This window comes from Photobacterium lutimaris, assembly GCF_003025555.1.
GTDB classification, from domain to species: Bacteria; Pseudomonadota; Gammaproteobacteria; order Enterobacterales; family Vibrionaceae; genus Photobacterium; species Photobacterium lutimaris.
This window is the reverse complement of the sequence record NZ_PYMH01000013.1, coordinates 1-165,297: the sequence shown is the minus strand read 5'-3', so window position 1 is coordinate 165,297 and position 165,297 is coordinate 1. Positions and strand designations below refer to the sequence as shown.

General features: G+C 42.9%; 176 protein-coding genes and 1 pseudogene. 137 read left to right on the top strand and 40 right to left on the bottom strand.

Annotated elements, in window-relative coordinates:
* From C9I99_RS21820 to C9I99_RS21795, 6 genes are all read left to right on the top strand, one after another.
* Positions 1–363 (top strand): hypothetical protein (locus C9I99_RS21820; RefSeq protein ID WP_211321960.1); only part of this gene is annotated, 363 nt, incomplete at its 5' end.
* A 76-nt stretch (positions 364–439) separates the two neighbouring features.
* Positions 440–715, top strand: a complete 276-nt coding sequence (locus tag C9I99_RS21815; protein WP_107350952.1) for a hypothetical protein — start codon at positions 440–442, stop codon at positions 713–715.
* Positions 712–1,245: a hypothetical protein gene (locus C9I99_RS21810; RefSeq protein WP_107350951.1), complete on the top strand. Its 534-nt coding sequence runs from the start codon at positions 712–714 to the stop codon at positions 1,243–1,245. The genes C9I99_RS21815 and C9I99_RS21810 overlap by 4 nt, the downstream gene beginning before the upstream one ends.
* Positions 1,246–1,335: 90 nt before the next feature.
* On the top strand, positions 1,336–3,468 hold the full coding sequence (locus C9I99_RS21805; protein WP_133638265.1) for a DNA topoisomerase: 2,133 nt from the start codon (positions 1,336–1,338) through the stop codon (positions 3,466–3,468).
* A gap of 67 nt (positions 3,469–3,535) precedes the next feature.
* Positions 3,536–3,769, top strand: a complete 234-nt coding sequence (locus C9I99_RS21800; RefSeq protein ID WP_107350949.1) for a hypothetical protein — start codon at positions 3,536–3,538, stop codon at positions 3,767–3,769.
* Positions 3,735–4,052, top strand: a complete 318-nt coding sequence (locus tag C9I99_RS21795; protein ID WP_133638266.1) for a hypothetical protein — start codon at positions 3,735–3,737, stop codon at positions 4,050–4,052. Before C9I99_RS21800 ends, C9I99_RS21795 begins: the two co-directional genes overlap by 35 nt.
* On the opposite strand, the gene C9I99_RS21790 is transcribed toward C9I99_RS21795, so the two are convergent.
* Complete coding sequence (locus C9I99_RS21790; protein WP_107350947.1) at positions 4,049–5,020, bottom strand: hypothetical protein; 972 nt, start codon at positions 5,018–5,020, stop codon at positions 4,049–4,051. The two genes, C9I99_RS21795 and C9I99_RS21790, sit on opposite strands and share 4 nt — an antisense overlap.
* A 199-nt stretch (positions 5,021–5,219) precedes the next feature.
* Here C9I99_RS21790 and C9I99_RS21785 point away from each other — a divergent pair, with 199 nt between their 5' ends.
* The 12 genes from C9I99_RS21785 (at position 5,220) to C9I99_RS21730 (ending at position 16,838) form a co-directional block, all read left to right on the top strand.
* A complete protein-coding gene (locus C9I99_RS21785) occupies positions 5,220–6,188 on the top strand; it encodes a hypothetical protein (protein ID WP_133638267.1) in 969 nt (322 codons plus the stop codon).
* Positions 6,189–6,289: 101 nt separating this feature from the next.
* Complete coding sequence (locus tag C9I99_RS21780; protein WP_133638268.1) at positions 6,290–7,051, top strand: hypothetical protein; 762 nt, start codon at positions 6,290–6,292, stop codon at positions 7,049–7,051.
* Entirely contained in the window at positions 7,041–8,528 is a 1,488-nt protein-coding gene (locus C9I99_RS21775; RefSeq protein WP_107350944.1) for a hypothetical protein, read from the top strand. The genes C9I99_RS21780 and C9I99_RS21775 overlap by 11 nt, the downstream gene beginning before the upstream one ends.
* A gap of 2 nt (positions 8,529–8,530) precedes the next feature.
* Positions 8,531–9,745, top strand: a complete 1,215-nt coding sequence (locus tag C9I99_RS21770) for a hypothetical protein (RefSeq protein ID WP_107350943.1) — start codon at positions 8,531–8,533, stop codon at positions 9,743–9,745.
* Between the two features lie 2 nt (positions 9,746–9,747).
* Positions 9,748–10,497 (top strand): hypothetical protein, encoded by a 750-nt coding sequence (locus C9I99_RS21765; protein WP_107350942.1) that lies wholly within the window; start codon positions 9,748–9,750, stop codon positions 10,495–10,497.
* Positions 10,498–10,501: 4 nt separating this feature from the next.
* Positions 10,502–12,082, top strand: coding sequence for a GspE/PulE family protein (locus C9I99_RS21760; protein ID WP_107350941.1), 1,581 nt, complete (start codon positions 10,502–10,504; stop codon positions 12,080–12,082).
* A gap of 12 nt (positions 12,083–12,094) precedes the next feature.
* Positions 12,095–13,123 (top strand): type II secretion system F family protein, encoded by a 1,029-nt coding sequence (locus C9I99_RS21755; protein ID WP_107350940.1) that lies wholly within the window; start codon positions 12,095–12,097, stop codon positions 13,121–13,123.
* 195 nt (positions 13,124–13,318) lie between these two features.
* Positions 13,319–13,846, top strand: a complete 528-nt coding sequence (locus tag C9I99_RS21750) for a hypothetical protein (protein ID WP_107350939.1) — start codon at positions 13,319–13,321, stop codon at positions 13,844–13,846.
* Between the two features lie 98 nt (positions 13,847–13,944).
* Positions 13,945–14,379, top strand: coding sequence for a hypothetical protein (locus tag C9I99_RS21745; RefSeq protein WP_133638270.1), 435 nt, complete (start codon positions 13,945–13,947; stop codon positions 14,377–14,379).
* A 185-nt stretch (positions 14,380–14,564) separates the two neighbouring features.
* Positions 14,565–15,338, top strand: a complete 774-nt coding sequence (locus tag C9I99_RS21740; protein ID WP_133638271.1) for a hypothetical protein — start codon at positions 14,565–14,567, stop codon at positions 15,336–15,338.
* Positions 15,339–15,369: 31 nt separating this feature from the next.
* Positions 15,370–16,080, top strand: coding sequence for a thioredoxin fold domain-containing protein (locus C9I99_RS21735; RefSeq protein ID WP_107350936.1), 711 nt, complete (start codon positions 15,370–15,372; stop codon positions 16,078–16,080).
* 5 nt (positions 16,081–16,085) lie between these two features.
* A complete protein-coding gene (locus tag C9I99_RS21730; protein ID WP_107350935.1) occupies positions 16,086–16,838 on the top strand; it encodes an IncC plasmid conjugative DNA transfer DtrJ family protein in 753 nt (250 codons plus the stop codon).
* Positions 16,839–17,056: 218 nt separating this feature from the next.
* On the opposite strand, the gene C9I99_RS21720 is transcribed toward C9I99_RS21730, so the two are convergent.
* Positions 17,057–17,362 (bottom strand): hypothetical protein, encoded by a 306-nt coding sequence (locus C9I99_RS21720; RefSeq protein WP_133638272.1) that lies wholly within the window; start codon positions 17,360–17,362, stop codon positions 17,057–17,059.
* A gap of 251 nt (positions 17,363–17,613) precedes the next feature.
* On the opposite strand from C9I99_RS21720, the gene C9I99_RS27730 reads away from it, so the two are divergent.
* The 23 genes from C9I99_RS27730 to C9I99_RS21605 all read left to right on the top strand — a co-directional run bounded on the left by C9I99_RS27730 (position 17,614) and on the right by C9I99_RS21605 (position 40,133).
* Positions 17,614–17,874 (top strand): RAQPRD family integrative conjugative element protein, encoded by a 261-nt coding sequence (locus C9I99_RS27730; RefSeq protein ID WP_107350932.1) that lies wholly within the window; start codon positions 17,614–17,616, stop codon positions 17,872–17,874.
* Between the two features lie 7 nt (positions 17,875–17,881).
* Positions 17,882–18,202, top strand: a complete 321-nt coding sequence (locus C9I99_RS21710) for a DUF3262 family protein (protein WP_166645492.1) — start codon at positions 17,882–17,884, stop codon at positions 18,200–18,202.
* A gap of 15 nt (positions 18,203–18,217) precedes the next feature.
* Positions 18,218–18,544, top strand: coding sequence for a DUF2976 domain-containing protein (locus C9I99_RS21705; RefSeq protein ID WP_107350930.1), 327 nt, complete (start codon positions 18,218–18,220; stop codon positions 18,542–18,544).
* Between the two features lie 26 nt (positions 18,545–18,570).
* Positions 18,571–18,960, top strand: a complete 390-nt coding sequence (locus C9I99_RS21700; protein WP_107350929.1) for a DUF3487 family protein — start codon at positions 18,571–18,573, stop codon at positions 18,958–18,960.
* Positions 18,960–19,691, top strand: coding sequence for a PFL_4703 family integrating conjugative element protein (locus C9I99_RS21695; RefSeq protein ID WP_107350928.1), 732 nt, complete (start codon positions 18,960–18,962; stop codon positions 19,689–19,691). Before C9I99_RS21700 ends, C9I99_RS21695 begins: the two co-directional genes overlap by 1 nt.
* A 1-nt stretch (position 19,692) precedes the next feature.
* Positions 19,693–20,529 carry a DUF3438 family protein gene (locus C9I99_RS21690; protein ID WP_166645493.1) on the top strand — a complete coding sequence of 279 codons (837 nt, stop codon included), beginning with the start codon at positions 19,693–19,695 and terminating at the stop codon, positions 20,527–20,529.
* The gene (locus C9I99_RS21685) at positions 20,526–21,926 is read left to right on the top strand and encodes a TIGR03752 family integrating conjugative element protein (RefSeq protein WP_107350926.1); all 1,401 of its coding nucleotides are present in this window, start codon (positions 20,526–20,528) and stop codon (positions 21,924–21,926) included. The genes C9I99_RS21690 and C9I99_RS21685 overlap by 4 nt, the downstream gene beginning before the upstream one ends.
* A 67-nt stretch (positions 21,927–21,993) precedes the next feature.
* Complete coding sequence (locus C9I99_RS21680; RefSeq protein ID WP_107350925.1) at positions 21,994–22,404, top strand: hypothetical protein; 411 nt, start codon at positions 21,994–21,996, stop codon at positions 22,402–22,404.
* Positions 22,401–25,223 carry a conjugative transfer ATPase gene (locus tag C9I99_RS21675; RefSeq protein ID WP_107350924.1) on the top strand — a complete coding sequence of 941 codons (2,823 nt, stop codon included), beginning with the start codon at positions 22,401–22,403 and terminating at the stop codon, positions 25,221–25,223. Before C9I99_RS21680 ends, C9I99_RS21675 begins: the two co-directional genes overlap by 4 nt.
* The gene (locus tag C9I99_RS21670) at positions 25,207–25,767 is read left to right on the top strand and encodes an OmpA family protein (protein WP_107350923.1); all 561 of its coding nucleotides are present in this window, start codon (positions 25,207–25,209) and stop codon (positions 25,765–25,767) included. The genes C9I99_RS21675 and C9I99_RS21670 overlap by 17 nt, the downstream gene beginning before the upstream one ends.
* 10 nt (positions 25,768–25,777) lie before the next feature.
* Positions 25,778–26,209 (top strand): DUF1525 domain-containing protein, encoded by a 432-nt coding sequence (locus tag C9I99_RS21665; RefSeq protein ID WP_107350922.1) that lies wholly within the window; start codon positions 25,778–25,780, stop codon positions 26,207–26,209.
* Positions 26,199–27,542 (top strand): TraU family protein, encoded by a 1,344-nt coding sequence (locus tag C9I99_RS21660; protein ID WP_107350921.1) that lies wholly within the window; start codon positions 26,199–26,201, stop codon positions 27,540–27,542. The genes C9I99_RS21665 and C9I99_RS21660 overlap by 11 nt, the downstream gene beginning before the upstream one ends.
* A gap of 279 nt (positions 27,543–27,821) precedes the next feature.
* Positions 27,822–28,460: a zinc-finger-containing protein gene (locus C9I99_RS21655; RefSeq protein WP_107350920.1), complete on the top strand. Its 639-nt coding sequence runs from the start codon at positions 27,822–27,824 to the stop codon at positions 28,458–28,460.
* Positions 28,460–29,527, top strand: coding sequence for a YqaJ viral recombinase family nuclease (locus C9I99_RS21650; RefSeq protein WP_107350919.1), 1,068 nt, complete (start codon positions 28,460–28,462; stop codon positions 29,525–29,527). Before C9I99_RS21655 ends, C9I99_RS21650 begins: the two co-directional genes overlap by 1 nt.
* A gap of 50 nt (positions 29,528–29,577) precedes the next feature.
* Positions 29,578–30,267, top strand: coding sequence for a hypothetical protein (locus tag C9I99_RS21645; RefSeq protein ID WP_107350918.1), 690 nt, complete (start codon positions 29,578–29,580; stop codon positions 30,265–30,267).
* Between the two features lie 125 nt (positions 30,268–30,392).
* Entirely contained in the window at positions 30,393–31,205 is an 813-nt protein-coding gene (locus C9I99_RS21640) for a sigma-70 family RNA polymerase sigma factor (RefSeq protein ID WP_107350917.1), read from the top strand.
* Between the two features lie 2 nt (positions 31,206–31,207).
* A complete protein-coding gene (locus C9I99_RS21635; protein ID WP_107350916.1) occupies positions 31,208–31,789 on the top strand; it encodes a YajG family lipoprotein in 582 nt (193 codons plus the stop codon).
* Positions 31,790–31,974: 185 nt separating this feature from the next.
* Positions 31,975–33,072 carry a DNA polymerase III subunit beta gene (locus tag C9I99_RS21630; protein ID WP_166645494.1) on the top strand — a complete coding sequence of 366 codons (1,098 nt, stop codon included), beginning with the start codon at positions 31,975–31,977 and terminating at the stop codon, positions 33,070–33,072.
* 282 nt (positions 33,073–33,354) lie between these two features.
* Complete coding sequence (locus C9I99_RS21625) at positions 33,355–34,437, top strand: AAA family ATPase (protein ID WP_107350914.1); 1,083 nt, start codon at positions 33,355–33,357, stop codon at positions 34,435–34,437.
* An 80-nt stretch (positions 34,438–34,517) separates the two neighbouring features.
* A complete protein-coding gene (locus tag C9I99_RS21620) occupies positions 34,518–35,486 on the top strand; it encodes a DUF3150 domain-containing protein (RefSeq protein WP_107350913.1) in 969 nt (322 codons plus the stop codon).
* 65 nt (positions 35,487–35,551) lie between these two features.
* The gene (locus tag C9I99_RS21615; protein WP_107350912.1) at positions 35,552–37,609 is read left to right on the top strand and encodes a VWA domain-containing protein; all 2,058 of its coding nucleotides are present in this window, start codon (positions 35,552–35,554) and stop codon (positions 37,607–37,609) included.
* A gap of 159 nt (positions 37,610–37,768) precedes the next feature.
* Positions 37,769–39,019 carry a toprim domain-containing protein gene (locus tag C9I99_RS21610; protein ID WP_107350911.1) on the top strand — a complete coding sequence of 417 codons (1,251 nt, stop codon included), beginning with the start codon at positions 37,769–37,771 and terminating at the stop codon, positions 39,017–39,019.
* A 157-nt stretch (positions 39,020–39,176) separates the two neighbouring features.
* Positions 39,177–40,133: a hypothetical protein gene (locus C9I99_RS21605; protein ID WP_107350910.1), complete on the top strand. Its 957-nt coding sequence runs from the start codon at positions 39,177–39,179 to the stop codon at positions 40,131–40,133.
* 38 nt (positions 40,134–40,171) lie between these two features.
* Here the strand turns inward: C9I99_RS21605 and C9I99_RS21600 are convergent, their stop codons facing one another.
* From C9I99_RS21600 to C9I99_RS21590, 3 genes are all read right to left on the bottom strand, one after another.
* Positions 40,172–40,738, bottom strand: coding sequence for a hypothetical protein (locus C9I99_RS21600; protein ID WP_107350909.1), 567 nt, complete (start codon positions 40,736–40,738; stop codon positions 40,172–40,174).
* A 72-nt stretch (positions 40,739–40,810) separates the two neighbouring features.
* A complete protein-coding gene (locus tag C9I99_RS21595) occupies positions 40,811–42,241 on the bottom strand; it encodes a hypothetical protein (protein ID WP_107350908.1) in 1,431 nt (476 codons plus the stop codon).
* 11 nt (positions 42,242–42,252) lie between these two features.
* Positions 42,253–43,482 (bottom strand): ParA family protein, encoded by a 1,230-nt coding sequence (locus C9I99_RS21590; RefSeq protein WP_107350907.1) that lies wholly within the window; start codon positions 43,480–43,482, stop codon positions 42,253–42,255.
* 310 nt (positions 43,483–43,792) lie between these two features.
* Between C9I99_RS21590 and C9I99_RS21585 the strand changes: the two genes are divergently transcribed.
* Positions 43,793–48,553, top strand: coding sequence for an N-6 DNA methylase (locus C9I99_RS21585; RefSeq protein WP_107350906.1), 4,761 nt, complete (start codon positions 43,793–43,795; stop codon positions 48,551–48,553).
* A gap of 648 nt (positions 48,554–49,201) precedes the next feature.
* Here the strand turns inward: C9I99_RS21585 and C9I99_RS27605 are convergent.
* Positions 49,202–49,327 (bottom strand): hypothetical protein, encoded by a 126-nt coding sequence (locus C9I99_RS27605; protein ID WP_275937934.1) that lies wholly within the window; start codon positions 49,325–49,327, stop codon positions 49,202–49,204.
* Positions 49,328–49,589: 262 nt separating this feature from the next.
* Between C9I99_RS27605 and C9I99_RS21580 the strand changes: the two genes are divergently transcribed.
* The gene (locus tag C9I99_RS21580) at positions 49,590–51,719 is read left to right on the top strand and encodes an adenine nucleotide alpha hydrolase family protein (RefSeq protein WP_107350905.1); all 2,130 of its coding nucleotides are present in this window, start codon (positions 49,590–49,592) and stop codon (positions 51,717–51,719) included.
* Positions 51,720–51,776: 57 nt separating this feature from the next.
* Positions 51,777–53,024, top strand: a complete 1,248-nt coding sequence (locus C9I99_RS21575; RefSeq protein ID WP_107350904.1) for a hypothetical protein — start codon at positions 51,777–51,779, stop codon at positions 53,022–53,024.
* A gap of 16 nt (positions 53,025–53,040) precedes the next feature.
* On the opposite strand, the gene C9I99_RS21570 is transcribed toward C9I99_RS21575, so the two are convergent.
* Positions 53,041–54,048: an EAL and HDOD domain-containing protein gene (locus C9I99_RS21570; RefSeq protein ID WP_166645495.1), complete on the bottom strand. Its 1,008-nt coding sequence runs from the start codon at positions 54,046–54,048 to the stop codon at positions 53,041–53,043.
* 504 nt (positions 54,049–54,552) lie between these two features.
* On the opposite strand from C9I99_RS21570, the gene C9I99_RS21565 reads away from it, so the two are divergent.
* From C9I99_RS21565 to C9I99_RS21530, 8 genes are all read left to right on the top strand, one after another.
* On the top strand, positions 54,553–56,001 hold the full coding sequence (locus tag C9I99_RS21565; RefSeq protein WP_166645496.1) for a S1 family peptidase: 1,449 nt from the start codon (positions 54,553–54,555) through the stop codon (positions 55,999–56,001).
* 222 nt (positions 56,002–56,223) lie between these two features.
* Positions 56,224–56,565: a hypothetical protein gene (locus C9I99_RS21560; RefSeq protein WP_107350902.1), complete on the top strand. Its 342-nt coding sequence runs from the start codon at positions 56,224–56,226 to the stop codon at positions 56,563–56,565.
* Between the two features lie 627 nt (positions 56,566–57,192).
* Positions 57,193–57,504 (top strand): BrxR family helix-turn-helix transcriptional regulator, encoded by a 312-nt coding sequence (locus C9I99_RS27045; protein ID WP_133638273.1) that lies wholly within the window; start codon positions 57,193–57,195, stop codon positions 57,502–57,504.
* Positions 57,505–57,514: 10 nt separating this feature from the next.
* Positions 57,515–58,279: a prepilin peptidase gene (locus tag C9I99_RS21550; RefSeq protein WP_166645497.1), complete on the top strand. Its 765-nt coding sequence runs from the start codon at positions 57,515–57,517 to the stop codon at positions 58,277–58,279.
* 306 nt (positions 58,280–58,585) lie between these two features.
* The gene (locus tag C9I99_RS21545) at positions 58,586–59,158 is read left to right on the top strand and encodes a hypothetical protein (protein ID WP_133638274.1); all 573 of its coding nucleotides are present in this window, start codon (positions 58,586–58,588) and stop codon (positions 59,156–59,158) included.
* Positions 59,159–59,243: 85 nt separating this feature from the next.
* Positions 59,244–59,471, top strand: coding sequence for a hypothetical protein (locus C9I99_RS21540; RefSeq protein ID WP_107350898.1), 228 nt, complete (start codon positions 59,244–59,246; stop codon positions 59,469–59,471).
* Complete coding sequence (locus tag C9I99_RS21535; protein ID WP_107350897.1) at positions 59,468–60,427, top strand: hypothetical protein; 960 nt, start codon at positions 59,468–59,470, stop codon at positions 60,425–60,427. The genes C9I99_RS21540 and C9I99_RS21535 overlap by 4 nt, the downstream gene beginning before the upstream one ends.
* Before the next feature lie 12 nt (positions 60,428–60,439).
* On the top strand, positions 60,440–61,024 hold the full coding sequence (locus C9I99_RS21530; RefSeq protein ID WP_107350896.1) for a DUF2913 family protein: 585 nt from the start codon (positions 60,440–60,442) through the stop codon (positions 61,022–61,024).
* A 91-nt stretch (positions 61,025–61,115) separates the two neighbouring features.
* Here the strand turns inward: C9I99_RS21530 and C9I99_RS21525 are convergent, their stop codons facing one another.
* Positions 61,116–61,646: a hypothetical protein gene (locus C9I99_RS21525; RefSeq protein ID WP_107350895.1), complete on the bottom strand. Its 531-nt coding sequence runs from the start codon at positions 61,644–61,646 to the stop codon at positions 61,116–61,118.
* Between the two features lie 189 nt (positions 61,647–61,835).
* Here C9I99_RS21525 and C9I99_RS21520 point away from each other — a divergent pair, with 189 nt between their 5' ends.
* The gene (locus C9I99_RS21520) at positions 61,836–62,291 is read left to right on the top strand and encodes a hypothetical protein (RefSeq protein ID WP_107350894.1); all 456 of its coding nucleotides are present in this window, start codon (positions 61,836–61,838) and stop codon (positions 62,289–62,291) included.
* 191 nt (positions 62,292–62,482) lie between these two features.
* Here C9I99_RS21520 and C9I99_RS21515 read toward each other — a convergent pair whose 3' ends face one another.
* The gene (locus tag C9I99_RS21515) at positions 62,483–64,006 is read right to left on the bottom strand and encodes a trypsin-like serine protease (protein ID WP_107350893.1); all 1,524 of its coding nucleotides are present in this window, start codon (positions 64,004–64,006) and stop codon (positions 62,483–62,485) included.
* Positions 64,007–64,321: 315 nt separating this feature from the next.
* Here C9I99_RS21515 and C9I99_RS21510 point away from each other — a divergent pair, with 315 nt between their 5' ends.
* From C9I99_RS21510 to C9I99_RS21495, 4 genes are all read left to right on the top strand, one after another.
* A complete protein-coding gene (locus C9I99_RS21510) occupies positions 64,322–64,777 on the top strand; it encodes a hypothetical protein (protein WP_107350892.1) in 456 nt (151 codons plus the stop codon).
* Between the two features lie 83 nt (positions 64,778–64,860).
* Positions 64,861–65,517: a hypothetical protein gene (locus C9I99_RS21505; protein WP_107350891.1), complete on the top strand. Its 657-nt coding sequence runs from the start codon at positions 64,861–64,863 to the stop codon at positions 65,515–65,517.
* A 14-nt stretch (positions 65,518–65,531) separates the two neighbouring features.
* Positions 65,532–65,969, top strand: coding sequence for a hypothetical protein (locus C9I99_RS21500; protein ID WP_107350890.1), 438 nt, complete (start codon positions 65,532–65,534; stop codon positions 65,967–65,969).
* 9 nt (positions 65,970–65,978) lie between these two features.
* Complete coding sequence (locus C9I99_RS21495) at positions 65,979–66,227, top strand: hypothetical protein (protein ID WP_107350889.1); 249 nt, start codon at positions 65,979–65,981, stop codon at positions 66,225–66,227.
* Positions 66,228–66,519: 292 nt separating this feature from the next.
* On the opposite strand, the gene C9I99_RS21490 is transcribed toward C9I99_RS21495, so the two are convergent.
* The 5 genes from C9I99_RS21490 to C9I99_RS21470 form a co-directional block, all read right to left on the bottom strand.
* Entirely contained in the window at positions 66,520–67,077 is a 558-nt protein-coding gene (locus C9I99_RS21490) for a hypothetical protein (RefSeq protein WP_133638275.1), read from the bottom strand.
* A gap of 209 nt (positions 67,078–67,286) precedes the next feature.
* A complete protein-coding gene (locus tag C9I99_RS21485; RefSeq protein WP_107350887.1) occupies positions 67,287–67,772 on the bottom strand; it encodes a hypothetical protein in 486 nt (161 codons plus the stop codon).
* A gap of 130 nt (positions 67,773–67,902) precedes the next feature.
* Positions 67,903–69,555, bottom strand: a complete 1,653-nt coding sequence (locus C9I99_RS21480) for a class I SAM-dependent methyltransferase (protein ID WP_107350886.1) — start codon at positions 69,553–69,555, stop codon at positions 67,903–67,905.
* Between the two features lie 88 nt (positions 69,556–69,643).
* On the bottom strand, positions 69,644–70,111 hold the full coding sequence (locus C9I99_RS21475; RefSeq protein WP_107350885.1) for a hypothetical protein: 468 nt from the start codon (positions 70,109–70,111) through the stop codon (positions 69,644–69,646).
* A 69-nt stretch (positions 70,112–70,180) separates the two neighbouring features.
* Positions 70,181–70,579, bottom strand: a complete 399-nt coding sequence (locus C9I99_RS21470) for a hypothetical protein (RefSeq protein ID WP_107350884.1) — start codon at positions 70,577–70,579, stop codon at positions 70,181–70,183.
* A gap of 645 nt (positions 70,580–71,224) precedes the next feature.
* On the opposite strand from C9I99_RS21470, the gene C9I99_RS21465 reads away from it, so the two are divergent.
* The 5 genes from C9I99_RS21465 to C9I99_RS21445 all read left to right on the top strand — a co-directional run bounded on the left by C9I99_RS21465 (position 71,225) and on the right by C9I99_RS21445 (position 74,684).
* On the top strand, positions 71,225–71,452 hold the full coding sequence (locus tag C9I99_RS21465; protein ID WP_107350883.1) for a hypothetical protein: 228 nt from the start codon (positions 71,225–71,227) through the stop codon (positions 71,450–71,452).
* A 227-nt stretch (positions 71,453–71,679) separates the two neighbouring features.
* Complete coding sequence (locus C9I99_RS21460) at positions 71,680–71,940, top strand: hypothetical protein (RefSeq protein WP_107350882.1); 261 nt, start codon at positions 71,680–71,682, stop codon at positions 71,938–71,940.
* A 567-nt stretch (positions 71,941–72,507) separates the two neighbouring features.
* A complete protein-coding gene (locus C9I99_RS21455; protein WP_107350881.1) occupies positions 72,508–73,455 on the top strand; it encodes a hypothetical protein in 948 nt (315 codons plus the stop codon).
* Positions 73,456–73,472: 17 nt separating this feature from the next.
* Positions 73,473–73,607, top strand: coding sequence for a hypothetical protein (locus C9I99_RS27600; RefSeq protein ID WP_275937935.1), 135 nt, complete (start codon positions 73,473–73,475; stop codon positions 73,605–73,607).
* A 576-nt stretch (positions 73,608–74,183) separates the two neighbouring features.
* Positions 74,184–74,684, top strand: a complete 501-nt coding sequence (locus C9I99_RS21445; protein WP_107350880.1) for a hypothetical protein — start codon at positions 74,184–74,186, stop codon at positions 74,682–74,684.
* A gap of 1 nt (position 74,685) precedes the next feature.
* Here the strand turns inward: C9I99_RS21445 and C9I99_RS21440 are convergent, their stop codons facing one another.
* Positions 74,686–75,624 (bottom strand): IS1595 family transposase, encoded by a 939-nt coding sequence (locus C9I99_RS21440; protein ID WP_107350879.1) that lies wholly within the window; start codon positions 75,622–75,624, stop codon positions 74,686–74,688.
* 143 nt (positions 75,625–75,767) lie between these two features.
* Here C9I99_RS21440 and C9I99_RS21435 point away from each other — a divergent pair, with 143 nt between their 5' ends.
* Together C9I99_RS21435 and C9I99_RS21430 are read left to right on the top strand one after the other, a co-directional pair.
* Entirely contained in the window at positions 75,768–76,385 is a 618-nt protein-coding gene (locus C9I99_RS21435; RefSeq protein ID WP_107350878.1) for a hypothetical protein, read from the top strand.
* Positions 76,386–76,532: 147 nt separating this feature from the next.
* On the top strand, positions 76,533–76,751 hold the full coding sequence (locus C9I99_RS21430; RefSeq protein WP_342353224.1) for a helix-turn-helix domain-containing protein: 219 nt from the start codon (positions 76,533–76,535) through the stop codon (positions 76,749–76,751).
* Between the two features lie 170 nt (positions 76,752–76,921).
* Here the strand turns inward: C9I99_RS21430 and C9I99_RS21425 are convergent, their stop codons facing one another.
* The gene (locus tag C9I99_RS21425; RefSeq protein WP_107350877.1) at positions 76,922–77,443 is read right to left on the bottom strand and encodes a hypothetical protein; all 522 of its coding nucleotides are present in this window, start codon (positions 77,441–77,443) and stop codon (positions 76,922–76,924) included.
* A 163-nt stretch (positions 77,444–77,606) separates the two neighbouring features.
* Entirely contained in the window at positions 77,607–78,116 is a 510-nt protein-coding gene (locus C9I99_RS21420; protein WP_107350876.1) for a hypothetical protein, read from the bottom strand.
* A gap of 1,166 nt (positions 78,117–79,282) precedes the next feature.
* Here C9I99_RS21420 and C9I99_RS27595 point away from each other — a divergent pair.
* Both C9I99_RS27595 and C9I99_RS21415 read left to right on the top strand, forming a co-directional pair.
* Positions 79,283–79,414 (top strand): hypothetical protein, encoded by a 132-nt coding sequence (locus C9I99_RS27595; protein ID WP_275937936.1) that lies wholly within the window; start codon positions 79,283–79,285, stop codon positions 79,412–79,414.
* A 452-nt stretch (positions 79,415–79,866) separates the two neighbouring features.
* Positions 79,867–80,199 (top strand): hypothetical protein, encoded by a 333-nt coding sequence (locus C9I99_RS21415; protein WP_107350875.1) that lies wholly within the window; start codon positions 79,867–79,869, stop codon positions 80,197–80,199.
* Positions 80,200–80,271: 72 nt separating this feature from the next.
* On the opposite strand, the gene C9I99_RS21410 is transcribed toward C9I99_RS21415, so the two are convergent.
* Entirely contained in the window at positions 80,272–81,876 is a 1,605-nt protein-coding gene (locus C9I99_RS21410) for a phosphoadenosine phosphosulfate reductase domain-containing protein (RefSeq protein ID WP_107350874.1), read from the bottom strand.
* Positions 81,877–82,571: 695 nt separating this feature from the next.
* Here C9I99_RS21410 and C9I99_RS21405 point away from each other — a divergent pair.
* From C9I99_RS21405 to C9I99_RS27720, 6 genes and pseudogenes are all read left to right on the top strand, one after another.
* Positions 82,572–83,372, top strand: a complete 801-nt coding sequence (locus C9I99_RS21405) for a hypothetical protein (protein ID WP_107350873.1) — start codon at positions 82,572–82,574, stop codon at positions 83,370–83,372.
* 252 nt (positions 83,373–83,624) lie between these two features.
* Positions 83,625–83,882 (top strand): DUF6884 domain-containing protein, encoded by a 258-nt coding sequence (locus C9I99_RS27725; RefSeq protein ID WP_425320614.1) that lies wholly within the window; start codon positions 83,625–83,627, stop codon positions 83,880–83,882.
* A gap of 191 nt (positions 83,883–84,073) precedes the next feature.
* Entirely contained in the window at positions 84,074–84,388 is a 315-nt protein-coding gene (locus C9I99_RS21400; RefSeq protein ID WP_107350872.1) for a hypothetical protein, read from the top strand.
* Between the two features lie 879 nt (positions 84,389–85,267).
* Positions 85,268–85,978 (top strand): hypothetical protein, encoded by a 711-nt coding sequence (locus C9I99_RS21395; protein ID WP_107350871.1) that lies wholly within the window; start codon positions 85,268–85,270, stop codon positions 85,976–85,978.
* A 518-nt stretch (positions 85,979–86,496) separates the two neighbouring features.
* Positions 86,497–87,093 carry a hypothetical protein gene (locus C9I99_RS21390; RefSeq protein WP_107350870.1) on the top strand — a complete coding sequence of 199 codons (597 nt, stop codon included), beginning with the start codon at positions 86,497–86,499 and terminating at the stop codon, positions 87,091–87,093.
* A 91-nt stretch (positions 87,094–87,184) separates the two neighbouring features.
* A pseudogene (locus tag C9I99_RS27720) lies at positions 87,185–87,486 on the top strand (transposase); the annotation flags it as partial.
* A 158-nt stretch (positions 87,487–87,644) separates the two neighbouring features.
* On the opposite strand, the gene C9I99_RS21380 reads toward C9I99_RS27720, so the two are convergent.
* Positions 87,645–88,769: a tyrosine-type recombinase/integrase gene (locus tag C9I99_RS21380; RefSeq protein WP_133638276.1), complete on the bottom strand. Its 1,125-nt coding sequence runs from the start codon at positions 88,767–88,769 to the stop codon at positions 87,645–87,647.
* Positions 88,726–89,196, bottom strand: coding sequence for a hypothetical protein (locus C9I99_RS21375; protein WP_107350868.1), 471 nt, complete (start codon positions 89,194–89,196; stop codon positions 88,726–88,728). Before C9I99_RS21375 ends, C9I99_RS21380 begins: the two co-directional genes overlap by 44 nt.
* 126 nt (positions 89,197–89,322) lie before the next feature.
* Between C9I99_RS21375 and C9I99_RS21370 the strand changes: the two genes are divergently transcribed.
* The 11 genes from C9I99_RS21370 to C9I99_RS21330 all read left to right on the top strand — a co-directional run bounded on the left by C9I99_RS21370 (position 89,323) and on the right by C9I99_RS21330 (position 95,363).
* Complete coding sequence (locus tag C9I99_RS21370) at positions 89,323–90,537, top strand: GIY-YIG nuclease family protein (protein WP_107350867.1); 1,215 nt, start codon at positions 89,323–89,325, stop codon at positions 90,535–90,537.
* The gene (locus C9I99_RS21365) at positions 90,534–91,097 is read left to right on the top strand and encodes a hypothetical protein (RefSeq protein WP_133638277.1); all 564 of its coding nucleotides are present in this window, start codon (positions 90,534–90,536) and stop codon (positions 91,095–91,097) included. The genes C9I99_RS21370 and C9I99_RS21365 overlap by 4 nt, the downstream gene beginning before the upstream one ends.
* 141 nt (positions 91,098–91,238) lie before the next feature.
* Positions 91,239–91,373 (top strand): hypothetical protein, encoded by a 135-nt coding sequence (locus C9I99_RS27590; RefSeq protein WP_275937937.1) that lies wholly within the window; start codon positions 91,239–91,241, stop codon positions 91,371–91,373.
* A gap of 83 nt (positions 91,374–91,456) precedes the next feature.
* Positions 91,457–91,897, top strand: a complete 441-nt coding sequence (locus C9I99_RS21360; protein WP_107350865.1) for a hypothetical protein — start codon at positions 91,457–91,459, stop codon at positions 91,895–91,897.
* 78 nt (positions 91,898–91,975) lie between these two features.
* Positions 91,976–92,143, top strand: coding sequence for a hypothetical protein (locus C9I99_RS27250; protein WP_166645498.1), 168 nt, complete (start codon positions 91,976–91,978; stop codon positions 92,141–92,143).
* Between the two features lie 60 nt (positions 92,144–92,203).
* Positions 92,204–92,584, top strand: a complete 381-nt coding sequence (locus C9I99_RS21355) for a hypothetical protein (protein ID WP_133638278.1) — start codon at positions 92,204–92,206, stop codon at positions 92,582–92,584.
* Positions 92,585–93,058: 474 nt separating this feature from the next.
* On the top strand, positions 93,059–93,814 hold the full coding sequence (locus C9I99_RS21350; protein ID WP_133638279.1) for a site-specific integrase: 756 nt from the start codon (positions 93,059–93,061) through the stop codon (positions 93,812–93,814).
* On the top strand, positions 93,811–94,026 hold the full coding sequence (locus tag C9I99_RS21345; protein WP_107350862.1) for a hypothetical protein: 216 nt from the start codon (positions 93,811–93,813) through the stop codon (positions 94,024–94,026). The genes C9I99_RS21350 and C9I99_RS21345 overlap by 4 nt, the downstream gene beginning before the upstream one ends.
* Before the next feature lie 194 nt (positions 94,027–94,220).
* Entirely contained in the window at positions 94,221–94,583 is a 363-nt protein-coding gene (locus C9I99_RS21340; protein WP_107350861.1) for a hypothetical protein, read from the top strand.
* A 57-nt stretch (positions 94,584–94,640) separates the two neighbouring features.
* Positions 94,641–95,069 carry a hypothetical protein gene (locus C9I99_RS21335; RefSeq protein ID WP_107350860.1) on the top strand — a complete coding sequence of 143 codons (429 nt, stop codon included), beginning with the start codon at positions 94,641–94,643 and terminating at the stop codon, positions 95,067–95,069.
* Positions 95,070–95,081: 12 nt separating this feature from the next.
* Positions 95,082–95,363 carry a hypothetical protein gene (locus tag C9I99_RS21330; protein ID WP_107350859.1) on the top strand — a complete coding sequence of 94 codons (282 nt, stop codon included), beginning with the start codon at positions 95,082–95,084 and terminating at the stop codon, positions 95,361–95,363.
* A 1,058-nt stretch (positions 95,364–96,421) separates the two neighbouring features.
* Here C9I99_RS21330 and C9I99_RS21320 read toward each other — a convergent pair.
* The 4 genes from C9I99_RS21320 to C9I99_RS21305 form a co-directional block, all read right to left on the bottom strand.
* The gene (locus tag C9I99_RS21320) at positions 96,422–97,123 is read right to left on the bottom strand and encodes a hypothetical protein (protein ID WP_107350857.1); all 702 of its coding nucleotides are present in this window, start codon (positions 97,121–97,123) and stop codon (positions 96,422–96,424) included.
* A gap of 93 nt (positions 97,124–97,216) precedes the next feature.
* Positions 97,217–97,411, bottom strand: a complete 195-nt coding sequence (locus C9I99_RS21315) for a hypothetical protein (RefSeq protein WP_107350856.1) — start codon at positions 97,409–97,411, stop codon at positions 97,217–97,219.
* Positions 97,412–97,752: 341 nt separating this feature from the next.
* Positions 97,753–99,006 (bottom strand): Y-family DNA polymerase, encoded by a 1,254-nt coding sequence (locus C9I99_RS21310; protein WP_107350855.1) that lies wholly within the window; start codon positions 99,004–99,006, stop codon positions 97,753–97,755.
* 4 nt (positions 99,007–99,010) lie between these two features.
* Entirely contained in the window at positions 99,011–99,394 is a 384-nt protein-coding gene (locus C9I99_RS21305) for a S24 family peptidase (protein ID WP_166645499.1), read from the bottom strand.
* A gap of 336 nt (positions 99,395–99,730) precedes the next feature.
* Here C9I99_RS21305 and C9I99_RS21300 point away from each other — a divergent pair, with 336 nt between their 5' ends.
* Positions 99,731–100,210 (top strand): hypothetical protein, encoded by a 480-nt coding sequence (locus C9I99_RS21300; protein WP_107350853.1) that lies wholly within the window; start codon positions 99,731–99,733, stop codon positions 100,208–100,210.
* A 52-nt stretch (positions 100,211–100,262) separates the two neighbouring features.
* Here the strand turns inward: C9I99_RS21300 and C9I99_RS21295 are convergent, their stop codons facing one another.
* Entirely contained in the window at positions 100,263–100,679 is a 417-nt protein-coding gene (locus tag C9I99_RS21295; RefSeq protein WP_107350852.1) for a hypothetical protein, read from the bottom strand.
* Between the two features lie 246 nt (positions 100,680–100,925).
* Between C9I99_RS21295 and C9I99_RS21290 the strand changes: the two genes are divergently transcribed.
* The 16 genes from C9I99_RS21290 to C9I99_RS21200 all read left to right on the top strand — a co-directional run bounded on the left by C9I99_RS21290 (position 100,926) and on the right by C9I99_RS21200 (position 110,074).
* Positions 100,926–101,324, top strand: coding sequence for a hypothetical protein (locus tag C9I99_RS21290; RefSeq protein ID WP_107350851.1), 399 nt, complete (start codon positions 100,926–100,928; stop codon positions 101,322–101,324).
* A 63-nt stretch (positions 101,325–101,387) separates the two neighbouring features.
* Positions 101,388–101,672, top strand: coding sequence for a hypothetical protein (locus C9I99_RS21285; protein WP_243734679.1), 285 nt, complete (start codon positions 101,388–101,390; stop codon positions 101,670–101,672).
* Between the two features lie 62 nt (positions 101,673–101,734).
* The gene (locus tag C9I99_RS21280; RefSeq protein ID WP_107350850.1) at positions 101,735–102,451 is read left to right on the top strand and encodes an NYN domain-containing protein; all 717 of its coding nucleotides are present in this window, start codon (positions 101,735–101,737) and stop codon (positions 102,449–102,451) included.
* A 35-nt stretch (positions 102,452–102,486) separates the two neighbouring features.
* The gene (locus tag C9I99_RS21275) at positions 102,487–102,696 is read left to right on the top strand and encodes a hypothetical protein (RefSeq protein ID WP_107350849.1); all 210 of its coding nucleotides are present in this window, start codon (positions 102,487–102,489) and stop codon (positions 102,694–102,696) included.
* A gap of 8 nt (positions 102,697–102,704) precedes the next feature.
* Positions 102,705–103,049: a hypothetical protein gene (locus C9I99_RS21270; protein ID WP_107350848.1), complete on the top strand. Its 345-nt coding sequence runs from the start codon at positions 102,705–102,707 to the stop codon at positions 103,047–103,049.
* Positions 103,050–103,160: 111 nt separating this feature from the next.
* A complete protein-coding gene (locus C9I99_RS21265) occupies positions 103,161–103,466 on the top strand; it encodes a hypothetical protein (protein ID WP_107350847.1) in 306 nt (101 codons plus the stop codon).
* 12 nt (positions 103,467–103,478) lie between these two features.
* Complete coding sequence (locus C9I99_RS21260; RefSeq protein ID WP_107350846.1) at positions 103,479–103,958, top strand: hypothetical protein; 480 nt, start codon at positions 103,479–103,481, stop codon at positions 103,956–103,958.
* 9 nt (positions 103,959–103,967) lie between these two features.
* Positions 103,968–104,327 carry a hypothetical protein gene (locus tag C9I99_RS21255; protein ID WP_107350845.1) on the top strand — a complete coding sequence of 120 codons (360 nt, stop codon included), beginning with the start codon at positions 103,968–103,970 and terminating at the stop codon, positions 104,325–104,327.
* Between the two features lie 50 nt (positions 104,328–104,377).
* Positions 104,378–104,764, top strand: coding sequence for a hypothetical protein (locus tag C9I99_RS21250; protein ID WP_107350844.1), 387 nt, complete (start codon positions 104,378–104,380; stop codon positions 104,762–104,764).
* An 11-nt stretch (positions 104,765–104,775) separates the two neighbouring features.
* Entirely contained in the window at positions 104,776–105,105 is a 330-nt protein-coding gene (locus tag C9I99_RS21245) for a hypothetical protein (RefSeq protein WP_107350843.1), read from the top strand.
* 45 nt (positions 105,106–105,150) lie between these two features.
* On the top strand, positions 105,151–105,330 hold the full coding sequence (locus C9I99_RS21240) for a hypothetical protein (protein WP_107350954.1): 180 nt from the start codon (positions 105,151–105,153) through the stop codon (positions 105,328–105,330).
* A gap of 984 nt (positions 105,331–106,314) precedes the next feature.
* Positions 106,315–106,602, top strand: a complete 288-nt coding sequence (locus C9I99_RS21220; RefSeq protein ID WP_146151181.1) for a hypothetical protein — start codon at positions 106,315–106,317, stop codon at positions 106,600–106,602.
* A 105-nt stretch (positions 106,603–106,707) separates the two neighbouring features.
* The gene (locus tag C9I99_RS21215; protein ID WP_107350838.1) at positions 106,708–107,259 is read left to right on the top strand and encodes a hypothetical protein; all 552 of its coding nucleotides are present in this window, start codon (positions 106,708–106,710) and stop codon (positions 107,257–107,259) included.
* 36 nt (positions 107,260–107,295) lie between these two features.
* Positions 107,296–107,532 (top strand): hypothetical protein, encoded by a 237-nt coding sequence (locus C9I99_RS21210; protein ID WP_107350837.1) that lies wholly within the window; start codon positions 107,296–107,298, stop codon positions 107,530–107,532.
* A 720-nt stretch (positions 107,533–108,252) separates the two neighbouring features.
* A complete protein-coding gene (locus C9I99_RS21205; protein ID WP_107350836.1) occupies positions 108,253–109,389 on the top strand; it encodes a DNA-binding protein in 1,137 nt (378 codons plus the stop codon).
* A gap of 247 nt (positions 109,390–109,636) precedes the next feature.
* Positions 109,637–110,074: a hypothetical protein gene (locus C9I99_RS21200; protein ID WP_133638280.1), complete on the top strand. Its 438-nt coding sequence runs from the start codon at positions 109,637–109,639 to the stop codon at positions 110,072–110,074.
* 123 nt (positions 110,075–110,197) lie between these two features.
* Here the strand turns inward: C9I99_RS21200 and C9I99_RS21195 are convergent, their stop codons facing one another.
* The 5 genes from C9I99_RS21195 to C9I99_RS21175 form a co-directional block, all read right to left on the bottom strand.
* Positions 110,198–111,484 carry a hypothetical protein gene (locus C9I99_RS21195; protein ID WP_107350834.1) on the bottom strand — a complete coding sequence of 429 codons (1,287 nt, stop codon included), beginning with the start codon at positions 111,482–111,484 and terminating at the stop codon, positions 110,198–110,200.
* 9 nt (positions 111,485–111,493) lie between these two features.
* Positions 111,494–112,132, bottom strand: a complete 639-nt coding sequence (locus C9I99_RS21190; protein ID WP_107350833.1) for a hypothetical protein — start codon at positions 112,130–112,132, stop codon at positions 111,494–111,496.
* A 143-nt stretch (positions 112,133–112,275) separates the two neighbouring features.
* A complete protein-coding gene (locus C9I99_RS21185; RefSeq protein ID WP_133638281.1) occupies positions 112,276–114,132 on the bottom strand; it encodes a hypothetical protein in 1,857 nt (618 codons plus the stop codon).
* A gap of 459 nt (positions 114,133–114,591) precedes the next feature.
* A complete protein-coding gene (locus C9I99_RS21180; protein ID WP_107350831.1) occupies positions 114,592–114,834 on the bottom strand; it encodes a hypothetical protein in 243 nt (80 codons plus the stop codon).
* Positions 114,835–114,894: 60 nt separating this feature from the next.
* Positions 114,895–115,086, bottom strand: a complete 192-nt coding sequence (locus tag C9I99_RS21175; RefSeq protein WP_107350830.1) for a hypothetical protein — start codon at positions 115,084–115,086, stop codon at positions 114,895–114,897.
* A gap of 227 nt (positions 115,087–115,313) precedes the next feature.
* Here C9I99_RS21175 and C9I99_RS21170 point away from each other — a divergent pair, with 227 nt between their 5' ends.
* The gene (locus C9I99_RS21170) at positions 115,314–115,706 is read left to right on the top strand and encodes a hypothetical protein (RefSeq protein ID WP_107350829.1); all 393 of its coding nucleotides are present in this window, start codon (positions 115,314–115,316) and stop codon (positions 115,704–115,706) included.
* Positions 115,707–115,764: 58 nt separating this feature from the next.
* Here C9I99_RS21170 and C9I99_RS21165 read toward each other — a convergent pair whose 3' ends face one another.
* Complete coding sequence (locus C9I99_RS21165; protein ID WP_107350828.1) at positions 115,765–115,971, bottom strand: hypothetical protein; 207 nt, start codon at positions 115,969–115,971, stop codon at positions 115,765–115,767.
* 553 nt (positions 115,972–116,524) lie between these two features.
* Between C9I99_RS21165 and C9I99_RS21160 the strand changes: the two genes are divergently transcribed.
* A complete protein-coding gene (locus C9I99_RS21160; protein WP_107350827.1) occupies positions 116,525–117,073 on the top strand; it encodes a hypothetical protein in 549 nt (182 codons plus the stop codon).
* Positions 117,074–117,108: 35 nt separating this feature from the next.
* Here C9I99_RS21160 and C9I99_RS21155 read toward each other — a convergent pair whose 3' ends face one another.
* Positions 117,109–117,741 carry a TfoX/Sxy family protein gene (locus C9I99_RS21155; RefSeq protein ID WP_107350826.1) on the bottom strand — a complete coding sequence of 211 codons (633 nt, stop codon included), beginning with the start codon at positions 117,739–117,741 and terminating at the stop codon, positions 117,109–117,111.
* Positions 117,742–117,989: 248 nt separating this feature from the next.
* On the opposite strand from C9I99_RS21155, the gene C9I99_RS21150 reads away from it, so the two are divergent.
* Complete coding sequence (locus C9I99_RS21150; protein ID WP_107350825.1) at positions 117,990–118,514, top strand: hypothetical protein; 525 nt, start codon at positions 117,990–117,992, stop codon at positions 118,512–118,514.
* Between the two features lie 36 nt (positions 118,515–118,550).
* Here the strand turns inward: C9I99_RS21150 and C9I99_RS21145 are convergent, their stop codons facing one another.
* Positions 118,551–120,914, bottom strand: coding sequence for a TraI domain-containing protein (locus C9I99_RS21145; protein WP_107350824.1), 2,364 nt, complete (start codon positions 120,912–120,914; stop codon positions 118,551–118,553).
* A gap of 21 nt (positions 120,915–120,935) precedes the next feature.
* On the opposite strand from C9I99_RS21145, the gene C9I99_RS21140 reads away from it, so the two are divergent.
* The 5 genes from C9I99_RS21140 to C9I99_RS21120 all read left to right on the top strand — a co-directional run bounded on the left by C9I99_RS21140 (position 120,936) and on the right by C9I99_RS21120 (position 124,195).
* Complete coding sequence (locus tag C9I99_RS21140) at positions 120,936–121,208, top strand: H-NS family histone-like protein (RefSeq protein ID WP_107350823.1); 273 nt, start codon at positions 120,936–120,938, stop codon at positions 121,206–121,208.
* 150 nt (positions 121,209–121,358) lie between these two features.
* Positions 121,359–122,048, top strand: a complete 690-nt coding sequence (locus tag C9I99_RS21135; protein ID WP_107350822.1) for a hypothetical protein — start codon at positions 121,359–121,361, stop codon at positions 122,046–122,048.
* Positions 122,045–122,353 carry a hypothetical protein gene (locus tag C9I99_RS21130; protein ID WP_107350821.1) on the top strand — a complete coding sequence of 103 codons (309 nt, stop codon included), beginning with the start codon at positions 122,045–122,047 and terminating at the stop codon, positions 122,351–122,353. Before C9I99_RS21135 ends, C9I99_RS21130 begins: the two co-directional genes overlap by 4 nt.
* 10 nt (positions 122,354–122,363) lie before the next feature.
* A complete protein-coding gene (locus C9I99_RS21125; RefSeq protein ID WP_107350820.1) occupies positions 122,364–123,038 on the top strand; it encodes a hypothetical protein in 675 nt (224 codons plus the stop codon).
* A 212-nt stretch (positions 123,039–123,250) separates the two neighbouring features.
* Positions 123,251–124,195, top strand: coding sequence for an AcaB family transcriptional regulator (locus C9I99_RS21120; RefSeq protein ID WP_107350819.1), 945 nt, complete (start codon positions 123,251–123,253; stop codon positions 124,193–124,195).
* On the opposite strand, the gene C9I99_RS27040 is transcribed toward C9I99_RS21120, so the two are convergent.
* Positions 124,167–124,400, bottom strand: coding sequence for a hypothetical protein (locus C9I99_RS27040; RefSeq protein WP_133638282.1), 234 nt, complete (start codon positions 124,398–124,400; stop codon positions 124,167–124,169). The genes C9I99_RS21120 and C9I99_RS27040 overlap by 29 nt on opposite strands.
* A gap of 444 nt (positions 124,401–124,844) precedes the next feature.
* Here C9I99_RS27040 and C9I99_RS21115 point away from each other — a divergent pair, with 444 nt between their 5' ends.
* The 18 genes from C9I99_RS21115 (at position 124,845) to C9I99_RS21020 (ending at position 145,941) form a co-directional block, all read left to right on the top strand.
* A complete protein-coding gene (locus tag C9I99_RS21115) occupies positions 124,845–125,264 on the top strand; it encodes a hypothetical protein (protein WP_107350818.1) in 420 nt (139 codons plus the stop codon).
* 7 nt (positions 125,265–125,271) lie between these two features.
* Positions 125,272–126,309 carry a hypothetical protein gene (locus C9I99_RS21110; protein WP_107350817.1) on the top strand — a complete coding sequence of 346 codons (1,038 nt, stop codon included), beginning with the start codon at positions 125,272–125,274 and terminating at the stop codon, positions 126,307–126,309.
* Positions 126,310–126,314: 5 nt separating this feature from the next.
* Positions 126,315–127,109 (top strand): hypothetical protein, encoded by a 795-nt coding sequence (locus C9I99_RS21105; RefSeq protein WP_107350816.1) that lies wholly within the window; start codon positions 126,315–126,317, stop codon positions 127,107–127,109.
* Positions 127,081–127,626, top strand: coding sequence for a lysozyme family protein (locus C9I99_RS21100; protein WP_133638283.1), 546 nt, complete (start codon positions 127,081–127,083; stop codon positions 127,624–127,626). Before C9I99_RS21105 ends, C9I99_RS21100 begins: the two co-directional genes overlap by 29 nt.
* A 2-nt stretch (positions 127,627–127,628) precedes the next feature.
* Positions 127,629–128,426, top strand: a complete 798-nt coding sequence (locus C9I99_RS21095) for a PFL_4695 family integrating conjugative element protein (RefSeq protein WP_133638284.1) — start codon at positions 127,629–127,631, stop codon at positions 128,424–128,426.
* Positions 128,426–130,741 carry a conjugative transfer system coupling protein TraD gene (traD, locus tag C9I99_RS21090; RefSeq protein ID WP_107350814.1) on the top strand — a complete coding sequence of 772 codons (2,316 nt, stop codon included), beginning with the start codon at positions 128,426–128,428 and terminating at the stop codon, positions 130,739–130,741. The genes C9I99_RS21095 and traD overlap by 1 nt, the downstream gene beginning before the upstream one ends.
* A complete protein-coding gene (locus C9I99_RS21085; RefSeq protein ID WP_107350813.1) occupies positions 130,738–131,895 on the top strand; it encodes a hypothetical protein in 1,158 nt (385 codons plus the stop codon). Before traD ends, C9I99_RS21085 begins: the two co-directional genes overlap by 4 nt.
* A gap of 1 nt (position 131,896) precedes the next feature.
* On the top strand, positions 131,897–132,148 hold the full coding sequence (locus tag C9I99_RS21080; RefSeq protein WP_107350812.1) for a hypothetical protein: 252 nt from the start codon (positions 131,897–131,899) through the stop codon (positions 132,146–132,148).
* Positions 132,149–132,341: 193 nt separating this feature from the next.
* Positions 132,342–132,944 carry a hypothetical protein gene (locus C9I99_RS21070; RefSeq protein WP_107350810.1) on the top strand — a complete coding sequence of 201 codons (603 nt, stop codon included), beginning with the start codon at positions 132,342–132,344 and terminating at the stop codon, positions 132,942–132,944.
* 87 nt (positions 132,945–133,031) lie between these two features.
* On the top strand, positions 133,032–133,772 hold the full coding sequence (locus C9I99_RS21065) for a hypothetical protein (RefSeq protein ID WP_107350809.1): 741 nt from the start codon (positions 133,032–133,034) through the stop codon (positions 133,770–133,772).
* 1,022 nt (positions 133,773–134,794) lie between these two features.
* Entirely contained in the window at positions 134,795–137,017 is a 2,223-nt protein-coding gene (locus tag C9I99_RS21060; protein WP_133638285.1) for a replication initiator protein RctB domain-containing protein, read from the top strand.
* A gap of 369 nt (positions 137,018–137,386) precedes the next feature.
* Positions 137,387–138,826, top strand: coding sequence for a hypothetical protein (locus tag C9I99_RS21055; RefSeq protein WP_107350807.1), 1,440 nt, complete (start codon positions 137,387–137,389; stop codon positions 138,824–138,826).
* Positions 138,827–138,829: 3 nt separating this feature from the next.
* A complete protein-coding gene (locus tag C9I99_RS21050) occupies positions 138,830–140,452 on the top strand; it encodes a conjugal transfer protein TraG N-terminal domain-containing protein (RefSeq protein WP_107350806.1) in 1,623 nt (540 codons plus the stop codon).
* A 1-nt stretch (position 140,453) separates the two neighbouring features.
* Positions 140,454–142,184, top strand: coding sequence for a hypothetical protein (locus tag C9I99_RS21045; protein WP_107350805.1), 1,731 nt, complete (start codon positions 140,454–140,456; stop codon positions 142,182–142,184).
* Between the two features lie 11 nt (positions 142,185–142,195).
* Complete coding sequence (locus C9I99_RS21040; protein ID WP_107350804.1) at positions 142,196–143,905, top strand: conjugal transfer protein TraG N-terminal domain-containing protein; 1,710 nt, start codon at positions 142,196–142,198, stop codon at positions 143,903–143,905.
* A 77-nt stretch (positions 143,906–143,982) separates the two neighbouring features.
* Positions 143,983–144,225 (top strand): hypothetical protein, encoded by a 243-nt coding sequence (locus C9I99_RS21035; protein WP_107350803.1) that lies wholly within the window; start codon positions 143,983–143,985, stop codon positions 144,223–144,225.
* Between the two features lie 409 nt (positions 144,226–144,634).
* Positions 144,635–145,540 (top strand): endonuclease/exonuclease/phosphatase family protein, encoded by a 906-nt coding sequence (locus C9I99_RS21025; RefSeq protein ID WP_107350801.1) that lies wholly within the window; start codon positions 144,635–144,637, stop codon positions 145,538–145,540.
* A gap of 59 nt (positions 145,541–145,599) precedes the next feature.
* Positions 145,600–145,941 (top strand): hypothetical protein, encoded by a 342-nt coding sequence (locus tag C9I99_RS21020; RefSeq protein ID WP_107350800.1) that lies wholly within the window; start codon positions 145,600–145,602, stop codon positions 145,939–145,941.
* Positions 145,942–146,270: 329 nt separating this feature from the next.
* Here C9I99_RS21020 and C9I99_RS21015 read toward each other — a convergent pair whose 3' ends face one another.
* Complete coding sequence (locus C9I99_RS21015) at positions 146,271–147,362, bottom strand: replication initiation protein (RefSeq protein WP_107350799.1); 1,092 nt, start codon at positions 147,360–147,362, stop codon at positions 146,271–146,273.
* Positions 147,363–148,243: 881 nt separating this feature from the next.
* Between C9I99_RS21015 and C9I99_RS21010 the strand changes: the two genes are divergently transcribed.
* On the top strand, positions 148,244–148,927 hold the full coding sequence (locus C9I99_RS21010; RefSeq protein ID WP_133638287.1) for a hypothetical protein: 684 nt from the start codon (positions 148,244–148,246) through the stop codon (positions 148,925–148,927).
* A 1,126-nt stretch (positions 148,928–150,053) separates the two neighbouring features.
* Here C9I99_RS21010 and C9I99_RS27245 read toward each other — a convergent pair.
* The 3 genes from C9I99_RS27245 to C9I99_RS20995 all read right to left on the bottom strand — a co-directional run bounded on the left by C9I99_RS27245 (position 150,054) and on the right by C9I99_RS20995 (position 152,492).
* The gene (locus C9I99_RS27245; RefSeq protein WP_166645500.1) at positions 150,054–150,206 is read right to left on the bottom strand and encodes a hypothetical protein; all 153 of its coding nucleotides are present in this window, start codon (positions 150,204–150,206) and stop codon (positions 150,054–150,056) included.
* A gap of 2 nt (positions 150,207–150,208) precedes the next feature.
* Positions 150,209–150,466, bottom strand: coding sequence for a hypothetical protein (locus C9I99_RS21000; RefSeq protein ID WP_107350796.1), 258 nt, complete (start codon positions 150,464–150,466; stop codon positions 150,209–150,211).
* Positions 150,467–150,581: 115 nt separating this feature from the next.
* A complete protein-coding gene (locus tag C9I99_RS20995) occupies positions 150,582–152,492 on the bottom strand; it encodes an NAD-dependent DNA ligase LigA (RefSeq protein ID WP_107350795.1) in 1,911 nt (636 codons plus the stop codon).
* A gap of 321 nt (positions 152,493–152,813) precedes the next feature.
* Here C9I99_RS20995 and C9I99_RS20990 point away from each other — a divergent pair, with 321 nt between their 5' ends.
* The 6 genes from C9I99_RS20990 to C9I99_RS20960 all read left to right on the top strand — a co-directional run bounded on the left by C9I99_RS20990 (position 152,814) and on the right by C9I99_RS20960 (position 158,880).
* A complete protein-coding gene (locus tag C9I99_RS20990) occupies positions 152,814–153,518 on the top strand; it encodes a hypothetical protein (RefSeq protein ID WP_107350794.1) in 705 nt (234 codons plus the stop codon).
* An 11-nt stretch (positions 153,519–153,529) separates the two neighbouring features.
* Positions 153,530–154,303, top strand: a complete 774-nt coding sequence (locus tag C9I99_RS20985; RefSeq protein ID WP_107350793.1) for a PRTRC system ThiF family protein — start codon at positions 153,530–153,532, stop codon at positions 154,301–154,303.
* Between the two features lie 80 nt (positions 154,304–154,383).
* Complete coding sequence (locus C9I99_RS20980) at positions 154,384–156,045, top strand: ParB/RepB/Spo0J family partition protein (protein WP_107350792.1); 1,662 nt, start codon at positions 154,384–154,386, stop codon at positions 156,043–156,045.
* A gap of 83 nt (positions 156,046–156,128) precedes the next feature.
* A complete protein-coding gene (locus C9I99_RS20975; protein ID WP_107350791.1) occupies positions 156,129–156,440 on the top strand; it encodes a hypothetical protein in 312 nt (103 codons plus the stop codon).
* A gap of 304 nt (positions 156,441–156,744) precedes the next feature.
* Complete coding sequence (locus C9I99_RS20965) at positions 156,745–157,917, top strand: hypothetical protein (protein WP_107350789.1); 1,173 nt, start codon at positions 156,745–156,747, stop codon at positions 157,915–157,917.
* 237 nt (positions 157,918–158,154) lie between these two features.
* Positions 158,155–158,880: a hypothetical protein gene (locus C9I99_RS20960; RefSeq protein ID WP_133638288.1), complete on the top strand. Its 726-nt coding sequence runs from the start codon at positions 158,155–158,157 to the stop codon at positions 158,878–158,880.
* Here the strand turns inward: C9I99_RS20960 and C9I99_RS20955 are convergent.
* Positions 158,870–159,748 carry a DNA replication terminus site-binding protein gene (locus C9I99_RS20955; protein WP_166645501.1) on the bottom strand — a complete coding sequence of 293 codons (879 nt, stop codon included), beginning with the start codon at positions 159,746–159,748 and terminating at the stop codon, positions 158,870–158,872. The genes C9I99_RS20960 and C9I99_RS20955 overlap by 11 nt on opposite strands.
* Positions 159,749–159,842: 94 nt before the next feature.
* Here C9I99_RS20955 and C9I99_RS20950 point away from each other — a divergent pair, with 94 nt between their 5' ends.
* On the top strand, positions 159,843–161,135 hold the full coding sequence (locus tag C9I99_RS20950) for a tyrosine-type recombinase/integrase (protein ID WP_107350786.1): 1,293 nt from the start codon (positions 159,843–159,845) through the stop codon (positions 161,133–161,135).
* Between the two features lie 2 nt (positions 161,136–161,137).
* On the opposite strand, the gene C9I99_RS20945 is transcribed toward C9I99_RS20950, so the two are convergent.
* Positions 161,138–161,542, bottom strand: a complete 405-nt coding sequence (locus C9I99_RS20945) for a hypothetical protein (RefSeq protein ID WP_107350785.1) — start codon at positions 161,540–161,542, stop codon at positions 161,138–161,140.
* A 1,660-nt stretch (positions 161,543–163,202) separates the two neighbouring features.
* On the opposite strand from C9I99_RS20945, the gene C9I99_RS20940 reads away from it, so the two are divergent.
* From C9I99_RS20940 to C9I99_RS20930, 3 genes are all read left to right on the top strand, one after another.
* Entirely contained in the window at positions 163,203–163,589 is a 387-nt protein-coding gene (locus C9I99_RS20940) for a hypothetical protein (protein WP_107350784.1), read from the top strand.
* 77 nt (positions 163,590–163,666) lie between these two features.
* Positions 163,667–164,179, top strand: a complete 513-nt coding sequence (gene ssb / locus C9I99_RS20935; RefSeq protein ID WP_107350783.1) for a single-stranded DNA-binding protein — start codon at positions 163,667–163,669, stop codon at positions 164,177–164,179.
* Positions 164,180–164,294: 115 nt separating this feature from the next.
* The coding region (locus tag C9I99_RS20930) for a recombinase RecT (protein WP_211321959.1) at positions 164,295–165,297 on the top strand (1,003 nt) is incomplete at its 3' end.

Genomic DNA, 165,297 nt, shown 5'->3' with positions numbered 1-165,297 from the left:
GAGGCAGAGGCAGAGGCAGAGGCTAAAGCCAAAGCTGAGGCAGAGGCAGAGGCAGAGGCAGAGGCTAAAGCCAAAGCTGAGGCAGAGGCAGAGGCAGAGGCAGAGGCTAAAGCCAAAGCTGAGGCAGAGGCAGAGGCCAAAGCAGCAGCCGCTTCAAATGATGTTACAACAGAGCTTGGCGAGTGCACTGTCACACCAAGTGCTCAAACTGAGCAATTGTTTAACTTTATGGCAATGCAGTTCAGAAACGGTCAGTCAGACCTAGCTCCAATGCGTAACTTCATGGAAGCTGCTACTGATTCGAATGACATTGAGTGGATGAAACACCAGATCAAATTACTTGAAATGGAAGAAGCCGCTTAATAGTTAGACCCCCACACTGCCCCTTCATTTTGAAGGGGTCCACCAATCCCGAAAGGGCTAAAATGAGTATTGAATTATGAACAAGAAAACTACTAATAGCGCACTGTATCGTGGTCTTATCCATCACTGGAACCAAAGCAAGGAACGTGTTCGATTTGGTTACTGGTTGTTAGCAACAATGCATGAGGTTTCCCCTAACGTTATGGGAGAAATAGACTCCAAGCAATTGCTCAATGACCACAAAGCCCAACGTGACAAGTTTAGTAAGTCTCTTTCTCGATTTAGTGTGAAAGAGCGTAATGAGCTTAAGTCTAAGCTAGGTTCTCGCTGGAAAGAGGTTGAAACGCTATGACGGTACAGTTGGATTTTGCTGCAGACATGAAGTTAAGTGTTGGTGGAGCATTTCCAATTCTACGCCGGAAAGCATCCCCAACCAGACGCACCAAGGCCAAGTTACTTCCTTGTGAATCTCTATTACCACTGCTTTACCCTGATGAGTTCAATGAACTGGTCATTGACGAAATCAAGAGTAATAGCGGAGAGCAATTTATACATTGGGTTGTTAACGACATTAAACAACTTCAATGGTTGCTGGTGGTAGACATGAACGACTCTATTCTCTCGCTAAAAACTAGCTTAAGGAAGATGGAGGAAGTTCTTGAATGGATCATTCGGCCAAACCAACACAAAGATAACTTTACTTTCTACGTATGCATGAAGGAACTGTATGGTTTGGAATATCGGGAAGCACTGGATCGTGTAACCGATATGATTGAAACAAAGCTTTATTCATTGCGCCAATGGAGAAGAAAGCACAATCAAACCGAACCTAAACCGGTTGAAATTCTGCTGAAAAAATTCCTACGCAAGCTGGGACTCTAACCTAGCCCACAAGCCAAATCATATGATGATTTGGCTTTTTACTAACTGTCACAATGACTGTTAGTAAAAAGCTTGATTGGAGGGCTAAACTTGAAACTGATTATCGCTGAAAAACGTGAAGTTGCAGAATCGATCGCAAACACACTTAGCTCTCGACCTGTTGCTAAAAATGGGTATTTTGAGTGCCAGGATATATCTGCAAATGTAACGTATGCTTTGGGCCATTTATTACGCTTGAAGGAGCCGGAGGCTTTTAGCCCGGATTATAAAAAATGGGCACTCGATCACTTGCCGCTCTCTTGGCCAGTAGAAATGGAGCCAAATCCGAACACGAGGAAACAACTACGTATAGTTCTAGGTTTAATAAAGAAAGCATCAAGCCTTGTTTGTGCGACTGATACTGACGCGGCTGGGCAGTGCATTTTTGATGCGATAATTGAATACTCTGGATCTAAATTACCAACGCAGCGAGCATTAATTAACGATAACAACCTGATTGCAAAGTCTTTTGAGAACTTACAGCCCAACGTAAACTTTAGGGGCTTATACCTTGAAGAGCTCGGGAGACAAATCTCTGACATGCGCTTTGGCATTAACTTAACTCGCCTTATCACCTGCCAAGCTCAAGCTCAAAATTATCAGACTAAGCAGCCTTTTGTCGTAGGGAGGGTAAAGAGTGTAATTCTTGGCCTCGTGGTTCGTAGGCAACGACAAAGAGAGACACACCAAGAGCACTTCTACTACCAAGTAGGATGTGAGTCCGTAGTCGGTAATGCTCAGCTGTCATTGAAGTATCAGCCCAGCGATACAGACCCGGTTGATGATAAAGGTAGGTTAGCTGAACTGTCGTTTGCTCAATCTATCGCTAATCGTATCAATGGCCAACAACTTCGAATAGAAGACAACAAAGAAACCACAACGACCACCAGCGGCCCACTTCCTTTTGATTTGCTATCTTTGCAGGTAGAGGCCAACAGAGTTATCGGCGGTATCTGCAGTGATCCAGAGAAAGTGTTGGAAATAACCCAGACCCTCAGAGACAAGTACAGAGCCATAACTTACAACCGAAGCGATTGCCGATACCTAAATGACGAGTCGTTTGCTGATGCACCTGGTCTCATTCAAACAATTAAACAAATACCAGAGCTTGAGCCGCTGGCGTCTATAACTCAACCTTCGATCAAGTCTCGCGCATTTAATTCGTCACGCGTCACAGCTCACACAGGCATTATTCCTACAGGCAACATTAGTGGGGTGGATGAAATGACTGACGAAGAATTTGATGTCTACTCTCTAATCGTACGTAATTACCTACTGCAGTTTCTACCAAAAAAAGAAGAACTGGTGAATGTTATTCACGCTACTGTTGACGGCCTCGCATTTACTGCGAAGTACCGCACTCTGATCCACCATGGCTGGGAAATTGCGTTCATGCGTGATGAAAGCTTCTCTGATGATGAGGATGAAGCTAATGACGACCTAGTTCCGCAAACTAATTTATCAATGGTCACGCCAGGCTTAATTGGTACCGCGACTGGCACGCTTAAAACTGAGAAAACAAGACCACTACAAAGTTACACTATGCGAACACTACTTCGCGACCTCATGCACACTGCCAAGTACGTAGATGACCCAAAAATCAAAGCAATGTTGCTAAGTAAAGATGAGGGAAAGCAAGATACTGGCGGCATCGGCACAGCTGCAACCAGAACTGGGATTTTGAAGGAGCTATTTGAACGAGGGCAATTAGTAGAAGACAAGAAGAACATCATACCAACTGAAGCTGGTTATTTGCTATATGACCTATTGCCGGATGCGATAACCTCTCCCACTACTACCGCGATATGGTCACATAAACAGTCTCAAATCAGGAATGGCAACATGTCAGTTCCCCAGTTTGTAGAGCAAGTTCAAGAGCTGATAACGCGTAATGTCGTATCGGTAAAACAGAATGGCTTAGATATCCCTCATCACCAAACCGTTGAGCAGAAAACAGAGCAGTGCCCAAAGTGTAGCGGTTCAGCATCTATGGTAAACGGCAAATTCGGACAGTTCTTCTCATGCAAAAACTGTAATTCAAATTTTAGTGCTCTAAACGGGAAGATCTTCTATAAACCCTGCCCGGAGTGTTCGAGTCAATTAAAAGTTATTAACGGTAATAAAGGTGAATTTATTGGATGTTCGGGCTATGACAAGGGGTGCCGTTATACTGAGCAGATCTAACTCGTTACGGTTGCATGATTTGCTGCAAGTGTATGGTGTGTTGGCCTATCGAAAAACGGAGATTAAGATGACTTATCCAAGCCGACTATCAAGCAACCTACAAGACGCACTACATTTTGCAGCTAAACATGAGGGTTTTAACCCTGAGAATGCAATGCCTCTGATTGAAGAAGAGCTAACTGAGAAAGAGTATCAACTAGCAAATGAATTTTTGACCTGGGTGCATAGCAATAACAAAACATACGGTTGGAACTTACTGGAAGTCTATGCTGAGTTCCACCAGCAGCAATCATCTCAATGATTACAGAATTAAAAATATGGTAGATGTAAACACACAAGGTGTAAATGAAGCCTTTAAGCGCCTAAGCCAAGCAGCTCTGGTTGAGGTAGATGAACTTGGAGTTTGCGTCGTTAACGCAGATGATTTAGCAACAATTTTAATGGCTTACACCTTTGCTACGCAAAAAGACAAACATGTAAGCCCGTTGACATTATCAAGAGGAACAAGCGAGGGCAATATCACAACTATGCCGGCTATTGATGCAATGACCTCTGGCATATCGGTTCTACCAGAAAGCGACTAAGCCAAACAGCTATCGCTATAAGCAAGAGTTGTAACTTTTTCTGCCAACTTATTTAGCTCAGTGGAGACTGCTGGGCTTTTATGGTACTTGATTATCTTGTCTAAGGCCGATATGCCTTTTGCTCCTAGCTTAGCTATTTGAGTCGCATGCAAATGGCTTTTTTTCTCATACCGCTTTTTAAACCTACCAAGCAAGAGCAAGTCCACGATCGCAGGTGTTGTATCGTAAGGTATATACGTTGTGACTAACCAGCTATCCACACACTGTCGCACTTTTAACTCAATCTCTAGCGTGTTTGTTTTGTCCTGAGTTACACCATCTACAAAATGACTATAACCTTGATCTTTGGTGTGGGTGATCATCTTGTGTATTGCCAGTTTCAAATCGCGCTTCTGTAAGATCGACCTTTCTAATGTTCGCCAACACTTAGGAAATATGACATCAAGCACCTCGGTATTTTCAATGGCAATCACGGTCTCATTCGTTACTGAGTCGGCAATATTATCCAGCATTAAAATCACATTTATTATTGGTGCCCAGTAATCATCACTAACCTGACCTGAGTTCAACAACATGCTAACCACTGCCACCCTATCCACCAATGCATCAATAGAACTCTGACCTAGAGAGCTTTCACACAAACAACTCATAATGTCATTTGTGGTGGCAGGTGTTGGTTCAGCATCTGCCAACTTGCTGGGGTCGAGTGCTTGCCCTAGAAAAAAACCATAAAACGGTATTAGAAGGTTTGCACTGTGAAGGTTACTGAGAAGCGCATCTAAATCGACAGGGTTAAATTTGAGTGTGTTTTGCTTGAAATTATAAGCACAAAAGTGCGCGTTACTAATCTCACCTATATCTCTTAGCTCTCGGACATACACCTCTCTTTCAGCCTGACTATTGAATGTTGCTAACACATGGTAGTTCAAGCCAGATACATCCGTCTCTATGTGGTGATTATTCAGCATTTGTATCTTCCAATATTCCTCTTCTGAATTACTAATTGCTTAGTAACCCTGTATCGCTAAGTTGATTCAGGGGTGCAATACGCACTGAAATCTATTTTCGGGTATTTAATTGGGGGGTATAAATCAGAAAGAATAGGTATTCGAAAAAATACTTCTTGGCAAATATTAGCTTAGAGCAAACCAATTGTTGAGAAGGAACATGATAAAACGCACGATGACTGCCCTGTTAGCTACAGCAGTCTTGTCTGGGTGCCAAGCGGTACCCACGGACATTCAAACAATAGAGCACCGAGTTTACAAAGTAAACAAAGACTCTCAAATTCAGCTGGTTGCAAGCGATTTGGCTGTTGAGCTAGGCATTCACGGCGTCGAATGGCATTCCTCTCTACGTCCATGGAACTACCAAACGCTGCGGACACGTTCAATCAGCCTTGATGAGCAAGATAAACAAGCCGCGTTCCTTGTCCTATTCAGGGATACAGGACTATTGCCCTACTACGATCAGAAAGAAAACCGAATCGTGGTTGAGCCGTTTGCCACAAACATCAAAGACACCACTCGATTTGAACCTGCATTTAACCGTGCAAGCAATCAATCAACCGAGCTAAGAGCGAACGCCCTAGAGCAGCAGCTTGCGCATCAATCACTACAGACCTTCAATATCTATCGTGATGAAACCCTTCGTGACACAGTTAATCGCTGGGCTAGAGTCGGTTCTGTACCAAGCATCATTTGGTATATCAATGATGAAGAGCAGAAGAAAATTGTTTCAAGAACCATGCGAGCTGACTCTGAGCTTATTGCTACCGATGCCTTACACGCAATAGATACGTTCCTATCGTCGGTTAACTCTCAGAATACTGGCCGTAGCTTTAACAGCCAATATGACGCAGATAATAACGCTCTAATTATTCATGGTATGGGTAAATCTGAACCGCTTGAGGTATTCCAGATAGAGCAAACCGATACGAAGAGTAATTTAACCCGCCTAGCGAATGCTTACCAAATCCGACTTGTGTACGAGGGTGACGTTTACCGAGTAAACCAAGGCTTCAAGACAGTCATTACATCAAATGTTCAGAAAACGTTTGATGAACTTCTCACGCAGTACCCAATGACTGCCTCTTACAACGAATCCACACGAACAGTGACAATTAGACCGATATGAGAATGAATAGAAATGCTTTAGCTATTGCAGTTGCACTAGTTGCTTCCGGTTGCTCATCTACGGCTGATGTACAGGGGAGCGCTCCGTTAAATCAGCCAGATATGGGTGAGCTTGTAGTGCTCAACTCAAATGAACCGGTTGCACCAGCGATTGATACGACGAAACCAGTGCAAGGCAGTACGGTGAACGTATTAGCTTCTAATTCCACCACTACTGAAGCCATTGATCAATCCGATACTTTGCTTCCGGTAATTGAGGAAGTAAAACCAACGAAGCGCGAACTGCGAGAGGTATACACAGCTGTATCTAGTGATACGGTGCGCAACTACATGTTGATGCGCGGTGAGACTTACCGCAATGCCATCTACCGTTGGTTACACAACGAAGGTTACTCAAAGGTAGGTGAGCTCTTAGATGAAGCTGACAGAGCTTTACTGGAAACAGAAATTGCTAGCGACCACATGTTAACCACAACTTTTGATGACGCTCTTGCCCACATCCACTCCGAAATTTTGGATGCAATGGAACCTGGTGAGAAAACTAACTTTCAAATCCATTTTGAGCCAGATGCCAAAGAAGCTGTCCTGAGTTCGTCGATCCTACCAACAACCATGTTCTTGGTTACCAAAGGGACGTTGAAAGACAACTACCTATCTCTTGGTGAGCACTACCAATGGAATGTCGATGAACGGTTTTATCTTGCAACTAACTACGAAGTACCATTCTCGTTCGTCATTGTTACGGAAAAATACAACGTGAAAGCGGCAATTGAAGAACTACTAGCACCATATGAAGACTTGCGTGCTGGAATCGTGCCGTCTGGCCGTGAAATCTACATCATGGGAGATAAAGATGCTAAGTAGTAGCAAGAAGTTAATCGCCAGTATTTTGTGCGCCACTCTTATTAGTGGTTGCACAGCGTTCCAGTACAAGGAAAACCTTGAACGTACTCAAGAGCAGTTTACACAAATGGATGAAATTGAAACTGCTGCCGTGTACCACAAAGTAGAAGAACTTAAAGCTCCACCGGTTCGAGTGCGAGCACTTAAAGAAGAGAAGGTGATTGGATGGCTGAAAGATCCAATTGAAATCAGTGCAAACCGCCTAGCTTTGTCCTTGGTTATTGAGGATATATTAGGTGATGATTTAGAAGCTGAATACGATTTTGATATCAATCCGAACCAACAAATCTCTTTTGTTTACCGTGGCACCAAGCGCGGTGCGTTGGCAATGGCAGCTCTACAAGGTGATTTTGACGTTGTACCAAGTGAAGATGGTGTGATGGTGAGAAAATACTTAACTGAAACCTTCCCACTGCCAACAGTTTCCGGCAGCAGCTCATTCCAAATCGGTTCAAATTCAGGTGGTTCTGGTTCAGATAACTCAAGCTCTATCGGCGGTGAAATCAGCGCTACTGGTGCTGGCGATGGTCAATTTTCTAATCATGGTGCTCAGTCATTCAATACAACTGAACATATCTACAATGGTATTCGCTCAATAATCTTGGAGCCTGGGTCTACCTCTGACACGATTGGTTCAGTGGAAGCTATTCCTGCACTATCTAGCATTGTTGTTCGCACTACTCCTAGTCTAATGAAAGACGTTAAAAAATTTGTAGATCGTTCTGTTGAGGAGATGTCTAAGCAAGTATTCTTGGAAATTGAAGTGCTGGAGTGGCAAGTTGCCGAAGGCAGTGAGTTTGGCTTGGATGGTCTTTTTGCTGTTGATACCGGTAACGGTTCAGTCAACGTTGATTTAAGTGCTCCGGGTCTATCTGACCTTGGCAATCTCGGTGCTGGTTTTGTTGGTGCTGGCAAGTTCGATGGCACAGCGATGTTCCTTAAAGCACTCAAGAGCCACAATGAAGTTGCGGTAACAACATCTCAAAAGGTGAGGGCCTCTCACCAGCAGATGCAGGAAGTTGATAGCAGCGATCTTCGACAATACATATCTCGCACGAGCACTACTTACGAGAATGACAATGCAAACCCTGCCGTAGAAATCGAACAAGACACAGTACGAGATGGCGTTAAGATGCTAGTGATCCCGAGTGTTTTTGATGACCATGTACAGCTCAAAATGAACGGTGTTCTATCAAAATTTGTTTACTTTGATGACCAGTCAATTGCGGGTGTTACCGTTCGCTCACCAAGAACTCGACAAAGCCGATTTAATATTAGTGGACGTTATAACTACAACGAGCCAGTGATTGTTACACAAATGAAGCAAGTATCTGATCAGTCTCAAACAGCGACCTATGGTGAGGTTTTGCCTTCGTCAATGGGTGAACGTCGAGTTCTAAACACGCTAGTTACTGTTACACCACGTAGAGCGGAGTAATTATGCCACTTCGCATAGACCCAAATACCAAAATACAAGCGGTTAACCTAGATGTTACCGAAGTATCAAAGCGAAGCGTCACTTCTCAACTGCGTAGCTCAGTAGAGAACGCTTACGATGTGGTTATAGAGCGTGATGACTTTATCATCCGTTACTCTGACAAGGTAAAAACCTATGCCCACATCGAAGCTTACATTGGGTGCGTAAATACAATCTCTGATGAAGTACCGGCACGCTATTTAATATTGGTTGAACAACCGACCAGTGCCGGTATTACCTATATTGTTGTAGTCGTTGAAAACAACATTCCTAGAGATGTTCAACCTAAAACAATAGACGCTGTAAAGCGTCTGTTGGGCGGGTGTGAGTATGTATATTTTGATGCGCCGTCTTTAATTGATACACACGAAAACTGGGTGGAAATTGAAACTCCAGAAGTCGACCTTTCTCTTGAGCTAAAGAGCCAAGGCGAGCGACTAAAGAAGTTTATTCCACCTATAGCTATCACTCTAATTATTGTGATGAGCGGTATTGGTTTTCAGGCTTGGAGTCGTTACACCACAAACCAAACCTTGCCGGTAATTGAGCGTAGAGTTCTAGTTGATCCGTTTGAGCAATATAAAAACGCTCAAGAAAATAAAATTTCAGCAGGAAAAGTTTTATTCGCCGCTAAGCGAGGATTAGTAACTTATCGAAACGAAATGCTTCCTCCTGGCTGGACTTTTGACAACATTCAACTATCTGGTCGAACCCTTACTGGGCCTATTGGTATGCGAGTTGGTGTCAATAGCGGGCAAGGTGCTCTAATTCGTCAAATGAAAGACTTCATTGACACTCATCCATCTGGTGACTTCTTGTTTGTACGTGGCCAAAACGCCGGTATGAACATACCACTAGTTGCTGACGGTCAGTACCTATCCCAGTTCCAAACTGATTTTGTTGAATTGAGAGAGATGATACTCGATGGCGCCATGCTATTGGGTGCGAACTCTATTAACTCTAACGCAGAGTCAAAATTTGGTAACTACCGAACACAAACCATCCGCATGTCCTTCACTGGTATGAGTTTACTAGAACTAGGTCGTCTAAGTCGTCTTATGGCAAACCAAACGGTATATGCCGACTCACTTGAGATACAACGTAATGGAACACTTGTCTCAATCGATCTGACTTTATCAATCTTTGGTACCGAACCAAGCAATAATGAGGAGGCTTAATAATGGCTCAAGCAAATTCGGAAAAAGTTAAAATCATTGTACTTGGCGTCATGCTATTAGGTGTGGGCTTTGTTGGTGTGAACATGCTGTTCAGTGGTTCAATTGGTGCAACTCCATCTGGTGCGTCTTCTAGTGCAGCACTTGGCCAACGAATCATTGAAACGCGTGTCGAGACTGCAGCTCCTGAGATCGTCCGCTTAGAGCGACTACCTTCGTTAACTTCTGAGGATATGGCTTATTTACGAGAAGTTAAGAAGCTTCACTCACAAGCTCTAAAGGTAGAAAGCGCAACGGCTGAACGCGACTTGGCTCGCCTTAGCAATGAGACCACTCAACTTAAGGGTGAAAATACGATGGGCTCGCCTTTCGCCTCTAGTGGTGGCCGCGGTGCACCAGCGCCAGTTATGGCAACAACCTCATCACAAATCAGTGAGTCGGTTACCCAAGATGTAGATCCAGTCGAGAGAGCATCTAGACAAGCAGCTCCAAACCCTAATCAAGTGTTTGCCAATATTGAAGTGAAGTCACTAACCACCAGTAACTCTGGCAAAGTGTCTGGTTGGCTTTCAATCGAAGGCGGCTTGGTTCGAATCGAAAAGAACGCTCGTTATGGCGACTTCACCATCAAAGAGGTACGTAACCGAGGTGTGGTTCTTCGTAGTGCCTCTACCGGCCTTGAGCGTTACATTGGGCGATCAGGCATTGCCTCTGGTAGCAATGACACACCTGTTGCTGATTCAGTGGAGAGCTAATTAAATGCAGTTACTCGCTGACAAAACACTAATGCAGCTATTGCGAGAGAATGGTAACTGTTTCGTGGATCCGGAGGGAGCGATTTGTACATCCACACCTCTATCTCCGGATCTAACGGTCATCAAAGATTACATCTCCAGTAAGAAGGGCAAAACCTTTGGTATTGCCCCTGCTGTAAAAGAGGTCGCTCAAGACTTGATTGATAGCCGTTTGGCTGAAATGGGTAACCAAGCGGCTTCACAAGATATGAAACGAGACAGCGGCCAAGTTGCCGCTCGTTTCGAAAAACTGTTAGAGACAGCTCTAAACCGCGGTGTGAGTGACTTGCACATCGAGGTTGATTTGCACAAAACATTATTTTCTTGCCGTATTGATGGTGCGTTTGCTGAGTTTCAGCATGACCAAGATGCCAGCTACGGTCGAGAGCTTTTCAGCTATATCTTCCTACGGAAAGGTAAGGCTTCCTCTTGGTCGATGAAGACTGAGAATAACGTCTCCTTCACGGTGAGATTGACTAAAGAAGGTGATCTGGAGCGTGAGTATGAGTGGCGTGTTTCGCAGCTACCTACTCGCGATGGCGCGAAGATTACCATCCGTGCTATTGATTCAGGTGCTAATAACGAAACCCTCACATTCGAGAAGCTTGGTTTAGCTCCAGGTCACTGCAAACACCTTGAGCGAGTTATCAACGAAACACAGGGTCTGATCCTGATCAGTGGCCCTACTGGTTCAGGCAAAACAACCTTAATTAACAGTACCTTAAAGACGGTTCCAGAAACAAAGCTCATCCATACTCTCGAGGATCCACCGGAGGGTAAGTTAACTCGTAGGAACGAACTACAAACACCAGTAAATAGTTCAGTGAAGCGTGATAACGGTGAAGAGGGTTATAAAGACTTCGCATATTACGGCAAGTTGATCCTAAGAAATGATACCGATTTGGTGTTTTTCGGGGAGATCCGGGATAAAGAAGCTGCACAGGTAGCTGTCCGTATGGCGGAAACTGGACAAACATGTATTGCGACTATCCACTGTAATAGTGCTGTTACCTCAATAAGTACACTCATCACTCAGATGGAAGTCAACCCAGCCCTACTTGCAGCTCCCGGCATTGTGAAAGCTCTTGGGCACCAACGTCTTGTAAAAAGACTGTGCCCTCATTGTTCGATAAGCCACTCTGACGCCCTCCTTCACTCTGACCCTACAGTGAAAGGTGCCGCAAATGACGTCGAAATAGAAATTAAACGAAATGTTGTGGAGTCCAAGCAAGGTATTGTTCGTACACAGGTAAGGCACAAGAATCCTGAAGGGTGTGACTCTTGTACTGGTGGTGAGAAGGGACGTACTGCGATCTTTGAATTAGTTCTACTTGATGATTTAGCCCGTAATTTTATCAGTAAAATGAATATAGCTGGCTGGGAAGCCCACCTAAAGACATCAGGCTGGCCTTCAATTCGTGACCATGGCCGAGCCAAGGTATTCACTGGGGAGTGCGATTACCAGTCAGTCATGGCACAGGTTGATGGCTCGCAGGTTGTCTCTATCGACGAGCTGCATAATGGTATGCACCTTGAGTATGCGTAAGGAGGTCCAATTATGAAGTCCCTTACCCAACTAACCTTTGGTGCCAAGGAGCAGATAAAACTACTGGCCGACCTTGAGCGACTACTTAGCCAAGGCATGTCACCTCAAGAGATCAGTGAAGATTTCTCTATGTATGGTGACTCAACTGAGCAATCCATCGGTACTGATATTAGTGATGCGCTAGAGGGTGGTGGCAACCTGTCTGATGGACTAGTCAAATGGTTACCGCAAATTCCAATGCAAGCCATTAAGTCTGGTGAAATATCAGGGGATTTGCCTGGTGCGTGCGGTGCAGCACAGAAGATGCTTTCCGCGTCATCTGGCAGTGTTGGCAAACTATTTAAAAGCTTGCTTGAACCATTCTTTACCATTGTCATGACCCTCGCCGGGATAGCCCTACTGACACAAAACTTATTTCCCCAGCTAGGTGACATGGTTCCTAGACCGAGATGGCCTGCTATCTCAACAATGGTTGAGAGCATAGGAACGCATTTCTACGAGTTTGGTCTTATTTATCTGGTTTTCGTAGTGTTGGTTCCAATCATTTTCGTCATTTCGGCTCAGATAGTCACTGGGAAAACGAGGATGGTGCTGGATAAACTGCCGTTCTACAAGCAGTACACCATGCTTGCTTCAATGCAGATGCTCACCAGTCTTGGTCACTTATCCGGTTCAGGCTTAAGTCTTGATGAGGCAATCGACCAGGTGGAAACCACTGCATCGAAATACCTCAAGTGGCACGCTCTACAGATATCCGAAAATATCACACTATCACAGGGCCAAGGCAACATGGGTGAGCTTCTGACTACGGGATTGTTGAATGCCCGTGTCGTTTCTCGCCTTAAGCGAATTAACGCAAAAATGCGTACTGATGAATTGCTGCTTATGGCTTCTGATGAGCACGCTGTTTTATTTGAAGAACAAACCGCCAAAGGAATTTTCATATTCCAATCAATCGCCAAAATTATCGCATACGGTCTTATGTTCATGACGTTCGGTGGCCTTATGCTTCTCATTCTACAAATCACACAAGGAATCTAGTGCACAACGAAATTATTACTTCATAACTCAGGTGTTTTTGGGGGGCAAAAACCTCCGAAATACACCATTTATTTAGAAACTAATTGCAGATATATATAGCGCTAACGTAGTAAACGTCTGCCTAGTAATTATCAGTCAGCTCCTTTCTCCAAGGCTGAATAGGCATTTTTAATTAAACCTAGTTGAGAAACCCAAATGAAAACCAACTTCAAAAACCAAAAAACAATGTTGCGTAGCACTAAACGTCAGCGCGGCTTAACGACTATCGATTACCTACTAGGCATGGTAGGTGTTGCTCTATTCATTGGTCTTGTTATGCAGTTCTACCCTCAGATCACCCATTCTGGCAACATGTCCTCTTTGAACTCTCACATCTCTCAAATTCAGCGCGCTTCAACTGATTGGAAAGGGTTACGTTCAAACTTTACTGGTATTGGTATTGATACACCACTTTGTTCATCTAATTATCTAAATGACAGCATCTGTGGTGATGACGGTTCAGCGTCAAATAGTAACCCATGGGGCTCTAGCTACACGATCGTCGCAAATACAAACCCTTCATTGATTGACGTTACAATTGCTGGTATCCACGCCGGTTTCGTACAACAAGTTGCTGACCGACTGGCTCCACTGACAGCAGACAACTGTGCGTATGCTGGTGATGGCGGTACTGATTGTGCAACTGTTTCGATTTCTGGTCAGGACGTAACAATCACGCTATAAACATGGAAAATAAAAAGCAGCGAGGCCTAATCTCTCTAGATTATCTAATCTTTACAATTAGTGTTGGGCTGCTCATTTCGGGGATTTCGATCCCCTTAATGCATTCAGTGAAAGAGTACCGTCACGTAAACGAACTCGATATGTACTCGGATCGCTTGTTTAATGCAGTAGAGCAAAAGTATTGGAATTCATTGGCAGAGTCTCGCTGCTTGGTTTCCCCATCAGTCAGCTTAGATATGTTGATTGATGAGGGATTCCTTCCCGATAGATTCAAAGACAATTCTTGGATCAACCCTAGCCAGCTTTCCGTCTCAATCACTACATCATCCATCCATAACCGCGGTCTACCGCTCGATATGCGAGCAGAAATTCGACCGAATGGTTTTCCGGCACAAAAACTTGCAAGCACCCGTTATTTTGCTGGCATTTCTGATACCAACCCAAAAGTGATCCAGCTAATGAAAAGGTTTGACGTGCCATTAGAGGGAAGCATTGCTATGCACCTCGACAGCAACCAGTGTGAAGATATATGAATTTAATAAAATCAATTAAGAAGCAGCAGGGCCTTCTTAGTATCGACGTTTTGCTGGGTTATACAGCAATTTTAACCATGCTTGTGGGTGGCTCATATTTTGTTCAGCAAGAGATCAATAAAGCACGAGGAAAATTAGCACAGGACCGAATTTCATACGTCATTGATCAAATAAGTCGATATTACATGAATAAGACTATTGTTGATGGCTTGTCGCCAACTGACATGGATGCTTTCCCATCAAGCTGGAACGACCTAATCAATGGTGGATATATCGACGCCTGTGATAACACAACCGGTCTATGTGCTGATTACCGCTACTTACCATGGGGCGACGGCGCCAACGGGCAGTTGATCACTCTAACTCGCAGAGCCGATTCATACGGTTATCCAGAAGTAGAGCTAAGTTTTAGCTTAACCAGTGAAAGCCACATTGAACGCCAGCGTGTTATCCGTTCTCACATCTCTTCTATCCCTTCATATCAGGAGGATGGTTCAACTGGGCAAGTTACATACAGAGTTCAGCGACCAGGCAGCGCACTTACCCTAGAGAACTTTGTAAAAACTGACGGCTCAACACCGATGACCGACCACTGGGATTTTGGCACTGATTATTACATAGATAACGTTGCTGACATGAGTTTAGCTGGCGTAACTGATCGAACTGTTGTGACTGGTCTTTTGAAAGCAGGGTCTGTAGCTGTCTCTAGCAGTGCTGGCGCACAAGTTCAAAAACCTAGCTGCCCTACCGGTTACACACCGGAAATTACCACTCACTTTATTGGTCTTGGTGGCAACTCTGTATACACCGAAGTTGGCAACATCGATACATGGCCATCTGACTCCGGTAGCAATTGGAATGTTCACGTCCGCTTTGCAGGCCTTCTAAATGGCGAAACAGAGCGTAAATGGCATTACAAAGGCAATGTCGGTTACTTAACTTGGTGCGAGTTCGCCTAGATCCACCGCCTCCTTTAAGGACGCAACTTTAATGAGCTATAAATATATGAAAAAACAAATGACCATGCTGGTAATGGCCGCGACAATCTCAATGACAGTAAATGCATCTATCGAAGAAGTTGAAAGCTATCTCGATGCCAATAACATCACTGCTCGATACCGACTTCAAGCTGATGAGCTGAAAGACTTGTCACTAGAGACGGTTTACACGCACTCTGGCATTGTCCACATCGACTACGACAAGAATATCCTGATCCAGACGGATAACGTTTATAAGCTCGAGAATGGGTCCCTAGCCTCTCTAATTGCGCCTATGACCAAATCCATCTTAGATCAAACTGAGCACAAGATAGTAAAGAAAGCCTCTAATGAAAAGTTTGTAATTCAGGTGTTTACCGATATTGGATGTGGTTATTGCCAGCAAATGCACCGAGAGATTGAGTCGTACACGGATGCTGGCATAACGGTTGAGTTTTTGTTGTTTTCTCGCAATGGTATGAATGACCAATCCTTCTTAAAAATGTCCTCTTTTGAGTCTAGGGCAAATCCATTACAAGCACTACAGGACGCGATGCATGGGCACTTCACATACCCTGCAGAGCATCCATCAAAGCAGGCTCTTGCACATCAAGAAGCGGGTATGTTGGTTGGAGTTCGAGCAACACCAGCCATTTACTATAATGGACTACCGCTAGGCGGCTATATCCCTGCAGCGCAACTCGTTCAGGCACTAGAAATGTAGGAAACATGGCAGAGAAAGCGTCCAAACAACAGAGTTCATCAGCAAAAAAGAAGCCAGTATCAATACCGATCATTACGGTGGGATTGGCTTTTTTATCTAAACACTTTGGCTTAGCTTTATTGGCCGGATTTTTTGGTTTGCTAATCAGTTTTGGGTTGTACATTTACAACCCCCAAACTGGCTTAGAGTCAGCTATCAATCATTATGAGTCTGCAATCAGTAACTCAACGCACGTTGGAAAATGGCTTGATGTTCAGTATGTATTTGAATTACTGACCAGTAACTTCAATCAGTACGTTCCGATTGAAGAAGTGCTAAACACGACCTACTCAATATCGGACAGGATAGCCAATGGCTACTCACAAAGCTTCTCACGGTTTCCAACCATTGAAAACTTTGTATCTAGTGGGTCAACTCACGCCTCTAACTTGATATACCTTTGGATCGTTAATAGCCTGACATGGGTGATTAAGTTGTTGATATTGATTGGGTACTTACCAATCTACATACTATTTGCATTAGCTGGGATTAATGATGGATATATGGAGCGACGAATCAAAACCTACCAGGGTGAGCGCGATAAAGACGACCCACTTGAGTTTTGGTTTAGGCGCTTTAAAGAGTTCTCTCTTTTAGTGTTACTCGGATATCTTGCAATTCCGAACTCGGTAATACCAGGTTTAGTTTTTATTCCAAGCGCATTCGCTACAGCCTACATAGCACGCCAATTAGTCCGATACTACAAAAAGTTTTGGTAAAAAATCGAGAACCGCAATACTATGGTTCTCGATTTAGCTACAGTTTGATGTCTGGGTTTTTAGCCTGATATTCAGTAACTTTCTTTCTCATCAAAGCGAACTCCTGCTGCCTCTCTTCCGGTGACATGGCCTTCAATCGAGGCCGCAGGACAACGGCATTATATATTGGAAATGTCAGCCTCGTAATAAGCTGGAAAAAGATATTCGTTACTGACTTATTATGCACGATACGTTACCTCTTTAGTGCCCTCTTCCAACACGGCTTCAACATCCACACCTTTACTTTTGTAATAAGCAATTTTCTCTTCCCAAGTCATGTTCTTCGTGCGCCAACGGATAAGCGGCGTAGTGATTGGTGACAGAATAAATGCAACCAATGTAAACACCGGCTTAAGAACGAACCAACCAGCTTTAGCAATTAAATTAAAACCAAACTTTGTATATGACAGCACAAGCAACGGTAACGAGATTAATGCGTAGTCTTTAAATACGACGTTACCAACTTCTAAAATTAACTCATACATGCTTTTGTCCTCTAAGATTTCGTTTCGGTATGTGTCCATACTAAAGACCACCAACCTCCCCTCGCTACCGCAAAACGAAAAAATAAGAAAAAAACTTTCGATAGAAAGCAATCGCTCGTCATCAACTTTTTACTGGGGGTGAAAATCAGACCAAATAGACCATTCAAAAGTTAGAGACAGGCAAATATTACCCTCGAGACCAAAGAAATAGGTAATTAGCCGTGTATAAGAAAACACTCATTTGTTTAGCCATGTTAACAACAAGCATTACTGCTACAGCCTCAACTTCTGGTGATATGTGGCGAGAGCGAGAATTGCTTGAGCGATACATCTCTCAGGTTGAAGCGCTTGATAAGGGTCTGCTTTCTCAAGCTGAACTGTCTGCTGATTTATCGCGTCGCGTGCATCTAGACTATTCGCTACTACGAAAGGACCTCCACGAGTCACTTGAAAAGATTCGCGCATATCTAGGTAACCCTAACGATCCACAAGTTCGTCTCCGAAATGAATAGGCTAAGCATGCGCTATTTACCCTTGTTTGTATTTTCATTGTTCTGGTTTTTTCCTGGCTTTGCCGTGGCTGAAATAATGGAGCCTAACCCTGGCCTTTCAAACCAACAACTTTGGGACTCAATTTTAGGTAATGGCAGCTTCAACCAAGTCAAGTACGCAACTCGTGGAATGACCTTTTCAATAGTTATGTTTTGGGTCGCTTGGGCAGCGTTTGGTATTTACCAACAGGCGTTTGGCAAAGGCAAGCTAGATAAAGACGATGCGCTTATGTACGTGCTGCGATTACTACTCCTTTTAACTATTTCAGTCTTTTTAATTACCTCATAAATGGAAATCTAACCAATGAAGAAAATTATCTCGGCGTTCCTTGGTGCCGCCTTAATGTCAGGTTCGGCTCTAGCATCCCTCCCTCCACCAGTAAACCCGGGCTCTCCTGAAGGTGACTATGTTGCTGCATTTTTCGCTTTTTTTGGCAATGCATATGACGCTATAGCCAACAGCTTTGGCGCAATATCATTCCTTGCAGTGGCTGCACTGGCTATTTGGACACTGATTGAAGTCCGTAAAGGTAATAAAGAATGGTCTGATCTATGGATGATTCTTGGTGTTGGCGGTGGCGTGTTGGTCCTAGTGTTCTTCCTGCTAGGCGAAGGCACAAGCATCACCTAACAATTTTATGAGGTTGCGAGCAAACAATGGAAAAGCAAGAGAAAAACATCCCTGTGGTGCTAGATCACCTCGATTTCGATCCTAATGCGTTGTTCGGTTTCACCATTTCAGAGCTAGGCATGTGCATGATGGTTCTATTTTTTGCCTGCTTATTTCCGCTCGTTGGCCTCTGCCAACTTATGGGTATAAACCCAATGTTCGGTGCAATCGCGGCTGCAGCGCTTGGTTTAGTTTTATCGTTTGCAGCTGCGAAACGAGCAGAGATTTTAAAGAAAGGGCGACCATCCTATATGTTATGGATTGACTTGAAACGTCGACTACAGGATGAGGGGATTTTCGGCATCAAATACAACTTTGGTTTGGTTAAATCAATGGTTTGGGATAACACCAAGAAACAAAAACGAGGAACAGACTAGTGCTGACCAATAAGAACAACAACAAACCCGCTAGTAGGCCGAAACAGAAACAGACTAAATCGCAAAAGAAAGATATCAACCGTGATTTGAGTGACGTTAAGGCAGCGCTGCCAAAGAGGATGAAGGCTAAATCTAAGGAAGTTGCAGACCATGTTGTTACGCTTCGTGTTATTTGTGTCGCACTTGTTCTCGCACTGATTTTGTCCATCTATTCAAACAGCAGGGCACCTGACAACATTTGGGTTCGATACACCCCGAACCTAAATAGCGGTGGCGTTGTACGAGCTGGTGAAATACCAAATTCATCGCTACTGACTGATACAGCTTACCTATGGGTAGCATTTAGCACTTGGAAAGAAAACGGTGAAAAAGATACATCTGACAACCTCTGGCGTTATCAGCATTTCTTCTCGCCTGAGTTCATGAGAAGCCAAGAACAAGAGTACAACCATTTGCGCACTGCAGGCCATTTAAACCGAACTAGAGAGGTATCTCTCGCTCCGGGCATGCTATCGAGTATCAATGACCGAGTAATACAAAAGTCTCGCGATAGTTGGGTAGTTTACCTAGATGCAACTATTGTCGAACGATACCTTGGCGAAGAAGTTAAGAACACGACAATCCGTTACCCACTCCGCGTTGAGCGTCACGAAACAAACCCTGAGTTTAATCCACTAGGCATCCGCATCGTTGGATATGATTCAACACCACGCCGAATCGTGGAGAAATAATATGACCAACTTGATTAAGAAAATTGCATTTATCGCCACCCTTTCGTTAACGGTAATTACGCCGTCACTTCAAGCAACTGAAATTCACGTTTGGGACAAGAAGCCTATTGAAATCCGTCTTGAGGTCGGTAAAGAGCGATTGGTGCACTTCAGTGATAATGTAATGCTAGAGGCTCCGCAAGAAGTCGTTGATAAGGTTCAGGTCTACTCTGCCGCAGGTACACTATATCTAAAACCAAAACAGCAATTAGGCAAAACCCGAGCCTGGGCGGTTTTAAATTCTGGTGAAAAGATCTTCTTGGATATCTTCGCTGTTCGACCAAAAGATGAAGAACTTGATGACATAAAGATCATTCACTCTGATGAAATGGCACAAACTAAAGAGGTGTTTGGCCTGAGTACTCCTGTAGCAACAGGTGTAACTGTCCAGCAATTGGTTCAATACGCTTCAATAGACCTTTATGGTGTACAGCGACTTGTCCCGCAACTGCCGGTTGTTGAGTCAGAAGTAACCGGAGAGTTAGATTTTACTGTTTTATTTGGTGGTGGCTCTGCTGCAATGTTTGATGTTAAGCCGCTTAAGCAATATCGAACCGCTAATTACACTCTAACAGCATTGCTAATCACTAACCGTACTCAGTGGCCACAACAAGTTATCTACACTGATGTGTTCCCAGCTCACATCGCTGTTTCCTCCCAACATATCGATGTTGGACCGGTTAACTCAATCACTGAAAGCACAACCCTATACATGGTTACCGACCGTCCTTTGCGTGAGAACTCTGTATTTGCAGTTACCACTGCTGAATTAATGGGTGAGAGCGAGGGGGATTCGTGAATAAGAAAACCGTACTAATTGGTGGCGCAGCTGTCTCTCTTCTTGCGGTGGTATTGGGTAAGGGAAATACGGCTCCTGAGCAAACAGTAGACGTGAACGAGCCGCAACAGTTTGATACTGGCCTAAATGCTAATAACCTCGGTGCAGAAGCTGACTCGGTGAACGAAACACTACGAACTTTGATTTCACAGAACCGAAATCTAGCCCGTAATCAACAACAGACTTCTGCTAAGCTCACCTCCCTTCAAGAAGAGATGAACACTTTAAAAAGTAACAAAGCTGAAGATACAGATTTTGATATTGAAGGTAGGTTGACAGAGTTTGCTAAGGAACTTCAAGACAAATTAGCTGCTAACACAACTGCTTCAGTAATTCTCGGGCCAGCAGGTACTGGTACTTCAACTAGTGACGATCAGCTGTTTGGTTTGAATTTGCGTGACAAAATGCCAGATGCACTAAAGGTCGAACGCCATACTCCCTCTGGCGCTCCTAATCTAAAAGCGCCGGAAGTTACTGATACTGGCGTGACAGACTTGCATGTTACTGGTAATCGCAATCAACTAGTTACAGTCGAGCCTATCGATATGAAGGTTGATATTGTCGATGGTGTGGCCGTAACGTCATTCCCAGTGTTGCCAACCAGAGATAGACGAAATACTTCACGAGTTGAAGACTTTGGTAAAGAGCCTGAAGACGACTCAGATACGAAGAAGCCAATTTACACAGTGCCAAAAAACTCAACGCTAATGGATACCGTTGCGATGAGCGGCATTATAGGGCGTGTACCAAAAGACGGTACACTCACTAATCCATACCGCTTCAAGATCCTAGTTGGTGGCGAGAACCTAGCATCGAATAACTTGTACATCCCGAATCTCGATAACATGGTGTTTTCTGGCTACGCAGAAGGTGACTTCAATCTCGAATGCGCCTCTGGAAATATCGACTCTGTTACTTACACGTTCCAAGACGGCACTGTTTTGACACAGGACGGGCAAATTGGTTGGTTCAGTGATAAGTATGGTAATCCATGTATCCCTGGCCTCTACATCTCAAATTTTATGGAATACCTGACAACTGTTGGATCAGTATCTGCCCTAGCAGGCTTCGCCTCAGCCATTGCAGAAGCACAAGTAACAACTACAGGTACCGGTGATGATAGGGAGCGCTCAATCACTGGTGACGCGCTCAAATACGCAACCGGTGAGGGCATTTCGGAAAGCAGCCGGGAAATCACACAATGGCTAGCCGAACGACAAGACGGTGCTTTTGATGCCGTATGGCTAGAAGCCGGTGAACCACTGGTAGTCCACATTGAAGAAGAACTGCATATCGACTATGACCTTGAAGGTCGCAGACTGGTGCATCACGAAAACGTAGAGGAGTTTTTACGATGATCTCTACTAAATCAATGATGTTGGTAACAAAAAGAACATTCGAACTAATTATCGGGGCACTCCAATAATGAATAAGATAATAACAATACTGGCGGTTGCCACGATAATCACCGGGTGTAGCTCGAAAGAACCTTTGAGTCGTGAAGAGCGTTATCAGAACTCCCCTATTCCAGAATCCAGCCGGACAATGCAGGAGATTTACGATAACCATTCTGGCGCCAAAGTGAATGCTGAAAATACCCAAATATTACGCAGATCGGCAACTTGGGCTGAGTTATCAAACGATCCATACACATTGAATAACACTGGTCGCGCTGACTTTAGAAAGCTTCCTAACCCGAAGCTTTATATTTACTTCGCCCCTAGCCTTACCAAAGAAGACCGCATGCCCCGTCCGGGCTGGATGAGTGAATTTAATATGTACTCAAAGCCTGAGTACGCACTTCCAGGTGAAGTTAGTCTGGAGGCAGGTCGATGAACGCAATAAACAAACTTATCCATTCAACTAAGAGTTTCTTCTCTGTTGATGGCGGCCACACCATCGAAGATGAGCGAGCGCTGTATGATCGCCCTTGCCCTTCATTTGCCGATCAACTTCCTTATTGCGGTTACGATGACAATACAGAGACATTCATCCTTGAAGATGAAATCAGTCGCGCAGCAGTAATAACAATCAAACCTATTGCTACAGAAGGTAAAAGCGGCCAAGGATTAGCTGAAGCACGAGATGCCCTTGAAAATGTTCTGAGTACCTTTGATGAATTTCCGGTTCAGCTTGGTCAATGGGTGATACAAGAGTTTAGTTACAACGACACTCGAGTTTCCCTTATTACCGAGGCAATTCGAGAGCACATGGCTCCCCATGCTCGTGGCACTGAATTCTCAGAAGAATATTTGAAGGTGCAAGAGCACCACCTGAAGGGTTTAACCAAAGCTGGTGGTATCTTCAAAGACCACACAGTTACGGGTGAGAACTGGGGCCTAAAACTACCTCGTACTAAATTTGTGATTTACCGTCGTGTTTCATCCACTAACGTGAGAGACATGAACCGCGGTAAGTATGATCCGGCAAGAGAACTTAATCAGATGATTGAGTCACTGAAGATTAAATTCGAGTCGGCTGGCATTAAATATACCCGCGATACGAAACAAGACACCCTGTATTGGTTGTTCAAATTCTTTAACCCAAGCCCTGATTTCTTAGGTGATCCGGAAGATTTCTATGCACAAATGACTGATGTTGATGGTGATATGCCTATTGGTGTTGATCTATGTGAGGCCGTGCTTAATTCACGACCTCGCTCCAGTGTAGAAGACAATGCCTGGTATTTTGACAAGAAGCCAATGCGGTTTCTCCGCTTTAGTGGTTTACGTAAAGCTCCGCGCATTGGACAAATATCAGGTGAAGTTACGACGGGTAGCGCTGGCAACGAAATTGTACGTTGTGCTGCTGACTCCCTCCCTGCAGGGTGCATGCTAGCCAAAACAATGGTGATAGTACCGCAAAGCACGCTTGAGCAACGTATTGAAAAACTTAAGAAAGAGTCGAACGTTGATAATGGTGAATCTCGAAGGGTTCGCAAAGCTATCGCAGAAGCAGAACGCGTAGTTGGTGGTCAGGTTAAGATCCTAAAGGCTACTCTGGGTGTGTATGTGTCTGCAGATACTATCGATGAGCTGGATGACAAGCAGCGAAAAATCATTACAACCATGGCCAACTCAGGCATCAGCATACTGAAAGATGAAGAAGATGGCTTAAGTTTAGATAGCTTTCTTATTCATTTGCCAATGAATTATAACCCTTTAATGGATAAAAAAGGGTATTACGCACGAACAATGGCAATGCAGCACGCTGCTAACCTATCTTTTGCTTTCGGTAGAACTGAAGGCTCAGGCAGGCCTCATCTGTTTTTCTACAACAGAGGTGGCGCACCGGTCTTTGTAGATCCAATGAGTAAAAAAGATAGGGAAAACAATAATTTCGGATTGATAATTGGGCCGCCTGGCAGTGGCAAGAGCGTCAGCATCGTACAAATGGCCGCAATGAATCTTGCGATGTATCGCCCTCGCATGATAATTGTGGAATATGGTAATTCATTTGGCTTACTTGCTGAATACTGTAAAAAATTTGGTCTAAAAGTGACAAAAATGAAGCTAGATATGGCAAACGCACCTAGTTTGGCTCCATTTGCAGATATTGACCAAGTTTTAGATGGTGAGGCAGCTGATTTTGAAGACTGGTCAGATAACGAAGCCATTACCGAAGAAGACAACTCCGGCCCTAATGACGAAGAACGCGACGTTTTGGGCGAATTGGAATTGATTTGCTTTTTGATGATAACGGGCGGAGAGCAACGAGAGTTTGACAGATTTACTCGATCTGATCGCCAGTTAGTTCGTGATGCACTTATTTTTACTGCTAAAAAGAGCCGTGATCTTGGTGAGAAAGACGCAGAAGGCAATTTAATTAAACCCCGCGACACAATTACGTCTCATGTTATTGATTCAATGGTCGAAATGAAAAATGGCGTCTATGACGGCAGTGATACAAGCTATTCCGAGAGTCAAAGAGAAACTATGGGTGAGATGATTACCGCTCTTCGCATGTATACCAATGGCTTCAATGCCAAACTGTTCAACCGCACTGGTGATGCGTTCCCTGATTCCGATCTTCTTTGTATCGACCTTGCGCAATTAGCACAAGATGCGAACCGCGATAAGCTCGCAGTGGCATACACCGCATTAATGCAGCGTGTGAACTACCTTGCTGAAAAACATCAGTATTCTGGTCGTGAAATCGTCATGTATACCGATGAAAGCCACTTAATAACGTCTAACCCCCTTCTAGGTCCGTACCTTGTGAAGATGGTGAAGTGTTTTCGCAAGCTGGGCTGTTGGCCATATTTCGCAACGCAAAATATGGCTGATATGGGCGGAGGCAGCAGAAAGCTTCTGTCGATGATTGAGTGGTATTACTGCTTGAACACACCCCAGTCAGAGGCTCAAGAAGTTGCTGACGTTAAGAACCTGTCTCCAGAAGTGACTCGCTTGCTATCGAGCACCAAAAAACAAGATCGTGGTTATACCGAAGGTGTAATCAGCTCAAAACTACACAACATTATGTTCCGTTCGGTACCGCCTTCTCTTCACCTCGCTCTGGCAATGACAGATGCCTCAGAAAAGGCCGAGCGAGCGCGATACATGGAACAACATAAATGCGATGAAGTAACCGCTGCCTATCACGTAGCCAAAGCACTAGACAAAGCCCGAGGATTCGATAATGAACTTATTTTCTAAAACAATTATTACTGCTGCAGTTTGTCTTGGACTAACAGCTTGTTCTTCTGCGCCAACTGAGCCGGAATTGCGTTTACGCAACGTGACTTACACTGCGGACTCTCGAATTAATGGTTATTTTGATGATCAGGAGGAAATCATTACGCAAATTTTCCGTGACTACACCGTTGAGCGTACTGACAACCGTGAAATTCGTATCACTATCCCATCGGCTTATGGTTTTAACACCGGTAGTAGCGCGATGAACCGTGACCTACGAGACTCAATTGGTAGCTTAGCTTCACTCTTAAATGACTTCCCGGAAACCTCTATCTCAGTAAAGGGGCACACTGATTCGGTCGGTAACTTCCAATACAATCTAGGACTGAGCCAAGAGCGTGCTGATGCTGTAGTAGAGCAACTAGTTAAGGGTCGAGTACATCCATTCCGCCTTGCTACAACCGCGGAGGCATGGGAAATGCCTCGCTGCTCAAATGAAACAGTAATCGGCAAGAACTGTAACCGTCGAGTTGAAATTTACGTGAGGGATATCGCTCTTGATTAAGAAGTGGATCATGGCAGCCACTGTGCTGCTTTCCTCTGCTGGTGGGCTAGCTAATGCTGGCCCCAATTCTATTGATATCCTCGTGACACGATCCCAAGCAGACAACATTGTTGATATGCAGCGTGTAGGTGGTAGTCACATCGAGGTGTTCTACGTTGATGACAAGCAGCGGATTATGGATGCAGTGAATAACAGCTTCCCAATGGATCTAATGGAAAAGATGACAGAGGACGAACGGGCTGAGTGGGCTGCAGAGAATTTCCATGATTACTTTGTTGCAAACATGCCAGCAATTCAAGAGTCATCGATTGGCGTAAGCCTGATGCAACTGCATAAAATTGACCGCGTGCCGGCCATCATCTTTGATCGTGAGTATATCGTAATTGGTCTACCGCTATCGAAAGCTTTGCAGGAATATCGAGGGGCTGTTAATGCACAGTAAGTTGGCGGTTAGTGCTGGATGGTGCCTTGGCCTTGTAACTACTACCTGTCTTGCGTTCGGTGATATGGAGTTTCCTGACATAGACTGGGGTAGCGGCCTAGATGGGTTAGATATCCCTAGCTGGAGCGAGATAGAAGATCAGGTAAATAACTCTTCAGACTTTATACTAGCGCCTGCGGTAGACATGCTAAACGGCGCCACGGCACCGGGGCTGGGCAGTGAGCTATCAGGAATGATTAATGCTGAAAATAATCCATCCTCGGGTGCATTTCGCGATGGTCAGAAAAGCGAATACAACTTCTTTGATGACTCTGTAGACTCTGTAGATGCTTCAGTTCGCTCTAACTGTTACAGGTACAGATTCCACGGCCAGTGTGTTTCAATGAAGACGTCACTGTGGCCGCGTATTTATACCAATACCATCGCACAAAACTATGTCCCTGATTTTGTCGTTGAAGTCACATCTCGGTTACCACACAGCAATGAGAGTTCATTCGGCGCGAGTAATAACCCAACATGGATCGGTTCTTTTATGCAGGAAGCAAACGCAATAGTAAGCACGACCGTGATCGATCCGATGTTCAATGTATTGGCTGGTGCCCCCCGAACGGATGGAGCTAAACTGCAAACTACACACTCACACACTGTGCATAGCAGTAACAGTCAATATTTATACCGCGATGCTCTCGTTTATTCCGATCCCATGTACTCGGTCGCTACATCTATAGTTGGTATGATGGCAGGATACTGTAGATCACCTGAGCCAACATACGTACCATACTTCTCTTCAGGTATGGACACTTTATCATGGCGTTTTTTAACTACCACTGAAACTGTGCTGCTTGGTCTTTATAGTGCGGAATACCGGTCTTGGAATCACGTTGGTAGCTCGTTTGGCTCACTGATGCCGCGTAATGGCTACCACCTTAGTTCCAATCAATTCGAAACAGCAGTTACTACAGCCTACAGAGCAGCATCTATCGTTAACGACCAACGAGGAAGATATTCAGGCACATTAGGGTTACACGTACACAACCCTGCGAGACAATATGCATCCGGGAGCTGGACTCGCTCTGAGTTTAGAACGTTAAAGGATCACCGAACGATGAGGTTGCGCGAAATTTACCCTCAAGTCAGTGGTAACACTTGCAGAAATTACACGGGCGTATCCCAAAGCCAAAAAGACTCTTGGAACAGAGCTTTTAACCAGAATAACAGTGAACGTTCTGCAGGATTTAAGTTGTACCGCCCAATGATATGCTGCCGAAAACAGGGTAATAAGCACCTGGAAAATGTTTGGCCGAACTGGTCAAGCACATTCGAAACATATTAATTGTGACTCATTATCTAGACAGCCCATTCATTAAGCTTTGATTTGTGTCTGTATTCTATGTCATCATATCAAAGTGACTGGGGCAATTACGGTCACATTCAATACTGCCCTCCCCTATATTCTACTCGTATCTCAAAGCATCAAAACCAAACCGACTAATTAAACTGTTTAGTTTTGATGCTACTAATGCGTCAAATAACTGCCACCTCTACAGGCAGTAACCTCGTTAGAGGTTTTTGAGCAAGCCGAAAGGCATTTTAAAATTTATGGAGACACATAATGGCACCAGCTAAACCACGTACCAAATGGCGTAAGGCAATTGCCCGCCAACTTGAGTTCTCGGATCTACCAACTGAAAACCAAATGGCCTATCGACAGTATGCGAGCGTATTGTTTGATATTGCTAATTCAATTGGTATTACCGATGTAACGTCACTTACAGATGACTTCATTACTAAGTCGTTCCACATTCTAGAATCATATAAGCCTGTGACTTGGGAACGAGACATTGCTATGTATGTTTGTCAGCTACTTGTTGACCATGCACAACAACGCAAGTCTCCACCATTTGCTGGCGCAGAGATGAGCTGCTTTGAATGCGGTAGCACTACAAAAATGACTGGTGAGAGATACATTTGTCCTGTCTGTGATGCTTCAGCGTTATGCGGCCCAAACTCTTTGCCGCTAGGCATACCAGTACGAAGCCAAATTAGAGCTGAACGCAGACTGCTTCATGAGCGCCTTGATGATTTAATTCAAAACCACCAAGTATCTCGTCGTTATGCATATGCAAAGCTTGCGGCGATAATGGGTATCAACCTAGAACTGACGCATATTGGTTTAGTCTGTGATTACGGTGATGTGGCGACCTGGCATAACGCTATGGACGATTTTCCAGCTTCTGTGGGGGTGAACTAATGGGCGTTGCACATAAGTTAAACCCAATAGAGCTAGAAATTATTCATTTTGCTCAGGGCTCAGATGAGTGGTTGGAATGGAGAGAGCACGGGGTCGGAGGTAGTGATATACCAACGGTTGTAGGGGTAAGCAAATATAAAACTCCTTATCGACTCTGGCTTGAAAAAACAGGCCGAGTTCAACCAGATGACCTATCAGGTAATCCAAACGTACAGAGAGGCAATTTCTACGAACCCTTTGTAAGGGAGCAGTTCGCTGCAAGCTTAGGGTTAGATATTGTTGAATACTGCGCAGAGGATAAAGCAGAGCGATATAGGAAGGTTTCTTTTGACGGAGTAACGCCTGATGGCATTCCTGTTGAGATTAAGTGCCCTAGCGAGAATGGTTTTGCTGAACTAGTAGCTGACCCATTCAACTCGGAATTGTTTTCACTGTACCAGTGGCAATTACAGTACCAAATCGCGATGCTCAATGCTGACTATGGCTGGTTAGTTTTCTATTCCGCCATACAGAACCAAATAGTGCCACTCAAAGTGCTACGAGACGATGAGATGATACAGTTGATATTCGAAAAGCAGCAGGAGTTCTACTTCGCTGTTGAGAATGATACTGCGCCACCTAAAGATCCTGAGCGTGATGAGTACACACCAACTCCCGAGCAAGAAGTTGAGTGGGGCAAATTAGCCGTACAACTACTGAATGCTCAAGAGTCTGAATCAAAGCTGAAAGCTGAACTTAAAGTTGCTTCTGGCGAACGTGTGAAGGTATGTAACCAGATCATGAATATGTCGGGTGATTTTACGTCAGCGTCCGTCCAAGGCCTCAAGGTCACCCAAGTTAAACGTCGAGGGAAATTTGATGTGGATGCATATTTAGCAGCGAAAGGCCTACCGGCAATCACTGATGAAGAGCGAGCACAATTTAGCACTGAGGACACGTTCTATTTCCGTGTCTCTGTTGCTGACAAACCCCACGTAAAAGAGCTAAACAACATCGCACAGTGCGACCGAATGAACAAAATTCGTGAGCAAATGGCGAAAGTGATGCTTTCAAACAATATGATTTAACGCTGCCCACTAGGGCAGTTTCTCGAAAGAGCTAAAATATAGAGGTAATTATGATCAAGATTTATGATATCTGCGGTGAGCTATCTAAAGTAAACGACCGTCGACACATTGCAGTGCAGTGCGGAGATGAACATCCTTGCGGATTGATACCGGTTAGCTTACATAATCCAGACTATTATGATGGAACAAAAATTAGGAACTACCTAACGCAACACGCTCTCCCTAGCGAGCTAAAGCTACTTGGCTACCAAATGCCAAATGGTTTCGTACTCGTCAATGGTGTCACACCAGACCATCCTAAGATTAAACGCCTTCTAACGAACGGTGATTTTAATTTTGTGCAACTTCCAGAAGATAAGCGCACCATTCTCAATACATCCCATTACGCACCTCTGCATGCACCGTCTTGCTCGGTTCAAGCAACGAAGCAACCAATTCAGCAACTAGCTGAGTTAGCAACTTCGGATAGTGTTGAAGATGAGCAAGAGAATGCTGCTTTACCTGATATTCCAGTACCGAGCACTGTAGATCAGTATTTTATGGATAGCGACATGAGTATTGAAGATTTCGATTTCGAAGACTTCGATAGGGGTGAACTGGAGGATAACTCTGACAATACAGATGATTTACTCGCTGTATTTGAACAAGGAAAAGCACTTGGTTTATTTGACAAGGATGCAATTTTCCCCCTAGTCGCAGCGAATAACGTAGCTCATAGCTACGGTTCAATACGCGGCTAGTAATGGTGGAGGCTTCGGCCTCCCTGTTTTCTGGACATTTTTACACCCCAAGTAAAATCAGGGTTTTATTCAGTATCGCACAATATTGGTCACATGTTGCGAACGTTTGTTAGCAGAGATATCACGTGGAAAATCAAGCAGTAGACACAAAACTAAATGAATTAGTTACTAAAGCGCAAACAGGTTGCAAGGATGCCAAAGAGCAAGTGATTGCTCGTTGCGAGTGGATTGTTAATTTCCAAGCGATCAAGGCACCGTTACCGGAATCTGAGCGTGATGACGCAAAACAGACTGGTTTTATTGGCCTACTGAATGCCATTGATACATTCGACCCGGAGCGCAATAGTAATTTTTACAATTGGGCCCACATGAAAGTTCGATTTGAGATCGCTGGTAATAACACTGGTCAAAACTACGTGAACATATCTCGTTACCGTCGCAGTGATGCCAAGAAGTACCGTGAAGCACTGAACCATGGCTTGAGTATTGGTTTATCCATCCCTGAAGTTGATGCCCTTTTCCAAAAAGAGCATGAGTGCTCAGCACTTAAGTTTCAGGAAATTAAAACTGCATATCAACTATTGTCTTCTAATGCCGTCGAGTTCGATACCGTGCAAACAGAAGCGAACGCATTTGATCCTGAACATTCCCTATCAGCTGAATTTGATCCGGTCGTAAATGCTGAGGAAGTAGCTCGCTGCAAGGCTGTCATGGATTCATTTGAGGAAGTGTTATCTAGTGAATCGGATCCAGACATGATGGGCACCCTACTAAAAATGCGAGTGATGAGCGACCAAACGTTAAGCGCTGAAGCAACCGGCAAAGAGTTGAACATGTCAGCTCAGACCGTACTTGCTCACCAAAAAAGACTATTGGCAAACTTGAGAGATCACCTCAAGTACCGACAGTTTTCGATAGATAATTTACTTGAGGTATAAAAATGAAACTTCGAACTTTGGCACTTTTAGTATGCGCTCCGCTTACTTTGCTTGGTTGCGAATCGACCATGAAAGTTGAGAATGAGACCACAGCAACAGTCTTCTCTGGATATAAGTACGTTGATGCACCGTTGGTTTTGACGGTTAAGGACAACCGCTCACACAATCACGTAGGCTTGATCGACGATATCCTAAAAAGCTCTATAGACCGTGTTTATTCAACTTCGGTAGTTGCAGATGACCTTGAAGCTGCTTTTTCGGCACAACTGCAGAACCAAGGTATCCGGTTAGTACACAACCAACGTGTAAATCCAACTTACTTAGTGGAAGTTGAGAAATACTTTGTCAACGTCACTCCATTTGAGAGTGCGAAGGCTGAGATCATACTAAAAGTTACTCTGTCCAGTGATAACGCCAAGTTCTCTAAAACTTATGACGCCTATAGCGAGATAGAATTAGACCACAACCCAACTTCTGCAGAAGTGAGTGAGCTAATGAATAATCTGTCTAATCGCATCATCCGTAGCATTGCCGTGGATGAGGAGATCAACAAAAACATTGCTGAAAACGTAGAAAAAGCATAGTGTTGTGGTTCAGGTGTTGCTACTAGTGGCACCTGGCTAACCATGATAAAAACCAAAAAGTTACCTTTCATATCGTAGCCGTTTGGTTTTTGTCATGGTGACAAAAAGTGCGATAGCCTACCCTCGCGCGCCCAATCATGGGAAAGGCATTCTCGAAAGAGCTAAAACCAGTAAGGAACACCGAAATGAATATCAACATTTCTCCATCCGCGTTGTACAACGCACTAACCAGTGTCGCGCTAGCTTGTGACAAGGACCAACCCAACTGCTTACTAGCAACAGAGGAAGATTATGCCTTTGCTGTCGGTAGCGGTCACTCAATGGAATACACTAGTCGCAATATCAAGTGTGAAGTTGTAGAGCACGGCATCATTGGTGTTCATGTTAGTGACTTCATGAATATTGTGAAAGGATTCCGCGGCAGCGATAGCATCAACGTACGCTCTGGTGACAAGTCCGTTATCGTTTCATATCAATTGTCTGTTTACGAACTGCCACTTATACCGCAAGGTGAAGTACCAGTTTCAATGCATGAACAAGTTGATTTTGATAACGTCTGCACCATCGATTCTGACATGCTTCATGACCATTTAGCATCGTTAGACCGCTGTGCGCCACAGCAAGACGTTCGTTACACCTTGAATGGCATCAACTTCGACTTTTCCAATGACAAGTTGAACTTGGTTGCTACCAATGGACAGATAATGAGTGTTGCTGAAATCCCAGTCGAGAACTGTAAAGGTGGCTCTTACACAGTGCCTAAAGGGGGTGATGTTCTTGGGGCGCTCAAGAAGATGCTATCTACAGCTGGTGAAGAGGTCGATATCGGCTTTAGTCACAACTTCATTCAAGTCGAACTCACCAATGGTGAAGCATTACGAGGGCGCTTAATTGACGGTCGTTACGTTGATTGGCGAAGAGTTATGCAGCCCATCGGTGATGATGAAGGTGAGCTGGTGGTATTTAAACGGCTTGAGCTACTAAATGTTCTTGACCGATTAACTACGGTTTCACTCAAAACCTTGAGAATTAACTTGTTTCCTGGCCAAGCTACTTTTCAGTTGGCTCAGAAGGCTATTAACTCAGGTACAGAGATAATGATGTGTCAAGGAAACGCAACGATTGAGTTCGGTATTAACCCTACCCTGCTTAAAGACATTCTTAATGCCACCTGTGGGCATGAAGAAGAAGTTGCTATCAAGATCCAAAGTATCAATGGACTAATCAAGGTATTGGCAAGAGAAACTAATCGAATTGGCGGCATTATGCCCTGCAAACTCTAATTGCTATCCACGGTATCTCCAGCTTATGGCTGGAGATGCTCCATGTTCTTGAATATACGCCCATCTTTGAATATCATAGACAAAGCGATAGGCTCTCAAATCGCACTTTTCTTCTGAGCCCCCTTCTTTTGTCCTTAATCCAATGTGCTCACGTTAAGAGTGCACTGTATTAATGTCAGTTTCCGACCAATCCTGGTCTGAAAATCGTAGAAGCATTAACTACGATGCCCACAAGGGTATTCCCGCCCCGCCGAAAGGCTCTTAATACTTTAAGGATTTACTATGTCTCAATTACCGGTACTCAAGCCGAAGCAATTCACTTCTGTTGGTTTTGATACGTTCTTGACTAAGCAACAACTCAAAGAATTACCCTCAACTATTTCAAAGCTTAACTTCGAAAAAGCTGACTGGGGATTTCCACACCCATTTGTCCCAGCAATCAATCCAAAGTACCTATTTACTAAAGATCGATTGATGGCCCTGCTACCGTACATCGTTAACGGTAAAGGCCAGATCCCTTGGCTATGGGGACCTTTTGGTAGCGGTAAAACATCGTACCCCAGAGAAATATGTGCGCGATTAGGTAAGCCGGTACGCGAGATTTACGTTAGTGAAACAACAGAAGTCATCGACTTAGGCGGGCAATACATGCCGACTAAAGATGGTGGTATGGAGTTTATCTACGGAACTCTCGTAAAGGCGATGCAAGAAGGCTCAGTTCTGCTCATTAATGAATTTGATTTGATGAACAGTAATGAGCAGAAAGCACTAAACCAAGTTTTTGAGGAGCGTCGTTTCACGATCATCCAAAAGGACGAAACCATTGTCGCTCATCCTGAATTTCGCATAATTGTAACCGCGAACAGCAACGGCACAGGTGCATTTGGTAATACGCTCGAAACTGAAGCTGCTTGTAGCAGTGTCGGTGACCGCTTTTACTTCATTTTCATTGATTACCTCAACAAAGATGAAGAAATGCAGATCCTAATGGCAGAAGCACAAGAAATGCTTTCGTCAATGGGGTACACAGGTGAAGACTTGGAAGATAGCTTAAGTATGGCTGAACACATTGGTGAGGTAATGATTACTTACGCAAATGATGTTCGTAGTTCGTATAAGAGCACTCTCGGTTTGGGTGATGGATCAGGTGCTGGCTTGCCGGCTCCACTGTCACACCGGACACTGATTGAGTGGTACCGAAAATCACAAAGCTTGAGTATGTGGTATGAGGTTACACAAGATTCGCTACATAACACTGTGACCAAGGCTTTGGAAATGGTGTTTATCAGTGGTCAACGGCCTGATACCCACGCTAACTACATGCAAGCGTGGAAAGATCGAGCTGGCAATCTATCAGTTTTCTAAGTAAACCGTAAAACAATCAATGGGGGCAGCTGTAGCCCCTATCAAATGCCGAAAGGCCTAATACAATTTAAGGATCTACCATGCAAATTTCGCAATACCAAAATGTTGTTCCACCTGGCTTTCGTTTGCTAAAAGTCAACGTGACTCGCTGTATCTTCTCTAAAAACATTAATCTTTCTGAGATTGGCGTTAAACGGAAGATTGACCGTCGTGTTGTAAGCAGTGGTGCTAAAAAAATGGCTGATGATGAGACGATTAACTCGTTTCGTCGGATCCAACACTGGGTTGATAATAAACTCGATGAAACCACACTCCCCTTTTCGCACGGGATCAAGCTCGTGCCAGAAGAGATCTATGACGAGCTAGTGATTCAACTAAAGATATGGCAGCAGCAATATCTAGCGTTGCTAACCAATCTTATTGTGAACTATGACACCATTGTTGAAGAACATGCTCAAGCATGTGACGACAACCCGGAACTCCCTGAAAATTTCGGTGAGGTTGTTCGCTCTCAACGTATCCCTTTGGATTACGTTATTAAGCAAACCACATTCGTTATCGAAGAAGGTCCAGACCTACGCAAAGAGTTCGCTAACTCGTTATTGACTTATGTAGCAAGAGAAGCGGATGAATTGTCCAACAAACTGATTAGTAGCGCTCAGAATAACGGTGGTACGGCAAAAATCTCGCGTAAGCAACTACCAAAGATTGAGAAAATTTACCGTAAATTGCGGGCCATGCGCTCCATCGACAAACGGGTTAGCCCACTTGTGCAATTGGTTGGGAATTGGCTCAACAGCTTGCCAGAGAAAGAGTCGTTTACAGCTAAAAACTCTCAGGACTTCATACAAGTGCTTAGCATTTTGAAGAACCCCGAGTTACTGAAAATTACTAACATGGAGTTTGAACCAACATCCGAAGATGACAGTGCTGCAGTGGATAACACTCCACCAGCATCGACTCCCTCAGATGATGATACAGGTCAAGACCAACAAGTTGAGACCAAAGAGCCAAGTGATAAAGATAAAAATATCCAAAGCTGGTTCTAATACTTGCCCCGACTTGTTCGGGGCATTACTCCGCCGAAAGGCTTTTTATATATTAAGGAATTAACATGCTAAACATAGCTCGCAATATCATGCACGACGTTCCAGTTCTTGCCGGTATCTATGCAGGTCAGTACGACTGTGAAATCAAAATTGGCGGTGGCAAAGCTTTTGCTACCAAAAAGATGATTAATATACCGTTTCCAAAGGAAGAGACATTGGATCTGACTTGGTGTTTTGTAGTCCACGAGGCTGCGCACATTAGGTACTCAGATTTCGACCATTTGGAGAAATGGCTGGATAGCAAGCCGAAAGTAGACCGTAATTTCTACAAGAAGTTATTAAACATAGTAGAAGACACCTACATCGAGAAGTATATCCTTACTGAGTTTCCTGGCTCATACGAATATCTAGAAGCTGGTGGTAAGTTCCTTGCCGGCAAGCTGGAATCTAAGGAAGTGACCGCTGAGAATGCATTGTCACGATTTATATTTCTTTATGTTCGCGGTCATCTTACTGGCTATCGAGCGTTGCAGGCGTTGTATAAAACTATTCGTAAGCAGTGCATTTTGCATTTTGGTTTGCCGTTGATTCGAGAGTTGAGCAAGATACTAGAGCGTACACTATCTAGTACCTGCACACAGGATAACTGTGTAATTGTGGACGAGTTTGTTGGTTTTCTTGAAAACCCACAAATTGAAGAAGAGGATACCCCTTCTGATAACAGGCCGCAAAACAACAATCAGGATCCAAACCAACCAGATGATAGCGACTCGAACGATGATGGCGACCAACCTGACAGTTCGCAACCGCAATCAGATGACGGTGATGATTCAACCTCCTCTTCTGAGCAGGTTGATGATGCTACTGACGGTGATGAGAATGATCCATCTTCAAACTCTACTGATGATTTGGATGATGATGACAGCACAGAGCAATCAGGTGATGCCTCGGCTCAACCAGATAATGGTGGTGACGATGATGATCAAGCAAATGGCTCTAGCAATCAACCTGATGACAGCACCAATGATGCAGGTACTGGCCAACCGGACGATAGTTCAGAGGCCGGAGCTACTAGCTCTAACCTAAATAGTGATGATGTTACTAGCTCGAACATGGACGATGATGGTGATATATCACCTAACTCGACCAACGATAGTGGTAATCCCCAAGAAGGTGGCAAAGCGGATGGTAAACCACAGTGGTCTGATGATGAGATCCAAGCAGCTATTAAAGCGGCAATGGATAGACTTGCAGATATGGAAACTGATACCGGTGACATCATTAAAGAGGTCATTGAAGATGATGAAAATATTGACTGGGATGCCGCTGCGCAACTGGGTGATAATTTCTCAACTGCCGTATCTCATGTCCACCAGCAGCCATTGAATCGCCATAACACGCTTAGCAAAGATACCTCCCAAGCTACTGCAGCCCTTAAGCAAAAACTAGCAGCATTAGTTGCCCACAAAACCCGAACCAAGAAGACCGTCGAAAAACGCGGTCGTCGATTTGCTAGGGGCAAGGTGCACCGGTTAGCTGTTGGAAACCCAGCTGTTTTCAGCCGCAAGACTCGTGATGAAAAGAAACCTAACTCATCGATTGTTATTTTAGTTGATGATTCTGGGTCAATTGGAAATCACCTTCCAGATATGCAAAAAGCGACGCTGGCATTGATCGACTCTCTGGACTCTCAGAAAGGCGTCAAGGTTGCAGCAATAGCTTTTGGTTCAGAGTTTGGAGGCAGCGGTGAGCTCACTCGATTAAAACGCTTTAATGAGCGGGGCGATATCGTCATTAACCGAATAGCGTCACTAACGGCTAATGGCCACACTCCACTGTTGAACGGCCTAAAAGCCGCCAAGCAAGACTTACACGGTGTTAAAAACCGCAAGTTGGTCATTGTCTTAACTGACGGACAACCAAACGATTTAAGAGGTTGCATTGACTACATAAAGCAAATGCAGATTTCGAATATCGATTTAGTTGGTGTTGGTATAGGCAAAGGCGTGGATGTTGCAGGTATGCAAGCTCAGTATGGGCACAACAACTACACCATGGTTCCTCAGTTCGAGCAGTTGCCTCAAGCTGTAATGGAGCTCTCCCGACACATTGTGTTGGATTAATAAATAGGGCGTTCGCGCCCTATATCCAGCTGAGATTTTTAAGCTAAACCATTCTGTTTAGGTTAAAGATTTTTGCACTTTGGTGCAGGAAATTGGTCAAGATTGTCATGGCCAACACCGCTAGGTGAGCAATTAACCCTGAAAAGGAAAATACAATTTATGAACAAATCGACTCAAGAGTTTAAAGATGATATTAGGCGTTATGGTTGGGTAAGGTTACTTGGTGAACTTACTTCACTGAAAAACGCTGTCGATAACTATGTACCAGGGCAAGGTCGCAACGGTGTAATGTTAAAAAAAGCTGCCCGTGATTTTTGTCCCCAACACGGCGGGAAAAAAGGCGATAAATTCGTTCTATTTCATGATGCTGATGATACTGGTGCGGGCTATTGCTATAAGTGCGAAGAAGCTTTTGATGGTTTTAAGATCATTATGCTTGATAGAGGTTGGTCATTCGCTGAGACAGCAAATGAGATCAAGAAGATAATCTACGATGGTGAAGCGCCTGTAGTTAATCGTCAAAATCTACGCCCAATGAACAATCAACCAAAACCACTGACGCAAAAGCAAATTGATGAAGCAAATAAGCGAGTTGACAAAAACAACGACCTTTTAGCGGAATCAGTCAGCATTCACCACGAACTTGCAGCACCGTTACGTCTGTATTTTGAAAACCGCAGTCTTCACAACTATGGAGAACTCGCAGCGCATGTTCGATATCACGGAGCAGTGTCTTACTGGGTAGAAATTGACGAAGAGCCAACTTTGAGAGCGGAGCAAATACAGTTCTGCCATCAATATTGGGCATTTAAGGGTTTCAATCAAGTAGGTGACACTTTGATGGCCAATATGGGATCACATCCTTGTGCACTGAGTATTGTTCGTGACGTTGCTACACAGAAGCCTGTTAACATCCATCGAACTTATCTATCGGCTGAAGGCACAAAAATTGACTTAGACGCTCTACCTTGGGGTTGGGGTGCTAAGAAGATGATGTCCTCTATCCAAGGTGTGAAATCAGGGCCTAGTGCCATTCTTCTTGATCCCCCGGGAGCACCTGTAATCGCTTTGGCTGAGGGACTTGAAACTGCATTAGCAGTGAAAGGAACCTTGGAAATGCCAACTCATTGCACGGTGAATGTCGGTGGCCTCAAGAAATGGCGACCATCTATCGGAACTGAGTTAGTAGTGATTTTTGAAGATAAAGATCGCTCTAAGGCAGGTGAAGAAGGCGCAAGTGAACTAAAGCAAGCTCTCACTGAGATGGGAGTCAAATGCCTGATACAGACCCCTCCCCTCCCCATACCGGAAGGGAAGAAGTCCGTAGACTGGCAGGATGTTGTTCAACAGTGCGGTAAGCAAGGTTTCCGACCTGCGATACTAAACTGGCAAGACACATTCTTATCATAATTTTAAGCCCTCTCATCCATTCGATGATGAGGGCTTCATTCGTTAGTAACTTCTTGTTTTGAAATATTTGAGGTTATTAACGAGTGAAGAATTGACAACCCGGTAGGCTGGGTTAATCTAGACCCAACTAAACAGTTTATATATATAAGGACAAAGAATGCATAAGCTAGAAACCTACACTGACAAATCGCTTATCACCAAAAAGCAGAACAACTTCCAAGTTGATGTCTATTACCGTGTAACCGTAGACCCTGAATACCGTAGTTGGTTAAAGACCGATGAAGAGATCCAGACTGAACCAGGCGTCGTTCGCTTTGAAATTCCATTTGAACAAACAGATGACGACTATTCAGAAATTCTTGCTCGCGCTGAAATGGGTGCCCAAGTCAATCTGATCACCCCAAAGGGCACAAATGTTTTCCGTGATAAAAAAGGTGTGCAGACAGTTTTGCTTGAAAGCCATGTCAGCCAACCACTAGTAGCTAAATATTTCTGTACTGACGACATCGCTCAAAAGATGGATCATGCAGCTCGATTCAAGCGTGTAGTTAGCCTCTTTGGTTGCGTTTTTTACGGCGCCACATACCACGACAAGACTTTCCAGACTCCTGACTGGGTAGATTCGCTAACACGTGGTGAAACGGAGCCAGCAAGTTATATTGTTGCTAACGAGTCAATCAACCTAGCAGCGAGCTTTGTGGAAACTAAGAGCGGGCCGGTATTCTTTACCCGCCGTGCATTGCTAGAATATTTGTCTCAACCGCACATTCAGCAAGAAGGTGTTCTAGTAAACCGTCCCTACGAAGCTCTGAAGGGCGCTATTAGCAAGAAACGACTTAAGGAAGTGGATTACTTCAATGTTGCTAACGAAGGCGATGAAGAGCGTTACGCGGACTCTCAGTATGGTGGTTACAAGGCTTACTTTGTTGAACGTACCGGTTACTGCTTGCGTGCTCGCGAATACCCATTTGCCGGCAAGTCATATCTATCAGTAAGTTCGCTAAAACACTTCTATAGCAGCGAGAACCTGAAGAAATTTGAGAATGCTGCTAAGCCAAAAGAAAACCTGACAAAAATCATTAAGAAAGTTTCAGGTCGAAAACTAATTAAATAAGAAAGCTCGAGGCATAGGCTATCATCTAGCCTATGCCATCACCCGCTCTGTTTAGCCAACGAACTCAACTTAGACCCTTCAAACGCTGCTTCTAACTTGGTCATCACTCCGGCATTAACTTTATCTTCTGGTACCGCCTGAACCTTATCCATTGGTGGGGCATGCTTGGTGGCATCAAATAATTCGCCTTTCAATTTTAACCGTTGTCTAATCAATGCTAACTTAGCTCGGTGAGCAGTCTTTGCTTTAAACATAGCGTGCATATGAATTTCATGATTAATCAAATTTGCATGAATAGTTTCCACCTTCCCTATAAAGTGTTTGAACTCACTTTTGATAAGATCACAGCTAGTGGCCTCTGCTTCATTGCATGCTTCAGAAATTTTGTGGAGTCGAGCTAGTTGCTCTTGAGTAAGACTGGTTGGGTTATTGAAGCACTCAAGTAGCGTTGAATTTAGATCATGAGCTCGTAGTGCTAGAATGACGTGAGTTCGTGAAACTGAATATGCACCAGCAACTGATTCGATAGTTGCCGACTCGTGTTCTTCTAAGTAAGCTGCAAACTTGCCACCTTCCTCGATAAGTGACACATCATTACTTGCCATAGATACCCCTATAATAAACCAATAGAAAAGGCACCTAACGTGTAGGATGCCTAGATGATATTCGGAAAAGATTTACTTTTCTTTAATGGTTTCAAATTGTTGTAAAAAATCTTTGTCACCTAATCGCTCAAGAAAGTAATCAAGTGCTGCCACCTCTTTCGGTGAAGCTTTCCGCATTTGAAGGTTATATTCGCGCTTCACTTTGTTGTAGCGAACAATGGAACACTTATTTTGTTTATCGCCTAGTACCTTTTCTTCCCAAGTACCGGCAGCAGCTTTTTCATCATCAGTTTTCTTAAATGGTTGGTCCAAATACCTCAAAACGTCCTGACGGTAAGATCCTACCGCTTTTTGGATGGCCTTAGTGACCAAATCACTGTCACCGGATGCGATGTATTCATCTACAGAAGAAAACGGTGATTTATATGTTGGTTTCTCACTGAGACTGTTTGCAGCATCCAACCATGATTTGATTGGGTCTTCACTATCGGAAAACTTTGCCATTGCTTTATCGGTTTGTTGATTCAGCTTTTCATATGCACTTGCACTGATGCAGTAACGGTCTGGAAATAGCTCATAAAGACGATCATCCAAGCAAGCTGCAATAAGACTACGGCGCACCGTACTTTCTTTCTCTGGTAACACGTTAAAGTGCGCGTAAGTGTCCTTGTAACTCCCGCCCAGCGCTAGAAATACATCTTTGTATTTAAGGCCTTCCTCATAACGACTTAACTTGAGCTGAGTATCAACTTCGTCAATTAGTGACTGAACCTCTTCATCAGTACATGGTTCCAGTATACGTATTAGTGGAAGAGGCTTTTTAGCTATACCTGCAGACTTAAATCGTCGAGAGCTATCAGCCAGTAGGTCTTTACCCTCAACAAAAAATGAGTAACCTGGGTGGCTAATCCCCTTAAGCTTTATTGAAGGCAAGATGTCACTAAGTGAAGCCTCGGTTAACCCTTCTTGTTTTCGAGGATTCAGCGGGTGAATACCAACCTTGTCAAAGTTTGCGGGTTGAATTTCAACAAACTCGGCTTTAACTGTCCTGCCTGTATTTGTGAAAGTGTATTGAGTCGCAAATGACGCAGTAGCAACCACCTTTTCAGAATCAATACCTCCAACCATAGATGTAGTGCTATCAGCTTCTTTCTTCGTTACATCGGTATCAGCTACAACTTCTGTTTTAGCTGCTTCACTCTGCGCTGAGTTACTAATATCTGCGGAAACGGCAGGTGAAGCCTTCACATCTACACCATTACCGCTACTTTCAAGGGCTGATTGACTCGGTTTTACAGGAGATTCAAACTTAGCCTTCTGTCGATCATCAAACGCTCGTTTCACTTTTATATTTAAGCGTCGAAAGTGAGCCTTCTGTGTACCACTCAATTTTGATGAACCTACAAGCTCCTTGTACTTACCAAACTCACTTCCTTCCAAAACAGTTTCAGCTAGAGATATTTTTGAAATAGTGTCTAAGGAGTCAAAATCAGAATTACTCATATCAGTTACCATTATGCAGTGCGTTGCGTGTGACGAATCTCAATTTGATCCATAATGTTAGTCGCCCATTTAGTGGCAGAGCCCAAAGCACGATTGAATGCTTTACCATCACCCGGATAGTCGCTCTTCTGTATCGCAAAAATGGTGTGGCCTAACTCTAGACAACGCTCGTAAGCATCTTCGTGATACATCTCTTTTGATAGCAAAGATAGACCGTCTCCACTAAACAGCAGGTTAAGTTCTTTACTAGCGGCTTCATTGATGTCCTTGTCGTAAGTAGACTCTTTACTGTCAATCGGCATCTTGGTTAAGAACGCAGTAATTTCAGGTAGGTCTTCATCAGCCAGGCCGTTTTCAACAAGGTCTTCCATAACATCGTAAAGACGGTGCATCATACGCAACGATGAGTCAAAGTTCACGAAAGTTGGTGGCACTGGTGCAATCAGCAAATCAGATGCCCAAAGCGCATTTTTTAGAACATTGTCTAGGTGTGGACCAACATCAAGAAGGATAATATCAAACTTATCTTTAACTTTGTCGATGAGGCGAGTTTTAAGAAGAGAACCAACATACGCACCATCACATACATCTTCATCATGTAGCTGGTCAGCAGTAAAGCCATCATCAGTTGTACATTTGATGATACTCAAGTTTGGATGTTCTGTGCTTACAACTGCACTATCCAAGATCTCTTCTTCTGTCAGTTCAACAGACATGGCGTTGATAGAGGTAAATTCTGTATCCGATACATCGTAATCAGGAACGTTCTGCTGACTAGATGTACCTTGTGGATCCAAGTCAATGATCAGCACTCGCGGTTGCATCATAACGTAGTTACAAAGATAACTGAGTGCATGCGATAACATGTTAGTTGCCAATGATTTACCAACACCACCTTTCAGGTTGAGCATCGTAATCACAAATGCCTCTCCATCGGTCTTATCACCATACTTTGTCACGCCAACATATTCACCGATAGCAATGACATCATCACGGGTCAACTGGAAGTTGTTGTTTTTAGCACGTGAGAATTCGTAGCCTGCAGCAGTCATTTCCTCCATCGCGTCGGACACTTTTTGTCGCGAATACGGCTTGTCAGTGAATTTAAGCAACTTTTGAACATCGTTTTGACTGTAGGTACGAACCTTGAGGTCATCACGCATGTAATAGCTTGTTTCTGTGCGCTCTTTAAGGATTTTTTGGGCTGTCTCGCTAAGGAATTTGTATTTTGCTAACTGCATTGTGTTGGCTCCGTCAACTGAATATGCACATAGACTAAACCGCAAAAGACAGATATGCAAGTCTTGTTGGAATAAACTACCAAAACTTGCATATTTTAATTAATCTGGCTTTTATCGCTCGTTACTAACCCTCAATAAAACGTGATACCAATCGTCACTAACAAGAGATACGACCTTTCTGCTAACTACCCAAATTGAACTAGAAATTAAAACTGTTACGCTGTCACGTCAGTTTGGGGCCTTGACGTTTCTCTCAGTGCCTTAATATGTAATCAGCTTCTAACGAACTACAAGCATTTAAGGACACAACATGTTAAATACAATTCAGGCTATTGAAATTGCAAACCAACAAGCGACCTGCCCTACCACGCTTAACCAATCAGAAATAGATAAGCTCAATGCCTTTAATGGTTTTGGCTCTTTGGCTAAAGCATTTGAGTGTGATAGCAAAAACAAACAACTACGTGATTCTTTTCTTAGTGCGGATGATTTCAATAGCGCGCATAACTCAACGCTGACTAGCTTCTTCACACCAGAGAAAGTAATCAAAGCGATTTACACATATTTGGAATTGGTCGGTGTTAGCCAGCCATGCAAGGTCTTAGAGCCAGCGCTAGGCAGCGGCCGCTTTATTGATTATGCACCAGCACATTTAAAAGGTAATTTTACAGGCATTGAACTCGATAGAACCACTGGCCTTATCGCTCGCCTTAAACACCAGTCGGAACGTATTTATATCAATCAGCGCTTTGAGAATGTTCAATTTGATGAACCGTTTTCCCTCTGCGTAACCAATCCCCCGTATGGCGACATGAGAGCTCATGATTTGCGCTATGGCCGAAAGTTGAGTGTTCACAACTATTTCGCCCTACGTGCCATTGATGAATTGCATGATAGCGGTGTGTCAGTCATGGTTGTGAGCACATGGCTAATGGACTCTCAGACTAGCATTACTAGAAAGTTACTTTCACAAAAGGCTAAATTACTAGCTGCTGTACGCTTACCTAACGCAGTGTTTTGTAGTGAAGGGGTTAGTTTACCTGTTGATATTATCGTACTGCAGAAAGGCACTGGGGAAGAATCACCGAAATGGATTGATTCAGAAACTACCATTAACCCAACAGGTAAAATCAATCTCAATCAACATTACATTGAAAACCCAGAATGTGTCTTGGGCGACATAAACAGTCCAAATATCCCAACGCATACTTGCCAAGTGGACGGTGACGCTGACGATGCAATTAACTCAATTGTCCCTGCCCTGCTCTCACAGTGTGACGAAATTCATTTAGAGATACCTACCATTGACAACGTAGCGGTTAGTCAAGACTCACTAGTTGAGCTACCTCAATCAAATCTTTCCCTTTTTGAGATCGGCTATCTTGAGGGGGCTCTTTACCGCCGTATTTCTGACTCAATAAATTTAGATGGTGATGTTCTCAAGAACCACCAAGAGCTAAATTTATCTATTGCAAAAGAAAAGCGACTGATCGCATATTTAGCAATCAAAGACACGCTTAAGGCATTAGTAAAAGCTGAGCAAGACAATATTTCTGAGACTCATATTGAGGCTTTACGACAAACACTAAATTATCACCACACAACATTTATTGATAAGTTCGGACCATTACAACGCAGCCATAACAAGAGTGTTTTAGGCGAATGTTCGTTTTACAATCGAACTAAGGCAATCGAAAGCGATTACCAGAAAGCTGATAAATCGGAAGGTATAGAAGAAAGCTATAACCTCGCGCCTATTATGAGCAAACGTGTATTTAGACCGTACGAGGCACCACAGAGCGCGTCTAATCCAATTCACGCTTTGTCTATTTCAATTAGTGAGTACGCATCTGTTAACCTTAACCGCATTAGTAAGCTGCTCAACAAGACCGTCGATGAAACACAAAATTTGCTACTTGATAATGAGCTTGCCTTTAAAAACCCGCAAACTGGTGAGTTCGAGGTGGCCGCTCAATATCTATCAGGCAATATCCTAGAAAAAATCAACCAGTGCCCTTCCACTAATGAGTATATAAGAAACCTTGCAGCTTTAAACCGAGTAATGCCAACGCCACTAACCGCAGATAAGATTTCTGTCTCTATTGGCGCATCATGGGTTCCGTCCAAATATTATGAAGAATTTGTATTGAGTCTTATGGGCAACAAAGCAAAACCAAAGGTTTTGTATACTGCTGGTGGTTGGATTGTTCAAATTGATGGCTGGGGCTTCCATACCAAATCTGCCGTGGAATATGGCACTGAGCGTCGTGATTTTGAGTCTCTATTTGCCTCCGCTTTAAACACATCAAAAGTAGTCGTAACTGATACCGTAAATGATAAGCAAGTGGTAAACGAACAAGAAACTGCGCTTGCAAACCAAAAGCTTGAATTGATCGCCTCGGAATTTGAGGACTTTATTTTTGCTGACGTTCAACGGCGCACGCATCTTGAGGAACTATACAACCAACAATTCAATACATATGTTGTGCCTGACTACTCTTCACTTGGTGAACACCTACAATTTGTGGGTTCGGCACTAACCCCTAGATCGTTTCAAAAAACACTTGTTGCTCGTGGTTTATTGACTGATAACATGCTCGCAGATTGTGCGGTTGGCAGTGGCAAGAGCTGGGTTTTTGCTTCACTTTCGCTAATCGCTAAGCAGGTAAATAAAAGCGCTAGGTCGTTGATTGTAATGCCCAACTCGCTAGTTTCTCAGTTTCATGACTCGTTTCTAGCAACATACCCCCACGCAAATTTAATTTGCTTAGACAACTCCCTTGATGCCAGGCAACGGCAAGAGCGATTAATGACGGCTCTTGCTAGCGACTTCGATCTTCTTATTGTTGCTGCTTCAACGTTTAAATCCATTGAAGCGCCAAGAGATATTCAAGTCGAGTTAATGGAGGAACAACTGCAAGAGTTAGAGCAATGCATTAGTGATGCTGACGACAAAGAAATAAACACCCGTCGGTTATTGAAGATGAAAGACAAAGTTAGCAACCAACTAAACGAGCTAGTAAACACACCAATGCTCCCAGGCATCACATTCTCAGACCTTAGAATTTCCCAGCTAATGGTTGATGAGTGCCAAGAATGGAAGTCACTGTTTTACAACACAGCAATGACAGGAGTTAGAGGATTAAACAGTCCGACTGGATCGAAAGCTGCATTCGACCTTTTTGTTAAGACTCGTGCCGTTCAATCGAAAGGCGGTAAAGTAATATTCGGGACCGGAACTACCATTAGCAACAGCTGTATAGAAGCCGTTACTTGGATCAGGTTTTTGTGTCCATCATTAAAGCATCTGCACAACACAGATTCTTTTATCAAAACATTCGCAACGCCTCAGACTAAGCTTGAATTAAGCCCAACTGGACGAAACTTTAAAGCCTACACTACGATTTCTCGGTTCGTAAATATGCCTGAACTGCAACGTATTTATCGACAGTTCGCGGAAGTTGTGACGGAAGACCAATTAACAAAGCTATTACCGCCACTGGCCGACGGTCGCCCTGCCATCCCACAACTTAAAGACGGCAAAGTGAAATCTATTGTTTTGGATATATCATCTGACCAAGATACAATTTTCAATCAATTAGTCGAAGATGCAAAAACCATTACTAAGAAAAACAACATGCTCAAAATTATGAATACCGCACGTGTTGCTTCTCTCGACGCTCGCTTTGTTAATCCATATGCAGTTAACCACAACAATGTTGTCAGCGCTGCAATAAAGGAAATTAAGCGACTTCACCACCAATCCAAACACTTCAAAGGTAACGTTTTAGTATTCTGTGATCGTGGAGTTAGCAACCGCCACCGCGCAGCGTCAATTAAAGAGATTAATGAATTATTCCGAAAAGCTGAGGCGGGCGATAGCTTTGCAATTCAACAAACTAATGGCTTATCAAAAAGTGAGGCTTTTGCCACGTTATCGAGCGCATATTCAATTTATGACGAACTAGAAACCGAACTCAAGAAAGACGGTATCAATGTTGCTGTAGTACAAGATTTCAAAACACCTGCAGCCAAAGCAAAACTAAAGCGCGACTTTAACGCTGGCAAAGTTAATGTTCTGATTGGTTCTAGTTTTAGTTTGGGGGCGGGGTGGAATTTAAATGAGCGTTTAGTTAGCGCGTTACATTTAGATATGCCCCTTAGGAGCTCGGATTGGACACAACGCAACGGGCGAATTTTGCGCCAAGGCAATAAGGCTTATGAGGCTGGCTACATTAACGAAGTCGAGGTAATGAATTTTAGCACAACAAAAACGCTAGACTCTTGGTTCATGGCACTGCTTGAAAGGAAACAAAACTTCGTTCGTCAATTCCAAAATGGTGTAATTAATTCTGATGTGCGAGTCTACGAGCCAGAAGATGAAACCATTGATTTTGGTTCACTATCGGCAATATTGGCCGATGATCCATTAATGCTTGAGCGTGTTAAGCTGCAACATAATTACAAGAAACTGAGCTTACTTAAGGCAGCGCACCGCAGAACCACTTTTGCTTTACAGAACGATTTGAACCAGTATAACCGTCGATTTTTCAAACTTGCTAATGAATTGAAATTGTATAAGGCCGACAAGGGTGTTTTAACCAACTTAGAATCTTTCGTCTTAACTTGTGGAACCCCTATTCATGGCAAAGGTTTGGAAGCTCGCGTGTCACACGTTCTAAGTAACTACCAATTAAGAAGCGCTGACAAATACCACTTACTTGCTAGTAATGACGATCTTCGTATCGAAGGTAATTTTTCTGGTGGCCTTCCTTCATACAGAATAGCTGGTAATGCCTCTTATGAGGTTTTCATGACTAATCCGTGGGGCCGCGGTAACAGCATACTGAACGCAGCAGCTAAGACCTTAGCTAAAATATCCTCTACATATGACTCTGCTTATGCAGCTATGACGCGTTTGGCAGAACTGGTTAACGACACGAATATTCAGCTAAATAAACCGTTCAAACATGATGCTGAATTAAGTCAAACTAAACAGAGGTTACAACAAGTCGAACTATTGCTAGTTGAACAGCAACAACAACAAGAACAGCTAGAACAAGCGGCCTAGTCTTTCCAGCCCATACCCTTACATTAAAAAGGTATGGGCTCATATTCAGGCTGAATCCGACAGTTTCACTCTGTCAGCATATCCATATTCAGGCTGAACCCGACAATTTCACTCTGTCAGCATAGCCATATTCAGGCTGAACCCGACAGTTTCACTCGTCAGCATATCCATATTCAGGCTGAACCCGACATTTTCATTCTGTCAGCATATCCATATTCAGGCTGAACCCGACAGTTTCCCTTCTGGCAGCATAGCCATATTCAGGCTGAACCCGACAATTTCACTCTGTCAGCATAGCCATATTCAGGCTGAATCCGACAGTTTCACTCTGTCAGCATAGCCATATTCAGGCTGAACCCGACAATTTCACTCTGTCAGCATATCCATATTCAGGCTGAACCCGACATTTTCACTCTGTCAGCATATCCATATTCAGGCTGAATCCGACAGTTTCCCTTCTGGCAGCATAGCCATATTCAGGCTGAACCCGACAGTTTCACTCGTCAGCATATCCATATTCAGGCTGAACCCGACATTTTCACTCTGTCAGCATAGCCATATTCAGGCTGAACCCGACAGTTTCACTCTGTCAGCATATCCATATTCACGCTGAATCCGACAGTTTCCCTTCTGGCAGCATAGCCATATTCAGGCTGAATCCGACAGTTTCCCTTCTGGCAGCATAGCCATATTCAGGCTGAACCCGACAGTTTCACTCGTCAGCATATCCATATTCAGGCTGAACCCGACAGTTTCACTCGTCAGCATATCCATATTCAGGCTGAATCCGACAGTTTCACTCTGTCAGCATATCCATATTAAAACAAAACCGAACGCCAAGTTAGTAACTAACAATAATAGTTCAAGGTCGCTGACGCTGAGTAAAGCTAACCATTGCTTGAACTAAAGATAATTAATGGCTACGATGGTAACTTACTAGTGCTTCTGGCACTTTTAAAACTAACACCCCAAAAGTTAGTTACTTCATTAGAAGGTTGGGGATCTCGAAAGAGCTAAAACATATAAGGACTAATCGATGCTAAATCAGAATATTTCTGAGTCGCAGTCGAGCATTTTTGACGCTTGCACTAACGACACCTACCAACTAGATTGCACTACATTGTTTCCTGCCTCCTGGCTTGATTGGAGACATAAAGCCCGCAATCACATGATTTTTTCAGATGTAGCTGACAACGATTTGCTGTGGTATCAGCAAATTGAGGATGCGGTTGATAAAATCAAAGAAATAATAAAAGACGGTATTGTTCCGGCCCTTGGCGTGAGCTTTGGAAAAGACAGTAATTGTTACCTAGCACTTCTCATATTGGCTCATATCGAGCTAAAGTCTGAAGGCTACAAGCCTGAAAAACCAACTCTTGTCACACACGCTGATACCAGAATAGACAATCCGATTATTGGTAAGTGGAGCATTTACTGTTGGAACTCACTTATCGATTTTGTTGATAAATATGAACTTCCAATCGTAATGGTACTAGCTCAACCTAACTTCACTCAATCCTTCTTAGGGCGAGTTGTTTCTGGACGCGGACTACCGACGGTCGCTAACTCAAGCGCCCGTCAATGTAGCCAAGACCTAAAAATCAAGCCGATGGAAAGAGAGGTTAGGAAGGTTCTAAAAGCCTATGGAATTAAGCAAACTGAAGTTTGCTTGATGATTGGTTCACGGGATGACGAGGGCACTATCCGTAAAAACTCAATCAGAGCCAATGGTGGTGAACATTCACCTTTGACAATGGGTAAAAGCGGTAGTGGTTATGTCCTATATGCGATCAAGCATTGGTCTACCGCAATGGTGTTCGAGTTTCTTAATTTTTTAGGCACTGATGAAAAGAAGGTTTTTCCAAGCTTTATCAACAACTTTGACCGATGTATTACCATTTACGCCAACAGTATGGGTGAGTGTGTGATGTTCGCAACGTCTGATAAGGAAGATGCTCAGTCGAAGGGGTGCGGGGCCAGGCACGGGTGCACTTTTTGCGTTGTTGGCGCGAAAGAGGACAAGTCGATGGAGAAGCTTTTGGAGACAGGTAATTATGAGTTCGTGCGACTACTTAATCGTATCAGAAACTACATAATCAACCGCCACCACGTCTGGGAAGAGCGAACAGCTATTGGCCGGACAATTGACCGCAACGGTTTTGTCAAGGTCGTACCCGACCTCTATTCATTCAAGAAGTGTAAACGACTTCTTCATGCGTTACTGACTGCTGATGCATTGGAAGAAATGAGAGCACTTTCAGTTCACATGGAGCTGTTAGCTGGAAAGATAGAAATCAATGAAGATAACGTCCGTATGTCGAAACCACAATTTAAAATGGTTACGAAGAAAGACCTAATCATGATCGAGTTTCTATACAGCTTTCACTCATTCTGTGATCGGCCATGGAGTGCGCTTGAGCTTTGGCATCGCGTCTATAACAAAGGCGAGTTCGAACTACTTGATGAGCCGGAGGACAGTATTTATGTCGAACCGACAAAGCAACCTCAAGAGTCGTACCTCTTTATTGGTGGCGATTGGACAGACGGTGGTGCGAACCTCGGCTTGCGAGATGTGGCTCATGAAGCTGTAGCTTTTGAACCTGAGGGCATGACTCAAGCAAAGCTTGTTAAAAATCGCGTGACCGGTCAACAAGACTTACATGCGATTATGCAGCTTGCGGAAGAGGAGTCACTTACTGTTGATGAGGAAGCTCTCTACTGGATATTTCAAGATATTGAATATTATCTATCGAAGCAAGATGGCTACACCTCTGTGTCCAGTGCTATGTCATTGTTGAGAAGCGGCGCTATCTCAATCGCAAAGGGAAAGGCAACTGTTTATCACTTGATGAGCTTGCGCCAGCAATATTATACGGTGCGCGGTTATAACCGTAATAATTCTTATGAAGAGCTGCTGGCACGCATGGGCGATGAGCTTTGGACAAGAGACAAGTATAAATTTGTTTTTCGAAAAAGCTTTGAAGACCAGGAGAAAAAGAAAGCTAATGCCAAGCTCATTCGCAAAGCGAAACGAGCAGGTGCAACACAAGCTGAGTTAGAGCTTCTTAAACATGAACTGATCTCACCAATACCAGAAGACGTTCACATTACCAACTTGCTGCATAGCGGTAAGATCGGTACTGACGGACAACTTTATTTATTTTAATCACAGCCCCCGACTGGGGGCTTTACCCGAAAGGGCCAAAATTATATGGAGAATACTATGGAATCACTTCTGAACGTTAACGTTTCTAAGCTGATCGAAAGCACAGGTGCGAACCTTGAATATTCGGAATTATGTCATTACGACATGGCGGTTTCGCAATGCGGCCAAAAGGCAACATTGGTCTTTTGTGAACATGACATGTGGGCGGATTATTGTGATGAATATTTACAACGTCCTGTTGAGGCCGATCCTGACGTACTGATTAGCCACGACAATACTGCGTATCATGAAGACGTCATAGACGACTATCCCTTTCGTTTTGCATGGATGCTTAGTGCTGCCAAACATTACGTAGAGATACAATCTTTCGTAGAAACGAGATATGAAGAACCAAGGCCGGATGAATTCATAATCGAAGCTTATAAGTTATTGAAGAAAGGTAAGAAAATATCTTTGCTTGAGCACTTATATCGAAATGATGAGAAGCATTTCAGTTTTTACGACCAGACGTATTTCAATACCCGGCAGCTAATGATTGATAGCGGAAGGATAGGGGAGCTCGCCGTTCCTCTATTAGAACTAAAAGACGGCAGTTATTCGATTGTTGATTCTGATCTCGCGACGCATATGTATCGCATCGGTGAGCACAACTCTCGTGACAGAAAACATCGGTGGCAGTTAGAGGATGATTATCTAGCCTCTATGAATATCGATGATTTTGAGTGGGGCGCTATCTCCATACGTAACGGCCGACTTCATTTGAAGGAACCAGCCGTCATTTATGAGGTAGAAGTAGATCCTGTTTTTGATGACGCTATAGGCCACGCTTCGTTCACTAATATGGATGACGCTAAGGCATACCTAAAGTCATTAAAGAGCAAGGTACCTAAAAACAAACCAATTTGTTACGTAGAAGAACCAAAATTTAGCAACACAGGATCTGCTAATCCACTGCTTACACATTTCCGATATGGGAAAGTTCAAGCTTTGCAACGAGAGGTCGAGTTTGAAAATGCTCTGATATATTACCGTAGCAAGCTTAATGAGCTAGAAAGTCTAGTGCCCTTCCATAAGAGAAAAAGACAGTTTGTGGTTGATGCCTGGGAAGAAACAAATAGGGAAATTAAAGCAGTCAATGATGGAGAGTGTTATTTGCTAGGAGAGTTGGAGGTCGAGCTGAGAAACGGCATACCGATCTGCAACAGCCTAGAGCGGGTAAGTAACTTTATCGGCTTTGATCAACAACTATCTCAAGTGAAGCAATTAACAAAACGCTGGTCTGAAACATACAACAGACTCAACTAAAATCATGCGTCACTCATTAATGAGTGACGTTTTCAACCTTCCCGCAGTTTAACGTTACGAGCTCGCTCACAATCGAGTTGATATGATCATAGTCTACATCTCCAAGAACCGCTGATATGGCGATCAGCACACCCAGCAAGTCCTCAGTACCGCCCTTCTGCTTCTCCTTATAGGTCTTTCGGCAAACCCTTTTAGTGTTACAACTAGTATTGGCAGAAACAAACATGAAGGCTTTAAGTTGAGCTCGAGTTAGACCAGAAACCACATCAGCAATAGAAAGGCAATCGTTTGATGCTGAGGGGATATTCATTAATGTTGAACAAGACCCCGGATCTTCCGATGCCATAACAGTGATGAACTGTCGTGTATCATAATCACTCATAGGACCTGTCAATTCAATCAAACTGGACGGCTGAACTACATCAATAGTATGTATCTCCGGTCGGCCAAAGAAATAGCCTTGGAAGTAATCAAAGCCAGCCTTAACTGCTTCCTCGTACTGCACGATGGTTTCAATTCGCTCGGCAATAAATTTGATATTAGATCGGCTAGAAAGATGGCAGATCATTTCTTTAGCATCTGGAATTGAAATTTGAGTAATATCGACTTTGATAATACTTATGTAATCAAGCAGCCGTATTGTGCAACTATTTAGTTGGACATCATCTAATGCGATGGAGTAACCTTTTTCCTTTATTATCCGTAGGGCATGACAAAGCTTTGTATCAACTTGGATGTTCTCAAGAACCTCGATAACAATGCTCTCCTTCGGGAAAAGCAATGGAGTGAGGTTGACCAATGATTGGTAATCAAAGTTGATAAACGCAGTAGTAGGAAAGTCGCAATCTAATTCAGTTTGCTGTAGTTCTTGAAGCTTATGAGTAATGACGGAGCAGGTAGCTACCTCGTGAGGCACGTTACTAGGGTAGAAGTTGCTGCTTGAATTGTTACGGTACAACAATTCATTTCCTATGAGAGTACCGTCACTGGCATATATTGGCTGTTTAGCTATGTAGCTATGCAAAAAGTTCTCCAGATATATATAGATTTGTATGGGTTCTGATTTCAGCCTCTATAATATATCTTAAATAGTTAGTTGTTGAGGGATTTTCGTCGATTGTGCCGCTAAATTCTGCAAACTTGTATATTTATTTGATATAATATTCGTCGCTAACTTTTGACACAAAATAAATATTGATCTCCATCCCAAAAGCACGGTTTTGCACGCTTGTCTGTATATCGTAAGTGATATATAGTAGCAAAGTTGATATTAACACTTTTTTATCAACGGCTTACGCCCTTCCTTTCAAGGTTTATACCCCTCAATACGAATTTCTTAGCCTCGCTTGCAAAGTGTGGCGTTGTTATATCCTGATTCTGCTGATGCAGCAGGGAATTATTTGTGCTGCTAGCACTTAGCTCAATCAACATCTTCTTAGTTGATTGCTCCAGATGGAGTTCGAAGAACCACTAAACAGACTACTTATAGCTCGACCAACTTGAGCTGTTAATTAAAAAGGATATGAACATGAAAAAATTACTAACCTTGACAGCTCTTGCAACGAGCATGGCCTTTGCAAATGCAGCAGAGATAACCCCATTCGTCACCGGCGGCAGCGATGCGACTCAGGAAGATTACAAAGATTACCTGGTCGGGTTCACTGTTGATGGTGTCGCTACCTGTGGTGGCGCACTTATTAACGGAAAATGGATTCTTACAGCAAAACACTGTACGCCAATTTGGTACCAAACAAACGGCGACTTAAATGCAACCGTTCGTGTTTATCAAGGTTTAGCAGCCTACGATAGCGAAGACCTTGTATATGAAGGACCAGCTGTTAGTTATCGCGAGTGGAATATAGCTGACCAACATGCGTACCGCGAGGACGTTTCAAAATACGTTGTAGCTCCTATCTTACGAGAGCTATTGAAGGTCGATGAGTTAACCGACTACACTGAAACCTTTTGGAATTTTGGGGAGGGTGAACTGTATGACGATATGGTGCTGATTGAACTATCTGAATCAATCGCTCATAACGATACTGTTACTCTACCTATGCCTCAGATTCTGTCAGACAACTTCATGCCTCAAAGCTGGGAAGAGTTCGAAGCGAGTTTGAACCTAAACATCGGTGAAGAGTTTGTATTCATGGGATGGGGGTTAGATCGTGAAGATGGCTCCACACCTGACACACTGCAAAAAGTTGATCTAGTTGTCAAAGAAGCCGAGTTGAGTGTTCAATGTCGTTATACGGCTTTTTTTGGAAATGAAATGAAAGATTATGACTGTGATTTTGATATCACGGATCCAAGCCACGACTTTCGCAGTACATTTGCAACTTACACCATTGTCGGTGATGCGTTCACTACGACACGCGGCATCGAAGGCTATACAGGCACAGGACCAGGCGACAGTGGTACAGGCTTGTTCGGCCCTAATGGTGAATTATACGGTGTGGTATCTCGTGGCGACAGCGTACCTGACGACGACGGTGAGTACCGGACGATGTTCGCATCAACTCTTTGGTATGCTCAGTGGTTTAAAGAGCAAATTAACGGCTTAAGTACACCATCTAAGCTCTCAGCCATTGAAGAGGAAGAAGGCGTTCATGCTCCGATATTTAATGTTAGAGTTCAAAACCTATCAAGCGATGAGCAGTTGATTGCTCCGTACCTAGATGACAATGAGTTCTTCTGGATTGAAGAAAATAATTGTCCGTCATTACTATCAGGTTATGAATCGTGTGAACTTACAATCGGTTCTAACCCGAACAATGAAATTTTGGAGCGCGGTGATGCACATAGCTCTTCTCTATCTTTAAATTCTGAATCGGAAATCCCGGTACTGATTGAAGTTAAAGGAGATGATGATAATGGCACACCACCTAGCAACGGATCAGGCAAGAGCGGCGGTTCGATGTCTATCATGTGGCTATTTGGCCTAATGTCGGTCCTTTGGTGCCGTCGTAGAAAATAGACCACTCCAAACTTAACAAAAAGCCTCGCTAATCATTCGGATAGCGAGGCTTTTTTATAAATGCTTTATCTATATAGAGTTATGCTTTGTGGTTGTAGTGAGATCAGTTGGTCGCTATGATGTTAGGAAGTGCAGGCAGACCATAACTGGGCACTGACTTAATCTGCTCTATTCCCTCACAAGCATCCCGCCCTTATCAAATAACCATTTGGAACAGATTAAGTGAAAAAGATATTTACCATTGCTGTGCTTGGTATGTGTTCGACATTCGCCTTAGCTGGTGTTGATAGCATTCGGCAGAGTGGCAACCAGTACGATAACATTAATCCTGGCAGTTCAACCTTACCGACAGGAGGGAGCTCCAGCATAATCAGCCAATCATTAAAAAAATCAATCGATGACAGCGCAGCAGTTAATGAGACTAACGCAACTCAAGCGGCAAGTAATACAGTTGGAATTGATAATAATAGCCAAAATATATCTAGCACCAATAGCAACATCAACACCCTCAAAGGTCAGTACAACGGCCACGAAACTCGCATAAAAAAGCTTGAATCGCAATAAGAGTTAGGGCGACCATCATAGTAAGGTCGTCCTTGCTTCTTAGCCCTCCCCAGAACCCTGCAACCAGTCCAAATCGCACGTTAGCAACCATGTCAGCAACCTCTCATCACTGTACTTAAGCCAAAAGTGTATATATATACCCCATGTTGCCTAAGCCTCTACGCACCTCCGTCGATCACCTAACCGGTGGTGTGCGCTGTGGTTCCAGTAAATTTTATTTTTATTTATTTTTTATTCATTTTTCATTTTAACATCGGGGGCCAGAAGGGGAGGGAAAGCGGGGCTATGGCTTGGTAAGGAGGTGCGTCTAGGTGACGGTTTGTGGTGTTACCTAGCTGGGGTATATATATACACTTTGGCTACTCCTGTGGGAAAAAAGAGCCCCGCAGTGGCTAGGTTCTACGGGGCTGGGAGAGCTGGACTTTGAGCTCAAATACAGGAGGCTAGGTACTTAGCAATGCAACTGGACTAAGTTCGTTGGTTGGCCATCTGGTTCATTCACAATAATAATCAGACGATTTAGTTTAAATCGCTCGTGGTTATGGGGGGTTGAAACAAGCGTAAAATCATTGCTTATTTTGAGCCGCCAGATCGACATATGGGTAAACCAACCAATTGATTGTCTCCATGACCAGCACCGAAACTATCGAACTTGCCATGCTACGTTTTATCGATGCATACGTAGCTGCAAACGGCATGATCGGCTCAAAAGAAATTTGTCTCCAGTTCAACTGTTTGAGGCCAAAAGCTTCCAAGGTGTTGAAGCAGTACCAGGGCGTGAAACCTTCGAACTTGCGATTTGACACTTCACTACATGCTTATCGGCGGGGAGTAACCTTCGAACCTCTTTTTCTGAAAGAAGAAAGGCCGCTGGCCTATCTCGATGCTATTGATCTGGTCTTTGGCAAAGTTGATCCAAAGGAAATGCGAAAACTTTAAGGGAATGACAATGACTGTTGCTTTGTACACGACGCTGGGTATCTCGGCCTTTGGTATCGGAACACTTATTCATGCCGCATCAATCCGGATCCCGGCAAAACTAGAAGCTGACTATCTCGGAGACTATCAAGAGCTAAACCCTGAATTAAAGCTTCCAACGCCTGAGTCGGTGCCTTCAAGCTTCAAATTGGTGAAGGTGCGGATTCAGAGCATCGCGAAGCTACAGAGTTACCCTGTCACTGAATCTGCATTGACAGTGCTCACTACTCTACTTGTACATTCGTTCGGGCTCAATGCCAGCACTGCGTGCTTATGGGTGTTTGTCGCTACATTACTATTGTTAGCAACCATCGATGCAAAAACCATGTTTCTACCAGACCAACTGACCATGCCGTTGCTATGGTTTGGAATCGCGCTTGCCTGGGTAAACGGTTCTGCTATTTCTCTGCACGATGCTGTGGGTGGAGCAATACTTGGTTACGGGCTGCTTTGGGGGGCTTATTGGATATTCAGGTTTGTAATGAAGAAGGAAGGGCTAGGATATGGTGATTTTAAATTACTTGCAGCCATGGGTGCTTGGTTAGGCGCAACTGCGGTAATTGACATCATGTTGTTCGCAACCATAGCGGCCGCCAGCTTATCACTTATAAACCTGTGTAAGAGAAGCGTTAAACTGACAACTGAAATTCCATTCGGACCATATCTATGTCTTGGAGCTGTCGTCTCTCTTCTTACTGAACTCTCAATGCAAGAGTTGCTATTTGCGAGCCTTTAATAACAACAACACACGCTTGGCCAAGGACAAAACATTCTCACTTGGCTAAAGCGTCCTTCATCGCACTAAGATCTACTTTTAGTTTCTGATTCTATCCCAACCGCTAACACTTGTGGTTTACTCGATTCAAGCCCACCGACGGGGCAAGATTAATATTCATAACACTCTGTTCGTTACTAACCTTTGAAGTGTAATGAGCCTCATAACTGCAAGCATTCACGGTGGAAAATGATTAGAGTGCGCTTGACAGTTTTTACGAACCGCTAATATAGAGGTTCCGAGGAAACTTCCAGAAGAGATATGAACATGCATTCAAATTCAAACATGAACCAACAGTACCCTAGCAAGCCGCCACACGCACCGGTTCAACAACCTGCACCACAAAGCGCACCTATGACGCCGGTTCAGCCTGTAGAGGACTACAGCAAAACACAAATTCAATTGTATTTGGGTAGCGCTATTCAGTTTAAGCAGCGTGTTTCCTCAGGAAAAAAAGGGTTGCTTACTGTATATGTCGAAATTGCACCATTCAAGCAGGGACAGAATCGAGTCGGTGACTGGGCACGTTCGATCAAGTTTCAGTTGACCCCTGATACAGAAACCGTTCAATTTGCTCACTTACTCATGGGAAGACTGCCCGGTGTCGACTTTAAGTTTCATGGCGAGGATCGAAGCAAATCATTAAAAGCTAATTGGAACGAAGATGGCACACTATTTCTTGGTATCAATGAAGGCAAAAATCGTTCTTTCGTGAAAATGCCGCCTACAGCGATCTTCGCGGTAATGACGCTTACCATTAAAGTAATTGCCCAACGCCACGGCATTAACACAAGCAGCGCACTTGAAATGCTCCGCATGATGCCACCAGCAACCGCATAACGCGCTTCATTTACACCCCAATCAAATCATATCAAATTGGTTAGCTCGGCCGATTATTGTTGAGCGCCAATTACAAAGTTAAGACATGAAAATCCAGCTAATTTTATCTGACACTGACATCGAAAGTTTGCGCGACAATGCAGCTTTGATCGATGGTACTTGCCTCGCTTCTCTACTTGAACAAACTGGTTATCTGCGTTCGTTCTTCTATACTCCCGAGCACGAAAAAGAGCTGATTGAAATAGCTCAAACCATCGAATCTAGCGCCAATATTTTCCATGAGATTTTGAGCCTAACGGAGATCATCACTTGAAACTTTTAGACTTGCACGACGTTTTGTTCGTTAGCCTCTACGAAGCATACTCACCAACAAACCATAAGAAATCAGACGTTAGCTCAATCTTGAAAAAATATGCTACTTCCCAGCGTTGCCGACATATCAAAAGCGATATCAAAAAAGTGCTTCAGGCTATCAAAAAGCAGAAACGAAGCCCTGTTCGTGAAGTTGAATCAGTGCTAACGACACTGAACCAAGCACTCGCTATTGAGTCAGGTGCAACTATCTCTGATGTTGATCAATATTGGTGGTTAGTTCGGGACTTGGATAAAATTGGTGCCCCTACATTTGCTCAAGAACCAGCAGATTTCGATAAAAGCATGGAAAGTCGCCGTCCTTTGATAATGCACTCACGAATGAATGAAATGACTGCGGCATTCGATGATAATGATCAGCTGGTAGCTCCACTGAATTTTGTCTATTACGCTGACAATATCTACCCATTGGTCGGTGTACTGCAGAATAATGAACACTTTACATGCCGAATCCAGAGCAATAGCGGCCGCCACAATATAACGATTGCGACCAAGCACTACCCAATTGATAGTCCACAAGTGTGTATTGAAGCATTTGAGTTGCAATCTGCTAAAGCGAGCTTGCTAAAACTTTACCGAACGATTACAGACCAAGGTTTCAACATGGCGTATATTGGCGAATCTGAACTCACTACCAATCACGTCTACGTTAACCGTACACATGAGGCATGGCATTTTGACCATAACGGTGACCAAGTTGAACCAGTAGATATTATGGTGGTAGGGGAAACAGTAGAGCAGCTTAAGACATTGGCCTCCACCGTTGAAAAACAGTGCCTATTTTTATCATACAATAAAATATATGAAGATACTGATCAGGCAACGATGCTGATACGACTGAATCCAGCGTACTACAAAGGCCACGAGCAGATGCTTGAGCAACATTGCAAACTATAGGATCTAGAAATAATGAGCTACGCCACGCAAGTTGAACAACTAGCGAGCAATAGTCTTCTCCATCTCGAAATGCAAAAGAAGTATAGTAAGACCCACATCACTATAGAGAAGCGCAACCAAATACTAGTGAAATACCTTAAAGGGCTTGAGAAGAAACCCGACTACAAGCTGGCAAAGAAGGTTATTAAATCACTGATTCAGACAGGCCGAAAGAAAGGAAAAAACATTGAATCACGGCTAGAAGCACTATTGGTATTGGAGAAGCCAGAAGGCAACAACACACTTGAAAAGTTTTATTTTTTGGTGAAGGACATTGAGCGTCAACTCAATACAACAGTTAACTACTCAACCGTCTCAACGTTAGATTTAAGCAAGCTGAAATCTGGCTGTTTGGTTTGCATAATGCACGCTAACCTTTATGAAAGCTTCGACGCAGAACTTGAACTAATTAGCCCACTTAAATGGCGAGTTAAGGCAACACCTGCAAAATTACAAACTCTTAAGAACATCCTCGATAATAACAGTACATTCGCAAGTCACTACCGTGAGATAGATGATCAGCTAGAAATCATACTTTCCAAGCGCACATCACATTAACCGAGCATCATAATAGCCAAGGACGGCTACACTCATTGTTACGATACAGCTCGCTACTTCCCTTATTAGACACCGGAAGTAGCAAACCGAACTAGTTGTAATTAACGTGAACCTCTGCGGCTCGACCAGACACCATTGACACATAAAATGAGCGAGATTTCGCGCGAGAGTCGGCCATTACCAACTCGACGCCTTTTTCTCGGTGAAGGATTTTATCTCCTTGGATAACGCCGTTAGTCGCAGGGTACAGCCTCGCTAACGCATCGCGGAACTCCTGTGCATCAGATCTTGTAGAAATGCCTACACTCTTATCAAAACAGGCTTCAAGCTCGCTCACCCGGCCACCAACCTCCGGTAAGGAAACGCTTTGAACATTGCCAGATGGTAATACTGCGAGCACATCTGGCTCAAACATCACTTCTGGGCTCCGCGCAGACGATTTACGTAAGCTGACATGGAAAAAATCACAAACGAAAAAACGGTCTATTGAATTCGCTACCACTGGCTTTGAATTTACGTGAAGGTCTGCTATCGCATAGTGCGCCAAGCGTTCATGGTGTGCAGCAGCAGTAAAGCTCAAGCTAGAGGCTATCGCTGCAACGACTAGGTTTTTAAATTTCATATCGGTACTCTATTAGATTGTTCACCAATCAATATCAACCGGACTATTGAAAATGAGCGTTCAATTTGGGGGGAATAATCACACTAGAAAGTTAAAGCCGTTGTTGGTTCAATTGTCGGTGGACAAAGTTAGAAATTCGACAATAAAGTTCGAAACTTTATAGAAACAAGCGTTATAAGGAGACAAGGTATGTCAGAAGGTTTATTAAAATTAAAAACGGATATCATTACAAATCCACCTCGCTTCGTAGTTAAAAGAGAGGCAATATTGAAAGGCGATTTCGTTCAGATACAAAACTATCTTATCGAAGGGGCTAGGCGGTTTGCTAAGGACAGAGGGGCGATTAAGAGGGATGCAAAACGATCGTGGTGCTTCTTTGAGTTCCTAGAGCGATACGATACCGACCCATGTAGTTCAAAGAAAATGCTAGAGTCAATGATAGCCAATACGAATGGCGGCAATAGTTATACACCATCAGAATTTTTAAATTATTTATCATTCTCTATTGCCTCAGAGCTTAGCAAACAATGGGCGACACTTGGTGAGTCTTCCACTATCGTCAGCCCAAAGAATTTTGATCCTGTTGCAGCGGTGGAAGCGGCGAAGCGTGAGCTTGAAAGGCGTAAGTTGGAGTCCAAAAAATGAGTTTCGAACTTTGTTGTTACATTTTTCTTAGATAGCCATGTTGATAGAACCTAAGTTTCGGTCTTTATTGCCACTTTTGGCTACTTACGGATACACCAGAACAAGACTTCTGAGGCCGAAAAGTTTTAAACTTTATTTTTCACTGACATCAATAACTGGCAAGCGCAAACTTGCCAGTTGACCTGTGGTATCTATCGATTTCGACGGAAGTACATTAATGACATAAGCCAGAACAATAAGAGCGGGGAGGTTGAACCACCACTACTCTCAGGTACCGGTCCACTCCCACAATTGCCATCAAGACAAGGATCAATGCTACAGTCCCCATCTGGGCACGGGCCAATATCTATATCTCCATCTGGATCCACTACAGCATGAATAAGTGAGATTGAATTGAGTATGTTGATATTTACCAGTGCCATCTCTATATCATCAAAATCCATCCATTTCTGGCCTGTATTGAATACCACATCAAAAGAGCAATATTCTTTGGGCTCGATAGATGCAGGGCAAACATTATTTTCAATAGCAAAGTGACCGCTGCCGACTACCGTTGGATTTACCGTCTTATCACTATCAGAAAGGTTCTGAATGTTGATAGTTTCCACTGAAAAGTAATCACCCGGTTCAAAGTGAATGTTCTGCACTGACGTTGGTGTGACCAACTGATCAACCCGCTCAACTAGAAAATCTAGGTAATGAGAAACTGAAATAGCCATCTCTTCACCAAACGCAGGGTTAGTAACCAAACCTACCAACTGGTTTTCATTATGCACACTCGCACCTAAATCACTATTAAGAAGCGATACGGAAGGGATAACCTTTGTGTGGCTTACAATCGCCACATCAGATTGTACTGCGATTTCTGTCGGCCAATCAGCTTCACTACCATCCACCGGTTCAGCGGGTAAATGTACTGGGCTATCTGGTATTTCGGGTAAGTGTACTGGTAACTCTGACCAATCATAATCGTCGTTTGGACAGTCACCGCTATACCATAGCTCAAAGCCCTTCCTTACCTGGGCAGAGCAATCGACATTAAGCTCGCCACGCCCAACTACCACTTCTACTGCATCATTTGATTCACTGCCCTTACTTATCATTGAATACGATTGAGCAGGATTTAGCAGAAGAGAGCTAGAAATTTCTTCCCAAGTGCCGGGGCTGTATTCTTCTTCTAGTAAAGCGGCTTTGGGGATGACGAATGAATGGCCATGAGGCACATTACCGAAGAGCCGTATTAACACCACTTCATCCTGCAAGAACTGATCGCCATAGCTAATTTTTTGCTGCAGGTGATCAACATTGCCCATTAATGGATTGTCTTCAAGAAAAGGCACAACTTTGTTATCTACCGTCGCTTTCCTCAGTGTGTAGTGCAGATCATTTCCATCAGAAAGGCTTTGTTCGTCAATTGGTTTAGTAATGAAGTCGAAAGACCTAACTGCGCCCTGATACACTAAATCATCGTCATCAAAACCAGCAAAGCCCTGATATACCTGAATTTGATAATTATCTATATTGATATCGTCCGGGGCAGGAGTACACCGGCTAGAAGTTAAGATCCATTGGCCGTTGAGAATTGTTCCCGAGCAAGGTTGATGGCTACCCACCTGAATATTTACCTGAAAATCTCTGGCACTAGAAGTTGTGTCGTCATTAGTCTGACTGGGCACAGCAGCAGCGGCCAGAGACAAAAGCATTGTCGCTAGCATAATATAAAATCCATTTGAAATTGATGTTGAAAGGGGGGGTATAAAACCTTGAAGTGCTGGGCCGAAGCTTCCTCAGTGATAACTAAGGAACCACTACTATAACCGATCTATATTTGATAGATAACCCTCTGATTAAAATCATTAAACAGTAGTTGATAACCATCGATACTGACATTTTAAATTAGGTGAAAATCACTCCTTGTCGTATGAGAGTTCTATTGCCGTCAGAAGAGATGTGCCACTAAAGAAAAAATAGTATTAAGCTGCAGTTAATACTAAACCTAATTTTACCGCTCAACTGCATCAGGGATAAGTGTGAAAAAAATAACGATCGGCATTGCAATCATCTCTATAGGAGGATGTACCTCTAGTGATGACATACCTAACTTTGCAAAACTACCAGTATCACCAATCACTCTTGCCATAACCAACAATGGCAATCCTATCGCAACAAACAGAATCAAAGGGACAGATATCTGTTTTGAGAGCATACGCAAAGACTTAACCATAACCGCCAGACAACTAAATTGTAGTCAGGCAACCACTCAAAACACATACGAACCGGCAACGGATGAAGTTTTCCTGATTGATGGCTCTGCGATATTACAGTTTCAAAAGACAGCTGATATAAATGCCAGGGGTTCAGAGACTAGAACCAAAGTTGAAATTATGAGCATTGATGGGAAAATGTACCACCACCAGTCAAACAGGTGTTTTAGTTATACAGAGGGGATCTCTTGGAGCACAAACTGCTTTCCCATAGCCTTTTAGAAACAACCCATACCACCTTGCAAAATATCTCTTTCAGGTAGCATTACTCCATCGATAATAGCTACTTGATAGAGAGCGACAAAATGACAGCTCAACTCAGTTTTATCCGAGAATTACCTGATGAGAATGGACTACCTCTCATAAAGCAAAGCCTGCTACCAGAGCACTATCAAACTCAAGATGAAATCGAGCAGGAATTTTTAACGAGTGCTAAAACGGCTATCAGCCGAAAAGCCCCCTCAGCCCCACTTAAACAAGTGATTCGAGACTACCCGCACCTTATTGTCGGTAGCGCGTTAAATTACGCTAAAGGGCGCGCACAGGTTGATTCTGATGCGATAGCAGAGATAGCTGGGCATGTTTCAGATTTCGACTATACCCACTGCAGAAATCTTGATGTGCTCAAATATAACTATCGGTTCATTTACTGTGGTTATGCGACGAATACATTGCCGCCAATGCCACGTCAAAAGCTCTGGGAAACACTAGCTATGCTGTGCAGCAAAGAGCGCGGGATCGCGTTTGTGGCAAGCAGGAGCTCAAGTGACCGCGGCATCAAAGGTCAACCTGAGTTTGACGGCGTAAGGACGAGCTTAAACACCTTTCAAAAAGGCTACTTGGTTGGTGAGAGTCTGAAGGAAGCATTAGAGCACTTTGCGTTTGCCAAAGAATTAACGACAAAGGGCGCTTTTAGATTGGTTTGTTGCAGCCACAATCCAATTGATCTAGTCAAGGCATAGGTGGGGCAATCTGTATGACAAACACTGTTGGTAAGCGCATTGCTGGAAAACTGTACTTCCACAAAATTTATATGGGCGATCACCTAACCGAAAGTGAGGCTGCCTTGGTCACCGACATTCCGAGGATGTATGAAGTAATACGCCTTGACGTTAGGACTCGAGAGATTGTTTTGGTTGATTATGTCGACTTCTTTAATGCTCACGAACCAGTTATCAAGACCACCTATAACGTATACGCGGATAAAGAGCGCAAACAAGGTAACAATCCTCTCGTTCACCACCATAAAAATCAGATGGTTAAGCCTGATTTTTATGGTTTCTTCTATCAAGAATCAGTTGATAGGAGTCGCGCATGGCAAGCTCTTTCCCCACGCACTAGGCAGTTCACATCTCAAATCGGACGGTTAAATTTTTGGCAAGAATGGCTATCAACTGTCAACTTACCGTTATAAGGACCATATATGAAAATTGATATACTCAACTCAGGTATGAAAACCCACAAAATCATAGCTATTCGCGGAAAAATAAAAGATGTTCAAGCAGCCGTAGATAAGATAAATAGCGAGCGCCAGCACTACAAACTGGACTACCTCGACTTTGAAGACTTGGAATGCAACCAAGCTCAAGCTGAATTTATCGCCCATAGAAGCCACCATAAGAAAGCGGCTACATTTATTCAGTCTGTAGCCCTGAATTTCAATAGCAAGTAGGCAAAACATGGCAGGTTCTGAAACAATCAACCTTAAGAGCCAAAGGTTTACATGGCTGCGAGTGATAGAGAAAACTGCGCCACCAATTGAGAATAGAAATGCGGATCATAGCCAATATTGGCGCTGTTTTTGTATTTGCGGCAACACCATAACAGTAGATACCAATGACCTAGTATGCGGGATAAAAACATCATGTGGTTGTAGGGAAGGGCAATAGTAAAAGAAAGGGTAGTGAGTGAAGAATGAATCAAGCATCGCAATGAACCGAAGTTCAGAGCAATGCTTGATTTGTTTAGCCAGTTACCGGTTCAAAATACATACTAGATGTATCTCCACCAGCCTGGCCTTGAAGTGGCTCGTATCGAACATTCAAAATATCATCAGCTGCAATCAAGACCTTTGTTACGTCATTATATGCGCGCTGATACATGCCGAGGATGTGGCCATTGTCACCGTGCGGCACAACAACGTAATCATCATTCGGTTGAAATGCTTCTAACTTACCAGAATCATTGTCGACAATGCCGACCTCATACTCTTCACAGTCAGCCAGCGTTATATGGAGCTTAAAGCCAGATAGCACCGGTTGATAATCACCAGATTGAATCGGTTGATTATCACCAGTAACCTTCACAGCTTTAACTTTACCGCCACTTTGATTGAGCGGTGGCAACCTGAAGTGATATTCCTCTTCGCAGAGGCCACACATCACTTCATAGTTTTTCTCACGCTGAAATGGAAGCTGCTTATTTGTATGAAAGTTTTTAGCTGCAAAGTAGTTACTTGTGCCGCAATACGGACACTGAGTTTCGACATTCCACAGTTTGTATACTTGAAGCATAGTCATCATTTGGTTCCTTATATAATTAACTCTTTCGAGTGGTTAATGTTGAGTCATAGACCCATTAAATTTTCCAAGCGTGAACTCATGCAGACAAACGTTTGTATGCCTTAGCAATCACGCCACAACCTACAATAAGAATGAGGGTTAACACATCCCAATATTGCGAAAGCAACTTCAGTATGGTGCTCACCCTGATTTCTCCATTAATAAGAAGTTCAAGCATAATTTCCTCTATTCAAAAATTCATTCCTAAATAAAGCTTCAAGAGCGTTGTCTATGGCCTGCTGACTATCTTCAAACCTACCTATTTGCTGGGACAAAACGACCAAGCTTAAGCTAGAACTTCCAGATAAATCCCACGCCTGACCAACAAGTTGACCTTCTTTGAAGATTTGAAAGCCTTTAATACCATGCACGCCATTGGGATATCGGATGACATCCCTAAATGTGTAATCACCATGATTTTGACATTCACCACTGAGTTCGTAGCCATCAATTAATAGGCTCGTGCGTGTCTGTCGACTCAAGCGTAGTTCGCGGATAACCTGAATAGCAGATTTTGCGCGAGCTCTACACACATCTAACTCATTGCGGTGGGGCCAGTTACGTCCAAATGTCACCAGCATCTTTTCGATAGCTAGATCTTTATTTCCATAACTAAACCTGAGAACCTGTTCGGCTTCAAACTTTGTCAATAGCATTATATATTTCCTCTTTGTTTATTTGTCTTTCGACATTTGCCCTTACCCTTATGGGGAGTAACTTAGGCTGTTACTTATTAAGCCAGTGGCTCAAATTAAGCCGGTCATATTTCTATCACCGGCAGTAGCTTTAAAGCACGCTTGATTTGATTGCTTCAACGATTACAACATTTAACAAGCCAGTTCCTTCAAACTGTTCTTGCTCGTCATAAATCACTGAAATATCCGCACCATGCTTGACGGAAAGCTCATCAATTTTACTTTTGAACGTACTAGGTAGAACCGCAATAGCTCTGCCACCAGCCCTGACCACACCAAGCGCTAAATCAAAGTGTTGTAAGTAACTTTGCTTAGCAAACGGAGGGTTCATCACCACTAAATCGAATCGCTTATCGGTGTCTTGAGCATATTCAACAAAATCAGCTTGAATAGCGTCATAACCGCGAGATCGAAGCACTTGAACGTTGTGACTATTAATCTCAACACAAGTGGTAGTTTCAGGTGGTAGCAGCTGGGCCAGTTTTCCGTAGCCGGCACTCGGTTCTAAGCAGCTTAGATTAGAAGTATCACCAATCAAATCCTTGACTAAATCTCTCAACCTGTCAGTTGACTGATAAAACTGGTGCGATACCTGGTCAGGTACTAATCCAGATAGTTGCAATGAATGAACCAACTCCGTTGGGTCAAAATCAAAGATAAAATCTAGGTAAGTACCAAATTGACTAACCTTCGTAGCTATACCGCCAAACAACGAAATTAGCTCTGCTTTCAACGGAGCCTCTTTCTTGTACATGTAGTAGCTAATTTTCCACTCAGTAGCACTTCGCTTGTATTGTGGCCGAGGATAATCCTCTGTGCCTTTAACTATCTCTAATTGTCGCTCGATTTTGGTACTAGCAAGCTGGTTACGAAGCTCCAACGACAACATCTTTTCTACCGGTTGCAGCCTCGATTTTAGTCGGTTCGACGTTTTGCGAACTATAGGCGCTAGAGTATTAGGATATAGAGATGCTAAAACAGCATTGAGTTTTTCGGCCAAAACCTGCGATATACGTAAGTGAGCAGTTCCTTTCTTAAACACTTTAATCTCAAATGAGCCGCCATCACACGAATGCCATTTTCCTGAGTGCTCATAACCAAGCGTAACAATCCTTTGAGTTGTCCGAGAGTCAAACTTAGAGTAAGCACCTCGTAGTATCGAAAGAACAATACGCAAGTCATGAATAAACGCAGTATTTGAGTACTGATTAACCTCAGTTGAAACACCCGAGAAGATCATGGTCTCACCAAAAGCTTGCGGGGCATTAGTAACATGCTCACCACTTAACCTTTGGAAAATACCATCAATGCGTTTGGCGAATATTTCCTCTACTTCACGACTGAAACCACTGATGAAATCGGCGGCAGTATCTTCGGTAAAATCAATATTAACCACATCGTTATGACCTTCTTTTAGGTCAGATCTGTGCTTTTCGAAATCCTGGGTAGACATCAAGGCCTCCACCCCGGACTGCTCAAAGAACTTCAGCCAGTAATCAGCTCTAAGCTGATGCTGTGCCTTTTCGAAGGTCTCAACGGACATATAGCCACGGAAAAAATAGCACTGGAGCATATTGCGGTTTGACTCGATAATTGAGTTCAATCCTACAATTGACTGATGATCTCGACGGTACTCAAGGAACAACCGAGCATCAAGTTTTTGCCCAAGAGTGCTCAAGCTGAAGCGTCCGCTATCAAAAGTTGCGATTGTGCCACTGACGACTGAAGGTAGTGAATTAAACATAAGTGTATTCCTTAATATTGTAAGCCTTTCGGCGTGTTTAAAGGCAGGAGAAAACCTGCCCAATGATATGCCTGAAATAAACAGACTCCTATGCTAATTCAGCAGGAAATACAATTTGTAGCTTCTTACTGCGAATCTTTCGCAGCTTTGATAACTCAGCTTTAAAGTGCTCTATTCCTGATTTTGCCGAATCAATTTTACGCTTGTAGTATACTACTTCATCGTGATACATAGACTCACCGATCTTAACCTTATCGAGCGCTTTCAGCTCAAATGTAAACTCTTGCAGTTCAAGCTTTAGATCTTCAAGTGCATAGCTATTAGCTAGTATCTCAGTGCGTGTGCGTGACAATATATGTCTTTTGAGCACAATCCGTGCTTCTTTCTCAGTTTTAAAAACCTGCACATTACCGAGCGCTTGATATGCCTCATCAATGTATGGTGTAGCAACATGCTCATTAGCAGCGCTTGCATAGTGGTCTGCAACCCCTAAAACACAGTCATCTAAGCTGTACGGAGTTGTAGCAAGATATGAGGTGCCTAAGCGGATTCCCATGATTATTCCTTAATTTTTTTTAGCCTTTCGGCATGATGAAAAAGAGCAGTTAATACCGCCTCAAATGGTTCAGAAGAACATACTGATGATAGCTAAGACCAAACTAACAATAGAGATCTTAAAGCCTAACTGAGCACCTGGGTTCGGCTCACGCCATAACCAGATGAGCAGGTCAATCATAGTAGCTCGTTTAAGCGAGATATTTGGTTTATAAGCCTTAGCAGAGTAGGGGACACCTAGCGCTGCAAATGCATCATAATCCAGTCCAGCTTCTGACTTAGAGTAGGCTTTTATGCCTGAGCCCCGAACGTTACGAATCACCCACTTGTTGTTTTCCTCGTTGAGCACTTTGATTGGTGCCAAACGAGTGAACAAACCATCTCTCTTGCTGATGTGTGAGTTACGTACCCGGAGTAATTGTTGTCCTGTTTCATCGCCAATTCGACGAACTTTATCAATCCTGATCACGGCACACCTCCAACTAATCGATGGTGATACTGCACAATGAATGTGATTTGATTAATATCAGGTGCGAATTTTGCACAAAGTCTGTGCGGGAGTGACTAAATACAGCCATAGTGTGTCCTTAAATGTTTGTTTTGTATGTCTTTCGACGGGGGTTGATGCCTCTTATGAGGTTAGCTCTAACAACAGAGCTAGTTTCTACGCAGGAAGCGTAAAATCTGTCATTAGAAATTGTTGGCAATTTCTAATGACGACTTAAAGAAGCTAGCAGGGAGCACAAGGCCACTAACGAGTGTTAGTAACTGAATACAGTAAACTATTTATTGACCCCACGCAATTGAATAGGTATTTTAATACCTATGGTTGCTAACATTCGATAAGCAACTCCTTCTACTACTCCCAGGCCTAATTGCCCACCTGAATATCAATAGTAATGTCCTGTTTAAAAACAGAGGACAGGCTATTCCTATTTGTGTTCCTTACGACACGAAGAAGCGCTTACAGTTTTGGTAAGCGGCCTATCAAGGTATCAACTCTGCCGCAAGGCTTTATATCTATATGAACCAAAAGGCATTTTATGCCACTAAACCCAAAGGGTGCATTTTGTATCCCTTGGGAACTAAGTGCATTCCTTTTTAAAGAGGAATTATGAAAAATGTTAATCACTTAGTTAAACAATGGGCTGCAAAAAGCCTTGAATTATTCGGTAATACACTTAATAAGCACAAAGATACTACTAAGTATGTTTTGCTTAAATTCGGTGAAGGTGCATGGACCGCAGCGCTTGTTGGGCTTTTCTTTGAAGAGCCAGTAATAAACGCACTACTGTTACTAGTAGTAGGAGTTACATGCACACTGCTAAGTCGCAAGATCTAGCAATAAGGAGCATTTTGCATGACCACAATTTTGATCTTGTCCGGTTGTGTTATCTCTCTTGGTTTATCTACGCTGTGTGCCCCCAAATTGGTTGCATACGCTAAAACACTCCAAGAGTAATTGGGTTCACCTGTTGTTGCAGGTGACCTTTATCAAATCTAGGTCCCACTTTTAAAGTGGGACTCTCTCATAATGCCGCAAGGCCCTATATATTTTTTGGACTAATCATGAATATCGAACACAAGAGTCATGGAGACTTTTTCAATCAACCTGGTGTTAAAGAGTTTTTTGAACGTCATTTTGAAGAATTTTTCGAAAAGAAGACTTACGAAGAGTTTTACATTGAGGCAGTGAATACTGATGAGGAATACCGCACAGATCTGATAAAGCGTGCCAAGTATTACTACCCCAACGAATTTGCTGCTGACTTTCAAAAGTGGCTTGAACTGTCTGATCCTTTTGATTTGACCTTGGTTCAACCTCAGTAACTTGAGGTTATTGCTAAATTCACGCCTCAGATGTATGATTATTATACAACTCATACATTTCTTGGGGGCAGAATGACTACAATAATGCTAATCGCAGCACCACTTATAATCATTGGATTCTGTACGCTCAACGCCGACCGAATCTTACGTTTAGCGAAACGCTTACAAGATTAAGCGAGTCGATAAACACACGACCACCAGTTGCGAGTTTTAACTCGTTTTAGGAGTGACTAAAACGAGTTCTCTTTACGAGAAAGAGAAACGCTTACAGTTTTGGTAAGCGGCCTATCAAGGTATCAACACCGCCGAAAGGTTTGATGTATATGCCACCCAATCCCGTCGAAAGACTTAAAAGTAGAAAGGAAAATAACATGCACAATTACAAAGATGAACAAACCTCAGCACTAGTTGCATCAGTAGCAATGAGTGTTTCCCTGTTTTTCATTTACGTTGCCTTCAGTGCAATATAAGCTCCTGTTGTGTGACCGATAAACCTATACATGAAACGACTCCCTGTGGGTCGTTTTTTATTACCCGCCGAAAGGCTAAAAAATTTAAGGACTCACTATGCATACCTGCAAGAAAGCCGTTTGCGCGAACAAAAATTGCCTAAGTCAAAACACGAACTCAGTAATCTGTAATGAGGGCCTGAATTGGATCGATTTAGCATCAACGTGTTTAGATTGCGGTACCGAATGGACAAGGCAATACAACTCAACCATTAATAGCACGATCACCAAAGTTGGTAGTCAGCCAGAAGTTGTTAAGTTTAAGGTCATTGAAGTCGATAGCTTAGAAATCGAGCATACTGATTTCTATATATCTTCACTTTGCCATGCCTTATCCAACCTCGAGTTTTGTTTCAACCGAAATCAATCGAACCTACATTCTCACAAATTGCCAAGTGATCCAGAGTGGAGTTTCACCGGCGTCAAGTGGTACAGGGATGGAGGCAATGATGTTGAGCTCGAAGCTAAACTTACTGCAAAGATCAATGATCAACTATTCAAGTTAACCGAAACTCACCACAATTTTACAGTAAAAATTGTAGATGGCAGTGAGACAGGGGCTTACCTAATGTTGCAAGCAGCCTGTATCAAAGGGGATTTAATCATTCTGGTTGATACAAGCCTGACAACTGTGATTATTGATGAAGAGTCAAACTCTACTCAATTTTCCTTATTTGATTGGATAGATCTAATGCCATCGTCGAGCCAACATAACTATGAATCGTTACTAACTATTCCATTGTTAGCCAAATACTTTCCATTAGATGAAGCAATAAATCTACGCCATAAGGCACAGATTGTATTAGCCGAATTCATAACGGAAGAATTTGCGACAACCTATGACATAAGTTATGACTCTGCGGATGCACTAATCAATCTACATCAAGCGGAATTTCTCCAACGCGATGGCTATTGGGTCGTTAACTCATTAGATCTAATCGGTGGAGATACTAAAGCGCTCATTGAGCAATACCACGAGCAACAACAATGTGTGAAAACACCATAAATATCTAAGGATTAAACATGAAAAACGCGACAATGAACTTTACTCCTCTAGATTTGGCTCTCGATACACTCAGCCAGCAACAGCATAATGTTAAAGCGCATCTCGCTACGGAATTAGTAACACGATCCAGAACGGCAACCAAGCTGATCTGACTCGGTTGATTGGTACACTATCAGGGATAGGATGCTATTTTACTTTGGAAGAGATACTAATCGTTATCAAACAAAAAGAGATCCTTTCTAATTAACCTCCTAGTAGACCTGGCATTGCCAGGTCTATTCCCGCCCGATTTAAGGTCTGTTTCCCCATCACTGTAAATGAGCAAGGTCTTGTTCAAATTGCCTAAAATCTGACATGGTACCAAGACCCTCCATGCTGTGTTGCCACACTGATAAGCTCTCGAGTATCCACCTTTCCCTTTCTAACCCCGCTCTCTAGCTTGGCGTTTAATCTCTTGTGCTTTCATGTACTTTAGCTCCCCTAAGAAAGCCTTGCTTTGATTCAGTTTTATTCCAGTTATCTAAGTTCTGGCGATTAGTACAGGCGTACTCGGCTAACTCATCGACGGTGTTAAATCCGGCTATTTTGCTTAAGTCTGAAAGCTTATAATCAGGTGTAAAGCTCATTGATACTTCACAATACTTTCGTCAAAATATTTGTCGAGAGTGGTGTATATTTGAGGCTCTGTTCCATTTAGCTGTTGGTATGTTACACTAAAAAAAATAAATATGTCACAATTACCATTAGAGTACAGCAATGCATTAAAAGGCTTAAAAGCTCATGCAGACTATGCAACAAAAAGCCTTATAGACAAATACAATGATGAAGCAGAGCTTACTAAGGCACTCAAACTAATCTCAGAAAATAAAATAGCTGTTAAAAAGATCATTGAGGCCGTCAAAGATGAACAGGTGACAATTCCTGAAATAGATGAAGCTTGGTTATTCGATTGGCTAATAAGAACGGGGGATCTATCATTATCTTTTCTTTGGAAGAGACCATTGTATTATGCAGCTTGCAATAAAATTGAAGAGATTGAGTATTACTTTGTAACGAAATACTTTAATGATGTTCAAGCCTGTGTTGGTCAATCGACAATCAAAGAAGATGTTGAAGAAGCTATGCACCTTTTTAGGCTTGAGTACATTCCAGATATTCCATTGGTACTTAAACAGAGCTTAAAAATGCCTGACATTATCTCCCATGTTGCTACATTGAAAGAGTTATAAACTATACTTTATAAAAGGCTTCCTGAATCCAACAGCATGTTTTGGTTGCCTTTTTCTGCTCCATAAACCGAAACCAAGCAATATAGTGTTCAAGGTAGGCTGTGCCTACACCCTTGAAACGCACCATCCAGCTTTTCCACCTCATCATGAAATTATTAAGAGTCTGGATATGATAGATACCTTCTATGACTCGTTTATTATCAAGGGCGACAAGTCGTTTATGGTCGATGTTAATATTCAACTCTTTCACAATTGTTTTGTACGATAGGTTGCCATCTGTACACAGTACAGAATCTGGTGACAATAACGGCTTAAGAGCTGCTCCTAGCTCATCTGTTGTATTGCGTTCTAACACATGATGGCTAATCGAGCCACCTCTATCTAAGGCCAATAAGATTGGCACTTTTGGAGTATTTCCACCGCCTCGCTTTCTTGGCTCTCGTGGCATTTGCCTCGAACCTTTGAATGACTGAGGCAAGAACGCTTCATCGGCTTCGATTATGCCAAGCAACTCTGTAGCCTTATGATTGCAAGGGCTTTTTAGTAGGCGATGTCGCCACTCAAATGCAGTTTTCAAGTTGATGTTTAGCTTATTGGCAATGTTCCTCAAACTATTTGAGAGCCATAAACAATTTGTGTACTCCATCCATTTTTCAGGCTTCCGCATTCGGTATAAGGCTGTGCCAGTTAATGAACTGAATGTCTTGCGACAATCTTTACAGCGGTATCGCTGCTTCCCTTGATTGGTAACTCCCCAGCGTAGATAGCTCTCACTCTGACAATGTGGGCAGGCTGAAATCGTCTCTTCTCGTTCGGCAACCGCTTGACCAACTTCATCTTTTGCAAGTTGTTCATCTGCCTGATGCTTCAGGCGCTTTAACTGAACGTATGAGAGATTTTTGATACTATCTTGGATGGTCTTGAAGGTGATGCTGTCCATGGTGGTGAGCCTGACTTTTCAGAGACTCACTAAGTATAGCTGAATTTACCAACACTGAAATGGAACAGAGCCATATTTGAACATCAATTTAGACAGCTCCCTTGGTCGACTCCAATCAATATCGAAAAAGTGATTATGAACAGATGAACAAATTTTATCGTGCCATCAAAATTGTAGACCGTGAAATTGACGCGATGGAAGTAGGGGAGGTCGATAGCCAGACCTACAACTACAGCGCGACTGTCTTCAGCCATTACGACTGGGACGAAGAGGAGCTCGACGACTTGGCTAAGGATTTAAAAGCCGACCCGGACATTAAGCTGGTCACGGTGTTCGAGGGCTGTGCAATCCCTTGGGAAATGCTGTACGAGATCGTACGCAGGGAAGAATTTGAGCACTGCCCGAGCCGAACCGAGGTGATCTTTGCCTTCACGAATCCAGACAGCGCGGTGTCATGGGCCCGCCGTCCAGGGCAAACCAGCAGATACCTTATTGTCGAACTGATTCCAGTCGAAAAGGCTATAAATTCAACTGGTTGGCACAAATTTGATACCAACCATGCGTGGCTCGACAAAGCCACCGAGGAATGTTCCTTCCGCGAAGCTCGTGAGTATATCCGCAATTATTGGCTGCAGACACCATACCATGAACTTTATTCCAGCCCCGAAAGCCTCCTTACAGGGAAATTCGCAATAAAAGTATATAAGAGCCCATCCACAACGGTTGTTGCTAACCAAGAAAACGACAATAAGCACCGATAGCAACCAAATAATGTCAATTTAGATCATTTTCCTCAATAACATCAAAAGCTAACATAATAATGGCTTCATGATGTTTTCACACCAGAATTGTGTTCTATGAACTAACAGACGTACCAACGATTCTAGCTTTACCGGCTATAGCGTGTAATGATACTTTTAACGGCAATAGCGTGTATAAGGTTTGCAATGAAAGCCACTTCAGCCCACCAGCTCAGTCATTTACTACTCGAAAGTCGCAAAGAACATGGTTTAACACAATCTGATGTCGCGGAGAAAGTTGGCATCAGACAAGACACAGTATCAAAGTTCGAAAATTCACCAGATGGACCCCTCTGGATACTTTATTCAAACTTCTTGCTGCTTTAGAACTTGAATTGGAAGTTCGCCCTCGAGGTAAGCAAACAAGTTCTTACACAGACCGATGGACTGAAGAATGGTGATTTAATCATCCTGATCATGTGCCAGCGTGAAGTAAAGCGGCAGCTCCCAGTTTGCTGAACTATGCTCTTCTGGCGGTAATTAGTAATGAATATGAGTTAATTTTTTTGGCTTTGAAAAGAATCTGAAATTCTTTTAATCAGGTTTTTTGTCACCCCTGATGCTGAATCGTTCATTTTGATATACCTAACCGCAAAATCAGAGAGTTGCATGTCATATTGAACTAGGTTACCTACGACCCGCCAATCGGCTTTAACTGCATAAGCATGAGCCAGCATTTGCCTAATCTGATTACTGTCGTTAAACCTTCGATGTAAGGGCATATCGAGGGCCAGGCAGTCCGCATCAAGCCCCTGTTTGATCAGAAAATCTCGGTTAAACACTGAGGCTAATGGATACAGTAGGACATTTGATTTTTGGCTAAACTCTTTCAACAGCTTAATCCCTGCCGGATCAAGCGTTACCCTCTCAATAAACCTAGCTTTGCTTACTGTGAGAGAGTTCCTTACTACGTTTCTTAGGTCAGGGAGTTCGTTAAGGTAGTCGGTGTGAAGAAGCAGATCGGCAACATCAAAATAAAGAACCTGACCATGGCAATTTTGGAGGGTGGTAGCGCACATATGCTTATCTCTAAATACATCAAACGGATCTAGTCAAAGGTATCATCTATTGCTTCCGGCGCTTGATATACACTGCTGTTGCAATCGCACCGAAAATAATACCTATGATGAAACCCATGAGGATTGATGTGGCAACATTAGCGTGTGCTATGAACGTCGTCATTTATCTACTTCCTTTGCTATGCGTGGGGATGAGATTTAATAACTGTACCGTGCAGGTGTCCGGAGATATTACACCTCGATCACCAAGGGAGCTTATTTCAGTTAGTATATATTTGCAGGTTTCACATTGTTCGTTCCAGTGTTGCATGTAAGCAAGGTAATAATTAAGGCGCTCTAGCCCCGCTGGAGGCAAAGGGTAATGCTCTTCGGCATATTCAGTGGAGGTCCAATGAAGGCATCGAAAGCCAAGTTTTAAAATTTGATAAACAATAGATCGGAGGTCGTCTAAATCCGAGACTGGAAAAGAGACGATATCTTCTGTCCAAAAGCGACTTGAGCTGAGGTTAATGTCTAATAATTGCTCTTTGTTGTTTAGCGTAACGTAATACCTCTTTCCAGCATATGGCCGATACTCTTCAGACTGGCTGCGCTGGTTCATCGCTGAGCGAAGTCGTTCAGACAGCCGCAAGCAGTATTTAATTTCGTTGTGCTCATAACTATCGATAGCCATGTTTCCACCTGTTACTTGAAAAACCGAACTCTTAGAACTTAGTATTACCTCGTAGATATATCAAGAAAAAATACCAACAAATCAGTACCATATGGCATTGCAACACCAAATTGTCACTGCATCACCAAGTTAGATATGAGAATTAAAAGCTATTGTTTAATAGCCTTAGAAGGTGAGGTGATAAGTTGCAACTAATTGCACTCTCACATACGCATGAAAGTTAAAGGTTGTGCTTACCTGTTACCGAGTCTAATCCCTCCCTCGACATCCACCAACTTATTGACAGTTCCAGCAAGCAGATATGATTACTACCTCATAGCGACTGACACCGAATAAGGAAAAAAATTCATGGCCAACCGGAAAGTTGTCCCACATATATACTGACATACTTAATTAATAACTATTACCATTAACGCCCCTCACATCTAAGTAAATCAAGAAAGTAATAGCTATTCTGTAGGTCTACAAACAATTCCACAGTAAACACTGTAGGCCTACAATACGATACCCGCCACTCATATTTTTAAACTGAAAAAAAACAGATGTAGATATTATAGATTCAATAATTATATATTAGTCTCTACTGAATAGCTTATTAAATTCAGCACTCACCTTGAGTATAAGCCCACTTTACGGTTAATCAAAACCGCCATCTAGATTTCAGTAGTTAATACTACCCACCATGAAATTCCAACTTTTATTTAACAAATCTTTTTCACAGATAAAGCTAAGGTTTATCATGAAGATATTCGGGAAGAATCAATTAGCCCTATTGCTAACTATTTTTTTGTCAACTAGTGCCGCTGCTAGCGTCAATCAGATACGTAACAATGTAGTATCACAGCGAACAGTAATAGTCGATGACACCCATCGAACAGTTGATATTGTCACCGACTCTCTAATGCAGTCAGAGCTATCACTGCAAGATGACATAAAGTACACAGCTAATTCTATTGATTTGAACCAGAGCCAAATAAGTTCAAATACTAATACAATTAGCAATTTTAACTCCAGCACTAACAGTTTAAACAACACACGAACTAACCATAACCAGCGGATAACTGCGCTTGAAAACAAGCCCGTTGAGCCACCAGAAGTATATAGATACCTTTCTTACTCGAGTACCTCTTGCGCAACATTAGTTAATCATGGAGATACGACATTCAATGAAAGCCTACGACCAGGGCAAACTTGCGCTGCAAGTCAAGCAAACCGAGTTTACAACAATTCTCGGTGGGAATGCGGAAGCCAAGCAGGGCAGCCCCTTTTCCAATTTGGAAGAGTTCAATGCGCTATAATTCCACAATATATGTGGGTACAAATATCAGGTACATCAATTTGCCACCACACTAACACAACGCCTCCAGCTGTTACGGCAAATACAGCTTGTAGTGCCTCTCAGGTTGGTACTGAAAATAGATTATCTACCGGTAAGCTAAGCTGTGGTAACAGTGATGTGCATAAATACAATAAAGCGCAATGCCAAAAGCAGTGGTAAAATACAAACGCTCTAGATACTCCTGCATACCTCTATACAATGTATCCTCTATTCATTATGAGTCATGAGCTAATTTGCTTCAGACCAACCTTTAACCGATCTTACCCCTTCAATTTGAATGAGTTCGTAACCAAGATAAAGATATAAATCGAAGTTAACCTCCGATCGGAACCAAATTTAGTCAATTAGACCGCTTGACTGTTTTTCACGGCCAGTATGATGAAGTTTCAAACCAAACAAGAGGAATACCCCATGTCGGCAACGAAACTTAAATCTACGCTACTTATTAACCTAGCAACTGCCATAGATCGCGAGAGCAACTGGATGATCAGGACTAGCTCCGAGCCAATGTTTCACCAGACTATCGATATAGTTAAACAGGCACTAGTTCGCGGCGATACGGAAATAACTATCAGCCGGCTAAACGATTATGTTGGCGAGAGCATTACCGAGCACTCAATCACCATCGAAAATGACAAATATATAATCAATAAGTATTGCCAGGGAATTAACTATGAAACCTTGGAATTCCAAGACATGGTTGACTATATCAAGGAGCTTTACATCATCGACCTAAACAAGTGATCCGCTCTAAGGCTAAGTAACATTAAAATGAAAAAAACACGGCACCCATAATGGGTGTCCGTGCTCATGTAGTTAGATTGAACACATTACACAACGAATTGTATTAATATCTCCATCGTAGCTATCATCATCAATGTCGAGCTCTGCATAAGCTGGCGGTTTGAAGTGCCCAACGCCAATAATGGAACCCAACTTTGAGATCTCACCGTAGTGATTGCCGTAAAAGCAAGAGCTATCAGTCTTAGTGATATGGTCATAACCACTAGGCTCTAACATCACTGCTTTACAACTTTCTAAGTGAGCGATACGTTCGAAGAGAGAGCAATAGTAATCAATCTCTTGGTAGCTGTACCTACTCTGCCAAGTGTAACTATCGTCGTAACTAACGTCCGGAACATACTCACCATCAATCTCAATTGCCAGGATTGTGACATGTGACTCTTCATCATGCTTAGCAAGACTAGACCAAAAGCCTTCTGCAGCCTCACGACGGTGCGAGATGTATTTGCGTAGCTGTTTAGTAATGCCTGAAACACTGGTACTGTAACTTATCAAACGTTGCTGCCAAACAGCATTTTTCGCTTGAGCAAACATCGATAGCGACGCTGACACATAGTTCTCAATAGCCACAAAGAAAACCTTACTCTGCTTCCCTTTCGTTTCAGCATTCTCAGTCAACTGATCGAACCCAACGATGTCAATCTGCCCCGGAACTGACTTAGGCGCTTGAGGCTTTTTCTTCGGTTCTTTATGAGGCTGATTGAAAAAGTCCCAGTTAACACCCTGTCGGTCTAACGATTGCGGCCCAAGAAGAGTTTGCTCAACATAAGCATCCTTACCATCAAGAATCAACGAAGACAGCGGCCAGCTAGTGTAAAAACCACGTGATTTGCTAGTAAAACGATCCTGTGAAAATGCAGCTTGAACATCTTCACTAAGCTTCTCTACCAACCCGCCTTCAGCGAATTTTGCAGGATCCCAAGTGCGAAGAGCTACCAACTCATTCTGACTGAGAAACACGCAACGCTCACAGCCTGATCTACTCCTTCCCCGATAATATGTAGCACTGAGCAAGTTAAGTTCGGCTGCAATGGCCATCACAGCTGAACGCTCAACTTTCAAGCTAACAAATGGGAAATCAGTTTCGACGCGATCTATGCCTAAAATGCCGCGGCGATGACGCTCATCAAACCTGATCCCCGCATAGGCGACACAAATATCATCATCAGAAGTCAACACATCACTCTTGAGAAAATCGTTCCACGGTTTCACTTTATAAAGCCCAGTACAAAATCGTGCTTTAGGACTTGGCAAAAACGCTTTCCCGGTCTTCTCGATGTCCCAGTAAAACTTCCCGAACAGTCCAAGCTCAGGAACTAAACGATTTACCTTTACACCAAATAAACTTTCAATTGTGTCCAATATGGCATAACACTCTTTTGGTTCATCGAGTGTGTCCGTGAAGATAATCGTCCAATCGATCTCGGGGTGCATGCAGAGTAGAACAGCAGCAAGCACGCTGCTATCTACGCCACCTGAAAGACCAAGAACGTGTTTCTTATTGTTCGAAGTATCTGGGTGATAATTGTAGTTAGGTATATGCTTGAGTATTACGTTTCTAACCAAGTCATGCTTAGTTGGTTCAGCGACTACATTAATTGGGTACATTTCGCCCATTGTGTTTCCTCTTGATTATAGGCCTTTCGGCATGGTTAGTGCGCCATAAAAAGTGCACAGTGGATTGAAGTGGTAATTACTGAGCTTTAGCTATACCAGCATTACTTCGTGGCAAGCTTGTTCAGTTAAAACTCTCCAAGATTCAACATAGTGATAATCCATAAAATTTAAAATAAACCTTTCGGTAGTAAGAAGCACCACATAGTCGCGGTAGATAATTCCACATATACCAGCAAGGGTAGGGAAGTGGCAATTGAAGCAGCATTAAACTGCAGAGGGTGTCTATATGAAGATCCTTTCGGAGTAGGCTGGCCATCACTGGTCAATACATCAAGCCTCTAGTATCGCTGGTCGCAAACGCGAACAATATAAGTAGGATATTCTATCGTGGCGACATTGGCAAGGTTGAGCTAGGAAGGTTAAAATCAGCCATATAGGAACAAATCGGCAAGCCGTCATCCCACAATATATTGACTATTAAGTTTCTTAAACTTACATTATTGTATAAATACTAGATAGCTTTCCCAATCTAGTACTCATAACGAGTCAAAGCCCAAGGCACTAAACCACTAAGCCACCTCTCTAGCCAATGTTTTCTGACTTTTCAGCAAAAACTCTGCGCTCCCCTCGATTTAGTCGAGTTCAAGGCCATCCGCTCCTTAACTAAGTAACAACCCACTCAGGAAAGCAAGATTATGCAACTTATAAAGAAAGTATCGGCAATGTCGCTAATGATATCGCTATTGACGGCATCATTTTTCTCAAATGCGGGAGTTGATTCCGTAAGGAGCTCTCAAACACAACAACCAACTGTTTTTACTCAAGGACACCCTGATGATCCTGGTATTGATACAGGTTCAATTTATGAACAAAATGTTTCACTCTCAGGGTCTATAAATGAAGTCCACGAGAAACTTATATCAAATTCAAACAATATATTAAGTAATAAAAATAATATATCCTATACCTCTTCAGATTTAAATACGTTATCCCGTACTCATAACGACCATGCCGCTAGAATCAACTCCCTTGAAACGGCTCCGGTTCCCAACCCCCAGTGTATTTATGACTCTAAAAACACCATAAAAAGCGGATATGCTAGCCCTGAAGTCATATTTAACGGGAAAACAATAAAGAAAGACACCATGCTTAGTAATGTGCTTTGGGAGACAATAGATGGTAAGTCCTTCCGCCGAGGAAAGCTTATTAGTAGCAACTATATTCATCTTTATGAGATTTGTTACTCAGATGTGATAATTCCTGAACCTATTACAGAGTGTTACTATGAAACAGCAAATAATGACCAAAAGAAATACGGTCTTACCGCAACAAACCAAGGCAACACAGTTTATTTCGAGAAAAAAGAATTCAAGATTTCCAACTCCACTGATTGGAACCTCCACGAAGGAGAATATTATAAATTTGGCACCAACCGGTATAATAACAATGGGCACGTAAGGATGTATGATATATGTAAAGCCATTGATTTCAAATAATATTTTGGCTTATGGCCATAGTCTTTATTAACAAATATTCTACAAGTAAATCTACTCAGGGCAGAAGCAATTACTTCTGCTCTATCCTTACTAAAGAAACTACCATTTATTGCTCTGGGACATAATTTGGCTCCAGTGCTCGTGACTGGCACTATAAGTCACAAGAATAATCTAATCCGACCTAGCCACAATTGACAAATCATCAACCGCATTATCATTAAACCTCAACCCAATAGATAGAGGCTTACGGCAATACGAGACATCACCATACTGGTAAACTGCTGCGAGAATAAAATTTCAACTCCAGCGAAAGCCATAGACTTATACGACAACACTACATTCAACATGATCCGCAAGCACCTCTCAACTTCCAATGCGCGCATCAACGTGTTAGTTCTTAGTGCTGAACATGGCATCATCTCTGGCAACGACAACCTAGAGCCATACGATACTTACATCGAAGATGTTGATACTAATAAGCTAGTAATACGCACCCGAAAGTCATCATAAAAAGCCCTTAAAGCCGCCTCTGGCGAATTGTACGTGATGCTTACACGCAAATACATGGAAGTGTGGGACTCATATAAAGAGTCTCTATCTAGTGCGACACTGGCTCAATATGACTGCATTTATGAAAGCCGGAACCACCGCGGGATACTCCAATAGTTGAGAATAGTGACGGTAATGCTTACGGCCTTGTCATGGATGGGTTCTACGAATTACTACAAGCTGAAACGGCTATGTGGTACTGCCTCTGGAATATGACCATGCCCCATTTGACTGTTGATTACCGTGACTTCAATGATAAAGATGAAGCAATAGAGCACGCATGGCAGTTGCTGTCCTACTCACCACTAGTCGAACGTGATATTTTTGAAAAACTAAAGCACTGGTATTACGAGAATTTCCGTTGCTCAATGTTGTACGACCATTTATCAACAGACGATAAACGCCATAAAGTCATCGTTGAACTATTTAGTAAGACCGACCTGGCTCAACTGCCAATTGCCGCTTAAGAGGAAACTTGATGCTGCTAATGTCGAGATCGGGGTGCATGGGAAGAAGAACGCCAGCAAGCACACTACTATCTACTCCTCCCGACAAACCAAGAACATTGCCGATTGCTTGCTGTAAGTGCTTTAGTGGTAGTTTCTAATTCCGAGCGGTGGTAGCGAACATCTGTAAGATAATCAGCCACGTTCCGGCGGTGAAAGCTATCTTGAGGCTTAACGAGCTCCCTCGAACAGCATCACATTATATGCCACTAGAATGTGCATACCTTCAGCAGTAAATACTCCATAGCAAGCTTGTTCAGTCAAAAACTGATCAAAATTAGACATGTAAATTTACCTTAAACTGTATATGCTTTTCGACATGGTTGATAACCGCGATTTAAACGACTGGCTGGCGGCATAGCATTTTTGAGCATACACCTACAAAACAAATAAGGTCTAAACAAAGAGTACAGTGGTTAACTGTTGGTTAGTATAGATTAGTCCTTTCGGAATTTATAATACTACACTAACCATAAGAGAGTAAGAAGAATACAGGGAAAGCATAATCCTTATTAGGTGGGGGGATTATTAGGAATGGGTAAATATTAAATGCCTCGACACCAATATAACGTGGAACGTTCGCTTTATTACCTTTCAAAACAATAGAAAATAAAAAATCACATATTGTAGTTATGAATATTGACTAAATAAGTTCACGTGTTTATTTTATAAAGTCAATACGGCTTTATAAATCTGACACTCAGGTTTAGATAAAGCTCCTAAGGTCCCAATCCTTACACGCCAATACATGTAGACACATCGCCTATGTGATGTTCGTCTACCAATCTCATAACGCATGCCATACGTCACTAATCAGCCTAACCCTAGCAGGAGCTCGTAATGCACCTCATAAAGAAAGCTATAGCCTTGTTACTACTGACAGTTACAAACGCACCACATGCGGGTGTCCAGACCATACGGGATGGACATATCAATCGCTCGATTCACATGCCCACTAACACTGTTAGCAGCGAAATAACTGCTCACGGGCTTAACTCACAATCACTATCATCTTCGCTCGCTGAATTAGATACAAGTGTAGCTGAAACGACTCAATCGATAGCTAACAATATAAGTGATATTGAAAACAATAAAAACCAGGTAACAAACGCTTCAAACAATACTGTATCCATTCAAGCAACATACGACAATCATAAAAATCGTATTCATGCTTTAGAAAATAGACCACCTCCGATACCAGATGACAGAATTATAATGACTGTTGGAACATATAATGATATGCATGCCAATAGACGGTACTGGGGCTATGGTCACCCAATCACCGATCCAAACGCAAGTATATCCTCTAATATAATTAGCGGCCTTTATATTTCCAAAATCCAAAGATTGAATAACACAACATTTCACTTTAGTAATGGGACTGCAATTGTTGGTGCTTCATTTTCCGTTCACTGTTTAGAAACAGGAAAGAGTTTTACAACGAAGTTACAACATGTGGGCTCGACCCGAATACTAACCACTAATGATGCTAACTTTTGCATTCCGACAGTAAGGGGCGCAAAAAGAACTATTATAATAAGAAGGCTATAATTCAGTTATTATAATCCTATGAACGAGTAAAACTTCCTGCTCCCCTCCAAGGGGGCAGGTTTGTAGTTAGATTGAACACATTATGCAACGAATGGCATTACAAGCGTTGCTGCCAAACGGCGTTCTTTGGGTGAGCAAACATCGACAATGCAAACTGGAACTTTGGGAGTATAACACCCATATATTCGATGGTGTAACAATCACACAGCTAGGCAAAGTTAACTGGAATTGGCAAGGTTAGTGATAGTGGGTAAGCGGATTTAAAAATAACTGAAATAATCAGACTATCAAATAAAGAAACCCTATATAACGTGTTGACGAGAAACCACCCAACACGTAAATTATCATAAAAATACTAGACTGCTTTTTCTTTGTCTAGTGCTCTCCATGAGTAAAAGCCCAAGGCGTACAGCCTTAATCCCCAAGCACACTAGGATGCGAGCTTTGTGTGCCTTTACTTCGATCACGGCGATAGCCCCCCTCAACCTCGAACAAATCAATTAGGAAACCACCTCCCCATGCAATTAACTAAGAAAGTGGCGACGATGACGATGCTGATGCCACTATTGATGATATCAACTTTATCGAATGCGGCTATTGAGAGCATCAAAAATAACCATTCCAATGCTTCCTCGCGCACCACAAATGTCGGTACTTATAGCACCCCGCCTCGCGGAACAAATAGCATCGTCACGCAGTCGAACCTAAATTCAGTTACCGACTTAGGCACTAACATCGCTACGACTACAAGCTCTATAGACAACAACAAAACCTCAATTGCAACAAACGCAACCAATATTATCAATTCCAATAACATGACGTCATCGCTATCTACAACAAGGAGCAAACACAACTCACGCATAACCGCACTAGAGAACAGGCCGCCACCAATTACAGAAACATGTGACTATTTGTATTACAGCGGTTCCGGCGGTGAATATGGACATTTCGTAGATATATCCCAATGGGGAATTAGAGTGTTCAACATGCCAGTTATCTACTCCAATGCTCAAGGTTGGTATGACCTTGATAACTGGAGAAATATAAAAGGCACGGAGTACCGTAAAGGGAAACATGTGAAAAACAGTCGATATGAGTTATGCTGGAAAGACTAGGGCGCGTTGATCTTTCGTGATTGTTTTTGAACGACATACAAGAATTTATAATGTCTTTCGCCAAGAACAATGTTAACTGCTGCTACAAGTTATGAAGAGCACAGGTCGTATTTACGATAAGCCTGAGCACAGAATGACTTTTGAAGGAATACGCTATCGAACGAGTACAGGCATCCCATGGCGAGATTTACCTCAAGAGTTTGGTGAATGGAGTACTGTCTACAGGCGTTTTAATCTTTAGTCAAGAAAGGTGTCTTAGCTAATTTTTTCAACCAGTTATCAAGTACTGCCGATTTTGAATGGGTCATTTTAAATGGCTTTATTGTCCGATCACATCAACATAGCACGGGCGCGGCTACTGAAAGCTCTGAACAAATAGGAAAAAGCTGCGGGGTCGGTAGACTGGCATACATTCTACCGACCTCCCACCGATATACGCCTAAAGTGTTTCGTTGCTGGTGATCGTGAGCATGGTAAAACTCTTCAACTGTATCCAGTGAGACCGGCGTTGGTCGCTGACGCGTAATAAGAGAGGGTGCTAAAACTATCGACTAAGCCGCCCGACAATATCTGATCACCATTTGCTCGCTAGACCATCGACCCAATTGCTGTATCTGCAGCGTGGATTTACCTTGCTTAAACGAGTCTTGAGCGCGACCAACCCGACCACTATGGCCTGAGAATTTTTTCTCACAAACCAGTGGGCCTCCTAGATCTTCCCATATATCTCCGAAGGTTTTCTCAATACTGCGAGTAGATAACCTCTGATAGACATACTCATCAATTTCTTTATCAAACTTGGGCTTACGAGCTAAACCATATTTTGTAGTAGCTGCAAAAATGTAATTACATTTGTCCGCTTGTAGTTGCGAACTGTTCCAGTATGCAATCAAAATTTGAACCGACTCAGGTGAAATTTCAGCAACATCGGCAATACCCGAGTGATTGGTTTTGGTGATAGGAACTGTAACCTTAGCCGAACCATCAGGTTGGAATGCAATATCTCTGAACTGGATATTAACTAGTTCCGCTTCCCGTAACAAAGTGTCATAAGCCACTGAAGCAATACTTAATGCACGCAGTTCATTCACATTCTCACTGTTTCGATACAACTCTCGAAGTCTTTCAAGGTGTTGGATGCGAAAACCAGAAGCCTGATTGATGCCCTCTCGGTTAATCACTTTAGTTCGCACTATGCCTGCAAGGGTATCTGTCACAAATAGGTCAAGACATGGGTTAGGGCAGCCAACAGCATCATGCATCCTACCGATTGCCCAACGATATACGCCTAATGTATTCCGGTGCTGGTGGTCATGAGCATGAAAAAACTCTTCGACGGAATCGGCTGATGCTGGTAGGGACCGATAGCGATTATCGATACACCACTGCACGAACTTACCCCAGCCATTATTCAGCCTTTTTATAGTCGATGGCGCGTACCGCGATTTGCGTTTCTCAAACTCACCAAGTAGGTGCTCAATAGCTTGGTGCAACACCGGGTCATCTTCAAACCGATGATGTTCTTGTTTTGCTTTCTCTATCGCACTAGCAACATCGCTAGGGCGAATAGCCCGAACCTGATTAGCTTTCACAAGGTGATCACCAACTACGGAGAGCTGGCCACCAGCATGGCTAGGCTCTCGCGCTACTATTTCTGCGGTAGTTTTTAATTCCAATGCGGTTAAATTCCGTAATCAATGTAGGTTCTAGCGGTTCAAGGTTAACTGGCATCCAGCCCTCGTCGCCACGCTTCCACAAGGTGTTTTCGTTAATAACAAAATCTGCAGCACAGATTTCGTAAACACCGCGAACATAGGAAAGTATTTCGACGTATCCATTAGCCGCGGCTGCCGAGCAACGATGTTGGCCATCAGAGAGAGAGTAAAAACTATTTTCACTAACTCTGTATTCAACAGAAACAACAGGCGGGAGCTCCACACCGTCACGATGAGCAGACAGGCAACTAGCTAGACGGTTTTCATTCCATGCTTTATAGCTAACATTCGCTAAGAGTATGTGACGCGCCTCTTCATCTCGCGTACTTAACCAATAGCACTCGTCTGCAATATAGTTTAGCGCTTGAATTGTTATTGCTTCTACCATACCGATCCAAATTAGTTAGTTTCGGAGAATGTTACCATAAATTTGATTGGGCTAGCATTAGAATAGTGTGTATCGTGATACAGTGCTCATTGTGTATCATGATACGGTCAAATTGAGAGTTTTAGTATGTATCTGACTATTGGCAGAGATAAAGGCGGGAGCTGGGTTTCCGTCTCAGAAGTTAGAAGTGGCAAGTCAGAACTATACTGCCCCTTCTGCGGCGATCAGCTAACGGCCAAAAAAGGCAACTTAAAGGCACACCACTTTGCTCATTCGAATGAAACGTGCCAATCGTCAGTTGACGCCATTGCTAACAGTGAGTTACCGACAATCGATACATTCGACGTTCTTGATAGCAATGAGCTTAAATATTTAGATAGGCGGCAACAGTACACTCATAAATCAATCTTCCGCTGGACTGGCATGCAAAGCGCAATCGATCGGCTGGAAGTTATGGGGATCATTGATGTCAAACACCAGTTCTCTCCTGAGTTCACGGCAGTGGTTAATAACCTCAACAAGTTAGATCCCGACTTCCTTGATGAAAACTACAGGCCATCTGCAAAGCTTATAGCGCTTTTCGAAGCCCTTTCGCCACTATCGAACTTAGAAAAAAAATTCCAACATACCAAATCAATAGCTAGCACTACGATCAACCGAGCCTATCACAAATATAAATCCACCAAGTGGGGCACTGACCTCTCTAAACTAGATGAGTCTCAAAGGTATTGGCTCGACGCCAAACACAGGAAGATATCCAAATATCAGCCTGAAATTCTTAGCTTTTATGAGCAACGAATCGAAGCGATAAATCAACAGACACTATACTTAATGGAGTTTACCGGCACGTTTAACGGTACCGATAGAAAGCTGATCAAGATAGGCAAGACAGGTAGGGACGTCGAACTAAGACTTACAGAGGTTATCTCTGATTTAAAGCATATAGCCCCAGATGTGTCTGGTAAAGTTCTAACGGTTGCGCAACACTGTGGTCGGCTAGAGCATCTTGCACACAGAGCGTTCAGACACCACCAAGTACCACTGGGCTCATTTACAGAGTTCTTTAGCATTGACTGTCGAGAAACCGTTGAAGCTGAGATACATAAAATGTCAGATACTGAGCCTTACCGGATACCAAAAGCACTTAAAATTGACCGACCTTCTATGCCAGGGCGCAGGACAAAGACCGACAATCAACTATTGTCCGAATACTCTGAAATAGTGGACCAACTGAATTCTGGCGTCGGCATAAGAGCAACCGCTAGAGCAACTTCTCGTAGCGTCAACACGGTACAGAGAGTAGCTAAGGCGCTGAAACGAAACAACATAGGTAATGAATGATGTGGTTCACAAATTCGAATGGTCGCCCTTCGCTGTACTCAGACGCAGAGCGCAGGGCGTACGGACAACGAAAGCGAGAAGAAGAGAGCGCAGCTTGGCACAGTAGCTTTATCACTGTCTGGAGGCTGAAAAACGAGCGACTTTGGACAGATTCTAAAATAGCTAAATGGCTCGGAAAGCCCCAAAGCCAAGGCAAGTACAAAGTTTACTATCGGAAAGACGTTGCTGCTGCAGAGAGCATGCCCGAATTTCAAGAGTGGTTAGCGCCAAGACTTGAAAAGAAAATGTCAAAAGACCAATACTTCCATTACCAACCAATCGGTAGTCAGCAACCAGCCCAAGCACCAGAAAAGGCCGAGCGAGATATCAAAGGTGTAATGTATGATATCTCCACTGACGCGTATCAATTCCTTGGTCGAACAGATATTGTTGACTATTTAAGTGACTGGAAATCAAACAAGAACAGAATAAAGGAAGCTAATCCTGAGCTGTATCGAGCCATATTGCGGTTTCAACGTGCACAAGATGCTCTAAGACAAGCACTTAACAACTCAGACTAAGCAATAGTTGGTCTTGCGGTACCGGCACTATAAGTGCAAAATGCTATCTCTTACCTAAAAAGACTAACTGGCCTATGGTTAGTCTCTCGCAAGAGTTACGCCCTCACTCGAAAGAGTCACAATTGATAAGGAAACATACCAATGAGTAATTCAAATACAAAAGCGTTTGATATACCAGGCTTTCACGAGTCAACAAAAATTGACTTTGAAGCAGGTTTAATCACGTTGGAAGAAGCCGCTATTGAGTTTTACAAAGGCGGCTGGACAACTTCGTGAACATTGAATACGCAAAGCGAAAACTTGGCCTCAAAAACGCTTAACCCCACTCGAAAGAGCTACAAATTTATAAGGAACCCACCATGAAGCTGACATTAGAAAATTCAGTAGTTGGTAGCCAGTTGTTCGTGCGTAGCATGAACAAGCTTCAACACATTACCCACATCGCCGCGTCGGAAGACAGTCACAACAAGCAACTGAAACAACACAATCGAATCTGTGTTGCGACTTTGCCCGGTGATGACTCGATCCAACTGATGGCAACGAAATATTCAAGCGATTCGTGTACCCAAGTGAGCAATTTACACTCGGATTCGCGACCTTTTCTGGATATGTATATCCGCACCTGTGGCGCGATGTATCAAGTGGCCTATGTGTTGAAGTCTACTGACGAAGCAAACCGGCATTTGTTGGAAAGGGATGATATTGCTTTATTAGATTCTACAAAGATGAACGGGCTGGAACATCAGTTCCATTTTTTAGCGGCACTGAAAAAAGCAGTGACATGTAAGCCTAGAGGTTAGCAACAACTAACCGCAGTGACTTGCAAATTTACCCGCTTAATTATTATCGATATAACCCGAACATACTTTGGAGAAAACATGTTCACAAAAAAAGCAATTGGCCTAGCGGTCGTTACTGGTGTTATCGGTCTACTGACTGGCATCAACATTCCTACAAGCCCACAAGAAGCCTATGGCGATTATTTGAAGCAAGGCGTGAAGGCAACTACTGCAATGGTCTCAAAGAACAGTGCTAATGTTGGCTAGGGTAACTAACCAATCAAAACCAGCAGCCTTCCTCCCGCAAAGGAGGAAGGTTGTCCTTTCTTGAAATTACTCACTGGACGTACAAACACTATGAAAATACAGGCAATACTTACCGTAGCAATGGCTATGGCTTCAGCTTCAGCTTCAGCATTCGCAGTAGATACAAACATCTTCGATGAAAGCGAAAGGTTCGAGAAAATCGAGCAGGCAACCATACCCACAGAATACCTTGCCGAAATCACAACAACTACCGACAAAACCGGTAATGTTAAGCAAGAAGTTACAAGAGACCAATTCTGGACTGGATCAATTGTATACCTGGACAAAGAAACCAGCGTTTGCTTAAAAGTCACTCAAGAGCTTGTCAGCTTGGATGAATTTGCTGGCATACAGCTGCCACACCTTAATGCAACAACTATTACTGTCGATTGCCCAGCATAAATTTCGTTGTATAGGCATTATCTATGCCTATATCATCAGCCCGATAACACTTTGTTTGATATCGGGCTAACTCAATTCTCATGAACTACTCCACACTACAGCTACCAGAAGAACTGATACAAGTTTTGAATGGCACTTGGTCAAACTGGCTTAACAACCCTTCAAAATATGGCATCTCGCAATACTGTCACAACCAAATGCAGCAACATCCCCTTAAAGTAAACAACAAGAGCGTTAGAGGTTAATAGGTTTTACGAGTGAGCAATTAAGTGATCAGTGCGGTATTTAGGTTCCATGTTCAGGTTCGGAATATAGTGTCACCAGTTCCCACCTCCCTCAAACCGACCACGCTAGGTAAGGTTAGCCACCAGCGGTACCACGAGTTTCCTGCACGCATTAACTAAAACAATGAGTTAGTGAATGTGGTCAAATAATGCGCTATCATGTAGGAAAACCTATTTCCTACATATATTTATGACCGAAGAATTTAAGTGGGTGTTCAACCCGCCCAAGCTAAAACAAGTTAAGCAACCTGATACGATTTCACTCGATGATTTTGACAGCCTCATAGACAGGCTAGATAACGAAGGGGTCGATCCCCTGATCGCATCACGTAACCAAGCAATGCTTTGGACTACGCTAGGGTCTGGATTTAGGGCGATTGAAGTATCTAGCTGGATGATAAAGGAGGCTCTATATCCAAACGGGGACCTAATGAAGCTCACTCGCATTGCTTCGAGCGGTACAAAGGGATCAAAGTCTATCTTAGCTCCCGTGATCATTGATAAGGAGCGCTATTACATTGATAGATGGTTAGATCTTCGGGTCAAACACAGAATAGGCATGAATTTCACAGGAAAGAACCAAGATCTCTATCGCGGGCTTAATCCGAACAGTCGCGTTTTCATGAGCTTTCATCACGGCGATTGGCAGCCGTTCGCCATGCAAACCAAAGTAGTGTCTGGAAAGGAGTACTCTGTTTGTACGTCACTTCAGAACACGATCAAGAAGCTCTATAAAGATTATGGTCACGCTGGATGTAGCAGTCACACAGGGCGTCATACACTGGCTCGTTTGGCATCTAAAGTACTCGGCAATAAACACTCTGACAGTGAGCTACGTGAGATAATCAAGAACTTGCTCCATCATCGCGATATTCGCAGTCAAGCTGAGTACACAGACATTAATTGGAATGACCTCAGAATAAAATCGAAGGGGATGTTTAAATGACAATCGATGAACTTGAGCTGATTAACAAGATCATTAGAGGTCAACGCGAGTCTATTGCATATAAAGCTGCAAAATTAGTACTTGTAGAAGGTCGCTCACAAACCGAGGCGACAGTGATTTTGAACGCCAAAAAGTCTGCGATTCAAAACGGCGTAACAAGATACTCAAATTGGGATGCTGAAATAAAAAACGCATACAAAGTAACCAAATAAACTTGCAGTACACGCCTAGACGTGTACAATTGACGGTGAATTTAGACTTAACGCTTAGGAAACTGGGCTGCTTAGCTTGGCCCCGGCAAATAGGAAAAATCTAATGGAAAACTTAAATTTCCAAAAAATGTTTCCGGTTTCATCTATTCCTTACGATTAACATTGTATATTTACCATAATCACTTGGAGTAAAAATGAAAAAAATAATAATCACAGCACTTGGCCTCTTTAGTTTAACTGCTTGTACTGATGCAGCAAAAGAAGCAGAGACAGACAAAATACAGCAGAGTTTTAAGCAAATCCAAACTCGACTCAATGAACATAAGCAGTATTTGAACGATCAAAGAGACATGCATGCAAAGCTAGGTCAAATACTTGACCCAGATGGAGAAACGGTTCAAATGTGGAACCAAGCTATGGCGAATTGCGAGAACAAAGATACAGAGCAGTGCAACGAGCTAAACGAAGCAATGGCAGGTTTCCGAGTGGCGGTTAGTGAACATGCCTCATCGATGCTTGAATCAATGAATGCATTCGATTCTGCCAATAACGATTGAATTCTTTAACGTGGGAAACTGGCTGGGTGGCGCGCCACCTGCGAATAGGGAAAAGAGATGCAACTATCTATAAATGGAACATCCAAACGTGATCTGTGGATCTTCACAGTAGGGCTAGCAATCGCTTGCTTTATACAAATAATTTTTGCTACATCTGGTTTTCAAGGGATCTTTACCGAACCATATCTAATTGCTATCGCGCTAGTGCTGGCAATCCGACCTGCTAATGCGCTCTTCTATGGTGCTTTTTTCGCTATGGCATTTTTCGTTGCACTATTTTTCAAGATCCTAGCAAGTGACCTCGCTCCCACCAGCCTAAATATTCAGGTATCGGTAACAGGACTCATAGCGACATATTGTTTAAGCATGAAGTTCATTAAAGAGATGCGGATGAGGTATTTCTCAGCCGTGCCGGTCATAGTTTTGGGTTCGGTAGCCGTACTTTCGGCTCTCAAAAACGTTTTTCAACAATTTAGTGCAATGTAGGAAACATCACTTATGGAATTTGATATTAAAAATCTTAAACACTGGCAGCTGGTCGAAGATGGTGACCTGGCGGGGTACTACGTTCAGCCTATGCTTGGTATTCAAATGAACAGCACTGCAATGAATCTCATAACTAAAGAAGCTGATGCGGAGCGCATCCAGTTAGAAAAGCGAGGCCATAAGGTAGCGGTGATTCAGCCTAAAGGTGATGGCAATACCTACGCCCAAGCTATGGCGAAACTGCTAAAGGAAACAGGTCGTGACAACGATCTAAACCTGCTTAAGCACATGTAGGAAACTGATCACTCGTCTAATTTGATAAATGAGATCGCAATCCCAATGAATATTGAGTTTAAAAGTAGAATTTTTGCGGTGACAATGGCATTACTAATGATGTTGCCAGTTATATTGTTAGCTTTTGTTTTAGACCTACCATATAAATTTCTGCAATGGGAAATAATCACCGCGTTTGTGTGTTTTTTAGCTATTGTTTGTTTAGTTGTGGATTGGGCTCTGAGTCGAAGACGTTTCGAGAACAAGGAACAGTAGGCTTGGATAACTGGTTCGTTGAGTTAAACACAATTGATATAGACAAAATCAACATTGATAACGATAAAAGTTATAAATAATCATCAAGGAAAAATCACTCTCTTATTGATTTAAGTGTGGTGTTCTACTCCTTAATGCGTTGGGCTTTGCTCCTCGAAGTGTTGGGGAGCACCCTGAGAACTACCACAAAATTTAAGGGACTCCATGGCCGGACAGAACCGGGACTGAAGCCATAAAAGAGAAAATAAATTCCGCATTTACCGAAAAAGCGAAAGGACAGCATTGAAAAGAGGTTCAGCATTCCGCATTAACTGGATTTTCGAAAGTGGCCACCATTGATGTATGGCGTCTGAGCGGGACTGAAGCCACAAAAGAGGAAAATAAATTCCGCATTTACCGAAAAAGCGAAAGGACAGCATTGAAAAGAGGTTCAGCATTCCGCATTAACTGGATTTTCGAAAGTGGCCACCATTGATGTATGGCTTCTGAGCGGGACTATTCCGTTGACGTGCCTACAGAAATCACAGGGCCTTTATGACATGAGTAAGAGGCAAGCAAGAAGATTAAGTACACTGATATCATCTCAGAATGACAGTAACTACGTATGGGAAATGGAAAACATGGAAGCTGCGTATTCAAGAAGAAAAACCTTGTGCAGCTATTCTCATTTTTCGGGGCGATACTTTTATTTTCAAGCTTGATTGGCCGTTAATGCCTAGTTGGAGCAAAACCTATTTCATCTATCAGAGTCTGTTAGTTCGATGAACACTGGCAAAGAAAAGAAAAGGGGAGGGGAGGGGATTCTAATCCCCAACAGATGCTGTTTTCTTTGGGCCTGGTTCTATGTGTTCAACATCAGCCACTTTAGTTTCCGTTTCAGGCGGGTGACCAATCAATATTTCGTAAACCTCTCTATAAGCAGTCGCTAGCAGCCCGTCTCGGTCGGATTTGTCGGCTGACCAAAACAAGAACAACACAGTAGCACTTACAATTACTAGGCCTGCCGCGTAGCCAGCAAAGCCACCAACAAGCCAATTACATAACCTTCTGAACCAATGGGAATTATGCGCTTGAGCTGCTTTCATGACATACTTGGGTAACGCCTTTTCAACACCAGCTGCAATTTCAGCAGGAATTTCATTTCTTTTGTTGATGAGTTTAGTTTTCTCAGCCTTGAGTTGCTGGATGGCGCGGTCGTGCTCTTGCTTACGCTCACTTTCCTTTCTTGCATAGTCAGCATTGATATTTTTTATAGACTCCTGGATAGAGTCATAGACAATACCAACTGCCTCTTTAAGATAGCTATCTTGCATTCTGTCCGAATGAAGCACTTGATTGTGGAAGTCCTTAAGAGATGCTTCAACTTCATCTTCCAGCTTGTCTTCGGCTCTCAATCGCTCAGCAAGGCGGTCCTTTTCAACCTTATATAGCGCATAGGCAATTAAGCCTTCAACGTGCCTGTCACCCTTGACCAGCTCTCTGAATACCCAACGCTTATCAGTCAAAAGATTGCCCCATAAACAAAAACCCCAAAATCAATGAAGAAATTGGGGTTATTTTAACATGTTTGAGAAACCGATTGCAGGCCCTAATTAAATTTAGAGATTTGCCACCTTAATAAAGGAATTAGCAAAGCGCTTAAATGTTTCGCGCATTGGTGCTGTGATAGAGCGCGACTCAGTGTTAGTGATGCTAACATTCTGCAGTGACGCTCCAATAATTTCTAGTGCACGCTCTTCAGTGATCGCGATAGGGCGAATACCATTGCGTTGTTTGTCTTTCTTCGCTGTCATAGCACCCTCCTTAACTCGTCCGTTCTATGGGTGGCGAATAATACAGCAGCTACAGTTCCCTGTCCAGCTACAACCTTACTATACGAATTGCACAAAAAACTGTCCAATTATTATTCACACTCACCAGTCCTACAGATAGTGCAAATTAGAACAATAGGCACATTATGTAGTAGTTTATAGCCACTTGTAGCCCACTATGTACCAAAATTAGCTTAGCGAAAAAGTTGCAATTATTTTTTAAAGGGGGCTAGAAAGTGTTGTGAGCTATTAATACAGTAGGTGATTTGCAATCACCTACTGTATTAGCTTAGAAAAACTTGGTTTAAGCCGACCAACGAACACTAACATTTGACGATTGGCAATTCTGACCACTGCGTTAAATAGCGTGGAGACAGCTTATCCCGCTTCATTCCCCAATTTGAACGCTGCTTAGGACTCCCTTGCGCCGCCAAGAACACGCTGTCAGTCCCATATTGAGTATTGAGCTTATCAAATACTTTCATGAGCTTGTCGTTCGACACAGGCGCAAATAAGTCAGTTTGAGCGTGCGTGGCAGAAGATAAGTCCAGTAAGCCAACTCCTACCTTATTGAATGCCACTCCCCGCATAAAAAGATCATCAAGCATTTCGTTGACGTGCCTGCAAATTACAGTGGCATCATCGGTGGGGTAACTTAATTGAACAAGTTGGCGCCGGTACACTGGCTTGTCATCGAAAGATGAGGTTTGAGCGAATGCAGTGATCACTTTAACTAGTGACTTTTGCTCTCTTAGTTTTCTCGACGCGATTACTGCATGATTTGCTAACGCCTGGGACAGTAACTCTCTTTCAGTTATCCGTTTTTTAAAGGTACGGCTTGAGAATATCTGTACTTTATCTGCGCGAGTCGTTCCCCACGGCCTAGCCTTCTCCCCCCGCAACTCTCTCACAACCCTTTCAACTTCAACCGAAAAATTCTTTCTGACTTTGGTTATATCCATAGTGGCAAGGTCAAGCGCTGTATGTACGCCCATAAACTCCAACCGCTTCGCTAGCTTTCTACCGATACCCCAAACCTTTCCGCAAGGCACCCTCGGTAGTGCCTCTTTAATTTGATCTGTAGTTATAAGCACATGAACGCCAGTTTTTTTGTCTAACTTCGCAACTTGATTGGCTAATTTGGCAAGAGTCAATGTCTTTCCAAAACCACAACATACCGGTATCCTGCAGTTACGCCACACAGTATTTCTTATCAATTTTCCTTCGTCATGCCAGTCTGTTTTTTCACTATCTTTGTATCTCAAAAATTTCTCGTCAATCGAGTAAACATACCCTTCCGGGGCAAACTGACCGATGGTTTGCATCATGCGTTCGCTGATCTCGTAGTACAATTCGAAGTTAGAGCTTTGAAAAATAATGTTTTTCTGCTCAACAATGGCTTCGAACTCAAAGAAAGGTCGAAATTTCTTAACATACTGTTGTGCTAAGCTGTTCGCTGCAACAATGATTCCATCATTTGGCGATAAAACTATCAATGGCTTGCCTCGATAGCTGGGCTGGTAGGCCTGTTCAGCTGATGCGTAGAAGGAATTAGCATCGACTAAAGCATATACCATACTTTTAACCTATTGAGGGAAGTGACGGAATGCTCCGGTGACACCGGATACTACGAGTAACGACAGCCTCAAACAATATGGACTCTTCACTGGTCAGGGGGATACGAGTCTTATCGTCATAAATTACACGGTTGATCTCATCGTACTGTCGGCAATAGAATTCACCGGCCATAACAACAAGTACGATGTCACCATGCTCCGCTGTTAAACTTCGGTCTATCAGCAAAATGTCATTGGCGTGTATGCCAGCTCGACGCATGTTATTGCCCTTAGCCCTAGCTATGAATGTTGAAGAAACATGGTCAATAAGCAACTGATCTAGCGACAATCCATTCTCTTTGTAGTCGGCTGCTACATTGCCGAAGCCTGTCATGATACCCGAAATCATAATATCGAACCCAAAATACTGTATATAAACACAGTATAAATCAAGCATTCAATTACAGCTATATGCAACGTACTGTAAATGCATTTATTGTCCGGTGCCTTATTGCTTTTGGGGGTTCCTAAACAACACAAAGCAAGGTATTACGCTCGATATAACAGGTAGTTAGTAACGTAGGATGAGGCAGAGACAAAGAAGCACATTCCAAGTAATTGATTTCCGAGTCGTCTAGGTTAAAGCGATGATGTGGGGGGGTAAAAAGGCTCGAAAAGGTCATGGAAACGCCCAAACTCTTCGCATACTGCATATATACAGCAAACGCTATCAAATGAGATGATGATGATTGACGCTAAAGATGCACTAGAGAAAATGCCAACCGATGAACTGGATGAGATAATTGAGTTATCGACCTTAATTTGCGATCTCCACGCAATAGATAAGGAGCTGGGTAGTGACAAAATTGCATCAAAGCATTTAGCAAGCCTAACCGAGTTTAAGTGCTATCTAAAACGAAGTAGGCATACAAATCTGAGTAAGATTATTCGATTACAGAAGCTCTATTACCGGTTAAAACTCAGTGAAAACACGTTCTCAAAATCCGTATCATTCTTGCAGTTAATGAACCTTGATAGCATGACTGCAAAGCAAGCCACAAACCTAAGTCGACTAATGAGCGAGCAAGACCAAGATAACCACATGATCGATATAGTGTGTGCAGAATCAAGCATTATGAGTCGCCTTCCAGTCTTAGCACTTCTTACGGTTGTTGCTGTTACTTGCGGGGCGGTAATGGAACTGTATGCATTTTTATTTATGTAACACTACCGCCAAGACAAGCGAAGCTCCCCCGGCCATGCCGGGGGAAGGCTAACTAAGCCATTGCTTTTTGGAAACGCTCTGCTGCTAATACTGCCCGGGCCTGTAGCACCAGCGGAATAATCAGCTGATCCTCAAAACCATAATCACATTCATTGGTGTTGTAGCCAACGTTGATATCTGGCACATCTAAGCCCGTTAGCCGACAATAGGCAACGACAGAATCAAGGAACTGAACAGCCACTGGTAGTAATGTGTAATCAGGCGTACGAAACAACACATCCCAACACAAGGCCGTAACTCCAGGATGGCAGTCATCAAAGACCTCCTCGACCTTATACCAGCTTACATCATCAATACTATCCATAATGTCTTCAACACCTTCCTTGGTGATAGCGAAGTAGCTTAACGAAATAGCTGCGTCACGGTTACAACGGTCTAATAGCTGCTGTGTTAGAGATAGGTTTTTCATCTGCTTATTTCCTTTTTTATCAGTGATACCGTAACTAACGCTCAACAAAACCGAAAAATAAGTCCGTGGAGAAAAAAATTAAAAATAATTTTATATGGGGGACAAAAAGGAGCGGAAAAGTTAACGCAACATTCAAGGGTGGGCAGATTAATTAACTGATACTTACTCTCGAAGTCAGGCCGACATTTACGGGTCAGCCAATGAATTTACTCTCAAACTAACTAAATTTTTGTCATAAGGATTCAAATGAAGAAATTCATACTAGCCAATCTGGTTTTTGCAGCAATCACCGCCCACGCATCTACCGAATCAACCGTTACTTACGAAGAATACACAGTAGCAATCAAGTCTAGTGACTTTTCCTCTTACCAATACATGGCTCCTAAAATTGACCGCTATTCCACTACAAAGGTAGATATTGGGGGACGTGAGTTTGTCAATCCAAGCTACGCACTGTGGTCCAACGGAGAGAACCCAACCTACTCGATTGTCGGGGCCGGTGAAGCCGATAAGTTCCTAATTGCGGTAAGTAACGACGGATGCCAGGTCACCAAAACCATCACTCTAGCCCAAAGTGAGCATGAAATTTGTAACGTGTCTATTGAGTTCCAGCCAACCGGCACCGTGGCAGAATTAGAACGCTAGCTTGGTGGTAAGAAAGAAAATTTTTGCTTACGAATCTGGTTGGTAGTTGAATGTGGGAAACTGATGGCTGATATAGAAATCAACATCGATGTAGCACTCTTTGCTCCGTCGATAGACCTAACACTCTTAGACATGATCAAGACAGGTGGTTTTCTTTGGCCGCAAGGCGCAACATGCGTAACGCAAGAATGCGACGGTGAGCTACTTTGGTGGTCAGCTAGTGTTACTGATGTACAAATTGCCCGAAAAGAAGCTGATTTGGCTGAGGGATTGATGCCACTTATTGGGCTCGGCTCTCAATTAAACGCAAATTACTATGAAAAAGGACGAGCAAGCATTCGTGGCTAAAGATTGGCAATCAGCAGTTGTTACTTTAGAGCAGTTTTTAGGAATCGAAGGATAAAAAATCTATGACACCTGTGATGACTAAATCGGCAATGTACGATTGTGCATTTGTACTAGTTGATATAGAAAACATCAGCAGCATTGAGTACGAACAAGCGATAGAAATCGCTTGTTGTCATTCCAATAACATAAATGTTAGCACTTACGGTGATGCTAAACACAAACCCGATGTAAAAGGCGGGTATAAGAATGTTAGACATGTTGAGTGCACTTATAAAGGAAAGAACTCTGCAGATATAGCTCTGTCATTACAAGCCCTAGAACTGGGTCTTAGTGAGAAAGTGCCATGTATAATAATTGTATCAAGTGATAGTGACTTCTCAATCGTAGCCACAAAACTTCGCGCCATTGGTGTCGATGTATACGGTGTTGGCTCAGCGCACACTAAGCCCCACTATGTAGAAACACTTAACCTTTATTACAATGTTACTAAACAAAAATCGACGTTCAAATCAAAAAAAATGATTAATATTTTTGGCCGTAGGAAATCCCTATGTACGCAAGTGTTTAGTAGCTACCAAAAGATAAATAGAAGCAATACACCAAGTTGGGTTGAGTTAGAACTAATAGAAAAAAGACTAAGAAAAACCGAACCTAATTTCTGTCCCAGTTTCTTTGGTGCAAAAAGCTTAGACACATTGATACGAAGCATGGAGCGATTCGATATATGCAAGTTGAATGGCAAGCTTCGAATTAAACCTTATCCACATGGTCTTTTTTGAATCAGATTAACCATTCTTAATATTGGAAAATACTCATGTTGAACAAAGAAGCAGTAATTACGACTAATGGCCAAGCTCAGACGGAAGCTCAAACTGTGCGAGTTGCCTTAGAAAGTTTATCAAGCAGTCCGAACGATGAAGCTTGGACAGTCACGACCAATACCGATGATATCAAAAAAGTAGAACCTGCGATTGGTGATGCCATTATTACCAATGCCAATTCAAAATTTAAACTCAAGGTGTGAGTATAAATATGATTGATAGGTTATTTAATAAACTAGGGTATGTAAAAAAATCAGGAATAAATGATCAGCTCAATTTTTCTCAAAACATCGCTAAACGATTGGATGAACATAGAGAGGATTTTGAATTTTTAGTAAGCCAAACTGAACTCTGCAAGCATAAAGAGTGGGAGCTCCTGGTGGGGCATCTTGCCACTCAAGATGATTACTTTATGCGGCTATATTACATGGTAAATAGATCATTCCCACCTGTGAAAAAGAGAACAATGCGATACGGTCATGTACGCCCTAGACCAACTCAATTCGGTGCATGTGGCCTGCCTGAGTATTGTGAAACACTTGAGCACGAATGCTGACTAAAAATAGTGCCGGAGTATTGACTTTGACTTTGGCTGAAACATACAGTTTAAATTCTAGGTAGGAAACGTTCACAGTTTTCTAAAAACTATCGTGATAGGAAATTTAGAATGGAAAAAATTGAAATTGGAGAATTTGAAAAGTCTTGTCTCTTGGCTGCGATTCAAGGCTATACGACTAACGGAATGCAAGCGAAAGAAGCAAGTCGAGAGGCCGTTGAATTAGTTCGTTGTCTCTCTAAAGAGTTAATTCTAGATGACGAAATTTTAGCTATTGATTACTTGAACAAAGTACAGCAGTTTGAGTCAAGAATAGGTCGGAGTTTGGATGATAACGAAAAGTATCACATTCGAAAGGCGCTTAATGATGATATGTCCATTGATGACATCTTAGCGAATAACCACAATTATCAGTAAAATAGGAAACGTATGGAACGGGAAATTACAATACAAGGTACACAAGTTATCTATCATGCTTTCAAGCATGACCCAAGTGAACGCAAGGTTGACTTCACTAGGCATTTAGAGCTGATTACATCAACTATCTGTGACTTGGTACTCACAGGGAAGCCGCGCTTCATTGGCATAGAAGGCCAATCGGGTTCTGGAAAGTCAGGACTAGCCAAAGTGTTAAAAGATGATGGTGTTAATGTCATCGTCATTGATGTATGCGCTTTGAGAGATAAGACTTCACAGCCCACCGATATATCTGATTACTTTGGTGATGGTAAAGTCACGATCGTTATCGATGAGCTAGGCTTTGCCGATTGCAATTGTTACCCATTGATCAATAAACACCTTGATCAAGGTGGCACTGTGGTTGCTTTGGTTCAATCAAAGATGGATGTTGATTTAGAACCTGAGTTTAAATGGTTATCAATGGATAGAAATGGCATTAGAGCCTTGTAGGAAACATATATGGAAATAGTTCTGCAAGAGCATGGTTCAGATAGAATTTCTCCTATGGATATCACTTTGGCCGTGGTGCAGATATTGAGTGATCGGGATAAGAGTATAGCTGTTCTAGAAATAGATGATGACAACGACAATCTATTCTGCACTACTAGAGATGACGGTGAGTTATACCATAACGAGTATCTGCAAATTCGATTAGATAAAGATTTTTACAAAGACGCGCCCGTTTACTTTATCGAGATTTTTGAGCGTCAACACAGCGGCGGTGACATCTCTCAGCGTGAACTCTTCGAGTTTTTTCCTAATGAAATAGAGCATAACTTGCTGTGCATTTGTGATGCGTATACTGACTACTTCGGGTAAAGGTGAAGTCTCCATTAACGATATTGGAAACTAAAAGGAATCGAGAAAATATGAGTTCAACACATCACTTGTACTGTCCACAGACAAACGAAGCTGTAGCTTTACTGCGTTCTGGTGGAGACGGGTTATCCCCAGATGGTGACTACTCCAATCAAGCACTATTTTTATTTCTTGCTTATCACAATGCCCTTAATCTCAAAGAGTGCACGTTTGAAATGCGAGTAGTTACTGGTGGTGGAAAGTTTGAAAACGCTCATTTGGTATCGAGTCTTTATGAGCTAGATGATAAACGCGACGAACTTGAAGGGTTAGAAGATGACCCATGGTTCATCTTGCTTTGGGAAAAGAATTGCGTCGAGCTCTTAGCCCGTAATGCGGAGCTTGCTGACAATCTTTCTGCCTATAATTTTGGGGCTCACGCCCTAGTCACTGCGTGATGGGAAACATCATGACATGGAATAGAATTGTTAACCAACAGGTAACTATCGGAATCTTAGTGCTAACAATGCTGATGGGTTGCGATCTAGCTAGTTCTAAATTGGACACAGTTCCTTATGAGCCCAAGTGTGACCGTGAGGATCTAATGAGCGTCCTTAAACAAACGTCAGTTACCGTTGAACAATGCGGTACTTTCAGAGCAACTGAAGCATGCTTGCTGTTTGATGAACAAGTGGCAGTAATTCAACTATCAGTCGAACAGTGCGACCTTGATGACGTGACACTAGCCCTTATGTCCGGCTTCATTGACGGACTCAACCTCAGTAAAGAACCAAAGTAGGAAACTGGGATGGTGGCCGTGGACATCACCGTAAAGGGAGGTGTTATGAACTGGTTGAAAAAGCACTATGAGGCGTGGTTACTTTTACGTGCAGCGAAGATTTTAAATAGGAATGTCGAACGATCACCGGTTATCAATCGCCGTGATAACAACTATCTATTCGAAGCTGAATTTGAGCTGAGAGCTATAGCAAAGCGGATTAAATCTGAGTATACCGAAGCTTAGAAAGTTGGGGTGATGGCGCGTCCTCCAGTAGTAGTTAGCCAGGGCCAGATGAACAATAAAATGACCGGTTCGGCGTTGCCACCGGCTAATAGGAAAAATATGAGTAAAATTTTTTGCCAGTGCGATAAGTGTAAACGCGATCTCTGGGTTGGTGAAACGATGGTCACGCTAACTAAAAATAAAGAAAAAATTGAAAGTGAATCATGCGTACAGCCTCTTAGCGTAAAAATCCTTGGTACATGGTGTGAAAGCTGTGCAAGCAAGTTAACCAAGCAGTGAGGGCATGAATAAATTAGATCATTTATCAATGAACAATCCTAAATATGGACTGTCTGGAGTATGAAACGCTCCCTCGCGGCAAGTTTTTCAAGGGCAAAAAAAAGCAGGCAAACCTTTTATGGTCATTGATGAAGGCTGGAGAGTCACGGCAAATACCGATGATATCAAAAGTGCAGATCCTGCGATTGATGACTAAAGATAGTACCGGAGTAATGACTTTGACTTAGGCAGTAACATATATTTAAAATTATAGGTAGGAAATTATGAACAATATGGGCTTCATAATCACAACCAAAATGAAATTGGACGCCTTTGGAATAAAGTGGCTCCCTATATCATTAAGGCGCTTCTGGGCAACGTCTGGTGGTTGGTTTTGGATGCCTTGTCCCGTTTGTGGGCATGAATTTGGTGGTCACGAGAGCAGCTGCGTCACAATTCCAAAGTGCCTAGTAAATGAACTTCCCAGCCAAGAAGAGTTAAACGAGAAGATTAGGTCGGATGGGATAGCAGGCAGTGTCAGGGACTTAATTTGCTCAAGTTGCGCTATTAAGTTAATCACTAACAATGATGCTCGTTTGAGCGATACGCGAGACTAAAGTAACTTACTAACATTGGAATTTGGCAATTTTTTACCAGCCACAACTGTTTGGTTCAGTGATCCCCAAGAACAGAACAGCGCAGAAAACTAAACGAATGGGGGGTGTTTTGGATTTTGGTAAACATATGATTAACATAATTATGGCTCTATCAGTGGCCTACCTTTACTGTTCATTCAGCTATGCAGTTTCGCTGCATACCAATGGACTCAAATTCTCGGAAATAAGCCAGCCTAAAAAGCTTCTTTTTATAGCCTCCTTGCCTGCATTGCTTATAAGGAAGGCTTTAGCTGGTATAGTTGGAAATGAAGCGGCTATAAATATCATGATGGTAATCGCGTTCTGCGTAACATTATGGGTAGCGGTTGCAAACTTTGTTAGAATTGCTGTGGGGTAATCCGCTAAACCTTCTACCTCTTACCTACAACGTCTTGCAAATCTCCAGATTAAGTTAACCTACTAATACGCACTTACCACTTCCACGACTGTAATTGAGGTTAACATGAAAAAGCTAATTGAAGCTGCGGCAAAAGGCCACTTTGTACGCATCTCCGGTAATAATCAGTATTACAAAGTAAATATTAACGATAGCCAAGAATTAACAATTCATCCGGTTGGTGGTGGATTTGTCAGACGTATAAAAACAACCGACGAATCAATTTTTGAAGTAGTCGAATCACTGCCCACTGAATATAAGAAAGGGGTTTTTAGTCTCGATGGAGAATTTGTTTATGAGGGTTATTCCATTGCGGAAAAAAGATGGAATGGCTGGGCAATACCCGTATTTGAATTATCAGTTGCCAAGGAAATAATGAAAAAGGTTAATTCCGAACTATCTGAATGGTACGAAGTTAGCCGTAATGATGATGAACAATACTTTGAAGTCATTGAAAAAGACTGGGAGCAAACAAATAGACTCGATGAGTTTACTATCAATGTGGAAGGTAAAGATATTACTGTAGTACATTTTATGGGCGGAAACTGGACTTGGGATGATCACTACGGAGTCGAAGCTGAACAACTTTTAGCAAAACATAACATCAACAATCAATGATATAGTTAGAATATTAATTAGTAAGGATATTTTAGCATGGAAAAGAAAAGCTACAGGGATATTTTAATGGAGTATTTCGGAGGTGACATAGCCAGTATTGTTGGCTGTGGATTGGACAGAGCAGGGGGTCATTATACATGTGACGTGCAGAATAAAGCGATAGCTCTCTACGAGAAAAACATAGATGAGTTCAACCGTTTACCAATTGGTGCTAGACGTCAAATAATCGCAGACTTCGTGACCTCTGGAATAAAACCAGACGGTTATGTATAGAGCTAAATATACTAGTCTAGGACGGTGTTAATTAGCATTTACCTTGAGTAACACCGCCCTTAATAAACAAAGAAGGTACGACTATGGCCGGAAAACCAGCTAGCCTAAGGTGTAAAATTGGTATCCATGCGTGGACAAAATGGGATCATACCGACAACAGGCCATCTATGGACATTATTGCCAGATACAAAACTCGCAAGTGCAAACGCTGCGGCAAGGAGCAAAAAGATATTATCGGTGCGTACTAACCTAAAAGTGATCAGCCTTCCTCAAATATAGACGCTGTTTAGAGTTTTGCTAATCCACCAGCATTACCCACTAAAAACTACCCAGCAAAACAGTTACAGCGTCACATCACCAATACCACAAGTTACCAACATTCAATACAAGCTATGCAGTGGGCAAACTTTAATGTCTGGATCCGCAATTTATGGGCGATCTTTATTGTCTGTTTTCATGCTAAATCCAGCACTACCTAACTCTTTGAAAAGCTTTAGTTTCGGAGAACTGGAATTCACCGAATGCAAGATCCAATATTGATCTAACGATCGTTACCAACCAAAGGTAGTGCCGTCCTTGATCATCGTTCCTCGTCCGAACCACATGAAACTTGATATCGGTTACGTTTTAAACAATCAATGTTTGTATGTTTGTTTGTATGTTGCTAACATAAGATACAAACAAACAAACTAACAAATAAAACATTGGAAGGGGTAGGGCATGGCCAGAGATCGGAGCTTCACTAACGAACAGGTACAAAAGGCGGCGTTTGAACTGCTGGGTGAAGGTAAAAATGTGAATGGCACGAGCCTAAGAAACAAGGTTGGTACCGGCAGACCTTCGGCACTGGTCGCAGTCTACTCTGAGCTATTAAAGAATGGTGATATTGACCTACCTAAACCTTCCGATGAGCCGGTGCCTTTAACACGACAAGAGCTGCCACCGGAAGTCAGTGACCTACTATCGCTCATGCTTGGTGATATGTCTGAAATGGTGCATAAGATTAATGATCATGCTCATAACGTTGCAGAAAATCGCTTAAACAATGCAATCATAGAAGCCAATGAAGCGGCTGCAAATGCAGCTAAAAAAGTAGCTGAAAGTGAAGAACAACAGGAAAAAGCATTTGAGGAAATTGAGGATCTGAAAGATCAGATTGAAGGGCTTCAAGGGCAACTTCAAGCTGCTAATGGTGAAATATCGGATCTGAAAGGCAACTTGAAAGCTGAGACAACCAGCCTAAATGCAGCCAACTCAAAAGTCAGCGAGCGTGATAGCACCATTAAGCAATTGAACCTAAACGTCAAAGATAAAGAGCGGGATCTGAAGAAGGCAGAAGGTGATCGTGATAAAGCTTTGGGTAACGTGACTCTCTTAAAATCTGATGTGAAGCAACTTAAAGCTGATCTCAACGAAGCAAACAAAGCCGCTGGCCAACTAGAGCAGGCACAGACACAGATCACATCGATGACCTCTGAAATAGAAACCCTTGGTAAGCAACTGCAAGATGCTAACGAAGCTAAAACACAGGCAACCAATGCAGTTGCCGGCCTAAACAGTACGATTGAAGGTCTAAACAAAGAGCTTACTGGTGTGAAGACAGACTTAACTTCCGCAAACCAGAATCTCGGCAAACTACAGTCAAGAGTTGATACCATTCCTGGCCTTAAAGGTGATTGTAATGAGCTCAAGCAATCACTTGACCAGGCCTTGATTGACTTGGGTAGCGCCAATAGTAAAGCTACGGTTCTTGAGCAACAGAATAAAGAACATTCTGAGCATAATACAGAGTTGGAGCGCAAACTGGCTGTCTACGAGTCAAAGGCAGACAATGAATCAGAAGGTAATGAGAAATGAATACCGTGAGGCAGTATTGCGAGCAATGTGACGCAGAAACAGTTCAATCAGTAGAGGTCGTCGGCTCTGCAGATAATGGTGGAGGGTTCGGCCATAATGACGATCCAATATTCTGCTTCACTTGCTCTGTTTGCCAGCACTCGTTTGAAGACATATGAGCGAAGTTAGAAACGCACTGATTAGTGGCTTAGGCGCAAGCGGATTGAAACGCGCTCGGCGACACCGGAAGAGAATAAAGCACAGGTTGATGGAATACGGCATAGGTAACAAACCCTTGTTATTGAGGGTTGCCACCATGTACAACAGTCATTACCAAGATACGATGGTAGCCATCAAGCTCTACGGACATCGTGATAAAGGTGCGATTATAAAACTAGGAGAGCAATACTTTGCCGATCAATTTGTGGAGCCTCAAAGTCGCGGTATAAGCTTGCTCTGCGCCTCGGTAGTCCACAAGTGGATGCTGCATGATTATGACTTTGAGTTAGAGATAAGCGGTTACACTGGCAAGTTCAACAACCGGTTGGTGCTGCAGCTTATATCGGTTACCACAATAAAAGTTAGTCAGGCTATGTATAACAAGCAAACAGCTAAGCTCGAACAGTTAGGTATTGATAGGGGTGGGGAACTAAAGGAGGGCATCCTTCCATTAATAGAGAGCGCTATGGTCGAGTTAGGATACTAGGTCAGAGGATCTGTTTCTCTGCTCGATGCGACTTGATTTCCTGCTAGTTTAACTAGCCGGTTGAGCTTCGTTGTAATGTCAGTCAAAAGAAATAATTTTTGCATTAAAATTGAGTGGATAGACTCAATCGGGAGTGCTGTTCTGCCACGCCTCGAATTGTGACAGGATAACATTAATAGCCTCCCTCAAAAGTTCGTGTAGCTTTTCGGTACTATCCCTCCAATCACTATTATCGATCAACTCAGCAAAACTCACAGCTAGATAGCGTCCATCTTCAATAGGATAACAAGCACACATTGCTGACGCTTCAGTTTTGCTAACAAGGCCCCAAGGACATATAAACGAAGGTTCGCCTATGTGTATGACATACCCTTCGCCCCACCAGCCGTTAGGTACTCCGTCATCGGTAACTATCCAGCGGTTGATAGGACGCTGATGTAAAGGCCCAACCAACACTTGACCTAATTGTGGCAATTCACCGTCAAAGGTCTCCTTCCAATTAAGTATAATATCGTCATTCATCGACTCTGCATTTACTAGCGGCTCTGTCTCAGCTTCATCATCAAAAACTTCATCGTCAAAAAAGGAAGGTCCATCACTGTAGTCGTCAACTGGATTCACTTCCATAAAGCCATATCTTACATGTTTGCCATCACTTGTTTCTGTAGGGATTGCATAATGCCATCGCAAATGAACCGCCGCTTGGTCATTTGACGTAGCCTTGGTAAGTAATCTTGAATCAAAATTGCAATCGTCCTTGAGTGGAGAAGAGCGAAAATCAGATACCTCTCTTTCAATTGGGTACATTAAACTCAACAACTCACGTTTAGCCGGTGGGTACTCATGGTTGCCAAAGAAAATAAACTTACACTCGAAATCCTCGTTGAGCATATCCAGTTGAATTTGGTACTTTTCAACTGCATCTTCAGCTAAATCTGGTGTCAGCACCAGAGGCTTATCCTCAAGCTTATGTAAACAAAAGGGGGAGGGGTACTGATTCAAAAACCGCATCTTTGCAGCGAATTTTCGATCTTTTCCATCTGAGAATTCATAGTCAACATCTTGAGATCGTAACCAGGCTAGAAACTCATCTTTGATTAAGTTACGTAACCGCTTATCAATGATGAGCTTATCCGGGCATCCAGAAATTATTCCAGCTCCAACCTCACTTATCTCTATCGACCTTGACCAAAACTCACCTAAGATACCGCTCAAACTTAACGACTCGTCTAGTTTGAAGAACTTTCTGTGCCTTATAGGAAAATCGGCATGTGTAACTCCGATTACTACTACAGGTTCCAAGCCAAATAGCTGGTGGTTCTGAATAGTTTCATTAGTACGCACTACCCCATAGCTAGGGTTAATAAAACAGTTTTTCGATAATTGAGCACCAAGGTAATGCGTGATCATAGCCGCTTCCTATTTAAAATTACCAACGTATTTGCTCGCTGTAGCTCGCGTGTAATTCTGAGCAATCATCAGAAAGCGAATAGCTTCTTCTTTTTGTTTGGCCTCTGGAGCTTCGAAATACTTGTATGTAGCAGGGCGAGATTTCCGTTTAAGCCACTTACGCACCTGCATTGAATTATGATTAGGAAGGCTGGAAAAGAACTCTGCCTCTTCTATCAAGCTAGGATTAGCTTCCTTGAAATACTCAACACCAACTAAAGCTGCATCGTTAGCAATAGCTATATCGCACAATAGATTTTGAGCAGCCTTTACGCCCTCATAATCATTAACTTTTGAGCATAACTCCAATGCAGCAAGCCCATAAATAACAGCTTTCTCTGGATTACCTGTTTGTAAAAACATACGACCAATATATCCATAGAAAACATACATAAAGTCTAAACTGCAAACCACTTTCTCAAATTGAATCAAGTCTTCAAGCAGGTTTTGGTTATCAGCGATAATGAAGCCTGGGTCATCAAACCCACGAAATTCGGCGCAAATCCTGAAAAACCTATCAGCAAGTTGCTTACCTTGTTCAACTTGCTGATTTAAGATACCGTGCTGAATTGAATCGATATGCCCATATAGTTTATTCATGCTATCCATGTTCCGATTATCCCCTTGTTCCGGTAGCTTCTGCCACTTGAATTCTTAAAGTACGCAGGCACCCAACTGTTAACAATGGAACGGTTGGATGCCACTGTGGTATCATGCACAAAGCACTTTAAGTATAGAGCTAACTAATACCACTAAACACTGAAGTATTTAGCCCCTGCAGACCGACATTCCAATTCTTCGATTAGGCGACAAGCAAACGCCTCATACTCTTGCTTAAGAACTAAACTGCTTGAGTATGGAGCCCCAATAAAGTAGTTATCAGAAAGTGCCTCTGAATTAATAACTACTAAACATTCTCGCAATGATCGTCCAGCAAGAATTAAAGCTCTTTCTAGTTCACTTGCCATTTCCTTAACAGAGACTGTGCTTGATAAAATAATATCCGTTATATAGAAAACATCCGCGTCAATATCTAACTGGCCATTGAATTTACGAACGAACATAGACAAGGAGTTGAGATCTCTACTAAGTGAATCCATCAGATCTGCATGACGACCAAGTGCACTGACACTGCCAAGTTCTGAGAAGAAGTGGCCGTAAAAACAGAACTCCGTTTCCTTGCTCTCGTTATTTCGGTCGACTGCCATAAACTCAATTGAAAATGGAGAAACGAAAGGCTCGTTATATTTGCGCTCATCTCTTTCCTCTATAGCACATTCCTCTGCCTCAAGGCGGGCCTCTTCCACTAGTTCCGCAATTTCGCTTTCTTCGATTTCACCACACTCAACCAACTTCGCCAGATCTTCTCTATATGAGGTTTCATCAAAGTATTCCTCACCAGTTTCAGATTCTTCTTCGTCATCCCAACCTAACAACTCGTCTAAATCTTCATGATACCCGAACTCATCCTGCCCACGATTGTAGGGATTGATGTAGATATTGAGAAGGTCAGAGTGATATTCCTCTTTGTGGGCTGAAGACCATCCGGTGTATGATAATTGCTCTATTTTCTTGGGAGGCGTGATAGGGATGATCACTAGGTCTCTAAATGGCATTGTCCAGGCTGGTTGGCTTTCCAACCATTCTTTACAAAAACGCTCTATTTCAACTTTAAAAAGATCGCACCATATAAAAGCTCGATAAAAGTCATATTTGTTATCTTGGAAGTTTTCTGTATAAGGCTTTACTGCTTCCAAAGGTGACCAAATTAACTCTTGTAAGTCGTTATCACTAAATGCCCTGTTACTGGGTATGAGTGCTTTACCTACAATCTCTTGCACTAGCCCCCCAAAGAGGCTTTCTTCAAACTCGAGCGGCTCTCTTGCATGCTGAGGAAGGAAAGGGCTATCTTGAAAATTGGAGAAGTGATTTAACGACGGTGAAGAGATGGTCCCTTTCATCCCCAAGATGAAGTTTACTACCTCATTAAATGGGTAATCGATGAAACTACTGATATCGAGCGGCTTACCATCATCTTTAATCAATTGCCTATGGCAGAGGTTAGCCGCTTTTTGATGTATCCTCTTTCCACAGTTTTTATCCCAATATTGAAAACAAAGTGGTTTAAGACTCCGTGCTACTTGCGTTACCAGTTCTGGGGTGGCTAACGACTCGGGAAACAAAACAGACGGATCGAGCTTTACCGCATCAGAATGCTTTGTGAGTGCATTGTGAAGAGAACAATACCATTTTCCAAATCCGTCAGGGGTAAAACCTTCCGGTACCGGCTGCTTGAGGATACTTTCTGCGGTAAGCCCCATTCCCAACATTAACATCATAGAACCATAGTTACTTGACGATGCCTCCTGATGGAGTTGATTTAAGAGCCTAGTCCAGACTATTTTCTTTTCTTTATCACTTAACGGGAAATATTCAGGGAACGGAAATTTATACAGAGTAAAGGGGGCTACTATCTTGTGCCTTTCATTCAATTGGAGGGTTAACTCCCCCGTGAAGTCTTCCTCAAACTCAACCGGCAAGTCTGCTAGTAGAGAACTAGCAGAACGGTATCGATAGGATTTGGCAGTCGCTTCTCTGACACTTGCCAATTTTAACTCCATACCTAAATTTACGAGGTACTTATGAATATGCAGGCATAATCGGGAGAATTCCTGTTTAGATCGGAGCATATTCTAAACCTTCTGCTCGACTGGCGCTCAGATTATCAGTATATAAGCAGTTGTTTGATAAGTGACTAAACTGTTCAATACTATGAAAAATAGTGGCATTGCTTTTGAAAATGTCGTTGGAGTCTAAGCGCAACTCAGGTGACAAAAGCCCAATCGCTGAACGATACTATTTATAATAAATCAGCACCTTAACGTTAGCAACAGTATTGCCAAATGACGCCTGTACCTGACATGAGGTAGAGTTTTAGCCATTTACCTATGAATGCGTCAAGCTAGAATAAAATTAGCAGGGTTTATCACCATAGCTAACTGTCGGACAAGAAATCTACTGTGCTTTGGTTGAGAAGCCGATCTACTACTTCCATCACATAGTGCAAGTCATGCTTCCCACTCATAGCCAAATGCATCGAAGAATTTTGATTTGAGGATTGCGAAATGTTGTTCAAGAACCAGTACCAGCCCAAGATCCTTATGGTACTCACTCGCAGATAAGCGAAAGTCACGGTATGCTCGCATGACTTTCTTAGCAGCTTCTGCATCATTGTTTGCGATATGTTTATTTAGCTCACCTGCAAGCAGTTCTGCTTCATCACCAATTGCTTGTTCGTTCACAGAAGACACTTCCAACACCTAGACTGGGTTTAACTAGGGTTAAGATTCGTATAAGTTTGATGTTCAGTGCTAAGCATTGCTGATCTTGAGTGCCTCACCCAGTTCTTCAGCGCTAACCTCAATCCAGTAACCATTCTCACTGTTAGGTGGCCTTACCCAAAGCTTTGCTTTACCATCTGAGCAGGTAGTTACTTCAAGAATGCGTTGGTTACCGTCCGGGCTAGAACCCTCTATTACAGTCCACTTTTCATTTTTGTCCATTTAGCCATCCTCCATACAAGTTATGCCCTTATTAATACACTACCATCTAAATGGATTAGCTGGCTAACTATCTAACCTTGCCGAAGACAACCGCATCGGCCGTCGCTAACCAACCAAATTAATCGCTACTAAAGTAGGGGGTTGCAACTTTTGCAAGTGTGGCAAATTAGAGTTATTCGAGACGGAATCAGTCTCTACTCTATACAACCCAAATAAGGTACTAAGCCATGCAAATCAAAAAGTTCACTCCTAGCCATTGCGACACTATCCGCGAAAAAGTAAATGCAGCACTAATTGACGTAGCCAATGAGCTCGGCATTGAAATCAAACTGGGTAAAATGACCTACGGAGACGAACATATTAAAGCTCCAATGACAATTACAATCGCTGGTGGCGATTCGAAAGAGATGATCGACCTAAAAGAACGACTTGATATTCTCGACCTTCAAGAGAGTGATTTAGAGATCATTTTCAAGCTAAACAGAGAAGATTTTAAGCTAACAGGTTTCAATACGAGAGCCAGTAAGAACAACGCTATTATTACCCGAGTAAAAGATGATAAAACCTTCGCTTGCTCGATTCATACGGCCAAACGAGCTATCCAAGCCGCTAAACAATAAACCCAAGATGCATTCCATGAAAAAAGGAGCCATTGGCTCCTTTTTAAGTTTGATGAGACTAATCATCTAAAGAAATATTATGCTGTGCAAACAATTCTTTCATATCAATGATTGATGCTCTTGTCGTCATCAAGTAACCAGCAGCTCTACCCTGATCGAACTCAGGTTTTTCAGGCTGACGTAGCTTGGATTCGTATATAGCCTCGCGACGTTTTAGCTCGGCCATGTATTCTTTAAGTGATGCAACTAGTGATTCGTTATTCATCGTTATTTCCCTCTATATTTAAACCTTTCGGTGAGTGATCGATACCATAATTGGCAACAAGCTAATGACCTGCTTGTATTTAATATCCACTAGGTGGATAAAGAAATTTCAAGTTATCACCTGGTGAACAGCAAAGCAATAAACAACATATTAGGGCAGGAGAGATTGATCACAAAACTCATCGAAATATGCTGCATATGGCATATGTCGTGTACTCTACTCGCACTAGCATTGAGAAGATATTTTTACTCAGCGAAACAACAACTTTCATCTCAGACGTTTCAATAAACAAAGTTATCGGCCACTCTCAACCAATGTATCCGTCAATGATATGGGGTGATTGCTAGCAGGGAAAGCACCTGAAGCGATTAAGCCGAGGATTAGAAGAGCTGGCTGTTAATCCGACGTATTACACAAACGCCGCCGAAAAATATGTTTCATTTATCAAAATAGGCAATAATTACTTTCTGGACACAGGTAAGCATCGTCTTATAATTGCTCGATTCTTCTTCCACTTTAATGATCACTTGATCGATAACCAATAGGAAGTTACATGAATACTTCGAATTTTGATGCACCTATACAAGAAAAAATTTGTCACCCTGAGTTATTGACAAAGCTTGGACAGTTTAAAAGAAGGAAGCTTAATAGAGGTGCAATTATTTATCATGGTTCGCGTGAGAGGTCACCTGGTACAGACTACGAGAACAAGCGTTTGTTTGGTACTCGAAAGTGGGTATCACAAGACATTATAACAGCAGTAGAATATGCATATCGATACAGAACAAATCTAGGTAATCCTCTTCTGTGGAAATTAGAATTAAAGCACGATTTGATATGTCTAGAGGGAAGTCAGTTTAGTTTGAGAAATACTGGCCCATGGGGTGTTTGGTTTTCAGAGCAGTTCCCCAATAACTTCAGCATATATGCTCAAGAAATATTGGGGGCTCATAATTCGTATGGGCTATTAGATCATGTTAAGGATGGTATTGCCGAAGAAATTTTAGTAACCAATCCCGAATACGCACTTTCAACACTAACTGTATCAATCTTACCTAGTGACAAGCAACTCGTATTACAGATGGCCGACACATTCCGATAGGCGTAAAGCTATGGGCTTGCCGAGGAAAACGCCCATTAGTCAATATTCACGCGATTCATCAAAGTCGTTTTTACCTCGACAGGTAGAGTAGAGTAGTGAACATTGTCAATTGCCCCTTGCAATCGAAGTACGAAGTCATGATTGAGTTCAGTATTAACTTTATCCTTCACAGCAAAGAAAGCACTTACAGCTCCAACTTCTTTTAGCTTCGAGTAATTATCGATTCCCGAACGTTTAAGCATTCGCTCGCTAGAGAGTTTCAGGTTAACAAGATCTTTAAGACGCTGTTCGCATATTGGAGTGGGCATTTTTTCAATGATTGCTGATTCTAACAATAGGCCAGCCTCCTTCAATAATTCAGCGCCAGTATAGGGCACCTTGTAGTACCGAGTTGCTACATCATGGTTTGCTTCAATTCCCTTACCACCAAGCTTAGAAAGTGATTTGTGTAGCCTGTTTGGTTTACTATAAGTGTAACAGTTAAACCCTTTTTCCTTGTACTCTGATAGCTTGCTATTACTTGCCCGCAAATAGATATCATCTTTTACAAGTATCGCGAAGATATGACCATCAGCAAATACCCCATAACCTCCAAACATACATTTGACTGTAATAGCTTTACCAAGTGGTGAGAATAAATCCTGAGCTGCTTTTAAATTAATATTCATATCGTATTATAAATCCGTACCATTTGTATTAATAATATCATTAGTGTGACCTTCATCAACCCGTCAAATTACGACAAAAAACAGCTAGCTATCCATAGTTACCAACCATTCATGGCACAAATAAAACGTTGCTGACCTCTCGCTATAAATATTGAACATGGCTGCCAAACCTTCTGCAACTGAAGGGGGTTGACAGCCTCCAGAAGTGATTAATATGGATACAAATCAAGACATCTGGGTATCAAGCCATGGAAATCACTTACACCGAACAAGAATCAAAGCTCACAGAACAACTACGTAGCTTCGCACCTGAGGTCGCTGACCAGAGGCTAAATGAGGTAGTAGAAAGCGTGATTACTTCAGCCAACAAAGAAGTTTATTCATTATTAGCTATTACTGGTAAGACAGTGATTGTGTTTGAACTTGGCCTTGGACATAACTTCAATACCGTTAAACATAACTTCTCTTCTGCTCAAGCAATCATTGAGATCAGGCCTAACCGCAATAAATGGTTCAAGCTACAGGCTTGCAAAATCAAAATGTCACGGGCATTAAAAAAGTCATCAGAACTAGAAGTCGGTAGCAACTTAGCATCAGTTAGAGGCATGCTTACTGTTCATGATGACGGCACATTGCCTAATCAGCCCAACTATTGGCGTCGCTGGGTGCAGAAGTTCAAGGATGCTGGTAACGAAGTAATGTACCGGTATATGGTCGAGGCGCTGCGTACCAACCAAGACTTGGACCCTAATCAACAAAAAACTCCTAGCTAACTAGCTAACTAGCTAACTAGCTAGGAGCATACTGCATTAAAAACTCAATCTAACTCCAGACACTTCCTTTCGACCTCGAGCACTCTTGAAGTCAGGCATCTTATTGTCATCCTGCAACAACTTAGCTGAGCCATTTACAGGCAGAGGATTACCCTTAAAGGTAAAACCAGATATAGCAAGCAAAACACCATTTAAGTTCTTTGGTTCCTCTTGGCCAAGCCTTATCGTCACTAATGAGGCACCTTCCAATCTTGCATGAAATTTATGGGAAGACTTAATAGTAAGTGCAGAATCTTGAAGCATTTGCTTATAATTTTGAGCCTTGGTACCAAAAGGGCCATCATCAAGAAATGCGGAGGGCAGAGCAAAGAACAATCCTTCCTCAAGCACATGAATTGGCGCATTCTTTTGATTAAACGGTAGCTGTCCTGACTCAATGAATTGCTGAACTCGCGGCAAGAACTCTTTGATCAGCTTATTATCTACCTTGACACTCTTCTTTAGCACAATTAAGCCCCGTGGTAGTTTAGGCGCTAATCTCTGGTAACTAACCGACAAGTGCTCATTCGGCACAAAATCACTGTTTTTTACCTGCATCTCTAATAGATCTTGGGGCAAGTCCATACTATCAGGTGATGTTGTTTGTTGATTATCTTGAACTACCGGCTGTGGTTGTGAGGGGCTAGACTGCTCAACTGCCTGCTGTACAACTTGCTCCACTGGTTGCTGTCGAGCTACGTCAGTCGCTTGGGGTAGCTTACCCGCAACCTTACTGTTTCTTCGTTTTCGAGGTTTTGCCTGATTCCCTGGCACATCATTGCTATTCGTAACTGACTGTTGCGGTGCAGGTGACAGCGCGGGACTAGCTGCAGACTGATTAGTAGCTGGTTGTGCTAATGGTTGCTGCGGAACTTGGTTTTCAGGTGCGGGATAAGAGGCTGTATTTCGTGCCGGCTGTGATGCCGTGTTCATCGCTGGTGGTTGCTTAGGCGCGCTAGATAACTGCTGACTAGTAACCATTGGCTGCTTAACTGTTTGATTATCAATTGGCTGTGAAGTGTCATTAGTTGGTAACTGAATATCGGTAGTCGATTGATCGTCACCGCCACCATCAACCACTGCAGGCTGTTCCGGATCCATGCCTGTTTTCTCCGAGTAGTGCGGATACAAGCCAGAATCAAGAAACTTACCGGTTTCACAGAATGTATCAGGGAAAGCTAAATAGGCAATATCCTTCGGTCCATCTGGTCTACCCACACCTTGCTCGGTAAATAATACCCACCACATTGTGTCTTCAGAAGGGGTAGTCAAGCCACAACTGTCGACAATCAACTTAGTCCACGCTGCTTTATTTGATGGTATAGAGAGCTTGGCCTCTTGCACGAAAGGTCTAATCAATTGCTGCATAGTGTGTTCGGCCACAAAGATCTTACCGTAAGTGCGAATAGCGTTACAGTATGTACCGTGCGGTTTATTCACAATTAGCCCGTAAGTATCCGGCTCACTCAGAATCATAGACACTGAGTTACGTATGACGGATTCAATGCTGCCATCGTCGCCACCAGACAACTGTGAAACTGCATTTTTCCCAAGCTTGGTACTATTCATATCACCATCACGTACCGCAGCGCCTACCTCAACTGCATTGGTATAATCACCGGCAATTGCGTGATACAAATGAATTTCCATAAAGGAGTTAAGATTTGCTAGCCAGTCAATTCCAGCACTGGGGACGGTACGATTAAACAAAGCTAGTGAGGCTATGTTGTGTGAATTAGGATTATATAAGTTCTTGCCGTCCTCTGTGATACGTCTGGAAAATCGGTATTCGATTCTACCTTCTTGCTTAGGAGCAAGGCTTTTCAATGGGTTCCAAACTACAAAGTGCTTCATGCCTTCACTGCGTACCTCAATGCGATAATCAGTGATTACTTTACCTATGTCATGGTGCATTGCAGCTAAGAACACGCAATACTGATATGCATGGAAAAGGTCATCAATATCCTCTTCATTACCTGTCGGGTTATAAATGTAAGCACGAGTAGCACGTAGCGAATACATAGCTACTTCTAGCGTATGTTCGATAAGCCCGTATGGGTAAGTGTGGTGATAATTTTTGGAAGCAGGTAATGCTTGGCAATAGGCCGCAACGGTATGAATTACCGGTAGGTAGTAGTCAGTAAAGTATTGCGGCCCGCAATCTAAACCTTCCTTAATTTTGTCAATTAACTCTGGACATCGACCAGTTTTTACAACATTTTGACCATCCAAAAAACGTTGCTTGCCATCATCAACTACAATGTCACTTGTAGGCTTAGCTGTCTCAACCTGAGTCTTTGAGCTTGCATTTTTGTTCTGTTTAGTGTTTTTATTACGCCGACCAAATTGAAGTATTTTCATGAATTTATACCGGGAGTAGGAATGACAGGAACGAAGCCAAACAACTACGAAGATGTACTAGTTGTGCTCAAAAATAAACGCAAACTTGGTGCTGCATTCAAGGGTGAAACCATCAAAGATATTGAGAAAATCCAAGAGATTGTCCTTGAAGTAACACAAGCTAAAATCGATGAACTACAGAAAGCAGAATCATTGAAAGCTGAACAACGAGAGGCAGCAACCAAAGCTATCGAAGCGCTTAGAAACCAGAATATACCACCTGAGTTGATAAAAGAGGTGGTCGGCAACTTGTAAAGAGCTTTTCTATCACCGACTTCACACTTCCACGCAAAACACCCCCGGAAAATGTGAAGTCGGTGACGTCGCAAAATTCATTCCTTAATAAACCCCAGAAAAAGCCGTATTTTTTGCTCATTTTCCACCCCCATATAATGTAGCTAACCAATGATTACGGTCGAAATTACAAAATCTACCGACAGTGACACCCTCAAGGTGCTCAATCAGCTAGTCAATGACCATGACATTAATCTCGATGGCTTGTCGCGGAGCCAGGTGCATCGATTAAGAAAATTCACGGAGCAGTTGAAGGCATTAAATACCACATCCATCAACGAAGGTAAGGTCGGCCAGCTAGAAAGATTCCTAACCAAAATGGAGTCACTACCCGAGTCACTGCGCCCAGAATTCAATACTGTTAAGCACACTACAACGTTGGTAGAAATGACTAACTCGTACCTGTCGCTGCTAACGGACGATGAGCTGAAAGCAGGTCGAGTTAAGATTAAGCAAGCAACCAACTGGAATGAATTGACGCAAGAGATTATCCGGCTCACTAAAATCATGAAGCCATTGAAAATCAATTCTGATGTGAAATTCTTCATGACTGTTTCAGAAGAAGATAGGGTCTGGGTAAAGATGCCGTACCAAGGTAAAAACACTGCTGACATCCTGCAAAGTAGCGATGGCGGCCCAAATACCTTCCTTCTCCATCTAATGAAAATATTAATCAATGCGTGTGCTCAAAAGGCACTGTCAAGGAAGACAACATGCCCAGGTCTAGAAATGTTGGATTTGGATAAACCATACCATTTAGACCTACTTCTGTCAGAGGCGCTAGCAGGAATTATTATATGAACACCGACCCAAAGAGAGTAGACATCTACTGCGAGATGATAGAGCACCAGATTACTGAAGCTCGAATTTCACAGCTTCAATTTCGTTCAACAAGTTACTTGATTAGCCACGCTTCTTTTGGATTCAATCAATATGAAACAGTAGCAATTAACAAAGCATTTGGCGCAAAAGTTGATATTAAGAAAACCATCAGAAAGTTTGCAGAGAAACATGGTCTCGGCATTATTCATGATGAGTCTGTTAAGCAACAGTTCATATATCACCTCATTGAACAGACAAGTTCATCACCAGAATTTTCTGCTTAAGAGGTGTTCAATGGCTAAATCTAGCATTAAGGATAAGAATACAATTGAGCAGCTTATTCGAGCTGACTTTCGACTTATTAGCCAAATTCTTTGTGGAACAGATCCAGCAATAGCCCTTGAAGAATATGGAGTTAAATTCTCCGATCTCGATAAGATGAGCAAGCCATATGCTTCAGAAGCAATACATGAATCTCTGATTGCAATCCACAAAAATAACTTAGAAAGAAAGAGCATTTTTGCTGACCCAAACCTATTCGAATCATTCTTTGATGAGTTCAGGTTTCGTTTCATTAGATTTGAAAATGTCTTAAAAGCTCTGGCTCTTAAAGCCAGTAGCGAAATGATATTGCAACACGAACCGAAGGTAGCTAACTCAATAAAAACTATCAGCCGGCTTCGACATGAGTACCTCGATTACTTCGATGGTTATTATCGCCAACACTGTAGAAAGCGTATTGAGAAGTACCCTGACTACCGTGAAAAGCTAATGAAACGACTTGGTTCAAACGCTGCACAGCGTAAGGCTTATAAACCAAGTTATGCAGAAATACTACAAATGAAATCGGCATATCGAGAAGCAGTAGAGCTTGAAATGAGCGGGAGTTCGTTACTTCTACACGTAGCTGAAACGGCTTTAGTTGACATAAATCAGATCAAGTTTGCCGTGCCTGAAATTGGCAAATAATAAGAATTTGCGGTCTTGAAAACGTCAGTTCTGACAAAATTTATCGTATTCAAAGCGCATAAAATCCAGACCAAAGAGTTGAGTGAATGATTCACACAGTTGGCTAACGAGGGAAGAAAATCCTCTTATGCAGCACTCAATAGGTACTGAATAGTAACTCATATACCAGCTGAAACAGCATAGGTTTTATGAAATAGTCGTAAGGGACAGAAATGGAAAACAATCAATTTACAGCGCTACAAGACTCAGACGCGACCACTGGGGCAGAGTCTAAACCAGCAGATAATAAGCCAGTTACGTTCTCTGATTTATCAGAATTCCTAGGCCAAACTGACCAGCAAATCGCTGTTTTCGGTGATGTGACTTACCATCACCCGTCAACTATGAAGAAGCAAACTCTTGAAATTGGCTTCTACCGAATGGATGCAGCTAAGTTGTTAACAGGCCATCAGGGTAAAACAAATGGTACAGGCAAAAAGCCATTCCTAGCAGGTATCAACACGTTCGATAGTAAGCTTCCTCGCCTCCTTCAAGCTGCAGCTCAAGATGATCCTTTTGCTGATCAACTACTGTTAGACATTGAAAGTAAAATCGATGAATTACGCGAGATGGTAGAGCACCAGAATCAGCAAGTAATGGTTCAAATTCAGCAGCACCTAAACTATAACAATGCTCGCGTAGTGCAGGATAAAAACAACTTTGTAGCGACCTATGAACCAAATTACCGCACTGAAGTCGCACACAAGTTACTATGGGCCGCAAAGGACATTGACAAACTTTTAGTATCACTGGACATTGCAACGAATGCAGCAATTGTGGCTAAAAAAATTGGTTCTTCATATAAGCATCAGTCAATTCGTGCATTCCGTCGCATCATCCACATGTGTGACAATTTTGCTCACACAAGCATTACTCGTATCGATATCGCGCACAACACTGCACGCTGTAAGTCGGCATTTGATCGCAACGTAAAAGTAGGTCTATCACCTGAAGTCCTACTTTGCGAAGTTCGTGCTGATTCGGCACCACGCATTGCTACTCGCCAGTTTGACAGTGTAGAAGACATCAAAGATAAACTAGTAGACTTTATTAACAAGCGCGCTGCGATGGTTGAAGCTGCAGAATCTGCTAATCGCGAGTTCGAAAAAGTGAGCTAACGATAAGGGATTCATCAAGGAAAATACCGCTGATCAGCGGTATTTTTTCAAAACAACCCGTCCATGAAACTTGCGGATTGTCCATAGAGCTCATTGATTTGTCTCCAAGTCCTATGGCTTTGTATTTCTTAATTACCTTACCTATTGATAAAAAGCCCATGGAATGGGCTTTCTTGTCCACCAAACGCAGGGATTGTCCACGCAACCCAAAGACACCTAGCTAAAATGTGTCTCCGAAGCAGCCTATTTCGTCTTTGAGGTAGCTTGATTTGTCCATAGACTCTAGAAGCAATTTAGGTTGTAGGGGAGGGGGTCTCCTATATATATATATAGAGATAATCTATATGGCTGTGATACAGTATTTGGACGGAGTGATACTCGTTAAAAATCGATCATTTGCCATTTTGGTGAGCGCCGGGTACACGCGGTTGTTCTATGAACAAGAAAGTACCTTTCCTTTTTCTTATGGTTTGTCACCAAAAGACTCACTCATTTAAAACTAGGCTCATGCTCCTTTAAGCCCTTTACCATTTATTTGGTAAAGGGCTTTTTGTTATTTAGGGGTAAATAAAGGGATAAATTACCCGCTCAATCTGGTGAGGTTAGGCAATAGATCAAACGATCTATAAACCTACCAGGAAGAAAGACCATGCCCATATCAATCAAGAAGGTCAGCTTTATAGCTGCTGCAAGTTTGGCTATATCAACAGCTGCCTTCGCCAATACTCACTATGTCAATGCTGGTGGCTATACCAAAATTGTCGTAGACACGAAGCACGAACAAAAGAACCCGCTGCACACCGTTCTTACTTTCGAGTTCCCAACATCAATTCAAAATGTTGGCCAAGCCATCAATTTTGTTTTGCAGAACTCTGGGTATCAACTTGAAGACTTGGATGATACTGATGACATGGTTCTCCACTTGTACACTCTTCAATTTCCAGTCTCGCATCGAGCATACCGAAATTCTTCAGTAGAACAAATCATCTCAACGTTGGCTGGTCGTGGTTATGAAATTGAAGTAAATGACCACCGCCGTCGCATAGCAATCCTACCTAAAGAGAGTTAAACCAAAAATGTCTAACCAAGCTCAAAAAGAAGAATTTGAAATGCCAACGATCACGGCAGTGAAAAGTGATGACAATGAACATCTAAATAATTCAGTATCTGATAATGAAATCACAGAGCAATCAAACCTTGAAATTGTAGAAAGCGAAACTCAATCTGCTCCAGTATCAGATACATCTCCCGTTAGCACTATCGATTCTCAAGATGATGAAATTGAAGATGATGAAATTGATGAAGAAGAGCAACCGAAATCCAAGCGAAAGTTACTGATAGCTATTTTGGCATTTGTTTTATTGTCTGGTTCAGGTGCCGGCATATATGCTCACAAAAATGGTTACTTAGGCTCAATTCCTGGTGCCCAAGGAATTACATCTGAAATCTCGCAACAAGAAGCTGAGTACAACCAACGTTTCGCTGAGCTGTCTATCAAGCTCAATGATGTTGAAGGTGCATTAGACTCTACTGCTACGCAAAACGAAATTCTTGATCTACGCGCTTCGATTGAGCGAATGGAGACTGATTTCAATAACCGCACGACAACTCTAGTTAATAACCTAAAGAATGAGCTAAACCGTGAACACTCAAGGTCATTAACGAGCATTCAAAATGAAGTGGCAGGAATCCAAAAGGAACTAGGTCAACTTACCTCGAAAGACTCTGTGACATATAGTGACCTTGATAGTCTTCAACGAAAGCTAGAGCACCAAATTAGAGCCATCGAAAGTCAGAAGACTGAGGCACCAAAACCTCAAGCAACAAACACTAGCAACAACAGCAGAAGCGGCTCATCGAATACCAGCACTCCTAACTCAACAGGTACAAGTAACGAACCACAAAAAACTGAAACATATGCCGGGTTAGTTATGACTGATTCATTCTTGTGGGCGAACCAACATATAGCAACTTTAAGTGATTCACGTGGTACAGATTTTCAAGTTGCACGCGGTGATACCTTTGGGCATTACCTAGTTACCAAAGTTACTTCAAGTGAAGTGCATATTAAAAACCAAACCACCAGCCGCCAGGTTGTTATTACTAAAGGGTAATCAATATGAAATTGTCCACGTTACCTATTTTGTTTTCGGCCCTGTTTGCTACCAGTGTTGCAGCAAGCTCAATTGTTTACCCTCAACTCAATGTAAGTGTGACAGATGTTGTCGATACAAATACAGGGCAAAATCAATCGCAGTATAAGGTTGATGGAATGGAAATCGAATTAACTCTACAAGATCAAGTTAAAGCTCGGCACTGGGGGTTAACAAATAGTGACTGGGCTAAGTATAAATATCTCATGGAGTTTACACCACGAGGTCTTTGGAGTCCTGACATTGACCCACCGATTGCTCTTGGAAATGCAACTCGAAATCCAACTGAACAACGCCGATACGCTCGAATCATGAACCAATTAGAGTTCGACCGTCGAGAAGCTGAATTGAAGTTTCAACAAATTGGGCATCAAGATATCAAACAGCAATGGCCAGGCTCATTCCAAACTGCGGAGCCTCAACAAAAAGGTGACTTCTCTCGTCACTTACCAGAGACAAAGTTTGTCCTCAATTCTCTGTTTGTCGATTGGGCTGATTGCGATGTTGAATGTCAGCGCTTCGTTAATCTCTATGCAAACGTAAATCCAGCTAATACTAAACTGGATATCTATCTTGCAAATGCCGAAAGCATTAGCAATACCCAAATCATGAATCACTTCGGGATCAAAGAGGAGTCACTAAAAGCTGGTGATGTGAATATCGCAAAAGATACATCACGCGTTGATGAGTTCCAAGGTTCTGATGAACTTCCGTTTGTTATTAGAAGGGACGATGATGGCACTGAACGTTTCTATCCGTAAGAGCCTGGCTATCAGTGTAATTGGGTTGCTGACGTCAGCAACCTCTTTTGCTTTTGGCATACCTGATTATTACCACAACCTATCTGGTCATACTCAAGTTCCGGTAAAGAATGTTTTTGCGTTAGCCAAAACCGAGTCAAACACTCGACTCAATACTGGTGAAATGCTTCCTTGGCCTTGGACAATAAACCACGCTGGTAAACCGTATCGTTTCGTTAGCTATGGGGACATGATTTCTTTCGCACATGATTTGATAGCTGAAGGTATTTTGAATTTTGATATCGGTTTATTTCAAGTTAACTGGTATTGGGAAGGTCGTCATCGAATTGACTCAATATCTGAACTTGGCAAGGTCGATACAAACGGCCTTATCGCTATGGAAATTTACCGCGAGCGCTACTCGAGAACTCAGGATTGGACCTTAGCAGCTGGCGCTTACCATAACCCTGCAAACCGAAACGGTGCCGCAGACAGGTACATCGAAAAATACCTAACACATCTAACAGCGTTGAGATAGCAATGAGTAGAACGAACATCACCACCAAATACATTGTTCCGCTGCTTTGCTTAGCAACAATCAGTAGCGCGGCAGCCTATACCAATTCAACAACAATACAAAGAAACCGTGTTGAATTTACGCAAATCAATCCGGGTCAAACCAATGAGGTAGCACCTCATGAATTTAGGCTTGATGGTGAAAGCCCGATAGAAACCCCTGAACTAGAAATGCGGTTCAACCACTTACACTCACTACTTCACCTTCATACCCAAGCGAAAGTGGAGAAGTACCTTGCTGGTGAGACTGAACCAAATATCATCGCCATTGATCTAGATAACTCCGTCGCCTTGGATCAAGTGATCAACTATGAAGACTACTTTGATCTTGTTGAGCTGGATGAAACCAAGATTCACCGTGAGCGTGCCGAAAGAGCTATTCGGGGGGAGATATCCAAAGATGAGCTTGTCGATGACATGCTTTCAATGATGTTTCCGGTCACCACCGAAATGCGCGTAGCCCGCATGCCATCATCAGTTCAAGTTATTAACCCTCAGTATCGTGACGCCGTAACGTCACCAATGGTCGTGATAGGGGCAGATGAATACTCTCTAGGTTGGTTCCGCACAAATATCGATGAAATATCCAGATTTAATGCAGTCGTATTGGTTACCCAAGTAGATAGCCTAATTGACTTCCAAGCCATCCAACAATTTGCCCCGCACCTGGTATTTCAGCCAGTAGCTGCAGATGACTTACTTCGCTCGGTTGGCGTCGATATGTATCCCGTATTAATAACTCGAGAGGGGATTTATCAGTAATGGCATTAGAAAAAACACTAGAAGGCAACTTACGCCCCTTATACGAGTTCCGTACAGCAGCTCTTCATCTCCCCATAGCCGCTACAAGCCTTTTCATTGGTCCATATATAGGTTTGCCTGACATTATATCTTTCGGCTTCGCAGGGACGCTTACAGCGCTTGCTTACGTTACTTACAAGCAAGGATGTAAGATCCGCGACTACCAAAGATCACTTACGGTGATCGAACCCTTCTTTGTGAAGACAACAACGATCCCGTTCTCCAAGAAGGCCACTTGGCTCGGTAAAGGATTTGAGGTCACGCATAGAGAAGCACAGCGTGTGTGGGATGCCGGCAAACCTCACCTCAAGGAATACTATGAGCTCCCGCAACATGTTCTTGATGATCGTGAGAATGAAATGCGTGTTGAGACCGGTGTAGAAACCAACCCCAAAGCAATCAGACGAGCGAACTTCACAAAAAAGCGTGTACACACGCCCTCAGACTATTTGGAATGGTACGTGGGCAAACACGCGCTGGACATGCTCTCAGTGCATCACTTGAAAAAGCTGGTACCAAAGATCGCACACGGTGCCATTGACCGGTTCGATTCCGGTCTTAGTGCTATCAATAAGAGTCTTGGCCAAAAGAACCATTACGCACCTTTACCACCTGTTGGTGGCAGCTCGATCTATCACGGTGTAGGTGTTGATAAAGAAACAGACCAGATGATCACTCATGACGAAAGGCTAGGTAATTTTATGTGCTTTGGTCAGTCTAGGGTGGGGAAGACGCGCGTAATTGAAGTGTTAATTTCGCAAGATATTGCTCGCGGGGACTCTAGTGTTGTTTGTCTGGATCCGAAGGGCGACGCAGAACTATTGGCACGTATGTGGGTTGAGGCCAAAAGAAACAACAGAGAAGACAATTTCTACATTTTTGCTCTTGGATTTACCGATATATCAGCCAGGTACAACGCGATTGGCACATTTAGCCGTATCACTGCAGTTGCTACACGTATCAGTAACAATATGGCCGCTAGTGGTGATGGTGCAGTCTTTAAAGACTTTGCCTTTCGCTTCATGACGATTGTAGCTCAAGCTCTCGTTTTCCTTGGGGAGACACCAACGTTTGGTTCAATGAAACGATATATCGAGGACTTAGAGCCGCTTTATATTCGTTACGCTAAAAAGTTCTTGTCTGAACATGTTCCTGATTATGAAGCCAGGGTCAAAGAAATATCTAATCCTCCACCTAAAAAACTGAAAACTAAGGTTAAAGGTGCTGATCAGTACGCAGATCAGAAGATGGCAATACCCGCGTACTTCAAAGGTAGATCTAGAGAAATGGTTGCGTTAGATACTGTATTACAGGAGTTCTTCTACGTTAACCCACACTTACAGAGCGAAGTGTCAGAATCATTGCGTTCAGCCTTAAAAAATGACATATCCTATTACGGGAAGATAACCGCCTCGCTCATCCCACTCCTTACCAAGCTAAGCACTGGATCTATAAAGGAAATCATCTCTCCTGATACAAATAACATTAACGATGAACGGCCAATAATTAGTTGGAAAAAAATTATCCAAAATAACAGCATTGTTTGGTGTGGTCTTGATGCGATGACCGACTCTACCGTAGCAAGTTCTGTGGGTGCGATGTTCTTCTCTGATCTGGTTAATACTGCAGGTGATATCTACAAGCACGGAATTGATAAGGGATTGCACAATTCCAAGCGAGAAACAAAAAATGAAATTTGGCTATATTGTGATGAATTTCAATCACTTGCGTCACCAGACATAGTACCACTACTCAACAGGGCGGCAGGCGCAGGCGTTCGCGTTCAGGCCTTCTCCCAAGCCTTGAGTGATATAGAAGAAGGCTTTGGTGATGCCGCTACAGCCGGGGTCGTACTCGGCAACTTCAACTCAGTGATGATGCTGCGTGTAAAAGGTGAGGATACTGCACAGTTCCTTGTCGACCAAGTGACTAAGTGCGATCTGCTTGGAATTGATGCCGCGACAGCTACAAACGGAAACACTGATAGCTTATTTGGTGAGGGCGAGGATGAAGAGAACGAGTCGGGTACCGGCTGGTTTAGTACACGAATGCAAGTAAAAGTGATGGTTGAAGCCCACGAACCAATTATCTCCACCTCTAACATCATGGGCCTACCTCGTGGTCAAGCTTATGCGGTTCTTAACGGCCAAAGGCTGGTTAAACTCCGCTTCCCATTGTTAGACGAAGTGCCGGGCTATGAGGCGCCATCTATGGATTACCTAATTGATTTATACCGAAGGAAGTACAAGCGTGACGAGAGGTTACAAGCACGATGATTTACCCACCCAAAAAACAACCTAGAAGACCAGAGGTTACAAGCACGATGATTTACCCACCCAAAAAACAACCTAGAAGACCTTTGGTTAGAGACATACCAACCGAACAATTTGATAGCTTTTCACGCAGGACTACTAATCGTGAATCAGCCTCATTGAACCGCCAAGCTTTCCACTTATGGGATACCATCCGCAGCGCATTGATGTATTTGAACCAAATGCCGACTCACACGAATATTCTGAACGGCCTAAAGGACTTGGAGCTGCTTTATGTATCTATGGCACATAAACATTTGGAGCACCATGCGCCGGCTCTACTCAGCGCAGCTTCAAAACTCAGTAAGAGTCTAAGTGAGGCAATGGCTCATCGTAGAAGCGGTGCGCACCAGGGCATTAAAGCAAATAAATTTAATATCCCAGCCGACTTGAAAGGGTGTTCTCTCGATACCATTGCCTTATCCCACACCATCGATGAATTGCATGACAAGATCCCAAAAGTTAACTGCGAGGTATTGTCATCAATCAGAACATTGATGGGCCAAACCAAGGAACATTTGGGTGAGTTGATAGCCATCGCTGATAAGGAATTTAACCAGAGCCTTGATAGCACAGTTGGAAGCAGGTCAATTCAACTCGACCTCGATAAAACTGGCGCTCGTAAAATTGTTTTTAACACCTGTGGGATTTCGCCAGCCATTGTTCAGTACAGCCAGCTTGATACTGAAGAAGAAACAAATAGATTTAAAAAGTCTGTTCAATCAGAGGTGCTTAGGTATATACGTGCCCATGAATTAGCCACACCAAAAGGCATACGCGCTCACATATGCCGATTACATTTCTTCAATCAGTCACAATGGGAAACAGTAAAGCAACTCAAGACCATATACTGGTTGCCCACCTATAAAGTTGAAGACTTAGTATCAACGTACTTCAACTCTACCTCGAAGATACGACTGAAACACTGGGCTAAGTGCTTTAAATATAGGGTTCGCTGCCGTAATTTCAGAATAGACATGACAGGTCAGCAACCACTAATACAACTTACACCTCTGTTGCCGCCAGAGCTCAGGCCCCAAACGCCTATCAGCCAGAAAAATAAACTGGTTTCGCATATAGCTCGATTCGATGAGTGTCTTAACGCTTCTAGCCACTAAAATGTGGGAAATAGCAAAAAAAGTACTAATTCAGCTGGGCGAAGCTCCTACACATCAAAATATCACGAATGCCTTGAAAGAACCTGAGCTTCTGTATGCTCGATACAAAGAGAGTACCGATGACGTAACAGCAAGTTTGGAAGCCATTTTAGATTTCGACAAACAAAGCTACTCACAGGCCTTGTCGGTGCTAACAGGTGATCTAAGAGCTCTCTCACCCAATGAGCCAATGCAATCAAAAGAGGATCAATGAAACGCGTAAATGTATCAGCAAGCGAAGTGGGTACCGTAGTTCGGTGCCCTCGCATGTACCAATTAAACAAACTGGGAATTACTACCAGGCAAGCTGCAGCAGCGCAGCATCACGGCAATAACTTTCACACGAGGGAGTCAATCAAGGCTAGAGAAGAGCAGGTTAGTATCTTCGTTCGGTTCTGGAGGTGGCTATGCCGTCTGTTTCGCTAGTTATTGAGACTGTACAGCAGCTAATCAGACAGCAAATGTATATTGAAATGCTGATGGCATTATTAGTGGCCATTGCCTGTGTTTACGCAAGCATTAGACTTGCCAGCTACTTAGGGTTCCGGTTAATACGGCTGTTTCTGCCTTACCCAGTGACTCAATATGGCTTTAGAGGAAAGCTCCTCTATGCAGACGATTCACTCGAGCGGCGAACTTTTTTCAATAAGGAGTTTGGAGTTTCAGCTAAACCCGACTTGGTATACCGACTAAACAGCGGCGCTACATGCGTACTGGAGATTAAGAGCCGTCATAAAGTGATTGAATCAGACGTTGCTCAACTGGCAGTCGGGATTGTAGCGGTGCGTACGCGTTACCCTGCAACCAAAGGCGCCATTGTCCTTGGTAATGGTAAGGTATATTGGCAGAGGAAAGCGGGCTGGTCTTCTTCCAAGATCATGCGCCACTATAAGCGGTCAGTAACCTTGGCTAGAAAAATCAAAGCAAGGCCCAAAAATAGCAAAATACCATGCAAGCCACTAGCTGAGTGCCGGCAGCAGAAATGCCCATACATTGGCAAATGCCATTGAATTTGACAGTAAATTGAAGCTGGTAACATAAGTATTAAAAATTACCGCTGTATCAATTCGATACAGCCTTTGGTTAGGGGTTAACATATGAAATTTATATCTATCGGATTAACAGCGATTGCAGCAATAGCAATATCTGGCTGCGCTATAGAAAGCGAAAAGAGCGACTTTATTTGCTTAAATGCCGACGTACCTGGCGAAACTGGCTTTAGAACTGTCGGGCTATTTGAAAGCCGCGGCACAACGACTGTCGGTTACCTTAACGATGCTCTGAATGTTGTACGACACTCTGAATGCTCAGCAGCATCAGTAACAACCGAGGGAAGCAAAGAGACATTTGCTTGGTTCACTTTCGGAAACGCGATTGAGAATGAAGACGGCCTTCATAGCCAAGAGTTCTATGTAAACAGTAGCCAATCAGAGGCACTATTGGTCACACGTCTTGAGCGAGAGGGCATACGAGCAATTGAAGACGGCCCTCTAAATAGAGTCAGTTACGCTGAATGGCCGTTTGAACAAAACGGCATTGTGGTGCAAGTTGAGGACCAACATGACCTGAACACCTATTTTGAGGGGCGCGCACTAGTCGGTGACACCCGAAAGCTCAAGCGTTTTGATGACAACCTAGCTCAATATACCTGCACCTACATCGATGAATCTGGGGTTCTAGCAATTGATAATGGATGCGTTAATGAGAATGCCTTTGACGTTCAGTTCCTCGGCCTAACAGTCAATCTAGATAGCTACGTTACTGAATTTAAAGGCCTTAGACGTAGTTATGAAACTGACAAAGAAGAACTTTGGGATGAGATTGCACGCTTTAGATGAGTTTTTCTGGGGGTCATAAACGGATCAAAATCACTTTTGAGGGCGGAGTGTACGGTCATTACAGTGATGTATACCCGCTCTTTTTCAAAATCACTTTTCGGGGGTCAATGTACACTCGAAACAGTGAGGTCAAAATTACCTCGTAACTGCCTGATTATTAGCCCCAACCTTTAGTGTATATAGCTTTACAGCCCGTAAATAGCACAGATTAAAACTACCAACACCTACAGATCGTACAATTGCGATCAGTAATCCATTCATGGTAAGTCATTGATTTTCAGCCACTGACAATACAACGCCCCTCTATTACCCTGAGAATTAGCCCTAGAACACAGTAAATTATCAGATCGCACAATTGCCCCTGCTAACTGTAACGTAATTATGTGTATGATTTTAATACACTATATCTTAGGAGGCACCGAACCTCAGTGTGGCGGTTAGTCTCAACAAAGCCCAAAACCAACAGATCGTACAATTGCGTTAAGTGCAGTTAGAACCGAAGAATCAACTAAGCCATCAACAGATCATACAATTGACAATTAAGTACAATGAACCTGGCCGAGAAGGGCGAGAATAACTACAAACCAACAGATCGCACAATTGACCGACCACAGACAGTCAAATGCACAGATACTTACAGGTAATTCAGTCACATAATGAAATGTGACATTGCGCACATTTATAGAGTATAGATCAATAGCAACCAGATATTTTTAAGCTCCTGATAAAACAGGGGTTTTATTGCGATCCTTGCAGGATCAATTGTACGATCTGTTAAACTGCGCTAATTCATAAGTTGTGGATAAATAAGGACTTATTGTGAATTCCAATTGTGCGATCTGTAGGTCTCATTAGTATGATCTGTTAACTTCAATTGTACGATCTGAAGGTGTCAATTGTGCGATCTGTTACAGGTTGCGCACTTATCCACAACTGGAAAAACTCACTGTAGGCAATTGTGTGATCTGATAGTCGATTAACTCACTTGTGAGAAAACACAAGCTTAAGTTCACTGCAGGCAATTGTACGATCTGTTGGTTCACATCGATATCGTAAAACTCTACGTCACTGTATATCAGTTAGAGATCACTTATAAATCATTAAAAAGAAGATCATTTTTTTATTTTTTACAGCTGACCATATCTTGTACTGATCTCAGATACAGCCAAAATTTGCCAAAATTGAAATGGGTGTTAATATCCCTGCAATCTCACATCACATCATCTTTGCGCATGGACATTGAACTCACTGACATCGAATTACCAGCCACTCTGAACAAGTCAAGAAGGTTCTCGATTTACTTGTTTGACGGCACTGAACGTGAGTTAAATGAAACCCTGCAAAACATTGACCTAAACTCAAAAGAGCTAACTGTTGTACAGCATCTAATTTTAGCATCTGATACCAATAAGGTTCTTAATGGCGCCGATGTATCAAAAGTCATTGGTGATCAGTACGACATACCTAGTCCATCACTATCCCGGATAATCAAAGGGCTAGTCGAAAAAAAAGGTGTTCTAACAAAAAATCCAGTCTTAGATAACGGAGTGCTTAGGAAGCAATGCTACTGCTACAAACTCCGTAGCAAACGTGAAATCGCCTCAGACTTTACGCAGCGGGAATTGTCCAAAGGAAAAAGGGGCAACTCTAAAGAGACTAGAGAAACATTGAAGAAGTCATTTGCAGAGAAAGGCCATAGCCTTGAAGTTGTTAACGGTACTGATTCTTATCAAATCAGTACCTATCCGTATGCACGTGCATTATTTCCTGCTGAATTCATGAGCCTTGCTCCAACTAGTCGTAACAAAGAAAATTATGCGCACAAAAAGTTTGTAGTTGGTACTGGGAAAAACTCGTACTCATATGTGATCGAGTGTAAGGCCCACTCGCAGGTACCTACTCAGCAAGCATTGTTGACGATGATGGATATCATTAAGCTATCCCTCGCGTATAACGCAAAAATGCTTCACACAGGCCGCTTCAAAACTGCCTATGAAGATCCAGAGTTACCGGTGTTAATTACTCAAATCCTTGCCGTTAAGGGAATAACTGACAGCGGACCTGCAAGAAAGAAAATTGACGATCACATTGAAGAACTCCAGTTCGCTCGTTGGGTCTGGTCTGAACTGGAAGGTAAACCTAACAAGAAGCGTATGGAAGGCCTCATAGACAGTGATGATTTTATCTTCATTGATCGCCTAAAGCGTAGTAATGATTATGCCGCCACTTATGAAAACGGCAAGGTAAAGCAAGATTCTCCACCGAGCGCTTACTTCATAACTCTGTCTCGGAGAATAATTGATAACCTCATGGGAAAACACAATGAAGGTGAAGGTAGTGATGGTGTTAATCAGTGGTTGTTCGTAATCCCAAAAGAAATAGTTAACGGCGACCCACTGCTGTTCTCTCTGTATCTGACGCTCAGAGAAATGAAACTAGATACACAGACATATGACTTCACGGAACTAAAACGCTTAATGTTTTTCTCTGGTGGTGCACAAAGCTTACGTAAGCAGCTACATCAAAAGTTATCATCAACCTATAAGCCCGAGAACCCGCTATCACTTGAAATAGAAGATAAAGTACAATCATTTGACTTCAATTTATGTGGCTACTACTTGAGATTCGGCACAACCGAGGGTTGTGACACGCTTACAATCTATTGTAAGAAACAGGAAATGGTGATCATGGCTGGTAGTAAATGGAATCCGGACCTTGATAACAACACTCCTACAATCGCACACCCGCTGAGTAAATACATAAGCAAGGAGCAGGTAGCTATTGATAGCATCGTGACAGAAATGAAAGCTCGCTGTACCACCGCGACAAGAAGAAAAGTTCTTTACCGTAACTTTATCATGTCCGATGATTTTGACTTTAGCTTCATTCTTACAGCCTATATGACAGACATACAAGTGAACCACCTTGCTAGTTTGTTTAATGAATATGTAGGCTTTGCAGAGGAAGATTCCTTCCGAGCTCTTAAAATGATACAGAAAGAGCTTAAGCCAATCTCTGCTGGTGGAGTCCAGATCACTTCAGAAGAGCTGGACCATTTCACTAACTATATGAGCAACACACATGGGCAAGTTATTACCCCGCAAGAAGTGATGGAACTGGCGAAAAACTTCCGAGAAAAGAGCCTGAGAGAGTGGAAGTCTGGTCAATACGATCGAATTGTTGAAAGTGTTTTTAAGAACCTTCCAAGGATTCAATCAATAATGAGTCAGCCTGAATCACTATGATGTTCCAGAGTGCATATTAGGCTGGTGAATGTTTAAGGTACAAAAAAACCGCCCACGGCGGTTTTTTTGACGATACTAAGGCTTCTCAGCCCTTGATATCTAACGTTAAACAATGTTTCTCAGGCCCTGCTTAACGTTTGCATTGAGATTTCAACCCAATAAGTTCATGACTAGTCTATGTAAAATGGGCAAACTTTGTCAACGGTTTCTGTTGTGGAATTCTCAGCCCCATATTTCTTCTTACGCGGTGACTCCATCAACTCACCACGCAGATATTACACTCCTAAAGCCCCCCCGAAAGCTCAATGCTATTTTTACTGCTCGTTCAATTAACGATATGAACTTTATCGAATTGAATTGTAGAGAAGCATGCGAAGACAAAAAATAGCTCTATCGTTATGTGTTGCCTTGGTCTGCGGACTACCTAACGCAGCGTTTAGTAATGATAACGACCAATCTCTTACGTCAGCTGAGCGCTCTAAGCTCGAGTTGTTCTTTACCCCGAGCCGGACTGCGCCATCACATTACGTACCGCCACCAGGCTACGTTAACTTGTTCGGTGCAAAAGTCACCGGCTTAAACACTTGTGACGGTAACCTGAGCTTATCTTTGGTTAACTCATTCAAAGACGGCACCCTCAAACGAATTTATGACAACTTTGCTGACATCGTAAATGAAATGGTCAGTAACCCACAGGGCGCGGCCACATTTTTGGGAAGCTTATACATCCAGAAGAGCAATGCAGGCTTGTATTCGTTGCTAACTGAAGGAATCAATTTGGGAATGAGCGACTACTTAAGTGGGATCGGTAGCTGTGAGGCAATCCTATCTTCTGCTATGTCGTTTGCCATGGACTCCCCGACAGACCAAGCTAAAGCTAACTCATTGCGCGAATTTGAAAAGCGCACTGGCACCAAGTTAAGTCGAATCGACTTACTTGATTACCTGAGACCAAAAAGTGAAAGTACCGGCTCTCATAACATACATGACCATGCTGAGCAGGGCGTAACATTCTATGCAGAGGAGGGTGGTGTTGGAGTTGTAGGTGGTATGGGTTCAGGAGGCAATCCAACATACCTCGAAGTGGTCGGTGTGACAGCACGAACTGGTTACTGTATCTACCGAGGGATAGAGCCCAATCGTTGTTATCCAGAACTAAGTGGCTCTGATATCGACCCTGACGATCCAGTAATTAACGATCCTATGCATTCGTTGCTATTTGGTGATGATCCTAAAAAACATCCAGAGCGCATCCAAGAACTTAGCCGACAAGTTTTAGGTACCGACCTAATTGCAACTTGTGACGGTTGTAAGCAGTCTACCGAGCCCGGCACAACCCTGAGAGGCTGGTACTCCAATGAGCGAAATAAAATCGCAGGTGATATTCACCAGATACTCTATAAAAATCTGCCATTAGTGACAGAAGAAGAACTGCGTAACGTATCAGCTCCACCATCTCTCAACGTATCACTAGACCACATTCGAGCTCTGCACTTAATCAATAACGCTGAGATAAGATATAACTTCATCGGTGGTTTAGCTGTGGACGTTGCTTACATTCGCTCCATCGCTTTAGCTAACTATCTTCGTGGGTATCTGCACACAGCTTCCAACACTAAAGAAGTTCGTGATGCAGGCTTGCGCAGCCAGATCCTAGAACGGATTGAAATGCTCCACCAGCAAGAGCAGGCACTACAACGAGAGCTCCAAGCAAACGGCTATAAACCTCAAATGTACGTCAAAGCACTTGTTCAAATTCTTGAGCGTGGTGTTGTAACTGACGCAATTGTGCCATCTGCGGGGTTATAAACAATGTTAGTCGTGCCTGAGATCACCGGAGCATTCACAATCCCTTACGGCATTGGTATTGGAACTAAAATTTGGCAACTTTTGAATGAAACAGGCCTTTTTCTTGTTCCTTTTGCCTTCGCTGTTCTCAAGGGCATGATTGAGGCCAGAAGCCAAGGAGCCATGGAGGGCTCCGCGGCTGCCTTGTCGATTAAGTACATTGAAAAAGACTTCATCACAAAGTTCGCCATTCTGCTTTTTTTTGTTATGCCATTTGGGTCCGTTACTGATCAAGTGTCATTCAAAGCCTATTCCTGCCGGGGCGGTGACGTTTCGGTTCTAGGAGATGCGGCAACAGTCGTAAATATACAACCTAATCTACCTAATGCAGCTTTCATCGGTGAAAGAAAGCTGCCTCTGGGGGTTGGGTTTGTCCACAGCCTTGCAGTCGGAAGTAGCCAAACGCTCATAGGCCAAACTGCCTGTGATGTAAACCTTAACCAGTCGGCAATGAACAGCGACAATGTTGCAATCGCTATTGATACACACCCACTTGATTATTCAATTCGAGAGTTCTACAAGCAATGTTACGTTCCTGCTTTTGAAAACATTCAAACGGCTATCGCTAATGGCGAATATAATGGTGGTGTTCGCTTGATGCCAAAACAGGAACAGTTTTTTAGTGCCGAACTTTATGGCGCATATCTTGGTTCGACTCCGGGGATAAGCAGTGGTCCTATGACCATGAATATACCCAAATCTCACTGGGTGGGTTTTGGTGAGTTTGATGATCCAAGCAATCCTAGCGTTACTAACGCATCATGTAACAACGCTAGCCAGTCAATTTACAATGAGATTGTTGATTGGTTCGCTGACAACTGGCAGGAGCGCCTTGAGCTTGCACAGGCAACAAGCATTGCTTACCAGGGCAGGGAAGGACCGGTATCACCTCAAGACGTATTTGAGCGCTATGCACATCAATCGTTGATCGACACCTCTGCCGGCACAGATAAGATCTTCAACACGGTATTGAATTCCGAGGCGCAAAAAAGAAGCACCACACTGTCTGAGAAAGCTGCTCGAGTAGCTACTCTGATTGGTCAACTGGAACAACATGTAGCAGTTAATCTATATGGTCAGTTAGGGCCTGTGATCATTTCAGCTTTAATTGCCTTCATGTATGTAGCAATGCCACTCGTACTGATCATCTCTGGTCTATCAACAATGGTTCTGGCGACGTTCATGTACCTGATTATCTTCTTGTTTGGTACCTACTATATCCTAGATATAGCTTGGTACGTCGATACCATCTTATTGTCCTTGGCCAACAGCGCCTTTGGTATAAGCACGACAGGTGATCTACTTGGTTATCTCCAAACACTCTCACCAATGATTTTGCTCGGTGGATGGTCATTGATGGGGACGCTGATGGGTATTAACGCAATTCCTGTCATATCTGCACTGATCGCTTCTGTATCCATTAATGCGGCCAAGTCGGGTGTTGCTGCTGGTACGTTCATTGGCCGAGTTGCACTTAAAACTTCAACGAGCGGGTTTTCTAGCGGTGCAACAGAAGTTGCTAACAAGGCAGCTAAAGCGACCCAACAATCGTTAGAAGCTGCTCAAAAATTTTTCGGGAAAAACTAAAATGGTAATCAGTGAACCAACAGGCTTGTTCATACTGCCATTCATGATCACTCTTGGCGCAAATGCTTGGAACCTATTCAATGAGCTAGGCATTATCTTTATACCGTTCGCACTAGCAATATTGAGTGCAATCATGAAGGCGCGGACGATGGGGAAAGACGCTGGTAGCCCGGCAATGATGTCCATCAAGCTAGTAGAGAGATCTTACATTGTCATGTTGCCGGCATTGCTAATTGCTACGGCACCGGTAAACATGGGCGGCACTCCAACTTACACCTATCGCCAGTATGCGTGTGCAGATGTACCTTCTATCATCAGTAATGCAACGAACGTGTCCGACCTTAGACCTAACTCTAATTTTTCGGATATGTATGGTAATGACCGTCCAAGCTTACTGATGGGGCTTACTCACGAGTTATCGACGGTCATCAACGGTGTGAGCATTGGTTTTTTAAACTGTGCGACGGGTGAAAACGCCCATGAAATAGCAGAAATACTCTCAAAGGCTGAAATCAAGAACAAACTCGTGTTTGACATGGTTCGTGACTTTGATAACCAATGCTATCAAGAGGCAGTGACCAGACTTAACACTTACAAGCGCAACAATGTAGCGATGAACATCGACTTTGATTTGCCCCCATACAACACACCTGCAGCATTAGCTTTTGACTCTATAGCGGTGCAGCAACTTTATAATGGTGGTATCCGCTCTGGTGGAGCTGACAGTCAACTCTATTTCAACACTAACAGTCGCTGGCCATCACACGATCCTAATGATTCAGTTGTGACATGTAATGTAGCGGTAAATGATGTTCGTACGCTAATTCTTGATGAAGTAGATGAGAACCTACAGCATTGGCGCAACATGTTGAGCAACGACCGAGATATCGAAACTTATGCTGCACGTATCGCATCTTTCCGAAACCAGTCTGGTGGTCTAGATACAAACCTAACGACCAATGATGGTCTCAACGAAATCATTCGTACTGCCTATCAAAATACAGCTACGTCCTGGGCGAGCGACTTTATCGTGTCTTATGATGTATTTGCAGATGATAACGAGCGCAACCGCTCCCGCATGGCTATTTATCAATCTGAGGTTGTGCCAGAACGTGAACCTTATGAAGCAGCTAATAGAGAAGCCATGAGAGGTATCAATACAGATACCGGCCCTATTGGAACCTTGGAATATCTTGGTCTCGCTTTCTCAAGCATGGGGGAGTCTATAAGGTCTTCAATGCTGCAGCGCACACTGCCAGTCGGTGCAACCTTGCTGCAGGGCTTCATATTCATGACTGTGCCGATCATCTTTGTCATTGCCGGCTACAACGGAATGGTGATTAGTCGCGTGCTGCTGTTTTACTTCTCACTAGCCATGATTCCATTCTGGCTTCAATTAGGCGATTTGTTTGAAAGTGTAATTGTCTATCTGATTTCTGATTTTTCAGACGGCATAAACATTGAAAATGAAGTTGCTAAACAAAGCATGATCTACATAGGGCTCGCGCTAAAGGTTTTAGCTATTGGAGCTTGGTTTACTTTCATGCAAACGCTGGGCATCCGCGCTACAACCATGGCGACTGCAGCAATCATGGCATCGGCAACCTCTGCCGCATCAGCTGCACAACGCGGTGTAATCATGGGTATGAATAAGTTTATGCAAGGTTACAACAAAGGCCAGAATGAAAACGACGATGATGACGACGACCCGCAACAACCAAGTATCGTCTAGGGAGGCTAAACATGGTAATTAGTGAAGCTGCTGGCCTGTTTATTATCCCATTCTTTCTAACGCTAGGTGGAAATATCTGGGCGCTGCTCAATGAGACAGGCATTATTTTCATCCCCTTTGCCATCATCGTAGTGGTTTCATTTTTTGAAGCGAGGGTAGCTGGTGATGCAGCCGGCAGCCCCGCCGTACTTTCAATCAAATTAATTGAGACTAGGTTTTACTCAATGCTGGTGGTATTGGTTATCGGTGCCATGCCGTGGGGAGTAGGAGAGCCCGAGTTCACGTTTAAGCAGTTCTCTACCAAAACCAACCCAAGCTGGCTTTCAGGCGTGGAAAATATGGATGACTTGAGGCCTAACAGCCTCTTTTCTGACATGTACGGAGGAACACACCCACCGTTATTGTTTGGTGTTATTCAGAACCTTACAGCAGGTACGAACGGTGCTCTAACGGCCAAAATACCTTGTACTATCGACACTGATAGAAACACCTGTGTTACTGATGTGGACTTTTCAATCATCACTCAACACATTGGCGATATCAAAGCTAAAAGCGTCCCATTGCAAAAAATCACCTCGGACTTCAACGAGCAATGCCATGTCAAAGCGATCAACAAGGTCCTTAAAGCGGAATCGCTTGGTCAAACCCTATCAATAAATACCAACGTGTATCCGAATAACACCAATGCTCGTCTAGCCTTTTTTAGCCCTCTAATGCAGCAAGTCTTTCTTGGTAATCACTTAGTCGGACAGACCATGGATCCAATGACCATGCAAACCTCTGTTGAGTGGGAACAGTCACACCATCAAAACACGATTCTTGGATGTCGAGATGCAGCCAATGAGCTCACGCGGTTGCTGGAGGTTGACTACGCAACACAGGAAACTGAGAAAGACTGGCTAGTTATTAGAGGGTTAAAAACACTGCTCTCGCTATACCATAACAGTGATAACTCATCTCTTGTGCCTTCACCAACAGAGGCACAGGCCAGAACTGAGATTATTAACTCAATGTACGCTAACACTATCGCTGCTTATGAACTCGAAGTTGGCAACGTCAATAAAAACATTTCGTGGTTTGGACTACCTGATTTTGATTTCGAGATGCCAACCTACGAAAGTATCACCGACGCTATTGGTGATGTAATTGTAGATACCACTTATCGGGTGACATGGGCATTCTCCTCGATTGACCAGTGGCTTAAGCTCCAAGTGTATCAAGCGATAGCACCGACAGCCGTTTTGCTAATCCAAGGCTTAATACTAATGGTGTTGCCATTATTGATGGTTCTTAGTAGCTACAACATGAAGTTGCTTTATCACCTCGCCATTTTCTATTTCAGTTTAGGAATGACCGGCTACGTGCAGGCTGTGGGAGAGACAATTACCACGATCCTGCATAGCATGCACAGCAACCCAGTATTCAACTTAAATCCCATGACCGTAATTGACGGCACCGAGGTTTACACAATAGGCCTGATGGCAACTTTGATGCTAAGTGGCTTGTGGATCGTCCTGATACAGATGATTGCCAATACCGCGGGTAACCAAGTAAATGCACTCGTTGAAGATTTCTCTAAGTCGGCTACTTCCGGAAAGCTAACCAGTTCCGCAATAAGACTGCACAACGTGCTAAATAAGGGCGGAGATAAGGGTGATCTGGATGATGACAACGACTCAATGACTAATGTTGTTGATAGTGACCTCACAAGCCCAAATTAACACAGGGCTTGCAACATATGGGGACGAGATATAGTCCCCAATATCAGGAAGTTAAGCGATAAGAGGATTTTGGAACAATGATAAAATGTGTAGCAAGACCAATTAACCCAAATGAGCCGTGCCTATTGGTTGACAATGAGTTCAAGCCACTCAACATTAAGGATGAAGATAACCACGTGCAGCACACTATCCCCGCACCTAGCTCTGGATGGGATTACAACGCTCTAGAGAAGGCGTGTATCAATGTCCCAGGCCTATCTAATGAAATAGCTTACTGCGCTTACCTTGGCCAGCAGTGGGTCGGTAGCACGGAGATATAAGATGAGTGAATCAATATTACTTTACGTGAGTTGCTTTTCAACTTTGGGCATGGCGCTAACACTCACTCGCTATATTTTGTTCAAGCGAGAGCTATATAAATTAAAGCAACAAATGAAGAAGCACCATCTAAAACATGGTTTTGATGACCAGCTCTGGGACTTGTTCGTTACGAGAACCCGCAAAATGCTGAGTTTCTGGAGGTAGGTATGGACATCACAGCGGAAATTACCACCAACAACCCAAACCACAGTGGCCAGTATTACTGGTCACTACCTACTAGATTAATCTATTTCTCGTCGCCAACCTTCATTAACTAGCTGATATTGACATATTTCCAACGCAAATATGATGGTTGAAGTCCGCATTGATTTAATGCGTAGATGAATAATTTTAATGGAAACCAGATCAATGAACTTCATCACTAAAACTATATCAACACTGGCCATCACAGTCCTAACATCAACTATCGCATTCGCTGATACAGTCCGTATCGGGACGTGGAACATCGAGTGGCTGGATGAGCAATCGAGCCGTCATCAGTCTATGCGCTCTAGCGACGACTACGCAGCGCTTGCAGATACTTTTGCGCAAACCGGCATTGAGGTATTGTCATTTCAAGAGGTTGGCTCTGAAGGTGCACTTCGAAAAGTCGTCGGTGATGATTACGCCATTGAAATGAGTGGCCGCGCAGTGACATACAATCAACATCAGAATAAAGAACTGTGGCGACAATATACCGGCTTCGTCATCGCAGATGGCATTGATTACGTTCGAAATTTAGATCTTAATTTGGATGTTGAGAACCGCAATCGAATGAGGCACGCTGTTGATATCACAATAAAAAACAATGGTGAAGACTATATTCGACTACTGAGCGTACATTTAAAGTCCTCATGCTTTAGTCAACCTAGGGATAAGTGCCAGGTACTAGACAAGCAATCAAAAATTTTGGCTAAATGGGTTTCGGAACGTGAAAAAGAAGGCGCTGCTTATGCAATTGTTGGCGACTTCAATAGAAGAATGACATCGAACCGTAACCCGTGGTTTCTTGATACGTTAAAGCAGAATAAATACAACCTCAAATCAGCATCTGGTATCGCTAAATCACAGTGTTGGAGTAAGGTTTATAACCGCCGAACTGGTTCATCACGCATCACTCAGTATCCTGACTACATTGACCACATTGTGACAGGTGAACAAGCATCGAACCTAATTGTTGAAGGATCATTCAAACAGACTACGCCATCCTATGTAAACACTACTAAGTACAAACTCTCAGACCATTGTCCGATTGGTGTCGATTTCCGCATTTGACAAATTTTTACATGGGTTATCTTACTCATTACCTTAGCTTTTTAACGATGGAGTACAAAATGTCGAGTGCAGATATATCTCAACCTAAACAAACATTTTTCTGGGTCAGTATGACTAGAGCCGCTTCCGAAGTGCTATTTCTACAAGAGCCAACAGGCCTCAAGACAATCGCAACATACGACGAAGCGGATGATGAGCCATCAACTGAAGTTGACGTTATCAGAGAGCGTATAGAGCACGATGACAGTGTTCTATTACATAATATTACGCTAGATGCTTTTGATGTATACGAACAAGCAAGTAAATCTATCTCCGGCCTGACATTTGATGACATGGGTGTAGAGTGCATTATTGCGGCTACATTGCGTTTGCATAGCAATAACAAGCTAATCAAACAATAGAATTGGGATAAGAATAAAGGCTAGGGGAGGCCTAGCCTAGCTTGCTCTTGCTACTTACTTCCTAATAACATTAAAGCCATCTTCAATATAACGATCACCAATTCAATCACTAATTCCCACATAACAATATCTCTTGTGTCTTTGTTACCTCCTAAGATAAAGCCGAACTTACGTTAGTAACCAAGCAAATGCCGGGGTAAATTCTGATTTTTCAATCGCCTTCGGACTTATTCACACAGAAACAGTGGATAACAATGTGGCTAATAATCAGTGAGCGGGGATGGTGTAAAACAGCCCCCACCGTTGGTGGGGGGAATTGGTAACTGGCACTATTCTCCGTCGCTATTGAACATACCTGATTCTCTGGCTCTAGCTTCTGCGATGGCCATTTTGTAGTTCAGCATGAAGCGTACATCGACCACTTCTTTACCATTCTCGGACAACCAGTTCGAATGCTCCATAATGTCCTTTAGCTGTTGGGTCGACGGGTTATTTGGTTGATCTGGGGTGTAGTTGTTAACCAGGACATAGGTGGTCAGCAAATCGACGGCAGATACTTCCTCGTCCGTCTGTTCTGTTTGGCTAGCCACTTTTTTAACTACAGGTTTTGATGAGGCAATCTTTTCGATATCCCACGAAAACAGAAATTTAATACCTGTTATCTTCCTGCCTGATTTGAGCGGCTGATAACCGTAATTACCCGATTTCTCATCAATGTGGAAGGTCAGCAATGGTTCTTTTTCATCAATTTCTTTGATGGCTGGCTTGATAATGGTTCGAATGAATTCGGAAGTTCTCTGGTAACTTTTTTTGACCAGCTCACCTCTTTCATTGAGCAGCCCAAACATGCCATACAGATCTTGAAAATCAAAGGCCTTAAGAGACCCCTTGGCCGGATCTTTAAATCGGCATAGCATGGAGAACAAACGCTTGGCGTTTTCCCTCTTCAGATTTCTGAAGACTTTTTGGGGTATCTGGCTGTGACCTTTTGTTAGGCCGATATATTGCTCCATCAACGCATTGTTCGGGATCATCGTTAACGTGCCATTTTCATAGATCAGATCTTCAAACAAAGGGGTAAAGCGGTATTTTTTAGCTTTGCTGTTTTTAATACCAATTTTGCGACCCGCTAATCGGCTGGCTGGCTCTTGTGTCACATTATAAATATCGGCTGATTTAACACCTAGCCAGTCACAAAGTACATCAATGCCAAACTCATACGTTGGATTGATCTTTCTTTTTGATTCACCGATCACTTCCTCTTCCCAGTGGTCCTCGCTAAGCCGGGTAAGCATCAATGCCATTAAATCATGCTCAACGGGTGACAGAGCCAGTTGCGAAAAAACCATTTCGTGGCTTTTCTTGAAAAACTCGATATCAATGCTTGGAAGTTGCTGGTAGCGAAGAACCTGCCTGGCCATGGAGTCCCTTAAATTTTGTGATCTGTGTATGTTTACTCTGTAGCTACGGAGTAAGCATACATAATTCACATAATAATAAAGGGTACCAATTATCAATACAAGATGTTACGGAGTAATTATACATCTTTTGTAAAGCTTCAGAGTAGACTCCCACACTTCAAGGAGTAAAATCCCACACTTAGAACTTTGTCATTATTTTCTGATAGTTACCCACAGGTAGATAAGCTGTGGAGAGCGAAGAGTAGGCCCCCACACTTAGAAGAATGGACTCCCACACTTTAACGAGTAAAACCCCACACTTTGAGGAGCTAAGCCCCACGTTTCGAGGAGTGGACTCCCACACTTTAAGGAGTATACCCCCACACTTAAATCTATAAAGTATTGAATTAAAAAGAGGATCGAGAAGCCTATAGATCTATAGATCAAATAGATCTTCATACAAGATCATATAACTTTATAGATTATTAACGCCATATTTGTGGATAACTCAAGGAGTTATCACACAACATGCCTAAATCGGCCTCCGGCCACTAAAAAAACAAGAACTTCTCTTTTTGATCATTGATAGATCTTTATGGCAACAGGCCGATATACATCGAGGAAAACAAGTGCTATTTGGCATAGTAGAGCAAGAAGTGCAGGGGAAACCTCCAATTTGGAGATAACCGATTTTCTAGTACTGGCATAAGATTGGTACATAGTTAGTGAACGCACCACCAAATGGCGGTATGCGGGTTAGGGCAGAGGGCTTCTGAATGGTAGCCTTTGCAAAGGCTTTCCTGACCTACAGTTCTGTTTGCCAAGGCTGGAATATTTGACGGCCATTGACAAAATGGGCGTCGGATTACAGTGGTTTATTTAGCCCACTGAGAATTATTCCAATGTCCTTTAAACGACACTTTGCAGGCATCGACGCATCAACGGTCACTACTACTCGTATGTCAGCGGCCGAATTTAGGCAGCTACAGCAAGCACCGCAATCAGAAATAACCCAGACGCCCACCAAAACCCAAAAGAAAAGAAAGTCTAAGGCTGGTGGGTGTGTCACTGACAGTCTTTGGCACTCTAAATTTACCAAGGAGCTATCAAGACTGCACAAAACCCCTGATCTGATTAGTAAAGACAAAGAGTATTTCTACCAAGTTAAATTCCTAGAAGTAGTTAGCATCAATAATCCTAGCCTAGAAAAACTGACCAACGCATCTCCGAATGGTGGCAGACGTGTTGGGGCAGAGGGGTTTCGAATGGTGGCTGCTGGCCTTTGCAAAGGTTTTCCCGACCTTCAGTTCTGTGTACCAAGACTGCATTATCACGGCTTATTCATAGAGATGAAAAAGATGGTAGAAGATTACCGTAGTTTAAATGCAGCTTTAAAAGAGGTGTCTTACGACCAACACCAATGCCGACTGGCTTTACTTGAACAAGGTTACTTAGCTGTCGTGGCTTACGGCTTCACTGAAGCGCTGGAGGTTTTTAACGCATATATCAGTAATGGGGAACTACCTGATCACATTATCAACCGTTGGCATGCATATGACATCGAGAACTTGGCCAAAAGAACATAATAAAGAATCCGCGGCAAATGCTTTATGGAACGTTCGCTTCGAAGGTAACACTTACGACATGGGGATCTTAAACAACAAAGTCGGCACAGTTCAGTGCTGGCTATGCTTTTAGTATGATCGCAATAATAGCCGTTATTTAGATAGTGCCTATGAGAACTATGGCTAAGGTCAGTACAGGAACGGAACCATCAGACCCCGTTCACACCTGCCTTTAACCGAAATAACCGCCATTATTACGGTTAGCAACTGACAGTGTTTGGGCGGCCATAAATCGTTTTAGTTGATTTGAAACAAACACGTTAGTATTGTTTCAGTACATAAGCATTAGCTTACCCTATGACCATCAGCTGTTTAGTTGGTCACTCTTCTATGAGTTTCAGCATTGCAGTAATGCACATTTCAAACAACTTGTGAGCTTTTTGTTCACCCATGCCAATAAGGTACATGTACCTTATTGGTTTCGTGTGCCTTTTCTCTACAAAGGAATAGACGTGCGATTTATCCAATGGCTACGCTTATGCAAAGCCAATCTAAAATCTTGGCTAACTAAGGTCCTTGTTCTACTTGCAAAAGGACTAGTGTTACTACGAAATGAAATATATGACCTCTCCATATTAAGTGGAGCTAGCATGTTCGGCTCTGCCTGCCACACCACTGTACAGAGCATTTGGTTTGATGTAGATCATAACTATTACGTATTTGTCGTAGCCATGCTTTTGATGCTTACTGGGCGTTTATGCAAGCGCTTCTTCTAACGAACTGATATAATTTAAATAAGAACTCTGGTAAGGAGAATTTCAATGACCAATCTAATTTGGGTTGCACTACCTATCTTTGCTCTTGTGGCACTAACTGCTACCGCCCCCGCCTTCTTGAAGTGGATTGATGCCGGGGAAAGAAATAAATAACAAACAGGCGTATCGGTTTTCGATACGCCTGTTTTGCTTTGAAGCAAGGGGAACTCATGAATTTTGTTATCTGGTTTAGCGTAGCTGTCTTAACTTTAGTTATCGTGACGGCAATAGCTACTCACATTTTGCGAAAGAAAGGTGATAAATTAAATAAGGATCGAGACTAACAGCCCCATTGAGGTGCTAGTTAACCTGGCTTGAACTCCAATCTTGAGTTAGCGACTATCGCTTTCTAATTCTTTCAGCCTATCTGCTTGCCTGATTGCTTTGGCTTCGCGGTCATACCTATCAAGTTGATCCATAAACAATGAAATTGCTAAACAGCTACGAAAGATGACTTCTCTTATGTCGAAATACTTATTCGTCATTACTAATATCCTGTCGCTGGTTTGATCTTAACAGTCGGCTCAATCTTCGCAGGAACAGTACCTTTCTTTTTCTCAAATCCATTGCCCGTTTTGACGACCGTTTCTATGACTGAGTAACCTGCAACGTGAACAAATCCCTTGTCGGTAACTTTTTCAACCACCACAGTATCCAGAGTGCCGAACAGCTGGGCAGCTGCGACCAAAAAATCAAAAAGCCCTTCTTCTTTTGAAACCTCGAATACTCTGCGTCTTTCGTCCATGTCTGATCCATTGAGTGGTTACTACCATAAGTAATTGCCCATGGGGTTGCATACTTCTGATGTATTGTGGGGGGCATTGGTGGATGGATATGCACCACCCACCATTGAGGATTAGCTAGTAACCACCGTTACCGCATAGATCAAAGTATTCATCTTGGGTAATAACCTTGACCCCAGCTGCGGTTGCTTTTTGCATTTTTTTGGCGCCAACTTTTGCACCGCAAACAAGGTAATCAGCCTTCTTCCCCGATATATCTTTCAGTACGTTTGCTCCTTGTGAGGCAGCGTGGTTCCCCATTTCAGAGCGGCTTAGCTTACATGTACCTGTGAATACTACATTCAGACCTTTAAAGTAGCTGTCTTGGGCAACCTCGATAGGTTGTTCATCTTGAGTGTGCTGAATGTTCAAGCCAGCATCATGGATTAGAAACTCTAGCAACTGCTTGTTTTGATATAGCCCCATCGAAATGGTGTAGCCAGATGTCTCTCCAAATCCCTCCAGAGCAGCGATTTGAGCAATGGTTAGGTAAGGCATTTCTTCTAGTCGGAAGTGCTTGAGCAGCTTTTTAGCAGCCCTCCGACCCAAATCATCAATACCGAGTGATGCCACCACTAGATTGTCGTCTATTGGAGAGTTGCGAACTGAGTTGAACGACTCAATTAGGCGTGTTGACTGCCCTTCCCCAAATCCCATTGCGACAAGATCGAACTTATCCATTTCGTATAGACTCTCGATATGGTCAAAGCCGCCATGGACTAGGCGATCGACTGTCTTTAATCCGAAATTGAGTACCTTGATGGTATCGAGGTGATGCAGCAGCCTCGATGCTTTACGACTGTCACACCCGCTGTTATGACACACTAGGTATGTTGGCTTGAAACCACGTGCAACGCCACCAGCCTTCCACTTTAGTTCGTGACCACAACAAGCACACTGGGCGGGCATTGATGGCTCAACTGGAGTGCAAACGGCGTGAAGATTGGGCACCACTTCCCCACTACGAATAATTTCAACTCTTGCACCAACACCCAATCCGCTTTCGAGTACATTTCCTGCGTGGTGGGCGGTACAGCGTGTGATATTAACTCCAGACAGACTTACTTCTTCGAAAGTTAATACAGGGTTTTGTTTACCATCTCGTCCAACCTGCCAAGTTATTTCAGTGATGGTTGTCTCTGCCGTTTCTCCTTTACGCTTTTTAGCCACTTCGTAGCGGTTGTGATCGGAGGCTGTTCCCATGATTTCACGAACCTGCGGATCTACTACTGCAAAGACGACTCCATCTAATAAGTAAGGGTTATTAGTGAGTTGCATTTCCTCAACGGACTCAGCAACTCCACGTAAGGTTGATAGCGGCATTGCAGCCTTGGTAGTTAGGTCGGCAAAACTGACAAGATGCACTGCTCCGTCTTGTAGTGCTTTGGTGAAATGCTGATTTAGGCCATTTGTAGCACCAGCCATTCCGCTGATGAAACTGCGCTCATTTGCAAAGTGCAGACTAAGGTTTTCTGCAAAATACTCACGATTAACGACTATCTCGCCTGTTAGCTCTCTCGATGTGTCACCTAGTACTTTCAGGCCTGCCTGAAGCAAATGACGAATATCCGTTCCAGCAGTACCCGAACCGCGTGTTACCAACGCGCCATCGAGATACAGACGACCGGCTAGACCGTCCAGTTTTGGAGAACACTCGACCAATGGATCTTGAATACCAACTGTTTGAGCTGCTTTGATTACTTTGTCAAACCACAGTCCCAACTCCTCCTGTGTGTACACCTTATCGGTGCTTAGCATTGGTGTAGAGTGCTGGTAGTCCAACGATTCAGTTACAGAGGGAGTGATAGCAGTAAGAAGCGGGTGAGCTGGATCTCTAGTTTCCAGTTCGGTTATGTAGGTATCGAACAGATCATCGCTCACAAGCGGCTCTCCATTTCTATATGCCTCGTTCCAAAGCTCAATTGATTTAATTAGCTCGCCAGTTTCGATGTTTGACTGCGCAGTTAGCTGAGTGATTGGTGTGTGCATGTTTGTATATCCGTGTGCAAATTAAGATGCCACCAGAATAAGCTCATCCGAATATTGTCAACCGCTCCTACCCTCGCTGCTGAATAATAAAACTGCTTAAAACCTTCCTCCTGGTAGCATCCGTTAGCAACGCTAAATCTCCGCTCTCCACCAGCAGAACCTTTAGTTTTCGTCGGCAACCATCGTTGCACTGTCGTTGCTTACTAAGAAATACCCTACCCTCAAAGTCGTATTAGCTACTACTGCCCAACCTGTAGTGGCATTGACAATTCTCGCGTTCACGTAAAGTAGACATTATTGAAACGACAAGGAATTACGGCAATGTTTGACTACACCGAGGCTTCACAGTCTAACCACCGTGACGCAGGACGAAACCCAATGTCATCAATGGAAGTAGTGGCTTTTGAGACAATCAATTCCGAAACTTACATTACTCATTATGACGTTAAGGCGACTGTTGCTTACGGCTCTAATAAAGAGAGCTATGAGATCCATAACCCTAAAGTGATTAACCCAAGCACTTTGGTTGAAAAGTTGAACCTCAAGCAGAGTGGTTTAATTGATCCAAGAGTCTTAGTTGATAGTGGCAATACTCTAATATGGCAATACACCCCTAGCCCTGACCAGTGCTTGTACTATAAGTACCGCAACAAGACTTTTGCTAAACCTATCAAGTGGTGCAATTTCATTTTTAAACTTCAAGGGAATGGACTTTCTGTTTTTGCAGTTCAACACAAAAGCCGCCCAACTGAAAAAACGCGCTTATATTTCGCTCCCCTTCCCAACGTATATTCATCGGGAATTATCTGCCTTGGCTCATGCTCATTGCCTCGTAACAAGGATATTGATGTGATTAGTGAGTGTTATTTTGACAGTGTTAAAACACACCTCAACAATCGAAAGCTACTGCGTGATCATAAAGAAGTTAGCGACACACAGTTCCTTAACTGGATAAAGACCAAAACAACATCACCTATTCGTGTATCTGAGCTAAAGCCATTCGGCACATTAAAAGACATTCTGTAAGGACACCAACAATGACTAACAAACTAGAACTACCATCAAACCTGATCAACAAAGAAATCAATATTACGCTGATTGGATGCGGCGGTACTGGCTCCCACATCGGGGTGTGTGAACTAACCCAATTGGATAGCACGATCAAAGCTCTTGGTGGTAAGGGCATCATGGTCACGATGGTTGATGGTTCTGACGTTACTACAGCCAACTTGTCCCGTCAGCGTTTCTTTCCGCATCAGGTCGGTAGCAATAAAGCGGAGGCTTTAACGTTTATAGCTAACAATTTCTATCAGAAAGAATGGCAATGTGTTCCACAAAACCTAGATCCATCCACGCTCACTCGTCACCCTTGCATAACAGGTGCAGACATTATCATCACTGCCGTTGATAGTGCCTCGTTCCGTTACCAACTTCACCAAGCTACTAAGGACTATCCATTAAGAAATAAACTGTGGCTCGATTGTGGAAATGATGACGTATCAGGCCAAGTGATCTGCGGCGAGATGGGGTGTAACAGAACCGTACCATGTGTAACTGATCTGTTTGATTACTCAACTATTGAGGATGAATCAGCAGCAAAGAGTTGTTCAGCCGAGGAAAGCATTGCGAGGCAAACATTGGGCGTTAACGCCACGGCTGCTCGCCACGCAAGCCAACTTCTGTGGAACATAATCCGTTTTGGTGAAACCGATATTCACGGTGTGTTTTTTAATTGTCTGGAAATGACTTCAAATCCTCTATCAGTCTGTGAGGAAGAATGGGCTATTTACGGCTACACCCCTACTAAGTAGGGGGTTGCAACATTTCCAGATGCAGTAAATTAACCCTAACAGCACAATGCTTAACAGCTTACAAATATTAAGGAATCACCATGAACAACACTGAGTCAAAATTCGCATACCTAAAAGCAGCAGACCTAAAACCATTACCATGGGGCAACATCCGTGAGTCTCGCAACCAAGAAGATTATCAAACCCTACGTGAGTCAATTCGAGCTAATGGTGTTCACACACCGATTTGCGTTCGTGAGGTAGATGGAGAACAGCAAGTTGTATTCGGCTATGGTCGCTGGGAAGGTTGTCTTGCCGAGTCAATTGAGCTAATCCCTGCTATTATCCGCACTCTGACCGATGAAGAAGCTCGTAGATTGCAAGCGTCTGAGAACTCAGACCGTGAATCAATGTCCATCGTTGATGAAGCGAAAGCAGTACGTTATATCATTGCCGATTGCAACGGTGACGCTAAAGCAGCAGCGGCAAGCATGGGTTGGACAGAACACAAAATGCGTTCTTGTCTGCAAATCTTACGTTGCTCTCCAACAGTGCAAAAGGCAATTGAAGTAAAGCAAGAAAATGGCTTCACCCTTACACTTTCACACGCAGCCGTACTATCGACAGTAGAACAAACACTTCAAGACCAGATCTTGCCAAAGGTTATTCTAACCAAAATGAACCTAACCTTGCTAAAGCAGCGAGTGAAAACAGTTATTGAGCGACCTCTGGCAAGTGCAATCTTCGATACCACGGCCTGTAAGACTTGTGAACATAATACCTGCGAACAGTACGCAATGTTTGAGTCCGATGCACTAGCAAAAGACCTGTGCATGAACCCTACCTGCTTTGTTGAAAAAGAACAGGCCCACACAAAACAACGTATGGCAGAGTTGGAAAGCGAGTACGGCAACGTAATTGCAATGTCTACTGTTGATGGTCAGAATCAACCAGTCCATGAGGCAATGATCGGTGATAACTATCAGAATAAATGCTTGTCTTGTAGCAAGCTAGCTACTGTGTATGTCGATGTGGGAAAAAGCCGCGACCAAGTTCTTGAGAACCAGTGCCTTAACTCCAAATGCCTTATGTCAATGATCACTGTTCGTCAGCAACCGAAACAATCTACCGCAGCATCACCTGTTACACGTGCTGATAAACCACAGGCCGATACAGCCAAGCAAACAACAACCGAGCCAGTCAGCACTCCCAAACCTGCTGCTATACCAAAACGTCTTACCCATGAGAGCCAAGACTTCTCACGCTCAGTGCTTGCACCGATGCTGCTGAATGAGCATGAGTCGTATGCCAACGCTTTGATTTTGGCTACTCTCGAATCTTCACATGGTACTGGCAATATCACTGATAAAGTTAAGAAATACCTATCATTAGACAGTGACACGCTACAAGACAAAATCAATGCCGAGATCCAGAACATTACCGAGAAGGCTGCAAATGAGAACTGTAGCTTTAACCCGCGTTCAATGATGCTGAAATTGGCTAAGGGAAATACTGAGCTTGAGAGCCGAGTTCGCACTGGTTGGACTCCTACTCAGTCACGATTGAAGGATATGACGAAAGCTATTCGGCTGAATGTATTGGAAGAAAGCGGTTTTAGAGCCGAGTTCGAGAAAACTAAATCAGCAAAGGAATACGCCAAGTTAGTGTCACTAACGGCTGATAGCCAAATCGCTGAAATACTTAAATTCAAATTTGACTGGACTAACTACTGCCCGAGCTACGTCACTGATTCAATGAAATAACGAACTAGGGGGTTGCAAGTTCAGCCCCACTGCTAACATACAAATACAGCCTAACGGCTCAACAAAAAATAAGGAATAGCAAAATGCTTACTCAACTAATGGCTCTAAAACAAGCGACAATCTCTGTAACCTCAAACTCTGACGACACCTTCAACGTGATCGTTAGTTCACCTAACACTGCAATGTTCTCTGCTCGTTTTCCTGAGTGGCAAGCTGCAACTATTGAAGCTTTGATTCAAAACCACCTATCTACTGCTACTGGCGGTACTGCTACTGGCTCTCATGTTGAAGGTGACAATGTGAATACAACTGCCACATCAACTCATGCCGAAACGCCAGTACAGACACCAGAAACAGCACCTACTGATGCAAACAGCATTGTAGATAACTTTTAAGGGAGGAATGGTCAATGTCTATCAGTAATCAAACGATCCGCGTATATCGCATTGGAGCTACAAAAGTTACTTGTCCTTTTCCATTTCTGCCGTTCTTAGAGAGTTGGAAGCTCATTATCCAGAAGTACCCACAAGCTAGGCACTGTACGCTGTACGAGGACGATGGGGTTTTGAACGATAGCGGAGAAGTGGAGTACAAAGTCCACATTCTGCCACCAAAAACTAACGGTTAATGCAGCATGGCTCAACTTGAGCGTTGAGCCACCCTCAAGGTGTTTTAAATGGATAAGAGTAGAGTTGAGTTATGGTTACGCAAGAACGGTGTGAACGACAATACCAACCCCAAGAGAACAATCAAGCCGTATTTTTACAATCACCGCTTGAAAGCCGAACCCGATCCAGTATTGGCTATGTCACTGACGTTGACAAAAATGAACTCGCCAAGCAAGCAGTTGAACTAAGGCACAGCAAGTCTTTAAGTTTTGACCCGAAAACTATTGACCTGACAAAAGTTGATATTGACGATGCCATGCAACTGATTCAATTGGCAATAGAGTTTGGTTTAGTCGATGAAGTTGAAACAATGCTTCAATCGGATACGAGTATTGCTTTTACCATCCTAATGAATCAGTTAACTGACGCTATCAAGCAACACATGGTAGCGTTCACCGAAAGCACTTGGAATACGCTACTGGCTACCTTGGAGAAAGAGACTGGCATTAAGGCAAAGGCTATAAATCGCATTAAGCATAAAGTTCTCTCTCGTTTCCCAATCCTAAACCTAAACATTGGCTGTTCACCGCTAGAGCACGACACACTAGAGTCAGAGCACTTAGCTATTCGCCTGTATAGTGAAATGTATGATGAAGTACCCTTCGCATTTAATACCGTAGAAAGGTATCCAGAAATGCAGCATTGCATTGAGCTAATCAGCAATCAAAGTGCGTTCGCCTGTACCGAACAACTACAGCATTATGGCTATTGCTACCTATTTGAGTACATAGAGCCTACTGCTGATAGCGATCCAAATCATGAACTAGAGCTATTAAAAGAGTCAGACTACTTTCTCGATTATGGTGATTACGAGTGCATGGAGAATGAAGAAGAATATAGAGAGGAAAGGTATAGTGAGGCATTATTTTACATTGAAAGTTACATTGAACATTTAAATGTGAGTCCCGATAGGAAAAAGGATGTATCACCTGTATATAATTGGGTTGAAAATAATATGAAAACCCTCACCAACACAGAAATTGACTATGATGGAATCCCAGTATTCTTTGCTGCCGTTAACAATTATCACGAAATTTTAAAAGGTGAGGCCGAGCTACATATTATGAATGGCATGGAGGATTTTTTCTGTATGACTTTACAGACAAAGAACTCTATTAACATACTAGAAACGTTGGCAACAAACCATCTAATGTTAGCGATTTTAAGTGGTATATCACTTCTAAAAGCAGAAAACCAAAAGTGAACCTTCATGCAATAATTAAATTATAAAATCAAGCAGGAAAATTGTAAGTTGGTATTAACAAGATAACGAAAAATAGCTTCTATAACAGGAATATTTCTGGAAAAGCTAATAATATTTGGAATTAAGTTCAATAAATAATACTATTTGGGGGGGTAAAACATTCTTATATTCATAGCTAATTGGAGTATGTGATTATCATGTTGTTTATTTTTCTTTCCTGTTAGGATTCTGGTTTTGATGACATATAAAGACAGCAGTACAATAAGATATAGCGATATTCAACTTTCAGAAAGAATTGCTGAACTGTGTGGCATTAAAGATCAAGTAAGGGTACTAAGGATGCCTTGTGAGATTAGCTATGTACGCTACAAATCTACACAGGTTTTTGCGGTCAAATCGGGTCAAATTGCTATCAGCTCAAGGGGCGGCCTTTGCCCAATAGAGGACTTATCTTCTTTTGAACGCTTAACGACACTGAGAAGTACGGTAAGGCGTGATGGCGAAAGCAGTTTGCAGAATTTCGCACAGAGCAGAACAAAGCAAGAGTCACCTACTGCCTATTACGTGATTGGCGAGGTTGCTAGTGATGGTCAGATACCGAGCTTTGCTGTAGATACTATCAAAGCCGCTATTGCTAGTGTAGATATAGTTTTAGGCGAAGATGCTTTGGTTAATGGCCATCGTAAGGGCTTTCGAAACGGAGGCGGTTTTCGCTCAAGCCTTAAAGATGCTCTTCGAGGTTTTGATATTATCTCAAGTGATCAACTTTCAGATGTTGACCTAGAGCCGATCATAAAAAACCTGCTAACTGATGGGCATAACATAACTAACAATGACCTAAAAGCTCTTTTGGCGGCTCAACGCGGGAAAACTGTAAGCCTTATCAAAGCGCAGATACGGTCTGATGCAACTATCAAGGCGATTTATACCAAGTATCAAGCGATCATTGAGTCTAATTCCTAGCGTATATCCCCAGGTGAGCAACTATCGGTTTAAATGTTGATGGTACTGACCTTTTACTATCCCCGGTAAAAGCCTCTCTGTTATAAGCAACAAGCGGTTTGGTAATAATACCTTTCTGATGCTCCCTAAACACGATTACAGGTGAAGTCGCCTTAATATGGATTCTCGATGGGCCGTTGGTTACCCACGGTGGCCTTGATGTAAGTGACTGCACTGGATGCGCCTTTACTTCTGCAAGTCTAAGTATTTCAACATCAGAACCAAGACTGTTCACCGATGCCAAATCACGCTCTATCCTATCTTCAACAGAAAACCCGTTACCAACTTCGACACGTTGTGCTTTAACAATTTCTTTGGCTTGATCCTTAGTTATTTCATTTGGAGCCACCTGCTTATCGGACCAAGAGAAATTCGAGCGGTATGTGAACTGTGGTGCAACGTTGATATGCCGATAGATGGTTGCTGGCATAACCAAAGGGGCTAGCTCCTTGTATTTTCGAGAGCGTTCTTTACGGCATGAAAACAGTCTCACCATCTCATTTTTGATATGGTCTTTTACCTCATTTATCTCACCCACTCGCTTTCGCACATCACCTTCAATCGCCAAGTGCGGCACGATGACACCAACAATCCGTTTTGGGACAGTGAAGAAACCATCAAGCTGTTGAATACGGTAGTTATTCAGTCCTTGATACTTCGATTGGTATCGGTCTAATTTAGAAACACCTATTCTGGCAGGGTTAGCCTCACCTCGAATAGTTCGCTCCACTGAATAGCATTCAGCGGTAACAAGATTGATTTCTAACAAGTGAATGAGCTCTTCAATTTTGGCTTTCAGATTTGAAAAGTCGGCCTTTAGTTCTTCCATGATACCCTCCCCTGATAGCGTCTTCCCAATGCCTATAATTGGATTATACTGTATATACATCCAAGTTGGAAAAGTATGAAAAATAAGTGATTTAATGATGCCGACCACATTTTCACCCCTGTTCCCCCCACTCAACCAGATCAATGAACCAATAACCGATATTCGTCAGTTTGTGCTGACCTGTGATAAAGCGTTGGGTTCTGCAGGCGATGTAATTGATACCTACGAGCTAGCAGCAGAGTATCTGCATGAGCAGTCAGGTAACAAAAACAACTACGCTGCATACCGTCGTGATATGTGCATTTTCTTAAACTGGCTTTGGTTAGTTCGGAAGGGCTCAGTCAGGCAATTAGGCAGACTCGACATGAAAAGCTTTATTGAATTCGCTAATAATCCACCAGCAGGCTTAATTGCAAGGAACACTTTCGCAATATTGATTGAAGACCCGGCTGCAGGCTGGAGAGTGAATACTGAATGGAGGCCGTTTGTTAACCGTAATCACCCTGAGCCCTACCAACGGAAAGAATCATCTCTGCGAGCGCAGCTAAGTGTAATCAGTGGTTTCTATACATTCATGGCAGAGGAAGATTATTGCGAGAAAAATCCTGCAGCCATTGCACTCCGAAGATACGGTGTCAACAATGTTTCAAACTTAGGTGCAGTTGATGCAGACAAAGAGAAAGCGTTAAGCCACACTCAACAGAGAGTCCTGTTAGAAACAGTCGATAGATTGGCAACACTGGACCCAGATACTTACGAACGTACAAGGTTTCTGATTCACTTGGGGATATTCTGCTACCCACGAATAAGCGAAATAGCTTCAACCAACAGTCGCAGCCCGGCTATGAGTCAGTTCAAGCGCAGACGTGGCCCTAAAGGTGTTTGGAACTACAGCTTTTACATTGAAAAGTCTAAAGGAGGCAAGTCAAGACATGTAACTTGCTCTGACAATGTAATTAACGCACTCGCAAGGTACCGTCGATATCTTGGCTTGAGTGAATTTCCGCATCCAGATGAAACACATCCACTTTTCGTTAGACATAAAGCTGGAACTCATGGCCGCGAATTCGGTGTGCGAGATGCCAACCTGGGCACACACCAGATAAGTGAGTTAGTAAGCAAGGTATTTGAAGAAACGGCACAAAGTTTGGATAGTTTGGAAGAGTTTGAAGAAGCAAGAGAGATCAGACAACTAACCTTCCATACATTGCGACACACAGGTATTAGTAATGATTTAGAAGCGAAGCGCAACCCCAACGATGTTATGGCTGATAGTGGCCACTCTAACTTATCAACACTAGCAATCTATACTTCACGCAGATTGGAGAGTCGGCAACCATCAGCAAATCTAAAGGATGAATACATTAATAGTATTCTGTATAAGTAACCTTATTGAATCTTGTGGCTAGAGAATAGAGCTTCATCTAATTCTTGGCTACTAGGTTCAGTTAACTGATTTTCACCCATTTGAATGAGCATTCTTGCTTTGAGTTTTAACAGCGAAAGTAAATGAGCCAGAGATTGCAAACCAGTGTCAGTTTGTTCATGCAAAGTAAACTCACCACAAAAGAATTGAGACAGGTACTTAGTTTTTGAAGCGACATGCTTTATCGAAACTGTTGTAGGTGACGGGAACTCAATATCTTTAAGAAAGTCATACTCATCACAATCAGCAGCCATTATAAAATCTGGGCAACTTTCTATCTCACAAAGCTCGATGGCGATTGTTTCGCTCATGTTTTTTACAATGAACGCAAGTTCATCAAGACTTATTGTACCTTTCGGTGGTGTCATCTGACCTTTCCTTTTCCTCAAGGGCTTTCGAGGGTTAGCAACCAAGTATAGCACTGTCGCATTTCCATTTTCGACAGGACAATCAAACTATAATTCACTTATGTGTTATTAGTTCATAAATAGCATATGTAATTAGTTGATTTTTATGATAACACTAACCACTCGTGAAGCAATGATATCAATGTTTTTGAAGATTATTCCATCAAAAACGTTGATATCTCTCCAAAGTTAACGATATGGACTAATTAATCTACAGTTGATGTCATCAAAATATGAGTTTATTATCTGTATTCAGTAAATAAACACTTGTACCGTCTGATAAGTCTTGTGTTTTCAAAGGCTAATTTTAGCTAGCATTCAGAATGCCGAAAGGCCTACATCTTGATTTTATTCTACTCGTGGCATCATGAGTATGAATTCGAAAGAGATACAAATAGAGGGACCAACCATGCAAGAGCATATTAAACACAGCCTATTTTCACGTTTTGGCACGCCAGCCAAACTTGCACTTCTATCTAAGATAAGGGGTAGCAAACGATGAGAATAGACATACCCAAGCCTGAGTTAATTCAAGCCTTACAGTCTTATATCGACGACGCTACTGACTGGGAACTTAGCCAGTTAGCGAATCACGTGCTTTCTGTAAATCTTCATCCTATTCACACTGCGAATGGTGTCCAGTTTACTGGAAGTTCAACTAATTGCTTTGTAAACAACCGGTACCTATCAGTTCATCGTGGTGAAGTAGTTCCCGCTGCAGAGTCTATTAGGCAAATGAAAACTCTATTCTCCCCAACTTCGAGACACTAAATTGGCATATTTCTTATTGCGTAATGTAATCAATCGATTGGGCAGAGTTTTTGTGCTGATCGTAGGGATGCTAACTTTAGTATCCTACACAGCCGGCGTTCCATTGGATTACACACTGAAACCTCTCCTGGATTCAATTGTTCATCCGATGATGGATTTGTTTCTCCGACTGCGAACCGGCTAACCCCCCCCCTTAGTGCCATTATTTGGTACTAGGGGTTTACTTTACAAGCCATTAGATTTAAATTAAAAAAAGATAGAGGTTACTAACTTCCGTTAGCTATCAATCACTTTAACCTCCGCCACACGCCTCCTAGCTTTCAGCACCTGTCTAACGACTTCCAAATTTGCAAATTACCACCTGGTATTGATCTACCCGAAAACCACATTATCTGTGGTACTAAAGCTCAACGTTAAGGTAAGTCTTACCATTGAGTTTTATGTGCATTGCACACCGTTTGTCGGAAGGGCATTAACCGACACATCAATCATGATGAGCCCACTAGCATCCGAAAGGATTACAACTTAGAGGAATATTAGATGCATGAAGTTACAACAGTAATGCTTGGCGCATTAACCGTAGTGAAAATTGGTGAACTGATTAAGCATTGGTGGAGTTTGGCCATATACGAACTGTCCCACCAAGACTTTGAGGCATAATCACTCCTACCCACTAGAGCTTTTGCTCAGTGGGTAATTCACAAGAAAGAACTCAACGTTAAGGTAAGTCTTACCATTGAGTTTTTTGCTGTGCTTTGCACACGTAAATGTCAGAGGGTTTAGCTGACACATCAATAATGATGCAACCCACCAACTATCCGAAAGGACCACACTTTAATAGGAAACCACCATGGGTGATTTAGTAACGATTTTCATAGTAATTCTTGCTGGTAGTAAAGTTTTGCATCTTTCCGGTTATTGGATCGGAAAAGGCGTGAAACATGCGACGTCATTCGCTTTCCGTAAAGCGTTAAGCAATGAAGTAAAGCAAACTACTATGGATACAGTAGTTGAAATTGACAAAATCAAAAGGAACCTTGCTACTGCAGGGCGCGAGGATCTTAAAGCTCAAGTCAAACCTGACCTGGCTGAAAAGGTTCAAACCAAGGAAGAGTCTCAACCAGAGCCTTCTATCAAGCAACAACAATCTGAGAAACCTGTAAAGGGTAGCTTAGAACCAGAACTAGATTTAGATACTCCTGCGTACTTACGTCGCGGTATCGTAATCAACGTTTAACCACCATGAAGAGAGCCCTTGAGGCTCTCTTTCTCTTCTCTACTTGAAAAAGTTTATAAAATTTAAGGAATACAAAAATGACTAACTCTGTGAACCTGAAAGGTAATGTTGTAGCTGACGCTGAATTTCGTGTTTTCCCTGACGGTGGTGCTATTGCTACCTTCCGTTTGGCGACAAGTGATTCATGGCGAGATAAAAAAACCTGTGAACAGCGCACTTCTACCGAGTACCACAATATTGTGTTGCGAGGTAAACGTGCTGAATCTCATGCAGGCCATATTCGCAAAGGCACAACTATCCGTATCACTGGCGGTAAATTGAAGACCCGCAAGTATCAAGACAACAGCGGTGCTGATCGTTTTGTTTATGAGGTTAGTTGTGAGCCCTTCACTGAATTTGATTTCATCAAAACTCAGAAAGAGCTTGGCATTCAGTCCGGTGGCACACAACCCGTTAGAAACCAACCAACAGCCCAAAGTAATCCAAGTGTTCAACCTGCCCAGCAATGGAATGGCCAGAACAATCAGCATTGGGCCGGTAATCAAAGCCAGCCAAACAATCAAAATTGGAACCAGTCTGTAGGTCAATAACTAACGAAATGCCGATTACTTCACTGTGGTCGGCGTTCAGTAAACACTTATCAGCAGGGACAAGCCCTGCACTTTTAAACACCGAAAGGTCAACAAATAGTAAGGAATTATCATTATGTCTAACGCAAAAATGCAAGAGAACAACATCATCGCTAAGTTCGGTAATCAGTATGGTTTCACTTCAGAAACTAATACTGTGAAGATGGTTTCGGAGCTTTGCTTCCGTTACTTTGCTCCGACTAAGCGTAGTTTGTACTTGTTGGTATCTAAGTCTATTGAACTAGGTTTAGATCCATTCCGTGGTGAGATTTATCCAACACTGCATACTGATGAAAACACTGGCCAGATGGTTCCTGGTGTTGATATTGGTTATGAAGGCTGGATGAAAGTGGCTAAACGTGACGCTAGCTATCGTGGCGTTACATTCAATTATTCGGATGAAACAATTGAAGTACCTGCCCCAGCAGGTGTTCCACTTTCTGCTCATGCCTGGGTTGAAGCTACTATTCACCTACATGAAGCAGAAGACGTTGTTGTTCGTGAGTATTTCGATGAGTGCTATAGCCCTACTAGCGAAGCTTGGAACAACAAACCTAAGCGCTATCACCGAATGGTTGCTTACAGCCAAGCTGTAAGACTTGCAATCAATACCGATGAGCAAGGCGAACGTTTGTTCTTGAACGAAGACTTGGATTTTGAGTTTGAATCAGACAATCAACGACCACCTGAAGCTGCAACTGTCCAACCGGTTGTAACTCAAGGTGAGCCGAATATTAAGGCTGTAGATTCTCAACCTGCTAAAGCTCAGGCTGAAGCAGATGCTCAAGTTCAAGCTCAAGCTGAAGCAGAAGCAGATGCTAAGGCCCAGGCTGAAGCAGATGCTCAAGTTCAAGCTCAAGCTGAAGCAGAAGCAGATGCTAAGGCCCAGGCTGAAGCAGATGCTAAAGCTCAAGCTGAGGCAGAGGCAGAGGCAGAGGCTAAAGCCAAAGCTGAGGCAGAGGCAGAGGCAGAGGCTAAAGCCAAAGCTGAGGCAGAGGCAGAGGCAGAGGCAGAGGCTAAAGCCAAAGCTGAGGCAGAGGCAGAGGCAGAGGCAGAGGCTAAAGCCAAAGCTGAGGCAG

What these genes read in the sequence shown, in the direction of transcription:
- C9I99_RS21435 (WP_107350878.1), top strand. Translation starts at nt 75,768, where the DNA reads ATGAACAAATTTTATCGTGCCATCAAAATTGTAGACCGTGAAATTGAC.
- C9I99_RS21655 (WP_107350920.1), top strand. Translation starts at nt 27,822, where the DNA reads ATGGCACCAGCTAAACCACGTACCAAATGGCGTAAGGCAATTGCCCGC.
- C9I99_RS21460 (WP_107350882.1), top strand. Translation starts at nt 71,680, where the DNA reads ATGAATATCGAACACAAGAGTCATGGAGACTTTTTCAATCAACCTGGT.
- C9I99_RS21115 (WP_107350818.1), top strand. Translation starts at nt 124,845, where the DNA reads ATGCCCATATCAATCAAGAAGGTCAGCTTTATAGCTGCTGCAAGTTTG.
- C9I99_RS21425 (WP_107350877.1), bottom strand. Translation starts at nt 77,443, where the DNA reads ATGTGCGCTACCACCCTCCAAAATTGCCATGGTCAGGTTCTTTATTTT.
- C9I99_RS21680 (WP_107350925.1), top strand. Translation starts at nt 21,994, where the DNA reads ATGAATAAGATAATAACAATACTGGCGGTTGCCACGATAATCACCGGG.
- C9I99_RS21280 (WP_107350850.1), top strand. Translation starts at nt 101,735, where the DNA reads ATGACACCTGTGATGACTAAATCGGCAATGTACGATTGTGCATTTGTA.
- C9I99_RS27600 (WP_275937935.1), top strand. Translation starts at nt 73,473, where the DNA reads ATGAAAAACGCGACAATGAACTTTACTCCTCTAGATTTGGCTCTCGAT.
- C9I99_RS27250 (WP_166645498.1), top strand. Translation starts at nt 91,976, where the DNA reads ATGTTCACAAAAAAAGCAATTGGCCTAGCGGTCGTTACTGGTGTTATC.
- C9I99_RS21420 (WP_107350876.1), bottom strand. Translation starts at nt 78,116, where the DNA reads ATGGCTATCGATAGTTATGAGCACAACGAAATTAAATACTGCTTGCGG.
- C9I99_RS21130 (WP_107350821.1), top strand. Translation starts at nt 122,045, where the DNA reads ATGAACACCGACCCAAAGAGAGTAGACATCTACTGCGAGATGATAGAG.
- C9I99_RS21205 (WP_107350836.1), top strand. Translation starts at nt 108,253, where the DNA reads ATGGCCAGAGATCGGAGCTTCACTAACGAACAGGTACAAAAGGCGGCG.
- C9I99_RS21590 (WP_107350907.1), bottom strand. Translation starts at nt 43,482, where the DNA reads ATGCAGTTAGCAAAATACAAATTCCTTAGCGAGACAGCCCAAAAAATC.
- C9I99_RS21045 (WP_107350805.1), top strand. Translation starts at nt 140,454, where the DNA reads ATGGTAATCAGTGAACCAACAGGCTTGTTCATACTGCCATTCATGATC.
- C9I99_RS21580 (WP_107350905.1), top strand. Translation starts at nt 49,590, where the DNA reads ATGCTAAATCAGAATATTTCTGAGTCGCAGTCGAGCATTTTTGACGCT.
- C9I99_RS21440 (WP_107350879.1), bottom strand. Translation starts at nt 75,624, where the DNA reads ATGGACAGCATCACCTTCAAGACCATCCAAGATAGTATCAAAAATCTC.
- C9I99_RS21465 (WP_107350883.1), top strand. Translation starts at nt 71,225, where the DNA reads ATGAAAAATGTTAATCACTTAGTTAAACAATGGGCTGCAAAAAGCCTT.
- C9I99_RS20945 (WP_107350785.1), bottom strand. Translation starts at nt 161,542, where the DNA reads ATGACACCACCGAAAGGTACAATAAGTCTTGATGAACTTGCGTTCATT.
- C9I99_RS21730 (WP_107350935.1), top strand. Translation starts at nt 16,086, where the DNA reads ATGGCAGAGAAAGCGTCCAAACAACAGAGTTCATCAGCAAAAAAGAAG.
- C9I99_RS21605 (WP_107350910.1), top strand. Translation starts at nt 39,177, where the DNA reads ATGCATAAGCTAGAAACCTACACTGACAAATCGCTTATCACCAAAAAG.
- C9I99_RS21150 (WP_107350825.1), top strand. Translation starts at nt 117,990, where the DNA reads ATGGAAATCACTTACACCGAACAAGAATCAAAGCTCACAGAACAACTA.
- C9I99_RS21575 (WP_107350904.1), top strand. Translation starts at nt 51,777, where the DNA reads ATGGAATCACTTCTGAACGTTAACGTTTCTAAGCTGATCGAAAGCACA.
- C9I99_RS27730 (WP_107350932.1), top strand. Translation starts at nt 17,614, where the DNA reads ATGTTAACAACAAGCATTACTGCTACAGCCTCAACTTCTGGTGATATG.
- C9I99_RS20990 (WP_107350794.1), top strand. Translation starts at nt 152,814, where the DNA reads ATGTTTGACTACACCGAGGCTTCACAGTCTAACCACCGTGACGCAGGA.
- C9I99_RS21540 (WP_107350898.1), top strand. Translation starts at nt 59,244, where the DNA reads ATGAAAATCCAGCTAATTTTATCTGACACTGACATCGAAAGTTTGCGC.
- C9I99_RS21140 (WP_107350823.1), top strand. Translation starts at nt 120,936, where the DNA reads ATGACAGGAACGAAGCCAAACAACTACGAAGATGTACTAGTTGTGCTC.
- C9I99_RS21270 (WP_107350848.1), top strand. Translation starts at nt 102,705, where the DNA reads ATGATTGATAGGTTATTTAATAAACTAGGGTATGTAAAAAAATCAGGA.
- C9I99_RS21770 (WP_107350943.1), top strand. Translation starts at nt 8,531, where the DNA reads ATGCCACTTCGCATAGACCCAAATACCAAAATACAAGCGGTTAACCTA.
- C9I99_RS21215 (WP_107350838.1), top strand. Translation starts at nt 106,708, where the DNA reads ATGAAAAAGCTAATTGAAGCTGCGGCAAAAGGCCACTTTGTACGCATC.
- C9I99_RS21505 (WP_107350891.1), top strand. Translation starts at nt 64,861, where the DNA reads ATGACAGCTCAACTCAGTTTTATCCGAGAATTACCTGATGAGAATGGA.
- C9I99_RS21610 (WP_107350911.1), top strand. Translation starts at nt 37,769, where the DNA reads ATGAACAAATCGACTCAAGAGTTTAAAGATGATATTAGGCGTTATGGT.
- C9I99_RS21635 (WP_107350916.1), top strand. Translation starts at nt 31,208, where the DNA reads ATGAAACTTCGAACTTTGGCACTTTTAGTATGCGCTCCGCTTACTTTG.
- C9I99_RS21565 (WP_166645496.1), top strand. Translation starts at nt 54,553, where the DNA reads ATGAAAAAATTACTAACCTTGACAGCTCTTGCAACGAGCATGGCCTTT.
- C9I99_RS21100 (WP_133638283.1), top strand. Translation starts at nt 127,081, where the DNA reads ATGATGGCACTGAACGTTTCTATCCGTAAGAGCCTGGCTATCAGTGTA.
- C9I99_RS21210 (WP_107350837.1), top strand. Translation starts at nt 107,296, where the DNA reads ATGGAAAAGAAAAGCTACAGGGATATTTTAATGGAGTATTTCGGAGGT.
- C9I99_RS21705 (WP_107350930.1), top strand. Translation starts at nt 18,218, where the DNA reads ATGAAGAAAATTATCTCGGCGTTCCTTGGTGCCGCCTTAATGTCAGGT.
- C9I99_RS21775 (WP_107350944.1), top strand. Translation starts at nt 7,041, where the DNA reads ATGCTAAGTAGTAGCAAGAAGTTAATCGCCAGTATTTTGTGCGCCACT.
- C9I99_RS21000 (WP_107350796.1), bottom strand. Translation starts at nt 150,466, where the DNA reads ATGGACGAAAGACGCAGAGTATTCGAGGTTTCAAAAGAAGAAGGGCTT.
- C9I99_RS21645 (WP_107350918.1), top strand. Translation starts at nt 29,578, where the DNA reads ATGATCAAGATTTATGATATCTGCGGTGAGCTATCTAAAGTAAACGAC.
- C9I99_RS21740 (WP_133638271.1), top strand. Translation starts at nt 14,565, where the DNA reads ATGAATAAGACTATTGTTGATGGCTTGTCGCCAACTGACATGGATGCT.
- C9I99_RS21025 (WP_107350801.1), top strand. Translation starts at nt 144,635, where the DNA reads ATGAACTTCATCACTAAAACTATATCAACACTGGCCATCACAGTCCTA.
- C9I99_RS21390 (WP_107350870.1), top strand. Translation starts at nt 86,497, where the DNA reads ATGCAATTAACTAAGAAAGTGGCGACGATGACGATGCTGATGCCACTA.
- C9I99_RS21600 (WP_107350909.1), bottom strand. Translation starts at nt 40,738, where the DNA reads ATGGCAAGTAATGATGTGTCACTTATCGAGGAAGGTGGCAAGTTTGCA.
- C9I99_RS21515 (WP_107350893.1), bottom strand. Translation starts at nt 64,006, where the DNA reads ATGCTAGCGACAATGCTTTTGTCTCTGGCCGCTGCTGCTGTGCCCAGT.
- C9I99_RS20995 (WP_107350795.1), bottom strand. Translation starts at nt 152,492, where the DNA reads ATGCACACACCAATCACTCAGCTAACTGCGCAGTCAAACATCGAAACT.
- C9I99_RS21490 (WP_133638275.1), bottom strand. Translation starts at nt 67,077, where the DNA reads ATGATGACTATGCTTCAAGTATACAAACTGTGGAATGTCGAAACTCAG.
- C9I99_RS21035 (WP_107350803.1), top strand. Translation starts at nt 143,983, where the DNA reads ATGATAAAATGTGTAGCAAGACCAATTAACCCAAATGAGCCGTGCCTA.
- C9I99_RS21330 (WP_107350859.1), top strand. Translation starts at nt 95,082, where the DNA reads ATGGAATTTGATATTAAAAATCTTAAACACTGGCAGCTGGTCGAAGAT.
- C9I99_RS21795 (WP_133638266.1), top strand. Translation starts at nt 3,735, where the DNA reads ATGCTGAGTTCCACCAGCAGCAATCATCTCAATGATTACAGAATTAAA.
- C9I99_RS21690 (WP_166645493.1), top strand. Translation starts at nt 19,693, where the DNA reads ATGACCAACTTGATTAAGAAAATTGCATTTATCGCCACCCTTTCGTTA.
- C9I99_RS21495 (WP_107350889.1), top strand. Translation starts at nt 65,979, where the DNA reads ATGAAAATTGATATACTCAACTCAGGTATGAAAACCCACAAAATCATA.
- C9I99_RS21475 (WP_107350885.1), bottom strand. Translation starts at nt 70,111, where the DNA reads ATGGGAATCCGCTTAGGCACCTCATATCTTGCTACAACTCCGTACAGC.
- C9I99_RS20960 (WP_133638288.1), top strand. Translation starts at nt 158,155, where the DNA reads ATGACATATAAAGACAGCAGTACAATAAGATATAGCGATATTCAACTT.
- C9I99_RS21300 (WP_107350853.1), top strand. Translation starts at nt 99,731, where the DNA reads ATGATTGACGCTAAAGATGCACTAGAGAAAATGCCAACCGATGAACTG.
- C9I99_RS21660 (WP_107350921.1), top strand. Translation starts at nt 26,199, where the DNA reads ATGCACAGTAAGTTGGCGGTTAGTGCTGGATGGTGCCTTGGCCTTGTA.
- C9I99_RS21405 (WP_107350873.1), top strand. Translation starts at nt 82,572, where the DNA reads ATGCAACTTATAAAGAAAGTATCGGCAATGTCGCTAATGATATCGCTA.
- C9I99_RS21010 (WP_133638287.1), top strand. Translation starts at nt 148,244, where the DNA reads ATGTCCTTTAAACGACACTTTGCAGGCATCGACGCATCAACGGTCACT.
- C9I99_RS21200 (WP_133638280.1), top strand. Translation starts at nt 109,637, where the DNA reads ATGGAATACGGCATAGGTAACAAACCCTTGTTATTGAGGGTTGCCACC.
- C9I99_RS21620 (WP_107350913.1), top strand. Translation starts at nt 34,518, where the DNA reads ATGCAAATTTCGCAATACCAAAATGTTGTTCCACCTGGCTTTCGTTTG.
- C9I99_RS21120 (WP_107350819.1), top strand. Translation starts at nt 123,251, where the DNA reads ATGGAAAACAATCAATTTACAGCGCTACAAGACTCAGACGCGACCACT.
- C9I99_RS21765 (WP_107350942.1), top strand. Translation starts at nt 9,748, where the DNA reads ATGGCTCAAGCAAATTCGGAAAAAGTTAAAATCATTGTACTTGGCGTC.
- C9I99_RS21310 (WP_107350855.1), bottom strand. Translation starts at nt 99,006, where the DNA reads ATGGTATATGCTTTAGTCGATGCTAATTCCTTCTACGCATCAGCTGAA.
- C9I99_RS21345 (WP_107350862.1), top strand. Translation starts at nt 93,811, where the DNA reads ATGACAATCGATGAACTTGAGCTGATTAACAAGATCATTAGAGGTCAA.
- C9I99_RS21065 (WP_107350809.1), top strand. Translation starts at nt 133,032, where the DNA reads ATGAAATTTATATCTATCGGATTAACAGCGATTGCAGCAATAGCAATA.
- C9I99_RS21195 (WP_107350834.1), bottom strand. Translation starts at nt 111,484, where the DNA reads ATGATCACGCATTACCTTGGTGCTCAATTATCGAAAAACTGTTTTATT.
- C9I99_RS20950 (WP_107350786.1), top strand. Translation starts at nt 159,843, where the DNA reads ATGATGCCGACCACATTTTCACCCCTGTTCCCCCCACTCAACCAGATC.
- C9I99_RS21455 (WP_107350881.1), top strand. Translation starts at nt 72,508, where the DNA reads ATGCATACCTGCAAGAAAGCCGTTTGCGCGAACAAAAATTGCCTAAGT.
- C9I99_RS21670 (WP_107350923.1), top strand. Translation starts at nt 25,207, where the DNA reads ATGAACTTATTTTCTAAAACAATTATTACTGCTGCAGTTTGTCTTGGA.
- C9I99_RS21160 (WP_107350827.1), top strand. Translation starts at nt 116,525, where the DNA reads ATGAATACTTCGAATTTTGATGCACCTATACAAGAAAAAATTTGTCAC.
- C9I99_RS21650 (WP_107350919.1), top strand. Translation starts at nt 28,460, where the DNA reads ATGGGCGTTGCACATAAGTTAAACCCAATAGAGCTAGAAATTATTCAT.
- C9I99_RS20940 (WP_107350784.1), top strand. Translation starts at nt 163,203, where the DNA reads ATGGGTGATTTAGTAACGATTTTCATAGTAATTCTTGCTGGTAGTAAA.
- C9I99_RS21295 (WP_107350852.1), bottom strand. Translation starts at nt 100,679, where the DNA reads ATGAAAAACCTATCTCTAACACAGCAGCTATTAGACCGTTGTAACCGT.
- C9I99_RS21750 (WP_107350939.1), top strand. Translation starts at nt 13,319, where the DNA reads ATGAAAACCAACTTCAAAAACCAAAAAACAATGTTGCGTAGCACTAAA.
- C9I99_RS21055 (WP_107350807.1), top strand. Translation starts at nt 137,387, where the DNA reads ATGCGAAGACAAAAAATAGCTCTATCGTTATGTGTTGCCTTGGTCTGC.
- C9I99_RS21445 (WP_107350880.1), top strand. Translation starts at nt 74,184, where the DNA reads ATGTCACAATTACCATTAGAGTACAGCAATGCATTAAAAGGCTTAAAA.
- ssb (WP_107350783.1), top strand. Translation starts at nt 163,667, where the DNA reads ATGACTAACTCTGTGAACCTGAAAGGTAATGTTGTAGCTGACGCTGAA.
- C9I99_RS21050 (WP_107350806.1), top strand. Translation starts at nt 138,830, where the DNA reads ATGTTAGTCGTGCCTGAGATCACCGGAGCATTCACAATCCCTTACGGC.
- C9I99_RS21760 (WP_107350941.1), top strand. Translation starts at nt 10,502, where the DNA reads ATGCAGTTACTCGCTGACAAAACACTAATGCAGCTATTGCGAGAGAAT.
- C9I99_RS27595 (WP_275937936.1), top strand. Translation starts at nt 79,283, where the DNA reads ATGAAAGCCTACGACCAGGGCAAACTTGCGCTGCAAGTCAAGCAAACC.
- C9I99_RS21810 (WP_107350951.1), top strand. Translation starts at nt 712, where the DNA reads ATGACGGTACAGTTGGATTTTGCTGCAGACATGAAGTTAAGTGTTGGT.
- C9I99_RS21255 (WP_107350845.1), top strand. Translation starts at nt 103,968, where the DNA reads ATGGAAATAGTTCTGCAAGAGCATGGTTCAGATAGAATTTCTCCTATG.
- C9I99_RS21700 (WP_107350929.1), top strand. Translation starts at nt 18,571, where the DNA reads ATGGAAAAGCAAGAGAAAAACATCCCTGTGGTGCTAGATCACCTCGAT.
- C9I99_RS21285 (WP_243734679.1), top strand. Translation starts at nt 101,388, where the DNA reads ATGGCTGATATAGAAATCAACATCGATGTAGCACTCTTTGCTCCGTCG.
- C9I99_RS21015 (WP_107350799.1), bottom strand. Translation starts at nt 147,362, where the DNA reads ATGGCCAGGCAGGTTCTTCGCTACCAGCAACTTCCAAGCATTGATATC.
- C9I99_RS21040 (WP_107350804.1), top strand. Translation starts at nt 142,196, where the DNA reads ATGGTAATTAGTGAAGCTGCTGGCCTGTTTATTATCCCATTCTTTCTA.
- C9I99_RS21145 (WP_107350824.1), bottom strand. Translation starts at nt 120,914, where the DNA reads ATGAAAATACTTCAATTTGGTCGGCGTAATAAAAACACTAAACAGAAC.
- C9I99_RS21530 (WP_107350896.1), top strand. Translation starts at nt 60,440, where the DNA reads ATGAGCTACGCCACGCAAGTTGAACAACTAGCGAGCAATAGTCTTCTC.
- C9I99_RS21135 (WP_107350822.1), top strand. Translation starts at nt 121,359, where the DNA reads ATGATTACGGTCGAAATTACAAAATCTACCGACAGTGACACCCTCAAG.
- C9I99_RS21305 (WP_166645499.1), bottom strand. Translation starts at nt 99,394, where the DNA reads ATGATTTCGGGTATCATGACAGGCTTCGGCAATGTAGCAGCCGACTAC.
- C9I99_RS21815 (WP_107350952.1), top strand. Translation starts at nt 440, where the DNA reads ATGAACAAGAAAACTACTAATAGCGCACTGTATCGTGGTCTTATCCAT.
- C9I99_RS21430 (WP_342353224.1), top strand. Translation starts at nt 76,533, where the DNA reads ATGATACTTTTAACGGCAATAGCGTGTATAAGGTTTGCAATGAAAGCC.
- C9I99_RS21710 (WP_166645492.1), top strand. Translation starts at nt 17,882, where the DNA reads ATGCGCTATTTACCCTTGTTTGTATTTTCATTGTTCTGGTTTTTTCCT.
- C9I99_RS21480 (WP_107350886.1), bottom strand. Translation starts at nt 69,555, where the DNA reads ATGTTTAATTCACTACCTTCAGTCGTCAGTGGCACAATCGCAACTTTT.
- C9I99_RS21125 (WP_107350820.1), top strand. Translation starts at nt 122,364, where the DNA reads ATGGCTAAATCTAGCATTAAGGATAAGAATACAATTGAGCAGCTTATT.
- C9I99_RS21175 (WP_107350830.1), bottom strand. Translation starts at nt 115,086, where the DNA reads ATGGACAAAAATGAAAAGTGGACTGTAATAGAGGGTTCTAGCCCGGAC.
- C9I99_RS21315 (WP_107350856.1), bottom strand. Translation starts at nt 97,411, where the DNA reads ATGACAGCGAAGAAAGACAAACAACGCAATGGTATTCGCCCTATCGCG.
- C9I99_RS21340 (WP_107350861.1), top strand. Translation starts at nt 94,221, where the DNA reads ATGAAAAAAATAATAATCACAGCACTTGGCCTCTTTAGTTTAACTGCT.
- C9I99_RS21350 (WP_133638279.1), top strand. Translation starts at nt 93,059, where the DNA reads ATGACCGAAGAATTTAAGTGGGTGTTCAACCCGCCCAAGCTAAAACAA.
- C9I99_RS21665 (WP_107350922.1), top strand. Translation starts at nt 25,778, where the DNA reads ATGGCAGCCACTGTGCTGCTTTCCTCTGCTGGTGGGCTAGCTAATGCT.
- C9I99_RS21415 (WP_107350875.1), top strand. Translation starts at nt 79,867, where the DNA reads ATGTCGGCAACGAAACTTAAATCTACGCTACTTATTAACCTAGCAACT.
- C9I99_RS21260 (WP_107350846.1), top strand. Translation starts at nt 103,479, where the DNA reads ATGGAACGGGAAATTACAATACAAGGTACACAAGTTATCTATCATGCT.
- C9I99_RS21550 (WP_166645497.1), top strand. Translation starts at nt 57,515, where the DNA reads ATGACTGTTGCTTTGTACACGACGCTGGGTATCTCGGCCTTTGGTATC.
- C9I99_RS21520 (WP_107350894.1), top strand. Translation starts at nt 61,836, where the DNA reads ATGTCAGAAGGTTTATTAAAATTAAAAACGGATATCATTACAAATCCA.
- C9I99_RS20955 (WP_166645501.1), bottom strand. Translation starts at nt 159,748, where the DNA reads ATGGAAGAACTAAAGGCCGACTTTTCAAATCTGAAAGCCAAAATTGAA.
- C9I99_RS21720 (WP_133638272.1), bottom strand. Translation starts at nt 17,362, where the DNA reads ATGTATGAGTTAATTTTAGAAGTTGGTAACGTCGTATTTAAAGACTAC.
- C9I99_RS21375 (WP_107350868.1), bottom strand. Translation starts at nt 89,196, where the DNA reads ATGGTAGAAGCAATAACAATTCAAGCGCTAAACTATATTGCAGACGAG.
- C9I99_RS21170 (WP_107350829.1), top strand. Translation starts at nt 115,314, where the DNA reads ATGCAAATCAAAAAGTTCACTCCTAGCCATTGCGACACTATCCGCGAA.
- C9I99_RS21410 (WP_107350874.1), bottom strand. Translation starts at nt 81,876, where the DNA reads ATGGGCGAAATGTACCCAATTAATGTAGTCGCTGAACCAACTAAGCAT.
- C9I99_RS21245 (WP_107350843.1), top strand. Translation starts at nt 104,776, where the DNA reads ATGACATGGAATAGAATTGTTAACCAACAGGTAACTATCGGAATCTTA.
- C9I99_RS21335 (WP_107350860.1), top strand. Translation starts at nt 94,641, where the DNA reads ATGCAACTATCTATAAATGGAACATCCAAACGTGATCTGTGGATCTTC.
- C9I99_RS20985 (WP_107350793.1), top strand. Translation starts at nt 153,530, where the DNA reads ATGACTAACAAACTAGAACTACCATCAAACCTGATCAACAAAGAAATC.
- C9I99_RS21240 (WP_107350954.1), top strand. Translation starts at nt 105,151, where the DNA reads ATGAACTGGTTGAAAAAGCACTATGAGGCGTGGTTACTTTTACGTGCA.
- C9I99_RS21290 (WP_107350851.1), top strand. Translation starts at nt 100,926, where the DNA reads ATGAAGAAATTCATACTAGCCAATCTGGTTTTTGCAGCAATCACCGCC.
- C9I99_RS21630 (WP_166645494.1), top strand. Translation starts at nt 31,975, where the DNA reads ATGAATATCAACATTTCTCCATCCGCGTTGTACAACGCACTAACCAGT.
- C9I99_RS21095 (WP_133638284.1), top strand. Translation starts at nt 127,629, where the DNA reads ATGAGTAGAACGAACATCACCACCAAATACATTGTTCCGCTGCTTTGC.
- C9I99_RS21755 (WP_107350940.1), top strand. Translation starts at nt 12,095, where the DNA reads ATGAAGTCCCTTACCCAACTAACCTTTGGTGCCAAGGAGCAGATAAAA.
- C9I99_RS21155 (WP_107350826.1), bottom strand. Translation starts at nt 117,741, where the DNA reads ATGAATATTAATTTAAAAGCAGCTCAGGATTTATTCTCACCACTTGGT.
- C9I99_RS21110 (WP_107350817.1), top strand. Translation starts at nt 125,272, where the DNA reads ATGTCTAACCAAGCTCAAAAAGAAGAATTTGAAATGCCAACGATCACG.
- C9I99_RS27605 (WP_275937934.1), bottom strand. Translation starts at nt 49,327, where the DNA reads ATGGATATGCTGACGAGTGAAACTGTCGGGTTCAGCCTGAATATGGAT.
- traD (WP_107350814.1), top strand. Translation starts at nt 128,426, where the DNA reads ATGGCATTAGAAAAAACACTAGAAGGCAACTTACGCCCCTTATACGAG.
- C9I99_RS21500 (WP_107350890.1), top strand. Translation starts at nt 65,532, where the DNA reads ATGACAAACACTGTTGGTAAGCGCATTGCTGGAAAACTGTACTTCCAC.
- C9I99_RS21250 (WP_107350844.1), top strand. Translation starts at nt 104,378, where the DNA reads ATGAGTTCAACACATCACTTGTACTGTCCACAGACAAACGAAGCTGTA.
- C9I99_RS21595 (WP_107350908.1), bottom strand. Translation starts at nt 42,241, where the DNA reads ATGAGTAATTCTGATTTTGACTCCTTAGACACTATTTCAAAAATATCT.
- C9I99_RS21785 (WP_133638267.1), top strand. Translation starts at nt 5,220, where the DNA reads ATGATAAAACGCACGATGACTGCCCTGTTAGCTACAGCAGTCTTGTCT.
- C9I99_RS21545 (WP_133638274.1), top strand. Translation starts at nt 58,586, where the DNA reads ATGCATTCAAATTCAAACATGAACCAACAGTACCCTAGCAAGCCGCCA.
- C9I99_RS21165 (WP_107350828.1), bottom strand. Translation starts at nt 115,971, where the DNA reads ATGAATAACGAATCACTAGTTGCATCACTTAAAGAATACATGGCCGAG.
- C9I99_RS21105 (WP_107350816.1), top strand. Translation starts at nt 126,315, where the DNA reads ATGAAATTGTCCACGTTACCTATTTTGTTTTCGGCCCTGTTTGCTACC.
- C9I99_RS20965 (WP_107350789.1), top strand. Translation starts at nt 156,745, where the DNA reads ATGGTTACGCAAGAACGGTGTGAACGACAATACCAACCCCAAGAGAAC.
- C9I99_RS20975 (WP_107350791.1), top strand. Translation starts at nt 156,129, where the DNA reads ATGCTTACTCAACTAATGGCTCTAAAACAAGCGACAATCTCTGTAACC.
- C9I99_RS27045 (WP_133638273.1), top strand. Translation starts at nt 57,193, where the DNA reads ATGACCAGCACCGAAACTATCGAACTTGCCATGCTACGTTTTATCGAT.
- C9I99_RS21615 (WP_107350912.1), top strand. Translation starts at nt 35,552, where the DNA reads ATGCTAAACATAGCTCGCAATATCATGCACGACGTTCCAGTTCTTGCC.
- C9I99_RS21485 (WP_107350887.1), bottom strand. Translation starts at nt 67,772, where the DNA reads ATGCTATTGACAAAGTTTGAAGCCGAACAGGTTCTCAGGTTTAGTTAT.
- C9I99_RS21275 (WP_107350849.1), top strand. Translation starts at nt 102,487, where the DNA reads ATGTTGAACAAAGAAGCAGTAATTACGACTAATGGCCAAGCTCAGACG.
- C9I99_RS27590 (WP_275937937.1), top strand. Translation starts at nt 91,239, where the DNA reads ATGAGTAATTCAAATACAAAAGCGTTTGATATACCAGGCTTTCACGAG.
- C9I99_RS21525 (WP_107350895.1), bottom strand. Translation starts at nt 61,646, where the DNA reads ATGAAATTTAAAAACCTAGTCGTTGCAGCGATAGCCTCTAGCTTGAGC.
- C9I99_RS21370 (WP_107350867.1), top strand. Translation starts at nt 89,323, where the DNA reads ATGTATCTGACTATTGGCAGAGATAAAGGCGGGAGCTGGGTTTCCGTC.
- C9I99_RS21585 (WP_107350906.1), top strand. Translation starts at nt 43,793, where the DNA reads ATGTTAAATACAATTCAGGCTATTGAAATTGCAAACCAACAAGCGACC.
- C9I99_RS21395 (WP_107350871.1), top strand. Translation starts at nt 85,268, where the DNA reads ATGCACCTCATAAAGAAAGCTATAGCCTTGTTACTACTGACAGTTACA.
- C9I99_RS21400 (WP_107350872.1), top strand. Translation starts at nt 84,074, where the DNA reads ATGGATGGGTTCTACGAATTACTACAAGCTGAAACGGCTATGTGGTAC.
- C9I99_RS21365 (WP_133638277.1), top strand. Translation starts at nt 90,534, where the DNA reads ATGATGTGGTTCACAAATTCGAATGGTCGCCCTTCGCTGTACTCAGAC.
- C9I99_RS21790 (WP_107350947.1), bottom strand. Translation starts at nt 5,020, where the DNA reads ATGCTGAATAATCACCACATAGAGACGGATGTATCTGGCTTGAACTAC.
- C9I99_RS21800 (WP_107350949.1), top strand. Translation starts at nt 3,536, where the DNA reads ATGACTTATCCAAGCCGACTATCAAGCAACCTACAAGACGCACTACAT.
- C9I99_RS21085 (WP_107350813.1), top strand. Translation starts at nt 130,738, where the DNA reads ATGATTTACCCACCCAAAAAACAACCTAGAAGACCAGAGGTTACAAGC.
- C9I99_RS21070 (WP_107350810.1), top strand. Translation starts at nt 132,342, where the DNA reads ATGCCGTCTGTTTCGCTAGTTATTGAGACTGTACAGCAGCTAATCAGA.
- C9I99_RS21265 (WP_107350847.1), top strand. Translation starts at nt 103,161, where the DNA reads ATGGAAAAAATTGAAATTGGAGAATTTGAAAAGTCTTGTCTCTTGGCT.
- C9I99_RS21735 (WP_107350936.1), top strand. Translation starts at nt 15,370, where the DNA reads ATGAGCTATAAATATATGAAAAAACAAATGACCATGCTGGTAATGGCC.
- C9I99_RS21360 (WP_107350865.1), top strand. Translation starts at nt 91,457, where the DNA reads ATGAAGCTGACATTAGAAAATTCAGTAGTTGGTAGCCAGTTGTTCGTG.
- C9I99_RS21745 (WP_133638270.1), top strand. Translation starts at nt 13,945, where the DNA reads ATGCATTCAGTGAAAGAGTACCGTCACGTAAACGAACTCGATATGTAC.
- C9I99_RS21020 (WP_107350800.1), top strand. Translation starts at nt 145,600, where the DNA reads ATGTCGAGTGCAGATATATCTCAACCTAAACAAACATTTTTCTGGGTC.
- C9I99_RS20980 (WP_107350792.1), top strand. Translation starts at nt 154,384, where the DNA reads ATGAACAACACTGAGTCAAAATTCGCATACCTAAAAGCAGCAGACCTA.
- C9I99_RS21675 (WP_107350924.1), top strand. Translation starts at nt 22,401, where the DNA reads ATGAACGCAATAAACAAACTTATCCATTCAACTAAGAGTTTCTTCTCT.
- C9I99_RS21780 (WP_133638268.1), top strand. Translation starts at nt 6,290, where the DNA reads ATGGGTGAGCTTGTAGTGCTCAACTCAAATGAACCGGTTGCACCAGCG.
- C9I99_RS21080 (WP_107350812.1), top strand. Translation starts at nt 131,897, where the DNA reads ATGTGGGAAATAGCAAAAAAAGTACTAATTCAGCTGGGCGAAGCTCCT.
- C9I99_RS27245 (WP_166645500.1), bottom strand. Translation starts at nt 150,206, where the DNA reads ATGACGAATAAGTATTTCGACATAAGAGAAGTCATCTTTCGTAGCTGT.
- C9I99_RS21625 (WP_107350914.1), top strand. Translation starts at nt 33,355, where the DNA reads ATGTCTCAATTACCGGTACTCAAGCCGAAGCAATTCACTTCTGTTGGT.
- C9I99_RS21190 (WP_107350833.1), bottom strand. Translation starts at nt 112,132, where the DNA reads ATGGATAGCATGAATAAACTATATGGGCATATCGATTCAATTCAGCAC.